The following is a 182,909-nucleotide window of genomic DNA, read 5'->3' as shown; positions in this document are numbered from 1 at the left end:
CCGCTGCATCTGGGGGTGACGGAGGCGGGGCCGGCGTTCCAGGGGACGATCAAGTCGGCGGTCGCGTTCGGCGCCCTGTTGAGTGAGGGTATCGGCGACACGATCCGGGTGTCGCTGTCCGCGCCGCCGGCGGAGGAGGTCAAGGTCGGTCTGCAGATTCTGGAGTCGCTGAATCTGAAGCAGCGCCGGCTGGAGATCGTGTCGTGTCCGTCGTGCGGGCGGGCGCAGGTCGATGTGTACAAGCTCGCCGATGAGGTGAGTGCGGGTCTGGACGGGATGGAGGTCCCGTTGCGGGTCGCGGTGATGGGTTGTGTGGTGAACGGTCCGGGTGAGGCCCGTGAGGCGGATCTGGGTGTGGCGTCGGGTAACGGGAAGGGGCAGATCTTCGTCAAGGGCGAGGTCATCAAGACGGTGCCGGAGTCGAAGATCGTCGAGACCCTGATCGAGGAGGCCCTGAAGATCGCCGCGGAGATGGAGGCCGACGGAGTCCCCTCCGGCGAGCCGCTGGTCGTGGCCGGGGTCTGATACGGGGAGCCCGGCGGGGATCGGAAGTGGCGAAGGCCACTTCCGGTCGACCGATCAGTTCGGCGCCCGCCACCGGTCATGAAGGCGGAGAACACCACCAGCGAGGGGACACCGCCGACATGACCGACACCGTGAAGGGCCCTGCCGCCTACTTCCCCTCGATCGAGAGGAAGTACGGCCGGCCGGTCGCGGAGTGGCAGGAGCTGATCCGTTCCTCGCCGCTGACGAAGCACATGGAACTCGTCTCCTGGCTCAAGACGACCCACGCGATGGGCCACGGCCACGCGAACGCGCTCGTGGCCCACACGCTCGCGGAGGACGCCGCCGGCTAGGTCCTGGTCGTCGCACTGGCGTCGTCCGCCCGCAGGGCGGGACTCACGGCGTCCGGTGCGTGCGCTCGCGAGGCGGAGGCCGCCCTCCTCGTACCGGGCGTACTCGGGCGACTTACGACAACGCGGCGAGGGCACGCGCCGGACTCCGCGAGCCGGACGCCAGTTCGACGACAGGACCTGGCGCGCTGTTCCCGCCGGGCGCGGGAACGGCGCGGGCTCCTCACCACCCGTGCTCCGCCAGAGCACCCGAGCCCGCCAGATATCCGAGGAGCCCTTCCCTCGGGTACTCGATGATGTCCTCGGGAAGCTCGTGGACGCTGAACCACTGAAGGGCCAGGCACTTCGCCGGCTCCCTGTTGACGGGGTCGCCGGTCCACTCGGTGGCCTCGAAGAAGAACCCGATCCGCTCCACGCCCTCACTCTGCCGGTGGTGCACGACGTGCACCAGCCGCAGCCGGGCGGGATCGACCCGCACCCCGGTCTCCTCCATCAACTCCCGCGCGGCACCGGCACTGACGGTCTCCCCCCGATCGAGCTTCCCGGACGGCATGTGCCAGCGGCCGTGACCGTAGGGACCTCCCCGCTGGGAGAAGAGGAGCTTGTCCCCGTCCCGCAGAAGGACATGCGTATCGATGACGGGCCGCGCGGGGTGGGGGGTCATGGTTCCTGGGGGGGGGTGGTCGGTCCCTCACCATGCGTGAGGCTGATGCGTCCAACATCTCGCGGTCGGCGGGGTGGTGGACACCCCGCCGACCGACAACCTCGTCGCGCACCACCGTGGGTCGCGCCCGTGGAAGACGTATGGATCACGACCACCGGCGCCGTGCCCCGGCACGCACGCTCATCCGGCCTGATCCAGACGCAGACCCTAGCGGCGCACCAGGCCGCCCGCCGCCGCGCCCTGGGGGCCCGTGTGGGAGTCCATCGGGCGCAGCATGCGGCCCGCGACCTGGACGCGGGAGGTGCAGCCGAGCTTCTGCATCACCTTGCGCATGTGGTTCACCGCCGTCCACTCCGCGATGCCGAGCCTGCGCGCGACCTCGCGGTTGGTCAGGCCCTCCGTGACCAGCATCGCCACCTCGTGCTCGCGCCTGGTCAGTGAGCCGACCAGGTCGGTGGAGCGCGGCTGGTGGTCCGGCCGTTCGATCAGGGCGAGGGCCTGGGTCACCGCCTCGTCCGGGGTGCACAGTCCGCCCCGGTGCCAGGCCGTGTCGAAGGCGCTGCGGCCCATCCGTTCGCTGACCTGGCCGAGCAGGGTGCCGCTGACGGCGTTCGGCTGGCCCGCCAGGGTGTCGCCGACCCGGTGGCGCAGGGCGTCCGACGCGCCGAGCAGCAGAGCCGCGCGCTCCCACACCGCCGCCGAACGGCCGTACTTGTGGGTGAGAAGCTCCGCCAGGACCGCCAGTCCGCGTGCCACCTCGGGCAGATCACCCCGGTCGTGCAGCAACAGCAGTGCGCGGCAGGCCAGTTGCTCGGCCCGGTCGCAGTCGCCCTGACTGCCGGTCAGACCGGCGAGTGTGAGCTTGGCGCGGGCCGCCGAGCGGGCGTCCTCGACGCGCTCGAAGAGCCGTACGGCCTCCGTGGCGTGCCGCGCCGCCGACGTGATGTCTCCCCGGTCCCGGCGGACCTCGGCGAGACGGGCCAGCACTGCCCCCCGGCACCACTGACCACCTCCCCGCGGATCAAGGTCCGCCAGGACCAGAGTCAGGAGGTTCTCGGCGGCGGGAAGGTTCCCCTCGATCTGGGCGAGCCTGGCCAGGTGCTGGCGTACGGTCACGATCCCCGGCCCGTCGGCCGTGTCGGTGTACGCGGCCAGCGCCTCGTCCAGCCAGGGCTTGGCGGCCGACGGGTCGTCCGTCAGGAGCAGCGCCTCGCCGAGCGCTTCGAGCGCGGCCAGGCGTACGGGGCGCCGGTCGATGCCGATCCGCAGTGCGGCGGAGAGCCAGTGCTCGGCGCTCTTCACCTCGCCGCGGAGCAGCCAGTAGGGCTGCGCCGCGGTGGCCAGTGTCGCCACCGCCTCGCCGTTGTCCGCCTCGACCAGGAACTCCAGCGCGGCGAGCACGTCCTGGTGCCAGTGGTCGAACTGCTCCAGCGCCGCCGTCTGGCCGGGACCCTCCAACTCGCTGCGGATACCGTGCAGCTGGCGGATGAAGAACACGGCGTGATCGGCCCGTACCGGCCCCAGCGCGTCCTGTCGCGCGAGGTGTTCCAGGGCCCGTGCCCGGGACCTGCGCAGCATCCAGAAGCGGATGCTGCCGTCCCGCTGCTCCTCGGTCAGCAGCGCGCTGTGGTCGACCATCTCCTCCAGCGCCTGCCGGGTGACGTCGAGCGGGAGTTCGAACACACCGGCGGCCTCGGCGACCCCGAAGCTCTCGGTGAACACCCCGAGCCGTACGAGGAGTTCGACTGCCTGCGGCGCGAGACCGAGCGTGTCCGGGCCCGCCGCCGTGTCCGTGGCCGTGCCCGGCTCCGTCAGTGTGCCCGGCGACCGGCTCAGCTCGTCCAGCAGGGCTCGCGGCGAGCTGACCTTCAGCCGGGACGCGGCCAGTTCGATGGAGAGCGGCAGTCCGTCGAGCATCTGGCAGAGCTTGGCGACGGTCTCGCGGTTCTCCTGTGTGAGCCGGAATCCCGGCCGTACCGCCTTGGTCCGGTCCACCAGCAGGCGGACGGAGTCGACCTGTCCCAGCCGGGCCAGGTCGGCCGTGTCGCGCGCCGTGGGCACCGCGAGCGGGAAGAGCGGCACCCGGTGCTCGCCGTACATTCCGAGCACCTGGGTGCCGACCGTCACCAGACACAGCCGCCGGGCGGCCGATCCGACCGCCTCCCACAGCTCGGCGATGCCGCGCGGCGGCCGGCTGCCGCAGTCGAGCACCAGCAGGAAGTCCCGTCCGCCGAGATGGTCGCGCAGCCGATCGAGCGGGGCACGATCCGCCGCGGCGCCGTCCTCACCCGACGTGTCGTCGACACGGGTGTCCGGCGTAGGTGGTGTCAGCTCCAGGGCCTCGGCGACCGCGCGGGCGAGCCCGCCGTCGGGGTCGTTCGTTTCAAGCCGGAGGGTGTCCAGTTCCAAGTACCGGCCGCCATCGGCGAATTCACCGGCGATCTGTTCGAAGAGGGCGTCCGCCAGTCGGCTCTTGCCGACGCCGACCGGACCGGTGAGCGTGAGCACCTGTCCGTTGGGCACGGCGGCGCGGGCCTTGAGATCGGCCAGTTCCGTGTCCCTCCCGACCCGCGAAGTGAGCGCGTAGCGCGCCCGCTGATGGGTGGAGTGCGCCAGGTCTCCGCCTGTTCGCACCGGCTCGGCGATCCGTGCGGATCCGCTCGGTTCTCCGTTGTTCTGCGCGCGCATTCCAGCCCCCGTGGCTCATCTTGTTCGCACGACCAACTCGATTTTCTCTCCCCCGGAACCTCACAGGCCGCGTCCAACGATCGGTCAAGGCTTGGTCAATGCGCGGTCACTGGAGTCACTCCAGTCACACCCGCAACATAACCGGAACCCCGCTCCGACCACGGGAAAGCCGCCCGCCCGCCGGGAGTCCGGCGAGGGGGCGACTCGATGAAAGGTGTGGCCCGATGCGGGCCGTTCGGGCACTGCGCGCCGGGCGCACACCGTCAAACAGGCACCGCCGGGCGCGACATCAGGCAGGCGGCGCGGGACCCGCCGGCGCGCGTGCCGTCAGCCACCGGCCATCAGCCACCGGCCATCAGGCACTGGCCGTCGGCACCGGCCCCTGTGCGGAGGCCGGACTCCGCCGCCGCGACTGGATCCGCTCAGCAGCCAACTCCCCCGCCTGCACGGCGGCTTCACTCGTCGGCCGCTGGAACACCCAGTCCCCGGCGAACTCCACCGCCCGCACCGGCCGGTCGAGGAAGGCACCCTGGAGCCGCAGCGCGTCCGGAGTGGCCTCGGGAGCGGCGTACGGGAACCGGTGCACCTCCGACTCGACCAGCGCCTCGCGCAGCTCCGGCACGTACCTCGTGGCGCGCCCGAGCAGCTTCTCGACGACCTCCTCGTCGGGCCGGTCCATCAGCTCGTCGGTGGCGCGCTCCGCGCTCAGCATGCTGACCAGTCCCTGACCGCGCGGCGCCCGGTTGGCCGCCTTGAAGTGCTCGAAGGTCAGGCCGGCCAGATAGCCGTCCTCCTTCTCCGGGATGAGCAGCGCGTAGACCTTCTTCGTGCCGCGCGACTGACGGACCGCCAGGGGGCGGTCCACCCGGAGGGTCACACGGATCATGCGGGAGTACGACGTGGCGTCCAGGAAGGGCGACTCCTCGGCGGGCGCCGACGGATACAGCTTCCTGGCCACGGGCGCCGGCACGGCGAGCACGACCTCACGGGCCGTCACCACGCGGCCGTCGGTGAAGACCAGCCGTACACCGCCGTCGGGGGTCTCGCCGACCTCCTGGACGGCCCTCCCGGTGTGGACGGTCAGCCGCTCCGCGACCTTCCGGGCGAGCGCGTCCATGCCGTCGCGGTAGGTGCGCCAGCCGTGCAGGCCGCGCGTGGCGACCATGGTGGCCACGAGCGGCGCGACGCACGAGCGCCGGGTGTCCCAGGCCCAGCCGGTGCTCGCGGCCGGCTGGAGCAGATAGTCGTGCAGGTCGGGGTGTTTGCCGTCGACGAACTCCGCGACCGTACGCAGGCCGAGCGGGCTCTCCCCCGGCCGCCGGGTGCTGACCTTGCCCAGCGACGGCAGCAGCCCGCCCAGCATCCCGGTCATGGCCATCCGGCCACCGGGCGACAGCCCCGCGCCGGTGAGGGTGCCCACCCAGTGCCCGCTGCCCGCGTGCGCCTTGCCGCCCCGCCAGACACCGGCGAGACTGCCGACCTTGAGCACCCCGCCGTCCCGGTCGAGGCCGACGTCCTTGATCAGCCGCCAGGTGGACGGATACCCGTGCGAGGCCAGGGTCTCGGTGCCCTGCTCCACGATCCAGCCGTCCTTCTGCCGCGCCCGCATCCGGCCGCCCACGTCACCGTCCGCCTCGAAGACCTCCGGCGCGCGGCCGGCCTCCTTCAGCCGGTACGCGGCGGTGAGCCCGGAGATCCCGGCGCCGACGACGGCGACGTCGACGTGCGTGCCTGCTTCCTCCGCGGCTGCCTGTGCCTCTGACATGGCTTGCGCTCCCTACTCGACGCTCTGGGCCGGTTCGTGCTCGATCGCCGCACGGGCGTGTGCCCGCCGGGCGGGCGGTACGTGCTGTCCCGACCGCCGCACGGACGGCGGCCGGTGTCCTGAACAGCCGGACGGGCGCGGGGCGCCGCCCCGCCCCCGTCCGGCGTCCGCGACTACGTCCAGCGCCCCGTGCCGTACGTCTCCTCGCCCAGGAGCCGCTCGCGCAGTTCGACCCGGCGGACCTTGCCCGTGCTCGTGCGCGGGATCTCCTCCAGCGGCAGGATCCGGGGCGCGCCCAGCGCCGGCAGGTCCGCGGTCGCCCGCTTCCACTCCGCCTCGTCCAGCGTGCCGTCCTGCGTGGAGACGACGGGCAGCGGCAGCTGGCCGGGAATGCCGATCACCGCGGCCTCCAGCAACTGCGGCAGCCGGTCGGCCAGTACGTCCTCCAGCTCGATGCAGCTCATTCCGGGGATCACGTCGACCTCGCGGTCCAGCAGGCGGAACGCGCCCGCGGCGGTGCGCAGGCCGTAGTCACCGGTGTTCCACCACTTGCCGCGCGCCTTGTCCTGCCAGCGCCGCTGCTCGCCGAGGTAGCCGATGCAGCGCCCGTCGGTGCGGGTGAGCAGCACGCCGGGCTTGCCGTTGGGGACCGGCTTCATCGTCGCCGGGTCCACCACCTTCATCCCGGTGAAGCCGGGGATGGGGCGGCCGACGTCGCGCGTCGTGGGGTGCCGGTCGCCCTTGGACGCCAGCGCCCTGCGGGTCAGCAGCCGGAAGGTCATGGGGCCGGTCTCCGACTGGCCCCAGCCCTGGAGCCAGGCCGGGAAGCGCCGCTTGCTCGCGTGCAGGAAGCGGCGGACCGTGGGCGGGTGGATCGCGTCGAAGGTGCTGACGTAGAGCCGGACGTCCCCGTACAACTCCGGTCGCTTACCGGCCAGTTCCTGCCAGCCGATGTACGTCGCGGGCAGCGCCTCCAGATACGTGGGCTTGCGCTGCGCGAACATCCGCTCGGCGGTGGCCGGCCGGGCGTCGGCGAGGAGCAGCGCGTCCTTCGGCTCCAGCTTCAGCGTGCCGGTGCTCCAGGTGATCATCCGCATGTGGTTGAACGGGGTGGCGGTGGCCACCGTGTCGGAGCGCTTCATCGCCACGATCGGGAAGCGCAGCGACTCCGTACGGCCGAGGTGGCCGAGGACGGTGTCGACCGAGTGCACAACGAGCTTCGGCACCCCGGTGGTGCCGGAGGTGTGGGTGGCGACCATCGGCTCGTAGCTGGCCGTGGTGAACACCTTCGGGGTACGCGCCCCGCGCAGGTCGTCCAGCGACACCGTGCCCGGCAGCGCGGCGCCGACGGTCACCGTGCGCGGGACGAGGGACTTCAGGTCCACGCCCTGCTCGTCCGCCGAGCTGAGGATGTCGGCGGTGGTGACGAACAACTGCGCGTCGGCGCGCTTGAGTACGGTGCCGAGGGTCTGTGCCGGCAGGCCGCCCGCGATCAGGACCGGGAGGGCGCCGAAGCGCGCGGTGGCGCAGGCGAGGAGCAGATAGTCCCAGTGGTTGTCCTTGGCTATCGCGACCCGGTCGCCGGGCCGCGCCCCCGCCTCGTACAGCAGGCCGGCGGTCTCCTGTACGAGCTCGGCGATGCCGGCCACGCTGAACTCGGAGCCCGCGCCGGGGGCGATGTCGAAGGGCCGGCTCAGATGGAAGCGGGTGCTGCGGCCCGCCTGTGCGTGTTCGTCGAAGAGCAGACCGAGTCCGGTCGGCTTGTTCTTGGTACCCATGTCCGTTTGTCCTGTCCGGAGTTCGGGCCGCGGGCTCGGGCCGCGGCCGTCACCCCTCAGCTCGCGAAGTGAATGAGGTTGGCCAGGACGATGCCGGCGACGCCCGTCCGGAACGCCACCACTCCTCGCCTGCGTGCCAGCAGTGCGTCTCCGTTACGGCTGAAGGAGGTGAACTGGCGCAGCCGCAGCGCCATTTCGGGGAGCAGCGCGGCGAAGAACCACCACGGTGCCCAGCCCACGGCCGAGGCCCCGACGGTCAGCAGCAGGTCGACGGTGGACAGCGCGCCGATGAAGACGAGGTTGCCGCGCGCCGAGGTGTGGACCGCGACCGTGCTGCGGCCGACGGCCGCGTCCCCGCTGATGTCCTTGGTGTTGGAGTAGCAGGACACCAGGATCTGCCAGAGGCCGAACAGCACCGCCTGCACGAGTACGAGGGCGGGCAGATGGCCGGTCACGAAGCCGTAGGGAGCGACGACGATGACCAACGGGCAGCCCATGATGAGGACTTCGCCGAGACCCCGGTAACTGAGCTTGAGTCCCCAGGAGTACTGGAACCCGGCGAACAGCACCAGGCCGGTGACGACGAGCGCCCAGAGGGGCCGCTCGGGGGCGGCGACGGCCGACGCGGTCCAGAAGACGGTGCCCCAGAGCAGGCTCAGATACCCGAACCGGGTGGCCTGGGGGACCGTCAGCGCCCCGGTGAGCAGGGGCTTGCGCTCCAGGGGCCGCAGCGGAGTACCGCCGGTGCCGAGGTAGTTGGCGCGGTCGCTGCCGTCCCGGATGCCGTTGACGTCGTCGAGGGCCATGACGGCGGAGATGACGCCGATCTCCCCGAGGAGGAAGAGCAGCAGGGTCGTCCATGTGTCGGACGCGAACCGCGCGCTGCCGGCGAGCGCGGTCCACAGCACGAGCATGCTCAGGTAGTAGTCGAGGACGAACTCGAACTTGGCGAGCCGCGCGTACGCGACGAACCGGCTCCGTGCCCCGGAGGCGGGCGGGCCCGAGGGCCCCGCGCCGCCGGTACCCGCCGGGGGCGCGGTGGCGACCCCGGACCGCCCGGCGGAGGCGCCGGCACCCGCGCCGGCGGGCCGTGCGCCGTCCGCCGCCGTACGGGAAGCGCCCGCGACGGCACCACCGTCACCCGCGCCGGGCCCGCGGCCGGCCGCCGAACCTCCCGCGTCCGCGCCGGACCCGGTGCCGAGGCCCGTGTCCGCGCCGGAGGCGGCACGGCGCGCGACGGCTCCCGCCGCGCGCCCGTCCGCCGTGGCACCGGCCCCGTCGGTGGCCGTACGGCCGCCGGCATCGGTCCGCGTACCGCCGGCCGAAGCCTGCCGGACGCCGTCCGCCGCCGTACGGGACGGACCCGCCGCACCCGCGGCCGCTTCCGACGGGCCGGGCGTCGTACCCGTCGCGGTGTCGACGCCGCCACCGGGCCGGTGGCCTCCGGCGCCGGAGGCGGGAGTGAACGCGTTCATGTCTTCTCCCCTGCTCTCCTGCTCTCCGCGGCCCGGCTCAGCCGGCCGTCGTCAGCTTTCCGGCCGTCGTCAGCTTCTCGGCGGCGCGGATGCCGGAGAGCATCGCCGCCTCCGAGATCGGCGCGGTGAAGTAGTCACCCGCGAAGACCACCGGGGCGTGCTGGAGTCCGATGACGCGCGCGGACATCCGGTAGCGGCCGGGCGCGGGCAGCGGCATCGCGTGCGGGCGTACGGCGATCTCGAACGGCTCCGCCTCGTCGACCGGGAAGTCCGGCCAGAGCTGGGTGACCAGCCGGGTCGTCTCCGCGTACTGCTCCTCCGGCGACAGCGCGAGCAGCCGGCGGGTCTCGGCGCGGCCCGGGTAGACGAACGCGAGGTGCTTGTCGACCGAACGCCCCTGCTCGTCCTTGACCTTGCGCGGGAAGGTGATGATCGTCTTGACGGGCGGGTCGTCCGCGCCCGCCGCCACGATGTGCGCCTCGGACGGCATGCTGCTGAAGTCGACCAGGTACGAGACCGACAGCGCGGGCTCGTACACCTGGGTCTCCAGGAACTCACGGGTGTCGCGGCCGACGATGTCGTTCGGCAGCGCGGCGGTCAGCTTGGCGGCCACCGGCGCCGTCGTGGCGACCACGACGTCGTCGAAGACCTCGGCGTGGCTCTCGCCGTCCGCCGAGCGGGCGGTGATGTGCACCCGGCCGTCCGTCACCTGGAGGTCGGTGACCTCGTGTTCGAGCCGGATGTCGGCGCCCTTGGCGTTGTGCTCGGCGATGACCTCCATGCCGTTGCGGAACACGTAGAACTTCGCGCCGGCCACCTGGGCCTGCATCGCCCGTACGTGCGCCGCCGAGATGTCCTCGCAGCGCCAGAGCCAGAACGACTCGATCTCCGGCCGCAGCAGGTTGTCGAAGCCGCGCTGCGACAGGCTCTTGCGGGCGTACTCGGCCGCGGTCGTGCCGTCGTCGAAGGGCGCCAGCTTGACCGGGTCGAAGATGTCGAGCTGCTTGCGCTTGAGCGTCTCCTTCATCGTCCCGGTCAGGAAGCCGATCCGGTCCTTGAGGCCGACGTGCTTGTACGTGAGCAGGCTGCGCAGCGAGTCGGAGAGCAGCTCGGCGGGCTGGCCCTTGTCCACGACGATGACGTTGTTGGACATCTCCACGAGCTGGTCCTCGAGACCGTACTCACGAATTCGCTCGAACATCAGCTTGTAAAAGCTGGTGAACCAGAGGTTGATGCCGACGGAGGGCTCGATCTCCGAACGGTGCCACGAGCGAGCCCGACCGCCGAGTCCGGCGGCCGCCTCGAAAATGACAACCTCGCGGCCCGCCTTGATCAACTCTTTGGCGGCGGCGCAGCCTGCCATCCCTCCGCCGATGACAGCGGTCCTCTCACGCTGGCTCATTCGCTTTACCCTCCAGGGAATGTCTCGGATTGCCCTCGACTGTTGTCGCCTGTTCTCGCCGCAATTTAGGAGGGTGAAGCGCCTGTTAGATATAGCAGTCATCCAGGGAATGACCCGCACACACCTGTCATTGTGCGCATTCGCGCGCTGGTGCACCGTAGTCGGGGAGCATGCTGCCCAACCGTCGTCCGGGCCGTCCCGACCACCCGGCGGTGGCGCCGTCCGGGCCGCGCGGAACGGCCGGGACGGGCGGGAACAGGGGGCGGGGAGGCGGATGCGAGGGACCGGACGCGAAGGCCGGACCCGGCCCGGCCCGAGGCGGCCGACGCGCTCCGCGCGGACGCCCAACCGGGCTCGTCGAGCGAGGGGTTGTCATTGCCAGTGGGCTCGCGCGCTCCCTACCTTGATCGTGTGAACGGGATCGACACGCCGCCCCCAGAAACGGCGTTCCCCCTCGAAAGGTTGCCGAATGTTCGCCTCACTGGCCAGATTCACCACACACCGCAGCAGGCTGGTCCTCTATCTCTCCGGTGTGCTCCTCGTGCTCGCGGGAGCGCTGGGCGGTGGCGTGATATCGACTCTCTCCGCCGGTGGATTCACCGACAGTTCGACCGAATCGGCGCGGACGGCGGCGGTCCTGGACGGACGGTTCGGCTCGGGTGCCCCCAATCTGACCCTGCTGGTCTCGGACAAACGCGGCGTCGACGATCCGGCCGTGGGCGCGGCCGGTGAGCGGCTCACCGAGCGCATCGGCTCCGAGAAGGGCGTCGAACAGGCGCTGTCCTACTGGACGTTGGGCAAGGCTCCGGCCCTGCGCGGTGAGGGCGGGAACAGCGCCCTGATCCTCGTGCGGATCACCGGCGACGAGGACCAGGTGCAGAAGACGCTGGAGCGGATCCAGCCCGAGTACGACACCAAGGTGGAGGGCCTCGACACCCGCGTGGGCGGCGTCGCGGTCGCCAACAAGGAGATCACGGACACCACCCAGGACGACCTCCTGCTGATCGAGATGGTCACCTTCCCGGTCCTGCTGGTCGTGATGCTGTTCGTCTTCCGCGGTGTCGTCGCCGCCCTGGTACCGCTGATGGTCGCCGGACTGACCATCGTGTCCGTCCTTCTGACGCTGCGTATCCTCACGCTGTTCACCGACGTCTCGGTGCTGGCCACCAACGTCGCGACCGGCCTCGGGCTCGGTCTCGCGATCGACTACGCGCTCATCCTCCTCAAGCGCTACCGCGAGGAGTTGCACGGCGGCGCGGACACCGACACGGCCATCACGACCGCGCTGCGCACCGCGGGCCGTACCGTCCTGTTCTCCGCCGTGACGGTCGCGCTGGCACTCGCCGGCCTGCTCGTCTTCCCGTTCTACTTCCTGCGGTCCTTCGCCTACGCGGGCATCCCGACCGCCCTGCTGGCGGCGATCGTCTCCATCACCTTCCTGCCCGCGCTGCTGAAGGCGCTCGGCCCGCGGATCGACAAGGGCCGCATCCGTGTCCTGAACCGCGGCAAGGAGGAGAAGCCGCCGAAGCCGGAGGCCGAGCGGTTCTGGTACCGCCTCGCGACGACCGTGATGCGCTTCCCGATCCCGGTCGCGGTCGCGGTGATCGGTCTGCTGCTCTTCCTCGGCTCGCCGTTCCTGAACCTGCACATGAGCCTCGCCGACGACCGCGTACTGCCCGCCGACACCCAGTCGCGGCAGATCAGCGACATCGTGCGCGAGGACTTCAGCGCGCAGGAGTCGCAGGCGCTGAACGTGGTGCTGAACGACACCCCGCCGACCGGGGAGCGTTCGACCGACGCCTACGCGCAGAAGCTCTCCACCCTCGGCAACGTGGCGCGGGTCGACAGCGAGGCCGGTTCCTTCGCGGCCGGTGAGCAGGTCGCCCCGCCCGGTCCGGGCTCCGACCGGTTCAGCGCGGACAGCAGCACCTACCTCTCGGTGATCCCCAAGAGCGAGTCGCTCAGTGAGGAGGGCGAGGAGCTGGTCAAGGACATCCGGGCGGCCGAGGCACCGTACGACGTCCAGGTCGGCGGCCCGGCCGCGGAGCTGGTGGACTCGCTGGACTCCATGTACGACAAGCTGCCGCTGGCACTCACCATCATCGGTGTCACGACGTTCATCCTGCTGTTCCTGTTCACCGGTTCGCTGGTGCTGCCGCTGAAGGCACTGGTCCTCAACTGCCTCAGTCTCAGCGCCACGTTCGGTGTGCTGGTGTGGGGCTTCCAGGACGGTCATCTGGAGGGGTTCGTCGGCGAGTTCACCGTCACCGACACGATCACCTGGACCGTGCCGGTGCTGCTGTTCTGCATCGCGTTCGGCATGTCGATGGACTACGAGGTCTTCCTGCTCTCCCGTATCAAGGAGGAGTGGGACCGCTCGGGCGACAACCAGCTCGCGGTGGCACGGGGGCTGGAGCGCACCGGCGCGATGGTGACCGCCGCGGCGGGACTGATCGCCATCGTGTGGCTGGGCTTCGTCCTGTCGGGGATCTCGTACCTCAAGGCCATCGGTCTCGGCCTGGCGGTCGCGGTCCTGATGGACGCGACACTCGTACGCGGCGCGCTGGTACCGGCGTTCATGCGCCTCGCGGGGCGCGCCAACTGGTGGGCACCGGGGCCGCTGGCCCGTTTCCACCGCCGCTTCGGCCTGCGCGAGGCACCGGACGAGCCGTCGGGCACGCCCGGTTCACCCGGCACCTCCGACGGCAGGGCGACGCGCGAGAGCGTGCACTGAGGGGATTCACCGACGCCGGCGTCCCCGGTCGCCGGGCGGGCCTGTCAGGCTCGCCCGGCGACCGGGAAGTGCACGGCCGTCGAGTCGCACGGACCGGAGCCCGCTCCCGTCTCGGAACCGGACGGGAGCGGGCTCACCCGGCCGGTGTCAGGACGGACGTGAAGCACGGCACGGGTGACTGCCCCGCCCGCGACGGCGTCCCCGACATCAGCCGCAGCTCCGCGACGGCCATGTCCGGCGCCTGGGCCTGCGTCCGGGCCACGAGCCGGATCAGCTCGGGGATGCGGTAGACGGTCACGGCGCCCGGCGCCGATTCGGCGACCTCCACCACATGGTGGTCGAGGAGCCGGCCGACCAGCAGTTCGGCCGCCCAGGTGTCCATCGCCAGGGTCCGCGCCGCGCGGGGGATGTCGAACGGCATCTCGCCCGCGCGGGCCAGACAGGCCAGTGCCTGGCTGTCCGGTGTGGCGAGCCGGGCGCAGGCGCCCGCCATCCGCACCCGGACGTCGAGCGAGCCGCTGCCCAGCTCGGCCAGCCGGTGGTGGTCCGGGGCCAGCCGTGCGGCGAGTTCGGTGACGGACCACATCCGGCGGGCCGCGAGTTTCTCGCCGGCCGCCCGTACGCCCAGCGCCCGGTTGCCGGCCAGCCGTACGACCTGCCGGGCGGCGGCGACGTCCGCGCCGATGCGGTCGACCCCCGCGAGCGAGGCGAGCAGTTCGACGGCGTCGTCCGTCTCCATCGGTCCCAGCTCGACGTTGACGGCGCCGGGCAGGCCCGGCAGCCGTACACGTGAGGTGACGAGGACCGCGCTCCGCGCACCGCCGGGGAGCAGCGGCGCGACCTGTTCGGGTCCGAACGCGTCGTCCAGGACCAGCAGCAGACTCCGGTCCGCGCTCCAGCTCCGGAAGATGCGCGCCAACTCGTCCATCGGCTCGGGCAGTTCGTCCATCCGCATGCCGATGTCACGCAGCAGGGAACGCAGCGCGGCCGCGGGGTCGGTCGGCCGGTCGTTCTCGTCGTGGAGCCGTACGTGGAACTGTCCGTCCGCGAAGTGTTCACGCAGCAGGTGCGCGGCCCGGACGGTCACGGTGCTCTTGCCCGTACCGGCGCCGCCGAGCACGGTCACGATCTGAGGAGCCGTCAGAGGGGACTCGCTGCCCGAGCGTGCGTGCGCGACGATATGGGCCAGCTCCGCCCGCCGTCCGACGAAGTCCGGTGTGTCGGAGGGGAGTTGGGCGATGACCTCGCGCCGGGGCCGGACATCGGCGGCGGCCGGCGCGGCGGCCCGTACGGCCTGCTGCCTGCCCGGAGCCAGTTCGAGCGAGCGCGCCTCGTTGAGTACGTCGCGCTGGAGTCGCTGGAGCCGGTGCGAGGGCTCGATGCCCAGCTCCTGGACCAGACCGCGGCGGAGCTGTCCGAACGTCTCCAGCGCGGTGCCGCGCTGGCCCGACCGGTACGCCGCGAGCATGAGCTGGGCGGCGAATTCCTCGTTCAGCGGGTGGTCGGCGGTGAGCTGCCGCAGCTCGGCCATCAGCCGATGGTGCCGGCCGAGCCGCAGATCGGCCTCGACCCGCAGCTCCAGGGCGCCGAGCCGGGTGTCCGCGAGCTGCGAGATACGGGCGGCCAGCGCCGGCCCGGTCTCGATGTCGGCGAACGCGTCGCCGCGCCAGAGGGCGAGCCCGAGGCGCAGCGTGCGGGCCGCGCTCTCGGGGTCGCCGTCGCCCAGATCGGCGCGGGCCCGCGCGAGGTACCGCTCGAACTGCCACAGGTCCAGCTCGTCGGGCGCGAGCCTGATCCGGTAGCCGTTCGGGCAGGTCTCCACCCGCTCCCCGGGGCCGCCGGCGCCCACGGAGTGCGGCGCTCTCCGGAGCTGGTACACGTAGGTCTGGATGGTCTTGCGGGCCAGCCTGGGTGGCTCGCCGTCCCAGAGTTCGTCGATGAGTGTGGAGGTCCGTACCTGTTCGTTGGCGTGGAGCAGCAGTGCCGCGAGCAGCCGCCGGGCCATCGGAGCGGACGGCGTACGGTCCCCTCCCTGGCCGCTGATCTCCATCGGCCCGAGGATCCGGATGCGCAGTGGGTGGTCGCCGTCCGGATGTGAGCCGTCCGGGTGGGAGCCGGAACGGTGAGCGCTTTCGGTCGCCGAGTGCGTCAAGACCTGTGGTGTCCTTTCGGATCGTCTCCTCGGAACGCCAAGAAAACGCTCAGCCCGAAACGGCCGCCGTTGAACCGGCGGCGGCGGCTGCCGCGCGCGAACTGCTTCCCCGTTGCCCCGTTGATCTCTGACTCCGCTGAACCCTCCACGCCACGAAGCCGATTCCGGGCCTCACGCCGGTGGGGGCGAGGCTCGGTGTGGCGTCCGTGAAGGTGAAGTGCTTTCTGCTGTAGAGTTTTTGATGATCTCTGCTCTCAAAGAGAGTGTCAACAGCCTTATAGGGGTATCGCGTTCCCTCACGCCCGGCCCTCACACCCGCTCCACAGCCCCCGTTTTCGGAGTGTCCCTCCAGACTTAACCCGCCGGACTCCGTATCTACACGACGAAGCTGTACAGGGCGACGAGTACGCAGACGACGAGCATGCCCACCGCGTTCAGGAACAGGTTGCGGCCGAAGTCGCGGGCCCGGACGTGCGTGAAAATCGCCACCAGGAAATAAAGGACGAGCGCCCACACGGTGATCACCCCGAGCCAGGGCACCCACACCCCGAGGACGAGCCCGGCGGCGGCGGCGAACTTCACGGGCGGCGTGACCCACCACCACCGCCGCGGAAACCCCACACCCTCGAAGCACCCGCGCACGAACGGCACGGGCCCGAGACAGAGGACCGCGTCACCGACCTGGATCAGCGCCAGAACGACAACGGGCCACACGGGATCGGGCAGATCTCTCATCACCCCCGCAACCCCCCACCCCCTCCCGGGGTTGCGGCCCACCCCCCGACACCCCCTGATCGGGCGACGCTGCTTGCGGGGGGCGTCGGGCGACGGGCCCGGCTACGGTCGCAGGCGGCGGGGGGGCACCACGACGCGGACCGGCGGCGGGGGCCACTACGGGCGCCGCCGGTAGTGCCCCACCACGCACCGCCCCACCGCCCCTCGGGCCCCGCGGCAACCCGCTACACTGATGCGCGGTGCTCCGCGGCGACGGGGCACCCCGCGAATGCCTGGAGCGGAGCCCTCGGGGCCCGAGACCCACCCCACCGGGGCGGATCACCACCAGCACGCATCGCAACCATCCCCGCCTCCGTAGCTCAGGGGATAGAGCACCGCTCTCCTAAAGCGGGTGTCGCAGGTTCGAATCCTGCCGGGGGCACCAGCCAGAAGGCCCCGGACCGATCACGGTCCGGGGCCTTTGACATCGACTTGTGCCATCAACGCCCGCAATCACCACGACCGTGCCGCCTCTTGAACAGCCGGTCCCTGTGACTGATCGCTTCGCGCTGCGTTTCCCGGACGACGTGGTATTCGACGTCCATGGCGATGCTGACCCGGCTGCGCCCCCAAGACCTCCATCACGACACGAGGAGCGACCCCGGCTGCGGTAAGCAGGGTGGCGCAACCATGGCGGGTCTGGGGGTGGTGGGGTCAGGGGTGGTCGGCCGGTTTGGTTGTGGGAGTCCTTGGCTGGGGGGCGGGGGTTGGGGTGGCGGGGGCTCGGGGGCGGAGGCGGCGGATTACGGTGACGGCCGCCAGGGTGAACAGCGCCAGGCCCGCCCAGATCACCCACTTGTGGGGCCATGGCACGAGCGCGTCGGCGTTGGGGGCGCGACCGCCGTCCACGCCGGTGAGGACGACCGCGAGGAGCGCCAGGACCGTCGCCCCCACCACGATCCGTCCGAGAAGCCGTGCGCTGACCGGGAGGGCGATGTCTCGGCGTCGGGGGCCGCGAAGTCGTAGGCGTTCGCCGGGACGGGCCGGTGCCAGCAGGCGGACCAGGAGCAGTGCGGCCATCGGGATCTGGAGGGCCCACACCGTGGTCCGGAAGGGGCCGTCGAACCACGCCTGGCTGCTGTAGAGCAGGGTGTGCCAGGCGCTGAGGATGTAGACGACGATGACGAAGCGGTGCAGGGCCAGCCACATGCGCGAGCCGGTCCGGTGCCGGAGGTAGAAGGCGAGGCCCAGCGGGAGGGCCAGGTACATCGCCAGCAGGCCGATCAGGATGGCGACGCGGCCGGTGCCGGTGGCGTATCCGCCGGGTACGAAGACGTCGACGAACGCGGTCCACACGCTGCGCCCGAGTGACCACTGGTCCTGGTTGGTCCGGATCTGGTCGGTGAAGAAGAAGAACGCGTGCATGAACATCAGGGTGATGGTGGTCAGGCTCGTGGTGCGGTGCCATTTCTCCAGCCGTGCGGCGGGCAGCAGGCGCCACCGGGGTCTCGGCCCGGAACGCAACAGCCCGAATATCACCGTCACATAGGCCCACAGCATCGCCGACCAGCCGAACGCCTGGCACATCCAGTACATCCAGAACTCGCCCGCGTCAGCCATGTCCGGCATGAGCTTCAGGGTCGCCGAAGTCCCGTTCTCCACACGGACGTAGAGCAGCCAGTAGATCAACAGGGTGACCACCAGGGCCAGTGAGGCGTCCGGCACGGCTCCCCGCAGATCGGCGCGGAGCGCGGCCCAGTCGAAACCAGCGCGTTCTCTCTCCCGGCGCGACGAAGAGACCGCCGGTCCCGAGGACTTCGCCATCACTCAACTCCGTTATCCGTACGGCTCGCCACGGGACGCCATGGGTGGACAACCCGCGGCAACGTTGGTCTGTACCACGTCCGCTGCGGGGGAGAGTAACCACGATTTTCCTGCCACGGAAGATAGCGATCCGGTTCCCTCGCAATTCACGGGCAATTGAGAAATCCGCCGCCACCGGGAACTAATCGGTGGAGTGGAACGACCGGCGCCAGGTCATAACGACGACCCGGTCAAGCGCGGGAACTGGACGCGGATGTCCCCCGACATCTGGTGCAGACGACGATTCCCGGGAGGTGATCGGTCATGGAACGGCGTTCGTTCCTGCGGGCTTCGGCTCTTTCCGTCGGTACGGCGGCGGCCGGAGTGGGGGCGATGGGCGAGGGCGCGTCGGCGGCCTCGCCCGTCTCGGCGGTGTCGGAGGTGTCGGCGGTGTCGGAGGTGTCGGAGGTGTCAGCGGCCTCGTCCGTGTCCGCGGCGAATCCGCTGCGGGTGCAGGTGCTCATGTTCGACGGTGTCGAGGAGCAGGACTTCGTCGCCCCGGTGGAGGTGCTCGGTCTCGCCGGCCGCATGAGCGGCGGAGCGTTGGCGACGACGATGGTGACGACCGGCCGGCCCGCCACGGTCACCTGTACGTACGGCACGAAGGTCGAGGTGGACAAGGGCTGGTCGCCGCAGGAGGCGGATCTGCTGGTGGTGCCGGGTGGCGGCTACACGGCCAAGGACGGGCCGGGCGTGAACGAGCTCATCGGCGACCGTGGATTTCTGCGCCGGCTGGCCGCCTCGGAGGCACTGCCGGTGGGCATCTGTACGGGCGTCATGGTGCTGTCGGCCGCGGGGCTGACCAAGGGGCGCAATGCCACGACCCACGCCGGCGCGAAGGCGGACCTGGCCGCCCAGGGCACGACGGTGATCAACGCGCGGGTGGTCGACGACGGAGACCTGATCACCGGTGGCGGCATCACCTCCGGGCTGGAGGTCGCGCTGTGGCTGGTGGAGCGCTACGTGGGCCCGGAACTGGCCCAGCGGGTGGAGACGGTGCTGGAGTACGAGAGGCGCGGCACGGTGTGGCGGCGGACGGGCGCCCGGTGAGCGTTACGCGCGGGTGGCCGGTTCGGCCGTAGCGCCGTACGACGCCCGGTCCGACAGGGCGGGCGCGTTCGAGGCGGCGATCAGCGGACCCGCCGGCCGGCAACATCGGCGACTGAGCCCATCCCGGCCCATGGGACCGGGACCAGGCGTCGCGGGTGGGCTCCCGTCGAGTCCCGGCCGGGTCCGCGTGGCGCGAGGTGACGGTCGGTGACGATTCCGCGCAGCGCGGGCCCCCGGGCGGGGGGGTGTGGTCCTGGGCCCGGACAGGGGAGGTTCGGCGGGCCGAACCGCCCGCGTCCGGCCACGGCGCGCGTCCCTCCCGCAAATGGCCGATCATAGATGTATAGAGCACTTGTCACGCTGCTCGTCTGCTCCCCTCTCGTGGCAAGGAGGTCGGGTCGTGTTGTTCATGGATCGCCGAGATGCGGGCCGCAGGCTTGCCGCTTCCCTCAGACATCTCAGGGGCGCCGGGACCGTGGTGCTGGGTCTGCCCCGTGGAGGCGTTCCGGTCGCCGCCGCGGTCGCCGAGGCGTTGGACGCGCCGCTGGACGTCTGTCTCGTACGCAAGCTGGGCGTGCCGTTCCACCAGGAGCTGGGGATGGGGGCCATCGGCGAGGGTGGCGTGCGCGTGATCAACGACGACGTGGTGCGTATGACGGGCGTCACCGACGACGAGCTGGCCGGGGTCGAGGCCCACGAGCGGCAGGTGCTGGAGAGCCGCGCCCGCCGGTACCGGGGAGACCGGGCGCCGGTCGGGCTGGAGGGGCGCACGGTCCTGGTGGTCGACGACGGGGTGGCCACCGGGTCGACGGCCCGTGCGGCCTGCCGGATCGCCCGGGCGCGCGGGGCGGACCGGATCGTGCTGGCCGTCCCCGTGGCTCCGCGGGACTGGACCGAGCGGATGGGCTCGGACGCCGACGACTACGTCTGTCCGCACACCCCGCGGGACTTCTACGCGATCGGACAGTTCTACGTCGACTTCGCCCAGACCGATGACGCCGAGGTCGTCGCCTGCCTCGCGGAGGCGCTCGACCGCCCGGCGGGCGCCCGCCGGGCCGGAGCGGGGCCCGTGGACCCGGCCGGTGACGGTGGGGGCGGGGGCCGGGGCACGTATCGGGAGGGTGACGGCGAGGTGAGCGGAGAGGCGTACATGGCGGTCGGCGGTGCGACGCTGCGCGGTCGGCTGACGGTGCCCGACGGCGCGGCCGGGGTCGTCGTGTTCGCGCACGGAAGCGGCAGCAGCCGGCACAGCCCGCGCAACCGTTTCGTCGCGGCCGGACTGAACCGGGCCGGGCTCGGCACCCTGCTGTTCGACCTGCTCACCGAGGAGGAAGAGGCGGACCGGGCCAATGTCTTCGACACCGGGCTGCTGGCCGGGCGGCTCACCGGAGCCACCGGCTGGCTGCGCGGACAGCCCGGGTGCGAGGGACTGGCCGTGGGGTACTTCGGCGCCAGCACCGGGGCCGGGGCCGCGCTGTGGTCCGCCGCCGAGCCGGACGCCCGGATCGCCGCCGTCGTGTCGCGGGGCGGCAGGCCCGATCTGGCCGGGCCCCGGTTGCCCGAGGTGACCGCGCCCACGCTGCTGATCGTCGGTGGCGACGACCTCCAGGTGCTCGACCTCAATCGCGCGGCCCAGTCACGGCTGCGCTGCGAGAACCGGCTCGCGGTGGTGCCCGGCGCCACGCATCTCTTCGAGGAGGCCGGCGCCCTGGAGAGGGTCACCGAGCTGGCCGGTGACTGGTTCACGGACCACATGACCCCGGCCGCCCACTCGGCCGCCGGTCGCTGACCCGGCCGCGTCGGGAACGAGGCCCGGTGCCGCGCAGGAGTTCACCGCCACCGCCACTGCCGACGGGCCGCTGCCCGGAGCCGCTTGTGGTGATTAACAAGGGTCCGGACCGGTACGTCCCGGCGCTCTGTGCCCTGGCGACTTCGACGTGGCCGCGTCGGAAGCGGAACTGACCTCGGGAAAGGGCCCGGAAGGCCGGCGCGGCGTCCCGGGGGGCGGTTCGGAGGCTTACCGGATCCTCCGGTTCCGCGAACCCCGCCTCTCAACTGCGCCAATAGTGAGGGCTGTTGACTAACCGTGGATCCTCTGGCCAGGGTTCTGCTGGACAGCGGCGCGTACTCGGAGTGATCATGTGTCTGCCGAGGCGCCAGAATTGGCATTTGCGACCGTGCGTACGACACCGTGAGGATGAGTCAGCTGGATGGAATTTCCGCTTCGACTATCTGACCGCACCGTTCTGGCTGCCCGAGGAGGGCTCGGCTCGTGACCCCTGAGGAGAACGAGTATCCGGTCGATCGCCGGCTCGATCAGCCGGTCGCCCGCGCGGTCGATCACTCCGCCGACCGCCCCGCCGACCCCCGGGTCGATCACTCCGCCGATCACCCGGGCGACGGACCCGCCGACGGACCCACCGACCGCGCGGCCGAACGCACCGACGCCCAACCGGCGGTCCCGGCCGAGGACCTCTCGGCCGACCACTCCACCGGCCATCCCGTACCCCGCCCCGCCGACCCGGTCGTCCCGGTCGCCCCCTCGACCGATCACCCGGCCGACCACCCCACCGGCCACCACTCCCCCAGCCACCCCTCGTCCGGCCACTCCGTCGAGAAGCCGGCCCCCAGGAGCGCGGACCAGTCCGTCGAGAGAACCGCGGACCGGTCCGCCGGCCAGCCCGAGCAGCGCCCGCCGACGCTGCTGCGGGTCCTGCTCGAACGCCTCAACTGGGCGAAGTTCGCCGTCTTCGACGTGCAGTTCAGCCTCGCCGCGCGCCGGGCGGCGAAGGAGTACGGGAACAGCCGCGTCGGCAACGTCTCCGTCTCGCGCATCACCTTCAAGCGGTGGCTGGCCGGCACGCAGTCGCCCCAGGGCGACGCGGCCACCGTCCTCGCCTACATGCTCGGCGTCGAGGTGGACCTGCTGCTCCAGCGGGTGCCCAGCCGCGAGGTCGTCCCCGCGCGGCTGCCCCACGGCTCGTCGCTCGCCACCGCCCGCTCGATGGACGCCCTGTGGTCCAGCTCGTCCCTCTCCCCCTCGGAGGCGGCGGCCGGCGCGGGCGGGCTCTGGTACCTCGACGGGATGCGGATCTTCGACGGTACGGCGGTGCCCGCCCAGATGTACGAGGCGACGTCGCAGGACGACGTCGTGTCGATCGCCGTGGAGGAGAATCCGCATCTACGCGCGTTCGTCCAGCCCGCGCGACGTGCCCTGCTCATAGCCTCGCTCGGCGGCAGCGGCGGCGAGGGCCTCTACGTACTGGACTCCGCCCGTGCCCGCTACCAGCTGGACGCCGATCCGCGCGGGACGCTGCCGATACCGAAGCCGTACCGGCTGGACGACCTGACGTTCGGCATCCTGTGGGCGATGCTCAACCTGGAGGACAGCCTCCTGGCGGACGACCACATTCTCGACAGTGAACGACGCGAGCTGGAGCGGCATTTAGCGATGCCTCGCTCGGCCGTGGCCCGGTCGGCGATGCCGGAGCTGTCCCGGGTGGGTGCCGCCTGGCTGGGCTCGTACTTCTGCACTCTGCACATCGAGCGGCATCTCGGTGAGGTGACGGAACCGCCTTTCCACTGGACGCGCGAGCAGACCGGGGAGGAGAGCGCGGCCTGGCTCTTCTTCCGGCACAAGCACGAGCATCTCGCCCGTGCGGCGGCGCGGCGCGCCGATCCGTCCGTGCGGCCGGGGCACGCGTTCTGCGTGCCGGAGCAGTCGGTCAAGGACAGCGAGCCGTACGAGCGGATCCTGCTGTTTCTCAACGTCGCCCTGATGGAGATGCACGGTCTGTCCGTGTGGATCTGCGCCGAGGAGGAGTACTCACAGATCGACGAATTCGTCCTGGCCCCCGACGACCGGGTGATTGTGGCCAACTGGCTGCGCTCGGACGGGATCTGGCGTGTCGGCATCACGGATCAGCGGTCCCAGGTCCGTACGTACACCCAGGCCGTCGACCATGCCCGCGCACAGAGCGTGATCGACGGACCCACCTCCGAACTCCGGCTGCGGGCTTTGGCAGACTACTTGTCGATCGACTGGCCCTGGCTGCTGCGCCGGTGCCAGGAGCTGGGGGCGTACGGCGGTTCCGGCATGCTCCGGCCGCGCAGCCGGCTGCTCAGCATGGACCAGCTGGACGAGGTCCTGCGCTTCGTGGGCGAGTTCGATCCGAAGTGACGACCGGAGACCGAGCGGCTACGGCTACGGCTACGGCTACGGCTGTCCGACGTGACCTGCGTCACGGGCATCCACGCCCAAATCGATCTCTACCGCCGGTTGTTCGCGACCCGTCCTCACCGATTCTCCGCGTTGTGAAGGACAAGCATGATTGAAGTGCCTTGCCACTGGGGAGAGTTGCGTGGAGGATTGCGATGCACTCTTTGAGAGGTTGTTCCTCACGTCCGGCTCAAGTTCTCCTCACGAGCGACCCCATACCGATCGCCGCGCCCGGCGAAATCGATCGTTTGGCGGTCGCATCGCCGTCGTGCCCTGCCGACGGCCTCTTCGCGTTCGGGCCAATAGCCGCTTTTGCGCGGTTCACATTGTGAAGCCCATGGGGTCAAGCGACCGCTGAACGACCCCTTCCGGCCGTGGCGGCGAACGCGGCCACGGACCAAGCTTGTTCTGGCTCTTAATGACGCTGGCATGTGCCTGTACCCGTCCAACTGCCCGTCTGTGAAGGCTCCTTAAACACATGGTCCGCTCCCTCGTGCTCGTTCGGCCGGCCCGGATTCGCCGGCCGGCCGACGTGGCAGCTCCCGAGGGCGGCGGACGGAACGGCGAGCCGGGGGGCGTCGTCTCGGAAGGCCCGTCGGGCCCGCGACGCCCGGCGTACGCCCACCCGGCACTCGCCCGAGCGGTACCCGCCCCAGTGGCACAAGCCCATGGAGCCCCAAGCCGGCGCCGAAGCGCGGCCCTTTCACCTTCATCCGCCGGTCCCCGTCGTACCGAGGACATTTATGCCTGAACTCTCTCCGCACGTCGCCCCCGCCGACCGTCGCAGCGGTCGGCGGCGCGGACGTTCCGCTCGGAAGTCCCAGAACTCCGGGAACACCGCCCAGGCGCCCGCCACCGCCACCGCCAACCGGAATCTGGCCACCGAGAAGGGTCTGCGCTCACGGATCCGTTCTCTCGCCCTGATGCCGGTCGCCACGGTCGTGGTGCTGGGCGCGGGCGTGTGGTCCACGTGGCACTTCGCCGGGAACCCCGTGGCGACCTGGTCCGCCGCGGGCGCCGCGGCAGTCCTCGGTGTGGTCGCGACCGTCGTCGCCACCCGCAAGGCCGCCGCCGTCTCCGCCGCCGTGCACGAGCAGCGGGTCACGAACGCCACCTCCGCCCGCCAGTGGGTGGAGCGGTTCGAGGCCGTGACCTCCGAGGGGCAGCAGCACATCGCCCGGCTGCTGGAGCAGATCAGCCGCGGTGAGCGCCCCCAGCTCATGAAGCCGGCGCCGCACGCCGTCGCCCAGGGCAACCCCTTCGCGGATCTCGAACAGACCCTGCGCCTCGCGCAGCACCAGGCGCTGGCCGCGGTCGCCGAGGCGGGCGCGCGCCAGCAGGTGGACGTGTTCGTCAACATCGCGCAGCGCCTGCACGCGCTGGTCAACCGCGCGCTGGCCCGGCTGGACGATCTGGAGAGCGAGGTCGAGGACCCGGACCTGCTCGGCGGTCTCTTCGGCGTCGACCACCTCGTCACCCAGTTCCGCCGCCAGGTGGAGAGCCTGGCCGTGATGGGTGGCGCGGTCCCCCGCCGTATCAACAAGCCCGTCCCGCTGCCGACCGTGCTGCGCCAGGGTGTCGCCGAGATCGAGCAGTACGCCCGCGTACGTGTCATCCAGCCGCCCGAGGGCACCCTGCCCGGCTACGCCGCGGCCGAGGTCATCCACCTGCTGGCCGAACTCGTCGAGAACGCCGCCCGGTTCTCCTCCCCGGAGACCCAGGTGACGCTGCGCGCCGAGCGCGTCCCGGCCGGTCTCGCGATCGAGATCGACGACCGCGGGCTGCCGATGGCGCCCGAGAAGCTGGAGCGGATGAACCGGCTGCTCACCAGGCCGGACCAGTTCGACATCCGCGAGCAGCTGGAGGACGGCCGGATCGGTCTCTTCGTGGTCGCGCAGATCGCCCGCAGGCACGACATCGACGTCGCGCTGCGCCGCAACATCTACGGCGGCACCCAGGCCGTCGTGGTCCTGCCGAGCGCGCTGCTCGACGCCGCCCCGTCGGCGCCGGCCCAGCGGCAGGCACCGGACCAGGGGCAGCGCCGGCAGCAGGAGCAGCGGGCGGAGCACGCGCAGCGTACGGGTCCCTCCAGCGAGCCCGCGTCGGGCGCGGCGTGGTCGGCCGCTCCGCAGGCAGCCCCGCAGGCACCGCAGCACACTCCCCAGCCGGCGCCGCACCAGGTTCCGGGGCAGGTGCCGAACCAGGTGCCGCACATACCGAACCAGGTGCCGCACCACCAGCCGTACCAGGTCCCCCAGTCCACGTCCGACCACCGCAGCCCCCTGCCCGCCGAAGCCGGCGCCCTCGCGGCCCACGGCGGTCGCGGTACGCACGGTGAGACGCCGCCCGTACGCCGCATCGGCTCCCCCAGTGCCCACGCGGCGGCCACGGCGACGGCCTCGGCGGGATCCAGCGGCGGCGAGGCCCCGGCCCCGCTCCCCCAGCGGCAGCCGAACGTGTACGCCACGGGCAACGGCCCGACCGGCGGCGGCCACAACGGCAACCACCACGGCAGCCACGGCGGCGGCCACCCGAGCCCCGGTCACCCCGGCGGCGGCCGGCACTCCGCGACCGCCCACCCCGACTCCGGCCAATCCAGTGCCGGCCGCTCCACCACCGGCTCTGCCGACGTCACACCCCCCGAGGTCCCCCGCTCCACCCCGGCCTCACCCCCGAGCGACGCCACCAACCCCCAAGGTCGTCGGCCTACTCTCCCCCGGCGGAGCGAGACGTACCGCGGGCCGGAGTTCCCGCGGCTCGCCGACGCCGACCGGGAGGTCGTCGCCCCGAATCCGGATCTGATGGCTCGTTTCGCCTCGGGCATCAGGCTCGCCAGCTCGGAGGACAGCCCGCAGGGGCCCCCCGACCGAACGAGCTGACGCTGCCCGCGGCGGTCGCCCAACCACTTACGGAGTCACTCTCTTGCCAAACGAAGTTTTTTCGGCCCAGCAGCCCGATCTGGACTGGTTGATGGCTGATTTCATCAGGCGCGTCCCCGGTACGGAAGGCGCTGTCCTGGCATCCAGTGACGGAGTGCGCAAGCATTCCTACGGTCTGAGCATCGACTCGGCGGACAAGCTGAGCGCCATCAGCACCGCGCTGTGCTCGCTGGCCGGCGGCGTCCGTGACATCAAGGGTCCCGCCGACGGCAGGGTCAGGCAGGTGGTGGTCGAGCACGACAACGGGCTGCTCTTCGTTTCGATGGCCGGCCCCGGGGCCGTGCTGGGTGTGCTGGCCTCCGACAGCGCCGATCTGGGTGCCGTCGGTTTCGAGATGGGGCAGCTGGTCAAAAGCGTGCCCGAGCACCTGAGTACGCCTCCGCGGCTGCGTCAGTCCTCCGTCGACGACCGGGTGCACTGACCATGGCGGCCTTGGACGGTACCCCGTGGGTGGACGACGACGAGCACGAGATTCGTCCGTACGCCCTGACGGGTGGGCGCACACGGCCCACGAACGAGATGAGTCTGTCGTCTCTCCTCAAGGCACGCGCCACGGCGCCGGAGGGCTATCTCAGCCCGGAGGCGGCGCACTGTCTCGCGCTCTGCCGAGGCGAGGCACGGTCGGTGGCCGAGGTCGCCGCCACCCTGGGCCAGCCGGTCCAGGTGGCGAAGATCCTGCTCTCCGACCTGCTGGACGACGGCGCGTTGATCATGGCGATGCCCACGAGAACGGCCGACCCGAAAGATCCGAATCTGCTGGAGGCAGTGCTTGAGGGGCTACGAACCTATGTCGTCTGACGATCCCATCGCCCTGAAGATCGTGGTCGGTGGCGGCTTCGGCGTGGGCAAGACCACCATGATCGGCGCGGTCAGCGAGATCAAGCCGCTCTCGACGGAGGAGACCCTGACCTCGGCGAGCAGCGCGACGGGCACCGACCGGCTGGAGGGCATCGAGAACAAGGCCACCACCACGGTGGCCCTGGACTTCGGCCGGATCACCCTCCAGAAGCAGAACATGGTGCTGCTTCTGTTCGGCACTCCGGGACAGCAGCGCTTCTGGTTCACCTGGGACGATCTGTCGCTGGGCGCGATCGGGGCCGTCGTCCTGGCCGACACCCGCCGGCTGCTGGACTGCTTCGCCGCCGTCGAGTACTTCGAGAGCCGCGATGTGCCCTTCGTCGTCGCGGTCAACGAGTTCGAGGCGGAGGACGCCTACCGCTACAGCTCGGAGGAGGTCCGCGAGGCGCTCGAACTCAGGTCGGACGTACCGGTGTTGCTCTGCGACGCGCGCGACCCCGCGTCGGCGAAGCACGTACTGGTCTCCCTCGTCAGTTACGCGCACTCGGTCTCGCTCCGCCGCGCGCGGGAGCGGGCCGTCCAGACCCCGCCCCCCGCAACACCCCTTCAGCACTCCAGCGATCTGGGAGCCACTTCATGACCTACGACAGCGAAGCGGGCCTGCATCTCCCCGCGCCCGACATGGAATTGGCGCACCGCGAGGCCCGGCTGCGTGAACTGGGCCTCGGGGACATGCCCGACGCCGAGTTCGACGCGTTCGCTACTCAGCTCGCGCAGGCGGCGGGCGCCCCGTACGCGATGGTCAACTTCATCACCGGCCATCAGTTCTTCGCCGGTCTGCACACGCCGTCGGCGGGCCAGTCCGGTCCGGGCGGTCCCGAGGCGGGCGGCAACCCCGAGGTGAGCCGGATCATGTCCCGTGACCACGGGTACTGCCCGGACGTCCTCAACCGCCGCAAGGCGCTGGTGCTTCCGGACGTGTACGCCTATCCGCGGTTCGCCTCGAACGAGGTGGTGGACCTGATCGGTATCCGCACGTACGCGGGCGCGCCGCTCATCGACGAGCGCACGGACACGGTGCTGGGAACGGTCTGCTTCGTGGGCACCGACCCGCGGGGCAAGGAGACCGGCCGCGACACCCTCCAGCTCATCAAGGAGAGCCGCGACCAGTTGATGCGCCTGATCTACCAGCGCACCGGTGGCGGACCGCGCCAGTGACGACCGGTGCCGGCCCCGCCGGACGGACCGTGTGAGCGGCCCGTCCGGCGGGGCCGGCCGGAGATTCGGTCGGTGGGGTCAGCCGACGACGGCGGCCGCTCCCGCACCCGCGTGGGCGGCCAGCCGTCGTGACCAGTCGCCCTTCGAGGTGCCGAGAGCCGTCTCCGCCAGCCGCTGGAGCTGGACGTCGGAGGTGCCGGCGGGCGCGAAGATGTGGAACGCGTCGCGCGTGTAGCGCTCGATGGGGCGGTCCGTCGAGAGGCCGATGGCGGCGTGGACCTCCATGGCGGCGCGCGCGGAGTCCATCGCCGACTCGACGTTCACCAGCTTGGCGTTCATCAGCTCGGCGTCGCACGGCAGCCCCTGGTCGAGCAGGTGCACCGCGTGGTACGCCGTCAGCCGCGCCGTCATGAACGCCGACTGCATCTTCCCCAGCTTCTGCTTGATCGTGGGGAGTTCGGCGAGCGGGGCGCCGTAGCGCTGGCGTGCCGTCGCGAAGGCGACCGTCTCCTCCAGGATCGCCCGGTGGATGCCCAGCGCGACGGCGGTGAGGTTGGCCCGGCCGTAGAGGATGCTGGACGAGTACGCGACGGGCAGCCCGTCGCCCTCGTTGCCGAGCAGATTGGACGCCGGCACGCGGCAGTTGTCGAAGATCAGCTCGCCGAACGAGAAGCCGTGGAGGCCCATGGCGGGCCGGTGCGGGGCCAGGGAGAAGCCGGGGCGGTCCGCCTCCACCAGGAAGGCGGAGAGGCCCTTGCTGCCCGGTCCCGTGCGCACCACGACGCCGTGCAGATCGCCGACGTGCGAGTTGCCGACGAACACCTTGGCGCCGTTGAGGATGTAGTCGTCACCGTCGCGGTGGGCCGTCGCCTCCATGCCCAGCACGTGACCGCCGGACCCGGCCTCGGTCACGGCGATGGTCGGCAGACAGCCGCCGGCCGCGATCTCCGGGAGCCAGGTCTTCTTCTGGAACTCGCTGCCGAAGTGGATGATCTTCGCCACGCCGAGCTGCGACGCCTGCACCATGGCGCCCATGGCTCCGCTGACGCGCGAGAGTTCCTCGATGATGACGGTCTTCGCGACATGCCCGGCGCCCATGCCGCCGTACGCGGGGTCGATGGTGACACCCAGCCAGCCCTGCCAGGCGATGAGCTGCGACAGCTCGTGCTGAACGGACTTCGACGCCTCCATCTCGGGTATCCGGGGACGGACCTCGGCCTCCGCGAACGCCCGGACCTGCGCCCGGAGACGTTCATGGAACTCCGTCGTGAAATAGCCACTCATGCGCCTGTACAGCCCTCTCGAATGAGACATCTGTCAACTGTCAACATGGTCAGAACTGCTCGGTGCTCTCTGATCGGCCAGTGGAACCGGAACTCGCCCTACCGGTGGCAGGCGCCCCTACACAGTGACGATTTCCCGCTCTCGTTGCAGCACCGGACAGGGGTCGTTTGTGGATCGTTTGCTGTGATGACTACGCCCCGTGTCCGCCTGACTCAGTGTCAATCCGGCCTTTCTCACGTTTTGGCCGACATGAGACGTCAGGCCATCCGAACGGCAAACGATCCCCTCGGGCGCCGCGAACGATCACGTTCGACAGCATGAAAGTCGCCAAGGGACGTTTGCGGGCTATTCGGACACGGCTCGGACACTCTGCGATCCCGTACGGGCACCGTGAGAGACGGTCGCGCTCGCGCCGTCCCCGGTGGATCGCACGGCGACCGCATACCCCTCCAGCTCCTGTCGAACCCGTCGCCCGTCGGCTGCTCCGGGGTCTCGAACCCGTGACGCGGGAGATATCCGGCCACTGTCGGCCGACGACTCGACGGGAACGGGCCGACGTCCGGCCAAGGCGGCTCGAACCGGGTGGGTGGGGGCGCCCGTTCGACCGTACGCGGCGCGCAATCCCGTCGCGCCGACGGCGGACCGGGCGACGGCCGATACGCCGTCACCCCATTGCTACGCAGCGTGCTCGCCGTTCGGTCCGTCGAACGCGACGACGGGGCCGAGGCTCAGGAAATCGCGATGCGGGGCCCGAGGCGGGTCGGGTACGTTCCCCGCCCATGACCACTTCCCGTGAACGCCCCGACTTCACCGCCGACGAACGCACCCAACTCGTCGGCTGGCTCGACATGCAGCGCCGGATCGTGCACTGGAAGTGCGAGGGGCTGTCGGAGGAGGCCGCCCACCGCACCGTGCTGCCGACCTCGCCCCTGATGACCGTGGCGGGAGTCGTCTCCCATCTGCGCTGGGTCGAACACTGCTGGTTCGAGGTCCTGTTCCTCAACCGTCCCGCCACCGGGCCGCAGTTCGACGACGGCCCGGAGGACGCGGACATGATGGTCGACGGCGTCCCGCTCGCGCGGCTCCTCGCCGAGTACGAGCAGCAGTGCGCGACCTCGAACGCGATCGTCGCGGACGCCTCGCTGGACGACGTGGGCCGCAACACCGACTTCCGGTCGGGGGCGGCGAGCCTGCGCTGGATGCTGTTCCACATGATCGAGGAGACCGCGAGGCACGTGGGGCACCTGGATGCGGTGCGTGAGCTGGTGGACGGGGAGAAGGGGTACTACTGACGACCGGGCCGGCGGGTGCCGTCGCGGGTCAGCCCGCGGCGCCGTCCAGCAGCCAGTTGTAGCGCAGCCGCAGGGCCCGTTCCATGGCGGCCGTCACACTGGCGGCCGTGACCGTGATGTTGAGCCACAGCGGCAGCCGGACCGGCGGTTCGAAGGTCCCGACGCGCTCGGCGACGGGCGGTATCTCGATGAGCGGCTGGATGAGCTGCGGGATGAGCAGCAGCAGCGCTATGGCGAGCACGACCGCAGAGAGGAAGCCGATCCAGCGGCTCAGCGAGGGGTGCGCGCGGTCGAGTCGCGCGCGGCGCCCCTCGGCGGAGTGCGGGTCCGGTACGAGCTGGTACTCGGCCCCCGCCTCGGTGACGTAGTGGCAGCGCTTGAGCCCGAACGCACTCGCCCGCACCTCGACGGCGCCGCCCGGGACGGGCAGGACGGCGGGAAGTCTGGACTTGGCGTGGTGCCTGCCGTCGAGATACAGATCGGCCTCGATCTCGCCGGACTCCTTGTTCCCCCACTGCCTGACGTCGACGGCGTAGACGCTCTGCCCCCCGTCGCCGTGCGGCAGTCGCAGGTAGAACAGTGAGCGGCCGATCAACTGCCACCACCGGAAGCGCTTCAGCGGCCGCCCGTCCCCGGGCTTGACCCGCCGTACGGCCAGTTGACGCCGCCACCTGTTGAACATGCCTCCACCCCCTGATCGCGTCTCGTCTCCTGCGACCTCCAGTCTTCGTCCGGCGCCGCCGGGCGGGCAGTGACATCCGTCATCACTTGGCCGTGACGGATCAGCAACCGCGCCACAGCGCGACGACGATCGAGCCGCCGACAGCGGTGACGGCGATGACGTAGAGCGCTTGTGCCCTGGCCTCACTCACCGGTCTCGTTCCTCCCCGGGCCAGAGACCGGCGAACGAACGGGTGGTCCCCGCCAGCGCGCGCATCAGCTCGTACGCGTGCAGGGGCGGGGTGTCCGCGTCGAAGGCATCACAGAGCGCGAGAAGCCGGTAGGCGTCCCTGTGCAGCGCGCGCGTCGCCGGGGCGTCGGCGTCCCCCTCGTACTCCGTCAGCAGGAGTTGCAGATGCCCCCGGAGCCTGAGCGTGGTGGTGTCCACCCAGGCGCGATCGGGTGGCAGCCGGAGGGTCAGGGCATCGGCGACGGTGCGGGAGATGGTCGCGAAGTCGACGGGGTGGTCCCGGTGGAGGGCGTCGAGGAGCCGGCGGAGCGTGTCCGGGTCCCGGCTGAACCCCGGCGCCCGGTGACGCCAATGGGCGCCGGGCGTACGGCGGTCGGGCGTCATGACGCCTCGCCCGTCGCGACGGTGCACCAGGTACGGGTGCCGTGCCGGCCCCAGGCACGCGCGAGCGCGTCCACGAGGAACATGCCCCGGCCGGTCTCGTCGTCGCTCCCCGGACTGCGCACCTCGATCCTCGCGGTGTGCCCGTCGTCCACCTCGATCAGCACGTCGCCGCCGTTGCCGCTGCCGCTCCGGTCGTAGGAGACCGAGAACCGCACGCGGTCGGCGCACCCGTGCACGACGGCGTTGGTGACGATCTCACTGACGAGGAGCTGCACGGTCTCGACCACGTCCGGCCCGATACCGCCCTCGGTGAGGAGCGCACCCGCGATATGACGCAGCTGGGCGACGCGGCGGGTGTGGGGGCGGAAGGAGATGTCCAGGCGGAAGACGTCGTCCCGTATGTCGACGGCGGTGAGTGGGGCGGGAGTTGTGCTGCGCGTCATGGGAGGCATCGGGAGTCCTTGTCGTCGAATCTCCATGCTCACGCAATGAGTTGAATCGACTGCGGTGCGTGAGCTGCGCGTATAGCCTCGCACCAGATGCATCACGAATGAGACTTCACAGCCGAATTCTGCGTGCGGAACTTCCCGTGAATCACCGCTCACACAAGGTGCGTTCACGCAAGGGCGCAGTGGCTCCCGCTATGGCGCGGAAAGTTCCTTGCGGAGGCAGAAGCAACGTCGACACACTGGAAAGCGCTCCGAGAGGACAGCAGATGATCACGGACATCGAGTCGGCAACCCCGGCTCTGTGCCGCCTACACCTGGGCAACGAGCTACGCCACCTCAGGCAGAAAGCCGGGCTGACCTCGACTCAGGTCGTGAAGAAGCTCTACTGGAGTCCGTCGAAGCTGACCCGGCTGGAGACGGGAGAGAACTCGGTCGTTGAGCCGGTCGATGTCATGGCCCTCTGCCAGATCTTCGGGGCTGACGAGGAGAAGACAGAGCAGCTGAAGGGGTATGCGGCCGTCACCAAGCGGAAGCGGGACTGGTGGCAGTCGACGGAGTACCGCCCGGTCATCTCCCCTGGTTTCAGGGCGTTCTTGGGGCTGGAGGCCACGGCCGTCGCTCTGCACAACTACGAATGCGCGTTTGTCCCCGGGCTGCTCCAGACCGAGGCGTACGTGCGCGCGACCCATCAGAGTGCGCACCAAGGTCTCAGCGAAGAGGAGATCGCCCGTATGGTGGCCGTGCGAATGACACGGCAGGAGGCGCTCCGCCGGGAGGCCCCGCTGAAATTCGCGGCGATCATGAACGAGGCGGTGCTACACCAGCAGGTGGGAGGCCCGGAGGTGATGCGGGCTCAGCTCACACATATTGTTGACGTGGCCGCGCTGCCCAATGTCAGGGTCCAGGTGGTGCCCTTCAAGGCGGGTGCCCATCCGGGGATGAACGGGGCTTTCGCGACGCTCCAGTTCCACGACAGGGCCGCTCTCAAGCCGATCATCTACTTCGAGAACCTGGCCGACGCATGGGTAAGTCGACGGCAGTCGGACGTAGAACTGCATGAGGAAGCGTTCAGCGAGCTGCAAGCCATCGCTCTCGGGCCGCACGAGTCCCTGAGCCTGATCAAGAAGGCAATGAAGGAGCTTTGATTCCGATGACGACCATGGCTGAAGCGAAGTCCGGCGCCGACTGGTTCAAGTCGAGCTACAGCAACGACCACGGCGGCAACTGCGTCGAAGGTGCCCGACTCCCCGGCAGGGCGATGGCCGTACGTGACTCCAAGAACCCCCACGGCCCCGCCTTCATCCTCAACTCCACCGCGTGGACCGCTTTCATCGAAGCCCTCGCGGAGGGAACGCTCAGTTCAGCGCGCCGAGCACGGCACTAATTCGATGGCGCGCACCGAACGGGACGCCCCACGCTGGTCCCATGACAGAACCCCGGTACCGGATCCGCGCCCTGCACACCGAGTCGACGGTCACCGTCTACCAGGCGTACCGACCGGGGATCGGCCTGCCCGCGGCGCGGGACGGCCGCTTCCCGGCGGCCTGGCAGCGGGACCGGATGACCTGGATCAAGCCCTCCTTCCTCTGGATGATGTACCGCTGCGGATGGGGCTCCAAGGAGGGTCAGGAGACCGTCCTCGCCGTCGAGATCACCCGTGCGGGCTTCGAATGGGCTCTGGAGCGTGCCTGCCTGACCCACTACGAACACGGGCTGCATCCCGACCACGCCTCCTGGAAAAGGCAGTTGAAGCTTTCCCCGTCGCGCGTCCAGTGGGATCCGGAACGCGACGTGCGTCTGGCGCCGCTTGACCACCGGTCGCTGCAACTCGGTCTCAGCGGGGAGGCCGCGCACCGCTACGCGGACGAGTGGACGGTCTCCATCACCGACGTCACCGGCCTCGCGCACACGATTCACGGCCACGTACGGGACGGGGACCTCGCCGCGGCCCGGCGCCTGCTTCCGGCGGAGCACCCCTACCCGGTGCCCGAAGGGGGCCTGGACCACTTGCGCAGGTGACGTGCGCGCGGCAGCCGGGCGGCGCGTCGTGGTGGGCGGTGTCGTCACGCGTAGAAAAATGCGGCGACGCGGCCGGTCGTCACCGGGATACTGGTCGCCCATGGATGAGGTCGAGGTCGTCGTCGCCCACTCCGAGCGCGCGACCCTGCGCGTCGGCGACGTGTTCCTGAAGGTGGACGCCGATCAGGCGCGCATCGACGTCGAGGTCGAGGCGATGGCCCTCGCCCCGGTCCCGACGCCGGAGGTTCTCTGGCGCAGGCCGCCCGTGCTCGCGATCGCCGCTGTCCCGGGGACGGTGCTCGGCCGCCTCGGGGAGCCGTCGGCCGCGCCGCCGGCGGCATGGGCCGCGGCGGGTGCCGCGATCAGGAAGCTGCACGACGCGCCGCTGCCGCCCCGGCCCGGCGGGGCCGGCCGGGACCTCGCCGCGCTGACCGCCGATCTCGACGGCGAGTGCGAGCGGCTCGTGGCGAGCGGTTTCCTGCCCGCCGATGTGGTCGTCCGCAACCGCGAGGTCGCCGAGGCGGCGCTCCGGCCGTGGACTCCGGCTTTCACGCACGGCGACTTGCAGATCGCGCACGTCTTCGTCGACGGCGACGAGGTCACCGGCGTCATCGACTGGTCCGAGGCGGGACGGGGTGACGCCCTGTACGACCTCGCCACCTTCACGCTCGGACACGAGGAACACCTCGACGACGTCGTCGCCGGCTACGGCACCGGCGTCGACCTCGACGTGATCCGCGCGTGGTGGTCGGTGCGGAGCCTGCTGGCGGTTCGCTGGCTGGCCGGGCACGGATTCGACCCGTTCGCGCCGGGCTGTGAGGTCGACGTGCTGAGATCCCGGATGTGAGGCACGGGCCCAGCGCGGGCCCGGCCCACCGCGCGCGTGCGATGTCAGAGGGGCCCTCTAGGGTCGGTCGGCATGGGACAGACGACTTGCGCCGACGGGACGAACAGCGACGGCGGCTCCGGCGTTCGGGAGCCGGAAGGGGTTCCGGGCCACGTCGCCGCGGATGACATCGGGCTCGCCGACAGGGCTCTGAACGCCATGGGAGTCAGGGACAGCGGGTACCGGGGTGTCGGCTGGTCGGACCGGCTTCTGGGCGAGCTGCGCGGTCTGCCCCCACGACGCCGTCGCGTCCTCGCCGCTTCCCTGGCCGGGCGCCGCCACCGGGTCGAGGAGCCCGCCGAGCCCCGGTCGCGGGCGCTGCTTCTGGCCGGGATCCTCGCCGCGGATCTCCCGGGCGACCCGCTGTCCGCCGAGCGTGTCGAGGTGCTCGACGGCATCGGCGAGTGCCACTCCTTCTGGTACGAGGACCATTTCTCGGTGCTGGTGGCGGCGGAGCTGGCCGCCGGACGTTCCCTCACCCCGGCTGCGATCGCCGCGTTCCGGCGCAGTGGGATGGAGTACGGCTTCCCGGCCGCGCCACTGGTCCGCGCGGGTGAGGAGCCCACCGACCCGGTCCTCAACGTGGGTGAGAAGTGGGCCGAGCATGCCCTGGAAGAGGTGGGTCCCGGTCCCGGTGACCCGTGGCGGGCGCTGTTCGCGCACACCCTCACCGCCAAATCCGCCAGGCCCAGCGCGAAGTGGGACCGGCTGGCCGGGCAGCTCGTCGTGCCGCTGGGCCCCGAGCAGGTGCGGGAGAAGGTGGTGTCCTGGCTCGCGCTGGTGGGCGTTCCGCGCACCTTCCCGGTGCGGGCCGTGTTCTGCGAGGACCGGAACTTCAACGAGGTCTTCGACCCGTACAACGCCGTCGCGGTGCGCGGCCTCGCCTGGCTGCTGTCCCTGCTGCCGCCGTGTCCCGAAGCGGTGCGCGTGCTGGGGGCGCTGGTGGAGACCTCGCTGGAGAAGGTGCCCGCGCGGGGGCCGCGCAGTGCGAAGGTGGCGCACGCGGCGGCCTTCGCCCTGGGGCGGATCGACAACGGGCCCGCACTGGCCGAACTGGACCGCCTCGCCGCCCGGGTGACGCACAAGGCCACCGCGGGGGTGCTCGACACCGCGCGTGCGGCACGCGCGACCGCCGACGGTCCGCGGCCGCGGTGAGCGGGCCGGCCGCCGGGCCCGGTGCGCTCCCGCGCGGGCCGGCGCCGTCAGCGGCGGGGACGGCAGGACCCCGGGTCGTGTCTTCGAAGTAGCGCCGTCCGCCCGCAGGGCGGGGACGGCGGCGGCCGGTGCGTACGCCCCTTACGAGACGGAGGATCGGTCTCGTACGGGGCGTACCCGGCCGACTTACGACAACGCGGCGAGGCGCCGCGCCAGGCGTCGCGGGCCGGGCGGGACTTCGAAGACACGACCTAGAGTCCGGCCGACGCCGCCGCCCGTTCGGCCTTGCCGCGTTCGACGCAGAACTCGTTGCCCTCGATGTCCGTCAGCGTCGCCCAGCCGAGGCCGTCGGGGCGGCGGTGGTCGGCCGCCAGGGTGGCGCCCAGGGCCAGGAGGCGTTCGATCTCCTCCTCACGGGTGCGGTCCTGGGGTTCGAGGTCCACATGGACGCGGTTCTTCGCCGCCTTGCCCTCCGGGACCTCGACGAAGAGCAGCGTGATGCCGTCGGCGGCCACCAGTGCCTCGTCGTCGCCGGGTTCGTCCTCGTCGGACACCTTGGCGCCGAGCACCTCGGCCCAGAAGGTGGCGAGCCGGTAGGCGTCGGCGCAGTCGATGGTCACGTGTCGTACGCGAGAGGTCATGGCGGTCACTGTGCATCAGCGGGCGGACCGTCCGCAGGTCAATTTCCGGTGCGTGCGCCCCACTCGCGGACCGCCGCCGCCATCGCCGCGACCGCGCGGGCCGCGCGGGCGGTGTCGCCCCGTACGGCCCGGCTCACCTCGATGTGCAGGAACGGCACGCCCTCCGCCGCCGCGAGCCTGCCCTGTGTGTTGTTGCGGCCTTCGAGCGGGCACTTCTCCTCCCAGGCCCGGCAGACCCGGAACCCGTCGCCGTCCAGCGCGCCCGCGAGGGTGCGCGCCCGCGGCAGACCGTGGTCGCCCGCGCCGGTGGAGACGACGACGTCGCGGCCGGGGACGCTGCTGTCGGCGTAGCCGTGCACCTGGATGCCGGGGAGCCCGCGGTCGACGACTTCGGCGGCGACGGCGTGGAAGACGGTGTCGCGGCGGTGGGCGACGTCGGCCGCGTTCCCCTCGCCCGCCCTGCGGTGGGCGCCGGCGACGACCAGTACGCCGCCGGGGGCGCCGCGCAGCACGCCGGCGCCGAGCCGGTCGGTGTAGGCGTCGGCGACCGGGTGGGGGACCTGGACGCTGTAGCGCGGGGCGGAGTCCAGGTCGACGTAGACCCGTCCCCAGCCGCGCCGGGTCTCGTCGGTGCGGTCGGCGATCTCCGCGTACCGGCGGCCGGGCCCGTCCCCGTCCTGCGGCGTGTCCCGCACGATCCGTACGCCGAAGCCGACCTCGGCCAGTCCGCGCGCGGCGCGCTCGTGTTCGCCGTCCACGTACAGCGCGACGCCCCGCGCCAGGGTCTCGCGTTCGGCGCGGTCCGGCGGCAGGTAGCGGGCGTCGGCGACGACGTCGGTGGCGTACGAGGCGAGCAGGCTCTCCAGGCCGGCCGCGGCCTCGGTCGGGCCGGGGCCGGGCAGCGGGCCGTCGGTCCGGGATCTGTCGAGCACCGGGACGAAGACGGCGAAAGCCGCCACAAGGAGCACGAAGAGCAGGGCTTTTCGGGCCACTTTTGTCGTTACCGTTACCTTTTTGGTCGGATCGGGGCTCATGTTGTAGTGAAAATATCAGGGTGACACCACACCGACACTTCTTCGACCGGGGTCCGCGCCTGCCCCGAAGCAGCGCCGCGCTCGTGCTCGCGCTCCTCGCGACGACCGCGGCCGGCTGTTCCGCCGTCGGCGGCCGGAGCGACGACGCGGCACCCAAGGGCGATCCCGCGTTCACCGTCGCCGCCGCGGGCGACATCCTCATCCACCCGCAGCTGACCGAGCAGGCGTACCGGGACGCCGGTGTCACACAGGTCCCCGAGGCGGTCGGCAAGAAGGTCGGCGACGATGTCCCGGACCCGGACTTCGGCAAGATCATGGCCGGGGTGAAGCCCGTCATCAGCAGGGCAGACCTGGCGATCTGTCACTTCGAGCCGGTCGTCGCCGGGCCGAAGGGCCCCTTCCGCAGCTTCCCCGACTTCCTGGTGCCGCCGCAGATCACCACCGCGATCAAGGAGACGGGGTACGACACCTGCTCGACCGCGTCCAACCACACGCTGGACGACGGCGCCGAGGGCGTCACCCGCACCCTCGACGCCCTCGACGCGGCGGGGCTGAAGCACACCGGTTCCGCGCGCAGCGCCGCCGAGGGCGCGAAGCCGCTGATCGTGGACGTGAAGGGCGTACGGGTCGCGCAGCTGTCGTACGCCTTCGGGTTCAACGGCCGAGAGATACCGGCCGACAAGCCCTGGCTCGCCAACGAGAACTCGTTCGATGCCATCGCCGCCGCCGAGAAGGCCGCCCGCAAGGCGGGCGCGGAGGCGGTGATCCTCAGCATCCACTGGGGTCGCGAGCACCATCCCGACCCCAGCGCCTCGCAGCTCAGACTGGGGCGGCGGATCGCGCAGGAGACCGGAGTCGACCTGGTCGTCGGCCATCACGCGCACGTGGTGCAACCGATGGAGAAGGTGGACGGCACCTGGATCGCGTACGGCCTCGGGAACCAGCTCGCCCGGCACGACGTGCCGTCCGGGCTGACCGAGGAAGGCGCCATCGGCTGGTTCGAGTTCCGCGAGAAGTCCGGCGGCGGCTGGGACGTGGAGGCCCGGTACGCGCCGACCTTCGTCACCATCCCGCCCGAGGAGGGCGACGAGGGGGACGGGGACGGCGCGGGCGAAGCGGGCGGCAAGGGCGCGGCCAGGGACCACCGGCTGCTGGACATCGCGGGCGCGCTGCGCGCGGAGAAGGATCTGTCGGTGGAGGAGCGCGCCCAGTACCGGCTCGCCTTCGAACGCACCCGGGGCACGATGCTCAACCGGGGTGCCGCCGACGACGGTCTGCGTCCGCTGAGCGAGCTGCCCGGCTGAGCGCGCGCGGCGGCGCGGCGGTGGGCCGGGCGCGCGGTGTGCGCCCGAACCCCGGTGCGTGTCCTGCGGCGCGCGTCCGGCCGTGTGCGCCCGGTGCCGGTGCGTGTCCGGCGGTGGACGCCTGATGGGGCGAGCACGCGGTGGCGTGCGTGCGCCCGATCGGGCGGAAACCGTGACGTCTCGCGCGCGTTGACGGAATCACTCGGTCCAAACGTCGCGTAGATCACACCCGTAACTCTTCGTGCAACCTTCGCCAAGGCTTGCGAGTCGGACCCTTCCGGCTGGGGCTGTTCTCCGCGCGCCCGCACGCACGCACAGCGCCCGCCGATCACGAACATCCGAAAGGGAACGCTCATGGCCGCTTCGCCCGCGAAGCGACGGCACAAGGTCCGCCGACGGGCCGACATGTCCCTCCTGGGCGGTATCCGCCCACCCATCGCGATCCTGTCCGCGCTGCTGCTCGGCCTCGCCGGAGTCACCGCCCTCGGCTTCGGCCGCGCGGGCGAGGAGTCCGTGCCGAAGGCCGTCATGACCTCGCAGCAGCACTTCGCCGAGGACGGCGCGGTGGCCATGCGCGCCTCCATCGACGAGAGCGCAGCGGACCTGGCGAGAACCGCCGGACTGTTCAACGCGGGGGACCCGGCGCAGCCGGACGCCGTCGTCGACAAGATCGGCAGCGTCTACCAGAAGTGGGTGGGCACCGCCGTCGTCGAGATCTCCTCGGGCAAGATGCTCGCGGCCCGCGGCGAGAACGTCCCGGTCTCCGCGATCGACACCGCAAGGCTCTCCGAGAAGGACGGTCTCAGCCCCCGTATGGTGCGCCTCGCCAACGGCGAGACCCGGCTGCTCTCCTTGCAGCTGCTGTCCTGGGAGGGGCAGCCCCAGCAACTGCTCATCGCCTCCAGCAGCCTGCGCTTCCCCGGCATAAGCCTCGGCAAGTTCCGCTCCATCGCCGTCGTCGACAGCACCGGACGCATCCTCAGCAGTGACGGCATCCCGGAGAGCGAGCAGGTCCTCACCGAGGACCAGCGCACCGGTGTCGAGCGGTCCAGGAAGCAGCTGAAGGCGTTCGCCGAGGTCGCCGCCAAGCGGGCCGAGGAGCACCCCCTCAAGGCCAACGTGCCGGGCGAGGGCGGCTACACCGGCGTCAGCGGCAGTCTGCGCGGCGACACCTTCCAGGGTGACCGTGCCGTCGCCGGTTACGCGGCGCTCACCGGCCCGGAACCCGGCAAGGGCACCGTCGCCACCTCGCTGGGACTGACGGTCGTCGCGATGGTGGACGTGGCCGAGGACCCGACGCGCGTCACCGACCCGCTGTTCGGGCTGCTGGCCGCGGGCGCGCTGCTGCTGATCGGCGCTCTCGCCGTCGGCGTCCTGCTCGGTACGGTCCAGCGGCCGCTGCTGCGGCTGTTCCTGGAGAGCCGCCGCCTCACCCGGGGCGATCTGACCCGGCCGGTCCGAGTGCCCCGCCACGGCGAGGCCGCCCGGATCGGACAGTCGCTGGAGCGGCTGCGCCGCCAGCTCCTCGGCGAGCGCGCCGAGCCGGACGCGGCCGGGGCCGGCCGGCGCCGGGGCCGGATCGGGGCCCGCGCCCTGCTCGTCGTCTGCGGCGTCCTGCTGCTCGTCTGGTCCGGCCCGATGCTGCTCCTGGTGAACCGGGCCGACGCGACCGCCGTCGTACCGGAACAGATCACCAACGACCAGCGCGAGCGCACCGACACCCTCTCCGACCGGGTGCGCCGCTCGCTCAACGAGGGCCACGCGGACCTGGTGTCCGTCGCCGGTCTGCTCGGTGAGCGGACCTCGCCCGAGGACATGACGAAGGTGCTGGACCGCACCCGTAACGAGCACGCGCGCTACCGCTCGCTGTACGTACGCGCGGCGGACGGCACGATCGTGGCCCGCTCGGGCGAGTCCCCCCGGCTGTCCGGCGAGTCCGCGGACGGCGGAGTCGAGGACGGCGGAGTCGAGGACGGCGGCAAGGGGGACGGGCAGGACGGGGGCAAGGACGGCGGCGGCGAGGACGGCAGACCGTTCGCCGACGACATCACCGTCCTCAACGACTCCGGCACGGAGCCCGTCATCGCGAGCTACGCCGAGCTGTCGGGACGCGACGGCAGCACGGTCGTCGGCGAGTTCCGCATCGACTTCATCAACTCCCTCCTCAAGCGGCCGGGGCTCGGAGAGATCCGCGTCGTCGACGCCGAACGGCGGGTCCTCGGCGGCAACTCGGGCTATCTGGCCTTCGAGCACCTGCCCTCGGCACGGCTGGACGAACTGGCCGCCGGCACCGGACAGAAGACCGGCCTGAGCGCCCGCGCGGGCGCCGTCGTCTACCGCGACGGAGGCGGCGTGCAGGTCGCCGGCGCGGCCCCGTTCGTCGGTGGCGGAGCGGCGAGCTCGCTCAACTGGATGGTGGTCAGCTGGCAGCCGGCCGCCGGGCTCGCCATCCCCGAGTACAACCTCCAGAACCGCACCGTCCTGGCCGGTCTGCTCGGTCTCACCGCCGCCGCCGCGTGCCTGGGCTGGCTGCACATCGTCGTCGTACGGCCGCTGCGCGAGGTCGCGAAACAGGCCGAGTCACTGGCGGGCGGCGACCGCCGCACCGTGCTCTACCCACGCCACCACGACGAGGTCGGCGCCATCGCCCGCTCGCTGGAACTGCTCCGACAGCAGGTGCTCGAACAGCGCAGGCGGGACGGCTCGGGGACGACGGCCCCGAGCGGCGTCCCCGACCGGACACCGGCCCAGGCACCCGCCGGAAGGAACTGACCACCCGTGCTCTTCCTCTACTCCGTACTGATGGTCTGCTGCGCGTTCCTGCTGGTCGCGGGCGTCGTCGAGCAGCACCGCCACTTCACCAACCTGAACCGCATCCCCACCCGGGTGCTCGTCAACGGCATCCGCGGCAAGTCCTCCATCACCCGGCTCTGCGCGGGCGCGCTGCGCGGCGGCGATCTGATCACCGTCGCGAAGACCACCGGCACGGCCGCCCGCTTCATCCACCCGGACGCCACCGAGGAGCCGGTCTACCGGAAGTTCGGCATCGCCAACGTGGTGGAGCAGATCGGGATCGTCCGCCGCGCGGCGTCGTACAACCCGGACGCGCTGGTCATCGAGTGCATGGCCGTCATGCCGGCGCTCCAGGAGATCAACCAGTCCAAGCTGATCCGCTCCACGATCGGCGTGCTGTGCAACGTCCGTGAGGACCATCTGGCCGAGATGGGCCCGACGCTGGACGACGTGGCGCGCTCGCTGTCGCGCTCGATGCCCGAGGACGGCATCTGCGTCACGGCGGAGAAGGATCGTTTCGACATCCTCCAGGGGGAGGCCGACGCGCGGAACTGCCGGCTGATCTACGCCGATCCGGAGACGGTCAGCGACGAGGAGCTGCGCGGCTTCAGCTGGTTCACCTTCAAGGAGAACGTGGCCATCGCGCTGAAGGTCGCCGAACTGCTGGGCGTGGAGCGCGAGACGGCGCTCCAGGGCATGTACGACGCCCCGCCGGACCCGGGGGTCCTCTCGGTCGAACGGTACGTCACGCCGGAAGGCAAGCGGCTGCGGTTCGCGAACGTCTTCGCGGCGAACGACCCCGAGTCGACGCTGATGAACATCAACCAGCTCCTCGACCTGGGGGCGATCCACCGGCCGCTGAACGTGGTCATCAACTGCCGTCCCGACCGCGTCGAGCGCAACGGCCAGATGGGCGAGATCGTCCCCGACCTCCAGCCCGACCAGGTCTTCGTCATCGGGCACCCGGCCAAGAGCGCGATCGACGCGATCCCGGCCGAGTGGCGCTCGCGCGCGGTGGACCTGGGCGGTGACAAGCGCGATCCGGAGGAGTTCATGCGGGAGCTGCTGTCGCGGCTCGGGCCGGACTCCTCGCTGGTCGCGATCGGCAACATCCACGGCCAGGGCGAGCTGCTGCTCGAACAGCTCGCCGAGCTGCCGGCGGACGAGACACCGGACCCGGCGCAGGGCGATGTCCCGGGCGATGTCCGGGGCGCCGTAACCGCCCCCGGTCCGGCCGCCCCGGCTGCCGCCTCGACGGCGGTCGCGGTGCCCGACCCGGCCGGTGATCCGGCGGCGACGGCGGCGCTCCCGGTGGTCGTGCCGGACCAGTCCCCCCGGCGGGCGATCGAACCGGCCGCCGAACTGGTGGCCCGGCTGACCGCCGCCCGGCCTGGCGCACAGGCGCCCCAGCAGGTGCCCCCGCCGTCGTCCGGGCAGGCGTCCCCGAACCCGCCGGCCGCCGCCGCGCACCCGCGCCACGAGGAGACGCTGGCGCTCCACCGCTACTCGCCGCACATCGACCCGTACCAGCCCTACCCCGAGGCGTACGAGCAGCGGTACCAGAACCAGCGGCCCGCCCGGCCCCGCGGCCCCTTCGAGCCCGTACGGATGCCGGGCGACACCACGGACGGGTCGAAGGCCCCGTCCGAGCCCGGCCCAGAACAGCAGTCCCGGTACGGCCGCACCCCGCACCCCCCGCAGAGTCCTGGAGAACCCCGTTGATCCCCGCAGTTCTCACGCCCGAGATCGCCGCCATAGGTATCGGCCTGGGCCTGTTGTTCTCCCTGATCTGCTACCTGACGACCAACCTCTCCCCCGGTGGCATGATCACCCCCGGCTGGCTGGCGCTGACCCTCGTCGAGGACCTCCAGCGCGCCGCCATGGTCGTCGGCGTGACCGTGCTGACGTACGTGAGCACGCTGCTCGTCCAGCGCTTCGTGATCCTTTACGGCAAGCGGCTGTTCTCCGCCGTCGTCCTCATCGGCGTGCTCCTCCAGGCGACGGTGATGCTCGTGCTGTCGCTGGAGTTCCCGCTGCTGTACGCCAACCAGACGCTGGGCTTCATCGTGCCGGGCCTGATCGCCTACCAGCTCGTCCGGCAGCCGAAGGGCGCGACCGTACTCGCCACCGGCACGGTCACGCTCATGGCGTACGTCGTCCTCACCGCCGGCATCCTGCTCGGCGCCCTGCCCACCACATGAGCGGCCTCCGGACCGCCCACACGACCCGGATACCCGGACCTGACGGAGCTGACCTCTCATGAGTGCCAAGTCCAAGAAACGTGGCGGCCGACGTGCCCTGCACGCGGTGACCGTCATCGCGCTGCTCGCCGGCAGCGCGTACCTCACCGTCGAACTCCGCAAGGACGAACAGGCGAAGGCGCCCGCCGTCCAGGCGATCACGGACACCCCGGACCTGACGTCCGCGGGGGACGCGGAGTCCGGCGAGCAGAAGTGGGAGCGGCTGAAGAACCCCGCCCGCTCCGTGCTGCGCTCCGGGAGCGGAGCCGTGCTGGCCACCTTCACCGACGGCGCCCGCACCGCGACCCTGACCGGGCCGAGCCGTACATTCTCCGAGCCGACGAGCACCAAGTCGCGGGTGGTGACGGAGAACTGGGTACGGCTGATGCCCGAGCCGTGGATCAAGGACGGGCAGAAGGAGAAGTGGTTCAAGGACTGGTTCGAGGAGTTCTTCGGCAGCGAGGAGGACGATCTGTTCGCGTACTCCTTCCAGTACGTCGAGGGCGCCCCGGTGAAGGAGGACGGCGAGGGCACCCCGTACGCGGGCGACGCCGACTTCGGCCCGATCAACCCCGAGGGCAGGGAGGGGGCGGACTACCGGCTCGAACAGTCGGACTTCTACGACTACCTGGGCATCCCGTACACCTTCCGCGACGGCACCACCATCCAGCCGGAGCAGATGCGCTACCGCTCCATCGACTGCTCGGGCTTCATCAGGACGGTCTTCGGCTACCGGGGCAGGTTCCCGCTGATGGCCGACGACAAGAAGGGTGACGGTCTGCCGCGTACGGCGAACGGCATGGCCCGCTCGAACGCCGGCGCGGACATCATCAAGCTGTCGGGCGACTCGCCGCCGTACGAGCGGCCGAAGTCGATCAGCGTCCTCCAGCCGGGCGACCTGGTGTTCTTCAAGCTCGACGCGCGGACCAAGGAGCGGCTCGACCACGTCGGGATGTACATGGGCGTGGACACCGACGGCCACCAGATCTTCGTCTCCAGCCGCGAGGAGGTCAACGGCCCGACGATCGGCGACAAGGGCGGTACGTCACGGCTGGACGGCAACGGCTACTACGCGAAGACGCTGCGCAGCGCGAAGCGGCTCTGAGCCGGGCTGAGGGGAGCCGCGCGGGCTGGGCGGAGCCGAGCCGCTTCCGGGCGGGAGTCGACGGCCGCCCGGCCGCGTGCGGGGCGGCCGTCGTCGTCGTTACCGGCCGGCGTTGTCGTTACCGGCCGGCGTTGTCGTTACCGGCCGGCGTTGTCGTCGACGGCCGGCGACGGCCGTCGTCAGCCCTCGTCGCGCAGTTCCTCCGGGCAGGGCGTGCCCGGACGCAGCTGGTACGGGGCCGCGATGCGGTACGTCCCCGGGCGCGGGGCCAGCAGCTCCGTCCACTCGTCGCCCTCGGTGTTCTTCTCCGCCCGGAACAGACAGCCGTTGGGGTTGGTGAACGTCTTCGGACCGTCCTCGTCCGCCTTGGACGCGGCCGTCTCCTCCGGGCGGTCCAGGCTCTCGCCCTTCTCGTCGACGACGGCGAGCCAGCGCGAGTACGGGATGCGGATCAGCACCTTCCCGGCGGTCTTCACCTCTATCGTCAGCTCGCCCGCCGACGCCCGCCGCACGACGGCCGGCGGGTCGGCCAGCGGCATCGGGTCCTGGACCTCGTAGAGCTGCCAGTTGGCGTCGCCCCACAGGTGGTTCAGATAGGGCAGGCCGCGCTGTACGAGCTCCGCCTCCTGGTCGGCGCCGTTGTCCGGCCTGCCCTTGGGCAGCACGACGTAGGCGACGGCCCAGCGGTCGAGCCAGGCGCGGTAGCTGTCGTCGGTGAGGCTGTCGTCGTAGAAGAGCGGGTTGCGCTCCATGTCGGCCTGGCGGTTCCAGCCGCGGGCCAGATTGACGTACGGCGCGAGCGCCGACGCCTCGCGGTGGCTGCTGGCCGGCACGACCTCCACCCGGCCGCGCTCCGCGCCGACCTCCTGCAACTCGTTCACCAGCGGCGCCAGTTCCCGGGTCCAGGAGGCCGTGGGGGCGGTGCGGATGATGTCGTCGACGCCCTTGTAACCGATCCAGAAGTTGAACGCCACGAAGGCCAGGACGAGCGCGTACCACTTGCGTGAGCGCGGCGCCGCGTACGGCAGTGCGGCGAGCAGCACGACACCGCCGACGATCATCGCCAGCCGCGACACGTTGGAGCCGATCTGCGAGTCGATCGCCCAGGTCAGCAGGACCCCGATGCCGTAGACGGCGGCGGCGGTGCGGACCGTGTGCCAGTCGCGTGGCACGAGGAAGAAGGTGACGACGGAGAAGAGGAAGGGCAGCGACGCCGTCCCGAGCGACATCGGCTGGGTGCCGGAGAAGGGGAACAGCCAGGCGGAGAGCGCGACGACGGCGACCGGGGCGAGCCCGACCGCGTACGCCCCGGGGCGCCGCTTGTTGAGGAAGAGCGCGGCGGCGACGACTCCGAGGAACAGCCCCGCCACCGGGCTGGAGGCGGTCGCGAGACCGGCGAGCGGGGCGGCGACCACGCCCTTGGCCCAGCGCTTGTAGCGCCAGCGGTGCGGCCAGCAGAAGACGGCGGCGACGGCGCCGAGCGCGAACATCGTGCCGAGGCCGAACGTCACCCGGCCCGAGAGCGCGTTGCAGAGGAAGGCGAAGACCCCGGCGAACGAGCACGCCAGCGGATTCCGGACGGCCTTGACGCGGTAGAGGATCAGCGAGGTCAGGGCGGCCGAGACGGTCCCGACGATCATCATCGTCGTCCGGACGCCGAGCAGCGACATCAGATACGGCGAGACGACGCTGTACGAGACGGGGTGCATCCCGCCGTACCAGGCGAGGTTGTACGCGGAGTCCGGGTGGCGGCCGACGAACTCGGCCCAGGCGTCCTGGGCGGCGATGTCACCGCCGCTGTTGGCGATGAAGAAGAACCAGATCAGGTGCACGATCCCGGCGACCGTGCCGGTGAGCAGGACGGGGTGGCGCAGCACCCGGCTGCGCAGGTCCTTGGCGGGACCGGGGGCCCCTGGCGTCCCGGGGGGCCTTGGCGCCTTCCCCTTCGGCTCTGCGGGCTCGATGATGCTGCCGTCTGCGCGCTCCGGCTCGTCGGCGCGCTTCGGCTCCGCGGTGGTCACTGCGACTCTCCCCGTCTCACCGTCAGCCCGGTGTGCCGGCCCTCCCGAGGTCCGTCCGGCCCTGGAGGAAGTAAGGACGCCGTCCCCGCGCCCTGAGTTGCCTCGCTGCCCTGACCTCGGTCGGATCCCGGCCGGGTCGCGGACGGATCTCGGACGCTAGCACGCGGCAGGGGTCGGGGAGGACGCCGTTTCCGGCGCCCTCCCGTGCCCGTTGGGCGGGCGGTTCAGCCGACGCGGGTCAGCTTGTCGCCGAACGTGGGCTCGGCGAGGTCGCCCTGAAGCGCGACGGCGACCTCCACGCGGCTCTTGCCCTCACCCACGGTGAGCAGGCCGACGTGGGTACCGGCGGCGGCCGACTGCGGCAGGTTCTTGCCCTCGTCGGACAGTTCGAGCTTCACGGTGAGGCCCGACCAGCCGACGGCCTTCACGTCCTCGGTGGCGACGACCGGAACCGTCGTACCCATGCCGTTGTCCAGCTCACCGACGACCTGGCCCTTCTTCACCACTGTCGCGCCCTCCAACTCGTCCTGCGTCGCGAGCATGACGTCCTTGCTCACGGCGTTGACGGTGTCGATGATCGGCGCCCGGTGCTGGCCGAGTACGGCGCCGACGATCAACTGGTCGGTGTCGCCGACCGTCTTGTGCGCGGCGAAGAGGAGATTGCCGCCCGCCTTGGTGGTGGAGCCGGTCTTGATGCCGAGCGCGCCGTCGTACGGGACGAGGGTGTTGTAGTTCCGCCAGGTCTTGCCCGACGGGTCCTTCCACTCGGGCAGCTTGGTGATGTCCATCAGCGCCTCGATCTCGACCAGCTTCTGACCGAGCTTCACCTGGTCCTCGGCGGAGCTGACCGTCGTCGCGTCGAGCCCGGACGGGTCGGTGTACTTGGTGTTCTTCATGCCCAGCTCATCGGCGGTGTCGTTCATCTTCTTGACGAACGCCTCCTCGGAGCCGTCCGCGTTCCAACGGGCCAGCAGGCGCGCGATGTTGTTCGCCGACGGGATCATCAGGGCGGCCAGCGCGTCGTGCTGGGTGAGCTTGTCGCCCTCCTTGACGGTGTTGAGCGTCGACTCGCCCTGCGCGTCGAGCCCGCCGTCCTCCTCGGCCTTGGCGTCGACCGTGATGGACGGGCCGTCGGCGCCCTTGGCGAGCGGCTTGTCCTTGAGGACGACGTAGGCCGTCATCGCCTTGGCGACACTGCCGATCGGCACGGCCTTCTGCTCGCCGAACGAGTCGACGGTGCCGAGTCCGGTGGCCGCCATGAATCCCTGGCCCTCGCCGGGCCACGGCAGGGTGGGCTTGTCGCCATCGAAGGTGTACGTCGACTTCGCCGTCAGGTTCAGGGAGGGCGAAGGGAGGGGGCGCACGGCCTGTACGACCGCGAAGATGATCAGTACGAGTACGAGCAGCGGCGTCCAGATCTTGACCCGCCTGACGACCGTACGGGTCGCGGTCTCGGGCGGCGCCGGCTTGTTGGTCAGCTCGGCGAGCAGATCGAGCGGCGGCAGCGGCGGCATGGGCTGCTGCCGGGTCCGCTCGGCCTCGGCGACGCCGGAAGCGGGCGCGGCGGACGAAGTGGGCTGTGCCTGGTCGGACCGGAGGGGCACGAACTGGCTGGTCCGCTCGGCGGGCGACTCCGAGGCGGGCGCCGGGTTCTGCGGCGGCAGCTTGAGCATGGTGGTGGGCTGATCGGCCCCGGGCCGCTCGGGCGCCTTGAACACGGCGGTCCGCCGGTCACCCTCGGACTCGGTTTGCGACTTCGCGTCGGCAACGCCGGCGGGCGTGGCCGCCGCGTCGCTGCCCGGCTCCGCGCTGGAGGGCCGCTTGAACCTGACCCCGGACTTCGGCCCGGACCCGGTCTCGGCCTTCGCCCCGTCCGCCGCGGCACCGGCCCCATCGGTGGCGGGAGCGTCCTGCGCCTTGCCTTCCGGCTCCGCCGAAGCCCGCCCGGCCTCACCCGCCGGGGCGACATCCGCCCCGGACCCGGCACCGGGCTTCGCCCCGGACGCGCCAGGGATGCCCCCCGGCTCGCCTTCCGGCCCCACCGAGCCAACCCCCGCCTCCCCACCGGACACGGCCACACCGCTCGAACGGTCGGACCCGGAAACGACTGCCCCACTCTCCGACGATGCGGGAGCGGCCTCCGGCTCCACCGAAGCCCCCTCGGGCTCGGCCGAGGCGGCCCCCGCCTCCGCACCGGACACGGCCTCACCATCAACCGACCGGGCACCCCCGGCCTCACCCGCCGGGGCGACATCCGCCCCGGACCCGGCACCGGGCTGCGCCCCGGACGCGCCAGGGATGCCCCCCGGCTCGCCTTCCGGTTCCACCGAGCCAACCCCCGCCTCCCCACCGGACACGGCCTCACCGCTCGAACGGTCGGACCCGGAAACGACTGCCCCGCTCTCCGACGCGGAGTCGGCCCTGTCCGTGAGGGCAGCCTCCGGCTCCGCCGGAACACCCTCGGCCGGGCCCACCGACCCGGCGGGCCCGGCCGAGGCAACCCCGGACTCACCCGCCGAAGCGACATCCGCCCCGGACTCGGCGCCGGGCTTCGCCGAAGCCCTCTCGGACTCGCCCACCGACTCGGCGGGCTCCGCCGGGGCGACATCCGCCGGCGCCCCGGTGGCGGGCTTCGCCCCGGACGCGCCGGGGGTGGCCCCCGGCGCGCTCACCGGCTCCTCGCCGGACGCAGACCCGGAACCCGCTGCCTCGCTCTCCGACGACGTGTCGGACCCGTCCGCCGAGGCAGCGCCCGCCTCCGCAGCGGAGCCGCGCTCGCCGTCTGGCTCGTCCGTCGAGTCGGCGGACTCCGTCTCCGCGCCGGACACGGTCCCGTCGGACCCCGGCCCGCCCGCATCAGCGGCAGGCGCGGCCGAGTCCGGTTCGTTCTCCGGCTCCGGGTTTGCCAGAGCAACCTCTGGCCGCGGGGTGGGGGGCGCTTCCGACCCGGAGTCAGACTCCGCGGTCGGCCCGGAATTCGGTTCGGTCGTGGATTCCAGTTCGGGCTTCGACGGCTCCGGCTCACCCGGGGAGGCCCCCTTCACGGCCGCCACAGGCGTCTCAGCGGGCTCAGGAGCCTCCGAGACCCCTCCGGACCCCCTGACCGTGAACACGGCCGTCGCGTGGTCGACAGCGGCTTCCGGGGAACCACCAGGGGCCGGCGTCACGTCCTTCGTCGCGTCGGGCTCGCCGGCGGCGGCCGACTCCCGGAAGACCGCGAACCTCGGGTCCTTTTCGTGAGTCGCCTCCCCCGACGACTTCCGCTGCTCCGACTTGTCGGGGGACTCGCCCGCCACCGTGCCTCCTCATGCGTGTGCGACGCGTTCCGCGCGCTACGCCGCACTCTCCGAACCGAATATCAGTGTCCTGTGTGAAACCACAGCCCAAGCGCAAGACGAGAACGACATACATAACGGTTCCCGCACAAAGCGACCAGGCACCCTCGACAGACCAATGTGAGAGGGGTCACCCTGTCATTCATCCACGCGGGGAGGCATGGATGGGCAGGAGCCGCAGAACAATTCCGGAGGAGCTTCTGCTGCTCGCTCTGGACCCGGCCACGGGTACCACAGCGCAGCCGCAGTCGCTCGACCTCGGCCTGGCCGGAGCACAGCTAGTAGAGCTGGCTCTGGCAGGACGGATAGCCCCTGACGGGGATCGTATCGCCGTGGTGATGCCACGGCCGACCGGAGATCCGACTCTGGACTCCGCGCTGGAGCTGCTGCGCAGACGCGGCAGCCCGGTTCGCGCAGTTCACTGGATCGGCGGGCCCCGACTGGGGCTCCGTCAGATTTACCTCTCGCATCTGGAGCGGTGCGGCATGGTTCATGCCGTCGAGGGCCAGATGTGCGGAGTGCTGCCGACGACTCGCTACCAGGCGACGGAGACGGCGATCAGCCGCGACATCAGGTCACGGCTGGACAGTGCGATCCGCACCGGTGTACCGCCGGACCCGCGGACCGCGGCGCTCGCCGCACTGGCCCACGCGGTCGGTCTGGGCAAGCACCTGTACCCCGGCAACGAGGGGCGCTCGTCGCGCTCCCGGCTCCGGGATCTGATCAGGCACGACCCGATGGGCGGTCTCGTGGCGCACGCCGTGATGGACGTCCAGAACGGTGTGGCCGCTCAGCCACGCCGTAATCCCGCACCGGGAGGCCGCCCTCCGGCCGTACCGATGCAACCGCACCGCGGAAGCATGGCCCGCGTCGCGGCGCACTGAAGGCACGACCCGAGAGAGCCGCACCGAGAGAGCACGAACACGCACCGACAGGACAGCACGCGGTACCGGAAACCGCCGCGCCGACGTCCCCGGAGACCCGGTTCGGGAGCCGCAAGAGACGCGCGGGACCAGCCTGACGACAACAGGCTGTCCCGCGCGTCGCGCGTTCCGCGTCGCGCGGCGGCGCCCGGCGCCCGAATACAGGACCTGGCCAGGGCGTGTCCACTCACCACCCGCGCATTCCCTTCTGTCGCCGTTTTCCAGCGCGGCCGGGCCCATCGGTGGCAGTCTGCTGAGACGTAGACACACAGCGCTACGCAGTTACTCAGCAGGAGGTGCCGTTTCCGTGGCGTCCAACGTCAATCCCACCGTCAGGCGACGCCGATTGGGCCAGGAGTTGCGCCGGCTCCGCGAGGTCAAAGGCATGACGGCGGAGGAGGTGGCGGAGCGCCTGCTGGTCTCCCAGTCGAAGATCAGCCGTCTTGAGAACGGTCGCCGTTCCATCAGTCAGCGCGATGTCCGCGACCTGTGCGGTGTGTACGAGGTCGAGGACAACCGCATTGTCGAGTCGCTCATGCAAATGGCCAAGGACTCGCGCCAGCAGGGCTGGTGGCACGCTTTCGGTGACATCCCGTACAGCGTCTACATCGGACTGGAGACGGACGCGGCCTCGCTGCGGGTGTACGAGTCGCTCATCGTCCCCGGTCTCCTCCAGACGCGCGACTACGCCCAGGCCGTCATCGAGGGCATGTGGCCCGAGGAGACACCCGGCGACATCGAGAAGCGGATCCAGATCCGGCTCAAGCGCCAGGACCGGCTGACGGACCCCCACGACCCGCTGCGCTTCTGGGCGGTCATCGACGAGGCGCTGCTGCGGCGCGTGGTGGGCAGCCCCCGGATCATGGCCGCGCAATTGGCGCACCTCGCGCAATTGAGCGCCCAGCCCCATGTGACGCTTCAGGTGGTTCCCTACGATGTGGGCGCTCATCCGGGTATGTACGGGAAATTCGCGATCCTCGAATTCCAGGAAGCGGCGGATGCCACCGTCGTCTACTTGGAAGGAGTGACGAGCGACCTTTACCTGGAGAAGGCGAATGACGTACAGAGCTACACAGTCATGTACGAGCATCTCCGGGCCAAGGCTCTCAGCGCCGAACAGTCGCGGGAGTTCATCAACAAGATCGCCACTGACTACGCGGCGAGTTGACGGAGAGTTGACGGCGTATTTATGGGGAGTTGACGGTGATTTGACGGTTCATCAGGACTAGGAGCGCGCATCCTACACTTGCAAGGGTCATCGAGGTGAGCCGCTTCGGTAATTGCCACTCGGTTGAGTGAACGCTGAATGAAACCAATGATTTCTCCGCGTAGCGTCGATCAAGTCAGAGCGCAATAAGGCGCGCTGGTAAATCGATTTGTGTCACGTCTGGCACGACCACCGGAGCGATCATGGTTGACAAGCGAGCCTCTTTGACCCAGTGGACGAAGTCCACCTACTCGGCGAACGGGGACTGCGTCGAAGTCCGCGCACTTCCCGCGACGGCGGTCTCCGTCCGGGACTCGAAGAACATCGGGGGCCCCGTCCTCAACTTCGCCCCGAAGGCCTGGGAGACCTTCGTGGCCGACTCCGTAGGGACGTCGACAACGACCCTCTGAACACCTTGGTGAGTGGCGCGAGTTACGTCCACCAAGCCCCTGCCCTCTCGACTGGTCGCCGTCCCGGCCGAGGGGGCTCTCACCTTTTCCGGGCCCGGAAGCGGCTCACCGCCCGGCAGCCCGCGCCGCCGCACGCGCCCGGCTTCTCGCCGCGTCTGCCGATCGGGCCCCTCTTCCGGCCCGCGCGGGACCCGCATCCCGCGCGGCCCTCTCCATGGACGGCCGGAGTCTGACGAAGTGCCCGCCCATCGTGTGGTTCCCGTCACGTTCACGACAACGCCCCGCGAGGTCAAGAACGAGCAAAATGGTTCTGCTTTCTGATTTGCGTTCACACCTATGACCGCAGAAACCCTTGACCCGCTGCCGTGACTAGCGGTTCAATCCCCGAAGTCCCCGCTCCCGCACGGGGGCCGCTGACCGGACGTACTGACGAAGTGCACCCCCACGTTCACAAGGCGGACCCCTGGAGGGGGCACATGAACAGTCTCGACTGGACCGTGCTCATCGGCTACTTCGGTGTGATGGTCGCGATCGGCGTCTGGTCCCACAAGCGCGTGGGCGACGTCCACGACTACTTCACCGCCGGCGGCAAGATGCCGTGGTGGCTGTCGGGGATCTCGCACCACATGTCCGGCTACAGCGCGGTGATGTTCACCGGTTACGCGGCCATCGCCTACACCTACGGCATCACCTCGTACGTCACCTGGTCGTTCCCCATCGCCATCGGTATCGCGATCGGGGCCAGGCTGTTCGCGCCCCGCCTCAACCGGGTGCGCTCGCGGCTGCGGGTGTCGTCGCCGCTGGAGTATCTGAAGAACCGCTACAACCTGCCCACCCAGCAGGCGCTCGCATGGTCGGGCGTCCTGCTGAAGATCGTGGACGTCGGCGCCAAGTGGGCCGCCATCGCCACCCTGTTGGCCGTCTTCACCGGGGTCTCGCTCAACATGGGCATCCTGATCACGGGCGCGGTCACCGCGATCTACTGCACGGTCGGCGGACTGTGGGCGGACGCCCTGACCGAACTGGGTCAGTTCATCATCCAGTTCGTCGCCGGTATCGCGATGCTCGTCGCCGTGATGGCGGAGCTGGGCGGGTTCAGCAGTCTGTGGAACGTCTGGGACGAGCCCGAACTCCAGGGCCACGCCGAGCCGTTGGCCGGGCCGTACATGATGGTCTTCCTGATCGCGTACCTGTTCATCAAGACCTTCGAGTACAACGGCGGCATGTGGAACCAGGCCCAGCGCTACATGGCCACCGACTCCGCGAAGTCCGCGACGCGGTCCGGGGTGCTGTCCGCCGTGCTGTGGCTGCTCTGGCCGCTGGTGCTGTTCTTCCCGATGTGGGTGGCGCCGGTCCTCATCGACACGGACGTACCGGCCGACAGCTACGCGCTGATGGCCGAACAGCTGCTGCCGCACGGGCTGCTGGGTCTGGTCATCGTCGGGTTCTTCTCGCACACGATGGCCATGTGCTCGTCGGACGCGAACGCCATCGCGGCGGTCGTGACCCGCGACATCATGCCCGCGGTGTCGCGCCGTGTACGGGAGTGGGACACCCGGGTCGGGCTGCTGGCCGCGCGCTGGACGACGCTGCTGTTCCTCGGTCTGTCGATGGCCATCGCCACTCAGGTCAACTCGCCCTTCTTCGGGGACATCATCACGGTCGTCATCAAGTGGGTCGCCGGGCTCATGGGGCCGATCGCGATCCCGCTGATGCTGGGTCTGCTGCCCTGGTTCCGCAGGAGCGGTCCCACGGCGGCGCTGATCAGCTGGGCCATCGGGCTGGTGACGTTCTGGCTGGTCAACTACCCGATCAGCTGGAACGTGGACGGCGGGGTGCCGCTCCAGTACCAGGTGTCGATCCCGCTCGCGGTGTCGCTTGTGCTGTATGTGGTGATCGGGTTCGTCAAGCCGGAGGACACGCCGGAGCGTGATCTGGTGCTGGCGAAGATCAACAACGATGACGACGGCTGGTCCGACGGGGGTGCGGCGGTGCCGGGGCCGGCGGGGGCGGGTGACACCAGGCAGCTCGGCCACGAGGGCGCTCCCGGCTGACAACCGGGCCCGCCCGGTGGCCGGTTCGTCCTCAATCGCCGGACGGGCTCAAAGCGCGCCCGGCCGGTGGCCGGTTGCGTCCTCAAACGCCGGACGGGCTGAAATTGCCCGCCGGACGAGGCACACATCAAGCCCGTCCGGCCATTGAGGACAGACGCCCCGCCACGCGTCGGCCCGGGGCAGCACGTGCGTTCTCAGCCCGTCCGGCGATTGAGGACCCGTCACGGCCGGCGTCCGGCAGGAGTGGTCGCCGTGGAGAGGGCTAGCCGCCGCGGGGGTACCGCGTCAGCCAGCCCGAGGACGTGATCGCCGGGCCGTGCAGGGCCGGGCCCTGCGTCATCTCCATAGCGAAGTCGTCCGCGATCTCCAGCAGCGTCGCGCGGCCCTCCAGCTCCGCCAGCCACGCCGGCGGCAGCGCCGTCTCCCCGTGCATCGCGCCCAGCAGGGCCCCGCAGAGCGTTCCCGTCGCCGACGACGGCCCGTCGTGGTTGACGGCCAGCCGCAGACCGTGGCGTACGTCCTCGCCCACCAGCGCGCAGTACACGGCCACCGCGAGCGCGTCCTCCGCCGCCCGGCCCTCCGCGAGCACCGAGACCCGGCCGGGTGTCGGAATCCCCTGCCGTACGGCGCCGAGCGCCTGCCCCAACGCGTCGGTGACCGGCTGGTGGCCGGGCCGCTGGGTCAGCAGCGCCAGTGCCCGCTGCACCGCCGCGTCGACGCTGTCGCCCCGCGCGACGCCGTGCACGATCACGGCGAAGGCCCCGGCCGACAGGTACGCGGTGGGATGGCCGTGCGTCTGCGCCGCGCACTCCAGCGCGAGCTGGCAGACCAACTGCGGTTCCCAGCCCACGAGCAGTCCGAACGGCGCCGAGCGCACGACCGCGCCCGGATCGCGCGCCGTGGGGTTCTTCGGCTTCTCCAGCGTGCCCATCACGTCGTCGCCGAGCCCGGTCAGACAGGACACGGAGGGGTCGCGGCGCGCGTAGAGCCACTCCTCCAGGGCGAGCCAGCCGTTGTCCTTGCGGCGTTCGTCCGGCCCCCAGTCGCTCTGGGTCGCGGCCCACCGCAGATGGGCGCGGTGCACGTCGGTCGGCGGATGCCAGGCGCCGGTGTCACGCCGGACCTGCGCGCGGATGAGGCCGTCGACGGTGAAGAGGGTCAGCTGTGTGGCGGCGGCGACCGCGCCGCGCCGGCCGTACGCGGGGGCGAAGTCGGTGACGCCCTCGGCGCCGTGCGCGGTCCGGGTCTCGTCGAGGGTGAGCGTGTCGACCCCCGCCCCCAGCGCGTCGCCGATGGCTCCCCCGAGAAGGCAGCCGCGGACCCGGCTGCGGAAGTCCTGCTGTTCCGCCCGGCCCCATATGGCGGTGGCTGGCCTGTTCACGCGTCCCTCCCTCCGAGTCGTGGAACGCGCTCTGGCGCAGCACTGTAATCGAACGGGAACGGACGGTTCGGCACGGGCGGGCCCGGTTCCGGATCCGGGCCCGCCGGGACGGAACGGTTCGTCCTCAAACGCCGGACGGTACGGCCGCCGCGCCGTACGCCGCCCCGTCCGGCGACCGGCCGCGCGACCGGCTCCCGGGCTACTCGGGCAGCAGCGGCAGCAGCTCCGGCAGATGCCCGTCCGACGCCGCCGCCGCCCGTACGCGCTCCTCGGGCACCTCGCCGTACAGCGTGGTCCGCGGCCTCGCCGGCCGGCCCGCGGCCTCGGCGATCGCGACCAGGTCCTTGACCGAGCGGTACGAGCCGTAACCGGAGCCCGCCATCCGGGAGATGGTCTCCTCCATCAGCGTCCCGCCGAGATCGTTGGCGCCGGAGCGCAGCATCTCGGCGGCGCCCTGCGTGCCGAGCTTCACCCAACTGGTCTGGATGTTGGTGATGTAGGGGTGGAGGAGGAGCCGGGCCATCGCCATGACCGCGCGGTTGTCGCGCGTGGTGGGGCCGGGGCGGGCGATACCGGCCAGATAGACCGGCGCGTTGGTGTGGATGAAGGGCAGCGTGACGAATTCGGTGAAGCCCTCGCGCCCGGCCTCAAGTGCCTTGCGCTGCATGCCGGCCAGGGTGCGGAAGTGCCCCAGCCAGTGCCGGGGCTGGTCCACATGGCCGTACATCATCGTGGAGCTGGAGCGGATGCCCAGCGAGTGCGCCGTCTCGACGACCTCGATCCAGGTCGCCGTCGGCAGCTTGCCCTTGGTGAGGATCCAGCGCACCTCGTCGTCCAGGATCTCGGCGGCGGTGCCGGGGATCGAGTCGAGCCCGGCCTCCTTGGCGGCCGTGAGCCATTCGCGGATCGACAGCCCGGTGCGCGAGGCGCCGTTGACGACCTCCATCGGCGAGAAGGCGTGCACGTGCATGCCGGGCACGCGCTTCTTGACGGCGCGCGCGATGTCGAAGTACGCCGTGCCGGGCAGGTCGGGGTGGATGCCGCCCTGCATGCACACCTCGACGGCGCCGACCTCCCACGCCTGCGCGGCGCGGTCGGCGACCTGGTCGAGCGAGAGGGTGTACGCGTCGGCGTCCGTACGGCGCTGGGCGAAGGCGCAGAAACGGCAGCCGGTGTAGCAGACGTTGGTGAAGTTGATGTTGCGCGTGACGATGTAGGTGACGTCGTCGCCGACCACGTCACGGCGCAGTTCGTCGGCGATCCGGGTCAGCGCGTCGAGCGCGGGGCCGTCCGCGTGCAGCAGCGCGAGCGCCTCGTCGTCGGTGAGCTTCTCCGGGTCGTCGGCGGCCCGGGTGAGCGCCTGCCTGACGTCGGTGTCGATCCGCTCGGGCGCCATGCCGGGCGCCGCGGCCTCGCGCAGGGCGTCCCAGTCGCCGTACACGTGGTCGAAGTCGTCGCGGCGGTCGCCGGTGCGGCCCTCGGTGTCGATGGTGCGGTGCAGGTCGGTGCGGCCGGTGGCGGTGAAACCCTCGTCGGGCTCCTGCCACGGGATTCCGGCCGGTACGGCGTCCTCGCGGGCGAGACCGGTGACGGGGTCGGCGAGCGCGCGCACGTGCGGCATCAGGCGGGGGTCGAGCCAGGGTTCGCCGCGGGCGATGAACTCCGGGTAGATCGTGAGCCGTTCACGCAGTTCGAAGCCGGCGGCGGCGGTGCGCTCGGCCAGTTGGTCGATGTGCGGCCAGGGGCGCTCGGGGTTGACGTGGTCGGGGGTGAGCGGTGAGACGCCGCCCCAGTCGTCGATCCCGGCGCCGATGAGGAGCGCGTACTCCTCGTCCACGAGGTTGGGCGGGGCCTGGATCCGGGCCGCCGGGCCGAGGATGTGCCGGGCGACGGCGATCGTCGCGGCCAGTTCCTCCAGTTCGGCGTCGGGCATGGCGCGCATCGCGGTGTCGGGCTTGGCGCGGAAGTTCTGGACGATGACTTCCTGGATGCCGTGGTAGGCGCGGGCGGTGCGGCGCAGTTCGAAGAGGGAGTCGGCGCGCTCCTCGTGGTTCTCGCCGATGCCGATCAGGATGCCGGTGGTGAAGGGGACGTTGGAGCGGCCCGCGTCCTCCAGCACCCGCAGCCGGACGGCGGGCTCCTTGTCGGGCGAGCCGTGGTGCGGGCCGCCGGGCTCGGACCAGAGGCGGGTGGCGGTGGTCTCCAGCATCATGCCCATGCTGGGCGCGACGGGCTTGAGCCGCTGGAAGTCGGTCCAGCCGAGCACGCCGGGGTTGAGGTGCGGGAGGAGTCCGGTCTCCTCCAGGACGCGGACGGCCATGGCCCGTACGTACGCCAGGGTGTCGTCGTACCCCTCGGCCGCCAGCCACTCCTTCGCCTCGGGCCAGCGGTCCTCGGGGCGGTCGCCGAGGGTGAACAGCGCTTCCTTGCAGCCCATTTCGGCGCCCTCGCGGGCGATGGCGAGGACTTCGTCGGGCGACAGGAACATGCCGTGCCCGGCCCGGCGCAGTTTGCCGGGGACGGTGACGAACGTGCAGTAGTGGCACTTGTCGCGGCAGAGACGGGTGAGCGGGATGAAGACCTTGCGGGAGTACGTGATGACTCCGGGCCGCCCGACTGCTTCGAGGCCCGCGTCGCGGACCCGTGCGGCCGAGGCGGCGAGGTCCTTGAGGTCGTCGCCGCGCGCCCGGAGCAGGACGGCGGCCTCCGCGGCGTCGAGCGCGACGCCGTCCCTGGCTCGTTTGAGGGCGCGGCGCATGGCGTTGGCGGTGGGGGCGGAGGGGGCCGTGGCGCTCGTCGTCATATGTCCGAGCATACGAGCGGGACCGGGGGATTCCGGCTGCCGGATGAGTAGGTGAGCGGATGCCCACATTCGGGGATACGGGAATAACTTCGCCCCTATGAACGACACGAAGGACTTGGCGGACCCGGGCGGCTCGGCGCGCCCGACCGGGGACGGGGGCGAGGACGGGAGTGCGGACGGGAGTGCGGACGGTGGCGCGGGCGCGGGTGTGGGCGCCGGCGGTGGCGCGCTGCGGGGCGTGGCGATCGGCTGCGGGGCACTGCTCGCCGTACCGGTGCTGCTCGTACTCGGCTTCCTGGTCACGTACGCGGTGCAGCGCGGGACACCGGAGGACTACGAGCGCGTCGATCCGCGGGCGATGATGACCCGAATCGGGGACGTGTCGCAGGAGTCGTACGAGGTGCTCGGCTTCGGGACCGCCGTCGGGTCCGAGGCGGGCGGCGATCTCTGCTACCCCGGCGGCCTGGAGAGCATGGCCGACGAACCGGTGGACGGCGCGTACAGCCTGTCGCAGCGCTGGTCGGTCGACGGTGTCTCCGAGGACGAGGCGGCGTCCGCGCTGAAGCGGCTGCACGGGCATCTCGGGGACGGGGGCTGGGACGTCGACTCGTACGAGAACGACGCGCACGCCGGGTACGGGCTGGAGCTGCGCGTCTCGCGCGAGGGCCCGTCGGGCGACGGCGGCGACATCCGGGCGGTCTTCGAGTGGCGGGACCACCAGGGGCGGTTCGAGGGCGGCGTGTACGCGCCGTGCGCGTACGACCCCGGCGCGGGGGGCGGACCGGGTACGTGGTCGGCCGCGGATGTCGGGGCGGGGGTCGAGCCACCGGAGTTGCGGCCGTAGGGCCGCCGTGGTCGCGGCGATTCGCCGTGGTCGCGGCGTCGGCGGCGGAGCCCGGAGGAGGAAGGCCCGGAGGGGCGGTCGCGGTGTGCGACTGCCCCTCGGCGGCTTGCGGTGCCGGCTCACGCGGTGCCGTCTCAGGCGGTGTCGTCTCAGGCCGCCAGGGTCACCGCCTCGACGGCCGGGGTGCGCAGAGCGCGGTACGCCGTGCCGACGCTGGTGGCGATCGTCGCGACGGCGCCGATCCCGACCACGACCAGCCAGATCCCGAGGTCCTGGTCCGGGGTGGCGGTGTCGACGCGGACCATGCTGAAGGGGATGACTCCGGCGATCGCCGCCACCGTCGCGAAGAACACGCCGGTCACGGTCAGGATCACCGATTCGAGACCGATCATGCCGAGCACCTGCGCCGGTGTGGCACCGGCGAGGCGCTGCTGGCCGAATTCCCTGGTGCGGTAAGTGGTCGCCGCGTAGAGGCTGTTGATCAGCATGACGCAGGAGAAGACGACGATGATCCCGACGACGACGTAGTTGAGCGTCTCGATGTTCTTGTCCTCGCCGGTCGGCGCGATACCGGACGCCTCGGCCGCGTCGCTCTGGATGGCCTGCATGTAGAGGGTGGCGCAGGCCATGCCGATGAAGAGGATCAGCGGCATGAGCACACCGGACAGCTGGGAGGCGCGCCGGCGCATGTTGTGCACGGTCAGATAGCCGCCGGCGCCGGTGAGCGCGATGACGGGACGGGCCAGGACGCCGAGCAGTACGCGCAGGATCGCGGGCGAGAGGACCGCGAAGCCCGCGGCGAGCAGGATGGCGCCGTAGACCGGGCCCGCCATCAGCGCGGGGTCCGACTTGTCCAGCGCGAAGGTGGAGAAGAGACCGCCGACGCCCAGGACGAGGGCGGCGGCCCCGGCGAAGTTCGTGGCCCGGCCCCGGGGCCGGGCGCCGCCCGCCGCGGCCTTGGTCGCCCGGCGTACCGCGAGGAACGCGGCACCGACGGATGCCACCAGTGTGATGGCGAATCCCGACGCCATCGCGATCGGGCCGAAGCTGAAGTCCACGCCGGGGGCGACCTGGTCGGTGTCCTTGAAGAGGACGAGCAGCCGGTCGCCGCCGAGCATCGCCGGTCCGAGCGCCGGCACCGTCCCGACGACCGCCACGGCGGCGGCCTCGAAGACGACCATCCGCTTGATCTGGGCGGGGGTCGCCCCGGTGCGGCGGAGCAGTGCGATCTCCTCGCCGCGCTGGCGGACGTTGACGGTGAGGGTGGAGGCGACGGCGAAGAAGACGAGGAGGGTGCCGTAGCCGCCGACCACGCTCGCGGCGATGGTGAGGGTGTCCTCGCTGAGCGCGTCGATGCCGGGGGTGGCGGACGCGGTGTCGTGCATCGAGTTGAAGGTCATCACGACCACCGCGCCGAGGAACGTCGAGAGCAGGGTGGCGATGAAGCGCCCGGGGCGCTGCCGGACGGAGCGCATGGCGAGAGTGAACATCGGTCAGACCCCCGCGTAGGTGTTGGTGGTGGCGGGCCGGGCGAACGGGTGGGCGCCGGAACCGGCGGCACCGGCTGAACCGGCGGACGTCTCACCGGACTTGTGGAGGGTGTCGCCGAGGTGGGCGAGGCGTTCGGCGACGGTGTCGACGGCGGGGTGGTCGAGGTGTCCGGCGAGGCGGCCGTCGGCGAGGAAGACCACGGTGTCGGCGTAGGAGGCGGCGACGGGGTCGTGGGTGACCATGACGACGGTGCGGCCGTGGGTGTGGACGGTCTCGCGGAGCAGGTGCAGGACGTCGCGTGCGCTGCGGATGTCGAGTGCGCCGGTGGGTTCGTCGGCGAAGACGACGGCGGGGTCGGTGACCAGGGCGCGGGCGATCGCGACGCGTTGCTGCTGGCCGCCGGAGAGCTGGTCGGGGTGGTGGGAGAGGCGGTCGCCGAGGCCGACGCGGGTGAGGATGTCGCGGGCGCGGTCCTTGTCGACGCGGCGGCCGGCGAGTTTCAGCGGCAGGACGGTGTTCTGGGCGACGGTCAGGGTCGGCAGGAGGTTGTAGCGCTGGAAGACGAACCCGATGCGCCGGCGGCGGAACTTCGTCAGCGCGGCCTCGGTGCCGCCGGTCATCTCCTCTCCGTCGACCACGACCTGCCCGGTGTCGGGCCGGTCCAGCCCGGCCGCGCACTGGAGCAGGGTCGACTTCCCCGAGCCGGAGGGGCCCATGACCGCGGTGAAGGACCCGGCGGGAAGACTGAGCGACACCCCGTCCAGCGCGGTCACGGCGCCGCCCCCGGACCCGTAGACCCTGCTGACTCCGGTCAGTCGCAGCGCCTCCGCGCTCCGTGCCGCACCGGTCGGGCTCTGACGACGAAACATGATCCGCACCTTCCCCTCGGGCGCCCTCTGCGCCACGACTTCGAAGTTACGGACGCCGCACCGCGACCACATTGGGCGTACGGCCCGAACCGCCGGTGTCACTGACTACACCCCTGCCCGCCGCCCATGAACACCGACAGTGGCGCCGTGTTGACACGGACGCCGCTCGCACCTACGTTCAATTCACTAAAGCAAACTTACGGGGTGGGGTTTGTGGCGTTCTGGATGGCTGCCGCGTCTCTGTGGTGCGTACTGCAACTGCTGTTGGTCTCATGGCCGGCGCGTACCGTCGGCTGGCCGACCGTACTGCTCGCCTTCGGTATCGGCGCGTACGGCTGCGGTGTCTTCTCGGTCCTGATCGAGACGGTGGTCACCCGGCAACTGGCCGCCGCCGACGAGACGTCGATGCGCACGGTCATGGACACCGCCATGTGGACGACGGCGCCGGCCGCCGAGGAACTGCTCAAGATCCTCCCGCTCGCGCTCGCCGCGTGGGCGCTGCGCGGCCGGGTCCAGTGGGGACTGACGGACTTCGTGGTGCTGGGCGCCGCGGTGGGCGTGGGGTTCGGGCTGCTCGAATCGGTACTGCAATTCGCATTCGCACCGGATGTCCGCGTACGCCCCATCGAGTCGGCCGGTGGCTGGTCGGTCGCGACACGGCTCTTCGAGGCGCCGTTCGTCTCGGGCTTTCCCGAGCTGCTGGGGCACTGGTTCCCGGCGGCGGTGGGCACCCTGGAGCTGGGCTCCGCCACCGCGACCGTGCCGGTGGACAACCATGTCGCGTGGTCGGCGCTCGGCGGCCTCGCCGTGGGCCTGGTCGTCTGCGGACACCGCTGGTGGGTGCGGGCGGCGGGGCTGCTCCCGCTGCTGGCCGCCGTCGGTCTGCACACCGCGGTCAACTACATCGCCGCGCTGCCCAGCGCCCACGGGACGCCGCGCGCCTGGTACGAGCGGATCGTCGCGAGCGGGCTCTGGATCGTGCTCGGCTGTCTGGTGGCGGCCGTGGTGTGGGACGTCCGTGCGCGGCGGGCCGGGCGGTCGCGCGAGCCGGGGGTGCGGCTGAAGGGCGAACGGGAGGAGACGGCCGGGGAGGGCGGCGGGGCCGGGGACGGCGGCGTGGGCGCGGACGGTGGCGTGGGCGCGGGCTCCGGGGCCGCCCTGCTGAACTACGCGCTGCTGCGGGCCCCTTGGACGACGTTGATCGCCCTCCGGTACGCGCGCCGACGGCGGACCCTCCTCCATCTCACCACCCACCCCCGCGCCCGCCCGGAGCACATCGCCGCGCTGCGGGACGAACTGACCACCCGTACAGCCGAGTTGGACGCCACCTCGGACCCGCAGGCATGGCGCGGCACCTCGATACGCGAAGCCTGGCGACGTGTCCGGGCACGCGGCGCCGGGCGGCTGCCGTGGTGGGAGAAGGCCGTCCTGGTCCTCGGACTGGCCCTGCTGATCCCCTCCGCCCTCCTCGCCGCCACCTTCGCCTTCGAGGGAACGGAGGGCCTGGAGGAGTACTTCACCGAGGGGCAGGGCTGGCGACTCCTCATCGGCTGCGGCCTGGCGGGCCTGCTGCTGGCCGCGTTCCGCCTCGTCATGACCTGGCGCTCGCTGCGTCTCGTACGCACCCTGCCGACGGCCGAACCGCACGCGGCCGCCCTGCTGCGGATCGGCCTGGTCGCGGGGAGTCTCTGCGCGGGGGCGCTCCTGCTGTCGCGCGCGGACACCATCGCCGAGAACGGCAAGGTCATGCCCGACCACCTGATCGTCTCCTTCGTCCTGGAGAAGTTCCTGGACGTGGCCCCGGCGCTCATCCTCACCCTGCTGATGTTCGCCCTGCCGTTCGCCCTCCCCCTCGGCGCGGCCACCGGCGGACTCGGCTTCCTGATCCCGGAACTCCTGACGATGGCGGCGGGCCGCGCCCTGGCCCCCCTGGCCGCCCGCGCGGCGGCCCAGGTGGGGGCGCGGCTCGCGGGCCGGGGCGCGCTGGCGTGGGCGCGCAACGCGCTGCGGAGCGGCCGGGGCCGGTTCACCCGTCGTTCCGACGAGATCAGGCACGGCCCGACGGACCCGGTGGACATGGCGACGGGCCGGATGTTCCTGCCGGTGACGGACGTCGAACTGCCGGGCGTGCTCCCGCTGGTGTTCTCACGACGGGTGGACTCCGGTTACCGGGGCGGTCGTTGGTTCGGGTCCGCGTGGACGTCGACGGCGGACCAGCGGCTTGAGTTCGACGAGCACGGCGCGGTGTTCTTCACGGAGGACGGCCTGTTGCTGGCGTATCCGCACCCGGTGCCGGGCGGGGCCGCAGTGCTGCCCGAGGAGTCCGCCGGGCGGGCGCGGTGGCCGCTGGCGCGGGCCACGGACGGCTCGTACACGGTCACCGACCCGGACGCCGGGCAGGTCCGCACGTTCAGCGCGCACGGCGACAGCGGCGTGGCCCTGCTGCGTACGGTCACCGACCGGCACGGCAACCGGATCGCGTTCACCTACGACGCCGGGGGCGCGCCCGTCGAGATCGCGCACAGCGGCGGATACGTACTGCGGCTGACGACGACGGGCGAACGGATCACCGGCCTGTGGCTGGGCGACACCCGGGTGAAGGCGTACGGCTACGACGGCGAGGGGCGGCTGACGGAGACGTACGGCTCGTCGGATCTGCCGCTGCGTTTCGCGTACGACGCGGCGGGCCGCGTCACGTCGTGGACGGACACCAACAACCGCTCCTACACGTACGAGTACGGCGGCGCCGACGACGACCGGGTGGTCGCGGAGGGCGGCGAGGGCGGTCACTACAGCTTCCGTCTCACCTACGACGGGTCCGAACCGTCCTTCCCCGGAATCTCGTTGACGACGCTGACCGCCCCCGACGGGGCCACCACCCGCTATCTGATCGACGAACGCCGTCTGGTGGTCGGCGAGATCGACGCGAACGGCGCCGTCTCCCGTACCTCCTTCGACACCGCCGGACGCGTCACCGCCGAGACGGATCCACTGGGCCGCACGACGGAGTTCACCTACGACGAGCACGGGCGTCTCACGGGCGTACGGCGTCCCGACGGCAGCACGGTCACGGCCGGCCTCGACGCGGACGGCAGGCCGGTACGGATCACCGACCCGGCCGGGCAGGTGTGGCACCAGACGTTCGACGCCTCCGGCAACCGCACGTCGGTCACCGACCCGACGGGCGCGACGACCCGCTGGCTGTACGACGGCCGGGGCTCCCCGCTCGCGGTCACGGACCCGCTGGGCGCGACCACGCGGGTGCGGTGCGACGCGGCGGGACTGCCGGTCGAGACGACGGATCCGCTCGGCGCGACGACGCGCCTGGCACGGGACACGTTCGGCCGGGTGGTGGCCGTCACCGACCCGCTGGGCGCGGTCACCCGCTTCGAGTGGTCCACGGAGGGGCTGCTCCTGCGGCGGACGGGGCCGGACGGCACGGCGGAGTCGTGGACGTACGACGGCGAGGGCAACACCGTCACGCACACCGACGCCAACGGCGGTGTCACACACCACGAGTACACCCACTTCGACCTGCTGACGGCCCGCACCGGGCCGGACGGCGCGCGCCACTCCTTCACGCACGACGCGGCGACGCGGCTGACCGGGGTGACCAACCCGCAGGGCCTGACGTGGAGTTACGCGTACGACGCGGCCGGGCATCTCGTCTCCGAGACGGACTTCGACGGCCGCACGGTGCGGTACGAGGTGGACGCGGCGGCCCAACTGGTGTCACGGACCGACCCGTTGGGCGTGCGTACGGATCTCCGCTACGACCTGCTCGGCCGTCTCGTCGCGCAGGACGCGGGCGGCGAGACCACCACGTTCGACTGGACGGCGGGCGACGACCTGGCGCGTGCGACGGGGCCGGACACCGAAGTGCTGCGGACGTACGATCCGGCCGGGCGGCTGCTGACGGAGACGGTGGACGGGCGCGAGCTGCGGCTGTCGTACGACGCGGCGGGGCGGCTGTCCGGCCGGCGGACCCCGGCGGGGGCGGTCACGGCCTACGCGTACGACGCGGCGGGCAACCGCACCGAACTCACGGCGTCGGGGCGTTCGTTGACGGTGACGCGTGACGCGGCGCGGCGCGGGACCCGGCTCGGCTGGGGCGACGCGCTGTCCCTGACCCAGACATGGGACGCGGCGGGGCGCCCCCGGTCCCGCTCGTACGCGGGCGCGGCCGTCCCCGCCGCCACGTACACCTGGCGCCCCGACGGCCATCTGCTCGCCGCCGGTGACGCCCACTACACGCTCGACCCGGTGGGCCGGGTCACCGAGGTCCGGGCGGCGGCCGGCTGGGCGGAGTCGTACGCGTACGACACGGCGGGCAACCAGACCGGGGCCGCGTGGCCGGCCGACTTCGCGTACCCCGAGTCGACGGGCCCGCGCACCCACACGGGCACCCGCGTGGGGACGGCGGGCGCGGTCCGCTACGAGTACGACGCGGCGGGCCGCACCACTCTGCGTCAGAAACCCCGGCTGTCGCGGAAGCCGGACAGCTGGCGCTACACGTGGAACGCGCGCGACCAACTGGCGGCGGTGACCACACCGGACGGCACGACGTGGCGCTACGCGTACGACGCGCTGGGCCGCCGTGTCTCCAAACAGCGCCTGGCGCCGGACGGTTCGGTCGCGGCGGAGACCCTCTTCACCTACCAGGGCGCCACCCTCGTCGAGGAGACCTCGACCTCCTCGGAGTGGACGGGCGCCCAGACGCTGACCTGGGACCACGACGAATCGACCCTGACGCCACTGGCCCAGACGGCCCGCTACGAGACGGACATCCGCTTCTACGCGATCGTCACGGACCTGATCGGCACCCCGACCCACCTGATCGACGAGTCGGGCACCACGGCCTGGCAGTCCCGCGCCACCCTCTGGGGCACGACAACCTGGCCCACCGACGCCACGGCGTACACCCCCCTGCGCTTCCCGGGCCAGTACCACGACCTGGAGACGGGCCACCACTACAACCTCCACCGCCACTACGACCCGGAATCCACCCACTACCTGACCCCGGACCCCCTGGGCCTGTCCCCGTCCCCGAACCCGACGGCATACGTCCACAATCCACTGACGTGGTGCGATCCACTGGGGCTGGCGCCGGATTGCGGAAGGACCTACGGTCCGGGCTGGTTCCCGGCCGGTGCGGCCGGGAAAGTTCCCGACGGCTGGTCCGGCCCAGCCATGTCAAAGAGCATGCGAAAATCGGTGACCCAGGGAAAGCCGACCAAGCATGGATTCATTTGGAGCGGTCCGAAGCAATCCAGTATCAGGATCGACAAGGGGGATCCCAACGGAAAACCCACGCAGCGCGTCGATCACGTGGTGATAAATGACACCGGCAAAGTACTGGGAAGAGACGGGAAGCCCATCACCGGGTCGGTTGCGAGTGATTACAATAATTCACACATACCGTACAGCGAGTGGATCAACTGGCGGAGCTGGAACGCCCCATGACGAGACACAACCGACGTGAGACGAGAAACGAAGCGTGAACGTCGAGTACGAGAACATGCGGCTGCTGCTTCTGGAACACCTACGGCGTCTTTCAGATCCGGTGTGGCGCAGGGAAAATTGGACACAGGGTCGCCCTCCTGCGGAGAGCTGGGGGTCATTCGATGACTTCCTTGACTTCCTGTACGACGACAGCGGCGTACTGAATGACCCGGAAGGTTCCTTGGGATACGTACTGAAGGACGCTGATGAGGTGTCCGCGGTCGCCGACCTGAGAGATGCCATCGACGCAGGCCTGTCGGCGGGACTTGACGGGGAGGGGGAATCACTCTGGCATCCCGGCTGGGAGGCGATCACCATGGCAGCGCACCGCGTGGTCAGGGCTATAACCGAATGACCTCACCGAGCGCACGACGACCGACGCCCGACGCGACCCCGGAACAGTCCTGGACGAAAAGCCCATTGAGCGGCTGGAGGAACAGGTGATTGACCCTCGCGTGACCCACTACGCCTTCCAGTCGAACCCCGGACTCTCCCCGGAGGAGGTCGTCGACCAGGCGCTCTCGTACCGCCCGATCGGGCTCTGATGAGAACGACCGTACAGGCAGTGGCATTCGAGACCGAGTGCATGAGCTGCCGCCACCCCTGCCGGAGCGAGGCTGTCCAGCTGATAAGCGAAGGCAGACTGGGGTGGGAGTTGAACCGGTCTTGCGACAGATGCGGAATCGCGGTCGACGACATGGAACGCGGGCCGGCCCCCGAGTACATCCGGGAACGGCTCACGGAGAAGTACGGCACCGTGCGGGTTCAGGTCGGCGGCAGCAGTGGTCATGGTGGCAGGGTCCTCAAAGTCTTCCGTGACGTGTTCGGTTGGTCGATCCAGGAGGCGAAGCGAGCCGCGACGGAACTCACGACGACGGGCTGGCGGGCCACGCAGGTGGAAGCCTCACTCGTCACGCAGTTCCTCAAGGAGTCGGGGATCGAGGCAGTCGAGCGCGGCGAGCGAAACGTGACGCCGGCGAACACTCGCGACGCGGAGTTGTGAAGCCTGAGTACGCAAAGCGGCTCATGTGGGCTCCCCCACCCGAAGCGGGGGAGCCCCGACCAGCCGTCCGCGTACGTAGTCCGTCAGCGAGCGGCCCCCAGCAGGCGCCAGAGCGCGATCACCGGGTCGTCGATCCGGCGAAGTGAAGACGCCCGCTATCCTCGCCTTCCGAATCGCGCGAAGAACGCGAAACATGCGATACACGCGATACACGCGATACACGCGATACACGCGAACCCGCGGTGTGGACGAGGAGCCCGGCACATGACCAGCGATACCCGTGTGGACCCTCCCCGCACCGGCGGGGAGCGGGAAACCCTGCGGGCCTACCTCGACTACCACCGTGCGACGCTCGCGATGAAGTGCGCCGGGCTGAGCGACGACGAGTTGCGGCGGGAGTCGATGGCGCCTTCGACGCTGTCCCTGCTCGCCCTCGTACGCCACCTGGCCGAGGTCGAACGCGCCTGGTTCCGGAGGGTGTTCGAGGACAACGACGCGCCAATGCTGTGGTCACCCCCGGGCGAGATCGACTTCCAGGCGGCGTACGACGCGAGCGGCTCGACCCGGTCCGAGGCGTTCACCGCCTGGGAGGCCGAGGTCGAGAACTCACGCCGTGTCGAACGGGCCGCCGCCTCACTGAATGTGACGGGACGTCAGCCCCGATGGGGCAAGAACGTCTCGCTGCGGATGGTGATGGTGCACGTGCTCCTGGAGTACGGCCGCCACAACGGCCACGCGGACCTGCTGCGCGAGGGGGTCGACGGGACGGTGGGCGCGTAGCCGCGCCGGGAGCCCGGGAGCCCCGGAAGTCCGGGAGCCCCCGCGGCCCGCGTCACACGTGGCCCGTCACACGTACCGCGCGTACTCGTCCAGCGTCTCCAGTACCTCCTTCTCACCGGCCGGCGGCAGCTGAAGGACCACCTCGGTCACGCCCAGGTCCGCGTAGTGCGTCAGTTTGCCCGGCGAGGGCCGGACCGCGTACGGGACGATCTGGAGGGCTTCGGCGGAGCGGCCCGCGTTCTCCCATGCCTTGCGGAGGGCAGGGACCGACTCGCCGAGGCCCCGGCCGCCGATCGGGAGCCAGCCGTCCGCCTGTTCGGCGATCCGGGCGAAGAGCCCGGGGCCCGCCCCGCCGCCGACCAGGGTGCGGGGGGCGCCGTTGGCCGGCTTGGGGTGGGCCTCGCTGGGGCGTACGGAGGCGAACTCACCCTCGTACGGCGTCGGTTCGGGCGCCCACAGCGCGCGCATCAGGGCCAGCCGGTCCCAGCCGAGGTCGCGCCGGGTCGCCCAGTGGACCCCGTGGTCCGCCGCCTCCTCCTTGTTCCAGCCGAAGCCGAGCCCGAAGGTGAACCGCCCGCCCGAGAGATGGTCCAGCGTCGCGATCCGCTTGGCGAGGTCGATCGGGTCGTGCTGGGGGATGAGTGTGATGCCGGTGCCGAGGCCGAGCCGCTCGGTGACGGCCGCCGCCTGGGCGAGCGCGACGAAGGGGTCGAGCGTACGGCCGTACTCGCGCGGCAGATCACCGCCCGCCGGGTAGGGGGTGACGCGCTCGACCGGGATGTGGGTGTGCTCGGGGAGGTAGAGCCCGGCGAAGCCTCGCTCCTCCAGCTCACGTGCGAGCCGCACGGGCGTGATCGTCTCGTCGGTGAGGAAGATGGTGGTCGCGATCCGCATGCGGGCCTTCTCTTTTCTGGTCGGGTGGCGGAGCCGGGCTCCGGGGGCCGGCGGCGTACAAACCTATGCCCGGCCGGGCCGGACTGATGCGGCACCACTCCCACCGGCCACGGGCGGCACCGGGCACCGGCCACGCCGCGCCGGGCCGTTGCCGGGCCGCGCCGGGCGCCGGCAATGTCGGGACCACCTCCCGAACCCCTTCCCTTGCCCGTCCGTTCACGGCTCAATACCAGGGTTCGAGTGCACCACTCCAGACCGTTCCCGTCCCTTCCCGTCCCTTCCTGTCCCTTCCTGTCCCTCTCGACACTCCTGGGGAGCCGCCGGCATGTGCAACGACCACACGGAACACGCGATGGGCAGACGCGGTCTGCTCGTGACCGGAGCGGCGGCGGCCCTTGCGTTGGGCACCGTGAGCTTCGCGAACGCCGCGCCCGACAGGGGCGGAAACGGGGACGGCACCGAGACCAGGACCGTACACGGCACCCTGCCCACCGGCTCCCCCGACTACGTCTACCTCCCGGTCGACGTGCCGCGCGGCGTCCGCGAGATCCGGGTCTCGTACAGCTACGAGCGGCCCGCCGTACCGGCCGGCACCCAGGGCAACGCCCTCGACATCGGGATCTTCGACGAGCGCGGCACCGGACTGGGCGGCGAAGGCTTCCGCGGCTGGTCCGGCGGCGCGCGCACGGAGTTCTTCATCCGCGCCGACGAGGCGACCCCCGGCTATCTGCCGGGCCCGGTCCGGTCCGGGAAGTGGCACATCGCCCTCGGTCCGTACACCGTCGCACCCGAGGGTCTCGCCTACGAGGTGACGATCACCCTCACCTACGGCTCCCCCGGCAGCACCCCGCGCCCGGCGCACCCGCCGGAGCGGGCCAAGGGGCGCGGGCGCGCCTGGTACCGGGGCGACTGCCATCTGCACTCCGTGCACTCGGACGGCAGGCGCACCCCGGCCGAGATCGCGGCGGGCGCGCGGGCGGCCGGGCTGGACTTCATCAACACCAGTGAGCACAACACGTCGTCCGCGCACGGGGCGTGGGACGGGCTGTGGGGCGACGACCTGCTGATCCTCACGGGTGAGGAGATCACCACCCGCAACGGCCACGTCGTCGCCATCGGCATGGACGCCGGCACGTTCGTCGACTGGCGCTACCGGGCCCGTGACAACCGCTTCGGGCACTACGCCCGCGAGGTGCGCCGCGCGGGCGGGCTCGTCGTGCCCGCGCATCCGCACGCCACCTGCATCGGCTGCAACTGGAAGTTCGGCTTCGCGGACGCCGACGCCGTCGAGGTGTGGAACGGTCCCTTCACCCCGGAGGACGAGGTGGCCCTGGCCTCCTGGGACAACACCCTGGTGTCGGCGGCCCGTTCGGGACGGGCGTGGACCCCGGCGATGGGCAGCAGCGACGCGCACCGCGACCCCGACCCGATCGGCACCCCGCAGACGGTCGTCCTCGCCGACGAGCTGTCCCGCGAGGCGATCCTCGCCGGCATCCGGGCGGGCCGCAGCTACATCGCGGAGTCGGCGGCGGTGTCCGTGACGTTCGGCGCCTCGGGCGGTCGCGGGCAGCACGCGGGCATCGGCGAACGGCTGCGGGTGGCCGACGACACCCCGGTGACGGTACGGCTGGAGGTCACCGGCGCCCCGGCGGGCTGTTCGGCGCGCATCGTCACCGACCAGGGGACCCTGCACACGGCCGCGCTCCCGGAGTCGGGCTCGGGGACGGTGGAGTGGCGTACGACCGCCGGGTACGCGACGTACGTACGCGCCGAGGTACGCCGCCCGCCGGCCGTCCCGGGCGTACCCGGTCTGCCGGGCCCCTTCGTCGCGCTCACCAACCCGGTGTTCCTGGGCGGCCGGGGCGCGTAACCGTCAAGGGCGCGCGGTCGCCGGCGTACGGGACGGGTCCCGCCCCCGCGGTGACAGGGGGCGGGATCACCGGCTCACCGCCACGGCCGCTTGAGGGACCTTCCCGGCACCGGCTCGGCGGCCGGCGCGACCGCGGCGAAGAAGCCGACCCGCCCGATCGCGTCGCCGCCGCCGCCGTGTCCGCTCGCGCTCCGGCGGCGCTCCCACCCTCCTGACGTGTCCCGGCGCCGCGTTGTGACCGACGGCCCGCCCGGATCCGAATTTACCCGGAGGGGTCGCGTCCTTTACGGTGTCGAGGGCTTGTGCAGACCCCCGCTCCGAGGCTGACGCCGCCACTCCGGACAAGGCAGACTGTCGGGGGCGATACCGGCAGTCCGGCGGGCAGGGGGAGCTATGGACCGTGACAGCGGGCCGCGCGTACCGGAGCAGCGGGCTCCGGCCACACCGAACACCATGACGACCGGCGTACCGAGCACCAGGAAGAACGCCGGGCGGGGCAGCACGGCGAGGTCGAGCGCCGCGAAGAGCGGGGCACCGGCCGGTGCCCCGCCCACGGCCGACGAGCTGCGTTTCGCCGTGCTCGGACCGGTGCGGGCCTGGCGTGGTGGCGAGTCCCTGCCGTCCGGTTCACCCCAGCAGCGCGCGCTGCTCGCCGCCCTCCTCCTGCGCGAAGGCCGGACCGCCACCGCCGCCGAGCTGATCGACGGCATCTGGGGCGAGACACCGCCGCCGCAGGCGCTCGCCGCCGTGCGGACGTACGCCTCCCGGCTGCGCAAGGTCCTGTCCCCCGGTGTCCTGGTCAGCGAGTCCGGCGGATACGCCCTGCGCACCCGGCCCGACGCCCTGGACCTCTGTATGGCACAGGAGTTGGCCGCCGCGGCGGAGAAGGAGCAGACGGCGGGCAACCGTCAGCAGGCCCGGGTGCTGATCAACAAGGCACTGGGGCTGTGGGACGGCGAACCCCTGGCGTCCGTGCCCGGCCCGTACGCGGAGACCGAGCGCGCGCGGCTCGCCGAGTGGCGGCTCCAGCTCGTCGAGGGCCGGCTGGACATCGATCTGGAGCTGGGCCGGCACGCGGAGGCCGTCTCCGAACTCACCGCGCTGACCGCCGCGCACCCGCTGCGCGAGCGCCTGCGCGAACTGCTGATGCTCGCCCTCTACCGCAGCGGCCGGCAGGCCGAGGCACTGGCCGTGTACGCGGACACGCGCCGGCTCCTCGCCGACGAACTGGGCGTGGACCCGCGGCCCGAACTCGCCGGCCTCCAGCAGCGCATCCTGCGGGCGGACGCCGAGCTGGCCCGCCCCACCGAGGAGACCGCTCCCGTCGCCACCTTCACCCGGCCCGCCCAACTGCCCGCCACCGTCCCGGACTTCACCGGACGGGACCTGTTCGTACGGGAGTTGGGCAACAGGCTGGCCGGCGCCGAGGGTTCGGTGATGGCGGTCTCCGCGCTCGCGGGTATCGGCGGCGTGGGCAAGACGACGCTCGCCGTGCACGTCGCGCACGCGGCCCGTCCGCGCTTCCCCGACGGCCAGTTGTACGTGGACCTCCAGGGCGCCGGGGCCCGGTTCGCCGAACCGGAGGCGGTACTCGGCTCGTTCCTGCGGGCGCTCGGCACACCCGACTCGGCGATCCCGGACTCGCTGGACGACCGCGCGGCGCTGTACCGCTCGGCGCTGGACGGCCGCCGGGTGCTGATCCTGCTCGACAACGCGCGGGACGCCGCGCAGGTGCGCCCCCTGCTGCCCGGTACGGAGGGCTGCGCCGCGCTCGTCACCAGCCGCGTCCGGATGGTCGATCTGGAGGGTGCCCATCTGGTCGACCTGGACGTGATGTCGCCGGAGGAGGCGCTCCAGCTCTTCACGCGCATCGTCGGTCAGGAGCGCGTCACCTCGGAGCGCGACGCGGCGCTGGACGTGGTCGCCGCCTGTGGTTTCCTGCCGCTCGCCATCCGGATCGCCGCCTCCCGGCTGGCCTCGCGCCGCACCTGGACGGTCTCGGTCCTGGCGGCGAAGCTGGCCGACGAGCGCCGGCGGCTGGACGAACTCCAGGCGGGTGACCTGGCGGTGAAGGCGACCTTCGAACTGGGCTACGGGCAGCTGGAGCCCGCGCAGGCCCGCGCGTTCCGCCTGCTGGGGCTGGCCGACGGCCCGGACATCTCGCTGGCGGCAGCCGCCACCGTACTGGATCTGCCGGCGGACGAGACCGAGGACCTGCTGGAGTCCCTGGTGGACACCTCCCTGCTGGAGTCCGCGGCGCCGGGCCGTTACCGCTACCACGATCTCGTGCGGCTCTACGCGCGTGCCTGCGCCGACCGCGACGAACAGCCGCGCGCCGGGACCGACGCGGCGCTCTCCCGGCTGCTGGACTTCTATCTGGCGACGACGGCGAGGGTGTACACGATCGAGCGGCCGGGCGACCGGCTGAAGGACCATCTGGAGCCGACGGAGTACGGGGGTCTGGTCTTCACCGACCGGCACGAGGCACAGGACTGGCTGTACGCGGAGGCCGACTGCCTGCTGGCGTGCGCCCGGCAGGCGGCGGGCGGCTCGCACCGGCTGCGCGCCGCCGTCGATCTGCTGTGGGCGGCGCAGGGTCTCGCGGAGTCGGGCGCCAACTCCAAGTCCTACGAGACGGCGGCCCGTTCGGCGCTGGCGGCGGCGCGCGCGGCCGGCGACGCCCGTACGGAGGGGCGTGCGCGGACCTCGATGACCATCGTCCATCTGGTGGCGGGCCGTTACGAGGAAGCGGACGACGAGGCCCGGCAGGCGACGGCGCTGGCGGAGTCCGTACGGGACCCGGCGCCCGTCTACTGGGCGGACAACGACCGGGGCATCATCGCCTTCAACCAGGGCCGCTTCCGGGACGCCGAGACGCATCTCTTCAGGGCCATGGAGGGCTCCCGCGCCGACGGAAACCGCCCCGGCGAGGCGAGCGCCCTGTGCAACCTCTCGCGCATCCAGCACTCCCTGGGCCGTACGTCCCAGGCCGTGACGCTGGCCGAGCAGGGGGTCGCGGTCTACGACAGCATCGGGCACACCCTGCGGCTCTCCAACGCCCGCTTCGCGCTGGGCATCGCCCTGACGAACGCCGGGCGGCACACGGAGGCACTGGAACAACTGGGCGAGGCGCTGGAGGGGTTCGAGGCGAACCGGCAGCGACTGTGGGAGGGTACGACCCACTTCCGTATCTCGCAGGCCCATCTGGCGGCCCGTCGTGCCGGGGCCGCCGCGCAGCACGCCGAACAGGCGCTCGCGATCGGCTGCATCGGCGGCGACCGGACGAGGGCCAACGTCCTGATCACGCTGGGCAGGGCGCTGGAGAGTCTGGGGCAGGCGGACCGGGCGCGGGTGTGCTGGCGTGAGGCGCTTTCGCTGCACGAGGGGTCGGGTGCGGTGGAGGCCGAGGAAGCTCGGGCGTTGCTCGCCGCCCCGCTCAGCGCGGCCTGAAGAACTCGGGGGGCGGCGGCGCCCGTTGGGGCCGGTCGTCCCGCCGGGGCCGGTCGTCCGGGCGTGGTGTCCGATGACGGGTGGGGTGCCCGGCCTGGGCGTTCATCGAATGTTTATGCTCTTTCGGCATGCTCCAGTGCATATTCGATCCGTCGCCTCGGGGGGCAGACGGGTCGCTTGGGACCGTCGCATCCTCGGGGGTGAACGGTCCCGGGCCTTCTGCCCGGCGACCTCGGGGGAGTATCCGGGCAGAAGGCCGCCTTCGGTCCGACGTAAGGCGACCCCAAGGGGGACGAGATGAGCAGCACCGAGAAGAAGCCGGAAGAGACGACGCAGGGCGACCACCACTCGCCGGTCCCGCCGAAGACCACCACGACGACGCAGGGCGACCACCACTCGCCGGTCCCGCCGAAGAGCGGCGCCACGACGCAGGGTGACCACCACTCGCCCGCACCGCCCAAGTAGCACCGGGCTGCGGTCGCGGCGGCGCAGGAGGGGAGCTGCCGCGACCGCGCTCCAGGGGGGAAAGAGAGACGACGACAGTCGGGGCCGTTCAGGGGGCCCCGCCTGTCGTCGTCTCTCTTTGCGTCGCCGGTCGGGCGGTGTGTCCCGCCGGTCAGGCGGAGGTGCGGATGACGTTGTCGACCGTGCACTCGCCGCCGGAGGCGCCCTCGTCGCCGGACACGTCGACCGCGGTGACCTCGACGGTCTCCGAGCCGCCCGCGGTGACGGCGGGAATGCTGCCGAAGCCGTTGCCGACGTTCGTGCCCGCCGAGTCGGTGAACTCGACCGAGAACGAGTAGCTGTAGTCCACCGAGCCACTGTTGGTGGCGGTGACCTCCGCGACGAAGCCGCCGGCGGTTGTGTCGTACTTGCAGCTGTCGATCCTCAGATCCCGGCCGGCGTCGGCGGAGCTGCCGCCGGTCACCGATCCGCCGGTGGTGGTGGAGCCGGACGAGCCGTTGTAATCGTCGTCGTCGTAGTCGCTGTCCGAGTGGCTGCTGCCGCCACTGCCGGAACTGCTGCTGGAGCAGCCACCGCCGCCGGAGCCACGGGCGCCGGTGAGCGCGAAAACGGCGATACCGAAGACGGCTATGGCGCGGACATGGCGAATTTTCATTTCAACCCCCGTTGAAATTGGTGTGGTTGGTCATGTTTCGTAGGCTTTTGTCGAGCGCATGTCACCCTAGCAGTGCGCGAGGGGTGCTCGGTTACGGGACCAAATCTGGCGGCCCCTGGTTCCCGGGCGTAGCGTCGGATTCTGGAAGCTGTGCTCTGCGCACTCGTCCAAGGAGGCCGTCGATGGTCCGCAACATCATCGGGTCGGTCCTCGCCGTCGTCGGGGCCGCCGCGGCGGTCGCGAGCCCGTTCATGGCCTGGTACAACGGCCGGCACGGCCGGGACTACCGCGTCGAGGACCTGTTCAACGGCATCACCGGCACCGGTTCGGACCTCTGGGTCTCCCTCCTGCTCCCCTTCGTCTTCGCCGCCCTGGTCACGCTGATCGGTCTGGTGCTGCGCTCGCGGCTGCTGGTGGCGCTGGCCGGGGTGGTCGTGCTCGGGTTCACGATTCTGTGGATGGTGCGCCAGGGGCAGGCAGCCGGGGGCCTCACGCTCACCAGCGACGGCACGGGTCTCGGCCTGGGTGTGCTCGCCGCCCTGGGCGGCGGTGCGCTGCTGCTGATCGCGGCGGCGGCGATGAGCGGCCGGACGGGGCGCAGGGGCGGCGGAGGCGGCCACCGGTACGTCGGCGACCGGAAACGCGGCAGGAACAGGGACCGGACCCCGGAGCAGGACCAGCACCAGGACTACCAGGACGACTACCGGGACCACCGGTACGACCCGGACGCGCGGGACTACTGGTACGACGACGGGCGCCTGCCGCCCGTACAGCCGCCGGTGAACGGCCCGCGACAGCAGGGCGGGGACACCGGGGAGCAGCCGTGGGCCGGGCCCCCGCCGGACGACACGACCCGCCGCCCGCAGGGGAATTGACCCCGTTCAGGCGCGACGGAACCGGCTGGCCCGGCCGGTCGGTGCGCGGCGCCGGTCGGGTGCGCGGAACGCGGTGCGGTCAGCGGGCGCCCCGGCCCGTCGCCGTGCCCTTGATCGCGTCCAGCGCGTACACGCAGCGGTCCTTGCTGCACGCGTACACCACTCCCCCGCGCGCCACCGGGGAGCCCGTGATCTCGCCACCCGTCGCGAGCTTCCAGCGGAGCTGTCCGCCGCCCGCGTCCAGGGTGTAGAGGACATGGTCGGCCGAGCCGAAGTGCAGCCTGCCGTCCGCCACGACGGGCGCGCCGACGACCTCGCCGCCCGCGGCGAAGCGCCACTTGGGTGTGCCGGCCACCGCGTCCAGTGTGTAGAGCGCGCTGCCGCTGCCCACGTGCACGTTCCCGGCGGTGACCAGGACCGGTTCGAGGGACTGGCGGGCCTCGGTGGCGATGCGCCAGCGGTCCTTGCCGGTGGTGGCGTCCAGCGCGTACACCGTGCCGAGGTAGTCGGCGAGATACACGCCGCCGCCGGTCACGGCGGGGCCGGGCGCGAAGGCGGGCGGCGAGAGGAAGACCGCCGGCGCCTCGAAGTGCCAGCGCACATGGCCGGTCGCGATGTCGATGGACAGGACGCGGGTGCCGGCCGAGACGTACACGTATCCGTCGGAGGCGGGGACCAGGCGGACGGGTACGCCGCCGCAGGACGCGCCGTCCCCGATCGGGTACGACCAGCGCTCGGTGCCGGTGCGCGCGTCGAGCGCCCGCAGCCGGGCGTTCTGCCACACGTACACCGTGCCGTCGAAGATGGCGGGGCCGGCCTCGGGTGTCTCGAAGTCGGTCTGGGCGCCGGTGACTTCCCACAGCTTCTCGCCGTTGGACGCCTCCCACGCCTGGACGCCGCCGCCGCGCGTGCCGGTGACGACGGTGCCCCGGTCGGTCTTCAGCGAGTACACCCAGGCGTCGGTCTGGAGCCGCCAGCGCTCCGAACCGTCCGCACCGTCGAGCGCGTAGAGGGTGGGGCCGTCGGAGGCGTGGATACGGCCTCCGGAGACGGCCATCGCCCATGCCACGTCACGGGTCTTGAACTGCCGGCGTCCGCTGCCCACGTCCAGCGCGTGCACCTCGAACGACGTGACGTAGAGCAGATCGCCGTCGACGACGGGGGTGCCCCAGACGTCGTTGGACATCCGGAAGCGCCACGGCCGCCAGCGGCCCGGCGCCGCGCCGTCGGGGGCGGGCGAGGGCGCGGGCACCGGCGGCGCCGCGGGCGCCTGGACCGCGCCGGCGGGCAGGTCCGCGCCGGCCAGCCCGGCGGGCGGGCGGATCCAGCCGGTGGCCGGTCCGGCGTCGGCGGAGGCTGCGACCCGGCCGTCCGGGACACGCGGGCCGGGGCCGATCGGCACCGGGGAGCCGGAGAGCCGGACCGGGCCGCCGGGGCCCGCGCCCAGCGGTGCGGGCACGGCGGGCGCCCCGCCGCCGCCCCGGCCGCCCTGCTGTCCCTGGCCGCCCCGGCCGCCCGGCCCCTCGCCGTCCGGGCGCCACGCGGCGTCCCAGTCGGGCGAGTGGGCGGGCGGCGGTGGCTGGTGCGCGGGCGGCGGCGGGACCGGCGGGCGCGCTGCGGCAGCGGCGGCGGCGTTGATACGCCCGCCACCACGGCGTTCCTCGATCATCTCGGTGGCTGACGCGGGCAGCCAGGCGGAAGCCGTGCCGCTGTCGTCACTGCCCGAGGCGAACAGGTGCGGGGCGAGCTGCGACTGGAGGTCCGCGGGTGACGGGCGCCGACCTGCCTCCATCTGCATGCAGGACTCGATGAGCGGGCGCAGGTCGTCGGGGAGCCCCTCCAGATTCGGCCCCTCACGCAGCAGCATGAAGACCGTCTCGACGGGGTTGGCGCCATGGAAGGGGGCGTGTCCGGTGGCGGCGAAGACCAGGGTGGAGCCGAGCGAGAAGATGTCGCTGGCGCCCGTGACGCTGCGGGAGTCGCGCGCCTGCTCGGGCGACATGTACGCGGGGGTGCCGACGGCCACATTGGTCATCGTCAGCCGGGTGTTGGAGACGCCGGACGCGATGCCGAAGTCGATGACGCGCGGCCCGTCCTCCACGACCAGCACGTTCGACGGCTTGAGGTCACGGTGGACCAGGCCCTCGCCGTGGATGGACTGGAGCGCCTCGGCGATGCCGGCCGCCAGCCAGCGCACGCCCTGGACCGGCAGCGGCCCGCACCGGTTGACCATCTCTTCCAGCGAGGGCGCGGGCACGTAGGCGGTGGCCAGCCAGGGCACGGCGGCCCGGGGGTCGGCGTCCACCACGGCGGCGGTGTAGAAGCCGCTGACCGCGCGGGCGGCCTCCACCTCGCGCGTGAAACGGACGCGGAACAGCTGGTCCTCGGCGAGCTCGGTGCGCACCGTCTTGATCGCCACGCGCCGGCCCGAGGCCGAGCGCGCGAGATAGACGAGCCCCATACCGCCCGCTCCGAGGCGCCCGAGCACCTCGAAGGGCCCGATACGTCTTGGATCGTGCTGCGTCAGCTGCTCCACTTGCCTGCCACCTCCCCGTACGGGCCACAAAGGTACGGCCCCCTGCACCCTGATTCTTCCTGTCTGGCTCGATGGTTGCGAACCCGGGGGCGGATCGGGGTGTCTCACCCTGTTTCGGACAGGAAATGAGCGAACGACCTCGTACGGGGTGAGTATCACGCCCGTATGAGTGTTGACGCGTACGGACCAACGCGGGTTGCGCCGCGCCACGTCCGACACCGCGCGCCGATCCACCGGGGATCACGGGACAGCCCTCAGGCCGCCGCCGGCTCGGCGAGCAGGGCGAAGGCCGCGCCCTGGTTGTCCGCGACGACGGCGACCCGGCCGTAGGGGGTGTCGGCGGCGGACTCCCTGACCCGGCCGCCCAGCCGTACGGCGTCGGCGACCGTCTCGTCGCAGTCGGCCACGGAGAAGTAAACGAGGAAATGCCCCGGCATCTCCTTGGGAAATGCGTCGGTGATCACACTTCGCCCGCCGATCGCGGTGTCACTGCCCGGCTCGGAGCCCTGCGGGGACCACGTGCGGTAATCGACCGGTTCGCCCGGCAGGTCCTTGCCCACGAAGCCGAATACCGACTCGTAGAAGAGGTCGACGCTCTCCTTGTCCCTCGTATAGACCTCCGCCCAGCAGAAAGATCCGGGCTCGCCCTGCTTTTCGAAGCCGGAGAACGCTCCCGGCTGCCAGAGGCCGAAGACCGCGCCGCCGGGATCGACACCCTGCGCCATCGTGCCGTACGGCCCCACGGGTGCCGGATCCCTCACCATTCCGCCGCCCGCCTCCTTGATTCGCGCACTGAGCGCGGCGGCGTCAGATGTCGCGAAATAAACGCCCCAGGCGGTCGGCATACGCCCGTCCTGCTTCGCCGCGAGTGCGGCCACTCGCTTTCCGTCACTGAATGCATTCGTATAGTGCCCGTATGCCGCGCCGCCGTCCGCGCCGAATGTCCAGCCGAACAGCTCGCCGTAGAAACGCTTGCCCGCCCGGACGTCGGGAAGCGACACATCCACCCAGCACGGCGTGCCTTCCGCGAATGCGGCCATGAACCCGGATCCTTCCTTCGTGTGCGCACCGCCCGAGCGGCACCCGTTCCGGCCACGCTAATGGCGCATTTCGCCCGGCGCAGGGCGGGGCAAATCGAACAATTGACTAATTGCCTCCCGGTGAGGGCCCGTGCGCGCTGAGTTGTCCACCGAAGTTGTCCACAGGCTGTTGATAACACTTTCCCTGTTCACAGCCGCCCGACGGGCACTCCCCCACCCCGCCTGAACGGCCCCCAACCGCCCCCGAAGCGCCTTTTACGGCCCCCGCGATCAGCGGGCGGTTCCCCATTTGCACTCGGCCGAATCGCGCTCCGATCCCCCCTCGGTAAGCTGACGGCATGACAGGACAAGTGCGTACCGTCGACGGCCGCGTGGCCGGTCGGCGCGGCCAGGCGACGCGGCAGAAGCTGCTCGACTGCCTCAGCGAGATGCTCAGCACCTCGCCGTATCGGGACGTCAAAGTCATCGACGTGGCCCGGAAGGCAGGCACTTCACCCGCGACCTTCTATCAGTACTTCCCGGACGTCGAGGGCGCCGTCCTCGAGATCGCCGAGGAAATGGCCAAGGAGGGTGCCGGATTGACCGGACTGGTCTCCGGCCGCTCCTGGGCGGGGAAAGCGGGACGCCAGACGGCGGAAGAACTCGTGGAGGGATTCCTCGACTTCTGGCGCAAGAACGACGCGATCCTCAGGGTCATCGATCTCGGCGCCGCCGAGGGCGACAAGCGGTTCTACAAGATCCGTATGAAGATCCTGAGTTCCGTCACCAACTCCCTTACGGATTCCGTGAAGGAGCTCCAGTCCAAAGGCAGGGTCGACAAGGACGTCAACCCCGCCGCGATGGCCGGTTCACTGGTCGTCATGCTCGCCGCGGTGGCGGGGCACCAGAAGGGCTTCCAGACCTGGGGCGTGAAGCAGGCCGAACTGAAGCCGAATCTGGCGCTGTTGGTCCATCTGGGCATCACGGGCAGGAAGCCGGCGAAGTAGCCGCGCCCGCGGGGCACGGTACGGGCGTGCCCCTCACTCCGTCCTGTCACGCCGGCGGCGGATCAGTTCGCTGATCCGCCGCCGGCGCTCCCGTCTCACGGACCGGACGGCAGTACCCGCTCCACCATGTCGCCGATCAGCCGCGCGGCCTCCTCCTCCGAGAAGACACCGGGCAGCGTGAGCCGCTCCACCACCAGCCAGTTGGCGGCCAGATAGAGCATCTTTACCGCGTCGGCGTCACCGGGCAGACCGGACGCCAGATGCCCCTCGACATTCGCCTCGACGTCCTTGACGACGCGTGCGGTCAGTACGGCGCGCAGCTCGGGGCGCCGGGTGGCCTCCAGCCGCAGTTCGAGCAGCGCGAGGAACCCGGTCCGGAACGCGGTGACGCGCTCCACCACCTGCCGTACCAACTCCGCCGTCCGCTCACGGGTGTTGGGTCCGGCGAACAGACCGGCGGCGGTGGCCTCGTCCGGGATCAGCCGCTCGTAGATCCGGTGGCCCACCTGATTGAGCAGCTCGTCACGGCTGGTGAAGTAGTTGGACGCGGTGCCCTTGGGTACGGCCGCCTCGGCGTCGACGGCCCGGAAGGTCAGTCCGCGGGCACCTTCGCTCGCGAGCACTTCGATGGCGGCGTCGACGAGCGCCGAGCGCCGGGCCAGGTTCTGTCGCATCGGGCGGTCACACCTCTTCGCGTTGACACCACTTCAAGCGTAGTACTACATCGTAGGTGGTGGTCGGTGCCCGGTACGGCCGGGACCGGCGCGGTTGAATGGGCCCATGAGCGACGACGAGGCCGATGAGCGGCAGGCGTTCCGGGCGGCCCTGCCGAAGCTGCGGGTCTGGGACACCGAACTGCCCGCGTTCGATCCGGCGACGGCGCCCGACGCCCCGCTGACGCTGTTCCACCGGTGGTTCACCGACGCGGTCGCGGCCGGGCAGACCGAACCGCACGCCATGACGCTCGCGACCACCGACACCGACGGGCGGCCCGACGTACGCACCCTGCTGCTGCACGACGCCGATGAGCGCGGCTGGCACTTCGCCTCGCACGCCACCAGCGCGAAGGGCCGCCAGCTCGCCGCTCGGCCGTGGGCCGCGCTCGGCTTCTACTGGCCCGCGCGGGGGCGGCAGATCCGGGTACGGGGCACGGTCAGCGCCGCCGGGCCCCGGGAGAGCCGGGCCGATCTGGACGTCCGGTCCACCGGGGCGCTGGCCTCGGCGCTCACCGGGCGGCAGAGCGAAGTGCTCGGCTCCACCGAGGAGTTGGCGCGCGCGTCCGAGGCGGCGTGGGAGCGGGCACGGGCCGATCCGCAGGCGCCGGCCCCGACCTGGACGCGGTACGTGCTGGCCGCCGACGAGGTCGAGTTCTTCCAGGGCGACGCGCACCGCCGCCATGTCCGGCTGCGCTACCGCCGTACGCAGTCGGAACCGGGCGCGGGCGCGGACGGCGGCGACTGGTCCCGCGAGCTGCTCTGGCCCTGAGGAGTTCCCGCGTGCGGGGCGCCTGATTCACGCCGACTTTCACCGTGGATTCAGCCTCCACTCGCAGGACTTACCCGTACGTGACCGATTCGCAATCGATTCCCATCTTGACCGAGACCCAACAAGTGCCCACTCGATTACGCTCAGCTCTCATGCCCAGCGACATCGACCTCACCAACGACCGCCCCGTGTACGTCATCGGCGGCGGCCCTGGCGGTCTCGCCGTCGCCGCCGCCCTCCGCGCACAGGGCGTACGAGCCGTGGTGCTGGAGAAGTCCCCGGCCGTCGGAACCTCCTGGCGCGGTCACTACGACCGGCTGCGTCTGCACACCACCCGCAGGCTGTCCGCGCTGCCGGGCCTGCCGATGCCGCGCTCCTTCGGCCGCTGGGTCTCGCGCGACCACATGGTCCGCTATCTGGAGAAGTACGCGGAGTTCCACGGCCTGGAGATCGTGACCGGCGTCGAGGTCACCAGCATCGACCGCTCGGCGGACGGCGAGAGCTGGCTGCTGCGCGCGACCGGCGGCCGGGAGCTGACCGGCAGCGCCGTCGTGGTCGCCACCGGCTTCAACCACACCCCCCGGCTGCCCTCGTGGCCGGGTGCGGAGTCGTACGGGGGCGAGCTGCTGCACGCGAGTGCGTACCGCAACCCCCGTCCGTACGCGGGCAAGGACGTCCTGGTCGTCGGCGTCGGCAACACGGGCGCGGAGATAGCCGTCGACCTGGTGGAGGGCGGCGCGGCGCGGGTGCGTCTGGCGATCCGTACCGTCCCGCACATCGTGCGCCGCTCCACCGCGGGCTGGCCTGCGCAGCGCACCGGCATCCTGGTCCGGCGGCTGCCGACGCGGCTGGTGGACCGGGCCGGCGAGATCATGTGCCGGATCTCGGTGCCCGATCTCGCGGAGCGGGGGCTGCCGCGCCCCGACACCGGGCTGTACTCACGGGTGCGCGAGGGCGCGATCCCGGTGCAGGACGTGGGGCTGATAGCGGCGGTGCGCAAGGGGCGGGTCGAACCGGTCGCGGCGGTCGATTCGTTCGACGACGGCAAGGTGGTGCTGGCGGACGGCTCGCGGATCTCCCCCGAGGTGGTGATCGCCGCGACCGGCTACAGCCGGGCGCTGGAGGGCCTGGTGGGGCATCTCGGCGTACTGGACGAGCGGGGGCGCCCGGTGGTGCGCGGCGCGCGCACGTCCGAGCGGGCACCGGACCTGTACTTCACGGGCTTCACGAATCCGATCAGCGGGATGCTGCGGGAGCTGTCCAGGGACGCGGAGCGGATCGCCAAGGCGGTCGGGACGAAGGCGCTGAAGGCGAAGGCGCGCAAGTCGAAGGCGCCGAAGGAGAAGCCCGTCAGGGCGGGCTGACCGACAGGACGCGCCGATCGTAGAGGCGCCGCAGATCGCGGAGGCGCCGGCCCTGGAGGCGCGCCGTCCCTCAGACGGCGCCGACCGTGGCGGTCCCGGACCTGCTCCTGATCAGCAGCGCCATCAGCGCGGCCGCCGCGCACAGCGCGCCCGAGCCGTACCAGACCATGTCGTACGAGCCGGTGACGTCCCGCACCATGCCGCCCGCGAACGCGACCACCCCGGCACCGACCTGGTGCGAGGCGAGCACCCAGCCGAAGACGATCGCGCTGTCGGCGCCGTAGTACTCGCGGCACAGGGCGATGGTCGGCGGGACGGTCGCGACCCAGTCCAGACCGTAGAAGACGATGAAGAACAGCATCGGCGGCCGGACGTCCGCACCACCCTGCACGAGCAGCATCGGCAGGAAGAGCAGCGAGACACCGCGCAGCGCGTAGTAGACGGCGAGCAGCCGGCGCGCGTCGAAGCGGTCGGTGAACCACCCCGAGGCGATCGTGCCGATGATGTCGAAGACACCGATGACGGCGAGGAGCGAGGCGGCCGTCGTGATCTGCATGCCGTGGTCGTGGGCGGCGGGGATGAAGTGGGTCTTGACCAGGCCGTTCGTGGAGGCGCCGCAGATCGCGAACGTCCCGGCGAGCAGCCAGAAGGGGCCCGTGCGGGCGGCGTCGAACAGCACGGTGACGGCCCGCCGCGCCGCGCCGGTGACAGGGGGCGGCTTGGGCTTGAACTCCTCGGAGCCGTACGCGGGAAGGCCCACGTCCGCCGGGTGGTCGCGCAGCAGCAGCCAGACGAAGGGGACGACGACCAGGGCGGAGAGCGCGACGGTGACGGCGGCCGGGCGCCAGCCGTGGTTCTCCACCAGCCAGGAGAGCAGCGGCAGGAAGACGAGCTGCCCGGAGGCGCCGGCGGCGGTGAGGATGCCGGTGACGAGACCGCGCCGGGCGACGAACCAGCGGTCGGTGACGGTCGCCGCGAAGGCCAGGGCCATCGAGCCGGTGCCGAGGCCGACGAGGACGCCCCAGTAGAGGACCATCTGCCAGGCGGCGGTCATGACGACGGTGAGCGCGGAGCCGGTCGCGATGACGGTCAGCGCGACGGCGACGACCCGGCGTATCCCGAACCGGTCCATGAGCGCGGCGGCGAACGGCGCGGTCAGCCCGTACAGCGCGAGATTGACGGAGACCGCGAACCCGATCTCGCCGCGCGACCAGTCGAACTCGGTGTGCAGCGGATCGATGAGCAGGCCGGGCAGTGAGGCGAACGCGGCGGCGCCGATGATGGTCACGAAGGTCACGGCGGCGACGAACCAGGCCCGGTGGATACGGGGCCGGGGCCGGCCGCGCGGGGCCGGGGTCGGGGCCGGGGCCTCCGCCGGCAGTTCTGCTGGTGTCTCGGCTGTCTGTGTCACGCCAAGAAGCATCGGCGCCGGGGACGCACCGGACGAGTGGCCCGAAGGCCAGCGGTCAATAGGATCGGGCCACGGCCCGCGAGGCGCCGCCCCGAACGACGCGAACGACGGCTACGGTCTGTCCGCCCCGGTCGCCGGGCAGGGGGTCTCGGGCCGCGCGGCGGGGGGGCGCCAATGGGCGGACCACGCGGCGCAGTTCGCGGATCGGGCGGGCAGTTCGGATTTCGCGGATTTGCCGGCCGGCCCGGGAATGGCGGGGTCTCTCGGACGCTTGGCAGTCACGGAGTCGACAGATATCAAGAGCTGGTCTGGACCACCAGGGGATTTCGTATGACGGACAGCACGACCACCACGGCCGGGGCCGCCGGGGCGGCTGGGGCGGACAGCGCCGGTACGGACAGCGCCGCCGGGCCGGACCGGGAGCACGCGCGGCCGGTGAGCGACGCCGCACGGCCGCGCCACCGCGTCGTGGTCCTGGCGCTCGACGGGGTCCTCCCGTTCGAACTGGGCATCCCCCAGCGGATCTTCGGCCGCGCCAAGAGCCCCGAGGGCGGCCCGCTGTACGACGTGGTCACCTGCTCGGTCCGCCCGCCGGGCCCGGTCCGTACGGACGCGGATTTCGACATCCTCGTCGAGAACGGCCCCGAGGCCATCGCGACCGCCGACACGGTACTGATCCCCGCCTCCTACGAACTCGGCCCGGTCTACGAGGAGGGCGTCCTCACCGACGAGCTGACCGCCGCCCTCGCGCATCTGCGGCCCGGCACCCGGCTGGTCTCCATCTGCACCGGCGGCTATGTGCTCGCCGCAGCCGGGTTCCTCGACGGCCGGCCGGCCTCCACGCACTGGTCGTCGGCCGCCCACTTCCAGCGGACCTTCCCCCGGATCAGGGTCGACGCGGACGTGCTCTTCATCGACGACGGCGACGTCCTGACCTCGGCGGGGGTCGCCGCCGGGATCGATCTCTGTCTGCACATCGTGCGCCGCGACCACGGCACGGCCGTCGCCAACGACGTCGCGCGGCATACGGTCGTCCCGCCGCACCGGGACGGCGGCCAGGCCCAGTACATCCGGCGTCCCGTTCCCGACGCGCAGTTGGCGACCACCACCAAGGCCAGGGCCTGGGCGCTCGCCCGGCTCCACCAGCCGATCCAGCTGCGGGACATGGCGGAACAGGAATCGATGTCCGTACGGACGTTCACGCGCCGCTTCCGCGAGGAGGCCGGGATCAGCCCCGGCCAGTGGCTGGTCCAGCAGCGGGTCGAACGGGCGCGCCATCTGCTGGAGGCGACGGATCTGTCCGTCGACCGGATAGCGCGGGAAGCGGGATTCGGTACGGCGCAGTCCATGCGCCAGCATCTCCAGGCGACGCTCGGTGTCGCGCCGACGGTCTACCGGCGGACGTTCCGCGCGGTCGCCTTCGACGAGCCGTCGGCCCCGGCGGTGGGCCGGTCCCTGTCCCGCCCCGGTTCCACGGTCCGGGAAGTCACCGACAGGTCGACCGCGTAGTGCCCGAGCCCGTCGTGCCGTGCGGGCGCCGGAGCCTCGTACTCCACCGCCGGCTCCGTCTCGGACCGGTCCACCTCGCACCAGATCCGCTTGCCCGAGCCCTCCGGCTGCCAGCCCCACCGGTCGGCGAGCCCGTCGACCAGCTCCAGGCCCCGCCCGTTGGTGTCCTCACCCTGCGCGTGGCGCGGACAGGGCGGACGGGCACTGGTGTCGGCGACCTCGACCCGTACGGTCCCGGCCTCGGCGGCCCCGGACCCGAAGAGCATCCGCAGCACGGCCGGACAGCCGGTGTGCACGACGGCGTTGGTGACGAGCTCGGAGATCAGCAGGATCAGCGTCTCCGCCAGTGGCTCGTCGTCGTTCAACCCGGAGCCGATGAGCCGCGACCGCGCCCACCGGCGGGCCCGGCCGACCTCCGCCGGATCCGCTCCGACCTCCAACTGCACCTGAAGAACCTGCACCGCTCACACCATCCGAACCGGCGGGCACATCGCCTCGCGCCTCGACAAGGTCCACGACAAGGTCACAGAACGTGATTCCCTTGTGGGACAGCATGGTTGACGTACAGTCACCGCAACAAGCGCTTCGGGCATATTCCAACGCGAAGGAGTACGCGTGAGGCATACTGTGCGACGCGCTCTGCGGGTAGTCGAACAGCGGCGCCTCCGCCGCCTCCGTACCGTGCGATCGGCGGGCATTCCCCGGTCCGGCGCCGCCGTCCTGGCCGCACCGGATCCATCGCGCCTCACCACCGCTCGCACCCGAGCGAGCGTACCGGAGCCCGCCGCCGACTCCGGCCCGTGACGGGTCATCAGCAGGACACAACCCGGTATCGGCATGTGCGAATGCCATGCCGTCACCCAAAGTAACGCTCTCCGGTACGGCTCCGCCCAGCAGCGCCGGGCGGTGCCGGACCCCGGTCCGTCCCGCGGTCTACGGCTCCGGCGTCACGTAGTACGAGGCGAACGCCGCCAGGATCTCCTCCTCGGTGATCCGGCCGTCACCGTCCCCGTCCAGGCCTCCGGCGGCCTGCGCGGCCACGTCCGGCTCCGTGCCCAGTACGCGCAGCACGCGCTCGGCCGCCGCCGGTGTCACGCCGCCGCCGTCCTCGTCCGCGATGGCGATCACCGCGTGCAGGAAGGGCCGGGCGATCTCCGCGAAGCGCTGGGCGCTGTCCCGCAGCCTCTTCGCGGCGCCGGTGATGAATTCCTGCCGGGTGACCCGCTGGTCACCGTCGACGTCCGCGATCCCCGCCATGCCCTGCCAGAAAGCCTCGGCCCCGCTGTAGAGGGCCTGCCCCTTGTCGGATCGTGCGGTGACGCCGAACTCCGCGAGCAGTGCCGCTGCCGCTCCGCTGAAGTCCTCGCGGTCGATGTAGCCGTTGCCGTCCTGGTCGAAGGCGGCGAACCGGGAGGCGATCTTGCCCTCGTACTCTGCGCTGTCCATGCCTGGGAGCGTACGACGCCGCGGGGTCACCATGTGAAGGCTTCGGGTCTGTCCGGCGGACGGGCCCCCGGGCCGCCGGGCGGCCGGACCTCAGGCGGAGAGGGGCCGCGCCTCCTCGTCGACGGCGTCGGAGACGTCCGAGTAGACCTCGAACAGGCTGCGCACACCGAGAGCCGCGAGGACGCGGTTCACGTGCGAGCCGTCCTCCGCGCCGTGGGCGGGCAGGATCAGATGCAGCCGTCCCTGGCAGGAGCGCATCAGCTTGCGGGAGGCGATCAGGACGCCGACACCGCTGGAGTCGCAGAAGAAGACCTCGGACAGGTCGAGCACCAGCTCGCGCCGGCCGGCCGCGACCGCGTCGTGGACGTGCTGGCGGACCACGGGCGAGGTCACGAGATCCAGTTCCCCGGTGATGTGCAGCACCGTCCACAGACCGTGCTCGTCCTCTTCCACCTTGAGCGTCACACCTGGACCTTCCCTCGTACCGAACCGGAGACCCTGTACGGAGTTCCGGACTCCGGTTCCGCACCGGAGGTCGTCCCTCTTCTTCGCGGCTGCCCGACTGACCTCGTATGAAACACAACGCTTCCGTCCCCGCGCCATTCCTTATCATCGCGAGCGGCCTCCGGGGGCGCACTTGACGCAAAGGGGCGCACTTCGATGACACTGGCCAGTACATTCGGAACGGCGGGGTCGGGCCGCGGGTCGGATCACAGGTCGGATCACGGAGCAGTCACAGGCTGGGGGTCTCATGGCGAAGGACACACCGCCCCGCTGGGACCGCCGGATGCAGCAGCGGCTCGCACGGGGCGAGGCCGCCGCGCTCGGTGAGCTGTACGACCGCTTCGCCTCGCTCGTGCACGGCATCGCGCACCGGGTCCTCGACGACGACGAGGCCGCCGACCGGATCACCCGCGAGGTCTTCGGCTACGTGTGGGAGAACCCGGAAGTCTTCGACCCGAAGCAGGGCTCGATGCGGTCCTGGATCGCCAAGCTCGCCCGCGTCCAGGCCGTGAGCCGGCTGCGGCAGCAGGAGACGGCGGCCCATCGGGCGAGCGGCGGGGGCGACGCGGAGGAGCTGGAGCAGAGGATCCACGACGCGTCGGCCGCCGCACGCGCCGACTACATCGTCACCTCCATGCCCGCGCCGCTGCGCGCCGCGCTGGACCTGGCGTACTTCCAGCGCCGCGACTACCGGCAGACCGCGGCCGACCTCGGAGTCACCGAGGACGAGGCGCGGCGCCGGCTGCGGCTCGGTCTGCAACTGCTCTCGTCGGCGAACACCCGCCCCCTGGAGGGCTCGTCGCCGCCCGGAAACGGACGGTCACTGTGAACGGGCCGTTCGACGGGGGCAGGAACGGCGGCCGAGGTGGCGCCGACGAGCCCGACGACGTACGCGGAATCCCGCGCATACCCGGCCAGCGCGCCGCCGCGGACGACCTCGATCCGCCCGCGACGGACGAACTGCGCCGGGCCGTCGAACGCAACGCGCGCGCCGCGCGGGCGCCGGAACAGGACCATGAACGGGAAGAACCGGACGAGCCGGATGCGACGGACGAGACGGCCGAGACACACGCCGCGGACGAAACGACCCTGGACTCCCACCCGGCCCCGGACACCGGCACGGGCTCCCGCCCGGACCCGGTCCCAGACGCCGGCCGGGGCCGGGACGAGGACGACGCCCCGGGCACCGACCCGCACCCGCACCCGGACACCCGCCCGGGCGCCGGCCCCGACGCCGCCCCGGGCTCTGGCTCGCACGCTGACCTGGACGCCGCCCCGGACCCGGACCCGGGCTGGGACCAGGACCCGGACCAGGACGACGGCCCGGACACCCGCCTGGGCTTCGACCCGCACTCGGACCTGGGCACTGCCCCCGACGCCGGCCTGGGCTGGGGCCCGGACGCAGGTTCGGTCAACGGCCCGCACCCGGATCCGGACGTCAGCCCTGACACCCGCCTGGGCACCGGCCCGTACCCGGACGCCCGCCTGGGCAGGAGCCCGGCCGCAGGTTCGGACGCCGGCTCGCACGCTGACCTGGACGCCGCCCCGGACCCGGACCCGGGCTGGGGCCAAGGCCCGGATCCGGGCGTCGGCGCAGGGGCGTACGTGGGCCACGGGGCGTCGGCGGAGCCCGCGCATCCGCCCGAACCCGCCGGGGAGCAGGGGATGACCGGCGGGCGGCCGGTGGAGCCCGCCGGGCCGCCGCCCTCGCACTCCGTGCTGAAGTCGCTGCTCGGCGCCTGGGCCCTGGCGGCCTGCTCGGCCGAGGAGACGAGGCACGTCGAGGACCACCTCACCGAGTGCGCGCCCTGCGCCGATGAGGCGCTCAGACTGCGCGACGCCGTCGGCCTGTTGCAGGCCGACCGCAACCTCGATCTCCCTCCGCTGCTCCGCTCCCGCGTGCTGGAGAGCTGCCTCGACCGCAGGGCGGCGCGTATCCCGGTGCCGCCGTGGGCCACCCCGTACGACGCCGAGACCGCCCGGCTCGACGCGCTGCTGCGCGACTTCGGGGACGCGGAGTGGCACGCGCCGCTCCAGCTCAGGTGGTTCGACAAGGAGGGGCCCGCCTCACGGCGGGCCACGGTCGCCGGGGTCATCGGGCATCTCATGACCGTCGACGGCCTGGTCGCCTCGGCGCTGGGACTCGACGATCCACTCGGTGAGTCGGCGCCGCAGTCGCCGGCCGACCGGACGGAGGCGTTCTGGCGCAGGGCGCATCCGCCGACCACCCGCACGATCCGCGAACCGTGGCGCGACCAGAGCCACACACTGATCAGGACGGTCTCCTTCGCGGGCCGCGGTGTGTCGGAACTCTCCGTCTCGTACGGCGAGTTCGCGCTGCCGCTGCGGGACGCCATGATCGACCGGGCCTTCGAGTGCTGGATCCACGGGGTGGACATCGCCGACGCGGTGGACTACCCGTACCCGGCGCCGAGCGGCCCGCATCTGCACGGGATGATCGATCTCGCCGCGCAGCTCATCCCGTCCGCCCTCGCGGCCCGCCGCCGCGCGGGCCTGGCCCTGCCCGCCCGTCATCTGGTCGTGCCGGGGTCGCCGGGGCGCTCGCTGCATCTGGAGGTCGAGGGCGCGGGCGGCGGGAACTGGTACATCGCGCTGGACTCACCGGCCGCGGTCGGCACCGCGGAGCGCGCGGTGGCCCAGGTCGCGCTGGACGGGATCGAGTTCTGCCAGCTGGTCGCCGGGCACATCTCGCCGGAGGAGGCCGCGGCCGGCCAGGACGGCGACCGCGAGGCGATCCGGGACGTGCTGTTCGCGGCGGCCTCGCTGAGCCGGCTCTGACCGCCGGCTACCCGAAGATCACCGTGCGGCGGCCGTTCAGCAGGATCCGGTGCTCGGCATGCCACTTGACCGCGCGCGCCAGTGCCTGGCACTCCACGTCGCGGCCGATCGCGACCAGCTGCTCCGGGGTGACCTCGTGGCCGACGCGCTCGACCTCCTGCTCGATGATCGGCCCCTCGTCGAGGTCGGCCGTCACGTAGTGCGCCGTCGCGCCGATCAGCTTCACACCACGGGCGTGCGCCTGGTGGTACGGCTTCGCGCCCTTGAAGCTCGGCAGGAAGGAGTGGTGGATGTTGATGATCCTGCCGTTCAGCTGCTTGCAGAGATCGTCGGAGATGACCTGCATGTAGCGGGCCAGCACGACCAGTTCGACGTCCTCCGCGCGGACCAGCTCCAGCAGCTCGGCCTCGGCCGCCGCCTTGGTGTCCTTGGTGACGGGGATGTGGTGGAAGGGGATGTCGTACGAGGCGACCAGCTCGGCGAAGTCCGTGTGGTTGGAGACGACGGCGGCGATGTCCACGGGGAGCGCGCCGGTCCTCGACCGGAAGAGCAGATCGTTCAGGCAGTGGCCGAACCTGCTGACCATCAGGACGACCCGCATGCGTTCCCCGGCGCGGTGCAACTGCCAGTCCATCCGGAAGGAGTCCCCCACGGCGGCGAAGCTCGCGCGCAGCTTCTCCACGGTCACCGGCACCTCGGCCGAGAAGTGGACCCGCATGAAGAAGAGACCGGTGTCGCGGTCGCCGAACTGCTGGCTGTCCTCGATGTTGCACCCGGTCATGAAGAGGAAGCTGGACACGGCATGCACGATGCCCTGTCTGTCCGGGCAGGACAGCGTCAGGACGTACTCGTCGGACGGGGCGGGCCGGGCGGCGGGCTGCTGCGGGGAACTCATGACCCCAGAGGATTCCACACGGGCCCCGTACGGGCCGGTCGTGACCGCCAGGCGGACCCCGTCCGGATCAGGCCCTCCGACTCGGGTCGGGCCCCTCCGACTCCGGGTCAGGCGGACCGCGTCATGATCCGCAGCACGTCCAGCGAGCGCGGCACCGTGTCCGGGTCCTCGCCGTCGTTGACGGCCAGCCGTACGTGCGCCTCGCGCGCCGCGCGCACCGCCTCCGGCCAGCCGTGGTGCTCCAGATACACCGAGATCGGGGCGTCCGGCCCCACCTGGTGCATGATCCGCAGCACCCGCAGGACGGCGACGTCGACCAGCGCGGCCTCGCCGGAGTCACGGAAGATCGTCCCGACGTACTTCTCCGCCGACCAGTTGTCCAGCCAGGTGTCCTCGACCAGCCGGTACACGGCGTCGGTGACGTCGCCGTACCCCTCACGGCCGGCCAGCCAGAACTCCTGGTGGAAGACGGGATCGGAGAGCATGTGCAGCGCCGAGCGCACATTGCTGCGCCAGCGCCACCAGGGAATGTCATTGAGCGGCATGTCGCCCATGGTGGAGGAGCGACGGCCGCGACGGGAAGAGTTCTCCGAACCTTGCTGCACAGGAGTCGATCGTACGGTCCGCCCCGAGGCGCTCACGCCGGCCCCCGCAATTCACCTCGCCGTCATGTCCGGTTGAACGACCTCCACCTGGCAGTTACCCATAGGCCGGAAGTGTGCGGATACATGACCGGTAGGCAGCAGCGCTCCTCCTCGCCCCGCCCCTTCCACCGGAATCCGGTGGTCCGCGCCCTGTGCACGGTCACGGCCGGGGCGGCGGTGGTCACCGGGTGCGGCGTACTCCCTGGTGGGCCGGGGGGCTCCAGGGAGCCCGTCACCGTCATGACATGGGCGCCCGAGGGCACGGCGGCGACGAACGTGCCGGGCATGCCCGCCATGGCCAAGGCATACGCGCGCTGGGTCAACGCGTCCGGCGGTATCGACGGTCACGAGCTGCGGGTCCTGACCTGCAACGAACGCAACACCTCCGCGGGCGCCGCCGACTGCGCGCGGCTGGCGGCCAAGGAGGAGGTCACGGCCGTCGTCGGCTCGTACAGCCAGCACGGCGACGCGTTCATGGCGCCGCTGGAGGCGGCCGGAATCCCGTACCTCGGCGGCTACGGCATAGCCGAGCGGGAGTTCTCCAGCTTCGTCTCGTACCCGGTCAACGGTGGTCAGGCGGCGCTCCTGGCCGGCAACGGGATGCAGCTCGGCGGGGAGTGCGGCCGGGTCTCCCTCGTGCGTCCGGACACGATCACCGGCGACGCGATGCCGGAACTGCTCAACTCCGGTCTGAGCAAGGGCGGCAAGGGCGGCGGCGACGCCGGTCGGGGCGGGAGCGACAAGGCGACGGACATCCGCGCGGCCGAGGACGCCACCGACTACACCGCCCCGGCGGAGCGGGCGCGGGACAGCGCGTCCGACGGCTGCGTCACGGCGGTGCTCGGCGACCGTACGGAGACGTTCTTCGACTCCTACCGGCGGCTCCCCGACATCGGCGCGGACATTCGCATCTCCTCGGTGCTGGGCAGTGTCGGCCAGCCCCTGGTGGACCGCACGGGCGGTTCGAAGGGCGTCTTCGAGGGCGCGTACGTCACGGGCTGGTACCCGCAGGCGTCGGATCCGGCGTGGGGGCCGATGCGGGAAGTGATCCGCGAGCACGCGTTCGGCGACGACAGCATCGACCCGGCGGACCCGGGCGTGCAGACGACCTGGATCGCCTACACCGCGCTCAAGTCCGTCGTGGAGTCGATCGACCGGGACACGATCTCCTCGGCCACGTTCTCGCACGCGCTGGACAAGGGCGCCGAGGTCGAAACGGGCGGCCTCACCCCCACACTGCGCTGGCGCTACGAGGACATGCTCGGCTCCCCCGGCTTCCCGCGCATCGTGAACAGCGAGGTGACCTTCCAGGTGGTACGCGAGGGCCGGCTGGTCTCCCTGAAGGACGGCTTCGTGGACGTCCGCGGAACGCTCAGCGACGGGGGGCCGCGGGCGTAACGCGGTGTTCCCGATCGCCGGACGGGGTCATTTCGGGCCCGTCCGGCGATCGGGGACCGCACACCGTCACAGCTCCGTCGGGGCGCGTTCCGTGAGGCCGTACTTGGTCGCGATGCCGTTCCAGAGGACCGATGCCTTGCGCTTGGCCGCCGTTGCCTCGCCGCTCGCGGCGTGGCCCTCGGAGGCCGCCTTCGTCGTACGGGCCTTGCCGCCCTTGCAGCCCTTCTTGGTCTTCGCCTCGCCCGCCCAGGTCGCGTAGTGGTCGTCCGCCGAGGCCGACGCCTGCCACGCCCTGGTCAGGGAGGACGACAGCTGGCCGTGCTGGGGCAGCTTGTCGAGGGTCAGTTCCTTGAGGCGGGCGACCAGGTCGCGGCGCTGGTCGGCCGCGCCCTGGAGGTCGCTGACCGCCTTGTCCAGGTTCTCGCAGGTCTTGATGGACTCGACCGCGCTGATCACCGCGGCCCGGCTGTCGTTGCTCTCGGCGAGGAGCTTGTCCAGCTCCTCGGCCTGGGGCTTGGCGGGGTCGGCCGGCTGTTCGTCCTCACCCTGGCCCGAGGGGGAACTCTCCGACGACACCGTCTGGTTGTTGTCCTGCTTCTTGGAGTCGTCCCCGCTCATCAGCCAGCCCGCGCCCAGTCCGAGTACGGCGCAGCCGACGACGACCGCGGCGATCAGCGGGATCGGTGAGGACCTGCGGCGCCCGGCGGCCCGGCCGGGTGGGCCCGGTGGCTCCTGCGGGCCGCGCGGCGGCTGCCCGTACGGGGGCGGTGCGCCGCCCTGTCCGTGGCCCTGACGCGGGTGGCCCTGACGGCCCCTGCCCCGGACCGGACCGGCGCCCGGGCCCATGGCCGGATCGAACTGCGGGAGTTGCTGTGTCTCGTCCGGGACCTGGCCCGCGCCGGGGGCGTCGTTGCGGAAGAGGCTGTCGAACTCGGCGGGCGGCTGGCGGTCGCCGGGGGCGCCGGGCCTGATGCCGTACGGAGCGCCGGGGGGCGCGGCCGGGATGTCGGCCGGGCCCTGGGCGGGGACGGGCGCGATGAACTGCGTGGCGTCCGCGTCCGACGTCGCCCGGTCGGGCACGGGCGGCAGGCCGGTGCCGAGGTACTGGGTGGATTCGGCGGGCCGCTCGGGCGGCAGCCCGCCGGGGTTCTGGCCCTGGTGGTACTGCGGCGGCACCGGCGGTATGTACTGGGTGGCGTCCGAGGAGCCGGCGGCGGGCACGGGCGGTATGTACTGCGTCGCGTCCGCGCTGCCGAGGGGGCCGCCGGGGGCGGCCGGGGGCGGTGTCTCGGCCGGCAGGGGCTGCGCACCGTACGTGCCACCCTGCGGGGCGCCGTAGTGCTGCTGCGGCGGCAGCGGCTGGGCCGGGGGCTGCTCGGGCGGCAGCGGCTGCTGCGCCTGGTACTGCTGCTGTTGCTGAGGCGGCTGGTACTGCTGCGGGGGCGCCTGCGGGTAGCCGTAACCCCCGCCTCCGTACGCTCCCGTCGCGTCGTACGACCCGTGGGCGCCCTGATCCGGCAGCGGCGCCTGCGGCGGCGGCAGTTGGTGCCCCGACTGCCCCTGTGGCTGTCCCTGTGGCTCCGGCTGAGGCGCCCCCGGCCCCCAGGGCTGCCCCCACGGCTGACCGCCCGCCGGGGCGGACTGGTCGGCGTTCTGGGCGCCGGGGATCAAGGGGGGACCGCCGTCGGCGGGCAGCACGATGCCTTCGTGCGCGGGCCGAGCGGCAGGCGACTGCGGCTCGTCCCTTTGTCCGCTTTGCGTCACCGGGACTCCTAGTGTGGACCTACGGAATCGTCAGTTCACGCTACCGGGTGAATCAGGGGCCCTGCTACGCGCCCGGAATCAGTCACCACGACCCGTGTTCAGGACAGCCGCCGGGGTGCGGGCCGGTCGGGCCGGCCGCGTCCGGCGGCCGGAGGGCGCCCGGGAACACCGGGGAAGGCCCGTCCCCGCCGGTCACGGTCCCGCCGCCCGAGCCGCGCCCCCCGCACCAACGGCCTCGCCGTCAACACGGGGTGACGGCCGTCCGGTGGCCGTACGACGCCGACGCGAGCGCCGTACGGCCCTGCGAAGGGCGGAAGTTGTAGCGAAGCCGTGTCACGCGGCCTGTGTCTCCAGCCGGGCGCTGAACTCCCGCACCGCGGACTCCGTGCCGTACGGCTCCAACCGCTGCTGGAGATCGTCCAGATACTCCGCACCTCTGCTGGAGCGCAGCGTCCCGAGCAGCTCCGCCGCACGGGTGCCCGTACGGCACGCCTCCTCCACCTCGCGCTGCTGGACCTGCGCCGTCGCCAGCAGCACCAGGCCGATCGCACGCCGTCTCGACCGGGACTCCGGATGCCCGGCCAGCGCGTCGGACGCGTGGCGCGCCGCCGCCTCGGGCTGCCCCAGATCGCGGTAGCAGTGGGCCAACTCGTCGGCCAGATAGGCGTGGTCGTAGTGCGCGATCCACACCGGGTCGTCGCCGCCCTCCGGATCCGCGTGCTCCAGCGCCGTCAGGGCCCGGCCCGCGACCGCGTGGCACTGGCTCGCGTCGCCCATCAGCGCGTGCCCCCGCGCCTCGGCGGCCAGGAACATGGCCTGCGCCCTGGGGGTGACATGCCCCCGCGCGCCCTCCTGCGCCGCGCGCGCCAACTGGGCGATCTCGCGCGGGTTCCCGAGCTGGGCCGCGAGATGGCTCATGGACGCGGCGAGCACATAGCCGCCGTATCCCCGGTCCCCGGCGGCCTGCGCGAGCCGCAGCGCCTGGATGTAGTACCGCTGCGCGAGACCCGGCTGCCCGGTGTCCACCGCCATGTACCCCGCCAGCTCGGTGAGCCGGGCGACGGCGGCGAAGAGTCTGCGGCCCACCGATTCCCGGTACGACCCCGTGAGCAGGCCGGACACCACGCTGTTCAGATAGTGGACGACGACCGGGCGGACATGGCCGCTGCCGAACCGGTGGTCCAGATCGACCAGGGCGGACGTCATGGCGGCGACCGCCGCGACGTCGGAATCCCCCACCCGGGCACCGGTGTTGCGCGCCACCGACGCGTCCGCGCCGGTGATCAGCCAGTCCCGGCTCGGCTCGACGAGCGCCGACGACGCCACCGCCGACCCGGACAGGAAGTCACGCCGGCCCACGTCGCTGCGCCACAACTCGCAGACCTGCTCGATCGCGCCGACGACCGTCGGCGAGAACTGGAGCCCGATGCCCGAGGCGAGGTTCTTGCCGTTGGCCATCCCCAGCTCGTCGATCGTGACCGTCCGCCCCAGCTTGCGGCCCAGCGCCTCGGCGATGATGCCGGGGGCCCGGCCGCGCGGCTGCTGGCCACGGAGCCAGCGCGCGACGGACGTCTTGTCGTAGCGGAGGTCGAGGCCGCGTTCGTTCCCGACCATGTTCACCCGGCGGGCGAGGCCGGCGTTGGAACAGCCCGCTTCCTGGATAAGTGTCTGCAGCCGTTCGTTCGGCTGACGGGCGACGAGAGGTCTGGCTGCCAATGGATGCCCCCTGTGGCCGCGGTGATCGCTGAGCGATCACTGCCCGGCGGAAACGCAGTAAATGCGTGCGATGGTCGAAATCAGCAATCTTCGGTAACTTTCGGGAAACGCCGCCCGCTTGGCACCGAGATATGTGTGATCCGCCTCACGCCTCGCGCCTCCCCGATGGCAACCCCCGGTCACCGGTTGTGGTTACCCATCGACACGCCGCAACCTCGCGCGCGCCCCCGCCCATGCACCAGTGCGCCCCGCGTGCGGGATCGATGCGCCGTCGTGACGCTCCGCGGCGCCCGTAACCCGAGGTGTGGGCGGGAGTTGTGTTCAGCGTGGACAAGAGCATCGGAGTGACGGGCGTCACAGACGCCGCGCAGATCCCCCAGCAGCGGAGCGAGCCGCTGCTGGACAGCGCCGTGCGGTACGCGGAGGAGCGGCACTGGGACGTGTTCCCCGGCACCTGGCTGGAGGCGGTGGACGGCGGGGAACGCTGCTCGTGCGAGCGTGCCGACTGCCCGGCCCCCGGGGCGCATCCGACGAGGCCGGACTGGGCGGCGCAGGCGACGGGCAGCGGCGTCGCGGCGCGCAGGCTGTGGTCGAAGCACCCGTGTTCCTCGGTACTGCTGCCGACGGGCCGCACGTTCGACGCACTCGACGTACCGGAGTCGGCGGGATTCCTGGCGCTCGCCCGGACGGAGCGGATGGAGACGACGCTCGGGCCCGTCACCCGCACCCCCGAGCGCCGGATGCTCTTCTTCGTACTGCCGGGCGGCTCGGCCAAGGTGGACGACCTCGTACAGAAGCTGGGCTGGTCCGCGTCGGCGATCGATCTGGTGGCCCACGGCGAGGGGCGGTACGTCGCAGCGCCGCCCACACGTGTCGGCGGCTACGGCGCGGTGCAGTGGGTCCGGCGGCCCACCCCCGCGAACCGCTGGCTCCCGGACGCCGAGGAGCTGATCAGCCCGCTGGCGTACGCCTGCGGCCGGGACGCGGCGGCGGCACGGGCCCGGCGGACCTGAGAGGGCCTTGTCCGGGTGCCGCCCTATGGTGGGTCCTCTCGACATCCCGAAGAGGAACACCGAAGGGCAGTGCGGCATGCCGGATCACGTACCGGACCGAGCGGCGGAGCAGACAGGGCGGCAGACGGCGGCCGGGCGGGAGACCGCCGGGCCGGAGGCGCGGGAAGCGGCGCCGGACACGGCGGGCGGGGCGGGCGGGGCGCGGACGGCGGCGGGGCCCGCCGTCCGCGTCGAAGGGCTCTGGAAGCGCTTCGGTGAACAGGTCGCCGTCGCCGGGATCGATCTCGATCTGCCCGCCGGCCAGTTCGTGGGTCTCGTCGGCCCGAACGGCGCGGGCAAGACCACCACGCTCTCCATGGTGACCGGCCTGCTGCGGCCGGACATGGGCCGCGTCCAGGTCGCCGGACACGACGTCTGGGGCGATCCCGTCGCGGTCAAGGCCAGGATCGGGGTACTGCCCGAGGGGCTGCGCCTGTTCGAGCGGCTCTCCGGGCGCGAACTCCTCGGCTACACCGGGCGGTTGCGGGGGCTGCCGGGCGACGAGGTCGACAAGCGCGCCACCCAGCTCCTGGACGTACTGGACCTGGCGGGCTCGCAGCACAAGCTGGTCGTGGACTACTCGACCGGTATGCGCAAGAAGATCGGTCTGGCCTCGGCCCTGCTGCACAACCCCGAAGTCCTCTTCCTGGACGAGCCGTTCGAGGGCGTCGACCCGGTGTCCGCGCAGACGATCCGCGGTGTCCTGGAGCGCTACACCGAGTCCGGCGCGACCGTCGTGTTCTCCAGCCACGTGATGGAACTGGTCGAGTCGCTGTGCGACTGGGTCGCGGTGATGGCCGCGGGCCGTATCCGCGCGCAGGGGACGCTCGCGGAGGTACGGGGCGACGCGCCCTCGCTCCAGAACGCCTTCCTCGAACTGGTCGGCGCGCAGGGCCGCGACGCCGGTGAGTCCCTGGACTGGCTGGGCGGTGCCCGATGAGCGCGGAGGCACCGGCCGGCGGTACGGGTCTGCCCGGGACGCCGGGCGACGCCGTGTCCGCTCCGTCGTCCGGGATCGACGCCGGTACCGGTGCAGGTGCCGGTGGGCCCGTGGGTGCCGTCGGCTCGGGTACGACGCCCGTCGCCACCCTCGGCACCCGCGCCCTCGTCCCGGTCTTCGTACGGCTGAAGCTGTCGCTGCTGCGCAACGGGCTGCGGCAGTCCTCCGGCCGTACCGCCGCGTACGTGGTCTCCGTCGTCTTCGCCCTGCTCATCGCGGCGGGCCAGCTCCTGGGACTGATCCTGCTGCGCGGGAACGAGGGCGCGGGCACACTCGTCGTCGTGCTGACCGCGGTCGTCGCCCTCGGCTGGGCGATGCTGCCGCTGTTCTTCCCGAGCGGCGACGAGACGCTCGACCCGAGCCGGCTCGTGATGCTGCCGCTGCGGCCCCGCGCGCTGATCGGCGCGCTCCTCGCCGCGTCCCTGGTCGGTATCGGACCGCTGTTCACGCTCTGTCTGGTGCTGGGATCCGCGATCGCCGTGGCGCACGGCGGAGCCGCGATCGCGCTGTCGGTCGTCGCCGTGCCGCTGACGCTGCTGGTGTGCCTGGCGCTGTCACGCGCCATGGCCGCGGCGAACATCCGGCTGCTGACCTCGCGCAAGGGCCGGGACCTGGCCGTACTGAGCGGTCTGGTGATCGCGGTCGGCATCCAGTTCGTCAACTTCGGTGTGCAGAAGCTCAGCGAGGCCGGCGGGCTGTCGGCGCTCGACCCGGTCGCGGACGTCCTGCGCTGGCTGCCGCCCGCGTCGGCGATCGGCGCCGTGGACTCGGTGAGCGACGGCGCGTACGGGGCCGCCGCGCTGCAACTGCTGCTGTCGCTGGCCGCGTTGGCCGCGCTCGTGTACGCGTGGCAGCGGTCGCTCGTGAAGCTGATGACCGCCCCGGACGGCTCGACGATCGCCGCCTCCGGACCGGCCCGCAAGGAGTCGGCGTCCGGACCGGGCCGGCTGCTGCCCGAGGGGCGCACGGGCACGGTGATGCGGCGGAGCCTGCTGTACGTGTGGCGCGACCCCAAGACCAAGGCGGCGTGGATCACTTCGCTGGCGATCGGGCTGATCGTGCCGCTCATCAACGCCCTCCAGGGCAACGGCTCGATCTATCTCGCGTGCTTCGCGGCGGGGATGCTCGGCATCCAGATGTACAACCAGTTCGGGCAGGACACCTCCGCGTTCTGGATGGTGGCCCTGACGATTTCCTCCACCCGTGACGCGTATCTGGAACTGCGCGCGCGGGCCTTCGCCCTGCTGGTGATCACCCTGCCGTACTCGGCCCTGGTGACGGTCCTGACGGCCGCGCTGCTCGGCGACTGGCGGGCGCTGCCGGAGGCGCTCGGGCTCTCCTTCGCGCTGCTCGGCGCGATGATGGCGACGGGCGCCGTGGCCTCGGCCCGGTTCCCGTACTCGATCCCGCAGGACAGCGGATACAAGAACGTCGCTCCGGGGCAGGGCGGGCTGGCGTGGATCTCGATCCTCGGCGGCATGCTCGGCGGCGCGCTGCTGTGCGCGCCGGTGATCGGGCTGACGATCGGGCTGCACGTGTCGGGCGCGGAGGGTCTGACGTGGCTCGTACTGCCGGTGGGGACCGCTTACGGCGCGCTGATCACATGGGCCGGGGTGAAGCTGGCGGCGCCACAGACCGCGTCGAGGCTGCCGGAGATCCTGGCGGCGGTCAGCAAGGGCTGACCACGGGACCCTCGCCGGGTTTCGGCCTCGGGCCGCGCGTGCCGTCGGCGCCGCGAAGCCCGGGTCGGCCCGGCGCCGGGCAGGAGTGTCCGGACCTGCCGGCCGGCGCCGTACGCGTCACGATCCGGATCACCCCGCAACGGCTCACGGGCAACTCGGCCGCCCGACAGGGGAAGTCCGGGCCGGTCGCCGCCGTTACGCCGTCAACGCGCCGTCCAGGAACGGCTCTATCGCGGCGTGCCAGGCGTCCGGCCGGTCGTAGTGCGCGAGATGGCCGGCGTCCGTCACCTCCGCGTACCGCCCGTGCGGCAGGACGCGGACCATCTCGTGCGCCTCCGCGCGACCCAGCTCGCCGTCCAGGCCGCGCACCACCAGCGTGGGGCAGCGGACCTGGGCCAGCTCCTCCCAGTGCGCGTCGTGCACCCAGGTCTCGCGGGAGACGAGCATCTGCCGGCGGGAGAAGACCGGCCGCCAGCCGTCGGCGCGCTCGGCCATCACCTCGGCGAAGTACTCACCGCGGCCGGGGCTCGGCCGCTCCAGCCAGGGGTCGTCCTCGCCGAACCACTTCCGTACGTCGGCGAGCGTCGCGAACGGGACGGGCCAGGTGCGGAACCAGTCGGCCCACTCCCGCTGCGACGCCGCCCCCAGCGCGGACGCCCGCATGTCGCAGATGATCAGCGCACCGACCAGGTCGGGACGCTTCGCCGCCAACTGCCAGGCGGTGAGCGCTCCCATGGCGTGGCCGACGAGGGTGACGGGCGCGAGACCGAGCTGCTCGATCGCGGCCTCGGCGTCCGCCACATACGCCTCGCGCGTGTACCGCGCTTCGGGCGGCTTGTCGCTGCGGCCGTGGCCCCGCTGGTCGAGCGCGACCGCCCGGTGACGCCCGGACAGCCGCCGCGCGGTGGCCGCCCAGTGCGAGGCGCGGCCCATCAGACCGTGGAGCAGCAGCACGCCGGGGCCGCGCCCGGTCCCGGCCGGCTCCTTGGGAGGATCGGCGAACTCCCAGGCAGCGAGCCGCAGCCCGTCGAATCCGGTCACATCGATGCGCTGCACCATGTGTCCTGGCACCCCCTTCGGTCCTGAGTGGTCGAGTCGATGGCACCGGCCCGATGTCGTGCCGTTCGGTGCTGTGCCGTTCGGTCGCGCGACTCCCCCAGAGTATCGAACTCTCATTCGAAAACTGGGTCCTGGCGTGCAACACCGCTCGTTCGAGTGACGGTGGTCAACGATTGTCCGGAGCGCCGGAGGGGAGATCTTCTCCGGGAGGCGGACCACTCGGGGATGAGGGTCCGTGGGGACCGACCCTGGGAGCTCGGGGCTCCGGGTCGGAACAGGGGAGGACAGGCCCCGGCGCCGCAAAGCGCCGGGGCCCTCACCACTCTCGCGGCGGGCACAGCGAAAAGCATCAGGCGCACGACCCCGCTCCCTCCTCGACCGCGGAACGGGGTCCGCGACCGCTGCCCTCAGGTCATATGCCCCCGAGCCAGCCTGGCACGCGAATCGCCCGCCCGCTGCCATTCCGCCGGGAATTCCTATTCTCCGTCGCCGGGGGAACACTCTCCGCAGCCGTCACCGGGCATGGTCCGGCCACCTCGCGAGCAGAGCGGCCGGGGGCCGGGGCGGACTCCGGAACCGGTCCTCCCGCCCCGGCCCCCGGAAGGTCAGCGCTTGGCGACGAAGACGTGCGAGGCGACCTCGGAGTCCAGCTCGGCGGCCTCCCCGCTGCTGCCCACGAGGACGCCGCCGACCGGCGACTCCGTCACGCTCACCACGGAGCCGGGCTGCACGCCCGCCCGCCGCAGCGTGTACATGAGCTGGGCGTCGGTCTGGATCGGCTCCCCGATCCGCCGCACCACGACCGTCTTGCCCTCACTGCCCGGGTCGAGATCGGCCAGGCTGACCATGCCCTCGTCGAGGAAGGGGTCGGCCTCCTTCTGCTCGCCCAGCTCCTCCAGGCCCGGGATCGGGTTGCCGTACGGCGACTCCGTCGGGTGGCGCAGCAGCTCCAGCACCCGCCGCTCCACCGCCTCGCTCATCACGTGCTCCCAGCGGCACGCCTCCGCGTGCACCTGCTCCCACTCCAGGCCGATCACGTCGACCAGCAGACACTCGGCGAGGCGGTGCTTGCGCATCACCCGGGTCGCGAGCCTGCGCCCTTCCTCGGTCAGCTCCAGATGCCGGTCGCCCGCGACCTGCACCAGTCCGTCGCGCTCCATGCGGGCCACGGTCTGGCTGACCGTCGGCCCGCTCTGATCCAGCCGCTCCGCGATCCGGGCGCGCATGGGGACCACACCTTCCTCTTCGAGTTCGAGGATGGTGCGGAGATACATCTCCGTCGTGTCGATCAGTCCGGACATACGTGCCCCTCGATGCTGTGACATGAAAACAACCGTGCGCTGGCCCCCGCTCAATTCTGACGCATCGCACCGACAACCGTGCCGTACGGGAAGCCGCCCATGACGAAGCCGTATTGACACGGTAAAGGTCCAGACCGCAACGTGATCCGCGGCACAGGCGTTCCCGCTGCTGTCCCCCGCCTGTTCCGCCTCCCTCCCACCCCCTACGGAAGGTCTCTCGATGAGCGAGAGCACGCTGGCCGGTCAGTTCCTCGGCGCCGCGATCGGTCTGCTGGAGCGCGTACGCGACGAGGAGGGCGCGAACCTCGAAGCGGCCGGCCGGGCGATCGCCGACGCCGTCGCCTCCGGCGGCCGTGTCTTCGCCTTCGGTGCCGGGCACTCCTCGCTCGCCGCGCAGGACGTCGTCTACCGGGCGGGCGGTCTCGCCCTCATGAACCTGCTCAACGTGCCGGGCGTCACGGGCGTCGACGTCATGCCCGCGACGCTCGGCTCCGCGCTGGAGCGGGTCGACGGCCTCGCGAGCGCGGTGCTCGACTCCAGCCCCGCGAGGTCCGGCGACGTCCTCGTGATCATCTCGCTCTCCGGGCGCAACGCGCTCCCGGTGGAGATGGCCCTGAAGGCGAGGGCGTCGGGTCTGAAGGTGATCGGCGTGACATCGGTGGCGTACGCGACGCAGACCACGTCGCGGCACGTGTCGGGCACCTACCTCAAGGACCACTGCGACGTCGTCCTCGACAACAAGATCGCGGTGGGTGACGCGGAGTTGTCGGCGGACGGCATCGAGGCGCCGTTCGCGCCCGCGTCGACCGTCGTGACGAGCGCGCTGATGCAGGCGATGGTGGCGACCGCGGCGGGCGAGCTGGTCGGGCGCGGCATCGACCCGCCGATGCTGCGGTCGGGGAACGTGGACGGCGGCCACGAGTGGAACGGGCGCGTGATGACGGAGTACGGGGACCGGATCTTCTACCGCCACTGAGGCCGGTCACCGGGCGTCCGGCACCGGCACATCGGCCGGTCCCCGGGCCCCCGGGGTCCGGTGCCGGAACCGGCACCGCCCGGAACCGGCTCATTCCCCGGGCCCGGCCTCCGGCCGTGACTCCGCCGCCCGGAGCAGATCCAGCGACGCCGCCATACGGGCCGTCACGTCCTCCGCGTACACCGCGTCCTGGCGTTCGAACGACGGGCGGCTGGCGCCCCGCAGGAACGTGACCACGCCCAGGGTCCTGCCCCGGCTCCGCAGCACCGTGCAGAGCGCGTGCACGGAGTCGGGCGGCCACTGGCGGGAGACCGACCAGGTCGGGGCGGCCGACGCCCCCGAGGGGGCGCTCGCGCGCACCGACCCCGTGCGGGCCACCGCCTGGAGGGCCGGATGCCCGTCCCGGTACCGCACGGGAATCCCGCCCGCCGCCACCGGCAGACAGGGGCCGACCGAACCGCCCGGCGTCGCCGCCACCCGTACGAGACGGGTCGGCGGCTCAGCGGACCCACCGTCACCGGGGGACCCGCCACCGGGCGCGCTCACCGCGCCCCGGTCGCCGTGCACCAGGTCGATCAGCGCGTGGTCGGCGAAGCCCACCAGCGCGAAGTCCAGACAGACCGTCGCCGCCTCCAACGGGCTCTCGCACTCGCCCGCGGCCCGCCCGGCCCGATGCAGCTGGCTGGAGCGGAAGCGCAGCTTGTCCGCCTCCTGCGCCGCGAGCTTCGCCTCGGTGACGTCCTGGAAGAGCCAGCCGATACCCAGCGGCACCGGTTCCTCGGCGAGCGGGGACGCCAGCCGGAGGAAGCCGCTGCGCCAGCAGCGCCGCCGCTCCCCGCCGTCCGGCGCGCGCAGCGTCACCCACAGTTCGGCGAGCGCCCGGGGCGCGCCCTCGGCCAGTACGTGGTGGAGCGCGCCCTCCAGCTCCTCCACTCCCTGGGTGACGGTCTCGCCCAGCGGCCGTCCGAGCAGCGCCGTACGGTTCGAGCCGAGCGCACGCGCGGCATGCCCGTTCACGACGGTCGGGCGCAGGTCCACGTCGACCAGGACCACACCCCACAGCGCGTCGTCGAACAGCGCCTCGCTGAGCGCGATCGACCTCTCCAGGTCGATCTGCGCGTGCACCTCGCTGAAGGCGCAGTACACCCCGGCGGGCCCGCCGTCCGCGCCGCGCACCCCCGCCGACTGGGTCCGTACGAGAACCCGGCCGCCGTCCTTGCGCAGCAGCGCGAACTCGTGGACCAGCCGTCCGGGCACCTCCATCGCCGCCATCAGCCGGCCGTGCACCTCGTCGGCGTCGGCGCTGCGCACGGCCCAGCCGGAGAATCCGCGCCGGCCGACGGCCTCGTCGGCGGACCAGCCGAGTATCCGCTCGGCCTCGCGGTTCCAGTGCGTGATGACGCCGTCGGCGTCGAACGCGCACAGTGCCGCGTCCATCCCGTCCAGCAGCGCGGCGAGCAGATCGGCCCCCGGCCCGCCGTCGGGGACCGGAGCCTCGGCCGCGCCGGACTCCGGCTCGTCGGAGCCGGGCGGGCGGGCGGTCTCACTACGGGAAGCACTCATCCTTGGCACCCCCTGTCCGGCTGCTCGGTCACACCTACGATCATTCAACTCGAACGTGACCCAGCCCACACCTTGTTCCCGGAAATCGTTGTGCGGCGGAAATCCAAAATAATCACTTGTGGGTCGTGGAACGGCTTCCTAGGCTGGTGAGCACACTAGAAGGGAGGTGGTTCGGAAGTGATTTCAATCCGGACAAGTGAGGTGGCTGCGGGCTGACGCCCGTCGTCGCACTCGTGCGGTGCCGGTGAACCACCGGCCCAATCCAAGCAGTCACCCGACCCGTGTGCTCGCCGGTAAGTCCGGCCGGCTCCTCCCCGGAGGAACCTGAGCACGCGGGTCGTCTGCGTTGCCGGTGCCGCGGAGGCCGGGGGCGTCACGCGGGGGCCGGGAGCGTCACGGGCAGAGCCGCTCGACCCGCCAGCCGCCGGACTCCGGCTCCCGGACGTACCGCAGCCGGTCGTGCAGCCGGTTCTCGTGGCCCTGCCAGAACTCGACCGTCTCCGGGACGACGCGGACACCGCCCCAGTGCGGGGGGACCGGGACCTGCTCGTCCGCCCCGTAGCGGCGGTCCAGCTCCTCGTACCGTTCCAGCAGGTCGGCGCGCGAGCCGATCGGCGTGGACTGGTCGCTCGCCCAGGCGCCGAGCTGGGAGCCGTGCGGCCGGGTGCGGAAGTACGCCGCCGTCTCCTCGCGGCCGACGCGGTCGGCCGTACCGGTCACGACCACCTGGAGCGCCAGCGCGTGCCAGGGGAAGAGCAGGGCGACGTACCGGTTCGCCTCGATCTCCCGGCCCTTGCGCGATCCGTAGTTGGTGTAGAAGACGAAGCCCCGCTCGTCGTACGCCTTGAGCAGCACCGTGCGCGACGACGGGCGGCCGTCGGGCGTCGCGGTCGAGACGACCATCGCGTTCGGCTCGTGCAGACCGCCGGCCACCGCGTCCTTGAACCAGCGCGCGAACTGCTCCATCGGCCCGGGTGCGAGGTCGCTCTCCAGGAACGGGGTGCCGCGGTACTGCTCGCGCATCACCGCGGGGTCCGGGGAGGGGTCCGGCGTCGCGGAGGGGTCGGGGGTCGCGGAGGACGGGATGTGAGGCACGCGACCCATCCTCGCTCAAGGCCGGGACCGTGTCATGGTTGATTCAATGTCCGGGTTGGGCAGGACGGTGAGTACGGATGACCGTTCCGGACCGCGAGTCGTAGGACAACGACCGGGGATCCGTATCGGCGCCGACAACTTCTGACACCGGACCGCGGGCCGTAGGCCGTAAGCCGTCTCCCGGTTCAGCCGCACGCTTCCACGCCCGCCACACCAGAGGAGCCGCCTGATGTCCGATTTCGTACCCGGACTCGAAGGAGTCGTCGCTTTCGAGACGGAGATCGCCGAGCCGGACAAGGAGGGCGGCGCGCTGCGCTACCGGGGCGTCGACATCGAGGATCTGGTCGGCCACGTGTCCTACGGGAACGTGTGGGGCCTGCTCGTCGACGGCGCTTTCAATCCGGGGCTGCCGCCCGCCGAGCCCTTCCCCATCCCCGTCCACTCCGGCGACATCCGCGTCGACGTGCAGGCGGCGCTCGCGATGCTCGCCCCCGTCTGGGGCCTCAAACCGCTCCTCGACACCGACGAGGCGACGGCACGGGACGAACTGGCGCGGGCCGCCGTCATGGCCCTGTCCTACGTGGCGCAGTCGGCGCGCGGCCAGGGCGTGCCGATGGTGCCGCAGAGCGAGATCGACAAGGCGGAGTCCGTCGTCGAGCGCTTCATGATCCGCTGGCGCGGCGAGCCGGACCCGCGGCACGTCAAGGCGGTCGACGCGTACTGGACGTCGGCGGCCGAGCACGGCATGAACGCCTCGACGTTCACGGCCCGTGTCATCGCCTCCACCGGCGCGGATGTCGCCGCGGCCCTCTCGGGGGCCGTCGGCGCCATGTCCGGGCCGCTGCACGGCGGCGCCCCGTCCCGGGTCCTCGGCATGATCGAGGAGATCGAGCGGCTGGGCGACGCGACGACGTATGTGAAGCGGGCACTCGACAACGGCGAGCGGCTGATGGGCTTCGGCCACCGCGTGTACCGGGCGGAGGACCCGCGCGCCCGCGTGCTGCGGCGCACGGCGAAGGAGCTGGACGCGCCGCGGTTCGAGGTCGCCGAGGCGCTGGAGAAGGCCGCGCTGGAGGAGCTGCACGCGCGCAGGCCGGACCGGGTGCTGGCGACGAACGTGGAGTTCTGGGCGGCGATCATGCTGGACTTCGCGGAGGTGCCCGCGCACATGTTCACGTCCATGTTCACGTGCGCGCGTACGGCGGGCTGGTCGGCCCACATCCTGGAACAGAAGCGGACGGGGCGGCTGGTGCGGCCCTCGGCGCGGTATGTGGGTCCGGGGGCGCGGGACCCGCGCGAGATCGAGGGGTACGACGACATCGCGTCCTGACGGACGGCGAGTCCCGTCCGTCCACCGGCCCCCGGCGGAGGGCACCGCGCGGCGCCCTCCGCCGGTCCGGGCCGACCAGCCCGGACCAGGCCGCACACGGGGCCCCAAGCCCGCGTAGGCGTCGCCGCGGTGACGAGCCGACGGGGGAACGCCGGCCGACGGCTCTGGCACGCGTCCGTCGGCGGGGGTGCCTCCCCCCAGCCCGCGTACATGACCGCGACGAAGGCGTCACTACGGTGACGGGCCGACGGGCGAACGCCGGCCGGCTGAGCGCGTGCGCGTCCGGGGCCGGCGGTTCCCCTCTCGCCGCCCGCGCGGGACGGGGCCGTGCCCGAAATACCCGGCAGCCGGGTCGGCGGCACATCGTCGACCCCGACCCGCCGCATCGCAGGACGCCCGATCGGCATGGCGGCCGGCCCCCGTCCGTGTCGTGGCGGTTCTCCCCGTACCGCCAGCGGCGCTGGGCCCACGCGGGACGCAGCCGCGCCCGAAGCGCCCGGCAGCCGGGGCGGCGGGACATCGTCGACCCCGACCGGCGCCGGTGCGTCGCCCCCCCCGGGGCCCTTCCCGTCAGTCCAGCACCGTTTCCAGGATCCTCGCCCACTGCGCGACCACCCGGTTCCGCCGCTGTGTGTCGTCCGTCAGCAGGGTCGCGAGGCCGAGGCCGCGCGCCATGTCCAGCAGGCCCTGGACCGTCTCGCGTACGCCGGGCACCGACTCGTCCGCGCCCAGCAGTTCGACGGTCATACGGTGCGACTCGCGGCCGACCCGCGCTTCGAGTTCGGTGACGCGGGCCCGCAGTTGCTCCTCGTCGGACGCGGCGACCCACAGATGCAGCGCGGCCCGGAACAGCGGCCCGGTGTAGAGCGTGACGACCGCCTCGACCACCTCGCGGCGGTGCGTCGGCCCGCTCGGCGCGAGCGCGCGCAGCGCGGTGGAGCGTTCCTCGGCGACGTACTCGACGGCCGCCGTGAACAGGTCCTCGCGGGTGGGGAAGTGGTGCTGCGCCGCGCCCCGCGACACCCCTGCGCGCTCGGCGACGACGGAGACCGTGGAGCCCGCCCAGCCGTGTTCGGCGAGGCACGCGACGGCGGCCTCCAGCAGCCGCTGCCGGGTGACCCGGCTCCGGTCCTGTTTGGGTTCCTTGGCGGCGGTCACCGCACCCATGCCGCGTCCCGCCGTTCGAGGAACGCCGACATCCCCTCGCGTGCCTCGGCGGTGGCGAAGAGGGACGCCGAGCGCTGGACGAGGTCCTCCGCGTACTGGTCGAAGGTCTCCAGCACCCGCGCGTTCAGCAGCTTCTTCGATTCGGCCAGACCCTGCGGGGAGGCTCTGCGCAGAGCGTCCAGGACCGGGGCGAGCGCACTGTCCACGTCGTCGGCCGCCTCGGTGACGAGCCCGTCGGTGACGGCCTCGGCCGCGCCGAAGGTCTCGCCGGTGAGGTAGTGGCGGGCGGCGGCGCGCGGTGTCATCCGGGGCAGCAGGGGCATCGAGATCACGGCGGGCGCGACTCCGATGCGTACCTCGGTGAACGCGAAGTCCGAGCCGGTGGAGGCGATCACGATGTCGCTGGCCCCGAGGAGCCCGAGCCCCCCGGCCCGGACATGGCCGGTGACGCGGGCCACGACGGGCTTGGGGTGCTCCACGATCTGCCGCAGGAGGGCGACGAAGGTGTACGGGTTCGGCGGCTCCTTCAGATCGGCGCCGGCGCAGAAGGTGCCGCCGGTGTGGGTGAGCACCACGGCGCGTACGGAGGGGTCCTTGGCGCAACCGGTGAACGCGTCGGCCAGCTCGCCGACGAGCCGTGCCGACAGGGCGTTGCGCTTGGCGGGCGCGTCCAGGGTCAAGGTGGTGATGCCGCGCTCGTGCGCGGTCGCGACGAGCGTCACGTGGTCTCCGTCTCCCGTTCGCGGGCTGGTGTGCGAGGGTTCAGAGAGTGACAGCGCGCGCCGAATCAATCAAGCGCGCATGCATGATTTCCGAGCCGAACCGCGCGACGGAACTCCTCGTCCGCCGCGCGATCACGGGTCGCGGTCACGCACCTCACTCACGCCACGCGTCACGCGTCACGGGTGCAGCATCACCTTCGTGTAGCCCTCGATCCGCTTGTCGAACTTGTCGTACGCCGACGGCGCCTGGTCCAGGGGCAGTTCGTGGGAGACGACGAAGCCCGGCTTCGCCCTGCCGTCGATGATCATGTCCCGCAGGAACCGGTTGTAGTTCTTGACGTTGCACTGGCCCGTGCCCATCCGCAGGCCCTTCTCGAAGAGCTTGCCGATGGCGACGAGCAGCATGCCCTGCTTGGCCTGCTCGTCCGGGCCTCCGGGGTCCGCCGGGACGTAGAGGCCCGGCACGCCGAGTGCCCCGGTGGCGCGGACCGTTCCGATGAGGGAGTTCAGGACGGTCGCCGGCTCCTCGGTGTCCGTGCCGTGCGCCTTCGCCTGGTAGCCGACGGCGTCGATGCCCTTGTCCGTGCCGACGCCCCCGGTCTGTTCCTTGATCTGCTCGACCGGGTCGCCCGCGCCGAAGTCGATCGGCACCGCGCCGATCTCCTCGGCCTTGCGCAGCCGCTCGGGGACCCGGTCCACGACGTACACCTTCCGTGCGCCGCGCAGCAGCGCCGAGTAGGCGGCCATCAGTCCCACCGGCCCGCCGCCGTACACCGCGACGCTCTCGCCGGGGCGGACCTGGGCGAGTTCGCAGCCGTGGTAGCCGGTGGGGAAGATGTCGGCGAGCAGGATGAAGTCGCTCTCGTGCTCCTGTCCCGGCGGCAGTTTCAGACAGTTGAAGTCGGCGTAGGGAACGCGCAGATATTCGGCCTGGCCGCCCTTCCAGGGACCCATGGAGACATAGCCGTACGCGCCGCCGGCGAAGCCGGGATTGACCGTCGTGCAGAAAGCGGTGAATCCGTCGACGCAGTTGGTGCAGAATCCGCAGGCGACGTTGAAGGGCATGACGACGCGGTCGCCCTTCTTGAGGCTGGTGACGCCGTCACCGATCTCGTCGATGACGCCCATGTTCTCGTGGCCGAATACGATGCCGGGCTCGGCGGCGGTGCGGCCCTCGTACATGTGCAGGTCCGAGCCGCATATCGCGGTGGTGCTGACCCGTACGATCACATCGTTCGGATGCTGGATGGCCGGCTTCTCGACGTCTTCCACCGCGACGCTGAAAGGTCCTTTGTAGACAACGGCCTTCATGCTGCTACCTCCGTCCGGCTGCGCGCGTGTGTGGTTGCCCCCGCCCGGCCTCACCCACCCCGGCGACTCCGCCCCGGCCGCCCCACCCGGGCCGCTCTCCCCCGGGCCGCCCTCCCCCGCGTGACCCACGTCTCATGGTTCTCCGCCCCGACCGATGGGGCAAGTCGGTATTCTCCGGTAAATAGCCGCCCGGCGGCGCACCGTGAAAGGGAGAGGGTGACGAAACGTGTCCGCACAGCGACTGGGAACTCTGCTCGTCGCCGCACCCGGGCTTTCCGGCACGGTTTATCCGCCCGGCACGACCGTGACCGTGCACGGACGCGGCGCCACGGTGGACGCCTTCGTCCGCGGCGACTGGCTCGCCCTGTCGTGGTGGGAGTTCTCCGACGGGCTCCGCGAGGACATCGCGGACCGCTGACGCGCTCTGTGACCGGACGCGTATCTCGCGTCGCTGTCATTCCGTCTCCGGGGCCATTTCAAGGTCCCTGAGTTCCCGCCGGAGTATCTTTCCCGACGCGGCCCTCGGGACACCGTCGATGAATTCCACCCGGCGGACCTTCTTGTGCGGGGCGACGTTCTGCGCGACGTAGGCCATGACGTCGTCCTCGGTCAGTCCGGGCGCCGCGGGCCCGCGGACGACGTACGCCTTCGGGATCTCGTTCCCGGCCTCGTCGTACACACCGATCACCGCGGCGTCCGCTATCGACTCATGGGTGAGGAGCAGCGCTTCGAGGTCGGCGGGGGCGACCTGGAAGCCCTTGTACTTGATGAGTTCCTTCACCCGGTCGACCACGAACAGCCAGCCGCTGGCGTCGACCCGGCCGATGTCGCCGGTGTGCACCCAGCCGTCGCCGTCGATCATGTGGGCGGTCTCCTCGGGCCGTCCGAGGTAGCCCTTCATGACCTGCGGGCCGCGGATGAGGATTTCGCCGTCCGCGCCGGCGGGGGCGTCCGTGCCGGGGTCGTCGAGCGAGACGATCCGCATCTCGGTGCTGGGCAGGAGCCTGCCGACGGCGCCGGCGGGCGGGTCGACGGCGTCCAGCGGGACGACGTGCGTGCCCGGCGACAGTTCGGTCATGCCGTACGCCTGCCGGACGGGCGGCAGCCCCAGCCGGGCCGAACAGGCTTCGGCGAGGCGGGCGTCGAGGGGCGCGGCGGCGCTGACGACGTAGTCCAGCGAGGACAGGTCGTAGCGGGCCACGGCCGGGTGCTTGGCGAGCGCGAGGACGATCGGCGGGGCGACGTACAGGCCGTTGATGCGGTGCGTCTGGATCGCGCCGAGGAACTGGTCGAGTTCGAAGCGCGGCAGGACGACGACGGTGGCGCCGGTCCGCAGCGGCGCGTTCATCAGGGCGGTGAGGCCGTAGATGTGGAAGAACGGGAGTACCGCGAGGATGCGGTCGCCGGGGCCCATGGGGATGACGGGGTCGAGTTGCGCGAGGTTGGTGGCGATGGAGCGGTGCGTCAGCATGACGCCCTTGGGGCTGGCGGTGGTGCCCGAGGAGTACGGGAGGGCGGCGATGTCCTCGGCGGGGTCGATGACCACGGCTCCCGCGTCCGCGCCGGTCGCGGCGTCCGAGCCGGTGGCCGCGTGCGCGTCGGTGGCGATCATGTCGAGGATCGAGCGGTGGCCCGGTGCCCGGTCGCAGACGAGTATCTCCTCGATGCCACCGACCAGCTCGGCCGATCTGCGGGCGACTTCGAGCAGCGGCGAGACGGTGACGATCCACCGCGCCGAGGAGTCACGGAGCTGTTTCGCGAACTCCTCGGCGGTGCACAGCGGATGGACGGTGGTCACGGAGGCACCGGCGCGGCTGGCCCCGTAGAACACCACGGGATACGCGACGGTGTTGGGGCTGTGCAGGGCCAGGACGTCGCCCTTGCGCAGACCGGCCGCGGTGAGCGCGGCGGCGGTACGGCGGTGGAAGAGGTCCAGTTGGGCATAGGTGACGGTCGTTCCGTCCGTCCCGTCCACGAGGGCGACGGCTTCGCCGAATTCGGCCGCGCGGCCGAGGACGGCCTCGTGGATGGGCAGGTCGACCGGCTCGACGTCCGCGTACTCGCTCTGGAAGATCATCAGGACGATCCCTTCGACGCGTGGACTGCCAGGTGCGTGGGACGGACAGAATGACCTGTCTCAGTACGACTTGGGGAGACCCAGGGACTGGTGGGACACGTAGTTCAGGATCATTTCCCGGCTGACGGGCGCGATACGGGCCACGCGTGAGGCGGTGATCAGCGAGGCCAGACCGTACTCGCGGGTGAGCCCGTTGCCGCCGAGGGTGTGCACGGCCTGGTCGACGGCGCGTACGCAGGCCTCCCCCGCCGCGTACTTGGCCATGTTGGCGGCCTCGCCCGCGCCGGCGTCGTCGCCGGTGTCGTAGAGGTGGGCCGCCTTGCGCATCATCAGCCGGGCGAGTTCGATCTCGATGTACGCCTGGGCGAGCGGGTGGGCGATCGCCTGGTGCGCGCCGATGGGCTGTTTCCAGACCTGCCGGGTCCTGGCGTAGTCGACGGCCTTGTCGAGGGCGTGGCGGCCCATGCCGAGGGCGAAGGCCGCGGTCATGACGCGTTCGGGGTTGAGCCCGGCGAAGAGCTGGAGGAGTCCGGCGTCCTCGTCACCGACGAGGGCGTCCGCGGGCAGCCGTACGTCGTCCAGCACCAGCTCGAACTGCTTCTCCACCGCCTGGAGTTCCATGTCGATCTGCGAGCGGTGGAAGCCCTGCGCGTCGCGCGGGACAATGAAGAGGCAGGGCTTGAGTGAACCGGTCCTGGCGTCCTCGGTGCGGCCGACGACGAGGGTGGCGTCGGTGATGTCGACGCCGGAGACGAAGACCTTCCGGCCGTTGAGTATCCAGCCGCCGCCGTCCTCCTCGGCGGCCCTGCGGGCGGTGGTGGTGATGCGGTGCGAGTTGGAGCCGGCGTCGGGTTCGGTGATGCCGAAAGCCATGGTGCGGGAGCCGTCGGCGAGGCCGGGGAGCCAGGCGCGCTTCTGCTCCTCGGTGCCGAAGCGGGCGATGACGGTGCCGCAGATGGCGGGTGAGACGATCATGAGGAGCAGGGGGCAGCCGGCCGCGCCCAACTCTTCGAGCACTATGGAGAGTTCGGCGAGTCCGCCGCCTCCGCCGCCGTACTCCTCCGGGAGGTTGACGCCGAGGTAGCCGAGCTTGCCCGCCTCGCTCCACAGCGTGTCGCGGTCGAAGGCGCGGCCGTGGCGGCGGCCGAGGGCGGCGACGGCGGCGCGGAGGTCCTGGTGTTCCTGTGTTTCGACGATGCTCATGTGTCCTCCTGGGCGGTGTCCGTGACTACGGCGAGGAGCGCGCCGACCTCGACCCGGCTGCCGGGGACGGCGTGGAGCGCGGTGAGCGTGCCGGAGGCGGGAGCGGTGACGCGGTGCTCCATCTTCATGGCCTCCAGCCAGATGAGCGGCTGCCCGGCGGTGACGGTGCTGCCTTCGCCGAGCCCGTCCGCGATCCGTACGACGGTGCCGGGCATGGGCGCGAGCAGTGAACCGGGCGCGGTGGCGGTCCGGGGATCGGTGAAGCGGGGGTGGACGCGGAGCCGGTACGAGCCGGCCGGGCTGTCGACGTGGACGTGGTCGCCGTGTTCGGCGACATCGAAGTGGCGCAGCACGCCGTCGACTTCGAGGCTGACACGGTGGGGTGCGACGGCGACGGCGCGCACGGCGTCGTCCTCGACGCGGAACCCGTCGCGGGTGCGGTGGTAGCGCACCTCGTACTCGCCGTACGTCTTGGTCTGCGGCTGCGACGGGAGGTTCCGCCACCCGCCGAAGGGGTGGCCCCGGCGTGCGGCGTCGGCGAGCGCGGCGGCGACCGCGGCGGACCGCCCGGCGCCGTCGGCCGCCGGCTCGGTGAGCGCGCCGGTGTGCCGTTCGTAGAACCCGGTGTCGAGCCGCCCGCCGGTGAAGTCCGGGTGGAGCAGGGACCGTACGAGCAGTTCGCGATTGGTGACCGGCCCGTGCACACGCGCCCGGCGCAGCGCGCCGGCCAGCAGCCGTACGGCCTCGTCACGGGTGGGCGCCCAGGCGACGACCTTGGCGAGCATGGAGTCGTAGTGCACGCCGACGGCGTCCCCGGATTCGTACCCGGTGTCGACCCGCACCCGGGGGCGCCCGTCCCGCCCGGCGGCCGGCCCGGCCTCCCGTACTGTCAGCTCGTGGACGCGGCCCGGCTGGGGGGCCCAGCCCTGTGCGGGGTCCTCCGCGTAGAGGCGGGCCTCCACCGCGTGGCCGAGGGGGGACGGCGGGGCCGGGGGGAGGGGTCGGCCTTCCGCCAGGGCGAGTTGGAGCGCGACCAGGTCGACGCCGAACACCTCCTCCGTCACGGGGTGTTCGACCTGGAGGCGGGTGTTCATCTCCAGGAAGTACGCGCGGCCCGTCGGGGAGAGCAGGAACTCGACCGTGCCCGCGCCCCGGTACCGCACCGCGCGCGCCGCCGCGACCGCCGCGTCCGTCAGGGTGGCGCGCAGCTCCGCCGTCAGGCCCGGCGCGGGGCACTCCTCGATCACCTTCTGGTGGCGCCGCTGAAGGGAGCAGTCGCGGGTGCCGAGCGCCCACACCGTGCCGTGCGCGTCGGCGAGGATCTGGACCTCGACATGCCGGCCCCGCTCCACGTACGGCTCCGCGAAGACCTCGTCGTCGCCGAACGCCGAGCGGGCCTCCGCGCGGGCCGCCTCCCACTCCCGCGCGACCGTGTCGAGCGAGCGGACCACCCGCATCCCCCGGCCGCCGCCGCCCGCCGCCGCCTTGATCAGCAGCGGCAGGTCGGCCCCGGTCGCCGACGCCGGGTCCACCGGTGCCAGGAGCGGCACGCCCGCCGCCGCCATCAGCTCCTTCGCACGGGTCTTGGACGCCATCGCCTCGATGGCCTCCGGCGGCGGCCCCACCCACACCAGCCCCGCGTCGAGGACCGCCCGCGCGAACCCGGCGTTCTCGGAGAGGAATCCGTAGCCGGGGTGGACCGCGTCCGCGCCCGCCGCGAGGGCCGCCTCGACGATCAGGTCGCCGCGCAGATACGTGTCGGCGGGGGCGGCGCCCGGCAGCCGTACCGCCGCGTCCGCCTCGCGTACGTGCAGCGCGCCGGCGTCCGCGTCCGAGAAGACGGCGACCGTCCCGATGCCCCGCTCGCGGCAGGTCCGGAAGACGCGGCAGGCGATCTCGCCGCGGTTCGCGACCAGGAGAGTGGTTATCAACGCAAGCCTCACATTCGGAAGACGCCGAAGCCGCCCCGGACGCCCTCGACGGGCGCCGTGCGGATCGCCGACAGGCACAGGCCGAGCACCGTTCGGGTGTCACGCGGGTCGATGACGCCGTCGTCGTAGAGCCGCCCGGAGAGGAACGCCGGCAGCGACTCCGACTCGATCTGCGCCTCCACCATGGCGCGCAGCGCCGCGTCACCCTCCTCGTCGTACGGCTGTCCCTTCGCCGCCGCCGAGCCGCGCGCCACGATCGACAGCACCCCGGCCAGTTGCTGCGGCCCCATCACCGCGGACTTGGCGCTCGGCCAGGCGAACAGGAACCGCGGATCGTAGGCCCGGCCGCACATGCCGTAGTGCCCGGCTCCGTACGAGGCGCCCATCAGGACGGACAGGTGGGGGACCGTGGAGTTGGCGACCGCGTTGATCATCATCGCGCCGTGTTTGATGATGCCGCCCTGCTCGTACTCCCTGCCGACCATGTAGCCGGTGGTGTTGTGCAGGAAGACCAGCGGGATGTCGCGCTGGTTGGCGAGCTGGATGAACTGCGCGGCCTTCTGCGACTCGGCGCTGAACAGCACGCCCTGCGCGTTGGCCAGCACGCCCACCGGGCAGCCGTGCAGCGTCGCCCAGCCGGTCACCAGACTCGCCCCGTACAGCGGCTTGAACTCGTCGAAGTCCGAGCCGTCGACGATCCGTGCCACGACCTCGCGCGGATCGAAGGGGATCTTGAGGTCGCCGGGGACGATGCCCAGCAGTTCGTCCTCGTCGTACTTCGGGGGCCGGACCGACGCCGGGTCCGGATCGGGGTACGCCTTGCGCCGGTTGAGGCGGGCGACGATCCGCCGCGCCTGCCGGATCGCGTCCGGCTCGTCCACCGCGAAGTGGTCGGCGAGTCCCGAGTCGCGGGCGTGCATCTGCGCGCCGCCCAGGGATTCGTCGTCGCTCTCCTCACCCGTGGCCATCTTCACCAGGGGCGGTCCGCCGAGGAAGACCTTCGACCGCTCCTTGATCATCACGGTGTGGTCGGACATGCCGGGCACATACGCGCCGCCCGCCGTCGAGTTGCCGAAGACGACGGCCACCGTGGGGATCCCGGCGGCGGAGAGCCGCGTCAGATCACGGAAGAGCGCGCCGCCGGGGACGAAGATCTCCTTCTGGGAGGGGAGGTCGGCGCCGCCGGACTCGACGAGGCTGATGAGCGGCAGCCGGTTCTCGTAGGCGATCCGGTTGGCGCGCAGGGCCTTCTTCAGCGTCCAGGGGTTGGACGCGCCGCCACGCACGGTCGGGTCGTTGGCGGTGACGACGCATTCGACGCCCTCGACCACGCCGATGCCGGTGACGATGGACGCGCCGACGGGGTAGTCGCTGCCCCAGGCGGCGAGCGGGGAGAGTTCCAGGAACGGGGTGTCGGGGTCGAGCAGCAGCTCGATCCGCTCGCGGGCGAGGAGCTTTCCGCGCCCGCGGTGCCGGGCCACGTACTTCTCGCCGCCGCCGGCCAGCGCCTTGGCGTGCTCGGTGCCGAGGTCCGCGAGCTTGGTGAGCATCTCGGCGCGGTGCTCGGCGTAGTCGGGGGACGTGGTGTCCAGCGCCGAGTGGAGCACGGTCACAGCAGTACCTCCGGGATGTCGGCGTGCCGGGAGCGCAGCCATTCGCCGAGCGCCTTGGCCTGCGGGTCGAAGCGGGCGCGTGCGGCGACGCCTTCGCCGAGCAGGCCCCGGACGGTGAAGTTGAGCGCGCGCAGCCGGGGCAGGACATGCCGGGTGACGGTCAGGCCGGCCGTCTCGGGGAGCAGTTCACGCAGCCGCTCGACGGTCAGCTCGTGCGCCAGCCACCGCCAGGCGTCCGGACCGCGCGCCCACACACCGACGTTGGCGTCCCCGCCCTTGTCGCCGCTGCGGGCGCCGACGATCAGGCCGAGCGGGGCGCGGCGGGTGGGTCCGGCGGGCAGCGGGTCGGGGAGCGGGGGCTCGGGCACGGGTCCGAGTACGCGGGTGGGGGCGGTGGTCGGCACGGGTACGCGTGTGCCGTCGGGGAGCACCGCCGTGTGCGGGACCTCCGCGGCGGGGACGTAAGCGGCCTCGAAGAGGCCGTACGGCGCGCCCTTGCCGGGCGGCGCGGTGACATGGAAGCCGGGGTAACTGCCCAGCGCCAGTTCGACGGCGGCGCCGCTGACCGCCCGGCCGACGGCTTCGGGGTCGCTGTCGCGGACGACGAGCCGCAGCAGCGCGCTGGCGGTCTCCTCGGTGCGGGCGTCCGCCCGGTCGGTGCGGGCCAGCTCCCAACGGACCTCCTGCGGCGCCTTCTTGACGCCCGGCGCGGCCAGCGCGTCGGCGACCTGCTCCTTCACCAGCCGCGCCTTCGCGTCGATGTCGAGTCCGGTCAGGACGAAGACGACCTCGTTGCGCCAGCCGCCGATCCGGTTCAGCCCGACCTTGAGGTCGGGGGGCGGCGCCTCGCCGCGTACGCCGGTGATCGCGACCCGGTCGGGGCCGTCCTGGGTGAGCCGTACGGTGTCGAGCCTGGCCGTCACATCGGGTCCGGCGTACCGGGCTCCGCCGGTCTCGTACAGCAACTGCGCGGTGACGGTGCCGATGTCGACGACGCCGCCGGTGCCGGGGTGCTTGGTGATGACGGCGGAGCCGTCGGCGCGGAGTTCGGCGAGCGGGAAGCCGGGGCGGCGGACGTCGTGCTCGCCGAAGAAGGCGTAGTTGCCGCCGGTGGCCTGGGTGCCGCACTCCAGTACGTGCCCGGCGACGACGGCGCCCGCGAGGGCGTCGAGGTCGCCGGCGCCCCAGCCGAAGTGCGCCGCGGCCGGTCCGGTGACGAGCGCGGCGTCGGTGACCCGGCCGGTCACCACGACATCGGCGCCCCCGCGCAGACACTCCGCGATACCGGCGCCGCCGAGGTAGGCGTTGGCGGTGAGCACGCCCTCGCCCCAGTCGCGCGCCGCCAGCAGGTCGTCGCCCTCGACGTGCGCGACGCGCACGGGGACCCCGACGCGCTCGGCCAGTTCGTGTACGGCGGCGGCCAGTCCCGCGGGGTTGAGCCCGCCCGCGTTGGTGACGATCTTCACGCCCCGCTCCCGCGCGAGCCCGAGTCCTTCCTCCAACTGCCGCAGGAATGTCCTGGCGTAGCCGGACGCCGGGTTCTTCAGCCGGTCGCGGCCGAGGATCAGCATGGTCAGCTCGGCGAGGTAGTCGCCGGTGACCACGTCGAGCGGGCCGCCGGTGAGCATGGAGCGCAGCGCGTCGAAGCGGTCGCCGTAGAAGCCGGAGGCGTTCCCGACGCGCAGCACGTCGCGGCCGGTGCGAGAGGTGTCCGGCATGTTCAGGCCCCCTTCGCCGGGCGGCCGGAGCCGGCCGGGCCGGCGAACGCCTGCGCGATGTCCAGCCACCGGTCGGCGTCGGCACCCTCGGCCCGTACGTCCAGGTCGGCGCGGTGGGCGCGCTGTGTCACGAGCAGGCAGAAGTCCAGGGCGGATCCGGTGACGCGCTGGTCGGTGTCCTCGGGTCCGTAGGTCCACAACTGTCCGCCGGGTCCGGTGAGTTCGACCCGGAAGGGGGCGGCGGGCGGCTGTTGGCCGCGGACGAGATAGGCGTAGTCGCGGGCCCGCAGGCCGATCCACGCCACATGCCGCAGCCGCGCGGTCGGCTCGCGCCGCACCCCGAGGGCGTCCGCGATGTCCTGCCCGTGCGCCCAGGTCTCCATGAGGCGGGCGGTCACCATCGACGACGCGCTCATCGGCGGCCCGTACCAGGGGAAACGGGCGCCGGGAGGTGCGGAGCGCAGCGCGCGGTGGAGGCGTTCGCGGCCTTCGCGCCAGTGGGCGACGAGCTGGTCCGGCGGCAGTGCGGCACCGGCCTCGGCGCCCTCGTCCACGAAGGAGTCGGGCGCCGCGAGCGCCTTGGCTGCCACCCCGGCGAAGGCGGCCTCGTCGGTCATGGCGAGGAGGGCCGTGCTGTCGGTCCACGCCAGATGGGCGATCTGGTGGGCGACGGTCCAGCCGGCCGCCGGGGTCGGGAGCGACCAGCTCTCGTCGTCCAGCCCGGCCACGAGCCGGTCGGCTTCCTCACTCTCGCTGCGCAGATCGTCCAGGACTGACGCGGCAGGGTCGGACACGGGACGCACTCCCATCGGCTCTCGGGACACGGCGTGGTGCGTGCCCCGGAGCATGGCAGCGCCCGGAGAAACAATCAAGCGTGCTTGCTTTACCGGCCGGCGCTCTCCCCGCCCGTCGGCGGGGCCTCCGGCACGGCTTCCCCGGCGGCCGGCTCCGCGCGCCGCTTTCCGCGCCCGCCCGTCTGCGCCCGGACCGCGCCCACGCTCGCCAGGATGACCAGCGCGATCGCCAGCGCGTCGGTGAGGGAGAGGCCCTGGTGCAGCACGAGGAAGCCGGCCATCGCGGCGAGAGCCGGCTCGCCGCTCATCAGGATCGCGAACGTCGACGCGGGCAGCCGCCGCAGCGCGAGCAGTTCCAGGGTGTACGGCAGGACGGACGACATCAGCGCCACCGCGAGCCCGAGCCCGATCGTGGACGGCACCAGCAGCTTCGACCCGGCGTCGACGATGCCGAGCGGCAGGGTGAGCACCGCGCCGAAGGCCATGGCCAGCGCGAGTCCGTCGGCCTGCGGGAAGCGCTGCCCGGTCCGGGCGCTGAAGACGATGTACGCCGCCCACATCGCCCCCGCCGCCAGCGCGAACGCCGCGCCGACCGGGTCGAGCCGGTCGAACCCGCCACCGCTGAGCAGCACCACACCGCCGAGCGCGAGGCCGGCCCACAGGAGGTTCCCGAGCCTGCGGGATGCGACGACGGAGAGGGTGAGCGGGCCGAGGACCTCCAGGGTCACGGCGGCGCCCAGCGGGATGCGGTCGGCGGCCTGGTAGAAGAGGAGGTTCATGGCGGCCAGTACGGCGCCGAAGACGAGCACCGTGCCCCAGTCGGCGCGCGAGTGACCGCGGACCCTGGGCCGGCAGACCACGAGCAGGACGACCGCGGCGAGCAGGAGCCGCAGTGTCACCACGCCGACGGCACCGGCCCGTGGCATCAGCAGGACGGCGATGGCGGCGCCGAACTGCACGGAGAGCATGCCCCCGACGACGAGTGCGACGGGCCCGAGAGTGCGCCGCCCCTTCTCCGCCGGCGGCCCGGCGGCCACCCCCACGGCCTCGGGTACCGCCACGACGGCGCCTGCGGCCGCGGCACGCGACTCCTCCACCGGGATCCTCCTCCATTCAGCCAGACCCATCAGGTCAATTCAGTGAACTATCACATACAACACACTGCACCGCGAAATACGGCGTCCGACCCCCGGGGCCCCAGGCCGCTGTGCCCGCACCCGGCGGCTCCGCGCGACGGGGATTCCACCGTTGACAGGGTTGGCTAATGAGACTAGCTTTTAGCTAACGACATTAGCCATCAAGGGCCGGGACACCGGCCATCAGGAGGGCGTCATGACCGAACACCTCGCCGTCGACGGCGGCACGATCGCTTACGAGGTGGCGGGGTCCGGACCGCTGATCGTTCTCGCGCACGGCATGGGTGACAGCCGCGCCGCGTACCGCGCCGTGGTGCCCCCGCTGGTGGCCGCCGGCTACCGGGTCGCCGCGGTCGACCTGCGCGGCTGCGGCGAGTCCAGCACCGACTGGCCCGACTGGAGCCGCACCGCCATCGCGGGCGACCTGCTCGCGGTGATCCGGCACCTGGGCGGCCCTGCCGTGCTCGTCGGCCACTCGATCTCCGGCGGCGCCGCGACCGTCGCCGCGGCGCTGGAGCCCTCGCTCGTCACCGCGGTCGTCGAACTGGCGCCGTTCACCCGCGAGCAGTCGGTCCGCCCCGGGGACCTGCGGGTGAGGCGCTTCCGGCGGGGCATGCTGCGGCTGGTCGGCGCGGCGGCGTTCGGCAGCGTGCCGCTCTGGCGCTCCTACCTCGACGTGGCCTACCCCGGTGCGAGACCGGCCGACTGGGCCGAGCGGCTCGACCGTATCGACTCCCTGCTGCGCGAGCCGGGCCGGATGAAGGCCCTGCGGGGGATGGGCCGCGCCGCCCCGGCCGACGCCGGTGCGCGACTGGCCGGCGTACGCTGCCCCGTCCTGGTCGTCATGGGCACGCTCGACCCCGACTGGGCAGACCCGCTCGCCGAGGGCGCGGCGATCGTCGAGGCCCTGCCGTCCGGTCTGGGCCGCCTGGAGACGATCGAGGGCGCCGGGCACTACCCGCACGACCAGTTCCCGGACCAGGTGGTGTCGCTGGTGCTCGGCTTCGTCCGCTCGGACGCCGCCCGTGCCTAGGGCCGGTCTGGACCCGGCGGCCGTCGTCGCGGCCGGTGCGGCCCTCGCGGACGAGGTGGGCCTCTCCGGGCTGACGATGGGTCTGCTCGCCGAGCGGGTGGGCGTGCGCACCCCGTCCCTCTACAAGCACGTGGGGGGACAGGAGGACCTCACACGGCGCATCGCGGCCCTGGCCCTGAGCGAGGCCGCCGACGCCGTCGGCGGCGCGGTCCAGGGGTACGCGGGCCGCGACGCCCTGGCGGCGGCGGCCCGCGCCTTCCGCGCCTTCGTCCTGGCCCACCCCGGCCGGTACGCCGCGACGATCGGCGTCGAACCGGCCGGCCCGGACGACCCGCTGGCCGCCGCGGGCGGGCGGCTGCTCGACGCGTTCCTGGCGGTCCTGCGCGGCTACGAGATCCCCGAAGCCGACGTGGACCACGCACTGCGCATGCTCCGCAGCCTCTGCCACGGCTTCGCCACGCTCCAGTCGGCCAACGGCTTCCAGTGGAGCGCGGACGTGGACGAGAGCTTCGAGTGGCTGATCGCCTTCACCGACCGGGGACTGCGCGCCGGATGAGCCGGCCGGCGCACCACCGAAGCCGCCGGCGGACAGGACGGCGCGTCAACCGGACGGCGCGTCAACCGGCCGTCCGGGCAAGCCCGGTGACCGCCGACCACCGGGGCCCGGTGTCGCTGTCGTTGCTCCATACGTACTGGCTGTCCGGGGTGCGCGTCATACCGAAGTCGTAGAGGTCCGGCCGGCCGTGGTGCTCCCAGCGGGCGACGGCCGACTCGATCTCCCCGAGAAGGCGCCGCGGCCCGCCCTGGAAGACGGTGCCCGCCCCGGACCCGGACGAGGACCCGGACCCGGACCCGGTCAGGGTCGCCCAGGAGGAACTTCCGTCGTGCGCCCAGGCCACCGGCCCGTCCCGGTCCCCGAGGACGATCTCCACGTCCGGCAGGAGCACCCGCAGCGCGAACAACAGGTGCGGATCGGAGAGTCGCGTCAGGTCGAGCGAGTGGGCGCCCTCGACCTCGGCGGGGCCGTGACCCCGCACCTGGGTCCAGCCGGCGCGGGCCGGAGTGCCGCGGGCGGGCATGAACAGGGCGAGCCCCTGGACCCAGCCGGTGGCGGAGAGCCCGTCGGCCGCCACCGTGAGGGCCACATGCCCCATGCGGCCCCACGGGGTGACGATCCGTCCACCGGGCCGGGTCTGGGACACCCACTCCCACGGGACGGTCTCCACCGCGTACGTCGACTCGATCCGGTCGTACGGGCCACCGGGCGCGTGACCGAGCCGCCCGTCCCCGGTGATCACGGTGACGTCCGCGCCCGCGGCCTCCAGCCGGTCGCGCGCCGCCGCCGCGAGACCGGGGTCGGCCTCGACGCTGGTCACCCGCCCCGGCCCGGCGCGGCGGGCGAGCAGCGCGGCGTTCCACCCCGTGCCGGTGCCGAGTTCCAGGACACGGTGGCCGGGCTCCGGCATCAGCGAGTCGAGCATGTCCACGACCACGGACTGACAGGACAGACTGGAGGTGGCGCGTCCGTCCCCCACCTGTGTGACGGCGGGATCACCGGGGCCGCCGTAGACCTCGGCGGCCCACCGCTCCGGCTCCGTCGCGCGGCTCACCGCGACATATCCGTCACCGTCCCAGCGATACAGGGTGTCCGGTGCGAACGCGTGCCGGGGAACGGCGTCGACGGCCGCCCGCACCCACGGCGAGTCCGCGGGCCAGCCGCCCCGCTCGGCCATCGCGTCGGCCAGCGCTCTGCGCCGCTCCTCGAACACGGCCCCTACTTCCGGCGGTTGCCGGAGGGAGGCGGAGGTTTGGGCACCTCGCTGTCGCCGTTGCCCGGCGGCGGCTTTCCCTGCGAGAGGTCGGGCTCGGGCTTGCGGTGTTCCCCCATGACACTCCCCTTCCGGAAGGTAGTCGATCAACTACAGATTGCTACAGGGGTGATCGGCCGGACAAGTGATCCGGAGGGAGCGACGCCGGGATCCCGTGGCACTCACCGCGCAGTCCCGGCGCGTTCGGGGGCGCGTCCGTCACTCCCCCGTGCCCCGCCGGGACCGGCGGGGCTCATCACCGCTAGGCCGTGTCTGACAAATGGCGCCGTCCGCCCGTAGGGCGGGGCTCGCGGCGGCTGGTGCGGTGCATCGCAAGGCGGAGGATCGGACTCGTACCGGGCGTACTCGGCCGAGTCCGACAACGCGGCGAGGTGCCGTACCAGGCGCCGCGGACCAGGCGGGATTTGTCAGACACGGCCTAAGGGCCGTCCGTCGCCCGCCTCCGCGGCCAGCGCCCCGGCCAGAACCTCCGCCAGGTGCCTGGCCCCTCCGCCGGACAGCTGGTCCAGCTGGGTACGGCACGAGTAGCCGTCCGCGAGGAGTTCCGTTCCCTCGCCGGCCGCCCGGACGGCGGGCAGCAGCTGGTCCTCCGCGCACGCCACCGAGATGTCGTAATGCCCCTTCTCGAAGCCGAAGTTGCCCGCGAGACCGCAGCAGCCGCCGCTCAACTCGCCGCTGAGGCCCGCCCGTTCCCGCAGCCGCCGTTCCGCCGCGTCACCGAGGACCGCGTGCTGGTGGCAGTGGGTCTGCCCCGCGACCGGCCGGTCGACGCGCGGTGGCCGCCAGTTGGGCGCGGACTCCTCCAGGGTCTGGGCGAAGGTCCGCACGGACGCGGCGAGCCGGGCGGCGCGCGGGTCGTCCGCGAGCAGCTCCGGCAGATCCGTCCTGAGCGCGGCGGCGCAGCTCGGTTCGAGCACGGCCACCGGCAGCCCCCGGTCGAGCAGCGGCTCCATCCGGTCCAGGGTGCGGCGCATCACCGCGCGGGCCCGGTCGAGCTGCCCGGTGGAGACGTAGGTGAGGCCGCAGCACACCGTGCCCGGCGGCAGCGTGTGCGTGACGCCGGCCGCGTCCAGGACCCGGACGGCCGCCTGCCCCACCGACGGTGACAGATGCTCCGTGAAGGTGTCCGGCCACAGCACCACCGACGGGTCGCCCACCGGCTCGCGCCGCTGCCGCCGCAGCCACCGGGTGAAGGTCAGCGGCGCCAGCCGCGGGATCGAGCGCTCGGGGGCGATCCCGCCCGCGCGCTTGGCCAGCGCGGCCACGCCCGGCACCCGTACCCCCGCGTTCAGCAGGCCCGCGAACGGCGCGGCGGCCCGGAGCCAGCGCGGCAGCCGCCCCATCGCGTAGTGCGCGGCGGGCCGCCGCCTGCCCTCGTAGTGGTGGTGCAGGAACTCGGCCTTGTACGTGGCCATGTCGACGCCCACCGGACAGTCGCTGCGGCAGCCCTTGCAGGACAGACAGAGGTCGAGCGCGTCCCTGACCTCGGCCGAGCGCCAGCCGTCGGTGACGACCTCACCGGCGAGCATCTCGTGCAGCAGCCGCGCGCGCCCGCGCGTGGAGTGCTGTTCGTCGCCGGTCGCGCGGAACGAGGGGCACATCACCCCGGCGCCCGAACTCGGCCCCTCCACCCGGCATTTGGCGACACCGACACAGCGCCGTACGGCCGCCGAGAAGTCGCCGCCCACGACGCCGTCCGCCTCCCCGTCATGCGGATAGGCGAAGACGACGTCGACGCGATCGCGCGGCAGGACCTCGAAGCGCAGGTTCTCGTCGAGCCGGGCGGGCCGGGCGATCGAACCGGGGTTCAGTCCGCCCGCCGGATCCCACACGTCCTTGAACTGCCCGAAGAGACCCGTCAGTTCGTCCCCGTACATCTTCGGCAGCAGCTCCGAACGCGCCAGCCCGTCGCCGTGCTCCCCGGAGAGCGAACCGCCGTGCGCGACGACCAGTGCGGCCACGTCCTCGGAGAAGCGGCGGAAGCGCCGTACCCCGTCGGTGCTCAACAGGTCGAAGTCGATGCGGACATGGATGCAGCCGTCGCCGAAGTGTCCGTAGGGCGTGCCGCGCAGCCCGTGCTGGGCTAGCAGCGCGCGGAAGTCCCGCAGGTAGGCGCCGAGCCGGGCGGGCGGTACGGCGCAGTCCTCCCAGCCCGGCCACGCCTCTCCCCCGTCGGCGCCGCGGGTGGCGGTGCCCGACGCGTCCTCCCGCACCCGCCACAGGGCCCGGATCCCGGCCGGGTCGGCCACGACCGTGCCGTCCAGGGCGTCGGCGGCGCGCATGATCCGCTCGGCGTGCGCGCGGGCCTCCGCGACGGTGGCGCCGCCGGTCTCCACGAAGAGCCAGGCACCGCCGCGCGGCAGGTCGTGCGGGCCGGGGACGAGGTCGTCGGCCATGCCCTCGACGGTGAGCGGGTGGTACGGCAGCAGCCCCGCCGCCGCTTCGGCCGCCGCGCTCTCGTCGGGGTAGCCGAGGACCGCGAGCACCCGCGCGGGCGGTGAGTCCACCAGCCGTACGACGGCTTCCGTGACGACGCCGAGCGTGCCCTCGCTGCCGCAGAACGCGCGGGCGAGGTCGGTGCCGTTCTCGGGGAGCAGCGCGTCGATCGCGTAGCCGGAGATACGGCGCGGGAGGCCGGTGGGGTAGCCGGTGCGCAGCAGGGCGAGGTTGCCCTCCACAAGGGGGCGCAGGCCGGTGGGGGCGCCCTCCCAGCCCCTGCCGAGCCGCAGGGAGGCGCCGCCGTACGTCGTGACCGAGAGCTCGTGGACGTTGTCGGCGGTCGTCCCCCACGCGACCGAGTGCGACCCGCACGAGTTGTTGCCGATCATGCCGCCGAGGGTGCAGCGGCTGTGCGTGGAGGGATCGGGCCCGAAGGTCAGTCCGTGCGGCGCGACGGTGTCGCGGAGCCGGTCGAGGACCACTCCGGGCTGGACGACGGCGGTACGGGCCCCGGGGTCGACCGACACGATCGAGCGAAGATGCCGGGTGAGATCGAGGACGACGCCGACGCCGGTGGCGTTACCGGCGATGGAGGTGCCGGCGCCGCGCGGCACGACGGGGACGCCGTGCGTACGGCAGACGTCGAGGGCCGCGGCGACGTCCGCCGCGTCGCGGGGGGCGACCACGCCCACCGGGACGCGGCGGTAGTTGGAGGCGTCCATGGTGACCAGGGCACGGGCGGCGGCGCCGAAGTCCACCTCGCCCCGGACGGCTCCGGCGAGGTCTGCGGCCAGGGCGGTGGTGACCGCGGGCGTCTCCGCCGCCACCGGTGCCGTGCGCGCCGCTGATTCCCGGTTCCGGTGCCGCTCCCTGTGCTCAGCCATTCCCCCAGGATGCCCCGCCGGGCGCGGAGCACCACCCGTCAACGACGTGTCGGGCACGTCTCACGACGTGAACCGCTCCACTGACGGCAGGCGGAGAACGTCTAGGCTGCGGCCCGTGGCCGACATTCAGATTCCCGCTGACATCAAGCCCGCCGACGGTCGATTCGGCGCTGGCCCCTCCAAGGTGCGTACGGAGGCGGTCGACGCCCTGGCCGCCACCGGTACGTCTCTCCTCGGCACGTCCCACCGCCAGGCTCCGGTGAAGAACCTGGTCGGCGCGGTGCGCGAGGGTGTGCGCGAGCTGTTCCGGCTCCCCGAGGGCTACGAGGTGATCCTGGGCAACGGCGGCTCCACCGCCTTCTGGGACATCGCGACGCACGGGTTGATCGAGAACAAGTCGCAGCACCTGAACTTCGGCGAGTTCTCGTCGAAGTTCGCGAAGGCGTCGAAGCTCGCCCCCTGGCTGGCCGAGCCGACCGTCATCTCCTCCTCGCCGGGCACCCACCCGGACCCGGAGGCCGAGGCGGGCGTGGACGTCTACGCGCTGACGCACAACGAGACCTCCACCGGTGTCGCCGCGCCCGTCAGGCGTGTCGCGGGCGCCGACGAGGGCGCGCTCGTGCTGGTCGACGCGACGTCCGGCGCGGGCGGCCTGCCGGTCGACATCGCCGAGACCGACGTCTACTACTTCGCCCCGCAGAAGTCCTTCGCCTCCGACGGCGGCCTGTGGATCGGCGTCTTCTCGCCGGCCGCGCTGGAGCGCGCCGCGCGCGTCCACGGCTCGGGTCGGCATGTCCCGGAGTTCTTCTCGCTGCCGACGGCGATCGACAACTCGCTGAAGAACCAGACGTACAACACCCCCGCGCTGGCGACTCTCTTCCTGCTGAACGAGCAGCTGACCTGGCTGAACACCCAGGGCGGTCTGGACTGGTCGACCGCCCGCACGGCCACGTCCGCGCGCACGCTGTACGGCTGGGCGGAATCGTCCAAGTACGCGACACCGTTCGTGCTCGACCCGGCGCACCGCTCGCAGGTCATCGGCACGATCGACTTCTCGGACGAGATCGACGCGGCGACGATCGCCAAGGTCCTGCGCGCCAACGGCATCGTGGACACGGAGCCGTACCGCAAGCTGGGCCGCAACCAGCTGCGGGTGGCGATGTTCCCGGCGATCGACCCGTCGGACATCGAGGCGCTGACGGCGTGCGTCGACTACGTGATCGACAAGCTCTGACGCGGTCCACAGCCGCCGGACGGCCCCGCCCCCGACGTGGGGGGCGGGGCCGTCACTCTTGTGCGTGAATGATCACGCTCACGACGAACCGGGCTGTCCCGGCATACGGTGACGGTCTCGACACCAGCCATCAGAAGGCCCTCATGTCTGCCGCAGCGGCCGAGTGCCCCTGTGACGGCCCGCCGGAGAGCCAGCTCGAGACGGCCGACAGCATCGTGGAGCAGCTTCCCAGCGGCCCGGAGGACTTCGCCGTCCCCGACCTCTCGCTCGTGGACGCAGACGTCGAAGAACACCTGATCAGTACAACTGCTACGACCCGGCCGTCTTCCGCCTGGTCCTCGAAGTCACCTCCAGCAACTACCAGCAGGACCTGCGGAACAAGGTCACCGCTTACGCCGAGGCCAGGATCCCCGTCTATGTGATCGTCGACCGCAAGCACAATCGACTGCACGTGCTCACCGACCCGGTCGCCGGCGACTACGCCGGCCACCGCCTCCACGCGCCGGGGTCGGGGAGCCCAGGAAGGCGACCTGACGGTCACCGGCTCAGGCGCTGGAACCTCCGTACCGCCAGGGGGACGAACAGCAGCGTGATCGCCAGCGGCCAGGCCAGCGACAGCAGCAGCGCGTGCTCCTCCGGCCAGGTGCCGCCGCTCGCCACCGGGTTGCCGAACAGTTCGCGGGCCGCCGTCACCGTCGCGGAGACCGGGTTCCACGCGGCGACCACGCCCAGCCAGTCCGGCATCAGGGACGGGGCGACGAAGACGCTGGAGATCATCGTCACGGGGAAGGCGACGGCGAAGAGACTGCTCGCCTGTTCGGGGCTCGGGATCACCAGCCCGAGCCAGACCCCCACCCAGATCAGCGAGAAGCGCAGCAGCATCAGCAGGCCGAAGGCCGCCAGGGAGGCGAGCAAACCGCCGTCCGCGCGCCAGCCGATCGCCAGGGCCGTGAGCGCGAGGATCGCCAGTTCCGCGCAGGCGGTGAGCATGTCCCCCACTCCGCGCCCCGTGACCACCGCCGACGGCGCCATCGGCATCGAGCGGAAGCGGTCGTGCACGCCCTTGCTGGTGTCGTTGACGAAGGCGGACGCCGTGTTCATGAAGCCGAAGGCCATCGTCATGGTGAACATGCCGGGCATCAGGAACTCCCGGTAGTCGCCACCGCCCGGCACCTTCATCGCGCTGCCGAAGACATAGCCGTAGAGCAGCACGGAGATGAGCGGATAGCCCAGCATCCAGAGGATGTAGGAGGGTTGGCGCTGATAGTGGGTCAGGCTGCGGCGTACGAGGTTCCAGCAGTCGGCCACCGCCCAGTAGGCGCGACCGCGCGTGTCGTCGAGCGCCAGGCTCACTCCCGCGCCGGGGTCCGCGGTCGGGTCCGTGGTCGGGTCCGCGTTCAGGTCCGTCCTCGTACTCATGCCGCCACCTCGGTCTCCGCCTTCGCCTTCTTCTTCACGGTCGTCGCGCCGGTGGCCGTTTCCTCCGTACGGTGTCCCGTCAGCCGCAGGAACACGTCGTCCAGGCTCGGCCTGCGCAGACCGATGTCCTCCGCCGCGATCCCCCGGTCCCGCAGCTCCCGGGCGACGTCCGTCAGCGCCGCCACCCGGTCGGTGACCGGCGCGTGCACCCGGCGCGCCTCGGTGTCCGTCGCGGGCACCGATCCCGCGACGCGGGCGACCACCTCGGCCGCCGCCGGGAGTTCACGCCCGTCGTGGACGACGACCTCGATCAGGTCACCGCCCACGGTGTTCTTCAGCCCGTCCGGGGTGTCGTCGGCGATCGCCCGCCCCCGGTCCATGACCGTGATGTGCGAGGCGAGCTTGTCGGCCTCGTCCAGATACTGCGTGGTGAGCAGCACGGTCGTACCGCCCGCCACCAGCGCCCGCACGGCGTCCCAGACCTCGCCGCGCCCGCGCGGGTCGAGTCCGGTCGTCGGCTCGTCGAGGAACAGGACCCGGGGGGCGAGGACCATCGAAGCGGCGAGGTCGAGCCGGCGCCGCATGCCGCCGCTGTACTCGCGAACGCCCTTGTCGGCCGCGCCCACCAGGCCGAAGCGCTCCAGCAGTTCCCCGGCGCGCAGCGCGGCCCGCCGTCCACCGAGGTGGAAGAGGCGGCCGAACATCTCCAGGTTCTGCCGGCCGGTGAGGATCTCGTCGACCGCCGCGTACTGCCCGGTGAGCCCGATCCGGCGGCGCACGGCGCGCGGGTCGGTGCGCACATCGACCCCGGCGACCGTGGCGCGCCCGCCGTCGAGCCTGAGGAGGGTGGTGAGCGCGCGTACGGCGGTGGTCTTGCCCGCGCCGTTCGGGCCGAGGAGTCCGTGCACGGTTCCGGTGCGCACGGCGAGGTCGAAGCCGTCGAGGGCGCAGGTGTCCCCGTACCGCTTGCGGATCGCTTCGGCGTGCACGGCGTAGTCGGTGGCTGCCTGGTCGTTCACTGCCCCTCCAGAGAACTGAGTACGGCGTACCCAAGAAGCGTACACGGTACCCAATTGATGTCCAGCCGTTTAGGCTGGGGCCATGGCGACGACGGAAAGCAGCGGCGGCGGCGACGTGTCCCGCAGCATGGAACTGCTCTGGGGCACCGGCGAGCGGGCGACCCGGGGCCCCAAACCGGGGCTCACGCTCGACCGGATCGTCACGGCCGCCGTCGAACTCGCCGACGCCGAGGGGCTCTCCGCCGTCTCGATGCGCAGGCTCTCCACGGAGCTGGGCGCGGGAACGATGTCGCTCTACCGCCATGTCCCCGGCCGGGCCGAGCTGGTGGACCTGATGCTGGACCGGGTGCAGGCCGACTCCGGCGCGACCGCCGCCGATCCGGCCCCCGCCGCCGCCCCCGACTGGCGGAAGACCGTCGAGACGGCGGCCCGCGGGGAACTCGCCCTCTACCAGGCCCACCCCTGGCTGCTCTCCGTCAACCAGACCAGGCCGGTCCTCGGCCCCGGCGCCGTCGGCGGCATGGAGACGATGCTCGCCGGAATCAGGGACATGGGCCTGACCGACCCGGAGCTGATCTCCGTGATCATCATGGTCAGCGGTTACGTCTCGGGCGTCGCCCGCACCCAGGTGCACGCCGTCGAGGTCCAGCAGGCGACCGGCATCACGGACGAGGAGTTCTGGGAGGCGCAGGAGCCGATTCTGTCGGCGGTGATGAACAGCGGGCGCTACCCGGTGATGGCCACGCTCTCGGCCGACGCGTTCGGCCCCGACTTCGACCACTTCGAGTTCGGGCTCCAGCGACTGCTCGACGGCCTGGAGGTGCTGGTCGCGCGGCGCACCGGCGGCGGCTGAACCGCCACGTGCGCCCTCAGCCGCCCTGCTTGCGGCGCTTGACCCCGAAGAACAGCACCGCGGCCCCGACGAGCACGACCGCGCCGATCGTGATGTTCCCGCCCTCGCCCTCCGCGCCGTCCCCGGCAGCGCCGTCGCCCGCGCCGCTCCCGCCGCCGGACGATCCGCCCTTCTTCCGCAGGTCGACGCGCTCGACCTGGCTGCGCGTCCCCTCCGTACCGAACATCAGGGCCGACCCGTCCAGGGTGTACGTCACCGACTCGGCCTGGCCCTGGATCGGGGCCCGGACACGGTGGTCGGCGCCCAGCCGGCCGTTCCTCCACTCATAGGCGCGGGCGCTGAAGTACGAGCGCAGCAGCAGCTCCCTGCCGTCCGGCGAGAAGGCGCCGTCGGTCACCCACGGCACCTCGTCGACGCGGGTGAAGGTGTTCGTGCCGCCCGTGGTCAGCTCCGCCGGGCCCTCGTAGAGGCCGCCGCCGTTCTCGTTCTTCGAGGCGATGTAGACGCGGCCGGTGGTGGGATGGACCATCAGCGCCTCGGCGTCACGCGGGCCGTCCGCGTACTTCACCGTGTACTGCGTGGCGTCGACCGTCGCGTCCGCGAGCGTCTTCGGCTCGGGGAAGCGGTAGATCCAGACGTGGTCCCAGCTGCCGTTGAGGTTGTCGCCGATGTCGCCGACGTAGACGGCTCCGTCGGCGCCCACGGAGATCGCCTCCATGTCGCGGGGCTCCCCGACCCCCCGCATGGTGATCGTCGCGACGGTCTCCCCGGTCCGCGAGTCGACGCCGTAGATGAGGGGCTTGTCCTGGTCGTTGTGCGTCCAGTAGACGCCGGGGTGCGCCCGGCTGGCGGCGAGCCCACTGGACTCGGTGATCCGCGGGTCCTGGATCCGGAAGCTGCGGTCGGGGTCGGCGGCGGGCGCGGCGGGGGCGACCGGCGCGGCGGGCACGGCCGACGCGGTCGGCGTGGCCGGGAGCGTGGCCGCCGCACACGTCAGGACCAGCAGCGCCGACGCCATGAGGGCGGATCGGGCACGCCCCGCACGCGGGGACGGACGCATCACCTTGACCTTGACCATGGCCCAAGACTGCCACCCCGCGGGCCGGGGACGGTCGTCCACCGGCCATCGGGGATGATGATCCGATGCGTTTCATGTTCGTCGGCGACTCCATGACCATCGGCCGCGCCGGCGACATCACCTGGCGCTACCGCATGTGGCGGCACCTGAACGACTCGTACGGCGCCCCGTACGCGATCGTCGGCCCGCGCACCGGCCTCCACGACGACCGGGCCGGCGCCCCCGTTTCGCACGCGTACGGCGCCCCCGACTTCCCCGCGGAGGCGTGGCCGCACCTCGCGGGCTGGGGCGAGGGCTGGCAGCACATGGCGCCCGTGATCCGTGACGCCGTCGCCACGCACCGCGCGGACGTCCTGCTCGTCTCGCTCGGCCTGATAGACCTCGGCTTCTACACGGACAGCGACCAGACCGCCGCGCACGCACGGGAGTTCATCGCCGAGGCACGGTCGGCCAACCCGCGGTTGCGGATCGTGCTGCTGCCGGTCATACCCAACACCCGCGCCGAGACCGACCCGGATTTCGCCGCCGAGGTCGACCGCTTCAACGTCCTGCTGGCCAAGGCCGTCGCCGACCTGGACAACGCGGCCTCACCCCTGCTGCCGGCCTCGCGCCCCGCGTCGTACGACATCCACCGCGACACCTACGACGGCACCCACCCCGGCCCCTCGGGTGAGCATCTGCTCGCCGGCGCGTTCGCCGACGCCATGCACCAGGCGTGGGGGCTGGGCGCGCCGTATCCGCCCACACGGCGGTGAGCGAGCCGGCGTACGCTGCCGGCTCCCGGACGTCCGACCCGTACGCACGATCCGTCACCCGCGCCCGAGCGGCGTCCCGCACCCGCCGCAGTGCACCGGCTCGGGGTCGTCGTTCAGACGGCCGCACTCCTCGCAGACCAGCTCCAGCATGCAGGGCGGTTCGCCGCCCTCCACCACCTCGTCATCGAGGGACACCGCACACCTCCGCTCCCCGTCGCACCCGACCCTACGCAAGTCCCGCACCCCCGATCCGAGAAGGAGACCGCCTCGTGGACCGCGAGCCCGGTGAGCTGTATCCGCCGATCGAGCCCTACGACCACGGCATGCTCGACGTCGGCGACGGCAACCTCGTCCACTGGGAGGTCTGCGGCAACCCCGGCGGCAAGCCCGCGCTCGTCGTGCACGGCGGTCCCGGCTCCGGGTGCACCCCGCGCGCACGGCGGTACTTCGACCCCGACCGGTACCGCGTCGTCCTCTTCGACCAGCGCAACTGCGGGCGCAGCACCCCGCACGCGAGCGACCCCACCGCCGACATGCGGCACAACACCACCGGTCATCTCCTCGCGGACATGGAGCGGTTGCGCACCCACCTCGGGATCGACAAGTGGCTGCTGTACGGCGGCTCCTGGGGCTCCACGCTGATCCTCGCGTACGCCGAGCGGCACCCGGAACGCGTGTCGGAGATCGTCATCCCGAGTGTCACGACCACCCGCCGCTCCGAGATCGACTGGCTCTACCGGGGCGCCGGCCAGATCTTCCCCGAGGCGTGGGCCCGCTTCCGGGCCGGTGTCCCGGCCGACGACGCGCACCCCGGCGGTCACCCGGACACCCCCTCCCTGCTCGCGGCGTACGCGCGGCTCACCGAGAGCCCCGACCCGGCCGTACGGGCCAGGGCCACCGCCGACTGGTGCGCCTGGGAGGACGCGGTGCTCTCGGGGGAGCCGCACGGCTCCCCCGACCCGTACAGCGGCCGGCCCTCCGCCGACCGCCGGGCCCTCGTGCGGATCTGCGCGCACTACTTCTCGCACGGCGCCTGGCTGGAGGAGGGCGCGCTGCTGCGTGACGCGGGACGGCTGGCGGGGATTCCCGGTGTGCTGATCCACGGCAGACACGATCTGTCCGGCCCGCTCGGCACGGCGTGGGAGCTGGCCGCCGCCTGGCCGGACGCCCGGCTGATCGTCGTGGCGGACGCGGGCCACCAGGGCAGCGCGACGACGCGCCGCGAGCAGCTGGCCGCGCTCGACACGTTCGCGGCGCCGGACACGGGTCCGCCGTCCACCCGTTGAGGTCTTGCTTCGAGCGCGCTCGAAGGCGTTGGCTGTTGAGCCATGAAGTACACGCAGCTCGGACGCACCGGACTCAAAGTCAGCCGACTCGTCCTCGGCACCATGAACTTCGGCCCCCACACCAACGAGGCCGACAGCCACGCCATCATGGATGACGCGCTCGGCGCCGGCATCAACTTCTTCGACACGGCCAACGTCTACGGCTGGGGCGAGAACAAGGGCCGCACGGAGGAAATCCTCGGCACCTGGTTCGCGCAGGGCGGCGGCCGTCGCGACAAGGTGGTGCTCGCGACCAAGGTGTACGGCAACATGGCGGCCGAGGGCGACGCGTGGCCCAACCACGACAAACTCTCCGCCCTCAACATCCGCCGCGCGGTCGACGCCAGCCTCCGGCGGCTCCAGACCGACCACATCGATCTCTACCAGTTCCACCACATCGACCGTGACACCCCGGTCGAGGAGATCTGGCAGGCGGTCGACACCCTGATCCAGCAGGGCAAGATCCTCTACGCCGGCTCGTCCAACTTCCCCGGCTGGAAGATCGCCCAGACCAACGAGACGGCGCACCGCCTGGGCTCCTACGGCCTGGTCAGCGAGCAGTGCCTGTACAACCTCGCCGAGCGCCGCGCCGAGATGGAGGTCATCCCGGCCGCGCGGGAGTACGGCCTCGGGGTCATCCCGTGGTCACCCCTCCAGGGCGGTCTGCTCGGCGGCGCGATCCGCAAGGAGCGCGAGGGCGGCTCCGGGAAGCGGTCGGGCGACCGGCTCAAGGACAGCAAGATCCGTGAGCAGATCCAGGCGTACGAGGACCTGCTCGCCGAGCACGGTCTCGAACCGGGCGAGGCGGCTCTGGCCTGGCTGCTGACGCGTCCGGGCGTGACGGGCCCGATCGTCGGCCCGCGTACGGCCGAGCAGCTGGAGTCCGCGCTGCGCGGGGTCGAGCTGGAGCTGTCGGACGAGGTGCTGGCGTCGCTGGAGGAGATCTTCCCGGGTCCGGGTCCTTCTCCGGAGGCGTTCGCCTGGTAGTGCCGGCAAGGGAGGGCGCGGCCCGCGGGCCGCGCCCCCTGTCGGTCAAGGCTCCGGGGCCTGTCGTCCGGATCCTGCCGGGCTCGCGTGCCCCGCTCACTGGTCCGGCCCGACCCAGACGACAGGCCCTAGCCGAACGCTCCCGCCACGGCGACGATCACGAACATCAGCACCAGCGCGGCGGCCATGATCCGGTTCCGGGTTTTGGGGTCCACGCGTCGAGGTTAACGGCCGCCGTCGGCGGGCCTCGCGGTGGGGCAGCGCACCAGCGTCTCGTACCGCGGCTGCTCCCCCGGCACACCGGCCACGGGCAGTCGGCTCCGTACCAGCGCCAGCTCCCCGACCTGCCACGGCGTGCCCTCGAAACCGTCCAGCGCGGCCACGTAGGGGCGCAGGTCGGTGTCGGTCCGCGTACGGGCCAGCGTGAGGTGCGGCCGGTAGGCCCGGTGCTCCTCCATCGGCAGGCCGGTCCTGCGCGCGGCGGCGTCGGCGCGTTCGGCGAGGCGGCGCAGCTCGGCGACGCCCCCGGCGGCGCCGGCCCACAGCGCGCGCCCGCCGAAGTTCCCGCCGCCGCGCAGCCGCAGCGGGAACGCCCGCGTCCGGCGCGCCGCACGCTCCAGCCGCCCGGTCAGCTCCGGAACGAGCGCCTCGTCGACCTCTCCCATGAAGGCGAGCGTGAAGTGCCACCCGGCCCGCCCGGTCCAGCACATCTCATCGGCCCCGGGAAGACCCCGCACCCGCCGGTCGACGGCGTCGGCGAGTTCGTCGGCGGCGTGGGAGGGCGGCAGCACGGCGGCGAACAGACGCATGGCGGTCAGTCTGGCAGCCCGGCTGCCCCGTGCGGTGCCCGCTCCCGCGGATCCTGCGGGCGAGCGGGCGGCATCGGTCACGCCGCCGTCGCGAGTGGCTGTTCCCGCTGGACGAACGTCACATGGCGGTGGCCCCGGCGCAGGTCGATCTTGAGGCGCAGGCCGCCGACCCGGGCGAGCATCACGCCCACGCCCACCGCGGCCAACGCGGCGACCGCGCCGCCGGAGGCGAAGCCGATCCTGGCGCCGTAGGTGTCGGTGACCCAGCCGACGATCGGGGCGCCCAGTGGCGTACCGCCCGTGAAGACCATCATGAACAGGGCCATCACCCGGCCGCGCATGGCCGGGTCCGTGGCCATCTGGATGCTGGAGTTGGCGGTGACGTTGACCGTCAGGCCGCACATGCCGACCGGCACCAGCAGCGCCGCGAAGAGCCAGAACGTCGGCGCGAACGCGGTCACGATCTCCAGCACGCCGAAGAGGACCGCCGCCGCCACCAGCAGCCGCATCCGGGAGGTGCCCCGGCGGGCCGCGAGCAGGGCGCCGATCAGGGAGCCGATCGCCATCAGGGTGTTGAGCAGGCCGTACGTACCGGCGTCGGCGTGGTAGACGTCGTCCGCGAAGGCCGACAGCCAGATCGGGAAGTTGAAGCCGAAGGTGCCGATGAACCCGACCAGCACGATCGGCCAGATCAGCTCCGGCCTGCCCGCGACGTAACGCAGTCCCTCCCGTAGCTGTCCCTTGCCGCGCGGGGTGCGTTCGACCTTCAGCAGCTCGGAGTTGCGCATCAGCAGCAGGGCGGTGAGCGGGGCGATGAACGACAGTCCGTTGAGGAGGAAGGCGTATCCGCTGCCGACGGCGGTGATCAGCACACCGGCGACCGCCGGGCCGACGAGCCGGGCGGACTGGAAGTTGGCGGAGTTCAGGCTGACGGCGTTACGGAGCTGGTCCGGGCCGACCATCTCGTGCACGAACGACTGGCGCGCGGGGTTGTCGACCACCGTGACCAGGCCGAGGACGAAGGCCGTGGCGTACACGTGCCAGACCTGGACCTGACCGCTGAGGGTGAGCGCGGCGAGCGCGAGCCCGGTGACTCCCATCGCGGCCTGGGTGCCGAGCAGCAGGGTGCGCTTGTTGCACCGGTCGGCGATGACGCCGCCGTACAGGCCGAAGAGCAGCATCGGGAGGAATTGGAGGGCCGTGGTGATACCTACGGCCGTGGAGGATCCGGTGAGCGTGAGCACCAGCCAGTCCTGGGCGATGCGCTGCATCCAGGTGCCGGTGTTCGACACGACCTGTCCGGTGGCGAAGAGCCGGTAGTTACGGATCTTCAGCGAGCTGAACATGCTCGTGCGGGGCTGTTCCATGGGGTCGGGGGTGGTCGGTGCGGGGGCGGAGTCTGCTCCGGATCCCGTACTCAAAGTTGGTTCGCCTCCTCGGCGTGGACAGTGTGCTTCTGCGGGCGGCTACAGGTGCGCGAGCTTCTCCAGCACCGGCGCGGCGGCGCGGAGTTTGGACCATTCGTCCTCGTCCAGGCCCTCGGCCACGGCGGTCAGCCAGGCGTTGCGCTTGCGGCGGCTCTCTTCGAGCATGGCTTCGGCCCGCTCGGTCGGCGTGACCACCTTCTGGCGGCGGTCGTCGGGGTGCGGTTCGAGCCGGACCAGTCCCTTGGCTTCGAGCAGGGCGACGATCCGGGTCATCGACGGCGGCTGCACATGCTCCTTGCGGGCCAGCTCACCGGGTGTGGCCGAGCCGCAGCGGGCGAGGGTGCCGAGCACCGACATCTCGGTCGGGCTCAGCGACTCGTCGACGCGCTGGTGTTTGAGGCGCCGGCCCAGCCGCATGACGGCCGAGCGGAGTGCGTTCACGGCGGCCGCGTCGTCGCCGTGGGATAGGTCAGGCATGTTCCTTAGCCTAACTCATTACCTTGGCTAAGGAAAACGGAGAACGGCCCTCCGCGCGAGGGCTCACAGATCCCACACATCGAGCGCCCGCAACTCACTCGTACGAGTGAGACAACCGCGGAAAGCGACCCAGCGGCCCGGACGCCCCGATGACTCTGGTCGGCATGGGATCGACAGTGCTCAGCCTGCGGATAGACGGTGAGCTGCTCGACCGGCTTCGGCAGCACGCCGCCAGAAGGGGAATGAGCGTCCAGGACTATGTGGCCGGGACGCTCACGCGCGCCGATTTCGACGAGCGCTTCAGGGCGTCCGTCGACGAGACGGAGAGGTTCTACGGCGCGGCGTGACCGGCTGGGCATGACCAGGCGGGCGTCACCGGCCGCGCCGCCACTGCCGGCCGGGCCGTTACGTGAGGCCCAGCGCAGGCATCGCGTAGTAGAAGACGAACACGGCCGACACGACGTACATCGCCACCGGCACCTCACGGCCCCGGCCCGCCGCCAGCCGCAGCAGGCTGAAGGTGATGAAGCCGATGCCGATGCCGTTGGTGATCGAGTACGTGAACGGCATCGTCACCATCGCCAGGAACGCGGGCACGGCGACGGTGAAGTCGCTCCAGTCGATGTCCTTCACCGATCCGGCGAGGATCAGGAAGCCGACCGCCACCAGCGCGGGCGTCGCCGCCTGGGACGGGACCATCGTCGCGATCGGTGTGAGGAACAGCGACAGCGAGAACAGCACGCCCGTCACGACGGACGCCAGTCCGGTCCTCGCCCCTTCGCCGACTCCCGCCGTGGACTCCACGAAGCAGGTCGCAGCGGAGGACGAGGTCGCGCCGCCGGACGCGACGGCGACACCGTCCACGAACAGCACCCGGTTGATGCCGGGCAGCCGGCCCTGCTCGTCCATCAGCTTCGCCTCGTCGCCGACGCCGAGGATCGTGCCCATCGCGTCGAAGAACGTGGACAGCAGCACGGTGAAGACGAAGAGGACACCGGTGAGGATGCCGACCTTCCCGAATCCGCCGAAGAGACTCAGCTCGCCGATCAGCCCGAAGTCCGGCATGTCCACGGGGTTGCCCGGCCACTTCGGGGTCGTCAGGCCCCAGCTCGGCACCTCGGCGACCGCCTCGACGACGAGCGCGACCACCGTCATCGTGACGATCGAGATCAGGATCGCGCCGGGCACCTTGCGGATGATCAGCGCGAGCGTGAGCAGCGCGCCGAGCGCGAAGACCAGCACGGGCCAGCCGTTGAGGTGGCCGTCGGAGCCGAGCTGGAGCGGCACGGTGGTCCTGGCGGCGTCCGGGATACGGGAGACGAAGCCCGAGTCGACCAGGCCGATCAGCATGATGAACAGGCCGATACCGATCGCGATGCCCTTGCGGAGGCTTGCGGGTACGGCGTTCATCACCCGTTCCCGCAGCCCGGTCGCGACCAGCAGCATCACCAGGAAACCGGCCAGGACGACCATGCCCATGGCATCGGGCCAGCTCATCCGCGGGGCGAGCTGGAGCGCGACGACCGTGTTCACCCCGAGCCCGGCGGCGAGCGCGATCGGCACATTGCCGATGACGCCCATCAGGAGGGTGGTGAAGGCGGCGGTCAGCACGGTGGCGGTGACGAGCTGGCCACTGTCGAGCTGGTTGCCGTACATGTCCTTGGCGCTGCCGAGGATGATCGGGTTCAGCACGATGATGTAGGCCATCGCGAAGAAGGTGGCGAAGCCGCCGCGGACTTCCCGGCCGACGGTGGAGCCGCGCTCCGAGATCCTGAAGAAGCGGTCCATGGCAACCGGGGCGGTGGCCTTGTCCTGGACGGGCATGCGCAACCCTCGGTCGTCGTGGTCATCGGCTGTCGTGTTCATCGGCTGTTCGAGCGAATGGAACCGGCCATGCGGAACGGGCCATCTCGAAAACCGCTTCAGTATGAACAGATAGGCCGATGATCGCTATCTCCGCGCGTAGAGCCGTGCGGGACCGCGTCCGACCTGGCCCGGGGCTGACGCATACACTGACGCCATGGCCAAATGGACCCCGACGCATGAGGCACCTGAGCCCCTGGAGGGGCCGGTCGTTCCGACCGTCGTCGGCGGCACCCTCATCTGGTTCGTCCTCTTCCTCGTACAGCTCCCGTTCTACGGCTGGTTCGACGACCACGGGCACCTCTGGTGGGTGTGGACCTGTCTGGCCGGTGCGGGGCTGGGGCTGATCGGCATCTGGTACGTCCTCAGGCGCGACGCGGCCATCAGGCGGGCGGCCCGGGAGGCGGACCCGGGGCCGGACACGGCGCGCGGCGGCGGACCGGGGGCCCCGGAGACCGGCGGCGGCTCCGCCGGGGACCCCGCGCCGTAATGCCCTGGGACGACTTGTGCCCGTACCTGTCGTACCTCGGTCGGATCTTCGGACCCCCCGGCGGGTAATCGCCCCCGCACAGCCGTAACGTCGACCTCATGACTCAGCGGGCGAAGATCGACACCGGCGGCGGCGAGCCACGCGGCCCCTCCATTGACGCGGGCGCGGAACTCGATCCCGTCCACCCGAGGGAACTGCCCGCGCCGGCCGGCCACGCCACCGGGCTGACCGCGGCGGAGGTCGCCGAGCGGGTCGCGCGGGGCGAGGTGAACGACGTACCCGTACGCAGCAGCCGCTCCACCGCCGAGATCGTCCGCGCCAACGTCTTCACCCGGTTCAACGCGCTCATCGGGGTGCTCTGGGTGATCGTGCTGTTCGTCGCGCCGATCCAGGACAGCCTCTTCGGTTTCGTCATCATCGCGAACACCGGCATCGGCATCATCCAGGAACTGCGCGCCAAGCGGACGCTCGACGGGCTGGCCGTCATCGGCGAGGCGAAGCCGGTCGTGCGGCGTGACGGCGTCGCGGCCGGGATCTCCACCTCCGAGATCGTCCTCGGCGACATCGTCGAGCTGGGCCCCGGCGACAAGGTCGTCGTGGACGGCGAGATCGTCGAGGCCGGCAGTCTGGAGGTCGACGAGTCCCTGCTCACCGGTGAGGCCGACCCCGTGCTCAAGCGCCCCGGCGACACGGTGATGTCGGGCAGCTTCGTGGTCGCGGGCGGCGGCGCGTTCCGGGCGACGAAGGTGGGACGGGAGGCGTACGCGGCCCAACTCGCCGAGGAGGCTTCGCGCTTCACCCTCGTCCAGTCCGAACTGCGCAGCGGCATCAGCACGATACTCAAGTACGTGACCTGGATGATGGTCCCGACGGCGATCGGCCTGATCATCAGTCAGCTCGTCGTCAAGGAGAACGCCTTCAAGGACTCCGTCGCCCGGACCATCGGCGGCATCGTGCCCATGATCCCCGAGGGCCTGGTCCTGCTGACCTCGGTCGCCTTCGCGATCGGCGTCATCCGGCTCGGCCGGAAGCAGTGCCTCGTCCAGGAGCTGCCGGCGATCGAGGGCCTGGCCCGCGTCGACGTCGTCTGCCTCGACAAGACGGGCACGCTCACCGAGGGCGGCATGGACATCACCGAACTGCGCCCGCTGGGCGGCGCGGACGAGGCGTTCGTCCGCACGGTGCTCGGCGCCCTCGGCGCCTCCGACCCCCGGCCCAACGCCAGCCTCCGGGCGATCGTCGACGCGTATCCGGACCGCTCGGGGTGGCGCGCCACGGCGGCGCTGCCGTTCTCGTCCGCCCGCAAGTACAGCGGCGCCACGTTCGAGGGCGACGGTCTGAACGGGGCCGTGAGCTGGCTCCTCGGCGCGCCCGACGTCCTGCTGCCCACAGGTGATCCGACGCTGGCGGAGATCGACGCCCTCAACGAGCAGGGCCTGCGGGTGCTCCTGCTGGCCCGCGCCGACGGCACCGGACCGCTGGACGCGCCCGGCGCGACGGCCGGCGCCGAGCCGACGGCGCTGGTGGTGCTGGAGCAGCGGCTGCGTCCCGACGCGGCCGAGACCCTCACGTACTTCGCCGATCAGGACGTCGCGGCGAAGGTGATCTCCGGCGACAACGCGGTCTCGGTGGGCGCCGTGGCCGCGAAGCTGGGGCTGCCGGGCGCGGACCGAACGGTGGACGCCCGCCAACTGCCCGGCGAGCGCGACGAGATGGCGAAGGCGCTCGACTCGGGCACGGTCTTCGGCCGGGTCAGCCCGCAGCAGAAGCGGGAGATGGTGGGCGCGCTCCAGTCGCACGGCCACACGGTCGCGATGACCGGTGACGGTGTGAACGACGTCCTCGCCCTGAAGGACGCCGACATCGGCGTCGCGATGGGATCGGGGTCGGAGGCGACCCGGGCGGTCGCCCAGATCGTGCTCCTGAACAACAGCTTCGCCACACTGCCCTCGGTGGTGGCCGAGGGCCGCCGCGTCATCGGCAACATCACCCGTGTCGCCACGCTCTTCCTGACGAAGACGGTCTACTCGGTGCTGCTGGCCATCCTGGTGGTCTGCACGCAGGTGGAGTACCCGTTCCTGCCCCGGCATCTGACGCTGATCTCCACGCTCACGATCGGCGTCCCGGCGTTCTTCCTGGCCCTGGCGCCGAACAAGGAGCGCGCCAGGCCGAACTTCGTACGCAGGGTGATGCGCTACTCGATCCCCAGCGGCGTCATCGCCGCCGCCACCACCTTCACGACGTATCTGCTGGCCCGCTCGCACTACAGCGGCCCCGGCTCCCTGCCCGCCGAGACGAGCGCGGCGACCCTGACGCTGTTCCTGGTCTCGATGTGGGTCCTGGCGATCATCGCCCGCCCGTACACCTGGTGGCGGGTGGGGCTGGTGCTGACGATGGGATTCTGCTTCCTGGTGGTCCTGGCCGTCCCCTGGCTCCAGCACTTCTTCGCCCTCAAGCTGGTGGGCACGACGATGCCCTGGACGGCGGTGGCGATCGCGGCCGTGGGCGGCGCGCTGCTGGAAGTGGCGTGGCGGGTGGTGGACCGGAAGTTCCCGGTGTAGGCACGCCCGGCCGGGCCCCGGCACGGCGAAGGGCCCCGCGCCGGGTGCGCGGGGCCCTTGGTGACGGGGCTCGGACCGTCCGGCCGCCCGTACGGGCCGCCTGTCCCGGCCGTTATGTCACTTGACGTCGACGAAGTCGCCGGCCGGGATGACCGCCGGGGTCGTGGACGTGCCGGCGAAGTTCCAGCGCCAGTAGCCGTCCACCGTGGCCTTGGTGGTGGTCTTCAGCGTGCCGGTGCTGGAGGTCTTGACCGTCTTGAGCGTGCTGTAGGTGGAGCTGGTCTTCTTGCGGAACTGGAGCTGCACCGACTGGGTGGCGTAGCCCTTGTAGGTGCCCGTCTCCCAGTTGGCGCGGGAGAGCTTGCCCGTGACCGTGATCGTGCCGCCCTTCTTCACCGGCTCCGGCGCGGCGTTGACGGTGATCTTGGACAGGCGCTGGAGGTTCGTCTTGGCGAACTTGTCGTTCTGGACGCTGTAGGTGTCGTTGGACAGCGCCCAGACACCGACGTTCCAGGTCTTGGAGTCACTGTTGATGAGCCACATCGGGTCGACCTCGATGGTCTGGGTGCACGTCGAGGTGGTGGCGCTCGCGGCCGTGCACTTGAACGCCCCGGGCGCTCCGAAGCCGAAGGAGTCCGGGTCGTCGAGGCTGGAGCCGATCCAGATGATCGCGTCGGCGTCGGCGATGCCGGACGGGTGGGACGCGGTGATCGAGACGGAGACCTTCTTGACGGCGGTGGTGCCGACGACGATGGGCTTGCCGCCGTTGACCACGGCCTTGTTGATGACCGGGGCCTGGGCGGCCGCCCGGGCGCTGCCCTTCGGCGCGGCGGCGGCGCCCTCGTGGGTGGCGGAGCCGTAGGACGGCACGCCGGGCCGATCGCCCGCGGGCGCGGCCTGGGTGGCCGGCACGGCGAGGGCCGACAGAGCCAGGGCACCGGTCGCGACGGCAACAGTGGCACGGATTCGCATGCATTTCCCCATTTGTCAGTGAGCCTGTTGGCTCGTCTGTACAGACGAGGGTCAGGAGGTAATGGTTGTACACAACGTGCGACTTTCGTGAAGATCGCACCTCTTGCCGTGACTTCAGTCGAACCAGCGGTCCCGCGCCAGTTCCTCCGTGCGCGACGCGTCCTCCAGCAGCGCGGCCACCTCGAAGCGGCGCGGCCACTGCCCGGCCGCCCACGCCAGCCCGGCGGCGACGCCTTCCACCGTGGCCGCGTGGACCGTGCCGTCCGGTGTGCGCCGCCAGTCCAGCTCCACACCGCCCGCGAGCAGCCGCTCGTGTTCCACATAGGTGGCGGGTGTGCCCGCGCCGAGCAGTACGCGGACGGACACCGGGACCTCGTACTCCTCGCCCTCCGTGGCCACCTCCGCCGTGACGCTCTCACCGAGCCGTCCGACCTGGAGCAGCTCCGCGAGGTCGGCGGCGCGGGCCGGGGCGACCGGCAGCAGCGGCACTCCGGCGGTGAGCGGCAGCAGGTCGGGGGCGTCCGCGACCACGGCGTCCGCCGCGTCCACGATCCGCACCTCGCCGTCCACGACCGCGCGCAACTCGTCGGGCAGCGTGACCTGTTCGGGGTCGAGATCCGCGACGGCCGTGTAGAGGGCGTGCAGCTGACGTGCCGTCACCTCGCGGTCCGGGTCGGCCAGCCGGGTCAACAGCTCGGCCGCGCCGCCCGGTTCTTCCAGCAGGGCGGCGACCGACGTCCGTACGCCCAGGGCGCGCAGCACCTGCGCGTCCTCGAAGCCGGACGCGTCCACCGGGTCGTACAGCCCGGCCAGCAGCGGATCGCCGCCCGCCGCGCGCAGACCGGCCGGACGGCGCCCGTCGAGCACGGGATGGTCGCGCAGCCACCAGGCGGTGTACGAGCGCACGCTCTCGGTGGTGCCGTCGGGCAGCAGGACCCGTACGGGCGCGGTCAGCGCGTCCCGCAGCGGTGGCCGCGCCAGCATGGCCAGCGCCTGCGGCCAGGCGTCGTCGTCCACGAGGTCCAGGTCGCGCACGGCGACGATCTCGGTGGCGACCGGCGGCACCGGTGTCTCGGGCAGCCGGTCCAGGACGTCCTCGCACCAGACGTCGACGGCGTCGAGGAGACCGGCGTCGTCGGGTTCGGCGAAGTCACCGTCGCGCGGCTCCAGTTCGTCCGGGTCCAGGACGACATCGGTGGCGCGTACGAGGGCGAAGCCGGCCAGCACCCCGCAGGCGGCGAGCGACTGTTCGCCCCACCGCTCGGCCAGGTCGGCGTCGCAGAGGGCGAGTTCGTCCTCGCGCATGACGGCGGCGAACGGGCTGCCGGGCAGGACGAGTTCACCGGCGGGGGCCAGTTCGCCGTCCTCGTCGGGCAGGGCGAGCGCGGCCAGCCACGGTTCGTCGCCGGGGTCCAGGTCCGCGTCCCGCACCAGGGCGAGGACGGTTTCGGCCAATTCCTCGGCGTCCAGTCCCTGTTCCTGGTCCCACATCTCGGCGGAGTCCAGCGAGGCGGCGACCGCCGCGCGTACCTCCGGGGTGGTCAGCACGGCGCGCGGCGAGGCGGGGAGGGCGCCCAGCTTCTCCAGCAGCGGGTGGGCGGCGTCGGGGTGCGCCACCTTCAGACCGAGCCTGGCCAGGTCGGACGGAGTGTCGGCGAGCGGCAGCAGGACCCGCCGGGGCCCGACCGCCGTACGGCCGCTGGCGAGCGGCACCGGCAGCCCGGACAGCCGGTCCGGGTCGACACCGGCCAGCGACTCGTACAGCCGCCGCCACCACTCGGGAGGCCGCTCGGCGCCGCCGATCCGCTCGATCGCGTCACCGAGGGGCAGCCGGCCCACCGTCAGGGACCGCAGCTCGGCGCGCCGTTCGAGTCCGGCGGGCAGCAAGGTGGGCAGCACTTCGGCCAGTACGCGTACGGTGTCGGCACCCGCGCCCTCCACGACCTCCGCCTCGAACGGCCGCAGCGCGGGCAACTCCTCGCTGGGGGCGGCCGGTTCGAGGAAGGCGACGCGCGGCAGCCGGCTCAGGATCGCGGCCCGCAGGACGCCGTCCAGCTCGCCCTTGCCGAGCGGCCCCGGCACCAGGTCGATGGTGCCGGTGGACACCGGCTGCCAGTCGCCGAGCAGTTCGGCGTACGCGTCGGCCGCCCGCTCCACCAGGAAGTCGGTGAGGGGTCCGGGCGCGGGGTGGCGCCTGGTGGTGTCCAGCGGCAGTGAGGCGATCAACAGCGCGGGGACGCCGAGGGGTTCGTCGGTCGGCGTCGGGGCGTGCACGACGGGTGCGGTACGGGGCCGGGCCGGGGCGCCCTCACCGTCCACGGGGACGGCCCAGGTGACCGCCCAGTGGGGGCGCAGGCGTTCCTCGACGGGGCGGCCTTCGAGCAGCTCGGGCGCGGTGGCGCCGTGGTGGCTGACGACCCGCCAGCGCCGTACGGCGTCCGCCGCGCTGTCCTCGACACGCACGTACGGGCCGTGCTCGGCGCGCGTCAACACCCTTTCGCCTTCCGGGGTTTCGACCACGATCTCGGCCAGGCCCGGCAGGGTCAGCAGCAGCGCGTCGTCGATCGCGGCGAGCAGCCGCTCCACCAGGTCGAGCGCGGTCCCGTCCCGCAGCGGCAGGATGACCACGGTGTCGTAGCCCTCGGGCGCGCTGCCCTCGGCGGGCAGCGGCAGCCGCAGCAGCGGCACGTGCCCGTCGCGGCGGCGCAGCTCGTCGCCGAGCCCGGGGCTCGCCCCCGCGGCCTCCAGGGCCAGCCCCCGCGCCTCGGCGAGCGACCAGCGGACGCCGCCGTGCCGGCCGACGACGGCCGGTTCGTCGCTGACGGCGACGACCGCGGCGAAACCGACACCGAACCGCCCCACGGCGGACTCGTGCCCCTCGCGTTTGGCGGAGGCCCGCAGGGTGCTGAGCGATTCGACGCCGGTCGCGTCGAGGGGCGCGCCGGTGTTGGCGGCCACGAGGACGGCGGGTCCCTCGGCGGTGGCCGGCCGCAGGGTGAGCCGGAGCCGGCCGGGGACGCCGGCGCGGGCGGCGGCGTCGGCGGCGTTCTGCGCCAGCTCGACGATCAGGCGGTCACGGTAGCCGCCGAGCGCGAGGTCCTCCTCGGCGTTGGCGTCCTCCCGGAAGCGGGCGGGACCCGCACCCCAGGAGGCCAGTACCGCACGCCGCAGCCGAGCCGTTCCGAACGGGTCGGCCTCCTCGGTCGTCGTGACGCTCACCCTGTGACTCCGCTCTGTCCGTCGCCTGCCGGTCCACTGCTCGCTAAGTGTGGGGCCCGAAGGTACCGCGCGACGGTGCGGGGGCGGAGGGCGGTGTCCGGGATCCGGCGGCGGTCCGGTCCGGACGCACAGGTCCGGCGCGCGGCGGGCGCCGCGCTGCCGGGGCCGTGATCCGGGGCGGGCCCGCCCCGGCCCCGCTCACCGGGCGTCGCTTATCGGCCATTCGCCGTCGTCGCGGGTCAGGAGGAGCTCACGGGACCGCGGCGCACGCGCGGCGCGCGCCGCGGCGGTGGGTCAGGAGCTGTCCGGGGACCCGGCCGTATCGCCGTCCCCGCCGCCGCCCGAGGGCTCCATCGAGAACGCGTCCGCGCCCAGTTCGTCCAGCACGTGCGGTGCCGGACGGGGGGGCGTGGGCATCACGGCCGCCTCCGAGTGGCCGCCGCAGCCGTACGCCAGGGACACCACCCGGCCGTCCGCCGGCGAGAACTCGTTCGCGCAGACGCCGAACGCCTGCCGCAGCGAGCCCGCGAGCGGCAGCAGGAAGCCACACGACACACACGGCGCGGGCGCCGCCTGCGCCATGGGCGTCTTCGCGCCGAACGACTCGTCCCAGCGGTCCGCCGCGATGTGGAGCCCGTACCGGGAGAGCACCCGGGCCCGGCGCATGCCGAGCTCCTCGGCGACCGCCGAGATGGTGCCGCGGCCGGTGGCCGCCGTCGTGGCGTCGCCCGCCGCGCCGTCGCGGTCCGTCTCCTCCGCGTCCTCCGCCTCGACCAGCTCGGCCAGGGCCCGCGGGGTGACGCCCTCGCGCAGGACGGAGTTCGGCGGGGGCACGTCCTCGCCGCTGTAGCCGGGCTCCAGGCGCAGATCCTCCGCCTCGGTCGGCAGCAGATCACCGGGGCCCATGTCGCCGGGGCGCAGCCGGTCGCTCCACGGCACCCATTCGGGGGCCTGGAGGGAGTCGGGGCCCGGCAGCAGCACCGTTTCGTCAAGCGTGACGAGCTTGGAGCGGGACGCGCGGGCGACGGTCACCGCCCAGCGCCAGCCGCGGTAGCCCATCTCCTTGCACTCGAAGAGATGGGTGACGACGCGGTCGCCCTCGGACACCGCCGCCACATGTTCGCCGACGACACCGGGCGCGGCAGCCTCCTCGGCTGCCGCCCTCGCGAGGTCTACCGCCTCGGCGCACAGGCGGTCGGGGGTTCGGCTTCGAGTCGTCGCAGCACTCACAGGTCTCGCTTCTCTCCTACGCCGTTTCACGGGTGCGCCGGCCGAGTCGCGAAGCACGGGCCGAGGGCGGAGCGGACCAGAGGGCCGCATCGACGTCCACGCCCGAGACCTCTCGGGCACACCTACCGTCAACCATTCTGCGGGATGACGAAGAGGCGCGCGGCCGAGAACAACCGCCGGTGGCGCGCTACGCACGCTACCTCCTCCACCGCCCGCCGCCCACCTGCACGCCCCCTTTCCCGGAGTCCGGGCAGCCCGCGGGCGGTGCGACAGGCCGGAAAAGTACCGGGAGACAGCGGTCGGGCGGGTCTCCGGGCGGCCGGGAAATCTCGGCAAAGTAATGAGAAGAAGTGCCGAAGTCAGCGCGTCAGCGACGTCAGGGGCGTTCCCTCACCCGAAGTGGGGGCAGTATGACGGGGTGGCAGCCGTCAGGTCGTCCGAGAGACCCGGTCCCTTCCGCAGAGCGGGCCGGTCGGTCGGCCGTGCCCTGCACCTGCCGATCACCGGCACCGCCAAGGGCATCCGCAAGGCCACGCACGCGCACGGCGCGGGCGAGTCCGGCCTCGGCAGGCTGATCGAGCTGCACGCCGTGAACGGCGCGGGTGACGTCATGATCACCGTCGCCCTCGCGTCGACGGTCTTCTTCTCCGTACCGACCGACGAGGCCCGTGGCCGCGTCGCGCTCTACCTCGCCGTCACCATGGCCCCCTTCACGCTCCTGGCCCCGGTGATCGGCCCGCTCCTCGACCGCGTTCCGCACGGCCGCCGGGCCGCGATGGCCGGCGCCATGCTGACCAGGGCGCTGCTCGCGCTGACGATGTCGGGCGCGGTGGCGACGGGCGGGCTCGAACTGTATCCCGCCGCACTGGGGGTGCTCGTCGCCTCGAAGGCGTACGGGGTCGTCCGCAGCGCCGTCGTGCCACGCCTGCTGCCACCGAAGTTCCCCCTGGTCCGGGCCAACTCCCGGGTGACGCTCGCGGGGCTGCTCGCGACGGGTGCGGCGGCCCCGATCGGGGCCGGACTCCATCAGATCGGGCCGCAGTGGCCGCTGTACGGGGCGTTCGTCATCTTCATCGCGGGCACGTTCCTGGCGTTCACGATGCCGCCGAAGGTGGACTCGGCCAAGGGCGAGCGGAAGATGCAGCTGGTGGCGCGCGGGAGCAAGAAGCGGCCGAGCCTGCGTACGGTCGGCCCCTCCGTCTTCAACGGCCTCCAGGCGAACGCGTCGCACCGCGCGCTCTCCGGGTTCCTGATCTTCTTCCTGGCGTTCCTGCTGCGCCAGCATCCGCTGGCGGGACAGAGCGCCGCCATCTCGCTGGCCATCGTGGGCGTCTGCGCCGGTACGGGCAACGCGATCGGTACGGCGGTGGGCGCCTGGCTCAAGGCCCGCGCGCCCGAGGTGATCATCGCCACCGTGCTGGGTCTGGCGCTCACGGCGGCGATCTTCGCCGCGGTCTTCTTCGGCGGCCTGACGATCGCGGTGCTCGCCACCACGGCCGGTTTCACCCAGGCGCTGTCGAAGCTGTCGCTGGACGCGTGCATCCAGCGGGACGTCCCGGAGGAGGTCCGTACGTCCGCCTTCGCGCGTGCCGAGACGCTGCTCCAGATGTCCTGGGTGGTGGGCGGCGCGATCGGTATCGCGCTGCCGCTCAACGGTGTGCTCGGGATGTCGGTCGCCGCGGCTCTGGTCGCGACCGGGGCGCTGTTCTCGCTGCGGGGGCTGCTCGGCGCGGCCCGGCACGGCGCGCCGCACCCGCGCGTCGGATGAGACGGGCCGGGCGATAGCCTTCGGCCCATGACCGTTGCGTTTATCTCTGCCAGGGCCCGCCGGACCGGTGTCGCGCTCGGCGCCGTCTCCGCGGGCCTGCTCGTCCTCTCGGCCTGCGACAAGCCGACTCCGATCGCGACGGTGACGGTGGGCACGGACTCCGTGCACTCCGAGGCGGCCTGCTACAACCACGGCAAGTCGCTGGGCGAGCAGTCAGAGCTGGCGAAGTGCCTCAACGACACGTCCGGGCGGAAGACGATCTCGGTCTCCCTGGACGACCGGATCCACTTCGGTGTCGACCCCGCGATCGCGGACAACGGCTGGACCTTCTACATCGACGGCCAGCGGGTCGAGCCGGAGCCGAACAAGGACACGTACCGCACCATCCAGGCGAGTTCGTTCTTCGCCTCCCAGACGGGCGAGCTGATCAAGTCCGTCAATCTCGGGATCGTGGAGACGAGCGAGAAGGAGAAGGCGGTCACCGGTGTCTGGAACTTCGAGCTGAAGAAAAAGTCCTGATCCCGACGGTCTGGCCGGGCCCGGTGAGGGAGGGGCGTTCGTGCGCGTACTCGTCGTGACCGCCGTGGCGGCCGAGGCCGAAGCGGTCTCCGCCGGACTCGGCGCGTCCGGTACGGCGGCCACGGAGCGGGTCCTGCCGGGCGGTTACGTCCTGAGCGCCCGGCCGGGCGCCGATGTGCTGGCTGCCGGGGTCGGTCCCGCCGCGGCGGCGGCCGGTACGGCGACGGCGCTGGCCGTCGCGTCGGCCGCGGTGCCGTCCGGTTCCCCCGCCGCTGTTGTCTCGTCCGCCGGGGTCTCCGCGTCCGGCTCCGCCGCCCGCGCGCCGTACGACCTGGTCGTCTCCGCCGGTATCGGCGGCGGGTTCCAACCGCTCGCCCCGCTCGGCTCGTTGGTGGTGGCGGACGCGATCGTCGCCGCCGACCTGGGCGCCGGGACACCCGGAGGTTTCCTGCCGGTGGACGAGCTGGGCTTCGGCCGCACCGTCCATCTCCCCCCGCCGGAGCGGGCCGCCCGGATCGCGCACCTGCTGGACGCCGTCCACGCGCCCGTTCTCACCGTCTCCACCGTCACCGGATCGTCGGCGCGCGCCGATGAGCTGGCGGCCCGTCACCCACGGGCCGCCGCCGAGGCGATGGAGGGCTTCGGTGTCGCGGAGGCCGCCGCGGCGTACGCGGCGCCGGTGATCGAGATCCGCGCGATCTCCAACGCCGTCGGCCCGCGCGACCGTTCGGCGTGGCGCGTCGGCCCCGCGCTGGACGCGCTGCGGTACGCCTTCCAGCAACTCAGCCCCGTCTTCGAGGAGTCGCCATGAGGCACGCCGCCCCGCCCCTGCGCATCGCGTACTCGCCCTGCCCCAACGACACGTTCGTCTTCGACGCCTGGGCGCACGGCCGGGTGCCCGGCGCCCCCGGACTGGACGTGACGTTCGCGGACATCGACATCACCAACGGCATGGCGGAGCGCGGCGAACTGGACGTGCTGAAGGTGTCGTACGCCGTGCTGCCGTGGGTCCTCGACGAGTACACGCTGCTACCGTGCGGCGGCGCGCTCGGCCGCGGCAACGGCCCCCTGGTCCTGACCCGCGAGCCGGCCGCCGACCTGACGGGGGCGACCGTCGCCGTACCGTCCGAACGGTCCACCGCCTACCTGCTGTTCCGGCTGTGGGCGGCGGAGGTCGTGCCGGGCGGGGTGGGCCGGATCGTGGTCATGCCCTTCCACGAGATCATGCCCGCCGTGCGCGACGGCAAGGTCGACGCGGGGCTCGTCATCCACGAGGCGCGCTTCACCTACCAGGAGTACGGGCTGCACCGGCTCGCCGACATGGGTGAGCACTGGGAGTCCACGACGGGCCTGCCGATCCCGCTGGGCGCGATCATCGCGAAGCGGAACCTGGGCCCGGACACGCTCCGGCTGCTGGCGGAGTCGGCGCGCACGTCGGTCCGGATGGCGTGGGACGACCCGGAGGCGTCCCGCCCGTACGTCCGCGCCCACGCGCAGGAGATGGACCCGGCGGTCGCGCGGCAGCACATCGCCCTGTACGTCAACGAGTTCACCGCCGACCTGGGACCGGACGGCTACGCGGCGGTCCGGGGGCTCCTGACCCGCGCGGCGGCGGAGGGCCTGGTTCCGCCGCTCTCCCCGGAGGCGCTGGCCTTCGGCTGACCAGCCGGGACCTCAGTCCTAGGCCCCATCGGTACGGGGCTGGTCCGCGCGGCCGATACGCGGACGCCGGACCCGTCCTAGCGTCGCATCCATGACCAACGACGCGAACACGAGCGGTGTCCTGGAAGAGGCCCTGGGGCGGCTGCACGCCTCCGGCCCCGAGATCTACGAGTGGCGTCTGACCAACCACGCCCCCATGGTGGTCGAGGCGCTCGCCACGCACGGCCGGTCGGCGGCCGTGCACCGGTGGCTGGACGCGTACGAGGCCAGGCTCGACGACTTCCCCTCCCCCGTGACCCCCGTGACCGACGCCAACTGGCGCGAGGCGCTGGGCGACACGCGCCGGGGAGCGGACTGGATCGGCTATTTCCTGCGGGCGATCGGCGAACGGCCCTGGCGTGACGTGCTCGCCGAGTGGTGGCCCCGGCTGCTGCCGGGCATGTACGGCGGCTCCACCCACCCGGTGATCCGGGTGGGCCACGCCGTACGCGTCATCACGGAGAGCGGTGAGAACGGGCCACGCCTCACCGAACTCGCCCACGGACTCGGCTACTGGGCCGCCCGGCACCACACGGTCCCCGGCGTCACCCCACTCCCCGGCGCCCCGGACGCCGACGACGCGCTGGAGGCGGTCCCCGCGATCAGCGACGTCCAGGGCGGCTTCCGGGACCGGCTCGCCCGGGTCGACCGGCTGCCGGTCTGGTCGGCGGACGTCACCGACCCGGACGCGGCCCGGGACCGGCTGACGGCCCTGGTGGCGGCGGCGACCCACCGCTACGCCACCCACGGCCACGGCGACGAGACGATGCTGGTCCACGCGGCGACGGCCCCCAACGCCGTACTCCGCACCCTGCCCGCCCTGCCGCGCGCCCTCTGGGTCCCGAGCCTGCACGCGGCCTGGACGGCCTCGGCGGCGGTGACCGCGATGTACGCCCCGGCCGCCCCCGCCCCGTACACCCCCGCCGCGTCCACGACGGCCGACGAGGTCCTCGAACGGGCCCTGGCCCACGGCGACGAGCACGTCATCAAGTTCACGGACACGGCGCTGGACGTCGGCGACGAACGGGCGCTGACGGCGGCACTGCGCGCGATCGACCTGAGCGAACCGCTGATCTACTGAGGAGGGAGCCCGGCCGGAGCGGGCTGGGGTCTGATCCGAACGACAGGCGCTAGACGTCGAGTTGGTCCGCCACCGCGCGCAGCAGACCCGCGATGTTCGCGCCCTGCGACTTGTCCGGGTATCGGCCGCGCTCCAGCACCGGTGTGATGCTCTCCAGAAGCGTCGTCAGGTCCTGGACGATCGAGGCCAGTTCGTCGGGCTTGCGGCGCTGGGCCGCCGCCACCGACGGGGCCGGGTCGAGGACCGTGACCGACAGGGCCTGGTCACCGCGTTGACCGGCGACGACGCCGAACTCGACGCGCTGGCCCGGCTTCAGTGCGTCGACTCCGGCAGGGAGGACCGATGAGTGGACGAAGACGTCGCCGCCGTCGTCACGGGAGAGAAAGCCGAAGCCCTTCTCACGGTTGAACCACTTGACCTGGCCGGTAGGCACGTCTGTCCTCGTCCTCATATGTGTCGGGGGCGCTGGCGCGCACAGAAACGGCTCTGGATAGCACTACAGCGGGTCGGACGACCCGCCTTCCCCAAGGCTAATGGTCCAGGGGCTGGTGACAAGACGTCGCCGGTTGGTTCCTGTCCGCATGGAACTACCCTGGTGGAGTGACCGCTACTCCTTCATCGCCCGCCACGGAACCCGCTCCGGCCGACGCGTCCGGACCCGGCGCCGAACCGCCCGGTCCCGGTGACCGTCTCGTGCGGATCGGCGCGATCGTCTTCATCGTCGGCGCGGTCGCCACACTGGTCACCGTGGCCCCACTGTTCCTGGGGACGGACCCGTTCCCGACCGTCGCCTACACGCTGTGCACGCTCATGGCCGTCGGCTTCGTGATCGCCGGCGCCGGGCTGCTGCGGTCCATCGCCGCGCAGCGCCGTCAGGCCAGATCGGCCGCGGGCTCCGCCACGTAGGCGCGCAGCCACTCCGGGAACGCCCGCAGGTCCGGCAGCACCACGTCCGCGCCCGCTGCCCGCAGCTCCTCCTCGCCGCAGGGGCCGGTCGGCACCGCGACCGAGAGCGCGCCCGCCGTACGGGCACCGCGCACATCACCCGTGTGGTCGCCCACGTACACGCTCGCGCCGTGTTCGCGCAGCGCCTCCGCCTTCGCCTCCGCCCAGAGCCATCCGATGACCGCGTCCGGTTCCACACCGAGATGGGCGAGGTGCAGCTTCGCGTTCGGCTCGTGCTTCGCCGTCACGACGATCGCCCGCCCGCCGAGCGCCCGCACGGCCGCCACCGCCTCCCGGGCACCGGCCATCAGCGGCGTCGGCGCGATGGCGTGCGTGGGATAGATCTCCCGGTACCGGTCCCCCATCGCCGCTATCCGCTCCGCCGGGAACCAGTGCGCCAACTCCTCGTCGAGCGGCGGCCCCAGCCTCGTCACGGCCAGATCCGCGTCGATCGGGACACCGGTCTCGGCCGAGAGCGCGAGGTAGGCGGCGTGGATGCCGGGCCGGGAGTCGATGAGCGTCATGTCGAGATCGAAGCCGACCGTCAGCGGGCGGTCGGGGCCGGCTGACGGGGGCGGGGCCGGGAGCGAAGTCATATCAGCATTGTGCCCGGACCCCTCCGCCGGTCGGTGGCCTGATCTCGACGCTTAGACTTAGCCAAGCCTTACCAAGCCACGCCCACGCCCCACGCCCACCCCGTGCCACAGTCCGCCACCGTGGCCCCGGAGCCCAGCACCCGATTGGTCCCGATGACAGCCGCCGCCGTCCCGACGACACACCGCACCAGACGCGCCCTCGTCGCCCGCCGTATCGGCTGGACGACGGTCGCCGCGGTGGCGCTGCTGCTCGCCGTCCTGCTCAGCCTCGCGGTCGGGGCGCGCGCCGTCGCGCCGGGTGCGGTCCTCGACGCGCTGCTCGACGGGGGGCACAGCGAGGACGCCGAGGTCGTACGGCAGCTGCGGGTGCCCCGTACCGTCGTCGGGCTGATGGTCGGCGCCGCGCTCGCGCTCGCCGGTACGGTCCTCCAGGGCATCACCCGCAACCCCATCGCCGACCCCGGCATCCTCGGAATCAGCCAGGGCGCGGCGGTCGGCGTCGTCATGGCGATCGCCTTCGCCGGGGTGCACTCGCTGACCGGATACGTGTGGTTCGCGTTCGCCGGGGCGGCCGTCGCCTCGGTCGCGGTCTACGCGATCGCCTCACGCGGCAGGGGCGGCGCGACCCCGGTCAAACTCGCCCTCGGCGGCGCCGCGATCAACGCGCTCCTGGTGTCCGTGACCATGGGCATCCTGACGACGCGGGCCGCCGCGCTGGACGAGTTCCGCTTCTGGCAGGTGGGGTCGGTCGCGGGCCGGGACGCCGAACTCGTCGGCCAGGTCTGGCCGTTCCTCCTGGTCGGCACGGTGCTGGTGGTGAGCGTCGCGCGGGGGCTCGACGCGCTCGCGCTCGGCGAGGACGTCGCGAAGGGCCTGGGGCAGAACGTCGGAGCCGTCCGGGTCGTGGGCGGCGTCGGCGCAACCGTACTGGTCGGCGTCGGGGTCGCGGCGGCCGGCCCGATCGCCTTCGTCGGCCTCGCCGTCCCGCACATCGCCCGCGCGATCGTCGGCACCGACCACCGCTGGCTGATGCCGATGGCCGCGCTCGTGGGGCCGGTGATGCTGCTGGTGGCGGATGTGCTCGGCCGGGTGCTGTTCCCGCCGGGCGAGGTGCCCGCGGGTGTGATGACGGCGCTGCTCGGTGTGCCGTTCCTGGTCGCTCTCGTACGCAGGAAGGCGGTACCGGCATGAGTACGGCCACGGCCGACCGCGAGGTGGTCGCCAAGGGCGCGGGGGTGCTGCCCGCGGGCTACTCGCTCGTACGCGTCCGGCTGGGCACCCGGCGCGTGTCGTTCCTCGTGCACCGGCGCGCGGCGGTCGTCATCTGCGCCCTCACCGTGCTGCTCTCGCTGGTCTGTGTCGCCTACCTCAGCGTCGGCGAGAGCTTCGTCTCCCCCGCCGAGGTGCTGAAGGTGGTCCTCGGACAGCCGTCGCCGGACGAACTGGTCGTCGGCACGCTGCGGCTGCCGCGCATGGTGGTCGGTCTGCTCGTCGGCGCCGCCTTCGGGGTCTCCGGCGCGCTCATCCAGACCGTCGCCCGCAACCCGCTGGCCAGCCCGGACATCATCGGTGTCACGCAGGGCGCGAGCGCGCTGACCGTCTTCGCGATGACGTACGGCGTCACGTCGTTCGCCGTCCTGCCCTACCTCTCGGTCACCGGCGGCATGCTGGCCGCGGTTCTGGTGTACGTCTTCGCCTGGCGCGGCGGGCTGCACGCCACCCGCTTCGTCCTCATCGGCATCGGCTTCGCGATCGCGCTGCGCTCGCTCACCACGCTGTTCATGACGAAGGGCGACTATCTGGTCGCGCAGCAGGCGCAGGTGTGGATGACGGGCTCGCTCAACGGCCGCGGCTGGGACGAGGCCGCGCCGCTCGGCTGGGTGCTGCTGATCCTGCTGCCGGCGGTGGCGTGGGCGGCGTACGCCCAGCGCACGGTGTCGCTGGACGACGGGACAGCCACCGCGCTCGGCGTACGCCTGGGGCATGTACGGCTCGGACTCGTACTGCTCGGCGTGGTGCTGGCGTCGGTGGCGACCGGCACGGCGGGGCCGGTGGACTTCGTCGCGCTGCTCGCCCCGCAGATCGCGCGGCGGATGACGCGCACGGCGCAGATCCCGCTGCTCTGCTCCGCGCTGCTCGGCGCGGTGATCGTCGTGCTCGCCGACCTCTTCGCGCGCAAGCTGTTCGCGCCCACCGAACTGCCCGTGGGTGTGCTCACGGCGGCGATCGGTGCCCCGTATCTGATCTGGCTGATCATCCGCAGCCGTACCGCAGGAGCTGGAGCATGAGCATGGGCGCAGGAACGGGAACAGGCGCGGGCGCGGAAACGGGAACGGGCGCGGGCTTGGGCGTGGGCGGTGGCCGGGCGAAGGGACGCGAGAACGGCGTGAGCCGGCTCGCGGCCCACGAGCTGACGCTCGCCTACGACGAGCGCACCGTCGTCCACGATCTCGAACTGGCCGTGCCCGACGGCCGGGTGACCGTGATCGTCGGCCCCAACGCCTGCGGCAAGTCGACCACGCTGCGCGCGCTCGGGCGGCTGCTGAAGCCGAAGAGCGGTGCGGTGCTGCTGGACGGCGCCGAGCTGGCGAGCATCCCGACGCGGAGGATCGCGCAGTCGATCGGTCTGCTGCCGCAGTCGCCGTCCGCGCCGGAGGCGATCACCGTGGCCGACCTGGTCTCGCGCGGGCGCCAGCCGCACCAGCGGTGGTGGCAGCAGTGGTCGGAGGAGGACGAGCGGGCCGTCACGGACGCGATGGCGCGTACGGATGTGGCCGGGCTGGCCGAGCGGTCGGTCGACGAGCTGTCGGGCGGGCAGCGGCAGCGCGTATGGATCGCCATGGCGCTGGCGCAGGAGACGGATCTGCTGCTGCTGGACGAGCCGACGACGTTCCTGGACATCGCCCACCAGGTGGAGGTCCTCGACCTGTTGCGCCGGCTCAACCACGAGCAGGGCCGCACGGTCGTGATCGTGCTCCACGACCTCAACCAGGCGGCGCGGTACGCCGATCACCTGGTGGCGATGAAGGAGGGCCGGATCGTCGCGGAGGGCGGCCCGGACGAGGTCGTCACGGCGGAGCTGGTACACGAGGTCTTCGGCCTCGAATCGGTGGTGGTCCCGGACCCGGTGACGGGGTCACCGCTGGTGGTCCCGGGCGCGCCCTACCGGCCGGGAGAGTAGCCGCCCCCGTCGGTCACTCGCGTAACGGCCGTTCGCCGGGGCACCCGGAGAGGGAGCCGACGCGCGACGAACGCGTCGACCGGGGACGGGAGATGGCTGACCATGGCGATGGTGGAGCGGGACCGCGGACAGGGACAGGGACGGGGCCGGGAGCACGCGGCGCACGACGGGCCGGCCGGCCGGGTGGGCGACGGACCGGGGCCGGTGACCGGGCACGAGCCGGAGCCACTGACGGACCTGGAGCGGGGCACCGTGCAGCGGGCCCAGCTCCGCGCCCGTATCGCCGACATCGCGTGGACGGCGCTCATCGTCGTCCTCGGCCTGTGGGCGCTGTGGAGTGCGGTCGGCATCGCGCGGGAGACGGAGAACGCGGTCGTCTACTGCCTGATCGGCGGCGTCCTGTTCACGGTGGCACTGGGGGCCCGCTTGTCGACCCTGAAGGCACGGGCGCGCACACATCTGTAGGGGACGGTTCGCGGGCAGCCGGGCGGCCGAGCAGGAGGGCCGCTTCCGGCGTCTCAGCGGCGGCGGGAACGCCAGACCAGGAAGAGGGCCGAGCTGACGGCCGCCACCCGGATCACCACCGGCCAGGTCGACGAGATCGCCTCGGACATGGCGCCCTCCGGGATGGGCTCGCCCCAGCGTTCCGTCGTACGGCCCCAGAGCCAGACCCCGCCGCCGATCACGGCCACGACCGGCAGGCCGAAGACCGCGAGCTTCGCCTCGAAACGGGACATCCGGCGTGAGGCGTACGCGAGGACCCAGCCGCCCGCGAGTGCCAGCCAGGAACCGAGGACCGCGCCGACGACGAGGAGGGCGGCGGCCAGCAGCAGGAACGGGTTGGTGAGCCGCAGTCCGGGCCCCGCGCCCGTGCCGCCGACGGCCTTCCTGGCGCGGGGGCGCAGTCGTGGCAGCAGACCGCGCCGGTCGGGCGTCACCGCCACTTCCACCGCGCGGGCCTCCTCCGCCGCCTTCGCCTCCGCCGCGAGGCGGGCCTTCTCGGCGCGCTCCTCGGGCGTCGGCGGCGGCTTCAGTATCTCGGGGATCTCGACTCCGCCGACGAAACCGGAGACACCGGTCGCCGCGCCCGTCGGACCGGCGTCGACGCGCCACCAGTCGGGTTCGCCGCCGGAGTCGCCGAGTTCGTGCATGGGCGCCAGATGCGGCGGGAGGGCGGTGGGTTCGGCGGGCGTCTCGGGTTCGGCCCGGCGTTTCTGCCTCGGCAGTGAGGGCCCGTCAGGCCCCCGCCCCTCGCGGGGCGCGCCGAGCCCGAGACCGAGCCCGAGGCCGCGTCCCAACCTGCCGCGCTGCTTGGGGAGCTCCGGCCCGGACCGGGACCCGGCCCCGGACCGGGGTTCCGGGGCCGGATCGCGCGACGGTCCGGGTGACGGCTCCGGCTCCGGCCGCCGGTCGGCGTATGTGCCGCCCGTCGCCGCCGCGCCCACCACATGGTCCGGCGAACCGAGCCGTCCCAGGATGCGGCGGACGGCGGCGGGACTGTCACCGCCGGACTTCCCGCGCTGTCTGTCGATCTCGCCCCGCAGCTCGGAGACGAGTCTCATCCGGTCACCGGAGGGCAACTGCCGTTGCTGGGCCACGTCTCCGACCCTGCTCAGATAGTCGTAGACGAGCTGGTCGCTCTCGATCCCCACACTGCCCTCCGCACATACGCGCCGTACCTGGGGCCGATGGTGTCGCGCTCGTCCCCGTACGTCCAGTACGGCGCGTGCGGGGCGGCTCCCGGGTCGCGCCCGACGTCCAGGTCGTGTCTTCGACCCGGCGCCGTCCGCCCGCAGGGCGGCGCCCGCGGCGGCCGGTGCGGTGCGTCGCGAGGCGGAGGACCGGTCTCGTACGGGACGTACCCGGCCGACTTACGACCACGCGGCGAGGTGCCGCGCCAGACGCCTCGGGCCGGGCGGGACTTCGAAGACACGACCTACGCGGGCGGCCCCGGCGGCCAGGGCACGTCCGCCACGAGAGGAAGGATCATCTCCTCCTCGTAGTCGAGGTGCGCGGTCAGCTCCGTCGTCATCCGCGCCAACTCGGCGCGGAAAAGCGGCGGACGGGCCGCGCCGATGTCCGCGAGCAGCGCCACGAGACGCTCCTGGACGGCGGCGACCGTGCGGTGCTCGGCGCGGAGCCGGTCGAAGACATCCGTCAACCGCGGGTGGTAGTGCGCGATCCCGGGGAACAAGTGCCCGTCCTCGCCGGTGTGGTGGAACTCCAGCGCCTGACAGAACGCCAGACAGCGCTGCCGGATCTGCAACCCGAGGCCCGGCACCGGGGGCTCCCCGGGGCCCTCGTGGGCGGCGAGCGCCGCGAGGTGCGCGTCGACGTCGGCGGTCACCAGCCGTAGCTGGAGGCGCAGTTGGTCGTGGACCTCCAGGATCTTGTCGGCCAGGGTCCGCACCTCGCGCGGGCTCTCCCCGTCGGGCACGGCGGGCTCCAGCACCACGACCGGCGGGGTGCCGGTGGTCGCGGCCCGGTGGTCGCCGTATCCGGGCAGTTCGCGTACGACGTGCGCGAACAGCTCCTCGCGCCTGGCCCCTTCGGCCGGGACCGCGAGGGCGTGACCGGTGCTGGTGCCGATCTCGACGCCGACCACGGGGTGTTGGAGCAGATCGCGGTACCAGTGGGGTTCGTCGGGGGCGCCGAGGCCGGAGGCGACGAGCAGGAGCGAGCCGCCGTGGCGTACGTACCCGAGCGGAGTGGTCCTGGCGGTTCCGGACCGGGCGCCGGTGGTGGTCAGCAGGAGCAGGTTCCCGCCTTCGAAGGGTCCGCCGGCCTTCCCCCCGTTGGCGCGGAACTCCTCGATGACGGATTCGTCGGACGGTGACGGTGTGGGCATGCGTGTGTGTTCTCCGGAAGATGAGGGCGGCCCCGGTCGCGGCGCGCGTGACGGCGCCGCGGCAGACCGAACCGGCCGCGAAGGACGGAAAGCGGGGACGGGAAGTGAGGACGGGAGGTGAGGACGGGAGGTGACGTGCGGCGGCGCTCGTTCGCGCTCGCGGCGGTCACCTACGAGGTCACAGAAGTCGCATACGGGTCGCGGAGTACGTACTCATGGCGGATTCCCTGCGTGAAGGGTGCTCGCCCGGTCACCGGCCCGCCCACTGCTCTTCGGCCGGCGCCACGCGGCACCGCGCCCATTACACGCAGCCACCCGCCACCTGTCAACAAGCCTCGGACGGCCTCCCCGCACCGCGCCGTACGGCCCCCGGCGTCCACCACCCCGGCCCGGCGGCCCGCAGGGGCTAACGTGGGGCGGATGGGAATCAGCTAGCCGCCCCTGGAGGCGCACGTGTCCGAACGAACCGGCGCAACGCCCCCGCGTACGCTCGCGGAGGCCCTGCGCACCCGCGACGACGACGCGCTGGCCGCTCTGCTGCGCGCGCGTCCCGATCTGCTGAGCCCCGTACCGAACGACCTCGGCCAGCTCGCCACCCGCGCCGGCACCCGCGCCTCCGTGATGCGGGCGCTGGAGCGTCTGGACCGTTTCACGCTCCAGACGGCGGAGGCGCTGGCGGCCTCGACCGATCCCGCGCCGTACGAGGCCCTGCTCGCCCTGATGACCGGCGACGAGGGTGACGCGCGGGTCGAGGCGGCCCTGCCGCGCGCCGTCGCCACGCTGCGCGAACAGGCGCTGATCTGGGGCGCCGACGACCGGCTGCGGCTGGTCCGTACGGCCCGCGAGATCCTGGCCCCCTCCCCCGGCCACCCCTCCCCCACCGGCCTCGGCCCGACCGTCGCCGAGGCCACGGCGGGGATGTCGCCCGGCCGGCTCCAGGAGATCATCACCACCGCCGGTCTGCCGTCCACGCACGACCCGGTCTCGGCGGTCGCCGCGCTCTCGGCGCTGTTCACCGACCGCACCCGCATGGCGGCGCTGCTCGACACCGCCCCGCCCGACGCGCTGACCGTCCTCGACCGGCTGGTGTGGGGGCCGCCGTACGGCGAGATCACCTCGAAGCCCGCCCCGCCCGTGCAGTGGCTGCGCGACCGCGGGCTGCTGCTGCCGACCTCCACACGGACCGTGGTGCTGCCGCGCGAGGCCGCGCTCCATCTGCGCGGGGGCCGCGCGCACCGCGACACCGAGCCGGAGCCGCCGGCGATCCTGCCGCGTCCCTCGGCGTCGTCGTCGGCCGCCGGCCGTCCACAGATTGTGGACAGCGCGGCGGCCGCGCAGGCGTACACCGCGCTGGAGACGATCGAGGAGCTGGCCAAGGAGTGGAACGAGGGCGGCCCGAACGTCCTGCGCGCCGGAGGTCTCTCCGTACGCGACCTCAAGCGCACCGCGACCGCGCTGGACGTCTCCGAGCCCGTGGCCGCCTTCTGGGTCGAACTCGCCTACGCGACAGGGCTGTTGGCGGCGGACGGCGAGGCCGACGAGCGGTACGCGCCGACACCCGCCTACGACCAGTGGCCCGACCTGCCCCCGGCCGAACGGTGGGCCAGACTGGCCACCGCCTGGCTCGGCGCCACCCGCACCGCCGGCCTCGTCGGCGGCCAGGACAGCAAGGGCCGTACGCTCGCCGCGCTCGGCCCCGACCTCGACCGGGGCGCCGCGCCGGAGGTACGGCGCCATGTACTGGACCTGCTCGCCGGCCTCCCGGAGGGCGCCGCCCCCGACCCGGAGAGCGTGCTCGCCCGGCTGCGCTGGGAGCGCCCGCTGCGCGGCGCGGCGGCCGGCCGGCCCGAGGACCTGCGGGCGCGCATCGCCGCCTGGACCCTCAACGAGGCGGAGATGCTGGGCGTGACCGGCCGCGGCGCGCTGTCGTCGCACGGCCGCGCGCTGATCGCCCGGGACACCGGGGCGGGCGGGGTGGGGGGCGCGTTCCCGAAACCGGCCGCACGGGCGGCCACCGGCGCCGAGCTCCCGGCCGCCGGTCTGCACGCCGCCCACGCCCTCGCACCCCACCTCCCGGAACCCCTCGACCACGTCCTCCTCCAGGCCGACCTCACCGCCGTCGCCCCCGGGCCGCTGCTGCGCCCGCTCGCCGAGACGCTCTCCGTGATCGCCGACATCGAGTCGCGCGGCGGCGCCACCGTCTACCGCTTCACGCCCGCGTCCGTGCGCCGGGCGCTCGACGCCGGACAGTCCGCGTCCGACCTGCACGCGTTCCTGGCGGCCCACAGCCGCACGCCGGTACCGCAGCCGCTCAGCTATCTCATCGACGACATGGCGCGCCGCCACGGGCATCTGCGGATCGGCTCCGCGTCGGCGTACGTGCGCTGCGACGACGAGGCCGTACTCGACGAGATCCTGGCCGACCGGCGCTCCCAGGGCCTGCGGCTGCGGCGCCTCGCACCCACCGTCCTCGCGGGGCAGGCCGACCCGACGACGCTGCTGGACGGGCTGCGCGCGATGGGCCTGGCGCCGGCCGCCGAGTCCGCCGACGGCGATGTCCTGGTCACGCGCGCCCACGCGCACCGCACGCCGCCGCGTACGCCGCCGGCCCCCGTGCCGGACGGCCCGCCCGTGCCCGCGCCGACCCTGCTGGGCGCGGCGGTACGGGCGATCCGGGCCGGCGACCAGGCGGCGACCGTCGTACGGAAGACGCTCCCCGGACCGGCGGACGCCGCGGCCACGGGCCAGACCGCCCGCGGCGACCTGCCCCGCACCACGTCGGCCGAGACCCTGGCGACGGTCCAGGCCGCCGCGCTGACGGGCTCGGCGCTCTGGATCGGCTACGTGAACGCGGAGGGCGCGGCGAGCCAGCGGGTGATCGCGCCCGTGCGGGTCGAAGGCGGCTTCGTGACGGCCTACGACCACACGGCGGACGAGGTCCGCACCTATCCGCTGCACCGCATCACGGGTGTCTCGGAACTGGCGGACGACCCGGCGTAGCGCCGCGCGGGACGCTACTTCGGGGTCTTCTTCGCGGTCTTCTTCACGGTCGCGGTCTTACCGGCGGCCGTCCTGCCCGCCGCCTTCTTCGCCACCGTCCGCTTCGCGGGAGCCTTGCCCGGCGCCGTCCTCCCGGCCGCCGTCCGCTTCGCCGGAGCCACCGGCTTCTTCCTGTCCGCCACCGCCGGCTCGCGCTTCACCGCGGCCCGCACGCGCTCGGTCCACGGCGCACGCCCCGTCGTGGGCGTGCCCACACCCGCGCGCCGGGCCTTCTTCTCCGCCGCCCGCTCGCGCCGCTGCCGCTCGTGCTCCTCCTCGCGCTCCCGCTCACGCTGGGCCTGCGCCTCCAGCGAGCGGAACCCCAGCGTGTGGAAGCGGTGGCTGAACCGGCGCCCGATCAGCAGATACGCCAGGAACGCACCACTCGTGTTCATGATCACGTCGTCCACGTCGAAGGCCCGGCCCTCGACGATCGCACCCTGCGCCAGTTCCACCATGGTCATCGTGATCACGGTCAGCACCATCACCCGCAACATCCGGAACCTGCGCGGCACCAGCACCGGCAGCAACAGCCCGAACGGCGCGCCCATCAGCACATTGCCACCGACCTGCTTGCACGCGGCGAGGAACGTGTAGTCCTCGGCGTACTGGCGCAGCGAGTGCCCCGGCTGGAGATTGGACCCGGCGATCTCCGACGACGCGGGCGACGGCGTGAGCGTCAACTCCGCGAGAACGGCGGCGAACCCGACGAGCGACAGCAGCGCGACGGCCAGAATGACCACCCGCAGCACGGCCCCGGCCCACGATGTACTCCAGGACGACGTCGCGCTCACCGAGCCGTCCACCCCACGGGCGGTACCCCGCCCACCCATCCGTTCCATTTCAGCGGCCATACGCCGCGCTTGCCCCCGACCCACCCGCCTACGCACCCGATGTTCCAGACAGCGCCCGAACTAGACAGGCAGGTCCCAGCCCGGCCCGTCGGGCGCCCCGAGCCACACCCGTTGGACGTCGGGCGTGATGGTCATTCCGAACTCCGACAGATGCGGGGAGCCGTGGCCCTGCCAAAGCGCGACCGACTCCTCGACCACGTTCCACAACTTGAGCGGGCCACGCTGAATCACAGTCCAGCCGCCGCCTTCCACAGGCCTTGTCCGTGCCTGTGACCCGGTGGCGACGTCGAGGAGGACCTGCTCCCCACCCACGCCAAGCCGCTCGGCCGAGGGCGCGGCAAGCTGCGCGACGAACCGGCAGACCCAGTCGTCCAACAAGGCGGGGTCGATCCTGCTCCGCCGCTCGTCACCCGGCAGCAGTTCGAGGGGGCCGTGCGGCGGTCGATCGTGCGGGCGGGCCATCATGAACGACGTGTATCCGGGCAGGAACCGGCCCCTGGCACCGCCTGCCCCGTCAGCGGTGAGGCGCACGAGACCGTGACCGAATCCCCACCCTGCAAGCGTGACGAGCAGGCTCCCTCCGTCCCTGATCTGCCCCAGCAGCCCGTACGGGACGTGCCGCATGGAGCAGAACGCGAGCACGACGTCGTACGGTGCCCTGCCCCCGTAACCGCGCAACCCGTCCGCGGTGATCAGGGCGGGCGCGTATCCGGCTTCAGCGAGCGCCTTTCGGGCGCGCTCGGCCACGGCGGGGTCTGTTTCGACGGCGATCGTGTTGTCTTCGCCGGTCACTTCGCAAACGTAGGCCGTCGACAGACCGGTACCCGCGCCAATGATCAGTGTCCGCTTCCCTGGTGCGGTTCCCGCTTGCTCGATCATCCGGAGGATGAGGCCGGGAAGGGTCGATGACGAGGTCGGAGTGCCGCCGACGACGGGGGTGGCTGCGTCTTCGGCCAGCACACCGTCGATTTGCGTGACCCATGTCGTGTTCTCGTACGCGAGGCGCGACCAGTCCTCAGCGGGAAGGGTGTCACGGTGAACGGGAGTCCATACGGTGACGCCCGGTGGTTCACTAGGCCGATAGATCGCTGGGCCGAGAAAAGTCTCACGGGGCACCGCGGCAGCGGCACGCCGCACATCCGGGTCGTGCAGCAAGTCGTCGTCGACGAGCTGCTCGACGAGGCGGTGGCGCAGAACGGCGGCGAATTCAGGGGATGGATCAGGAGTCATGGGGAGCGCCCATCTGTAGGGTATCGGCAAGTGCGCCTGAAATGGCCTGTACCGTCGGCTCGTCGACGAAGGCCCACTGTCCGTTTGGGTTGCATTCAAGGAACCACCACCGACCGTCCGCATCGAGAGCGAAGTCGAACGCGCCGAAGGCCAGCTCGAACATCTGAAGGTAGCGCTGGACGGCGGCACGGATGTCGCGCGGCACCGGGACAGGGGAACAGCTGATAAGGCGCTGGTCTTGGCGCCAGTCGAGATGGTCACCGTCGGTGTCGATACGGGTAGCGAACACCCGGTTGCCGACGGCCGCGAGACGGATGTCGGCGACCTTCGGTACGCACGCTTGGAACAGGTGCGGGCACCCGGCGATCGATTCGTCGAGGTCGCCTGAGCGGACGGCGTCGACCCAGATGGTTCGGTGCCTTCCGTCCTCGCCGGCCAAGTGCACGTCGTGCACCGGCTTGTAGATCACGTTCCGGTGTTCGGCCGCGAAAGTGCGGGCGTCTTCGGTCACGTTCGTGATCAAGGTATCCGGAACGGTCAGACCGAGACGGGCAGCGGCGGCGAGCTGTGCGGGTTTGTATCCGGCTGCACGGTTCCGGATGGGGTGATTCACGTGCAGGGCACCGGGCAGGGCCGTCAGCATCCCCGTGTAGCCGGTGCGGGACTGCTCGATACCGAATCGCTGCTCGGCCGTCTTGGCCTGTCCCGGGTCGCCGTACGGGGTGGGACGCCGCCAGTAGACCGAGCGAACCGCTGAGAGTTCGACGTGCCTGGTCGCTGTCATCAGGTCCCCGGTCAGTGGACCTGCACCGATGCGAGCACTCATATGTGCGGGGCCGGCGAAGTCGGTCGCCGGATCGAGCCGTACCGCTGGGACGCCCCGGCCGTACAGTTCGGTCAGTACCAGGTCTGCAGTGATGTCAGCGAGCGCGGTGATCACGAGAACCGCCGAGTCGGCCATATCAGTCCGGCACGTGGTCTTCGAGAGCGTCCGAGTCCGCCGGTGCGGGCGGCTGAGCGCCGCCGCCGTCGGCACCGGTCGCTGTTGGGGACGACGTGGACCGGTTGGTGCCGTGCCCGCCCATATCGACCCGCCGACCGTCGATGTCGAAGTACCGCGTCGTCTGAGTCGCGGCATCGATCCCGGTTCGGATGTACGGCAGTTCGACAGGATCAGGGTAGGAAGCCAGTCGTTTGATCGCCCACGGCTTCATCGCCGATCCGGCCGGACCGCTTGCGTGTCTCGTCGGTTCGCTCATGCCGTGATCATGGGGCTTTTCACCGGGACGCCGGAACCTCGTACGTTTCCCACTTCGGGACGTCCTGAAGCGAGTAGAACGTCCTTGGCAGCGTCCGAAGCGGGGAGCCACAGAGTGCCGAACGAACGACTGCGGGCCGCTTTGACGTCCCGGGGATGGACCCACGCCGACCTGGCCGAGGCGGTGGGGGTGGATCCCAAGTCCGTTGAACGATGGGTCAATCTCGGACGCACCCCTCGAAAGGTGACAGCCCTCAAGGCCGCCGAGGCGCTGGAGGAGGACGTACACGCGCTGTGGCCTTCACTGCGGCAAGGACGAACGACACAAACCGTCAGCCCGGAGCTGGTGGCGCTGTACGCACAGAGAGCGGATCTGCCCGTGTCGGTCTTCACGGAACTCCTCACCATGGCCCGTAGGCGGATCGACGTGCTTGTGTACGCGGCCGTCTTTCTTCATGAGGCCTATCCCCGGCTCAACGGCCTGCTGCGCGAGCGGGCCGCAGCGGGATGCCTGATCAGGATCGCCGTTGGCGACGCCGACAGCGTCAATGTGCGCCACCGAGGTCAGGAGGAGAGGTTCGGCCACGGAATCGAGTCCCGTTGCCGCCTGGCGCTCATGCACTACCGGTCGCTCGTCGATGTTCCGGGCATCGAGCTGCGTACGCACGGCACGACCCTCTACAACAGTATCTACCGAGCGGATGATCAGCTGCTGGTCAACGCCCACGTCTGGGGCGTCAATGCCTACGGCGCCCCGGTCTGGCACCTGCGGCGTATCAACGGCGGCAGCATGTTCGACACCTACACCGCAAGTTTCAACGCCGTCTGGGAGACAGCCCGGCCGGTGGAGGGATGAGGCCATGACACGGACCGAGTACTACGACGATCCCGACGCGCCCGAGCCGAACAGTATGGTCGTCGCCGCCTCGGCAGTGGTCACCGACGATCGGGGGCGCGTCCTGCTGCAACGGCGGCGGGACAACGATCTGTGGGCGCTGCCCGGTGGGGGGATGGACATCGGCGAGTCGCTGCCGGGCGCGGCCGTTCGTGAGGTCGGGGAGGAGACCGGTCTCGACGTCGAGATCACCGGTCTCGTGGGCACCTACACCGACCCGCGGCACATCATCGAGTACAGCGACGGCGAGGTGCGGCGGCAGTTCAACGTGTGTTTCACCGCGCGCGTGGTCGGTGGACGGCTGACCATCTCCGACGAGAGCACGGAACTGCGCTTCATCGAGACGGCCGAGATCGACTCCCTGCCCATGCATCACACCCAGCGGCTGCGCCTCCAGCATTTCCTGGAGCCCCGGCCAACGCCCTACCTCGGATAGCGCCGCCAGAAAGCCGGAGGCCCGAAAGGGGGCCCGATACGCCACACTGGACGTTTGGCCGTGGGAAGTGGCCGTACGAAGGACGGAAGGGCGCTGCTGTGAACGGACCTCTCATCGTCCAGAGCGACAAAACGTTGCTGCTGGAGGTGGATCACGAGCAGGCGGACGCCTGTCGGCGGGCCATCGCGCCCTTCGCCGAGCTGGAGCGGGCGCCCGAGCACATCCACACCTACCGGCTGACCCCGCTCGGGCTGTGGAACGCGCGGGCCGCCGGGCACGACGCCGAGCAGGTCGTCGACGCGCTCGTGGCGTTCTCGCGCTACCCGGTGCAGCACGCCCTGCTCGTGGACGTCGCCGAGACCATGGCCAGGTACGGGCGGCTCACGCTCTCCAAGCACCCCACCCACGGGCTCGTGCTGACCACCACCGACCGGCCGGTCCTGGAGGAGATCCTGCGGTCGAAGAAGGTCCAGCCTCTCGTCGGCGCGCGGATCGACCCGGACACCGTCGCCGTGCACCCCTCCGAGCGCGGGCAGATCAAGCAGACGCTGCTGAAGCTGGGCTGGCCGGCCGAGGACCTGGCCGGGTACATGGACGGCGAGGCCCACACCATCGAGCTGGACGAGCGCGAGTGGTCGCTGCGGCCGTACCAGAAGCAGGCCGTGGAGGGCTTCTGGCACGGCGGGTCCGGGGTCGTCGTGCTGCCGTGCGGGGCGGGCAAGACGCTCGTCGGCGCGGGCGCGATGGCGCGGGCGAAGGCGACGACGCTGATCCTCGTCACCAACACCGTCTCCGCCCGGCAGTGGAAGCACGAGCTGATCAGGCGCACGTCCCTGACCGAGGAGGAGATCGGCGAGTACAGCGGTACGCGCAAGGAGATCCGCCCGGTCACGATCGCGACGTACCAGGTCCTCACGGTCCGCCGTAAGGGCGTCTATCCGCATCTGGAGCTGTTCGACTCCCGCGACTGGGGCCTGATCGTCTACGACGAGGTGCACCTGCTGCCCGCGCCGGTCTTCAAGTTCACCGCGGACCTCCAGGCGCGGCGCCGGCTCGGGCTGACGGCCACGCTCGTACGGGAGGACGGCCGTGAGTCGGACGTCTTCTCGCTCATCGGGCCGAAGCGCTTCGACGCGCCGTGGAAGGAGATCGAGGCGCAGGGCTACATCGCGCCCGCGGACTGTGTCGAGGTGCGGGTCAATCTCACCGACAGCGAGCGTCTGGCGTACGCGACCGCCGAGCAGGAGGAGAAGTACCGCTTCTGCGCGTCGACGGCGACCAAGCGCAAGGTGACGGAGGCCCTGGTCCGGAAGCACAAGGGCGAGCAGACGCTGGTCATCGGCCAGTACATCGACCAGCTCGACGAGCTGGGCGAGCATCTGGACGCCCCGGTGATCAAGGGCGAGACGAGCAACGCGCAGCGGGAGAAGCTGTTCGAGGCGTTCCGGCAGGGCGAGATCTCGGTGCTCGTGGTGTCGAAGGTCGCGAACTTCTCGATCGATCTGCCGGAGGCGACGGTGGCCATCCAGGTGTCGGGCACGTTCGGTTCCCGGCAGGAGGAGGCGCAGCGGCTGGGCCGGGTGCTCCGGCCGAAGGCGGACGGGCACGAGGCGCGCTTCTACTCGGTGGTGGCCCGCGACACGATCGACCAGGACTTCGCGGCGCACCGTCAGCGCTTCCTCGCGGAGCAGGGGTACGCCTACCGCATCGTGGACGCCGACGAGTTGCTGGCCGGCGGCTGAGGCAGCGGCAGCGGGCGGAGGGCCGCGAGCCGCCGGCCGGGCGTCCGGTGGTGGTCCGTCGTGCGGCGGGGGCGGGGTGACGGGGGCGGCCATGGCCGGGGGGGGGCAGGCGGCGAATCGCCGGGACAGCCGGACGAGCAGGGCGAGGAGCAGCACGTTGCCCACGACCACGAGGGCCTTGAGCGTGGCGACCGGGAGCCAGGCAAGGCCGGGACGAACAGGATCGCGGCGAACGGCGGCGAGGTGGCGGGCAGTCGCCACTCGGTGACCGCGAACCGCTCGGCCACGGGGATCGGCAGGGCGAGCAGGGCGTACTGGGCCGGGCAGAGCGCGGTGAGTGCGGTGAGCGCGATCAGTGACAGGGCGAGTGTGCCAACTGCGAGGAGTGACCGGACAGTCACGGCCGGGAGCGTCACGGCGGCGACACTGGCCGATCGGGGCTCGTGCCAGGGCGCCGGTCAGCCGAGTAGCGTCAGGCGGATGTGCGTAGGGGCCCCGCGTGCACCGGCGCGTGCTCAGCGCATGATGCCCGCCTCCTCCCCGTACTCACCGAGGACGGCCACGCTGAACGCGGCGGCCACGAAGACCTTGACCGCCCGCAGCGCGTTGCCCAGGCGGTGCGGCGGGTGCGGGCCGGAGTGAGGGGCGGAACCGAGCGCCGTCGCCCCGCTGTGCGGCGGGCCGACGTCCACGGTCGGGGTCGGGGTGAAGGTCGCTGTACTCATACTTCAATGGTGCGTCCGGCGCGACCGGGGCACATCGCTCCGCAGGGGGAACCCGCCGCACCGTTCCGTACGCCTCCAGGGATACGGCATCCCCTACGGGGACTACGCCCGCGCCCCTGATCCCTCACCAGGGGCGGACGGAGGGGGAGCGGGGCCCGCGACGGGAGCGCCCCGGGAAAACCGTTCGCCCCGGCACCGCCCGCTGACTACAATCGCCCTCTTCTCCCGCCTCCCTTCCGAGGAGCGCTGCCGCCCGGTCGGAAACCGGGTGGCTGCCCTGACGTGATCCACCGCCGACACCGGCCGCCGCCCCGCCACCATCGGGTGGCGGCCCGTCGGCCTGCGTACATCCGGAGGCACCACCGTGTCCGCGCACGACCCCGCACCGCCCCGGGCCCAGCTCCCGGCCCAGGCGGCCGACGCCCACAGCGACCCGCTCGCCCGCGAGCGCGCCCATCTCGGCGCCTCGCGCGCCGCCCTGCGCTCCATGCGCGAGGACGTCCAGTCCCTCGACATCCGCGACGTGACGGCGAACTGGGTCAACGCGGCCGTCCTCGAATCGCAGATCGAGGAGCGCGTCAAAGCCCTCGCCGACCTCTCGCACACCCCGCTCTTCTTCGGCCGCCTCGACTATCTGCACACGGTCGGCGCCGAGGAGGCGGAGGGGGCGGAGGGCGAGCGCTTCTACATCGGCCGGCGGCACGTCCACGACGCCGAGGGCGACCCGATGGTCATCGACTGGCGCGCGCCCGTCTCGCAGCCCTTCTACCAGGCGTCCAGGAAGAACCCGCTGGACGTCGGACTGCGCCGCCGCTTCGGTTACACGGGCGGCGAACTGACCGCGTACGAGGACGAGCACCTCTCCGACCCGACGGAGACGGCCCGCACCGGCAGGCTCCTCCAGGCCGAGATCGAGCGCCCGCGCGTCGGGCCGATGCGGGACATCGTCGCGACGATCCAGCCCGAGCAGGACGAGATCGTCCGGTCCGGGCTCAGCGGCTCCGTCTGCGTACAGGGCGGCCCCGGCACCGGGAAGACGGCGGTGGGCCTGCACCGGGTGGCGTATCTGCTGTACGCGCACCGCGAGCGGCTGGCCCGTACCGGCACGCTGGTCATCGGGCCGAACGCCTCCTTCCTCCAGTACATCGAGCAAGTGCTGCCCGCGCTGGGCGAGTTGGAGGTGAAGCAGGCGACCGTCGACGAGCTGGTGGCCTCGGGACCCGGCCGGGTGCGGATCCTGGGCACCGACAGCGCGGCGACAGCGGTCGTCAAGGGCGACGCCCGGATGGCGCGGGTGCTGCGCCGGGCGGTCCGTTCGCACGTCACGCCGCCCACGGAGCCGGTGATGGTGGTGCGCGGCTCCCGGCGCTGGCGGGTGCCCGCGTACGAACTCGAAGAGCTGGTCGGGGAGTTGCTGGAACGCGACATCCGCTACGGCGCCGCGCACGACGCGCTGCCGCAGCGCATCGCGCACGCGGTGCTCGTACAGATGGAGAGATCCGGCGAGGCCCCCGACGACCGGGTGCAGGACGCGGTCGCCCGCAACCCCGCGGTGAAGGCGGCCGTGAAGGCGGTGTGGCCCGCCGTCGACCCGGCGAAGCTGGTGCTGCGGCTGCTCTCCGACGCGGACTTCCTCGGCGACCACGCGGAGGGGATCCTGACGGACGACGAGCAGAAGGCCCTGCTGTGGACGAAGCCGCCGCGCAGTGTGCGGACGGCGAAGTGGTCGTCGGCGGACGCGGTGCTGATCGACGAGGCGAACGATCTGGTGTCCCGTACGCACTCGCTCGGCCATGTCGTACTGGACGAGGCGCAGGATCTGTCACCGATGCAGTACCGGGCGGTGGGCCGCCGCTGCTCGACCGGCTCGGCGACGGTGCTCGGTGACCTCGCGCAGGGCACCACGCCCTGGGCGACGGCGAGTTGGGCGGAGGCGCTGGCGCATCTGGGCAAACCGGAGGCGGTGGTGGAGGAGCTGACGGCAGGTTTCCGCGTACCGCGTGAGGTGATCGCCTACGCGTCGCGCCTGCTGCCCGCGATCTCACCGGGGCTGACGGAGGTGGCGTCGGTCCGTGAGTCGCCCGGTTCGCTGGAGGTACGCGCGGTGGGGGCGGCGGCCCTGGACGAGGCGGTCGTGGGCGCGTGCGTGGAGTCGCTGCGTCACGAGGGGTCGATCGGTCTGATCGCGGCGGACGCCCGCGTCCCGGCGCTGGCCGCGGCGCTGTCGGCGGCGGGCCACTCGTATCTCGCGCCGGGCGAGGAGACGACGGCGGATTCCCGGCTCACGCTGGTCCCGGCGTCGCTGGCGAAGGGGCTTGAGTACGACTACGTGGTCCTGGACGAGCCTTCGGCGGTGGTCACGGGCGAACCGGACGAACGGACGGGCCTGCGCCGCCTGTACGTGGCGCTGACCCGCGCGGTCTCCGGCCTGACCGTGATCCACGGCACCCCGCTGCCGCCCCAGCTGGACACCGCCTGGGCGGGCCGGGCCGGGTAGGCGACACTGTCCGGGTGAACTCGAACGATGAGCCGTCCACGACGGACGTACCGGGGGCCCCGGGCCCGACCGCCGCGCCGGACGCCGGGCGTACGGCGGACGAGCCCCGCCCGGCCGGCACCGTGAGCGGCGACGACGGCGCGGGCGCGGCGGGGACTACGGACACGAACGCGTCGGACGCGGTCGGCACGGAGGGTGTGAGCGCCGCCGAACCGGTCGCGCCGGACGCCGGGCGTACGGCGGACGAGCCCCGCCCGACCGGCGCCGTGAGCGGCGACGACGGCGCGGCCTCAGCGCGGACGCGAGCCCCGGCGGACACCGCCCCCACACCCGGCGCCGGGGCGGAAACGACCACGCCGGCGGACCCGAACGACGTCGCCCCGTCCGCGCCGGACGCCGGCGGCGCCGGGACGGCGGCGGGCCCCGGCCGGCGGCTGTTCTGGTCCACCGTCGGGGTCGCCCTCGCGCTGCTGCTCGTCGATCAGGCGTCCAAGTGGTGGGCCGTCGGCGCGCTGGGGAACTCGGAGTCGATGGACGTCGTGGGCGATGTCATCCGGTTCTGGCTGGTCTACAACCCCGGCGCCGCCTTCTCCATGGGCACCGGGGTGACCTGGATCTTCACGATCTTCGCCGGGGTCGCCGTCGTCGCCATCGCCTGGTACGCCTGGCGGGTGCGCTCCACACCGTGGGCGTACGCGCTCGGGCTCCTTCTCGGCGGTGCCACGTCCCACTTCGGTGACCGGCTCTTCCGGGAGCCCGGATTCGCCCGCGGGCACGTCGTCGACTTCATCGACTACGCGGGGTTCTTCGTCGGCAACGTCGCCGACATCGGGATCTTCGTGGGCGCGGTGACCATCGTGGTGCTGTCGTTCAAGGGCATAGAGGCCGTCGACCGCGACCCGGTCGACAGTCCGGCGGACTGACCCCCGCACGTACCGGACGGGGCCGCGCACCGGGCCCCGTCCGGTCGCGCCACCCGGGGTGTCCGCGGAGTCCCGCCCGGCCCGCGGGCGTACGGCGGCGCTCCGCGGACACGCCCTACGCGTCGATCGCCTCGCGCCACTGCCGTACCGTCGCCGCGTCCACCGGCGCGTCCCAGCCGTTCGGCCGCGCCGCGCCGCCGATGTGGAACGCGTTCAGACCGCCCGCCCGCAGCCTCGGCAGATGGTCCAGCCGCAGGCCGCCGCCGACGAGGAGTTCGGGACCGTAACCGGGTTCGCCGAGCGCCGCGGACTCCGCCTCGGCCAGCAGCACCGGGATGCCCGCGTCGACCCCGCTCGCCGAACCCGCCGTGAGATACGTGTCCAGGCCGGGCAGGTCCGCGAGCTGCTTGCGCAGCGCGTCGCGGTCCGCCGCGCGGTCGATCGCCCGGTGGAAGGTCCAGCGGCAGGGGTCCAGCTCCGCGACGAGCCGTTCGACCGTGACGAGGTCCACATTGCCGGCGATGTCGAGGAAGCCGAGTACGAACTCGTCCGCGCCCTCGACGCGCATGGCGTCCACGCACTCGACCAGCACGTCCACCTCTTCCGGTGAGCCCGCCGAGAACCCGTCCTGGAGCCTCAGCATCACGCGCAGCGAGATGTCGACGGAGGCGCGGATCTTGGCGAAGGTCTCGACCGGCGGGGTGAGGCCGTCCGCCGCCATGTCGGTGACCAGCTCAAGTCGGTCCGCCCCGCCCGCCTGGGCCGCGACGGCGTCCTCGGCGCTGAGGGCGATCACCTCCAGGACTGCACGCTTGCTCATGGGAACCCATTTCCGTTCGGGAGGCTTGGGAAGCCGGGCCAGGACGTGGGACGACCGGTTCGGCGGTCGTCCCGGCGCAGATCTACAGGTCGGTCCCTATAGGTCTAGTCCAATAGGCAGCCTACGACGCCGCACGGCGCGCCCGCACCATCAAAGCTCCACCACACCACATCGGTCGCCGCCCCGCTGCCGGGTGCCGCCGCCCCGGCCTTGCCCCGAATAGGGGTGAGGGGTATACATGGAAGGGAGGGAAGATACCCCCTAGGGGTATTCAGCGGCGACGCGGAGGAGAATGGCAGTCATGAGCACCACACCGGCAACCGACACACCCGCCGGGGCCCCGGCTGCCACCGGCGCACCGGGCACCGTCACGGCCGACGTCGAGCTGGCCATCGGTGGCATGACCTGCGCCTCGTGCGCGGCCCGTATCGAGAAGAAGCTCAACCGCATGGACGGTGTCGAGGCGACCGTCAACTACGCGACCGAGAAGGCGAAGGTCACCTACGCGCGGGACGGCCTCTCCGTACAGGACCTGATCGCCACCGTCGAGAAGACCGGCTACACCGCCGTCGAGCCACCCCCACCCGTGCCGGCGGCCGGCGGCGGTCCGGAGGCCGGACCCGGCGCGGGCCCCGGCGAGCAGAGCGGCGCCGGGTCCGCCGGCGACGAACTGCGCACGCTGCGGGAGCGGCTGATCACCGCCGTCGTCCTCGCCGTTCCCGTCATCGCGATGGCGATGGTGCCGGCGCTCCAGTTCGAGTACTGGCAGTGGCTGTCGCTGACGCTGGCGGCCCCCGTCGTCACCTACGCGGCCTGGCCTTTCCACCGCGCCGCGTGGACGAACGCCCGGCACGGCGCGGCGACGATGGACACCCTGATCTCGGTGGGCACGTCGGCGGCGTTCGCGTGGTCGCTGTGGGCGCTGTTCTTCGGAACGGCGGGCACCCCCGGGATGACGCACCCCTTCGAGCTGACGATCGCCCGGGGCGACGGTGCGGGGAACATCTATCTGGAGGCGGCGGCCGGTGTCACCGCGTTCATCCTGGCCGGGCGGTACTTCGAGGCCCGGTCCAAGCGCAAGGCCGGCGCCGCGCTGAGAGCGCTGATGGAGCTGGGGGCGAAGGAGGTCACCGTCCTGCGGAACGGCCGCGAGACGACCGTCCCGACCGCCGAACTCGCCGTCGGGGACAGGTTCGTGGTCCGGCCCGGCGAGAAGATCGCCACCGACGGCACCGTCACCGAGGGCACCTCCGCCGTCGACACCTCCATGCTCACGGGCGAATCCGTCCCGGTCGAGGTCGCACCGGGCGACACCGTCACCGGAGCGACCCTCAACGCCGGCGGGCGTCTCGTCGTCACCGCCACCCGGATCGGCGCCGACACCCAGCTCGCCCGCATGGCCCGCATGGTCGAGGACGCGCAGAACGGCAAGGCCGCCGCCCAGCGGCTGGCCGACAGGATCTCCGCCGTCTTCGTCCCCGTCGTCATCGCCCTCGCGCTGGGCACCCTCGGCTTCTGGCTCGGCAACGGATCGGGCCTCACCGCCGCGTTCACCGCCGCGGTCGCCGTCCTCATCATCGCCTGCCCCTGCGCCCTGGGACTGGCGACCCCCACCGCCCTGATGGTCGGCACCGGACGCGGCGCACAGCTCGGCATCCTCATCAAGGGCCCCGAAGTCCTCGAATCGACCAGGAAGGTGGACACGGTCGTCCTCGACAAGACCGGCACCGTCACCACCGGCCGGATGACCCTCCTGGGCACCCGCACCGCCCCCGGCACCGGGGAATCGGAACTGCTGCGGCTGGCCGGCGCCCTGGAGCACGCCTCCGAGCACCCCGTCGCCCGCGCGATCGCCGCCGGCGCCACCGAGCGCACCGGGCCCCTGCCCACCCCAGAGGACTTCGCGAACCTCCCCGGCCTCGGCGTCCAGGGAGTCGTCGAGGGCCACGCCGTACTCGTCGGACGCGCGAAGCTCCTCGCCGAGTGGGAGATCCACCTCCCCGGGGAACTCACCGCCAGGAAGGAGGAGGCGGAGCGGCAGGGCCGTACCGTCGTCGCGGTCGCCTGGGACGGGGAGGCGCGCGGCATCCTCGAAGTCGCCGACGCGGTCAAGGAGACCAGCGCCGAGGCCATCGGCCGTCTGCGCGGTCTCGGTCTGACACCCATCCTGCTCACCGGCGACAACAGGACCGTCGCCGAAGCCGTCGCCGCCGAGGTCGGTATCGAACCGGGAGACGTCTTCGCCGAGGTGATGCCCGAGGACAAGGTGGATGTCGTCAAGCGCCTCCAGGGCGAGGGCAGGTCGGTCGCGATGGTCGGCGACGGAGTCAACGACGCCGCCGCGCTCGCCCGGGCGGACCTCGGCCTCGCGATGGGCACCGGCACCGACGCCGCCATCGAGGCCGGCGACCTCACCCTCGTCACCGGCGACCTCCGCGCCGCCGCCGACGCCATCCGGCTCTCCCGCCGCACCCTCGGCACCATCAAGAGCAACCTGTTCTGGGCGTTCGGCTACAACGTCGCGGCCCTCCCCCTGGCCGCCGCCGGACTCCTCAACCCCATGATCGCGGGCGCGGCCATGGCCTTCTCCTCCGTCTTCGTCGTCGGCAACTCCCTGCGGCTGCGCGGCTTCAAGGCGTCCGGCTAGGTGTATTGCTCATGAGCGTTGTTGACGCTCGGTAGGTCTTGATCATGGCGAAGACCTCCGGTGTGGTGGGAGCTGTCTAGGAACTCACCGCACGGAGGTCTTCGTGTCCCACCGTAATGCCCGGCTGACCGTCTTCGGTAGGCGACTGCTGGTCGAACGGGTCCGCTCGGGCCGCCCTGTCGCGCACGTCGCAGCCGAGATGGGTGTCTCACGGGCCACCGCGTACAAGTGGATGAGCCGATGGCGGGCCGAAGGTCCGGCAGGGCTGCACGACCGCTCCAGCCGGCCGCACACCACGCCGCACCGGACCCCGGCCGACATCGAGGCCCGGGTGTGCGACCTGCGCCAGACCCGCAAACTCGGCCCCGCGAGGATCGGCCCGATACTCCGCCTCCCGGCCTCGACCGTGCACCGGATCCTGACCCGCCACCGG

General features: G+C 72.1%; 146 protein-coding genes, 1 tRNA gene and 3 pseudogenes. 78 read left to right on the top strand and 72 right to left on the bottom strand.

Annotated elements, in window-relative coordinates; genetic code table 11:
* Both ACZ61E_RS11740 and ACZ61E_RS11735 read left to right on the top strand, forming a co-directional pair.
* Nucleotides 1-525: flavodoxin-dependent (E)-4-hydroxy-3-methylbut-2-enyl-diphosphate synthase (locus ACZ61E_RS11740; protein ID WP_469699408.1), on the top strand; the 525-nt coding region annotated here is incomplete at its 5' end.
* Nucleotides 526-644: 119 nt separating this feature from the next.
* On the top strand, nt 645-857 hold the full coding sequence (locus ACZ61E_RS11735) for a DUF4287 domain-containing protein (protein ID WP_469699407.1): 213 nt from the start codon (nt 645-647) through the stop codon (nt 855-857).
* 220 nt (nt 858-1,077) lie between these two features.
* Here the strand turns inward: ACZ61E_RS11735 and ACZ61E_RS11730 are convergent, their stop codons facing one another.
* The 6 genes from ACZ61E_RS11730 to ACZ61E_RS11705 all read right to left on the bottom strand — a co-directional run bounded on the left by ACZ61E_RS11730 (nt 1,078) and on the right by ACZ61E_RS11705 (nt 10,626).
* On the bottom strand, nt 1,078-1,518 hold the full coding sequence (locus tag ACZ61E_RS11730) for an NUDIX hydrolase (protein WP_469699406.1): 441 nt from the start codon (nt 1,516-1,518) through the stop codon (nt 1,078-1,080).
* Between the two features lie 207 nt (nt 1,519-1,725).
* On the bottom strand, nt 1,726-4,206 hold the full coding sequence (locus ACZ61E_RS11725; protein WP_469699405.1) for an ATP-binding protein: 2,481 nt from the start codon (nt 4,204-4,206) through the stop codon (nt 1,726-1,728).
* Nucleotides 4,207-4,561: 355 nt separating this feature from the next.
* A complete protein-coding gene (locus ACZ61E_RS11720) occupies nt 4,562-5,971 on the bottom strand; it encodes a protoporphyrinogen/coproporphyrinogen oxidase (RefSeq protein WP_469699404.1) in 1,410 nt (469 codons plus the stop codon).
* 173 nt (nt 5,972-6,144) lie between these two features.
* Nucleotides 6,145-7,749 (bottom strand): class I adenylate-forming enzyme family protein, encoded by a 1,605-nt coding sequence (locus ACZ61E_RS11715; RefSeq protein ID WP_469699403.1) that lies wholly within the window; start codon nt 7,747-7,749, stop codon nt 6,145-6,147.
* Between the two features lie 56 nt (nt 7,750-7,805).
* Complete coding sequence (locus tag ACZ61E_RS11710) at nt 7,806-9,224, bottom strand: UbiA family prenyltransferase (RefSeq protein WP_469699402.1); 1,419 nt, start codon at nt 9,222-9,224, stop codon at nt 7,806-7,808.
* 37 nt (nt 9,225-9,261) lie between these two features.
* Nucleotides 9,262-10,626 (bottom strand): FAD-dependent oxidoreductase, encoded by a 1,365-nt coding sequence (locus ACZ61E_RS11705; RefSeq protein ID WP_469699401.1) that lies wholly within the window; start codon nt 10,624-10,626, stop codon nt 9,262-9,264.
* Between the two features lie 469 nt (nt 10,627-11,095).
* On the opposite strand from ACZ61E_RS11705, the gene ACZ61E_RS11700 reads away from it, so the two are divergent.
* Nucleotides 11,096-13,360, top strand: a complete 2,265-nt coding sequence (locus ACZ61E_RS11700; RefSeq protein ID WP_469699400.1) for an MMPL family transporter — start codon at nt 11,096-11,098, stop codon at nt 13,358-13,360.
* Between the two features lie 133 nt (nt 13,361-13,493).
* Here ACZ61E_RS11700 and ACZ61E_RS11695 read toward each other — a convergent pair whose 3' ends face one another.
* Nucleotides 13,494-15,410 carry an AfsR/SARP family transcriptional regulator gene (locus tag ACZ61E_RS11695; protein WP_469699399.1) on the bottom strand — a complete coding sequence of 639 codons (1,917 nt, stop codon included), beginning with the start codon at nt 15,408-15,410 and terminating at the stop codon, nt 13,494-13,496.
* Nucleotides 15,411-15,887: 477 nt separating this feature from the next.
* Nucleotides 15,888-16,247 carry a DoxX family protein gene (locus tag ACZ61E_RS11690; RefSeq protein WP_469699398.1) on the bottom strand — a complete coding sequence of 120 codons (360 nt, stop codon included), beginning with the start codon at nt 16,245-16,247 and terminating at the stop codon, nt 15,888-15,890.
* Nucleotides 16,248-16,595: 348 nt separating this feature from the next.
* Between ACZ61E_RS11690 and ACZ61E_RS11685 the strand changes: the two genes are divergently transcribed.
* Nucleotides 16,596-16,671: transfer RNA gene (locus ACZ61E_RS11685), tRNA-Arg, on the top strand.
* 55 nt (nt 16,672-16,726) lie between these two features.
* Here the strand turns inward: ACZ61E_RS11685 and ACZ61E_RS11680 are convergent.
* Both ACZ61E_RS11680 and ACZ61E_RS11675 read right to left on the bottom strand, forming a co-directional pair.
* Nucleotides 16,727-16,922, bottom strand: a pseudogene (locus ACZ61E_RS11680) (site-specific integrase); the annotation flags it as partial.
* 18 nt (nt 16,923-16,940) lie between these two features.
* Nucleotides 16,941-18,050: a ferric reductase-like transmembrane domain-containing protein gene (locus ACZ61E_RS11675; protein WP_469699397.1), complete on the bottom strand. Its 1,110-nt coding sequence runs from the start codon at nt 18,048-18,050 to the stop codon at nt 16,941-16,943.
* A gap of 303 nt (nt 18,051-18,353) precedes the next feature.
* Here ACZ61E_RS11675 and ACZ61E_RS11670 point away from each other — a divergent pair, with 303 nt between their 5' ends.
* The 8 genes from ACZ61E_RS11670 (at nt 18,354) to ACZ61E_RS11635 (ending at nt 28,313) form a co-directional block, all read left to right on the top strand.
* Complete coding sequence (locus tag ACZ61E_RS11670; protein WP_469699396.1) at nt 18,354-19,139, top strand: DJ-1/PfpI family protein; 786 nt, start codon at nt 18,354-18,356, stop codon at nt 19,137-19,139.
* 400 nt (nt 19,140-19,539) lie between these two features.
* The gene (locus ACZ61E_RS11665; RefSeq protein ID WP_469699395.1) at nt 19,540-20,928 is read left to right on the top strand and encodes a phosphoribosyltransferase family protein; all 1,389 of its coding nucleotides are present in this window, start codon (nt 19,540-19,542) and stop codon (nt 20,926-20,928) included.
* Between the two features lie 483 nt (nt 20,929-21,411).
* Complete coding sequence (locus tag ACZ61E_RS11660; protein ID WP_469699394.1) at nt 21,412-23,319, top strand: hypothetical protein; 1,908 nt, start codon at nt 21,412-21,414, stop codon at nt 23,317-23,319.
* Between the two features lie 782 nt (nt 23,320-24,101).
* Complete coding sequence (locus ACZ61E_RS11655) at nt 24,102-26,237, top strand: sensor histidine kinase (protein WP_469699393.1); 2,136 nt, start codon at nt 24,102-24,104, stop codon at nt 26,235-26,237.
* 91 nt (nt 26,238-26,328) lie between these two features.
* Nucleotides 26,329-26,718, top strand: coding sequence for a roadblock/LC7 domain-containing protein (locus ACZ61E_RS11650; RefSeq protein ID WP_147878531.1), 390 nt, complete (start codon nt 26,329-26,331; stop codon nt 26,716-26,718).
* 2 nt (nt 26,719-26,720) lie between these two features.
* On the top strand, nt 26,721-27,095 hold the full coding sequence (locus tag ACZ61E_RS11645) for a DUF742 domain-containing protein (protein ID WP_469699392.1): 375 nt from the start codon (nt 26,721-26,723) through the stop codon (nt 27,093-27,095).
* Nucleotides 27,085-27,735, top strand: a complete 651-nt coding sequence (locus ACZ61E_RS11640; RefSeq protein ID WP_469699391.1) for a GTP-binding protein — start codon at nt 27,085-27,087, stop codon at nt 27,733-27,735. The genes ACZ61E_RS11645 and ACZ61E_RS11640 overlap by 11 nt, the downstream gene beginning before the upstream one ends.
* Complete coding sequence (locus ACZ61E_RS11635) at nt 27,732-28,313, top strand: GAF domain-containing protein (protein WP_469699390.1); 582 nt, start codon at nt 27,732-27,734, stop codon at nt 28,311-28,313. Before ACZ61E_RS11640 ends, ACZ61E_RS11635 begins: the two co-directional genes overlap by 4 nt.
* A gap of 78 nt (nt 28,314-28,391) precedes the next feature.
* On the opposite strand, the gene ACZ61E_RS11630 is transcribed toward ACZ61E_RS11635, so the two are convergent.
* Nucleotides 28,392-29,597: an acyl-CoA dehydrogenase family protein gene (locus ACZ61E_RS11630; protein ID WP_469699389.1), complete on the bottom strand. Its 1,206-nt coding sequence runs from the start codon at nt 29,595-29,597 to the stop codon at nt 28,392-28,394.
* Between the two features lie 779 nt (nt 29,598-30,376).
* On the opposite strand from ACZ61E_RS11630, the gene ACZ61E_RS11625 reads away from it, so the two are divergent.
* Entirely contained in the window at nt 30,377-30,889 is a 513-nt protein-coding gene (locus tag ACZ61E_RS11625) for a DinB family protein (RefSeq protein WP_469699388.1), read from the top strand.
* Between the two features lie 28 nt (nt 30,890-30,917).
* On the opposite strand, the gene ACZ61E_RS11620 is transcribed toward ACZ61E_RS11625, so the two are convergent.
* The 3 genes from ACZ61E_RS11620 to ACZ61E_RS11610 all read right to left on the bottom strand — a co-directional run bounded on the left by ACZ61E_RS11620 (nt 30,918) and on the right by ACZ61E_RS11610 (nt 32,626).
* Complete coding sequence (locus tag ACZ61E_RS11620; protein WP_469699387.1) at nt 30,918-31,571, bottom strand: hypothetical protein; 654 nt, start codon at nt 31,569-31,571, stop codon at nt 30,918-30,920.
* 186 nt (nt 31,572-31,757) lie between these two features.
* A complete protein-coding gene (locus ACZ61E_RS11615; RefSeq protein ID WP_469699386.1) occupies nt 31,758-32,183 on the bottom strand; it encodes a DUF6415 family natural product biosynthesis protein in 426 nt (141 codons plus the stop codon).
* Nucleotides 32,180-32,626 (bottom strand): ATP-binding protein, encoded by a 447-nt coding sequence (locus ACZ61E_RS11610; RefSeq protein ID WP_469699385.1) that lies wholly within the window; start codon nt 32,624-32,626, stop codon nt 32,180-32,182. Before ACZ61E_RS11610 ends, ACZ61E_RS11615 begins: the two co-directional genes overlap by 4 nt.
* Nucleotides 32,627-32,898: 272 nt before the next feature.
* Between ACZ61E_RS11610 and ACZ61E_RS11605 the strand changes: the two genes are divergently transcribed.
* From ACZ61E_RS11605 to ACZ61E_RS11585, 5 genes are all read left to right on the top strand, one after another.
* Nucleotides 32,899-33,777: a helix-turn-helix domain-containing protein gene (locus tag ACZ61E_RS11605; protein WP_469699384.1), complete on the top strand. Its 879-nt coding sequence runs from the start codon at nt 32,899-32,901 to the stop codon at nt 33,775-33,777.
* A gap of 5 nt (nt 33,778-33,782) precedes the next feature.
* Nucleotides 33,783-34,016 carry a DUF397 domain-containing protein gene (locus ACZ61E_RS11600; RefSeq protein WP_469699383.1) on the top strand — a complete coding sequence of 78 codons (234 nt, stop codon included), beginning with the start codon at nt 33,783-33,785 and terminating at the stop codon, nt 34,014-34,016.
* Nucleotides 34,017-34,057: 41 nt separating this feature from the next.
* Nucleotides 34,058-34,651, top strand: a complete 594-nt coding sequence (locus ACZ61E_RS11595) for a DUF4291 domain-containing protein (RefSeq protein ID WP_469699382.1) — start codon at nt 34,058-34,060, stop codon at nt 34,649-34,651.
* Between the two features lie 100 nt (nt 34,652-34,751).
* The gene (locus tag ACZ61E_RS11590) at nt 34,752-35,498 is read left to right on the top strand and encodes a phosphotransferase family protein (RefSeq protein WP_469699381.1); all 747 of its coding nucleotides are present in this window, start codon (nt 34,752-34,754) and stop codon (nt 35,496-35,498) included.
* Between the two features lie 72 nt (nt 35,499-35,570).
* Complete coding sequence (locus ACZ61E_RS11585; protein ID WP_469699380.1) at nt 35,571-36,692, top strand: hypothetical protein; 1,122 nt, start codon at nt 35,571-35,573, stop codon at nt 36,690-36,692.
* Between the two features lie 251 nt (nt 36,693-36,943).
* On the opposite strand, the gene ACZ61E_RS11580 is transcribed toward ACZ61E_RS11585, so the two are convergent.
* Together ACZ61E_RS11580 and ACZ61E_RS11575 are read right to left on the bottom strand one after the other, a co-directional pair.
* Nucleotides 36,944-37,333, bottom strand: a complete 390-nt coding sequence (locus ACZ61E_RS11580) for a VOC family protein (protein ID WP_469699379.1) — start codon at nt 37,331-37,333, stop codon at nt 36,944-36,946.
* Nucleotides 37,334-37,371: 38 nt separating this feature from the next.
* Nucleotides 37,372-38,325, bottom strand: a complete 954-nt coding sequence (locus ACZ61E_RS11575; protein WP_469699378.1) for a hypothetical protein — start codon at nt 38,323-38,325, stop codon at nt 37,372-37,374.
* Between the two features lie 101 nt (nt 38,326-38,426).
* On the opposite strand from ACZ61E_RS11575, the gene ACZ61E_RS11570 reads away from it, so the two are divergent.
* The 5 genes from ACZ61E_RS11570 (at nt 38,427) to ACZ61E_RS11550 (ending at nt 45,809) form a co-directional block, all read left to right on the top strand.
* Nucleotides 38,427-39,671, top strand: coding sequence for a CapA family protein (locus ACZ61E_RS11570; RefSeq protein ID WP_469699416.1), 1,245 nt, complete (start codon nt 38,427-38,429; stop codon nt 39,669-39,671).
* 354 nt (nt 39,672-40,025) lie between these two features.
* Nucleotides 40,026-42,443, top strand: coding sequence for a HAMP domain-containing protein (locus ACZ61E_RS11565; RefSeq protein ID WP_469699377.1), 2,418 nt, complete (start codon nt 40,026-40,028; stop codon nt 42,441-42,443).
* Between the two features lie 6 nt (nt 42,444-42,449).
* Complete coding sequence (gene pgsB / locus ACZ61E_RS11560) at nt 42,450-44,186, top strand: poly-gamma-glutamate synthase PgsB (RefSeq protein WP_469699376.1); 1,737 nt, start codon at nt 42,450-42,452, stop codon at nt 44,184-44,186.
* Nucleotides 44,183-44,665, top strand: coding sequence for a poly-gamma-glutamate biosynthesis protein PgsC/CapC (locus ACZ61E_RS11555; RefSeq protein ID WP_469699375.1), 483 nt, complete (start codon nt 44,183-44,185; stop codon nt 44,663-44,665). The genes pgsB and ACZ61E_RS11555 overlap by 4 nt, the downstream gene beginning before the upstream one ends.
* A 58-nt stretch (nt 44,666-44,723) precedes the next feature.
* Nucleotides 44,724-45,809 (top strand): C40 family peptidase, encoded by a 1,086-nt coding sequence (locus tag ACZ61E_RS11550; protein WP_469699374.1) that lies wholly within the window; start codon nt 44,724-44,726, stop codon nt 45,807-45,809.
* A gap of 179 nt (nt 45,810-45,988) precedes the next feature.
* On the opposite strand, the gene ACZ61E_RS11545 is transcribed toward ACZ61E_RS11550, so the two are convergent.
* Both ACZ61E_RS11545 and ACZ61E_RS11540 read right to left on the bottom strand, forming a co-directional pair.
* On the bottom strand, nt 45,989-47,773 hold the full coding sequence (locus ACZ61E_RS11545; protein WP_469699415.1) for an MFS transporter: 1,785 nt from the start codon (nt 47,771-47,773) through the stop codon (nt 45,989-45,991).
* 281 nt (nt 47,774-48,054) lie between these two features.
* Nucleotides 48,055-49,365, bottom strand: a pseudogene (locus ACZ61E_RS11540) (hypothetical protein); the annotation flags it as partial.
* A 1,964-nt stretch (nt 49,366-51,329) separates the two neighbouring features.
* Here ACZ61E_RS11540 and ACZ61E_RS11535 point away from each other — a divergent pair.
* From ACZ61E_RS11535 to ACZ61E_RS11520, 4 genes are all read left to right on the top strand, one after another.
* Entirely contained in the window at nt 51,330-52,049 is a 720-nt protein-coding gene (locus ACZ61E_RS11535; RefSeq protein WP_469699373.1) for a GOLPH3/VPS74 family protein, read from the top strand.
* A 346-nt stretch (nt 52,050-52,395) separates the two neighbouring features.
* The gene (locus ACZ61E_RS11530; RefSeq protein ID WP_469699372.1) at nt 52,396-53,256 is read left to right on the top strand and encodes a helix-turn-helix domain-containing protein; all 861 of its coding nucleotides are present in this window, start codon (nt 52,396-52,398) and stop codon (nt 53,254-53,256) included.
* Between the two features lie 242 nt (nt 53,257-53,498).
* Nucleotides 53,499-53,705, top strand: coding sequence for a DUF397 domain-containing protein (locus ACZ61E_RS11525; protein ID WP_469699371.1), 207 nt, complete (start codon nt 53,499-53,501; stop codon nt 53,703-53,705).
* A gap of 476 nt (nt 53,706-54,181) precedes the next feature.
* Nucleotides 54,182-55,759: a sodium:solute symporter family protein gene (locus ACZ61E_RS11520; protein WP_469699370.1), complete on the top strand. Its 1,578-nt coding sequence runs from the start codon at nt 54,182-54,184 to the stop codon at nt 55,757-55,759.
* Nucleotides 55,760-56,021: 262 nt separating this feature from the next.
* On the opposite strand, the gene ACZ61E_RS11515 is transcribed toward ACZ61E_RS11520, so the two are convergent.
* Both ACZ61E_RS11515 and ACZ61E_RS11510 read right to left on the bottom strand, forming a co-directional pair.
* Nucleotides 56,022-57,140 carry an ADP-ribosylglycohydrolase family protein gene (locus ACZ61E_RS11515; RefSeq protein ID WP_469699369.1) on the bottom strand — a complete coding sequence of 373 codons (1,119 nt, stop codon included), beginning with the start codon at nt 57,138-57,140 and terminating at the stop codon, nt 56,022-56,024.
* 199 nt (nt 57,141-57,339) lie between these two features.
* Nucleotides 57,340-59,943 carry a bifunctional FO biosynthesis protein CofGH gene (locus tag ACZ61E_RS11510; RefSeq protein WP_469699368.1) on the bottom strand — a complete coding sequence of 868 codons (2,604 nt, stop codon included), beginning with the start codon at nt 59,941-59,943 and terminating at the stop codon, nt 57,340-57,342.
* Between the two features lie 97 nt (nt 59,944-60,040).
* On the opposite strand from ACZ61E_RS11510, the gene ACZ61E_RS11505 reads away from it, so the two are divergent.
* On the top strand, nt 60,041-60,787 hold the full coding sequence (locus ACZ61E_RS11505) for a hypothetical protein (RefSeq protein WP_469699367.1): 747 nt from the start codon (nt 60,041-60,043) through the stop codon (nt 60,785-60,787).
* Between the two features lie 149 nt (nt 60,788-60,936).
* Here ACZ61E_RS11505 and ACZ61E_RS11500 read toward each other — a convergent pair whose 3' ends face one another.
* Together ACZ61E_RS11500 and ACZ61E_RS11495 are read right to left on the bottom strand one after the other, a co-directional pair.
* Complete coding sequence (locus ACZ61E_RS11500) at nt 60,937-62,277, bottom strand: FtsX-like permease family protein (protein ID WP_469699366.1); 1,341 nt, start codon at nt 62,275-62,277, stop codon at nt 60,937-60,939.
* 3 nt (nt 62,278-62,280) lie between these two features.
* The gene (locus ACZ61E_RS11495; protein WP_469699365.1) at nt 62,281-63,147 is read right to left on the bottom strand and encodes an ABC transporter ATP-binding protein; all 867 of its coding nucleotides are present in this window, start codon (nt 63,145-63,147) and stop codon (nt 62,281-62,283) included.
* A gap of 225 nt (nt 63,148-63,372) precedes the next feature.
* Between ACZ61E_RS11495 and ACZ61E_RS11490 the strand changes: the two genes are divergently transcribed.
* From ACZ61E_RS11490 to ACZ61E_RS11475, 4 genes are all read left to right on the top strand, one after another.
* Entirely contained in the window at nt 63,373-68,610 is a 5,238-nt protein-coding gene (locus tag ACZ61E_RS11490; RefSeq protein WP_469699364.1) for a DUF6531 domain-containing protein, read from the top strand.
* Between the two features lie 34 nt (nt 68,611-68,644).
* Entirely contained in the window at nt 68,645-69,004 is a 360-nt protein-coding gene (locus tag ACZ61E_RS11485; protein WP_469699363.1) for an SCO4402 family protein, read from the top strand.
* A gap of 210 nt (nt 69,005-69,214) precedes the next feature.
* A complete protein-coding gene (locus ACZ61E_RS11480; RefSeq protein WP_469699362.1) occupies nt 69,215-69,652 on the top strand; it encodes a hypothetical protein in 438 nt (145 codons plus the stop codon).
* A 264-nt stretch (nt 69,653-69,916) separates the two neighbouring features.
* On the top strand, nt 69,917-70,432 hold the full coding sequence (locus tag ACZ61E_RS11475; RefSeq protein WP_469699361.1) for a DinB family protein: 516 nt from the start codon (nt 69,917-69,919) through the stop codon (nt 70,430-70,432).
* A gap of 66 nt (nt 70,433-70,498) precedes the next feature.
* Here ACZ61E_RS11475 and ACZ61E_RS11470 read toward each other — a convergent pair whose 3' ends face one another.
* Nucleotides 70,499-71,326: an LLM class F420-dependent oxidoreductase gene (locus ACZ61E_RS11470; protein WP_469699360.1), complete on the bottom strand. Its 828-nt coding sequence runs from the start codon at nt 71,324-71,326 to the stop codon at nt 70,499-70,501.
* Between the two features lie 325 nt (nt 71,327-71,651).
* Here ACZ61E_RS11470 and ACZ61E_RS11465 point away from each other — a divergent pair, with 325 nt between their 5' ends.
* From ACZ61E_RS11465 to ACZ61E_RS11455, 3 genes are all read left to right on the top strand, one after another.
* A complete protein-coding gene (locus ACZ61E_RS11465; protein WP_469699359.1) occupies nt 71,652-73,196 on the top strand; it encodes a CehA/McbA family metallohydrolase in 1,545 nt (514 codons plus the stop codon).
* Nucleotides 73,197-73,589: 393 nt separating this feature from the next.
* Nucleotides 73,590-76,646, top strand: coding sequence for an SARP-family global regulator AfsR (gene afsR / locus ACZ61E_RS11460; RefSeq protein ID WP_469699358.1), 3,057 nt, complete (start codon nt 73,590-73,592; stop codon nt 76,644-76,646).
* A 297-nt stretch (nt 76,647-76,943) separates the two neighbouring features.
* Nucleotides 76,944-77,111 carry a sigma-like protein gene (locus ACZ61E_RS11455; RefSeq protein WP_469699357.1) on the top strand — a complete coding sequence of 56 codons (168 nt, stop codon included), beginning with the start codon at nt 76,944-76,946 and terminating at the stop codon, nt 77,109-77,111.
* 151 nt (nt 77,112-77,262) lie between these two features.
* Here the strand turns inward: ACZ61E_RS11455 and ACZ61E_RS11450 are convergent, their stop codons facing one another.
* A complete protein-coding gene (locus ACZ61E_RS11450; protein WP_469699356.1) occupies nt 77,263-77,766 on the bottom strand; it encodes a hypothetical protein in 504 nt (167 codons plus the stop codon).
* 182 nt (nt 77,767-77,948) lie between these two features.
* Here ACZ61E_RS11450 and ACZ61E_RS11445 point away from each other — a divergent pair, with 182 nt between their 5' ends.
* Nucleotides 77,949-78,641, top strand: a complete 693-nt coding sequence (locus tag ACZ61E_RS11445) for a hypothetical protein (RefSeq protein ID WP_469699355.1) — start codon at nt 77,949-77,951, stop codon at nt 78,639-78,641.
* A gap of 79 nt (nt 78,642-78,720) precedes the next feature.
* On the opposite strand, the gene afsK is transcribed toward ACZ61E_RS11445, so the two are convergent.
* The gene (gene afsK / locus ACZ61E_RS11440) at nt 78,721-81,177 is read right to left on the bottom strand and encodes a protein serine/threonine kinase AfsK (protein WP_469699354.1); all 2,457 of its coding nucleotides are present in this window, start codon (nt 81,175-81,177) and stop codon (nt 78,721-78,723) included.
* Between the two features lie 254 nt (nt 81,178-81,431).
* Nucleotides 81,432-82,217, bottom strand: a complete 786-nt coding sequence (locus ACZ61E_RS11435) for a VOC family protein (protein ID WP_469699353.1) — start codon at nt 82,215-82,217, stop codon at nt 81,432-81,434.
* A 338-nt stretch (nt 82,218-82,555) separates the two neighbouring features.
* Here ACZ61E_RS11435 and ACZ61E_RS11430 point away from each other — a divergent pair, with 338 nt between their 5' ends.
* Entirely contained in the window at nt 82,556-83,203 is a 648-nt protein-coding gene (locus ACZ61E_RS11430) for a TetR family transcriptional regulator (RefSeq protein WP_469699352.1), read from the top strand.
* Between the two features lie 95 nt (nt 83,204-83,298).
* Here the strand turns inward: ACZ61E_RS11430 and ACZ61E_RS11425 are convergent, their stop codons facing one another.
* On the bottom strand, nt 83,299-83,877 hold the full coding sequence (locus ACZ61E_RS11425; protein WP_469699351.1) for a TetR/AcrR family transcriptional regulator: 579 nt from the start codon (nt 83,875-83,877) through the stop codon (nt 83,299-83,301).
* A 106-nt stretch (nt 83,878-83,983) separates the two neighbouring features.
* Between ACZ61E_RS11425 and ACZ61E_RS11420 the strand changes: the two genes are divergently transcribed.
* A complete protein-coding gene (locus ACZ61E_RS11420; protein WP_469699350.1) occupies nt 83,984-84,688 on the top strand; it encodes a pyridoxine/pyridoxamine 5'-phosphate oxidase in 705 nt (234 codons plus the stop codon).
* A 152-nt stretch (nt 84,689-84,840) separates the two neighbouring features.
* Nucleotides 84,841-86,052 carry a flavin-containing monooxygenase gene (locus ACZ61E_RS11415; RefSeq protein WP_469699349.1) on the top strand — a complete coding sequence of 404 codons (1,212 nt, stop codon included), beginning with the start codon at nt 84,841-84,843 and terminating at the stop codon, nt 86,050-86,052.
* A 70-nt stretch (nt 86,053-86,122) separates the two neighbouring features.
* Here ACZ61E_RS11415 and ACZ61E_RS11410 read toward each other — a convergent pair whose 3' ends face one another.
* A complete protein-coding gene (locus ACZ61E_RS11410; protein WP_469699348.1) occupies nt 86,123-87,475 on the bottom strand; it encodes an MFS transporter in 1,353 nt (450 codons plus the stop codon).
* A gap of 318 nt (nt 87,476-87,793) precedes the next feature.
* Here ACZ61E_RS11410 and ACZ61E_RS11405 point away from each other — a divergent pair, with 318 nt between their 5' ends.
* Nucleotides 87,794-88,972, top strand: a complete 1,179-nt coding sequence (locus tag ACZ61E_RS11405) for a GlxA family transcriptional regulator (RefSeq protein WP_469699347.1) — start codon at nt 87,794-87,796, stop codon at nt 88,970-88,972.
* On the opposite strand, the gene ACZ61E_RS11400 is transcribed toward ACZ61E_RS11405, so the two are convergent.
* The 3 genes from ACZ61E_RS11400 to ACZ61E_RS11390 all read right to left on the bottom strand — a co-directional run bounded on the left by ACZ61E_RS11400 (nt 88,855) and on the right by ACZ61E_RS11390 (nt 90,883).
* The gene (locus ACZ61E_RS11400; RefSeq protein WP_469699346.1) at nt 88,855-89,433 is read right to left on the bottom strand and encodes an ATP-binding protein; all 579 of its coding nucleotides are present in this window, start codon (nt 89,431-89,433) and stop codon (nt 88,855-88,857) included. The two genes, ACZ61E_RS11405 and ACZ61E_RS11400, sit on opposite strands and share 118 nt — an antisense overlap.
* Nucleotides 89,434-89,905: 472 nt before the next feature.
* Nucleotides 89,906-90,418, bottom strand: a complete 513-nt coding sequence (locus ACZ61E_RS11395) for an EF-hand domain-containing protein (RefSeq protein WP_469699345.1) — start codon at nt 90,416-90,418, stop codon at nt 89,906-89,908.
* A gap of 90 nt (nt 90,419-90,508) precedes the next feature.
* Entirely contained in the window at nt 90,509-90,883 is a 375-nt protein-coding gene (locus ACZ61E_RS11390; RefSeq protein WP_469699344.1) for an STAS domain-containing protein, read from the bottom strand.
* 286 nt (nt 90,884-91,169) lie between these two features.
* Between ACZ61E_RS11390 and ACZ61E_RS11385 the strand changes: the two genes are divergently transcribed.
* Together ACZ61E_RS11385 and ACZ61E_RS11380 are read left to right on the top strand one after the other, a co-directional pair.
* A complete protein-coding gene (locus tag ACZ61E_RS11385) occupies nt 91,170-91,751 on the top strand; it encodes a sigma-70 family RNA polymerase sigma factor (RefSeq protein ID WP_469699343.1) in 582 nt (193 codons plus the stop codon).
* 554 nt (nt 91,752-92,305) lie between these two features.
* Entirely contained in the window at nt 92,306-93,721 is a 1,416-nt protein-coding gene (locus tag ACZ61E_RS11380; protein WP_469699414.1) for a maleylpyruvate isomerase N-terminal domain-containing protein, read from the top strand.
* A gap of 7 nt (nt 93,722-93,728) precedes the next feature.
* On the opposite strand, the gene purU is transcribed toward ACZ61E_RS11380, so the two are convergent.
* Both purU and ACZ61E_RS11370 read right to left on the bottom strand, forming a co-directional pair.
* The gene (gene purU, locus ACZ61E_RS11375; protein ID WP_469699342.1) at nt 93,729-94,616 is read right to left on the bottom strand and encodes a formyltetrahydrofolate deformylase; all 888 of its coding nucleotides are present in this window, start codon (nt 94,614-94,616) and stop codon (nt 93,729-93,731) included.
* A gap of 107 nt (nt 94,617-94,723) precedes the next feature.
* Complete coding sequence (locus tag ACZ61E_RS11370; protein WP_469699341.1) at nt 94,724-95,170, bottom strand: SCO4402 family protein; 447 nt, start codon at nt 95,168-95,170, stop codon at nt 94,724-94,726.
* Nucleotides 95,171-95,344: 174 nt separating this feature from the next.
* Here ACZ61E_RS11370 and ACZ61E_RS11365 point away from each other — a divergent pair, with 174 nt between their 5' ends.
* Nucleotides 95,345-96,658: an ABC transporter substrate-binding protein gene (locus ACZ61E_RS11365; RefSeq protein WP_469699340.1), complete on the top strand. Its 1,314-nt coding sequence runs from the start codon at nt 95,345-95,347 to the stop codon at nt 96,656-96,658.
* A gap of 66 nt (nt 96,659-96,724) precedes the next feature.
* On the opposite strand, the gene ACZ61E_RS11360 is transcribed toward ACZ61E_RS11365, so the two are convergent.
* Both ACZ61E_RS11360 and ACZ61E_RS11355 read right to left on the bottom strand, forming a co-directional pair.
* Nucleotides 96,725-98,422 carry a hypothetical protein gene (locus ACZ61E_RS11360; protein WP_469699339.1) on the bottom strand — a complete coding sequence of 566 codons (1,698 nt, stop codon included), beginning with the start codon at nt 98,420-98,422 and terminating at the stop codon, nt 96,725-96,727.
* Between the two features lie 333 nt (nt 98,423-98,755).
* Nucleotides 98,756-100,138, bottom strand: coding sequence for a transcriptional regulator (locus ACZ61E_RS11355; RefSeq protein WP_469699338.1), 1,383 nt, complete (start codon nt 100,136-100,138; stop codon nt 98,756-98,758).
* Between the two features lie 326 nt (nt 100,139-100,464).
* On the opposite strand from ACZ61E_RS11355, the gene ACZ61E_RS11350 reads away from it, so the two are divergent.
* The 3 genes from ACZ61E_RS11350 to ACZ61E_RS11340 all read left to right on the top strand — a co-directional run bounded on the left by ACZ61E_RS11350 (nt 100,465) and on the right by ACZ61E_RS11340 (nt 103,872).
* Nucleotides 100,465-101,151: a bifunctional DNA primase/polymerase gene (locus ACZ61E_RS11350; protein ID WP_469699337.1), complete on the top strand. Its 687-nt coding sequence runs from the start codon at nt 100,465-100,467 to the stop codon at nt 101,149-101,151.
* Between the two features lie 76 nt (nt 101,152-101,227).
* Entirely contained in the window at nt 101,228-102,130 is a 903-nt protein-coding gene (locus tag ACZ61E_RS11345) for an ABC transporter ATP-binding protein (RefSeq protein ID WP_469699336.1), read from the top strand.
* On the top strand, nt 102,127-103,872 hold the full coding sequence (locus ACZ61E_RS11340) for a transporter (protein ID WP_469699335.1): 1,746 nt from the start codon (nt 102,127-102,129) through the stop codon (nt 103,870-103,872). The genes ACZ61E_RS11345 and ACZ61E_RS11340 overlap by 4 nt, the downstream gene beginning before the upstream one ends.
* Before the next feature lie 195 nt (nt 103,873-104,067).
* Here the strand turns inward: ACZ61E_RS11340 and ACZ61E_RS11335 are convergent, their stop codons facing one another.
* The gene (locus ACZ61E_RS11335) at nt 104,068-104,931 is read right to left on the bottom strand and encodes an alpha/beta fold hydrolase (RefSeq protein ID WP_469699334.1); all 864 of its coding nucleotides are present in this window, start codon (nt 104,929-104,931) and stop codon (nt 104,068-104,070) included.
* Between the two features lie 605 nt (nt 104,932-105,536).
* Nucleotides 105,537-106,232 carry a metal-dependent transcriptional regulator gene (locus ACZ61E_RS11330; RefSeq protein WP_469699333.1) on the bottom strand — a complete coding sequence of 232 codons (696 nt, stop codon included), beginning with the start codon at nt 106,230-106,232 and terminating at the stop codon, nt 105,537-105,539.
* 220 nt (nt 106,233-106,452) lie between these two features.
* On the opposite strand from ACZ61E_RS11330, the gene ACZ61E_RS11325 reads away from it, so the two are divergent.
* A complete protein-coding gene (locus tag ACZ61E_RS11325) occupies nt 106,453-107,208 on the top strand; it encodes an SIS domain-containing protein (protein ID WP_469699332.1) in 756 nt (251 codons plus the stop codon).
* 90 nt (nt 107,209-107,298) lie between these two features.
* On the opposite strand, the gene ACZ61E_RS11320 is transcribed toward ACZ61E_RS11325, so the two are convergent.
* Both ACZ61E_RS11320 and pdxH read right to left on the bottom strand, forming a co-directional pair.
* The gene (locus ACZ61E_RS11320; protein ID WP_469699331.1) at nt 107,299-108,771 is read right to left on the bottom strand and encodes a PAS domain-containing protein; all 1,473 of its coding nucleotides are present in this window, start codon (nt 108,769-108,771) and stop codon (nt 107,299-107,301) included.
* Nucleotides 108,772-109,164: 393 nt separating this feature from the next.
* The gene (gene pdxH, locus ACZ61E_RS11315; protein ID WP_469699413.1) at nt 109,165-109,794 is read right to left on the bottom strand and encodes a pyridoxamine 5'-phosphate oxidase; all 630 of its coding nucleotides are present in this window, start codon (nt 109,792-109,794) and stop codon (nt 109,165-109,167) included.
* A 301-nt stretch (nt 109,795-110,095) separates the two neighbouring features.
* Here pdxH and ACZ61E_RS11310 point away from each other — a divergent pair, with 301 nt between their 5' ends.
* On the top strand, nt 110,096-111,196 hold the full coding sequence (locus ACZ61E_RS11310; protein WP_469699330.1) for a citrate synthase 2: 1,101 nt from the start codon (nt 110,096-110,098) through the stop codon (nt 111,194-111,196).
* Nucleotides 111,197-111,766: 570 nt separating this feature from the next.
* On the opposite strand, the gene ACZ61E_RS11305 is transcribed toward ACZ61E_RS11310, so the two are convergent.
* From ACZ61E_RS11305 to ACZ61E_RS11295, 3 genes are all read right to left on the bottom strand, one after another.
* On the bottom strand, nt 111,767-112,363 hold the full coding sequence (locus ACZ61E_RS11305) for a TetR/AcrR family transcriptional regulator (RefSeq protein ID WP_469699329.1): 597 nt from the start codon (nt 112,361-112,363) through the stop codon (nt 111,767-111,769).
* Entirely contained in the window at nt 112,351-113,085 is a 735-nt protein-coding gene (locus tag ACZ61E_RS11300; RefSeq protein WP_469699328.1) for an enoyl-CoA hydratase family protein, read from the bottom strand. The genes ACZ61E_RS11305 and ACZ61E_RS11300 overlap by 13 nt, the downstream gene beginning before the upstream one ends.
* A 177-nt stretch (nt 113,086-113,262) precedes the next feature.
* Nucleotides 113,263-114,396: a glutathione-independent formaldehyde dehydrogenase gene (locus ACZ61E_RS11295; protein WP_469699327.1), complete on the bottom strand. Its 1,134-nt coding sequence runs from the start codon at nt 114,394-114,396 to the stop codon at nt 113,263-113,265.
* Nucleotides 114,397-114,622: 226 nt separating this feature from the next.
* Here ACZ61E_RS11295 and ACZ61E_RS11290 point away from each other — a divergent pair, with 226 nt between their 5' ends.
* Nucleotides 114,623-114,814: a hypothetical protein gene (locus tag ACZ61E_RS11290; RefSeq protein ID WP_469699326.1), complete on the top strand. Its 192-nt coding sequence runs from the start codon at nt 114,623-114,625 to the stop codon at nt 114,812-114,814.
* 36 nt (nt 114,815-114,850) lie between these two features.
* Here ACZ61E_RS11290 and ACZ61E_RS11285 read toward each other — a convergent pair whose 3' ends face one another.
* From ACZ61E_RS11285 to ACZ61E_RS11255, 7 genes are all read right to left on the bottom strand, one after another.
* A complete protein-coding gene (locus tag ACZ61E_RS11285) occupies nt 114,851-116,473 on the bottom strand; it encodes a 4-coumarate--CoA ligase family protein (protein WP_469699325.1) in 1,623 nt (540 codons plus the stop codon).
* A gap of 60 nt (nt 116,474-116,533) precedes the next feature.
* Nucleotides 116,534-117,676 carry an acyl-CoA dehydrogenase family protein gene (locus tag ACZ61E_RS11280; protein ID WP_469699324.1) on the bottom strand — a complete coding sequence of 381 codons (1,143 nt, stop codon included), beginning with the start codon at nt 117,674-117,676 and terminating at the stop codon, nt 116,534-116,536.
* Nucleotides 117,673-119,607 carry an acetyl/propionyl/methylcrotonyl-CoA carboxylase subunit alpha gene (locus tag ACZ61E_RS11275; protein ID WP_469699323.1) on the bottom strand — a complete coding sequence of 645 codons (1,935 nt, stop codon included), beginning with the start codon at nt 119,605-119,607 and terminating at the stop codon, nt 117,673-117,675. Before ACZ61E_RS11275 ends, ACZ61E_RS11280 begins: the two co-directional genes overlap by 4 nt.
* Nucleotides 119,608-119,615: 8 nt before the next feature.
* The gene (locus ACZ61E_RS11270; protein ID WP_469699322.1) at nt 119,616-121,220 is read right to left on the bottom strand and encodes an acyl-CoA carboxylase subunit beta; all 1,605 of its coding nucleotides are present in this window, start codon (nt 121,218-121,220) and stop codon (nt 119,616-119,618) included.
* Nucleotides 121,217-122,938, bottom strand: a complete 1,722-nt coding sequence (locus tag ACZ61E_RS11265; protein WP_469699321.1) for an acyclic terpene utilization AtuA family protein — start codon at nt 122,936-122,938, stop codon at nt 121,217-121,219. Before ACZ61E_RS11265 ends, ACZ61E_RS11270 begins: the two co-directional genes overlap by 4 nt.
* A 2-nt stretch (nt 122,939-122,940) precedes the next feature.
* Complete coding sequence (locus ACZ61E_RS11260) at nt 122,941-123,732, bottom strand: TIGR03084 family metal-binding protein (protein ID WP_469699320.1); 792 nt, start codon at nt 123,730-123,732, stop codon at nt 122,941-122,943.
* 89 nt (nt 123,733-123,821) lie between these two features.
* Complete coding sequence (locus ACZ61E_RS11255) at nt 123,822-124,829, bottom strand: EamA family transporter (RefSeq protein ID WP_469699319.1); 1,008 nt, start codon at nt 124,827-124,829, stop codon at nt 123,822-123,824.
* 235 nt (nt 124,830-125,064) lie between these two features.
* On the opposite strand from ACZ61E_RS11255, the gene ACZ61E_RS11250 reads away from it, so the two are divergent.
* Nucleotides 125,065-125,901 carry an alpha/beta fold hydrolase gene (locus tag ACZ61E_RS11250; RefSeq protein WP_469699318.1) on the top strand — a complete coding sequence of 279 codons (837 nt, stop codon included), beginning with the start codon at nt 125,065-125,067 and terminating at the stop codon, nt 125,899-125,901.
* The gene (locus ACZ61E_RS11245; RefSeq protein ID WP_469699317.1) at nt 125,894-126,457 is read left to right on the top strand and encodes a TetR/AcrR family transcriptional regulator; all 564 of its coding nucleotides are present in this window, start codon (nt 125,894-125,896) and stop codon (nt 126,455-126,457) included. The genes ACZ61E_RS11250 and ACZ61E_RS11245 overlap by 8 nt, the downstream gene beginning before the upstream one ends.
* 61 nt (nt 126,458-126,518) lie before the next feature.
* On the opposite strand, the gene ACZ61E_RS11240 is transcribed toward ACZ61E_RS11245, so the two are convergent.
* Complete coding sequence (locus ACZ61E_RS11240; RefSeq protein ID WP_469699316.1) at nt 126,519-127,670, bottom strand: methyltransferase domain-containing protein; 1,152 nt, start codon at nt 127,668-127,670, stop codon at nt 126,519-126,521.
* Nucleotides 127,671-128,137: 467 nt separating this feature from the next.
* Entirely contained in the window at nt 128,138-131,053 is a 2,916-nt protein-coding gene (locus ACZ61E_RS11235; protein WP_469699315.1) for an FAD-binding and (Fe-S)-binding domain-containing protein, read from the bottom strand.
* A gap of 115 nt (nt 131,054-131,168) precedes the next feature.
* Here ACZ61E_RS11235 and serC point away from each other — a divergent pair, with 115 nt between their 5' ends.
* Nucleotides 131,169-132,287, top strand: coding sequence for a phosphoserine transaminase (gene serC / locus ACZ61E_RS11230; protein WP_469699314.1), 1,119 nt, complete (start codon nt 131,169-131,171; stop codon nt 132,285-132,287).
* A gap of 143 nt (nt 132,288-132,430) precedes the next feature.
* Nucleotides 132,431-132,807 (top strand): annotated as a pseudogene (locus ACZ61E_RS11225) (Uma2 family endonuclease); the annotation flags it as partial.
* Between the two features lie 17 nt (nt 132,808-132,824).
* Here the strand turns inward: ACZ61E_RS11225 and ACZ61E_RS11220 are convergent.
* Both ACZ61E_RS11220 and ACZ61E_RS11215 read right to left on the bottom strand, forming a co-directional pair.
* Complete coding sequence (locus tag ACZ61E_RS11220; RefSeq protein WP_469699313.1) at nt 132,825-133,706, bottom strand: ABC transporter permease; 882 nt, start codon at nt 133,704-133,706, stop codon at nt 132,825-132,827.
* Entirely contained in the window at nt 133,703-134,725 is a 1,023-nt protein-coding gene (locus ACZ61E_RS11215) for an ATP-binding cassette domain-containing protein (RefSeq protein ID WP_469699312.1), read from the bottom strand. The genes ACZ61E_RS11220 and ACZ61E_RS11215 overlap by 4 nt, the downstream gene beginning before the upstream one ends.
* 82 nt (nt 134,726-134,807) lie before the next feature.
* On the opposite strand from ACZ61E_RS11215, the gene ACZ61E_RS11210 reads away from it, so the two are divergent.
* Nucleotides 134,808-135,578 carry a TetR/AcrR family transcriptional regulator gene (locus tag ACZ61E_RS11210; protein ID WP_469699311.1) on the top strand — a complete coding sequence of 257 codons (771 nt, stop codon included), beginning with the start codon at nt 134,808-134,810 and terminating at the stop codon, nt 135,576-135,578.
* A gap of 16 nt (nt 135,579-135,594) precedes the next feature.
* Here the strand turns inward: ACZ61E_RS11210 and ACZ61E_RS11205 are convergent, their stop codons facing one another.
* Nucleotides 135,595-136,596 (bottom strand): WD40 repeat domain-containing protein, encoded by a 1,002-nt coding sequence (locus ACZ61E_RS11205; protein WP_469699412.1) that lies wholly within the window; start codon nt 136,594-136,596, stop codon nt 135,595-135,597.
* A 125-nt stretch (nt 136,597-136,721) separates the two neighbouring features.
* Here ACZ61E_RS11205 and ACZ61E_RS11200 point away from each other — a divergent pair, with 125 nt between their 5' ends.
* A complete protein-coding gene (locus ACZ61E_RS11200) occupies nt 136,722-137,411 on the top strand; it encodes a GDSL-type esterase/lipase family protein (protein ID WP_469699310.1) in 690 nt (229 codons plus the stop codon).
* Between the two features lie 54 nt (nt 137,412-137,465).
* On the opposite strand, the gene ACZ61E_RS11195 is transcribed toward ACZ61E_RS11200, so the two are convergent.
* Nucleotides 137,466-137,606 (bottom strand): hypothetical protein, encoded by a 141-nt coding sequence (locus tag ACZ61E_RS11195; protein WP_469699309.1) that lies wholly within the window; start codon nt 137,604-137,606, stop codon nt 137,466-137,468.
* Nucleotides 137,607-137,680: 74 nt separating this feature from the next.
* Between ACZ61E_RS11195 and pip the strand changes: the two genes are divergently transcribed.
* Entirely contained in the window at nt 137,681-138,697 is a 1,017-nt protein-coding gene (pip, locus tag ACZ61E_RS11190; protein WP_469699308.1) for a prolyl aminopeptidase, read from the top strand.
* A 42-nt stretch (nt 138,698-138,739) separates the two neighbouring features.
* The gene (locus ACZ61E_RS11185) at nt 138,740-139,723 is read left to right on the top strand and encodes an aldo/keto reductase (protein ID WP_469699307.1); all 984 of its coding nucleotides are present in this window, start codon (nt 138,740-138,742) and stop codon (nt 139,721-139,723) included.
* 224 nt (nt 139,724-139,947) lie between these two features.
* On the opposite strand, the gene thpR is transcribed toward ACZ61E_RS11185, so the two are convergent.
* From thpR to ACZ61E_RS11170, 3 genes are all read right to left on the bottom strand, one after another.
* The gene (thpR, locus tag ACZ61E_RS11180) at nt 139,948-140,532 is read right to left on the bottom strand and encodes an RNA 2',3'-cyclic phosphodiesterase (RefSeq protein WP_469699306.1); all 585 of its coding nucleotides are present in this window, start codon (nt 140,530-140,532) and stop codon (nt 139,948-139,950) included.
* 77 nt (nt 140,533-140,609) lie between these two features.
* A complete protein-coding gene (locus tag ACZ61E_RS11175; RefSeq protein ID WP_469699305.1) occupies nt 140,610-141,953 on the bottom strand; it encodes an MFS transporter in 1,344 nt (447 codons plus the stop codon).
* A 45-nt stretch (nt 141,954-141,998) separates the two neighbouring features.
* Nucleotides 141,999-142,436 carry a MarR family winged helix-turn-helix transcriptional regulator gene (locus ACZ61E_RS11170; protein WP_469699304.1) on the bottom strand — a complete coding sequence of 146 codons (438 nt, stop codon included), beginning with the start codon at nt 142,434-142,436 and terminating at the stop codon, nt 141,999-142,001.
* A 164-nt stretch (nt 142,437-142,600) separates the two neighbouring features.
* Here ACZ61E_RS11170 and ACZ61E_RS11165 point away from each other — a divergent pair, with 164 nt between their 5' ends.
* The gene (locus ACZ61E_RS11165) at nt 142,601-142,783 is read left to right on the top strand and encodes a ribbon-helix-helix protein, CopG family (protein ID WP_469699303.1); all 183 of its coding nucleotides are present in this window, start codon (nt 142,601-142,603) and stop codon (nt 142,781-142,783) included.
* A gap of 58 nt (nt 142,784-142,841) precedes the next feature.
* Here the strand turns inward: ACZ61E_RS11165 and ACZ61E_RS11160 are convergent, their stop codons facing one another.
* Entirely contained in the window at nt 142,842-144,260 is a 1,419-nt protein-coding gene (locus ACZ61E_RS11160) for an NCS2 family permease (protein ID WP_469699302.1), read from the bottom strand.
* A 196-nt stretch (nt 144,261-144,456) separates the two neighbouring features.
* Here ACZ61E_RS11160 and ACZ61E_RS11155 point away from each other — a divergent pair, with 196 nt between their 5' ends.
* Nucleotides 144,457-144,789, top strand: coding sequence for a DUF2530 domain-containing protein (locus ACZ61E_RS11155; protein ID WP_469699301.1), 333 nt, complete (start codon nt 144,457-144,459; stop codon nt 144,787-144,789).
* Nucleotides 144,790-144,887: 98 nt separating this feature from the next.
* The gene (locus tag ACZ61E_RS11150; protein WP_469699300.1) at nt 144,888-147,350 is read left to right on the top strand and encodes a cation-translocating P-type ATPase; all 2,463 of its coding nucleotides are present in this window, start codon (nt 144,888-144,890) and stop codon (nt 147,348-147,350) included.
* A gap of 117 nt (nt 147,351-147,467) precedes the next feature.
* Here ACZ61E_RS11150 and ACZ61E_RS11145 read toward each other — a convergent pair whose 3' ends face one another.
* The 3 genes from ACZ61E_RS11145 to ACZ61E_RS11135 form a co-directional block, all read right to left on the bottom strand.
* Complete coding sequence (locus tag ACZ61E_RS11145; RefSeq protein WP_469699299.1) at nt 147,468-148,322, bottom strand: DUF5707 domain-containing protein; 855 nt, start codon at nt 148,320-148,322, stop codon at nt 147,468-147,470.
* Between the two features lie 114 nt (nt 148,323-148,436).
* On the bottom strand, nt 148,437-151,541 hold the full coding sequence (locus ACZ61E_RS11140) for a sacsin N-terminal ATP-binding-like domain-containing protein (RefSeq protein ID WP_469699298.1): 3,105 nt from the start codon (nt 151,539-151,541) through the stop codon (nt 148,437-148,439).
* 294 nt (nt 151,542-151,835) lie between these two features.
* Complete coding sequence (locus ACZ61E_RS11135; RefSeq protein ID WP_469699297.1) at nt 151,836-152,771, bottom strand: DUF3027 domain-containing protein; 936 nt, start codon at nt 152,769-152,771, stop codon at nt 151,836-151,838.
* Nucleotides 152,772-153,189: 418 nt separating this feature from the next.
* Here ACZ61E_RS11135 and ACZ61E_RS11130 point away from each other — a divergent pair, with 418 nt between their 5' ends.
* The 5 genes from ACZ61E_RS11130 to ACZ61E_RS11110 all read left to right on the top strand — a co-directional run bounded on the left by ACZ61E_RS11130 (nt 153,190) and on the right by ACZ61E_RS11110 (nt 157,840).
* Nucleotides 153,190-154,539 carry an MFS transporter gene (locus ACZ61E_RS11130; protein ID WP_469699296.1) on the top strand — a complete coding sequence of 450 codons (1,350 nt, stop codon included), beginning with the start codon at nt 153,190-153,192 and terminating at the stop codon, nt 154,537-154,539.
* Between the two features lie 27 nt (nt 154,540-154,566).
* Complete coding sequence (locus ACZ61E_RS11125) at nt 154,567-155,058, top strand: DUF2771 domain-containing protein (protein ID WP_469699295.1); 492 nt, start codon at nt 154,567-154,569, stop codon at nt 155,056-155,058.
* A gap of 40 nt (nt 155,059-155,098) precedes the next feature.
* A complete protein-coding gene (locus ACZ61E_RS11120) occupies nt 155,099-155,869 on the top strand; it encodes a futalosine hydrolase (RefSeq protein ID WP_469699294.1) in 771 nt (256 codons plus the stop codon).
* Nucleotides 155,866-156,720 carry a 1,4-dihydroxy-6-naphthoate synthase gene (locus ACZ61E_RS11115; RefSeq protein WP_469699293.1) on the top strand — a complete coding sequence of 285 codons (855 nt, stop codon included), beginning with the start codon at nt 155,866-155,868 and terminating at the stop codon, nt 156,718-156,720. Before ACZ61E_RS11120 ends, ACZ61E_RS11115 begins: the two co-directional genes overlap by 4 nt.
* 91 nt (nt 156,721-156,811) lie before the next feature.
* Nucleotides 156,812-157,840, top strand: a complete 1,029-nt coding sequence (locus tag ACZ61E_RS11110; RefSeq protein ID WP_469699292.1) for a questin oxidase family protein — start codon at nt 156,812-156,814, stop codon at nt 157,838-157,840.
* 49 nt (nt 157,841-157,889) lie between these two features.
* Here ACZ61E_RS11110 and ACZ61E_RS11105 read toward each other — a convergent pair whose 3' ends face one another.
* Nucleotides 157,890-158,273 carry a cold-shock protein gene (locus ACZ61E_RS11105; RefSeq protein ID WP_078076620.1) on the bottom strand — a complete coding sequence of 128 codons (384 nt, stop codon included), beginning with the start codon at nt 158,271-158,273 and terminating at the stop codon, nt 157,890-157,892.
* A gap of 260 nt (nt 158,274-158,533) precedes the next feature.
* Between ACZ61E_RS11105 and ACZ61E_RS11100 the strand changes: the two genes are divergently transcribed.
* Nucleotides 158,534-158,746, top strand: a complete 213-nt coding sequence (locus ACZ61E_RS11100; RefSeq protein WP_469699411.1) for a hypothetical protein — start codon at nt 158,534-158,536, stop codon at nt 158,744-158,746.
* Here ACZ61E_RS11100 and ACZ61E_RS11095 read toward each other — a convergent pair.
* A complete protein-coding gene (locus ACZ61E_RS11095) occupies nt 158,713-159,381 on the bottom strand; it encodes an HAD family hydrolase (RefSeq protein ID WP_469699291.1) in 669 nt (222 codons plus the stop codon). The two genes, ACZ61E_RS11100 and ACZ61E_RS11095, sit on opposite strands and share 34 nt — an antisense overlap.
* 153 nt (nt 159,382-159,534) lie before the next feature.
* Between ACZ61E_RS11095 and ACZ61E_RS11090 the strand changes: the two genes are divergently transcribed.
* The 4 genes from ACZ61E_RS11090 (at nt 159,535) to ACZ61E_RS11075 (ending at nt 163,027) form a co-directional block, all read left to right on the top strand.
* Entirely contained in the window at nt 159,535-160,572 is a 1,038-nt protein-coding gene (locus ACZ61E_RS11090) for a FecCD family ABC transporter permease (RefSeq protein ID WP_469699290.1), read from the top strand.
* Nucleotides 160,569-161,669 (top strand): FecCD family ABC transporter permease, encoded by a 1,101-nt coding sequence (locus ACZ61E_RS11085; protein WP_469699289.1) that lies wholly within the window; start codon nt 160,569-160,571, stop codon nt 161,667-161,669. Before ACZ61E_RS11090 ends, ACZ61E_RS11085 begins: the two co-directional genes overlap by 4 nt.
* A gap of 98 nt (nt 161,670-161,767) precedes the next feature.
* Nucleotides 161,768-162,562 (top strand): ABC transporter ATP-binding protein, encoded by a 795-nt coding sequence (locus tag ACZ61E_RS11080; RefSeq protein ID WP_469699410.1) that lies wholly within the window; start codon nt 161,768-161,770, stop codon nt 162,560-162,562.
* A gap of 102 nt (nt 162,563-162,664) precedes the next feature.
* A complete protein-coding gene (locus ACZ61E_RS11075) occupies nt 162,665-163,027 on the top strand; it encodes a hypothetical protein (protein ID WP_469699288.1) in 363 nt (120 codons plus the stop codon).
* Between the two features lie 53 nt (nt 163,028-163,080).
* Here ACZ61E_RS11075 and ACZ61E_RS11070 read toward each other — a convergent pair whose 3' ends face one another.
* Nucleotides 163,081-164,214 (bottom strand): hypothetical protein, encoded by a 1,134-nt coding sequence (locus ACZ61E_RS11070; protein ID WP_469699287.1) that lies wholly within the window; start codon nt 164,212-164,214, stop codon nt 163,081-163,083.
* A 284-nt stretch (nt 164,215-164,498) separates the two neighbouring features.
* Nucleotides 164,499-165,410 (bottom strand): nitroreductase/quinone reductase family protein, encoded by a 912-nt coding sequence (locus ACZ61E_RS11065; RefSeq protein WP_469699286.1) that lies wholly within the window; start codon nt 165,408-165,410, stop codon nt 164,499-164,501.
* A gap of 453 nt (nt 165,411-165,863) precedes the next feature.
* Here ACZ61E_RS11065 and ACZ61E_RS11060 point away from each other — a divergent pair, with 453 nt between their 5' ends.
* Nucleotides 165,864-168,410, top strand: coding sequence for a helicase-associated domain-containing protein (locus ACZ61E_RS11060; RefSeq protein WP_469699285.1), 2,547 nt, complete (start codon nt 165,864-165,866; stop codon nt 168,408-168,410).
* A gap of 14 nt (nt 168,411-168,424) precedes the next feature.
* Here ACZ61E_RS11060 and ACZ61E_RS11055 read toward each other — a convergent pair whose 3' ends face one another.
* The 4 genes from ACZ61E_RS11055 to tgmA all read right to left on the bottom strand — a co-directional run bounded on the left by ACZ61E_RS11055 (nt 168,425) and on the right by tgmA (nt 171,792).
* Nucleotides 168,425-169,243 carry a VanZ family protein gene (locus ACZ61E_RS11055; RefSeq protein WP_469699284.1) on the bottom strand — a complete coding sequence of 273 codons (819 nt, stop codon included), beginning with the start codon at nt 169,241-169,243 and terminating at the stop codon, nt 168,425-168,427.
* A gap of 120 nt (nt 169,244-169,363) precedes the next feature.
* Nucleotides 169,364-170,533, bottom strand: a complete 1,170-nt coding sequence (tgmC, locus tag ACZ61E_RS11050) for an ATP-grasp peptide maturase system methyltransferase (protein WP_469699283.1) — start codon at nt 170,531-170,533, stop codon at nt 169,364-169,366.
* Complete coding sequence (tgmB, locus tag ACZ61E_RS11045; protein WP_469699282.1) at nt 170,523-171,494, bottom strand: ATP-grasp ribosomal peptide maturase; 972 nt, start codon at nt 171,492-171,494, stop codon at nt 170,523-170,525. The genes tgmC and tgmB overlap by 11 nt, the downstream gene beginning before the upstream one ends.
* Before the next feature lies 1 nt (nt 171,495).
* Complete coding sequence (tgmA, locus tag ACZ61E_RS11040) at nt 171,496-171,792, bottom strand: putative ATP-grasp-modified RiPP (protein ID WP_469699281.1); 297 nt, start codon at nt 171,790-171,792, stop codon at nt 171,496-171,498.
* 114 nt (nt 171,793-171,906) lie between these two features.
* On the opposite strand from tgmA, the gene ACZ61E_RS11035 reads away from it, so the two are divergent.
* The 3 genes from ACZ61E_RS11035 (at nt 171,907) to ACZ61E_RS11025 (ending at nt 174,864) form a co-directional block, all read left to right on the top strand.
* Nucleotides 171,907-172,647, top strand: a complete 741-nt coding sequence (locus tag ACZ61E_RS11035; protein ID WP_469699280.1) for a helix-turn-helix transcriptional regulator — start codon at nt 171,907-171,909, stop codon at nt 172,645-172,647.
* A gap of 4 nt (nt 172,648-172,651) precedes the next feature.
* Nucleotides 172,652-173,122 carry an NUDIX hydrolase gene (locus tag ACZ61E_RS11030; RefSeq protein WP_469699279.1) on the top strand — a complete coding sequence of 157 codons (471 nt, stop codon included), beginning with the start codon at nt 172,652-172,654 and terminating at the stop codon, nt 173,120-173,122.
* 98 nt (nt 173,123-173,220) lie between these two features.
* Nucleotides 173,221-174,864, top strand: coding sequence for a DNA repair helicase XPB (locus tag ACZ61E_RS11025; RefSeq protein WP_469699278.1), 1,644 nt, complete (start codon nt 173,221-173,223; stop codon nt 174,862-174,864).
* 515 nt (nt 174,865-175,379) lie between these two features.
* Here the strand turns inward: ACZ61E_RS11025 and ACZ61E_RS11020 are convergent.
* A complete protein-coding gene (locus ACZ61E_RS11020) occupies nt 175,380-175,589 on the bottom strand; it encodes a hypothetical protein (protein ID WP_469699277.1) in 210 nt (69 codons plus the stop codon).
* Between the two features lie 364 nt (nt 175,590-175,953).
* Here ACZ61E_RS11020 and ACZ61E_RS11015 point away from each other — a divergent pair, with 364 nt between their 5' ends.
* Both ACZ61E_RS11015 and lspA read left to right on the top strand, forming a co-directional pair.
* Nucleotides 175,954-178,086, top strand: a complete 2,133-nt coding sequence (locus ACZ61E_RS11015) for a HelD family protein (RefSeq protein WP_469699276.1) — start codon at nt 175,954-175,956, stop codon at nt 178,084-178,086.
* A 14-nt stretch (nt 178,087-178,100) separates the two neighbouring features.
* On the top strand, nt 178,101-179,009 hold the full coding sequence (lspA, locus tag ACZ61E_RS11010; RefSeq protein ID WP_469699275.1) for a signal peptidase II: 909 nt from the start codon (nt 178,101-178,103) through the stop codon (nt 179,007-179,009).
* 115 nt (nt 179,010-179,124) lie between these two features.
* Here lspA and ACZ61E_RS11005 read toward each other — a convergent pair whose 3' ends face one another.
* Nucleotides 179,125-179,829 (bottom strand): copper homeostasis protein CutC, encoded by a 705-nt coding sequence (locus ACZ61E_RS11005; protein ID WP_469699274.1) that lies wholly within the window; start codon nt 179,827-179,829, stop codon nt 179,125-179,127.
* Nucleotides 179,830-180,229: 400 nt separating this feature from the next.
* Between ACZ61E_RS11005 and ACZ61E_RS11000 the strand changes: the two genes are divergently transcribed.
* On the top strand, nt 180,230-182,476 hold the full coding sequence (locus ACZ61E_RS11000; RefSeq protein ID WP_469699409.1) for a heavy metal translocating P-type ATPase: 2,247 nt from the start codon (nt 180,230-180,232) through the stop codon (nt 182,474-182,476).
* Nucleotides 182,477-182,579: 103 nt separating this feature from the next.
* The coding region (locus tag ACZ61E_RS10995; protein WP_469699273.1) for a leucine zipper domain-containing protein at nt 182,580-182,909 on the top strand (330 nt) is incomplete at its 3' end.

Source organism: Streptomyces sp. NPDC104581, from assembly GCF_055583685.1.
The sequence above is the reverse complement of the archived record's forward strand: the minus strand, read 5'-3'. Positions and strand labels throughout refer to the sequence as shown.

Excerpts from the sequence above, each read along its gene's own strand:
- tgmA (WP_469699281.1), bottom strand. The coding sequence starts at position 171,792 with ATGAGCGAACCGACGAGACACGCAAGCGGTCCGGCCGGATCGGCGATG.
- ACZ61E_RS11635 (WP_469699390.1), top strand. The coding sequence starts at position 27,732 with ATGACCTACGACAGCGAAGCGGGCCTGCATCTCCCCGCGCCCGACATG.
- ACZ61E_RS11280 (WP_469699324.1), bottom strand. The coding sequence starts at position 117,676 with ATGAGCATCGTCGAAACACAGGAACACCAGGACCTCCGCGCCGCCGTC.
- ACZ61E_RS11650 (WP_147878531.1), top strand. The coding sequence starts at position 26,329 with ATGGCTGATTTCATCAGGCGCGTCCCCGGTACGGAAGGCGCTGTCCTG.
- tgmC (WP_469699283.1), bottom strand. The coding sequence starts at position 170,533 with ATGACTCCTGATCCATCCCCTGAATTCGCCGCCGTTCTGCGCCACCGC.
- ACZ61E_RS11155 (WP_469699301.1), top strand. The coding sequence starts at position 144,457 with ATGGCCAAATGGACCCCGACGCATGAGGCACCTGAGCCCCTGGAGGGG.
- ACZ61E_RS11510 (WP_469699368.1), bottom strand. The coding sequence starts at position 59,943 with ATGACGACGAGCGCCACGGCCCCCTCCGCCCCCACCGCCAACGCCATG.
- ACZ61E_RS11000 (WP_469699409.1), top strand. The coding sequence starts at position 180,230 with ATGACCTGCGCCTCGTGCGCGGCCCGTATCGAGAAGAAGCTCAACCGC.
- ACZ61E_RS11115 (WP_469699293.1), top strand. The coding sequence starts at position 155,866 with ATGAGGCACGCCGCCCCGCCCCTGCGCATCGCGTACTCGCCCTGCCCC.
- ACZ61E_RS11590 (WP_469699381.1), top strand. The coding sequence starts at position 34,752 with ATGGATGAGGTCGAGGTCGTCGTCGCCCACTCCGAGCGCGCGACCCTG.
- ACZ61E_RS11020 (WP_469699277.1), bottom strand. The coding sequence starts at position 175,589 with ATGAGTACAGCGACCTTCACCCCGACCCCGACCGTGGACGTCGGCCCG.
- ACZ61E_RS11450 (WP_469699356.1), bottom strand. The coding sequence starts at position 77,766 with ATGAAAATTCGCCATGTCCGCGCCATAGCCGTCTTCGGTATCGCCGTT.
- ACZ61E_RS11620 (WP_469699387.1), bottom strand. The coding sequence starts at position 31,571 with ATGTTCAACAGGTGGCGGCGTCAACTGGCCGTACGGCGGGTCAAGCCC.
- ACZ61E_RS11425 (WP_469699351.1), bottom strand. The coding sequence starts at position 83,877 with ATGCGACAGAACCTGGCCCGGCGCTCGGCGCTCGTCGACGCCGCCATC.
- ACZ61E_RS11125 (WP_469699295.1), top strand. The coding sequence starts at position 154,567 with ATGACCGTTGCGTTTATCTCTGCCAGGGCCCGCCGGACCGGTGTCGCG.
- ACZ61E_RS11715 (WP_469699403.1), bottom strand. The coding sequence starts at position 7,749 with ATGGGTACCAAGAACAAGCCGACCGGACTCGGTCTGCTCTTCGACGAA.
- ACZ61E_RS11455 (WP_469699357.1), top strand. The coding sequence starts at position 76,944 with ATGAGCAGCACCGAGAAGAAGCCGGAAGAGACGACGCAGGGCGACCAC.
- ACZ61E_RS11525 (WP_469699371.1), top strand. The coding sequence starts at position 53,499 with ATGGTTGACAAGCGAGCCTCTTTGACCCAGTGGACGAAGTCCACCTAC.
- ACZ61E_RS11385 (WP_469699343.1), top strand. The coding sequence starts at position 91,170 with ATGGCGAAGGACACACCGCCCCGCTGGGACCGCCGGATGCAGCAGCGG.
- ACZ61E_RS11630 (WP_469699389.1), bottom strand. The coding sequence starts at position 29,597 with ATGAGTGGCTATTTCACGACGGAGTTCCATGAACGTCTCCGGGCGCAG.
- ACZ61E_RS11370 (WP_469699341.1), bottom strand. The coding sequence starts at position 95,170 with ATGGGCGACATGCCGCTCAATGACATTCCCTGGTGGCGCTGGCGCAGC.
- ACZ61E_RS11645 (WP_469699392.1), top strand. The coding sequence starts at position 26,721 with ATGGCGGCCTTGGACGGTACCCCGTGGGTGGACGACGACGAGCACGAG.
- ACZ61E_RS11030 (WP_469699279.1), top strand. The coding sequence starts at position 172,652 with ATGACACGGACCGAGTACTACGACGATCCCGACGCGCCCGAGCCGAAC.
- ACZ61E_RS11410 (WP_469699348.1), bottom strand. The coding sequence starts at position 87,475 with ATGCTTCTTGGCGTGACACAGACAGCCGAGACACCAGCAGAACTGCCG.
- ACZ61E_RS11310 (WP_469699330.1), top strand. The coding sequence starts at position 110,096 with ATGTCCGATTTCGTACCCGGACTCGAAGGAGTCGTCGCTTTCGAGACG.
- ACZ61E_RS11145 (WP_469699299.1), bottom strand. The coding sequence starts at position 148,322 with ATGCGAATCCGTGCCACTGTTGCCGTCGCGACCGGTGCCCTGGCTCTG.
- ACZ61E_RS11250 (WP_469699318.1), top strand. The coding sequence starts at position 125,065 with ATGACCGAACACCTCGCCGTCGACGGCGGCACGATCGCTTACGAGGTG.
- ACZ61E_RS11640 (WP_469699391.1), top strand. The coding sequence starts at position 27,085 with ATGTCGTCTGACGATCCCATCGCCCTGAAGATCGTGGTCGGTGGCGGC.
- ACZ61E_RS11095 (WP_469699291.1), bottom strand. The coding sequence starts at position 159,381 with ATGACTTCGCTCCCGGCCCCGCCCCCGTCAGCCGGCCCCGACCGCCCG.
- ACZ61E_RS11655 (WP_469699393.1), top strand. The coding sequence starts at position 24,102 with ATGCCTGAACTCTCTCCGCACGTCGCCCCCGCCGACCGTCGCAGCGGT.
- ACZ61E_RS11735 (WP_469699407.1), top strand. The coding sequence starts at position 645 with ATGACCGACACCGTGAAGGGCCCTGCCGCCTACTTCCCCTCGATCGAG.
- ACZ61E_RS11550 (WP_469699374.1), top strand. The coding sequence starts at position 44,724 with ATGAGTGCCAAGTCCAAGAAACGTGGCGGCCGACGTGCCCTGCACGCG.
- ACZ61E_RS11305 (WP_469699329.1), bottom strand. The coding sequence starts at position 112,363 with ATGGGTGCGGTGACCGCCGCCAAGGAACCCAAACAGGACCGGAGCCGG.
- ACZ61E_RS11710 (WP_469699402.1), bottom strand. The coding sequence starts at position 9,224 with ATGAACGCGTTCACTCCCGCCTCCGGCGCCGGAGGCCACCGGCCCGGT.
- ACZ61E_RS11420 (WP_469699350.1), top strand. The coding sequence starts at position 83,984 with ATGAGCGACGACGAGGCCGATGAGCGGCAGGCGTTCCGGGCGGCCCTG.
- ACZ61E_RS11185 (WP_469699307.1), top strand. The coding sequence starts at position 138,740 with ATGAAGTACACGCAGCTCGGACGCACCGGACTCAAAGTCAGCCGACTC.
- ACZ61E_RS11565 (WP_469699377.1), top strand. The coding sequence starts at position 40,026 with ATGGCCGCTTCGCCCGCGAAGCGACGGCACAAGGTCCGCCGACGGGCC.
- ACZ61E_RS11235 (WP_469699315.1), bottom strand. The coding sequence starts at position 131,053 with ATGGCTGAGCACAGGGAGCGGCACCGGAACCGGGAATCAGCGGCGCGC.
- ACZ61E_RS11065 (WP_469699286.1), bottom strand. The coding sequence starts at position 165,410 with ATGCCCACACCGTCACCGTCCGACGAATCCGTCATCGAGGAGTTCCGC.
- ACZ61E_RS11285 (WP_469699325.1), bottom strand. The coding sequence starts at position 116,473 with ATGATCTTCCAGAGCGAGTACGCGGACGTCGAGCCGGTCGACCTGCCC.
- ACZ61E_RS11610 (WP_469699385.1), bottom strand. The coding sequence starts at position 32,626 with ATGACGCGCAGCACAACTCCCGCCCCACTCACCGCCGTCGACATACGG.
- ACZ61E_RS11345 (WP_469699336.1), top strand. The coding sequence starts at position 101,228 with ATGCCGGATCACGTACCGGACCGAGCGGCGGAGCAGACAGGGCGGCAG.
- ACZ61E_RS11445 (WP_469699355.1), top strand. The coding sequence starts at position 77,949 with ATGGTCCGCAACATCATCGGGTCGGTCCTCGCCGTCGTCGGGGCCGCC.
- ACZ61E_RS11085 (WP_469699289.1), top strand. The coding sequence starts at position 160,569 with ATGAGTACGGCCACGGCCGACCGCGAGGTGGTCGCCAAGGGCGCGGGG.
- purU (WP_469699342.1), bottom strand. The coding sequence starts at position 94,616 with ATGAGTTCCCCGCAGCAGCCCGCCGCCCGGCCCGCCCCGTCCGACGAG.
- ACZ61E_RS11160 (WP_469699302.1), bottom strand. The coding sequence starts at position 144,260 with ATGCCCGTCCAGGACAAGGCCACCGCCCCGGTTGCCATGGACCGCTTC.
- ACZ61E_RS11150 (WP_469699300.1), top strand. The coding sequence starts at position 144,888 with ATGACTCAGCGGGCGAAGATCGACACCGGCGGCGGCGAGCCACGCGGC.
- ACZ61E_RS11580 (WP_469699379.1), bottom strand. The coding sequence starts at position 37,333 with ATGACCTCTCGCGTACGACACGTGACCATCGACTGCGCCGACGCCTAC.
- ACZ61E_RS11005 (WP_469699274.1), bottom strand. The coding sequence starts at position 179,829 with ATGAGCAAGCGTGCAGTCCTGGAGGTGATCGCCCTCAGCGCCGAGGAC.
- ACZ61E_RS11220 (WP_469699313.1), bottom strand. The coding sequence starts at position 133,706 with ATGAGTACGAGGACGGACCTGAACGCGGACCCGACCACGGACCCGACC.
- ACZ61E_RS11675 (WP_469699397.1), bottom strand. The coding sequence starts at position 18,050 with ATGGCGAAGTCCTCGGGACCGGCGGTCTCTTCGTCGCGCCGGGAGAGA.
- ACZ61E_RS11110 (WP_469699292.1), top strand. The coding sequence starts at position 156,812 with ATGACCAACGACGCGAACACGAGCGGTGTCCTGGAAGAGGCCCTGGGG.
- ACZ61E_RS11535 (WP_469699373.1), top strand. The coding sequence starts at position 51,330 with ATGGGCAGGAGCCGCAGAACAATTCCGGAGGAGCTTCTGCTGCTCGCT.
- ACZ61E_RS11695 (WP_469699399.1), bottom strand. The coding sequence starts at position 15,410 with ATGGAGATCAGCGGCCAGGGAGGGGACCGTACGCCGTCCGCTCCGATG.
- ACZ61E_RS11625 (WP_469699388.1), top strand. The coding sequence starts at position 30,377 with ATGACCACTTCCCGTGAACGCCCCGACTTCACCGCCGACGAACGCACC.
- ACZ61E_RS11090 (WP_469699290.1), top strand. The coding sequence starts at position 159,535 with ATGACAGCCGCCGCCGTCCCGACGACACACCGCACCAGACGCGCCCTC.
- tgmB (WP_469699282.1), bottom strand. The coding sequence starts at position 171,494 with ATGGCCGACTCGGCGGTTCTCGTGATCACCGCGCTCGCTGACATCACT.
- ACZ61E_RS11430 (WP_469699352.1), top strand. The coding sequence starts at position 82,556 with ATGACAGGACAAGTGCGTACCGTCGACGGCCGCGTGGCCGGTCGGCGC.
- ACZ61E_RS11690 (WP_469699398.1), bottom strand. The coding sequence starts at position 16,247 with ATGAGAGATCTGCCCGATCCCGTGTGGCCCGTTGTCGTTCTGGCGCTG.
- ACZ61E_RS11605 (WP_469699384.1), top strand. The coding sequence starts at position 32,899 with ATGATCACGGACATCGAGTCGGCAACCCCGGCTCTGTGCCGCCTACAC.
- ACZ61E_RS11705 (WP_469699401.1), bottom strand. The coding sequence starts at position 10,626 with ATGAGCCAGCGTGAGAGGACCGCTGTCATCGGCGGAGGGATGGCAGGC.
- ACZ61E_RS11475 (WP_469699361.1), top strand. The coding sequence starts at position 69,917 with ATGACCAGCGATACCCGTGTGGACCCTCCCCGCACCGGCGGGGAGCGG.
- ACZ61E_RS11500 (WP_469699366.1), bottom strand. The coding sequence starts at position 62,277 with ATGTTCACTCTCGCCATGCGCTCCGTCCGGCAGCGCCCCGGGCGCTTC.
- ACZ61E_RS11205 (WP_469699412.1), bottom strand. The coding sequence starts at position 136,596 with ATGGCGTCGGCGCTGCTGGTCCTGACGTGTGCGGCGGCCACGCTCCCG.
- ACZ61E_RS11365 (WP_469699340.1), top strand. The coding sequence starts at position 95,345 with ATGACCGGTAGGCAGCAGCGCTCCTCCTCGCCCCGCCCCTTCCACCGG.
- ACZ61E_RS11320 (WP_469699331.1), bottom strand. The coding sequence starts at position 108,771 with ATGAGTGCTTCCCGTAGTGAGACCGCCCGCCCGCCCGGCTCCGACGAG.
- ACZ61E_RS11075 (WP_469699288.1), top strand. The coding sequence starts at position 162,665 with ATGGCGATGGTGGAGCGGGACCGCGGACAGGGACAGGGACGGGGCCGG.
- ACZ61E_RS11335 (WP_469699334.1), bottom strand. The coding sequence starts at position 104,931 with ATGGTGCAGCGCATCGATGTGACCGGATTCGACGGGCTGCGGCTCGCT.
- ACZ61E_RS11325 (WP_469699332.1), top strand. The coding sequence starts at position 106,453 with ATGAGCGAGAGCACGCTGGCCGGTCAGTTCCTCGGCGCCGCGATCGGT.
- ACZ61E_RS11265 (WP_469699321.1), bottom strand. The coding sequence starts at position 122,938 with ATGCCGGACACCTCTCGCACCGGCCGCGACGTGCTGCGCGTCGGGAAC.
- thpR (WP_469699306.1), bottom strand. The coding sequence starts at position 140,532 with ATGCGTCTGTTCGCCGCCGTGCTGCCGCCCTCCCACGCCGCCGACGAA.
- ACZ61E_RS11585 (WP_469699380.1), top strand. The coding sequence starts at position 35,571 with ATGGGACAGACGACTTGCGCCGACGGGACGAACAGCGACGGCGGCTCC.
- ACZ61E_RS11700 (WP_469699400.1), top strand. The coding sequence starts at position 11,096 with ATGTTCGCCTCACTGGCCAGATTCACCACACACCGCAGCAGGCTGGTC.
- ACZ61E_RS11600 (WP_469699383.1), top strand. The coding sequence starts at position 33,783 with ATGACGACCATGGCTGAAGCGAAGTCCGGCGCCGACTGGTTCAAGTCG.
- pdxH (WP_469699413.1), bottom strand. The coding sequence starts at position 109,794 with ATGCGCGAGCAGTACCGCGGCACCCCGTTCCTGGAGAGCGACCTCGCA.
- afsR (WP_469699358.1), top strand. The coding sequence starts at position 73,590 with ATGGACCGTGACAGCGGGCCGCGCGTACCGGAGCAGCGGGCTCCGGCC.
- ACZ61E_RS11170 (WP_469699304.1), bottom strand. The coding sequence starts at position 142,436 with ATGCCTGACCTATCCCACGGCGACGACGCGGCCGCCGTGAACGCACTC.
- ACZ61E_RS11340 (WP_469699335.1), top strand. The coding sequence starts at position 102,127 with ATGAGCGCGGAGGCACCGGCCGGCGGTACGGGTCTGCCCGGGACGCCG.
- ACZ61E_RS11435 (WP_469699353.1), bottom strand. The coding sequence starts at position 82,217 with ATGGCCGCATTCGCGGAAGGCACGCCGTGCTGGGTGGATGTGTCGCTT.
- ACZ61E_RS11520 (WP_469699370.1), top strand. The coding sequence starts at position 54,182 with ATGAACAGTCTCGACTGGACCGTGCTCATCGGCTACTTCGGTGTGATG.
- ACZ61E_RS11730 (WP_469699406.1), bottom strand. The coding sequence starts at position 1,518 with ATGACCCCCCACCCCGCGCGGCCCGTCATCGATACGCATGTCCTTCTG.
- ACZ61E_RS11720 (WP_469699404.1), bottom strand. The coding sequence starts at position 5,971 with ATGTCAGAGGCACAGGCAGCCGCGGAGGAAGCAGGCACGCACGTCGAC.
- ACZ61E_RS11415 (WP_469699349.1), top strand. The coding sequence starts at position 84,841 with ATGCCCAGCGACATCGACCTCACCAACGACCGCCCCGTGTACGTCATC.
- ACZ61E_RS11725 (WP_469699405.1), bottom strand. The coding sequence starts at position 4,206 with ATGCGCGCGCAGAACAACGGAGAACCGAGCGGATCCGCACGGATCGCC.
- ACZ61E_RS11200 (WP_469699310.1), top strand. The coding sequence starts at position 136,722 with ATGCGTTTCATGTTCGTCGGCGACTCCATGACCATCGGCCGCGCCGGC.
- ACZ61E_RS11505 (WP_469699367.1), top strand. The coding sequence starts at position 60,041 with ATGAACGACACGAAGGACTTGGCGGACCCGGGCGGCTCGGCGCGCCCG.
- ACZ61E_RS11465 (WP_469699359.1), top strand. The coding sequence starts at position 71,652 with ATGTGCAACGACCACACGGAACACGCGATGGGCAGACGCGGTCTGCTC.
- ACZ61E_RS11165 (WP_469699303.1), top strand. The coding sequence starts at position 142,601 with ATGGGATCGACAGTGCTCAGCCTGCGGATAGACGGTGAGCTGCTCGAC.
- ACZ61E_RS11405 (WP_469699347.1), top strand. The coding sequence starts at position 87,794 with ATGACGGACAGCACGACCACCACGGCCGGGGCCGCCGGGGCGGCTGGG.
- ACZ61E_RS11395 (WP_469699345.1), bottom strand. The coding sequence starts at position 90,418 with ATGGACAGCGCAGAGTACGAGGGCAAGATCGCCTCCCGGTTCGCCGCC.
- ACZ61E_RS11490 (WP_469699364.1), top strand. The coding sequence starts at position 63,373 with ATGGCTGCCGCGTCTCTGTGGTGCGTACTGCAACTGCTGTTGGTCTCA.
- ACZ61E_RS11330 (WP_469699333.1), bottom strand. The coding sequence starts at position 106,232 with ATGTCCGGACTGATCGACACGACGGAGATGTATCTCCGCACCATCCTC.
- ACZ61E_RS11210 (WP_469699311.1), top strand. The coding sequence starts at position 134,808 with ATGGCGACGACGGAAAGCAGCGGCGGCGGCGACGTGTCCCGCAGCATG.
- ACZ61E_RS11595 (WP_469699382.1), top strand. The coding sequence starts at position 34,058 with ATGACAGAACCCCGGTACCGGATCCGCGCCCTGCACACCGAGTCGACG.
- ACZ61E_RS11495 (WP_469699365.1), bottom strand. The coding sequence starts at position 63,147 with ATGTTTCGTCGTCAGAGCCCGACCGGTGCGGCACGGAGCGCGGAGGCG.
- ACZ61E_RS11615 (WP_469699386.1), bottom strand. The coding sequence starts at position 32,183 with ATGACGCCCGACCGCCGTACGCCCGGCGCCCATTGGCGTCACCGGGCG.
- ACZ61E_RS11295 (WP_469699327.1), bottom strand. The coding sequence starts at position 114,396 with ATGAAGGCCGTTGTCTACAAAGGACCTTTCAGCGTCGCGGTGGAAGAC.
- ACZ61E_RS11470 (WP_469699360.1), bottom strand. The coding sequence starts at position 71,326 with ATGCGGATCGCGACCACCATCTTCCTCACCGACGAGACGATCACGCCC.
- ACZ61E_RS11670 (WP_469699396.1), top strand. The coding sequence starts at position 18,354 with ATGGAACGGCGTTCGTTCCTGCGGGCTTCGGCTCTTTCCGTCGGTACG.